The organism is Serratia sp. CY47280, assembly GCF_052168655.1.
Classification (GTDB): domain Bacteria; phylum Pseudomonadota; class Gammaproteobacteria; order Enterobacterales; family Enterobacteriaceae; genus Serratia; species Serratia bockelmannii.
Genome location: NZ_JBJNMG010000003.1, coordinates 344,043 through 571,151, shown reverse-complemented (window position 1 = coordinate 571,151; position 227,109 = coordinate 344,043). Strand labels below are relative to the sequence as shown.

Annotated in this window: 203 protein-coding genes, 7 tRNA genes, 1 rRNA gene and 1 pseudogene (1 of these 212 cut by a window edge); 129 read left to right on the top strand and 83 right to left on the bottom strand. The window is 58.9% G+C overall.

Annotation, left to right across the window (positions count from 1 at the left end; all coding sequences use genetic code 11):
• Nucleotides 1–109 (top strand): 5S ribosomal RNA (gene rrf, locus ACJ8J4_RS16960); the annotation flags it as partial.
• A gap of 367 nt (nt 110–476) precedes the next feature.
• On the opposite strand, the gene actP is transcribed toward rrf, so the two are convergent.
• From actP to acs, 3 genes are all read right to left on the bottom strand, one after another.
• Nucleotides 477–2,129 (bottom strand): cation/acetate symporter ActP, encoded by a 1,653-nt coding sequence (gene actP, locus ACJ8J4_RS16955; protein ID WP_025304954.1) that lies wholly within the window; start codon nt 2,127–2,129, stop codon nt 477–479.
• Nucleotides 2,126–2,437: a DUF485 domain-containing protein gene (locus tag ACJ8J4_RS16950; protein ID WP_004930047.1), complete on the bottom strand. Its 312-nt coding sequence runs from the start codon at nt 2,435–2,437 to the stop codon at nt 2,126–2,128. Before ACJ8J4_RS16950 ends, actP begins: the two co-directional genes overlap by 4 nt.
• Before the next feature lie 91 nt (nt 2,438–2,528).
• Entirely contained in the window at nt 2,529–4,487 is a 1,959-nt protein-coding gene (acs, locus tag ACJ8J4_RS16945; protein WP_197836461.1) for an acetate--CoA ligase, read from the bottom strand.
• Nucleotides 4,488–5,388: 901 nt separating this feature from the next.
• On the opposite strand from acs, the gene gltP reads away from it, so the two are divergent.
• Together gltP and ACJ8J4_RS16935 are read left to right on the top strand one after the other, a co-directional pair.
• Nucleotides 5,389–6,705 (top strand): glutamate/aspartate:proton symporter GltP, encoded by a 1,317-nt coding sequence (gene gltP, locus ACJ8J4_RS16940; protein WP_025304956.1) that lies wholly within the window; start codon nt 5,389–5,391, stop codon nt 6,703–6,705.
• Between the two features lie 274 nt (nt 6,706–6,979).
• Nucleotides 6,980–8,323, top strand: coding sequence for a condensation domain-containing protein (locus ACJ8J4_RS16935; protein WP_025304957.1), 1,344 nt, complete (start codon nt 6,980–6,982; stop codon nt 8,321–8,323).
• A gap of 42 nt (nt 8,324–8,365) precedes the next feature.
• On the opposite strand, the gene ACJ8J4_RS16930 is transcribed toward ACJ8J4_RS16935, so the two are convergent.
• Together ACJ8J4_RS16930 and ACJ8J4_RS16925 are read right to left on the bottom strand one after the other, a co-directional pair.
• Nucleotides 8,366–11,461, bottom strand: a complete 3,096-nt coding sequence (locus tag ACJ8J4_RS16930) for an amino acid adenylation domain-containing protein (protein ID WP_264383773.1) — start codon at nt 11,459–11,461, stop codon at nt 8,366–8,368.
• A 33-nt stretch (nt 11,462–11,494) separates the two neighbouring features.
• The gene (locus tag ACJ8J4_RS16925; RefSeq protein WP_197832092.1) at nt 11,495–13,105 is read right to left on the bottom strand and encodes a condensation domain-containing protein; all 1,611 of its coding nucleotides are present in this window, start codon (nt 13,103–13,105) and stop codon (nt 11,495–11,497) included.
• Between the two features lie 535 nt (nt 13,106–13,640).
• Between ACJ8J4_RS16925 and ACJ8J4_RS16920 the strand changes: the two genes are divergently transcribed.
• From ACJ8J4_RS16920 to ACJ8J4_RS16910, 3 genes are all read left to right on the top strand, one after another.
• Nucleotides 13,641–15,734, top strand: a complete 2,094-nt coding sequence (locus ACJ8J4_RS16920) for a TonB-dependent receptor (protein WP_025304960.1) — start codon at nt 13,641–13,643, stop codon at nt 15,732–15,734.
• 78 nt (nt 15,735–15,812) lie between these two features.
• Nucleotides 15,813–18,722, top strand: a complete 2,910-nt coding sequence (locus ACJ8J4_RS16915) for a condensation domain-containing protein (RefSeq protein ID WP_264383774.1) — start codon at nt 15,813–15,815, stop codon at nt 18,720–18,722.
• 47 nt (nt 18,723–18,769) lie between these two features.
• On the top strand, nt 18,770–20,002 hold the full coding sequence (locus tag ACJ8J4_RS16910; protein WP_164063767.1) for a YncE family protein: 1,233 nt from the start codon (nt 18,770–18,772) through the stop codon (nt 20,000–20,002).
• 219 nt (nt 20,003–20,221) lie between these two features.
• Here ACJ8J4_RS16910 and ACJ8J4_RS16905 read toward each other — a convergent pair whose 3' ends face one another.
• A complete protein-coding gene (locus tag ACJ8J4_RS16905) occupies nt 20,222–22,507 on the bottom strand; it encodes a TonB-dependent siderophore receptor (RefSeq protein WP_264383775.1) in 2,286 nt (761 codons plus the stop codon).
• Nucleotides 22,508–22,792: 285 nt separating this feature from the next.
• Here ACJ8J4_RS16905 and fes point away from each other — a divergent pair, with 285 nt between their 5' ends.
• The 11 genes from fes to ACJ8J4_RS16850 all read left to right on the top strand — a co-directional run bounded on the left by fes (nt 22,793) and on the right by ACJ8J4_RS16850 (nt 37,074).
• The gene (fes, locus tag ACJ8J4_RS16900) at nt 22,793–24,166 is read left to right on the top strand and encodes an enterochelin esterase (RefSeq protein ID WP_075201420.1); all 1,374 of its coding nucleotides are present in this window, start codon (nt 22,793–22,795) and stop codon (nt 24,164–24,166) included.
• Nucleotides 24,141–24,347: an MbtH family protein gene (locus tag ACJ8J4_RS16895; RefSeq protein ID WP_025304965.1), complete on the top strand. Its 207-nt coding sequence runs from the start codon at nt 24,141–24,143 to the stop codon at nt 24,345–24,347. The genes fes and ACJ8J4_RS16895 overlap by 26 nt, the downstream gene beginning before the upstream one ends.
• A gap of 32 nt (nt 24,348–24,379) precedes the next feature.
• Nucleotides 24,380–28,324 (top strand): enterobactin synthase subunit F, encoded by a 3,945-nt coding sequence (locus ACJ8J4_RS16890; RefSeq protein WP_264383776.1) that lies wholly within the window; start codon nt 24,380–24,382, stop codon nt 28,322–28,324.
• A gap of 176 nt (nt 28,325–28,500) precedes the next feature.
• Nucleotides 28,501–29,757 (top strand): enterobactin transporter EntS, encoded by a 1,257-nt coding sequence (gene entS / locus ACJ8J4_RS16885; RefSeq protein WP_197836456.1) that lies wholly within the window; start codon nt 28,501–28,503, stop codon nt 29,755–29,757.
• 212 nt (nt 29,758–29,969) lie between these two features.
• A complete protein-coding gene (locus tag ACJ8J4_RS16880) occupies nt 29,970–31,175 on the top strand; it encodes an isochorismate synthase (protein WP_141997065.1) in 1,206 nt (401 codons plus the stop codon).
• Nucleotides 31,176–31,182: 7 nt separating this feature from the next.
• Nucleotides 31,183–32,811, top strand: a complete 1,629-nt coding sequence (locus tag ACJ8J4_RS16875) for a (2,3-dihydroxybenzoyl)adenylate synthase (RefSeq protein ID WP_049204132.1) — start codon at nt 31,183–31,185, stop codon at nt 32,809–32,811.
• Between the two features lie 3 nt (nt 32,812–32,814).
• Complete coding sequence (locus ACJ8J4_RS16870; protein WP_049204133.1) at nt 32,815–33,675, top strand: isochorismatase; 861 nt, start codon at nt 32,815–32,817, stop codon at nt 33,673–33,675.
• A gap of 61 nt (nt 33,676–33,736) precedes the next feature.
• Entirely contained in the window at nt 33,737–34,801 is a 1,065-nt protein-coding gene (gene yncE / locus ACJ8J4_RS16865; protein WP_025304971.1) for a 7-bladed beta-propeller protein YncE, read from the top strand.
• A gap of 120 nt (nt 34,802–34,921) precedes the next feature.
• The gene (locus ACJ8J4_RS16860) at nt 34,922–35,542 is read left to right on the top strand and encodes a DUF2238 domain-containing protein (RefSeq protein WP_049204134.1); all 621 of its coding nucleotides are present in this window, start codon (nt 34,922–34,924) and stop codon (nt 35,540–35,542) included.
• A 325-nt stretch (nt 35,543–35,867) separates the two neighbouring features.
• Complete coding sequence (locus tag ACJ8J4_RS16855; RefSeq protein ID WP_244590500.1) at nt 35,868–36,602, top strand: winged helix-turn-helix domain-containing protein; 735 nt, start codon at nt 35,868–35,870, stop codon at nt 36,600–36,602.
• A complete protein-coding gene (locus tag ACJ8J4_RS16850; protein ID WP_049209697.1) occupies nt 36,583–37,074 on the top strand; it encodes a hypothetical protein in 492 nt (163 codons plus the stop codon). The genes ACJ8J4_RS16855 and ACJ8J4_RS16850 overlap by 20 nt, the downstream gene beginning before the upstream one ends.
• Before the next feature lie 66 nt (nt 37,075–37,140).
• Here ACJ8J4_RS16850 and ACJ8J4_RS16845 read toward each other — a convergent pair whose 3' ends face one another.
• Nucleotides 37,141–37,899 (bottom strand): winged helix-turn-helix domain-containing protein, encoded by a 759-nt coding sequence (locus ACJ8J4_RS16845; RefSeq protein ID WP_060433939.1) that lies wholly within the window; start codon nt 37,897–37,899, stop codon nt 37,141–37,143.
• A 426-nt stretch (nt 37,900–38,325) separates the two neighbouring features.
• Between ACJ8J4_RS16845 and ACJ8J4_RS16840 the strand changes: the two genes are divergently transcribed.
• The 11 genes from ACJ8J4_RS16840 (at nt 38,326) to ACJ8J4_RS16790 (ending at nt 47,908) form a co-directional block, all read left to right on the top strand.
• Nucleotides 38,326–38,874, top strand: coding sequence for a fimbrial protein (locus ACJ8J4_RS16840; RefSeq protein ID WP_025304976.1), 549 nt, complete (start codon nt 38,326–38,328; stop codon nt 38,872–38,874).
• Nucleotides 38,875–38,966: 92 nt separating this feature from the next.
• The gene (locus tag ACJ8J4_RS16835; protein ID WP_025304977.1) at nt 38,967–39,512 is read left to right on the top strand and encodes a fimbrial protein; all 546 of its coding nucleotides are present in this window, start codon (nt 38,967–38,969) and stop codon (nt 39,510–39,512) included.
• A 29-nt stretch (nt 39,513–39,541) separates the two neighbouring features.
• Nucleotides 39,542–42,097, top strand: coding sequence for an outer membrane usher protein (locus tag ACJ8J4_RS16830; protein WP_197836455.1), 2,556 nt, complete (start codon nt 39,542–39,544; stop codon nt 42,095–42,097).
• Nucleotides 42,098–42,127: 30 nt separating this feature from the next.
• Nucleotides 42,128–42,877, top strand: coding sequence for a fimbria/pilus periplasmic chaperone (locus ACJ8J4_RS16825; protein WP_197824989.1), 750 nt, complete (start codon nt 42,128–42,130; stop codon nt 42,875–42,877).
• 47 nt (nt 42,878–42,924) lie between these two features.
• A complete protein-coding gene (locus ACJ8J4_RS16820) occupies nt 42,925–43,530 on the top strand; it encodes a fimbrial protein (protein ID WP_197824988.1) in 606 nt (201 codons plus the stop codon).
• Nucleotides 43,523–44,113 (top strand): fimbrial protein, encoded by a 591-nt coding sequence (locus tag ACJ8J4_RS16815; protein ID WP_197836453.1) that lies wholly within the window; start codon nt 43,523–43,525, stop codon nt 44,111–44,113. The genes ACJ8J4_RS16820 and ACJ8J4_RS16815 overlap by 8 nt, the downstream gene beginning before the upstream one ends.
• A gap of 10 nt (nt 44,114–44,123) precedes the next feature.
• The gene (locus ACJ8J4_RS16810; protein ID WP_197836452.1) at nt 44,124–44,636 is read left to right on the top strand and encodes a fimbrial protein; all 513 of its coding nucleotides are present in this window, start codon (nt 44,124–44,126) and stop codon (nt 44,634–44,636) included.
• A gap of 170 nt (nt 44,637–44,806) precedes the next feature.
• A complete protein-coding gene (locus ACJ8J4_RS16805) occupies nt 44,807–45,616 on the top strand; it encodes a hypothetical protein (protein ID WP_197824985.1) in 810 nt (269 codons plus the stop codon).
• Between the two features lie 198 nt (nt 45,617–45,814).
• A complete protein-coding gene (locus ACJ8J4_RS16800; RefSeq protein ID WP_197824984.1) occupies nt 45,815–46,723 on the top strand; it encodes a hypothetical protein in 909 nt (302 codons plus the stop codon).
• A 227-nt stretch (nt 46,724–46,950) separates the two neighbouring features.
• The gene (locus ACJ8J4_RS16795; protein ID WP_060448260.1) at nt 46,951–47,487 is read left to right on the top strand and encodes a helix-turn-helix transcriptional regulator; all 537 of its coding nucleotides are present in this window, start codon (nt 46,951–46,953) and stop codon (nt 47,485–47,487) included.
• 136 nt (nt 47,488–47,623) lie between these two features.
• Nucleotides 47,624–47,908, top strand: a complete 285-nt coding sequence (locus ACJ8J4_RS16790; RefSeq protein WP_043143788.1) for a hypothetical protein — start codon at nt 47,624–47,626, stop codon at nt 47,906–47,908.
• Between the two features lie 614 nt (nt 47,909–48,522).
• On the opposite strand, the gene ACJ8J4_RS16785 is transcribed toward ACJ8J4_RS16790, so the two are convergent.
• The 6 genes from ACJ8J4_RS16785 to aspA all read right to left on the bottom strand — a co-directional run bounded on the left by ACJ8J4_RS16785 (nt 48,523) and on the right by aspA (nt 54,358).
• Nucleotides 48,523–48,598 (bottom strand) — tRNA-Phe (locus ACJ8J4_RS16785).
• A gap of 160 nt (nt 48,599–48,758) precedes the next feature.
• Nucleotides 48,759–49,334, bottom strand: coding sequence for a division control transcriptional repressor DicD (gene dicD, locus ACJ8J4_RS16780; RefSeq protein ID WP_004929655.1), 576 nt, complete (start codon nt 49,332–49,334; stop codon nt 48,759–48,761).
• Nucleotides 49,335–49,376: 42 nt separating this feature from the next.
• Nucleotides 49,377–51,086, bottom strand: a complete 1,710-nt coding sequence (locus ACJ8J4_RS16775; RefSeq protein WP_197836450.1) for a protein-disulfide reductase DsbD — start codon at nt 51,084–51,086, stop codon at nt 49,377–49,379.
• Nucleotides 51,062–51,385, bottom strand: coding sequence for a divalent cation tolerance protein CutA (cutA, locus tag ACJ8J4_RS16770; protein WP_004929657.1), 324 nt, complete (start codon nt 51,383–51,385; stop codon nt 51,062–51,064). Before cutA ends, ACJ8J4_RS16775 begins: the two co-directional genes overlap by 25 nt.
• Before the next feature lie 109 nt (nt 51,386–51,494).
• Nucleotides 51,495–52,796 carry an anaerobic C4-dicarboxylate transporter gene (locus tag ACJ8J4_RS16765; protein ID WP_197836449.1) on the bottom strand — a complete coding sequence of 434 codons (1,302 nt, stop codon included), beginning with the start codon at nt 52,794–52,796 and terminating at the stop codon, nt 51,495–51,497.
• Nucleotides 52,797–52,921: 125 nt separating this feature from the next.
• Nucleotides 52,922–54,358 (bottom strand): aspartate ammonia-lyase, encoded by a 1,437-nt coding sequence (aspA, locus tag ACJ8J4_RS16760; RefSeq protein WP_004929659.1) that lies wholly within the window; start codon nt 54,356–54,358, stop codon nt 52,922–52,924.
• Between the two features lie 369 nt (nt 54,359–54,727).
• Between aspA and ACJ8J4_RS16755 the strand changes: the two genes are divergently transcribed.
• The 5 genes from ACJ8J4_RS16755 to ACJ8J4_RS16735 all read left to right on the top strand — a co-directional run bounded on the left by ACJ8J4_RS16755 (nt 54,728) and on the right by ACJ8J4_RS16735 (nt 59,889).
• On the top strand, nt 54,728–55,216 hold the full coding sequence (locus ACJ8J4_RS16755) for an FxsA family protein (protein ID WP_004929660.1): 489 nt from the start codon (nt 54,728–54,730) through the stop codon (nt 55,214–55,216).
• A gap of 189 nt (nt 55,217–55,405) precedes the next feature.
• On the top strand, nt 55,406–55,699 hold the full coding sequence (locus tag ACJ8J4_RS16750; protein WP_004929661.1) for a co-chaperone GroES: 294 nt from the start codon (nt 55,406–55,408) through the stop codon (nt 55,697–55,699).
• Nucleotides 55,700–55,743: 44 nt separating this feature from the next.
• Nucleotides 55,744–57,390 (top strand): chaperonin GroEL, encoded by a 1,647-nt coding sequence (gene groL / locus ACJ8J4_RS16745; RefSeq protein ID WP_025305005.1) that lies wholly within the window; start codon nt 55,744–55,746, stop codon nt 57,388–57,390.
• Nucleotides 57,391–57,615: 225 nt separating this feature from the next.
• Nucleotides 57,616–59,241 carry a methyl-accepting chemotaxis protein gene (locus tag ACJ8J4_RS16740; RefSeq protein ID WP_193403068.1) on the top strand — a complete coding sequence of 542 codons (1,626 nt, stop codon included), beginning with the start codon at nt 57,616–57,618 and terminating at the stop codon, nt 59,239–59,241.
• Nucleotides 59,242–59,544: 303 nt separating this feature from the next.
• The gene (locus ACJ8J4_RS16735) at nt 59,545–59,889 is read left to right on the top strand and encodes a DUF4156 domain-containing protein (protein WP_025305007.1); all 345 of its coding nucleotides are present in this window, start codon (nt 59,545–59,547) and stop codon (nt 59,887–59,889) included.
• 84 nt (nt 59,890–59,973) lie between these two features.
• On the opposite strand, the gene epmB is transcribed toward ACJ8J4_RS16735, so the two are convergent.
• Nucleotides 59,974–61,002, bottom strand: a complete 1,029-nt coding sequence (epmB, locus tag ACJ8J4_RS16730) for an EF-P beta-lysylation protein EpmB (RefSeq protein ID WP_264383777.1) — start codon at nt 61,000–61,002, stop codon at nt 59,974–59,976.
• A gap of 42 nt (nt 61,003–61,044) precedes the next feature.
• On the opposite strand from epmB, the gene efp reads away from it, so the two are divergent.
• From efp to sugE, 4 genes are all read left to right on the top strand, one after another.
• Nucleotides 61,045–61,611: an elongation factor P gene (efp, locus tag ACJ8J4_RS16725; protein ID WP_004929666.1), complete on the top strand. Its 567-nt coding sequence runs from the start codon at nt 61,045–61,047 to the stop codon at nt 61,609–61,611.
• Between the two features lie 70 nt (nt 61,612–61,681).
• Entirely contained in the window at nt 61,682–61,813 is a 132-nt protein-coding gene (locus ACJ8J4_RS16720; RefSeq protein WP_004929667.1) for an entericidin A/B family lipoprotein, read from the top strand.
• Between the two features lie 121 nt (nt 61,814–61,934).
• On the top strand, nt 61,935–62,066 hold the full coding sequence (locus ACJ8J4_RS16715; RefSeq protein WP_004929668.1) for an entericidin A/B family lipoprotein: 132 nt from the start codon (nt 61,935–61,937) through the stop codon (nt 62,064–62,066).
• 192 nt (nt 62,067–62,258) lie between these two features.
• Entirely contained in the window at nt 62,259–62,576 is a 318-nt protein-coding gene (gene sugE, locus ACJ8J4_RS16710; RefSeq protein WP_004929669.1) for a quaternary ammonium compound efflux SMR transporter SugE, read from the top strand.
• Here sugE and blc read toward each other — a convergent pair.
• From blc to frdA, 5 genes are all read right to left on the bottom strand, one after another.
• A complete protein-coding gene (blc, locus tag ACJ8J4_RS16705) occupies nt 62,570–63,103 on the bottom strand; it encodes an outer membrane lipoprotein Blc (protein ID WP_060448255.1) in 534 nt (177 codons plus the stop codon). The two genes, sugE and blc, sit on opposite strands and share 7 nt — an antisense overlap.
• An 84-nt stretch (nt 63,104–63,187) precedes the next feature.
• Entirely contained in the window at nt 63,188–63,547 is a 360-nt protein-coding gene (frdD, locus tag ACJ8J4_RS16700; RefSeq protein ID WP_004929672.1) for a fumarate reductase subunit FrdD, read from the bottom strand.
• Nucleotides 63,548–63,559: 12 nt separating this feature from the next.
• Nucleotides 63,560–63,952, bottom strand: a complete 393-nt coding sequence (frdC, locus tag ACJ8J4_RS16695; protein WP_025305010.1) for a fumarate reductase subunit FrdC — start codon at nt 63,950–63,952, stop codon at nt 63,560–63,562.
• A 14-nt stretch (nt 63,953–63,966) separates the two neighbouring features.
• A complete protein-coding gene (locus ACJ8J4_RS16690; RefSeq protein ID WP_004929676.1) occupies nt 63,967–64,701 on the bottom strand; it encodes a succinate dehydrogenase/fumarate reductase iron-sulfur subunit in 735 nt (244 codons plus the stop codon).
• Nucleotides 64,694–66,490: a fumarate reductase (quinol) flavoprotein subunit gene (gene frdA / locus ACJ8J4_RS16685; protein WP_049209616.1), complete on the bottom strand. Its 1,797-nt coding sequence runs from the start codon at nt 66,488–66,490 to the stop codon at nt 64,694–64,696. Before frdA ends, ACJ8J4_RS16690 begins: the two co-directional genes overlap by 8 nt.
• Nucleotides 66,491–66,875: 385 nt before the next feature.
• Here frdA and epmA point away from each other — a divergent pair, with 385 nt between their 5' ends.
• On the top strand, nt 66,876–67,853 hold the full coding sequence (gene epmA, locus ACJ8J4_RS16680) for an elongation factor P--(R)-beta-lysine ligase (RefSeq protein WP_025305012.1): 978 nt from the start codon (nt 66,876–66,878) through the stop codon (nt 67,851–67,853).
• 67 nt (nt 67,854–67,920) lie between these two features.
• Here the strand turns inward: epmA and mscM are convergent, their stop codons facing one another.
• From mscM to rsgA, 3 genes are all read right to left on the bottom strand, one after another.
• Entirely contained in the window at nt 67,921–71,268 is a 3,348-nt protein-coding gene (gene mscM / locus ACJ8J4_RS16675) for a miniconductance mechanosensitive channel MscM (RefSeq protein WP_049205242.1), read from the bottom strand.
• Between the two features lie 13 nt (nt 71,269–71,281).
• Nucleotides 71,282–72,175 carry an archaetidylserine decarboxylase gene (gene asd / locus ACJ8J4_RS16670; RefSeq protein ID WP_025305014.1) on the bottom strand — a complete coding sequence of 298 codons (894 nt, stop codon included), beginning with the start codon at nt 72,173–72,175 and terminating at the stop codon, nt 71,282–71,284.
• A 76-nt stretch (nt 72,176–72,251) separates the two neighbouring features.
• Nucleotides 72,252–73,301 carry a small ribosomal subunit biogenesis GTPase RsgA gene (rsgA, locus tag ACJ8J4_RS16665; protein ID WP_004929686.1) on the bottom strand — a complete coding sequence of 350 codons (1,050 nt, stop codon included), beginning with the start codon at nt 73,299–73,301 and terminating at the stop codon, nt 72,252–72,254.
• A 245-nt stretch (nt 73,302–73,546) separates the two neighbouring features.
• Between rsgA and orn the strand changes: the two genes are divergently transcribed.
• From orn to ACJ8J4_RS16645, 4 genes are all read left to right on the top strand, one after another.
• Nucleotides 73,547–74,092: an oligoribonuclease gene (gene orn, locus ACJ8J4_RS16660; protein WP_004929689.1), complete on the top strand. Its 546-nt coding sequence runs from the start codon at nt 73,547–73,549 to the stop codon at nt 74,090–74,092.
• Between the two features lie 192 nt (nt 74,093–74,284).
• Nucleotides 74,285–74,360: transfer RNA gene (locus tag ACJ8J4_RS16655), tRNA-Gly, on the top strand.
• Between the two features lie 66 nt (nt 74,361–74,426).
• Nucleotides 74,427–74,502: transfer RNA gene (locus ACJ8J4_RS16650), tRNA-Gly, on the top strand.
• A 54-nt stretch (nt 74,503–74,556) separates the two neighbouring features.
• Nucleotides 74,557–74,632: transfer RNA gene (locus tag ACJ8J4_RS16645), tRNA-Gly, on the top strand.
• A 311-nt stretch (nt 74,633–74,943) separates the two neighbouring features.
• On the opposite strand, the gene queG is transcribed toward ACJ8J4_RS16645, so the two are convergent.
• Nucleotides 74,944–76,083, bottom strand: coding sequence for a tRNA epoxyqueuosine(34) reductase QueG (gene queG, locus ACJ8J4_RS16640; RefSeq protein ID WP_025305015.1), 1,140 nt, complete (start codon nt 76,081–76,083; stop codon nt 74,944–74,946).
• On the opposite strand from queG, the gene nnr reads away from it, so the two are divergent.
• The 16 genes from nnr to ACJ8J4_RS16560 all read left to right on the top strand — a co-directional run bounded on the left by nnr (nt 76,082) and on the right by ACJ8J4_RS16560 (nt 94,722).
• Nucleotides 76,082–77,596 (top strand): bifunctional ADP-dependent NAD(P)H-hydrate dehydratase/NAD(P)H-hydrate epimerase, encoded by a 1,515-nt coding sequence (gene nnr / locus ACJ8J4_RS16635; RefSeq protein WP_197759416.1) that lies wholly within the window; start codon nt 76,082–76,084, stop codon nt 77,594–77,596. The genes queG and nnr overlap by 2 nt on opposite strands.
• A gap of 10 nt (nt 77,597–77,606) precedes the next feature.
• On the top strand, nt 77,607–78,077 hold the full coding sequence (gene tsaE, locus ACJ8J4_RS16630; RefSeq protein ID WP_025305017.1) for a tRNA (adenosine(37)-N6)-threonylcarbamoyltransferase complex ATPase subunit type 1 TsaE: 471 nt from the start codon (nt 77,607–77,609) through the stop codon (nt 78,075–78,077).
• Between the two features lie 7 nt (nt 78,078–78,084).
• Complete coding sequence (amiB, locus tag ACJ8J4_RS16625; protein ID WP_264383778.1) at nt 78,085–79,896, top strand: N-acetylmuramoyl-L-alanine amidase AmiB; 1,812 nt, start codon at nt 78,085–78,087, stop codon at nt 79,894–79,896.
• Between the two features lie 22 nt (nt 79,897–79,918).
• On the top strand, nt 79,919–81,802 hold the full coding sequence (gene mutL, locus ACJ8J4_RS16620) for a DNA mismatch repair endonuclease MutL (RefSeq protein ID WP_197836446.1): 1,884 nt from the start codon (nt 79,919–79,921) through the stop codon (nt 81,800–81,802).
• On the top strand, nt 81,795–82,736 hold the full coding sequence (gene miaA, locus ACJ8J4_RS16615; RefSeq protein ID WP_025305020.1) for a tRNA (adenosine(37)-N6)-dimethylallyltransferase MiaA: 942 nt from the start codon (nt 81,795–81,797) through the stop codon (nt 82,734–82,736). Before mutL ends, miaA begins: the two co-directional genes overlap by 8 nt.
• Nucleotides 82,737–82,850: 114 nt before the next feature.
• Nucleotides 82,851–83,159, top strand: a complete 309-nt coding sequence (gene hfq, locus ACJ8J4_RS16610; RefSeq protein WP_004933678.1) for an RNA chaperone Hfq — start codon at nt 82,851–82,853, stop codon at nt 83,157–83,159.
• 98 nt (nt 83,160–83,257) lie between these two features.
• A complete protein-coding gene (hflX, locus tag ACJ8J4_RS16605) occupies nt 83,258–84,538 on the top strand; it encodes a ribosome rescue GTPase HflX (RefSeq protein ID WP_004933675.1) in 1,281 nt (426 codons plus the stop codon).
• A 68-nt stretch (nt 84,539–84,606) separates the two neighbouring features.
• Nucleotides 84,607–85,857, top strand: coding sequence for an FtsH protease activity modulator HflK (hflK, locus tag ACJ8J4_RS16600; RefSeq protein ID WP_025305021.1), 1,251 nt, complete (start codon nt 84,607–84,609; stop codon nt 85,855–85,857).
• A gap of 3 nt (nt 85,858–85,860) precedes the next feature.
• Nucleotides 85,861–86,865 (top strand): protease modulator HflC, encoded by a 1,005-nt coding sequence (gene hflC / locus ACJ8J4_RS16595; protein ID WP_004933669.1) that lies wholly within the window; start codon nt 85,861–85,863, stop codon nt 86,863–86,865.
• A 63-nt stretch (nt 86,866–86,928) separates the two neighbouring features.
• Complete coding sequence (locus ACJ8J4_RS16590) at nt 86,929–87,129, top strand: DUF2065 domain-containing protein (protein WP_004933666.1); 201 nt, start codon at nt 86,929–86,931, stop codon at nt 87,127–87,129.
• Nucleotides 87,130–87,227: 98 nt separating this feature from the next.
• Nucleotides 87,228–88,526, top strand: coding sequence for an adenylosuccinate synthase (locus tag ACJ8J4_RS16585; RefSeq protein ID WP_025305022.1), 1,299 nt, complete (start codon nt 87,228–87,230; stop codon nt 88,524–88,526).
• 233 nt (nt 88,527–88,759) lie between these two features.
• The gene (nsrR, locus tag ACJ8J4_RS16580; RefSeq protein WP_025305023.1) at nt 88,760–89,185 is read left to right on the top strand and encodes a nitric oxide-sensing transcriptional repressor NsrR; all 426 of its coding nucleotides are present in this window, start codon (nt 88,760–88,762) and stop codon (nt 89,183–89,185) included.
• A 59-nt stretch (nt 89,186–89,244) separates the two neighbouring features.
• Entirely contained in the window at nt 89,245–91,719 is a 2,475-nt protein-coding gene (gene rnr, locus ACJ8J4_RS16575; protein WP_197836445.1) for a ribonuclease R, read from the top strand.
• 61 nt (nt 91,720–91,780) lie between these two features.
• Nucleotides 91,781–92,512, top strand: a complete 732-nt coding sequence (rlmB, locus tag ACJ8J4_RS16570) for a 23S rRNA (guanosine(2251)-2'-O)-methyltransferase RlmB (RefSeq protein ID WP_197836444.1) — start codon at nt 91,781–91,783, stop codon at nt 92,510–92,512.
• Between the two features lie 116 nt (nt 92,513–92,628).
• Nucleotides 92,629–94,257: an isovaleryl-CoA dehydrogenase gene (locus ACJ8J4_RS16565; protein WP_264383781.1), complete on the top strand. Its 1,629-nt coding sequence runs from the start codon at nt 92,629–92,631 to the stop codon at nt 94,255–94,257.
• Nucleotides 94,258–94,323: 66 nt separating this feature from the next.
• A complete protein-coding gene (locus tag ACJ8J4_RS16560) occupies nt 94,324–94,722 on the top strand; it encodes a DUF350 domain-containing protein (protein WP_016929354.1) in 399 nt (132 codons plus the stop codon).
• On the opposite strand, the gene ACJ8J4_RS16555 is transcribed toward ACJ8J4_RS16560, so the two are convergent.
• Nucleotides 94,719–94,994 (bottom strand): DUF1471 domain-containing protein, encoded by a 276-nt coding sequence (locus ACJ8J4_RS16555; protein WP_025305027.1) that lies wholly within the window; start codon nt 94,992–94,994, stop codon nt 94,719–94,721. The two genes, ACJ8J4_RS16560 and ACJ8J4_RS16555, sit on opposite strands and share 4 nt — an antisense overlap.
• Nucleotides 94,995–95,117: 123 nt before the next feature.
• Nucleotides 95,118–95,426, bottom strand: a complete 309-nt coding sequence (gene bsmA, locus ACJ8J4_RS16550; protein WP_025305028.1) for a biofilm peroxide resistance protein BsmA — start codon at nt 95,424–95,426, stop codon at nt 95,118–95,120.
• A 127-nt stretch (nt 95,427–95,553) separates the two neighbouring features.
• Here bsmA and yjfP point away from each other — a divergent pair, with 127 nt between their 5' ends.
• Together yjfP and ACJ8J4_RS16540 are read left to right on the top strand one after the other, a co-directional pair.
• Nucleotides 95,554–96,306 (top strand): esterase, encoded by a 753-nt coding sequence (gene yjfP, locus ACJ8J4_RS16545; protein ID WP_025305029.1) that lies wholly within the window; start codon nt 95,554–95,556, stop codon nt 96,304–96,306.
• A 123-nt stretch (nt 96,307–96,429) separates the two neighbouring features.
• Nucleotides 96,430–96,804 (top strand): hypothetical protein, encoded by a 375-nt coding sequence (locus ACJ8J4_RS16540; protein ID WP_197836442.1) that lies wholly within the window; start codon nt 96,430–96,432, stop codon nt 96,802–96,804.
• Nucleotides 96,805–96,903: 99 nt separating this feature from the next.
• Here ACJ8J4_RS16540 and ACJ8J4_RS16535 read toward each other — a convergent pair whose 3' ends face one another.
• On the bottom strand, nt 96,904–97,170 hold the full coding sequence (locus ACJ8J4_RS16535) for a DUF1471 domain-containing protein (protein ID WP_043139300.1): 267 nt from the start codon (nt 97,168–97,170) through the stop codon (nt 96,904–96,906).
• A 454-nt stretch (nt 97,171–97,624) separates the two neighbouring features.
• Between ACJ8J4_RS16535 and rpsF the strand changes: the two genes are divergently transcribed.
• The 5 genes from rpsF to ACJ8J4_RS16510 all read left to right on the top strand — a co-directional run bounded on the left by rpsF (nt 97,625) and on the right by ACJ8J4_RS16510 (nt 99,538).
• Complete coding sequence (gene rpsF, locus ACJ8J4_RS16530; RefSeq protein WP_004933634.1) at nt 97,625–98,023, top strand: 30S ribosomal protein S6; 399 nt, start codon at nt 97,625–97,627, stop codon at nt 98,021–98,023.
• Between the two features lie 8 nt (nt 98,024–98,031).
• Entirely contained in the window at nt 98,032–98,349 is a 318-nt protein-coding gene (gene priB, locus ACJ8J4_RS16525; RefSeq protein WP_049233092.1) for a primosomal replication protein N, read from the top strand.
• A gap of 4 nt (nt 98,350–98,353) precedes the next feature.
• Nucleotides 98,354–98,581: a 30S ribosomal protein S18 gene (gene rpsR, locus ACJ8J4_RS16520; protein ID WP_000135199.1), complete on the top strand. Its 228-nt coding sequence runs from the start codon at nt 98,354–98,356 to the stop codon at nt 98,579–98,581.
• 39 nt (nt 98,582–98,620) lie between these two features.
• On the top strand, nt 98,621–99,073 hold the full coding sequence (rplI, locus tag ACJ8J4_RS16515; RefSeq protein WP_004933629.1) for a 50S ribosomal protein L9: 453 nt from the start codon (nt 98,621–98,623) through the stop codon (nt 99,071–99,073).
• A gap of 111 nt (nt 99,074–99,184) precedes the next feature.
• Complete coding sequence (locus tag ACJ8J4_RS16510) at nt 99,185–99,538, top strand: DUF488 domain-containing protein (RefSeq protein WP_025305032.1); 354 nt, start codon at nt 99,185–99,187, stop codon at nt 99,536–99,538.
• Between the two features lie 3 nt (nt 99,539–99,541).
• On the opposite strand, the gene ACJ8J4_RS16505 is transcribed toward ACJ8J4_RS16510, so the two are convergent.
• Nucleotides 99,542–100,213, bottom strand: a complete 672-nt coding sequence (locus ACJ8J4_RS16505) for an OapA family protein (RefSeq protein WP_049208601.1) — start codon at nt 100,211–100,213, stop codon at nt 99,542–99,544.
• Between the two features lie 267 nt (nt 100,214–100,480).
• Between ACJ8J4_RS16505 and fklB the strand changes: the two genes are divergently transcribed.
• The gene (gene fklB / locus ACJ8J4_RS16500) at nt 100,481–101,101 is read left to right on the top strand and encodes an FKBP-type peptidyl-prolyl cis-trans isomerase (RefSeq protein ID WP_004933618.1); all 621 of its coding nucleotides are present in this window, start codon (nt 100,481–100,483) and stop codon (nt 101,099–101,101) included.
• Between the two features lie 43 nt (nt 101,102–101,144).
• Here fklB and ytfE read toward each other — a convergent pair whose 3' ends face one another.
• The gene (ytfE, locus tag ACJ8J4_RS16495; RefSeq protein ID WP_025305034.1) at nt 101,145–101,810 is read right to left on the bottom strand and encodes an iron-sulfur cluster repair protein YtfE; all 666 of its coding nucleotides are present in this window, start codon (nt 101,808–101,810) and stop codon (nt 101,145–101,147) included.
• Between the two features lie 113 nt (nt 101,811–101,923).
• A complete protein-coding gene (locus ACJ8J4_RS16490) occupies nt 101,924–103,876 on the bottom strand; it encodes a bifunctional 2',3'-cyclic-nucleotide 2'-phosphodiesterase/3'-nucleotidase (RefSeq protein ID WP_164063739.1) in 1,953 nt (650 codons plus the stop codon).
• A 255-nt stretch (nt 103,877–104,131) separates the two neighbouring features.
• On the opposite strand from ACJ8J4_RS16490, the gene cysQ reads away from it, so the two are divergent.
• Entirely contained in the window at nt 104,132–104,872 is a 741-nt protein-coding gene (gene cysQ, locus ACJ8J4_RS16485; protein ID WP_033644177.1) for a 3'(2'),5'-bisphosphate nucleotidase CysQ, read from the top strand.
• 1 nt (nt 104,873) lies between these two features.
• On the opposite strand, the gene ACJ8J4_RS16480 is transcribed toward cysQ, so the two are convergent.
• Nucleotides 104,874–105,431 carry a YtfJ family protein gene (locus tag ACJ8J4_RS16480; RefSeq protein ID WP_025305036.1) on the bottom strand — a complete coding sequence of 186 codons (558 nt, stop codon included), beginning with the start codon at nt 105,429–105,431 and terminating at the stop codon, nt 104,874–104,876.
• Nucleotides 105,432–105,761: 330 nt separating this feature from the next.
• Between ACJ8J4_RS16480 and ACJ8J4_RS16475 the strand changes: the two genes are divergently transcribed.
• Nucleotides 105,762–105,968, top strand: coding sequence for a DUF1107 domain-containing protein (locus tag ACJ8J4_RS16475; protein ID WP_004933604.1), 207 nt, complete (start codon nt 105,762–105,764; stop codon nt 105,966–105,968).
• A gap of 69 nt (nt 105,969–106,037) precedes the next feature.
• Here ACJ8J4_RS16475 and ACJ8J4_RS16470 read toward each other — a convergent pair whose 3' ends face one another.
• Complete coding sequence (locus ACJ8J4_RS16470) at nt 106,038–107,369, bottom strand: hemolysin family protein (protein ID WP_004933603.1); 1,332 nt, start codon at nt 107,367–107,369, stop codon at nt 106,038–106,040.
• A 180-nt stretch (nt 107,370–107,549) separates the two neighbouring features.
• A complete protein-coding gene (gene msrA / locus ACJ8J4_RS16465; RefSeq protein ID WP_043139288.1) occupies nt 107,550–108,191 on the bottom strand; it encodes a peptide-methionine (S)-S-oxide reductase MsrA in 642 nt (213 codons plus the stop codon).
• A gap of 304 nt (nt 108,192–108,495) precedes the next feature.
• On the opposite strand from msrA, the gene tamA reads away from it, so the two are divergent.
• Genes tamA through ACJ8J4_RS16450 form a run of 3 tightly spaced genes read left to right on the top strand, consistent with a single transcriptional unit; the run spans nt 108,496 to nt 114,379 of the window.
• Nucleotides 108,496–110,214, top strand: a complete 1,719-nt coding sequence (gene tamA / locus ACJ8J4_RS16460) for an autotransporter assembly complex protein TamA (RefSeq protein ID WP_169540592.1) — start codon at nt 108,496–108,498, stop codon at nt 110,212–110,214.
• Nucleotides 110,211–114,029, top strand: coding sequence for an autotransporter assembly complex protein TamB (gene tamB, locus ACJ8J4_RS16455; RefSeq protein ID WP_060433988.1), 3,819 nt, complete (start codon nt 110,211–110,213; stop codon nt 114,027–114,029). The genes tamA and tamB overlap by 4 nt, the downstream gene beginning before the upstream one ends.
• Nucleotides 114,030–114,031: 2 nt before the next feature.
• Nucleotides 114,032–114,379 carry a gamma-glutamylcyclotransferase family protein gene (locus ACJ8J4_RS16450; protein ID WP_025159589.1) on the top strand — a complete coding sequence of 116 codons (348 nt, stop codon included), beginning with the start codon at nt 114,032–114,034 and terminating at the stop codon, nt 114,377–114,379.
• 53 nt (nt 114,380–114,432) lie between these two features.
• Here the strand turns inward: ACJ8J4_RS16450 and ppa are convergent, their stop codons facing one another.
• Nucleotides 114,433–114,963, bottom strand: a complete 531-nt coding sequence (gene ppa, locus ACJ8J4_RS16445) for an inorganic diphosphatase (protein ID WP_004933594.1) — start codon at nt 114,961–114,963, stop codon at nt 114,433–114,435.
• A 261-nt stretch (nt 114,964–115,224) separates the two neighbouring features.
• Between ppa and ACJ8J4_RS16440 the strand changes: the two genes are divergently transcribed.
• On the top strand, nt 115,225–116,778 hold the full coding sequence (locus ACJ8J4_RS16440; protein ID WP_025305040.1) for a methyl-accepting chemotaxis protein: 1,554 nt from the start codon (nt 115,225–115,227) through the stop codon (nt 116,776–116,778).
• A gap of 45 nt (nt 116,779–116,823) precedes the next feature.
• On the opposite strand, the gene fbp is transcribed toward ACJ8J4_RS16440, so the two are convergent.
• On the bottom strand, nt 116,824–117,828 hold the full coding sequence (gene fbp / locus ACJ8J4_RS16435) for a class 1 fructose-bisphosphatase (protein WP_004933587.1): 1,005 nt from the start codon (nt 117,826–117,828) through the stop codon (nt 116,824–116,826).
• A 169-nt stretch (nt 117,829–117,997) separates the two neighbouring features.
• Here fbp and mpl point away from each other — a divergent pair, with 169 nt between their 5' ends.
• Nucleotides 117,998–119,377, top strand: coding sequence for a UDP-N-acetylmuramate:L-alanyl-gamma-D-glutamyl-meso-diaminopimelate ligase (gene mpl / locus ACJ8J4_RS16430; RefSeq protein ID WP_197759421.1), 1,380 nt, complete (start codon nt 117,998–118,000; stop codon nt 119,375–119,377).
• Nucleotides 119,378–119,574: 197 nt separating this feature from the next.
• Here the strand turns inward: mpl and yhcN (ACJ8J4_RS16425) are convergent, their stop codons facing one another.
• From yhcN (ACJ8J4_RS16425) to argR, 3 genes are all read right to left on the bottom strand, one after another.
• The gene (gene yhcN, locus ACJ8J4_RS16425; protein WP_025305042.1) at nt 119,575–119,838 is read right to left on the bottom strand and encodes a peroxide/acid stress response protein YhcN; all 264 of its coding nucleotides are present in this window, start codon (nt 119,836–119,838) and stop codon (nt 119,575–119,577) included.
• Nucleotides 119,839–119,958: 120 nt separating this feature from the next.
• Nucleotides 119,959–120,222, bottom strand: coding sequence for a peroxide/acid stress response protein YhcN (gene yhcN, locus ACJ8J4_RS16420; RefSeq protein WP_025305043.1), 264 nt, complete (start codon nt 120,220–120,222; stop codon nt 119,959–119,961).
• A 403-nt stretch (nt 120,223–120,625) separates the two neighbouring features.
• A complete protein-coding gene (argR, locus tag ACJ8J4_RS16415; protein ID WP_016929335.1) occupies nt 120,626–121,096 on the bottom strand; it encodes a transcriptional regulator ArgR in 471 nt (156 codons plus the stop codon).
• A 464-nt stretch (nt 121,097–121,560) separates the two neighbouring features.
• On the opposite strand from argR, the gene mdh reads away from it, so the two are divergent.
• Complete coding sequence (gene mdh, locus ACJ8J4_RS16410; RefSeq protein ID WP_004933569.1) at nt 121,561–122,499, top strand: malate dehydrogenase; 939 nt, start codon at nt 121,561–121,563, stop codon at nt 122,497–122,499.
• 67 nt (nt 122,500–122,566) lie between these two features.
• On the opposite strand, the gene ACJ8J4_RS16405 is transcribed toward mdh, so the two are convergent.
• A complete protein-coding gene (locus ACJ8J4_RS16405; RefSeq protein ID WP_004933567.1) occupies nt 122,567–122,827 on the bottom strand; it encodes a helix-turn-helix domain-containing protein in 261 nt (86 codons plus the stop codon).
• 180 nt (nt 122,828–123,007) lie between these two features.
• Between ACJ8J4_RS16405 and ACJ8J4_RS16400 the strand changes: the two genes are divergently transcribed.
• Nucleotides 123,008–123,364, top strand: a complete 357-nt coding sequence (locus ACJ8J4_RS16400; RefSeq protein ID WP_025305044.1) for a DNA-binding protein — start codon at nt 123,008–123,010, stop codon at nt 123,362–123,364.
• Nucleotides 123,365–123,414: 50 nt separating this feature from the next.
• On the opposite strand, the gene ispB is transcribed toward ACJ8J4_RS16400, so the two are convergent.
• Nucleotides 123,415–124,386, bottom strand: a complete 972-nt coding sequence (ispB, locus tag ACJ8J4_RS16395; protein ID WP_025305045.1) for an octaprenyl diphosphate synthase — start codon at nt 124,384–124,386, stop codon at nt 123,415–123,417.
• A 270-nt stretch (nt 124,387–124,656) separates the two neighbouring features.
• Here ispB and rplU point away from each other — a divergent pair, with 270 nt between their 5' ends.
• From rplU to cgtA, 4 genes are all read left to right on the top strand, one after another.
• Complete coding sequence (gene rplU, locus ACJ8J4_RS16390) at nt 124,657–124,968, top strand: 50S ribosomal protein L21 (RefSeq protein WP_004933561.1); 312 nt, start codon at nt 124,657–124,659, stop codon at nt 124,966–124,968.
• 17 nt (nt 124,969–124,985) lie between these two features.
• A complete protein-coding gene (gene rpmA / locus ACJ8J4_RS16385) occupies nt 124,986–125,243 on the top strand; it encodes a 50S ribosomal protein L27 (protein ID WP_004933559.1) in 258 nt (85 codons plus the stop codon).
• 105 nt (nt 125,244–125,348) lie between these two features.
• Nucleotides 125,349–126,320, top strand: a complete 972-nt coding sequence (locus ACJ8J4_RS16380) for a DMT family transporter (protein ID WP_043139276.1) — start codon at nt 125,349–125,351, stop codon at nt 126,318–126,320.
• Nucleotides 126,321–126,336: 16 nt separating this feature from the next.
• Nucleotides 126,337–127,509: an Obg family GTPase CgtA gene (gene cgtA / locus ACJ8J4_RS16375; RefSeq protein ID WP_025305047.1), complete on the top strand. Its 1,173-nt coding sequence runs from the start codon at nt 126,337–126,339 to the stop codon at nt 127,507–127,509.
• 36 nt (nt 127,510–127,545) lie between these two features.
• Here the strand turns inward: cgtA and pmrB are convergent, their stop codons facing one another.
• From pmrB to dacB, 3 genes are read right to left on the bottom strand one after another with little or no spacing between them, the layout of a single operon-like run.
• Nucleotides 127,546–128,607 (bottom strand): two-component system sensor histidine kinase PmrB, encoded by a 1,062-nt coding sequence (pmrB, locus tag ACJ8J4_RS16370; RefSeq protein ID WP_049208594.1) that lies wholly within the window; start codon nt 128,605–128,607, stop codon nt 127,546–127,548.
• On the bottom strand, nt 128,604–129,266 hold the full coding sequence (gene pmrA, locus ACJ8J4_RS16365; RefSeq protein WP_025305049.1) for a two-component system response regulator PmrA: 663 nt from the start codon (nt 129,264–129,266) through the stop codon (nt 128,604–128,606). Before pmrA ends, pmrB begins: the two co-directional genes overlap by 4 nt.
• An 8-nt stretch (nt 129,267–129,274) precedes the next feature.
• A complete protein-coding gene (gene dacB, locus ACJ8J4_RS16360) occupies nt 129,275–130,708 on the bottom strand; it encodes a serine-type D-Ala-D-Ala carboxypeptidase (protein WP_025305050.1) in 1,434 nt (477 codons plus the stop codon).
• A 256-nt stretch (nt 130,709–130,964) separates the two neighbouring features.
• Between dacB and greA the strand changes: the two genes are divergently transcribed.
• The gene (gene greA / locus ACJ8J4_RS16355; protein WP_025305051.1) at nt 130,965–131,441 is read left to right on the top strand and encodes a transcription elongation factor GreA; all 477 of its coding nucleotides are present in this window, start codon (nt 130,965–130,967) and stop codon (nt 131,439–131,441) included.
• Between the two features lie 112 nt (nt 131,442–131,553).
• On the opposite strand, the gene yhbY is transcribed toward greA, so the two are convergent.
• Complete coding sequence (gene yhbY, locus ACJ8J4_RS16350; protein WP_004933536.1) at nt 131,554–131,847, bottom strand: ribosome assembly RNA-binding protein YhbY; 294 nt, start codon at nt 131,845–131,847, stop codon at nt 131,554–131,556.
• 143 nt (nt 131,848–131,990) lie between these two features.
• Between yhbY and rlmE the strand changes: the two genes are divergently transcribed.
• The 19 genes from rlmE (at nt 131,991) to yedF (ending at nt 151,566) form a co-directional block, all read left to right on the top strand.
• The gene (gene rlmE / locus ACJ8J4_RS16345) at nt 131,991–132,620 is read left to right on the top strand and encodes a 23S rRNA (uridine(2552)-2'-O)-methyltransferase RlmE (RefSeq protein ID WP_004933533.1); all 630 of its coding nucleotides are present in this window, start codon (nt 131,991–131,993) and stop codon (nt 132,618–132,620) included.
• A 56-nt stretch (nt 132,621–132,676) separates the two neighbouring features.
• A complete protein-coding gene (gene ftsH, locus ACJ8J4_RS16340) occupies nt 132,677–134,608 on the top strand; it encodes an ATP-dependent zinc metalloprotease FtsH (RefSeq protein WP_004933529.1) in 1,932 nt (643 codons plus the stop codon).
• 92 nt (nt 134,609–134,700) lie between these two features.
• Nucleotides 134,701–135,537: a dihydropteroate synthase gene (gene folP / locus ACJ8J4_RS16335; protein WP_060433997.1), complete on the top strand. Its 837-nt coding sequence runs from the start codon at nt 134,701–134,703 to the stop codon at nt 135,535–135,537.
• Between the two features lie 4 nt (nt 135,538–135,541).
• Nucleotides 135,542–136,879, top strand: a complete 1,338-nt coding sequence (gene glmM, locus ACJ8J4_RS16330; protein WP_025305053.1) for a phosphoglucosamine mutase — start codon at nt 135,542–135,544, stop codon at nt 136,877–136,879.
• Between the two features lie 220 nt (nt 136,880–137,099).
• On the top strand, nt 137,100–137,435 hold the full coding sequence (gene secG / locus ACJ8J4_RS16325) for a preprotein translocase subunit SecG (protein WP_004933519.1): 336 nt from the start codon (nt 137,100–137,102) through the stop codon (nt 137,433–137,435).
• Nucleotides 137,436–137,504: 69 nt separating this feature from the next.
• Nucleotides 137,505–137,591: transfer RNA gene (locus tag ACJ8J4_RS16320), tRNA-Leu, on the top strand.
• A gap of 60 nt (nt 137,592–137,651) precedes the next feature.
• Nucleotides 137,652–137,728 (top strand) — tRNA-Met (locus ACJ8J4_RS16315).
• Between the two features lie 217 nt (nt 137,729–137,945).
• The gene (gene rimP / locus ACJ8J4_RS16310) at nt 137,946–138,398 is read left to right on the top strand and encodes a ribosome maturation factor RimP (protein WP_004933515.1); all 453 of its coding nucleotides are present in this window, start codon (nt 137,946–137,948) and stop codon (nt 138,396–138,398) included.
• Nucleotides 138,399–138,419: 21 nt separating this feature from the next.
• Nucleotides 138,420–139,928: a transcription termination factor NusA gene (nusA, locus tag ACJ8J4_RS16305; protein WP_019453340.1), complete on the top strand. Its 1,509-nt coding sequence runs from the start codon at nt 138,420–138,422 to the stop codon at nt 139,926–139,928.
• 23 nt (nt 139,929–139,951) lie between these two features.
• Nucleotides 139,952–142,639: a translation initiation factor IF-2 gene (infB, locus tag ACJ8J4_RS16300; protein ID WP_004933511.1), complete on the top strand. Its 2,688-nt coding sequence runs from the start codon at nt 139,952–139,954 to the stop codon at nt 142,637–142,639.
• 70 nt (nt 142,640–142,709) lie between these two features.
• Nucleotides 142,710–143,120, top strand: coding sequence for a 30S ribosome-binding factor RbfA (gene rbfA / locus ACJ8J4_RS16295; RefSeq protein WP_004933508.1), 411 nt, complete (start codon nt 142,710–142,712; stop codon nt 143,118–143,120).
• Nucleotides 143,120–144,064: a tRNA pseudouridine(55) synthase TruB gene (truB, locus tag ACJ8J4_RS16290; protein ID WP_025305054.1), complete on the top strand. Its 945-nt coding sequence runs from the start codon at nt 143,120–143,122 to the stop codon at nt 144,062–144,064. The genes rbfA and truB overlap by 1 nt, the downstream gene beginning before the upstream one ends.
• 124 nt (nt 144,065–144,188) lie before the next feature.
• Nucleotides 144,189–144,458: a 30S ribosomal protein S15 gene (gene rpsO / locus ACJ8J4_RS16285; protein WP_004933502.1), complete on the top strand. Its 270-nt coding sequence runs from the start codon at nt 144,189–144,191 to the stop codon at nt 144,456–144,458.
• 256 nt (nt 144,459–144,714) lie between these two features.
• Nucleotides 144,715–146,832, top strand: a complete 2,118-nt coding sequence (gene pnp, locus ACJ8J4_RS16280; protein ID WP_025305055.1) for a polyribonucleotide nucleotidyltransferase — start codon at nt 144,715–144,717, stop codon at nt 146,830–146,832.
• Nucleotides 146,833–146,960: 128 nt separating this feature from the next.
• Entirely contained in the window at nt 146,961–147,845 is an 885-nt protein-coding gene (gene nlpI / locus ACJ8J4_RS16275; protein WP_025305056.1) for a lipoprotein NlpI, read from the top strand.
• A gap of 116 nt (nt 147,846–147,961) precedes the next feature.
• Nucleotides 147,962–148,042, top strand: a complete 81-nt coding sequence (gene yrbN / locus ACJ8J4_RS16270) for a protein YrbN (protein WP_099032700.1) — start codon at nt 147,962–147,964, stop codon at nt 148,040–148,042.
• Nucleotides 148,032–149,969 carry a DEAD/DEAH family ATP-dependent RNA helicase gene (locus ACJ8J4_RS16265; protein WP_025305057.1) on the top strand — a complete coding sequence of 646 codons (1,938 nt, stop codon included), beginning with the start codon at nt 148,032–148,034 and terminating at the stop codon, nt 149,967–149,969. The genes yrbN and ACJ8J4_RS16265 overlap by 11 nt, the downstream gene beginning before the upstream one ends.
• Nucleotides 149,970–150,115: 146 nt before the next feature.
• On the top strand, nt 150,116–151,330 hold the full coding sequence (gene yedE / locus ACJ8J4_RS16260) for a selenium metabolism membrane protein YedE/FdhT (protein ID WP_043139259.1): 1,215 nt from the start codon (nt 150,116–150,118) through the stop codon (nt 151,328–151,330).
• Nucleotides 151,327–151,566, top strand: a complete 240-nt coding sequence (yedF, locus tag ACJ8J4_RS16255) for a sulfurtransferase-like selenium metabolism protein YedF (protein WP_197836441.1) — start codon at nt 151,327–151,329, stop codon at nt 151,564–151,566. Before yedE ends, yedF begins: the two co-directional genes overlap by 4 nt.
• A gap of 38 nt (nt 151,567–151,604) precedes the next feature.
• Here yedF and ACJ8J4_RS16250 read toward each other — a convergent pair whose 3' ends face one another.
• Nucleotides 151,605–152,618 carry a luciferase-like monooxygenase gene (locus ACJ8J4_RS16250; protein ID WP_025305059.1) on the bottom strand — a complete coding sequence of 338 codons (1,014 nt, stop codon included), beginning with the start codon at nt 152,616–152,618 and terminating at the stop codon, nt 151,605–151,607.
• 231 nt (nt 152,619–152,849) lie between these two features.
• Between ACJ8J4_RS16250 and ACJ8J4_RS16245 the strand changes: the two genes are divergently transcribed.
• The 3 genes from ACJ8J4_RS16245 to ACJ8J4_RS16235 are packed head-to-tail and all read left to right on the top strand — an operon-like array spanning nt 152,850 to nt 156,096.
• Nucleotides 152,850–153,821: an HlyD family secretion protein gene (locus ACJ8J4_RS16245; protein ID WP_025305060.1), complete on the top strand. Its 972-nt coding sequence runs from the start codon at nt 152,850–152,852 to the stop codon at nt 153,819–153,821.
• Nucleotides 153,803–154,957, top strand: a complete 1,155-nt coding sequence (locus tag ACJ8J4_RS16240; RefSeq protein ID WP_147823151.1) for an ABC transporter permease — start codon at nt 153,803–153,805, stop codon at nt 154,955–154,957. The genes ACJ8J4_RS16245 and ACJ8J4_RS16240 overlap by 19 nt, the downstream gene beginning before the upstream one ends.
• Nucleotides 154,954–156,096, top strand: a complete 1,143-nt coding sequence (locus tag ACJ8J4_RS16235) for an ABC transporter permease (protein WP_197836440.1) — start codon at nt 154,954–154,956, stop codon at nt 156,094–156,096. The genes ACJ8J4_RS16240 and ACJ8J4_RS16235 overlap by 4 nt, the downstream gene beginning before the upstream one ends.
• 35 nt (nt 156,097–156,131) lie before the next feature.
• Here the strand turns inward: ACJ8J4_RS16235 and ACJ8J4_RS16230 are convergent, their stop codons facing one another.
• Both ACJ8J4_RS16230 and ubiU read right to left on the bottom strand, forming a co-directional pair.
• Nucleotides 156,132–157,010, bottom strand: a complete 879-nt coding sequence (locus tag ACJ8J4_RS16230; RefSeq protein ID WP_197836439.1) for a U32 family peptidase — start codon at nt 157,008–157,010, stop codon at nt 156,132–156,134.
• A gap of 11 nt (nt 157,011–157,021) precedes the next feature.
• Nucleotides 157,022–158,017, bottom strand: coding sequence for a ubiquinone anaerobic biosynthesis protein UbiU (gene ubiU, locus ACJ8J4_RS16225; RefSeq protein WP_015376422.1), 996 nt, complete (start codon nt 158,015–158,017; stop codon nt 157,022–157,024).
• Between the two features lie 258 nt (nt 158,018–158,275).
• Between ubiU and ubiT the strand changes: the two genes are divergently transcribed.
• Nucleotides 158,276–158,797: a ubiquinone anaerobic biosynthesis accessory factor UbiT gene (gene ubiT / locus ACJ8J4_RS16220; RefSeq protein WP_039567957.1), complete on the top strand. Its 522-nt coding sequence runs from the start codon at nt 158,276–158,278 to the stop codon at nt 158,795–158,797.
• Complete coding sequence (locus ACJ8J4_RS16215) at nt 158,791–159,294, top strand: GNAT family N-acetyltransferase (protein ID WP_151428336.1); 504 nt, start codon at nt 158,791–158,793, stop codon at nt 159,292–159,294. The genes ubiT and ACJ8J4_RS16215 overlap by 7 nt, the downstream gene beginning before the upstream one ends.
• Here ACJ8J4_RS16215 and ACJ8J4_RS16210 read toward each other — a convergent pair.
• The 4 genes from ACJ8J4_RS16210 to speFL form a co-directional block, all read right to left on the bottom strand.
• Nucleotides 159,281–159,586 carry a GIY-YIG nuclease family protein gene (locus ACJ8J4_RS16210; RefSeq protein WP_025305084.1) on the bottom strand — a complete coding sequence of 102 codons (306 nt, stop codon included), beginning with the start codon at nt 159,584–159,586 and terminating at the stop codon, nt 159,281–159,283. The genes ACJ8J4_RS16215 and ACJ8J4_RS16210 overlap by 14 nt on opposite strands.
• An 86-nt stretch (nt 159,587–159,672) precedes the next feature.
• Entirely contained in the window at nt 159,673–160,989 is a 1,317-nt protein-coding gene (gene potE / locus ACJ8J4_RS16205) for a putrescine-ornithine antiporter (RefSeq protein ID WP_047571695.1), read from the bottom strand.
• 62 nt (nt 160,990–161,051) lie between these two features.
• The gene (gene speF / locus ACJ8J4_RS16200) at nt 161,052–163,214 is read right to left on the bottom strand and encodes an ornithine decarboxylase SpeF (protein ID WP_015376427.1); all 2,163 of its coding nucleotides are present in this window, start codon (nt 163,212–163,214) and stop codon (nt 161,052–161,054) included.
• A 272-nt stretch (nt 163,215–163,486) separates the two neighbouring features.
• Nucleotides 163,487–163,591 carry a leader peptide SpeFL gene (gene speFL / locus ACJ8J4_RS16195; RefSeq protein ID WP_004933443.1) on the bottom strand — a complete coding sequence of 35 codons (105 nt, stop codon included), beginning with the start codon at nt 163,589–163,591 and terminating at the stop codon, nt 163,487–163,489.
• Between the two features lie 433 nt (nt 163,592–164,024).
• On the opposite strand from speFL, the gene ACJ8J4_RS16190 reads away from it, so the two are divergent.
• Together ACJ8J4_RS16190 and ACJ8J4_RS16185 are read left to right on the top strand one after the other, a co-directional pair.
• Complete coding sequence (locus ACJ8J4_RS16190; protein ID WP_025305087.1) at nt 164,025–164,465, top strand: YhbP family protein; 441 nt, start codon at nt 164,025–164,027, stop codon at nt 164,463–164,465.
• Between the two features lie 30 nt (nt 164,466–164,495).
• Nucleotides 164,496–165,128 carry an NAD(P)H-binding protein gene (locus ACJ8J4_RS16185; RefSeq protein ID WP_442516088.1) on the top strand — a complete coding sequence of 211 codons (633 nt, stop codon included), beginning with the start codon at nt 164,496–164,498 and terminating at the stop codon, nt 165,126–165,128.
• On the opposite strand, the gene phnP is transcribed toward ACJ8J4_RS16185, so the two are convergent.
• The 11 genes from phnP to phnF are packed head-to-tail and all read right to left on the bottom strand — an operon-like array spanning nt 165,085 to nt 173,390.
• Nucleotides 165,085–165,867 (bottom strand): phosphonate metabolism protein PhnP, encoded by a 783-nt coding sequence (phnP, locus tag ACJ8J4_RS16180; protein WP_049208802.1) that lies wholly within the window; start codon nt 165,865–165,867, stop codon nt 165,085–165,087. The two genes, ACJ8J4_RS16185 and phnP, sit on opposite strands and share 44 nt — an antisense overlap.
• Nucleotides 165,868–165,881: 14 nt before the next feature.
• A complete protein-coding gene (locus ACJ8J4_RS16175; protein WP_015376431.1) occupies nt 165,882–166,484 on the bottom strand; it encodes a DapH/DapD/GlmU-related protein in 603 nt (200 codons plus the stop codon).
• On the bottom strand, nt 166,481–167,050 hold the full coding sequence (gene phnN, locus ACJ8J4_RS16170; protein ID WP_049208803.1) for a ribose 1,5-bisphosphokinase: 570 nt from the start codon (nt 167,048–167,050) through the stop codon (nt 166,481–166,483). The genes ACJ8J4_RS16175 and phnN overlap by 4 nt, the downstream gene beginning before the upstream one ends.
• Nucleotides 167,050–168,186 carry an alpha-D-ribose 1-methylphosphonate 5-triphosphate diphosphatase gene (gene phnM / locus ACJ8J4_RS16165; protein ID WP_025305091.1) on the bottom strand — a complete coding sequence of 379 codons (1,137 nt, stop codon included), beginning with the start codon at nt 168,184–168,186 and terminating at the stop codon, nt 167,050–167,052. The genes phnN and phnM overlap by 1 nt, the downstream gene beginning before the upstream one ends.
• Complete coding sequence (gene phnL, locus ACJ8J4_RS16160) at nt 168,186–168,890, bottom strand: phosphonate C-P lyase system protein PhnL (protein WP_197771010.1); 705 nt, start codon at nt 168,888–168,890, stop codon at nt 168,186–168,188. Before phnL ends, phnM begins: the two co-directional genes overlap by 1 nt.
• A 16-nt stretch (nt 168,891–168,906) precedes the next feature.
• Nucleotides 168,907–169,695 carry a phosphonate C-P lyase system protein PhnK gene (phnK, locus tag ACJ8J4_RS16155; RefSeq protein ID WP_033636845.1) on the bottom strand — a complete coding sequence of 263 codons (789 nt, stop codon included), beginning with the start codon at nt 169,693–169,695 and terminating at the stop codon, nt 168,907–168,909.
• Nucleotides 169,695–170,555, bottom strand: coding sequence for an alpha-D-ribose 1-methylphosphonate 5-phosphate C-P-lyase PhnJ (locus ACJ8J4_RS16150; RefSeq protein WP_019453317.1), 861 nt, complete (start codon nt 170,553–170,555; stop codon nt 169,695–169,697). Before ACJ8J4_RS16150 ends, phnK begins: the two co-directional genes overlap by 1 nt.
• A complete protein-coding gene (locus ACJ8J4_RS16145; protein WP_021504231.1) occupies nt 170,548–171,633 on the bottom strand; it encodes a carbon-phosphorus lyase complex subunit PhnI in 1,086 nt (361 codons plus the stop codon). Before ACJ8J4_RS16145 ends, ACJ8J4_RS16150 begins: the two co-directional genes overlap by 8 nt.
• On the bottom strand, nt 171,633–172,214 hold the full coding sequence (phnH, locus tag ACJ8J4_RS16140) for a phosphonate C-P lyase system protein PhnH (RefSeq protein ID WP_049208806.1): 582 nt from the start codon (nt 172,212–172,214) through the stop codon (nt 171,633–171,635). The genes ACJ8J4_RS16145 and phnH overlap by 1 nt, the downstream gene beginning before the upstream one ends.
• Before the next feature lie 3 nt (nt 172,215–172,217).
• Nucleotides 172,218–172,661, bottom strand: coding sequence for a phosphonate C-P lyase system protein PhnG (phnG, locus tag ACJ8J4_RS16135; RefSeq protein ID WP_019453314.1), 444 nt, complete (start codon nt 172,659–172,661; stop codon nt 172,218–172,220).
• Entirely contained in the window at nt 172,662–173,390 is a 729-nt protein-coding gene (gene phnF, locus ACJ8J4_RS16130; protein WP_025305098.1) for a phosphonate metabolism transcriptional regulator PhnF, read from the bottom strand.
• A gap of 227 nt (nt 173,391–173,617) precedes the next feature.
• Here phnF and ACJ8J4_RS16125 point away from each other — a divergent pair, with 227 nt between their 5' ends.
• The 3 genes from ACJ8J4_RS16125 (at nt 173,618) to ACJ8J4_RS16115 (ending at nt 176,102) form a co-directional block, all read left to right on the top strand.
• Nucleotides 173,618–174,676, top strand: coding sequence for a permease (locus ACJ8J4_RS16125; protein ID WP_197824960.1), 1,059 nt, complete (start codon nt 173,618–173,620; stop codon nt 174,674–174,676).
• A 41-nt stretch (nt 174,677–174,717) separates the two neighbouring features.
• On the top strand, nt 174,718–174,909 hold the full coding sequence (locus ACJ8J4_RS16120) for a hypothetical protein (RefSeq protein WP_148123075.1): 192 nt from the start codon (nt 174,718–174,720) through the stop codon (nt 174,907–174,909).
• Nucleotides 174,910–175,094: 185 nt separating this feature from the next.
• On the top strand, nt 175,095–176,102 hold the full coding sequence (locus ACJ8J4_RS16115) for a hypothetical protein (RefSeq protein ID WP_148123076.1): 1,008 nt from the start codon (nt 175,095–175,097) through the stop codon (nt 176,100–176,102).
• A 174-nt stretch (nt 176,103–176,276) separates the two neighbouring features.
• On the opposite strand, the gene nrdG is transcribed toward ACJ8J4_RS16115, so the two are convergent.
• The 3 genes from nrdG to ACJ8J4_RS16100 all read right to left on the bottom strand — a co-directional run bounded on the left by nrdG (nt 176,277) and on the right by ACJ8J4_RS16100 (nt 180,207).
• The gene (gene nrdG / locus ACJ8J4_RS16110; protein ID WP_148123077.1) at nt 176,277–176,741 is read right to left on the bottom strand and encodes an anaerobic ribonucleoside-triphosphate reductase-activating protein; all 465 of its coding nucleotides are present in this window, start codon (nt 176,739–176,741) and stop codon (nt 176,277–176,279) included.
• Between the two features lie 168 nt (nt 176,742–176,909).
• On the bottom strand, nt 176,910–179,048 hold the full coding sequence (gene nrdD / locus ACJ8J4_RS16105) for an anaerobic ribonucleoside-triphosphate reductase (protein WP_197665530.1): 2,139 nt from the start codon (nt 179,046–179,048) through the stop codon (nt 176,910–176,912).
• A 244-nt stretch (nt 179,049–179,292) separates the two neighbouring features.
• Nucleotides 179,293–180,207, bottom strand: coding sequence for a LysR family transcriptional regulator (locus ACJ8J4_RS16100; protein ID WP_043139197.1), 915 nt, complete (start codon nt 180,205–180,207; stop codon nt 179,293–179,295).
• Between the two features lie 105 nt (nt 180,208–180,312).
• On the opposite strand from ACJ8J4_RS16100, the gene ACJ8J4_RS16095 reads away from it, so the two are divergent.
• Nucleotides 180,313–180,837 (top strand): NAD(P)H-dependent oxidoreductase, encoded by a 525-nt coding sequence (locus tag ACJ8J4_RS16095; protein ID WP_042783555.1) that lies wholly within the window; start codon nt 180,313–180,315, stop codon nt 180,835–180,837.
• A 28-nt stretch (nt 180,838–180,865) separates the two neighbouring features.
• Here the strand turns inward: ACJ8J4_RS16095 and treC are convergent, their stop codons facing one another.
• The 3 genes from treC to treR all read right to left on the bottom strand — a co-directional run bounded on the left by treC (nt 180,866) and on the right by treR (nt 185,098).
• Nucleotides 180,866–182,530 (bottom strand): alpha,alpha-phosphotrehalase, encoded by a 1,665-nt coding sequence (gene treC, locus ACJ8J4_RS16090; protein WP_197836437.1) that lies wholly within the window; start codon nt 182,528–182,530, stop codon nt 180,866–180,868.
• Between the two features lie 67 nt (nt 182,531–182,597).
• Nucleotides 182,598–184,013: a PTS trehalose transporter subunit IIBC gene (gene treB / locus ACJ8J4_RS16085; protein ID WP_043139193.1), complete on the bottom strand. Its 1,416-nt coding sequence runs from the start codon at nt 184,011–184,013 to the stop codon at nt 182,598–182,600.
• 137 nt (nt 184,014–184,150) lie between these two features.
• Complete coding sequence (gene treR / locus ACJ8J4_RS16080) at nt 184,151–185,098, bottom strand: trehalose operon repressor TreR (protein ID WP_025305108.1); 948 nt, start codon at nt 185,096–185,098, stop codon at nt 184,151–184,153.
• 424 nt (nt 185,099–185,522) lie between these two features.
• Here treR and mgtA point away from each other — a divergent pair, with 424 nt between their 5' ends.
• Nucleotides 185,523–188,231, top strand: coding sequence for a magnesium-translocating P-type ATPase (mgtA, locus tag ACJ8J4_RS16075; protein ID WP_197836436.1), 2,709 nt, complete (start codon nt 185,523–185,525; stop codon nt 188,229–188,231).
• Between the two features lie 143 nt (nt 188,232–188,374).
• Entirely contained in the window at nt 188,375–190,765 is a 2,391-nt protein-coding gene (locus ACJ8J4_RS16070; RefSeq protein WP_264383782.1) for a beta-N-acetylhexosaminidase, read from the top strand.
• A 36-nt stretch (nt 190,766–190,801) separates the two neighbouring features.
• Here the strand turns inward: ACJ8J4_RS16070 and ACJ8J4_RS16065 are convergent, their stop codons facing one another.
• The 6 genes from ACJ8J4_RS16065 to argF all read right to left on the bottom strand — a co-directional run bounded on the left by ACJ8J4_RS16065 (nt 190,802) and on the right by argF (nt 199,021).
• Complete coding sequence (locus ACJ8J4_RS16065) at nt 190,802–193,786, bottom strand: non-ribosomal peptide synthetase (protein WP_264383783.1); 2,985 nt, start codon at nt 193,784–193,786, stop codon at nt 190,802–190,804.
• A 204-nt stretch (nt 193,787–193,990) separates the two neighbouring features.
• Entirely contained in the window at nt 193,991–194,377 is a 387-nt protein-coding gene (gene ridA, locus ACJ8J4_RS16060; RefSeq protein ID WP_004933379.1) for a 2-iminobutanoate/2-iminopropanoate deaminase, read from the bottom strand.
• A gap of 159 nt (nt 194,378–194,536) precedes the next feature.
• Complete coding sequence (pyrI, locus tag ACJ8J4_RS16055; protein ID WP_033641690.1) at nt 194,537–195,001, bottom strand: aspartate carbamoyltransferase regulatory subunit; 465 nt, start codon at nt 194,999–195,001, stop codon at nt 194,537–194,539.
• Nucleotides 195,002–195,013: 12 nt separating this feature from the next.
• Nucleotides 195,014–195,949, bottom strand: coding sequence for an aspartate carbamoyltransferase (gene pyrB / locus ACJ8J4_RS16050; protein ID WP_147823134.1), 936 nt, complete (start codon nt 195,947–195,949; stop codon nt 195,014–195,016).
• Between the two features lie 289 nt (nt 195,950–196,238).
• Nucleotides 196,239–197,807, bottom strand: coding sequence for an ABC transporter substrate-binding protein (locus ACJ8J4_RS16045; protein ID WP_148123085.1), 1,569 nt, complete (start codon nt 197,805–197,807; stop codon nt 196,239–196,241).
• 194 nt (nt 197,808–198,001) lie between these two features.
• Nucleotides 198,002–199,021, bottom strand: coding sequence for an ornithine carbamoyltransferase (gene argF / locus ACJ8J4_RS16040; protein ID WP_049294756.1), 1,020 nt, complete (start codon nt 199,019–199,021; stop codon nt 198,002–198,004).
• Nucleotides 199,022–199,183: 162 nt separating this feature from the next.
• On the opposite strand from argF, the gene rraB reads away from it, so the two are divergent.
• Both rraB and miaE read left to right on the top strand, forming a co-directional pair.
• A complete protein-coding gene (gene rraB / locus ACJ8J4_RS16035) occupies nt 199,184–199,609 on the top strand; it encodes a ribonuclease E inhibitor RraB (RefSeq protein WP_025305115.1) in 426 nt (141 codons plus the stop codon).
• A 178-nt stretch (nt 199,610–199,787) separates the two neighbouring features.
• The gene (miaE, locus tag ACJ8J4_RS16030; protein ID WP_015376459.1) at nt 199,788–200,552 is read left to right on the top strand and encodes a tRNA isopentenyl-2-thiomethyl-A-37 hydroxylase MiaE; all 765 of its coding nucleotides are present in this window, start codon (nt 199,788–199,790) and stop codon (nt 200,550–200,552) included.
• 15 nt (nt 200,553–200,567) lie between these two features.
• Here the strand turns inward: miaE and ACJ8J4_RS16025 are convergent, their stop codons facing one another.
• The 5 genes from ACJ8J4_RS16025 to pepA all read right to left on the bottom strand — a co-directional run bounded on the left by ACJ8J4_RS16025 (nt 200,568) and on the right by pepA (nt 208,040).
• Nucleotides 200,568–202,175 (bottom strand): GMC family oxidoreductase, encoded by a 1,608-nt coding sequence (locus ACJ8J4_RS16025; RefSeq protein WP_197836433.1) that lies wholly within the window; start codon nt 202,173–202,175, stop codon nt 200,568–200,570.
• A gap of 226 nt (nt 202,176–202,401) precedes the next feature.
• Nucleotides 202,402–202,905, bottom strand: coding sequence for a GNAT family N-acetyltransferase (locus tag ACJ8J4_RS16020; protein WP_004933360.1), 504 nt, complete (start codon nt 202,903–202,905; stop codon nt 202,402–202,404).
• A 200-nt stretch (nt 202,906–203,105) separates the two neighbouring features.
• Nucleotides 203,106–205,982 (bottom strand): valine--tRNA ligase, encoded by a 2,877-nt coding sequence (locus tag ACJ8J4_RS16015; protein WP_049208824.1) that lies wholly within the window; start codon nt 205,980–205,982, stop codon nt 203,106–203,108.
• A 12-nt stretch (nt 205,983–205,994) separates the two neighbouring features.
• Nucleotides 205,995–206,444 carry a DNA polymerase III subunit chi gene (locus ACJ8J4_RS16010; RefSeq protein WP_025305119.1) on the bottom strand — a complete coding sequence of 150 codons (450 nt, stop codon included), beginning with the start codon at nt 206,442–206,444 and terminating at the stop codon, nt 205,995–205,997.
• 84 nt (nt 206,445–206,528) lie between these two features.
• Nucleotides 206,529–208,040 carry a leucyl aminopeptidase gene (pepA, locus tag ACJ8J4_RS16005; RefSeq protein ID WP_004933352.1) on the bottom strand — a complete coding sequence of 504 codons (1,512 nt, stop codon included), beginning with the start codon at nt 208,038–208,040 and terminating at the stop codon, nt 206,529–206,531.
• A gap of 282 nt (nt 208,041–208,322) precedes the next feature.
• Between pepA and lptF the strand changes: the two genes are divergently transcribed.
• From lptF to ACJ8J4_RS15980, 5 genes are all read left to right on the top strand, one after another.
• Entirely contained in the window at nt 208,323–209,417 is a 1,095-nt protein-coding gene (gene lptF / locus ACJ8J4_RS16000; RefSeq protein ID WP_043139168.1) for an LPS export ABC transporter permease LptF, read from the top strand.
• Complete coding sequence (gene lptG, locus ACJ8J4_RS15995; protein ID WP_019453290.1) at nt 209,417–210,487, top strand: LPS export ABC transporter permease LptG; 1,071 nt, start codon at nt 209,417–209,419, stop codon at nt 210,485–210,487. Before lptF ends, lptG begins: the two co-directional genes overlap by 1 nt.
• Nucleotides 210,488–210,629: 142 nt before the next feature.
• Entirely contained in the window at nt 210,630–211,346 is a 717-nt protein-coding gene (locus ACJ8J4_RS15990; protein ID WP_164068238.1) for a LuxR family transcriptional regulator, read from the top strand.
• A gap of 1,072 nt (nt 211,347–212,418) precedes the next feature.
• A tRNA-Leu gene (locus ACJ8J4_RS15985) sits at nt 212,419–212,503 on the top strand.
• Nucleotides 212,504–212,667: 164 nt separating this feature from the next.
• Nucleotides 212,668–213,933, top strand: a complete 1,266-nt coding sequence (locus tag ACJ8J4_RS15980; protein ID WP_442516087.1) for a tyrosine-type recombinase/integrase — start codon at nt 212,668–212,670, stop codon at nt 213,931–213,933.
• Nucleotides 213,934–213,964: 31 nt separating this feature from the next.
• Here the strand turns inward: ACJ8J4_RS15980 and ACJ8J4_RS15975 are convergent, their stop codons facing one another.
• Complete coding sequence (locus ACJ8J4_RS15975; protein WP_149558972.1) at nt 213,965–216,187, bottom strand: DNA-methyltransferase; 2,223 nt, start codon at nt 216,185–216,187, stop codon at nt 213,965–213,967.
• A 95-nt stretch (nt 216,188–216,282) separates the two neighbouring features.
• On the opposite strand from ACJ8J4_RS15975, the gene ACJ8J4_RS15970 reads away from it, so the two are divergent.
• Together ACJ8J4_RS15970 and ACJ8J4_RS15965 are read left to right on the top strand one after the other, a co-directional pair.
• Nucleotides 216,283–216,519, top strand: coding sequence for a helix-turn-helix domain-containing protein (locus tag ACJ8J4_RS15970; RefSeq protein ID WP_149558971.1), 237 nt, complete (start codon nt 216,283–216,285; stop codon nt 216,517–216,519).
• Nucleotides 216,516–217,109: an HNH endonuclease gene (locus ACJ8J4_RS15965; RefSeq protein WP_149558970.1), complete on the top strand. Its 594-nt coding sequence runs from the start codon at nt 216,516–216,518 to the stop codon at nt 217,107–217,109. Before ACJ8J4_RS15970 ends, ACJ8J4_RS15965 begins: the two co-directional genes overlap by 4 nt.
• 661 nt (nt 217,110–217,770) lie before the next feature.
• On the opposite strand, the gene ACJ8J4_RS15960 is transcribed toward ACJ8J4_RS15965, so the two are convergent.
• Nucleotides 217,771–218,025, bottom strand: a complete 255-nt coding sequence (locus tag ACJ8J4_RS15960) for an ogr/Delta-like zinc finger family protein (protein WP_149558969.1) — start codon at nt 218,023–218,025, stop codon at nt 217,771–217,773.
• Nucleotides 218,022–218,747 carry an NAD-dependent aldehyde dehydrogenase gene (locus ACJ8J4_RS15955; protein ID WP_149558968.1) on the bottom strand — a complete coding sequence of 242 codons (726 nt, stop codon included), beginning with the start codon at nt 218,745–218,747 and terminating at the stop codon, nt 218,022–218,024. The genes ACJ8J4_RS15960 and ACJ8J4_RS15955 overlap by 4 nt, the downstream gene beginning before the upstream one ends.
• 545 nt (nt 218,748–219,292) lie before the next feature.
• Between ACJ8J4_RS15955 and ACJ8J4_RS15950 the strand changes: the two genes are divergently transcribed.
• The 6 genes from ACJ8J4_RS15950 to ACJ8J4_RS15925 are packed head-to-tail and all read left to right on the top strand — an operon-like array spanning nt 219,293 to nt 223,284.
• Nucleotides 219,293–219,553, top strand: coding sequence for a helix-turn-helix transcriptional regulator (locus ACJ8J4_RS15950; RefSeq protein ID WP_149558967.1), 261 nt, complete (start codon nt 219,293–219,295; stop codon nt 219,551–219,553).
• Entirely contained in the window at nt 219,550–219,795 is a 246-nt protein-coding gene (locus tag ACJ8J4_RS15945; RefSeq protein WP_020825026.1) for a hypothetical protein, read from the top strand. The genes ACJ8J4_RS15950 and ACJ8J4_RS15945 overlap by 4 nt, the downstream gene beginning before the upstream one ends.
• 5 nt (nt 219,796–219,800) lie before the next feature.
• Entirely contained in the window at nt 219,801–220,343 is a 543-nt protein-coding gene (locus ACJ8J4_RS15940; RefSeq protein WP_442516086.1) for a host cell division inhibitor Icd-like protein, read from the top strand.
• On the top strand, nt 220,340–220,603 hold the full coding sequence (locus ACJ8J4_RS15935) for a hypothetical protein (RefSeq protein ID WP_149558964.1): 264 nt from the start codon (nt 220,340–220,342) through the stop codon (nt 220,601–220,603). Before ACJ8J4_RS15940 ends, ACJ8J4_RS15935 begins: the two co-directional genes overlap by 4 nt.
• Entirely contained in the window at nt 220,600–220,938 is a 339-nt protein-coding gene (locus ACJ8J4_RS15930; protein ID WP_149558963.1) for a DUF5375 family protein, read from the top strand. The genes ACJ8J4_RS15935 and ACJ8J4_RS15930 overlap by 4 nt, the downstream gene beginning before the upstream one ends.
• Before the next feature lie 12 nt (nt 220,939–220,950).
• Nucleotides 220,951–223,284, top strand: a complete 2,334-nt coding sequence (locus tag ACJ8J4_RS15925) for a primase-helicase zinc-binding domain-containing protein (protein ID WP_149558962.1) — start codon at nt 220,951–220,953, stop codon at nt 223,282–223,284.
• A 402-nt stretch (nt 223,285–223,686) separates the two neighbouring features.
• Here the strand turns inward: ACJ8J4_RS15925 and ACJ8J4_RS15920 are convergent, their stop codons facing one another.
• On the bottom strand, nt 223,687–224,034 hold the full coding sequence (locus ACJ8J4_RS15920; RefSeq protein ID WP_149559030.1) for a DUF6404 family protein: 348 nt from the start codon (nt 224,032–224,034) through the stop codon (nt 223,687–223,689).
• A gap of 758 nt (nt 224,035–224,792) precedes the next feature.
• Here ACJ8J4_RS15920 and ACJ8J4_RS15915 point away from each other — a divergent pair.
• Nucleotides 224,793–225,263: pseudogene (locus ACJ8J4_RS15915) on the top strand (tyrosine-type recombinase/integrase); the annotation flags it as partial.
• A gap of 170 nt (nt 225,264–225,433) precedes the next feature.
• On the opposite strand, the gene ACJ8J4_RS15910 reads toward ACJ8J4_RS15915, so the two are convergent.
• Nucleotides 225,434–225,763 carry a hypothetical protein gene (locus ACJ8J4_RS15910; protein WP_442516085.1) on the bottom strand — a complete coding sequence of 110 codons (330 nt, stop codon included), beginning with the start codon at nt 225,761–225,763 and terminating at the stop codon, nt 225,434–225,436.
• A gap of 166 nt (nt 225,764–225,929) precedes the next feature.
• Between ACJ8J4_RS15910 and ACJ8J4_RS15905 the strand changes: the two genes are divergently transcribed.
• On the top strand, nt 225,930–227,109 hold the 5' portion of the coding sequence (locus ACJ8J4_RS15905; RefSeq protein ID WP_442516084.1) for a hypothetical protein. It continues 614 nt past the right edge of the window; only the first 1,180 of its 1,794 coding nucleotides appear in the window; its start codon is at nt 225,930–225,932; the stop codon falls past the right edge of the window.

Genomic DNA, 227,109 nt, shown 5'->3' with positions numbered 1-227,109 from the left:
GCAATAGCGCGGTGGTCCCACCTGACCCCATGCCGAACTCAGAAGTGAAACGCCGTAGCGCCGATGGTAGTGTGGGGTCTCCCCATGCGAGAGTAGGACACTGCCAGGCATCAAATAAAACAACAAGCCTCATGCGAAAGCATGGGGCTTTTTGTTTTGTCTGTTATCTGGCGTTCTGCACGAGCATGGGCATCCTGAGACGAATTGTGTAGGACAAATCCGCCGGGAGCGGATTTGAACGTTGCGAAGCAACGGCCCGAAGGGGGGCGGGCAGGACGCCCGCCATAAACTGCCAGGCATCAAATAAAGCCGAAAGCCCTGAACTGACGTTCAGGGCTTTTTGCTATGCGTAAAACGTAAAAAAGCGCAGCTACGCTGCGCTGCTCTCCCCAGCTTATCTCCGACAGACAGCCAGAGAAAAGGCCCCGAAGGGCCTTTGATTAGGGTGTGTTTGCTTTTTTTCACTTATTATTCGATTAATGCGAGCTGCCCTGAGAGATACCCAGCCCGGTTTGCGAACGGACAAACTGAGCCCGGAAGCGTTCCCGCTCCTGCTGCCCGGCCAGCGAGCTGTCGGTGATCGAGAACAGCCAGGTGCCGACAAAGGCCACGATCATCGAGAACAGCGCCGGGTATTCATACGGGTAAATCGGTTTTTCATGGCCGAGGATCTGCACCCAGATCGTCGGGCCGAGGATCATCAGAATCACCGCCGTTAACAGACCCAGCCAGCCGCCAATCATCGCGCCGCGGGTCGTCAAACGCGACCAGTACATCGACAGGATGATGATAGGGAAGTTACAGCTGGCAGCGATAGAGAACGCCAGTCCGACCATAAAGGCGATATTCTGCTTCTCGAACAAAATCCCCAGGGCAATAGCAACCAGGCCCAATACCACGACGGTGATCTTGGAGACCTTCAGCTCGTCACGCTCGGTCGCCTTGCCGTTTTTCATCACGCTGGCGTACAGATCGTGGGAAACCGCTGAGGCGCCGGCCAGCGTCAGGCCCGCGACGACCGCCAGAATGGTGGCAAAGGCTACCGCCGAGATAAAGCCGAGGAAGAAGTTGCCGCCAACGGCATTGGCCAGGTGCACCGCCGCCATGTTGGTACCGCCCAGCAGCGCGCCGGTGGCGTCTTTGAACGCCGGATTGGCGCTGACCAGCAAGATGGCGCCGAAGCCGATGATAAAGGTCAGAATATAGAAGTAACCGATAAAGCCGGTGGCGTAGAACACGCTCTTGCGCGCTTCCTTGGCGTCACTGACGGTGAAGAAACGCATCAGGATGTGCGGCAGACCGGCGGTGCCGAACATCAGCGCCAGGCCAAGCGAGAGCGCAGAAATCGGATCGGAGACCAGACCACCGGGGCTCATGATGGCGATGCCTTTCGGATGCACCTTCACCGCTTCGGCGAACAGGGTATTGAAGTCGAAGTTAACCGACTTCATCACCATCAGCGCCATAAAACTGGCGCCGGCCAGCAGCAGCACCGCCTTGATGATCTGCACCCAGGTGGTGGCCAGCATGCCGCCGAACAGCACGTACAGCACCATCAGGATGCCGACCAGGATCACCGCCACATGGTAGTTGAGCCCGAACAGCAGCTGGATCAGCTTGCCGGCGCCGACCATCTGCGCGATCAGATACAGCGCCACCACCACCAACGAGCCGCAGGCCGAGAGGGTGCGGATCGGTTTCTGCTGCAGACGGTAAGAGGCGACATCGGCAAAGGTATAACGGCCGAGGTTGCGCAAGCGCTCCGCGATCAGGAACAGAATGATCGGCCAGCCGATGAGGAAGCCGATGGAGTAAATCAGTCCGTCATAGCCCGAGGTGTAGACCAGGGCGGAGATACCGAGGAACGAGGCGGCGGACATGAAGTCACCGGCGATCGCCAGCCCGTTTTGCAGGCCGGTGATGCGCCCGCCCGCGGTGTAGTAGTCCTGACGGGAACGGGTGCGTTTGGAGGCCCAATAGGTGATGTAGAGCGTGGCGCCGACAAACAGGATAAACATCACGATCGCCTGGATGTTCAGCGGCTGGCGATGCACCTCGCCGCCAATGGCGTCGGCGCAGGCCAGACCGGGCAGCAACAGCAGCGCGGCGGCGGACAATAAGCGCTTCATTGTTTCACCTCACGCAGAATCTCTGCGGTGAGGCGATCGAATTCGCCGTTGGCGCGAAACACGTAGATCCCGGTCAAGACGAAAGAGATCACGATCAGCCCGACGCCGACCGGGATCCCGCGGGTGATGGTCGATCCGGCGGCGATCGGCGTGCCGAGCCATTGCGGATCGAAGGCGATCAACAGAATAAAGCCGACGTACAGCGCCAGCGTAATCAGTGAAAGCAGCCAGGCGAACCGGCCGCGTTTTCTCACCAGCTCTTTAAAGCGCGGGTTTTCTTCAATCCCTTGATAAATGGTGTCATTCATCAGAGTGTCTCCAGTCGGTATTGAGAGAGTACGCCGCGCCAGGGCCGCTCAACGGTGCGTGATCCGAATGAGCGGCCTGAAGCGGCATAAATTATGACGGCACTTTCATTGATTGTTTTTCTTCCAACAGCTTGTCGACGACGGCCGGATCCGCCAGCGTAGAGGTATCCCCCAGGTTGCTGGTGTCGCCGGCGGCAATTTTGCGCAGGATACGCCGCATGATCTTGCCGGAGCGCGTTTTGGGCAGCGAATCTGTCCAGTGCAGTACGTCCGGCGTGGCGATCGGCCCTATCTCTTTGCGCACCCAGTTGCGCACTTCGGTATAGAGCTCCGGCGTCGGTTCTTCGCCGTGGTTCAGCGTGATGTAGGCGTAGATCGCCTGGCCTTTGATGTTATGAGGAATGCCGACCACCGCCGCTTCGGCGATTTTCGGGTGCGATACCAGCGCGGACTCAATCTCGGCGGTGCCCAGACGGTGGCCGGAGACGTTCAGCACGTCATCGACGCGGCCGGTGATCCAGTAGTAACCGTCTTCGTCGCGGCGTGCGCCGTCACCGCTGAAGTACATGCCTTTGAAAGTCGAGAAGTAGGTTTGCTCGAAGCGGTCATGATCGCCGAACAGGGTACGCGCCTGGCCCGGCCAGGAATCGACGATCACCAGGTTGCCTTCGCAGGCGCCTTCCTGCGGTGTGCCGACGTTATCGACCAATGCCGGCTGTACGCCGAAGAAAGGCCGCGTAGCAGAACCGGCTTTCAGCTCGGTGGCGCCAGGCAGCGGGGTAATCATGAAGCCGCCGGTTTCGGTTTGCCACCAGGTGTCGACGATCGGGCACTTTGCATTGCCTATCTTGTTGTAGTACCACTCCCAGGCTTCCGGGTTGATCGGCTCGCCGACCGAGCCCATGATACGCAGCGAATCGCGTCGTGTGTCCTCGATCGCCTTGTCGCCTTCGGCCATCAGGGCGCGAATGGCGGTCGGTGCGGTATACAGAATGTTGACCTGGTGCTTGTCGATCACTTGCGACAGGCGATTAACGCCCGGATAGTTAGGCACGCCTTCGAACATCAGCGTGGTGGCGCCGCAGGCCAGCGGGCCGTACAGCAGATAGCTGTGGCCGGTGACCCAGCCCACGTCGGCGGTGCACCAATAAATGTCGCCGTCGTGGTAGTCGAACACATACTTAAAGGTCATCGCGGCGTAGACCAGGTAGCCGCCGGTGGTGTGCAGTACGCCTTTCGGTTTGCCGGTCGAGCCGGAGGTGTACAGGATAAACAGCGGATCTTCGGCGTTCACTTCTGCCGGCGGGCAGTCGGCGGAGACGCCCTGGGTCAGCTCATGCCACCACAGATCGCGCCCTTCCTGCCAGTAGCCCGGTTTCCCGGTGCGTTGGAACACCACGACGTTGGCCACGCTGACTACGCCGGGATTTTTCAGCGCATCGTCGACGTTCTTTTTCAGCGGCACGGCACGGCCGGCGCGCAGGCCTTCATCGGCGGTGATCACCAGCCTGGCGTTGGAGTCGATAATGCGTCCGGCGACCGCTTCCGGTGAGAAGCCGCCGAAGATCACCGAATGTACGGCGCCGATACGCGCGCAGGCCAGCATCGCGACCGCCGCTTCCGGCACCATCGGCATATAGATAGCCACCACGTCACCTTTTTTCACGCCGAGCTTTTTCAGCACGTTGGCGAACTGGCAGACGTCATGGTGCAGCTGTTTGTAAGTCACCTTTTTGGATTGGGTCGGGTCGTCGCCTTCCCAGATAATGGCGGTCTGGTCGCCGCGCTCGGCCAAATGACGATCCAGACAGTTGGCCGCCAGGTTCAACGTGCCGTCTTCAAACCAACGGATGCTGACGTGGCCCGGATCGAACGAGGTGTTTTTGACTTTGGTATAGGGTTTGATCCAGTCCAGGATTTTGCCATGGTCACCCCAGAAAGCCTCTGGGTCTTGAACCGACTGTTGATAATACTGTTGGTATTGTGCCGGATTAATCAGGGCGCGTTCTGCAATTGCAGAAGGAATAGCGTGTTTATGCAGTTGGCTCATAGCTTTTCTCCTTGAAGTTGTTAATGATATGTCAACTGAAGGTTAAGTATAGTTTGCTACGATTCTTTGTTTCTTTTTTGCGCGGCAGATCACGCAACAAAGATATTGATTTGTAATCGTTCTGTCGCATTTGCAGGGCATATCTATCTATTTGGCGCTTAAATCCTCATAAACCCACGTTTTTAACCAAAAACACTTATCTAAAGAACAAAAAAGAATAAAAAAAGGCGAGGGTATTTGCCTCGCGCTTAATAAGGATGGGAGAGACCAGCATTATTTCGCGCTATAAATCTTTTTTGATTATTTTTCGCTATTAATATTCGAAGTTGGTATTAACGCGATATAACGATGGACGGCACATCGTGAAATAACGTTCTATTAATGCTTCATACCTGATGAAAACTCGGGAAATACCCTATGGCATTCATCCTGCGGTATCGTTCGATTTTTAATCTAAATATAAAATGGCGCTGCATTTATGGGTGAAAATGTCACTCGGCCAATTCCCATTTATTTGACTTTTGAGTAACAAAATATAAACATTCGGTGCGGACTAAATATGCAGAATGGACGAAAAATAACGCATTTTAATCGCGTTCAAAAAAACGTCACCGGCGCGGTTATGTGCTTCATTATCTGAAAAATTATGTTTTTAATAACAAGCAATTATGCCATTTGAAATAGTTACGCGAAATTTTTGTGATTCGATTCAGCGCTCAACCCTGACAAATCAAGGCTTGCAGAGCATGCCGCCCGGATGATACAGATTTATACTGCGTCGCACCCAGGGCAGGTGAACGCTTCCACTGAATTAACATAAGCCTGTAATAAATGATTAAGTATTCTTTTCGCCGTGTTGCGACTTTGTACGGCGCAAAGAGTCTTTGAGGACTTTTTGGGTATGAAAAGTGTAAAAATTAGCCTGGCTTGGCAAATCCTGATCGCGTTGGTACTGGGTATTATTGTTGGCGCGGTATTGCACAACCAGACAGAATCTCGTGAGTGGCTGGTCAGCAATATTCTCAGCCCGGCGGGTGATATCTTTATTCGTCTGATCAAGATGATTGTGGTGCCGATTGTTATTTCCACGCTGATCGTCGGTATTGCCGGCGTAGGCGATGCGAAAAAGCTGGGCCGCATCGGATTGAAAACCATTATTTACTTCGAAGTGATCACCACCATCGCCATCGTGGTGGGGTTGACGCTGGCCAACGTATTCCAACCCGGCCACGGCATCGACATGTCGACGTTGACCACGGTGGACATTTCGCAGTATGAGAAAACCACCGAACAGGTGCAAAGCGGTTCGCACAGTCTGGTGGCGACCATTCTGTCGCTGATCCCATCGAACGTCTTCTCGTCGATGGCCAAGGGCGACATGCTGCCGATTATCTTCTTCTCGGTGCTGTTCGGTCTGGGGCTGTCGTCGTTGCCGAAAGAGACCAAAGAGCCGTTGCTGAAGGTGTTCAAGGCGGTATCCGAGAGCATGTTCAAAGTCACCCACATGATCATGCGCTATGCGCCGATCGGGGTGTTTGGCCTGATTTCGGTCACGGTAGCCAACTTCGGTTTCGCTTCGCTGCTGCCGCTGGCCAAGCTGGTAGCGCTGGTGTATTTCGCCATCGCGTTCTTCGCCCTGGTGGTGCTGGGGGCGGTCGCCCGGCTGTGCAACCTGCGCATCTGGACGCTGATCCGCATCCTGAAAGACGAACTGATCCTGGCTTATTCCACCGCCAGCTCGGAAACGGTGCTGCCGCGCATCATTGAAAAGATGGAGGCTTACGGCGCGCCCAAGTCGATCACCAGCTTTGTGGTGCCGACCGGCTACTCCTTTAACCTGGATGGTTCGACGCTGTACCAGAGCATCGCCGCCATCTTTATCGCCCAACTGTACGGCATCGAGCTGTCGTTGGGGCAGGAGATCGTGCTGGTGCTGACGCTGATGGTGACCTCGAAAGGGATCGCCGGCGTGCCGGGCGTCTCGTTCGTGGTGCTGCTGGCTACGTTGGGCAGCGTCGGCATTCCGCTGGAAGGCCTGGCGTTCATCGCCGGCGTGGATCGTATCCTGGATATGGCGCGTACCGCGCTGAACGTGGTGGGCAACGCGCTGGCGGTACTGGTGATCGCCAAGTGGGAGCACCAGTTCGATCGCAAGAAGGCGCTGGCCTACGAAACGGAGTTCCTGGCACAGAAGGTGAAGCCGGCCAACCAGGCCTAATCACCGAGTATCGCCGACGTTAAAAACGCCCCAGGCAGTTGTGCCGGGGCGTTTTGTTTTTATGGCCCTCCAACCCGCCACTTTCTTTTCTCTGCTCTACAGCGCGACTTGCATCCCCGCTTAACAAAATCTAAAGTGTTACCAAATTAATAGAAATGATAATAGATGTTATTATCATTTTCATTTGATGATGTATGGAGACACGCAAAAGCCGTTGAACGGCGGGGTTACGCCCGCTCGACGTCTTTATTCGGGCTTATCAAAGGTAGGTAACATGTCGGACACCGCTTTGGCCTCTGAATGGTTGCCGCTGGCGCCAGCGCAGCTTGATTTCTGGGAAGAACACACCTTGCACCCTGGGCAGACTCTGTCCACCGTCGCACATTGCACCGAACTGTGCGGCGCGGTAGAGGAAGAGACGCTCTGCCGGGCGATCGCCACCACTCTCGCCGAGACGCAGGCGTTTGCCTTGCGCTTTGGTGAGCGGCATGGCGACTCTCCCCCGCTGTTACGTTACGATCCACAGCGCACGCCGCCATTGCAACGCATCGATCTGCAAACGCACGACGATCCCTGGCAGGCGGCGCAAAACCTGATGCGCGAAGATATCGCGCAGCGCCGGGCGCTGCACAGCGAACCGTTAGCCGCAGCCTGGCTGCTCAAGCTGGGGCCGGAGCGCTACCTCTGGTACGTGCGTGCGCACCATATTCTGGTTGATGGCTTCGGCATGGCCCTGATCGAACACCGCTGCGCCGCGTTATATGCGCACTATCTGGGTGAGGGCAGCGCAGGTATGCCTCTGGGCGCCTTCGACGTCTTTCAACAGGCCGAGCTGGCCTACGCTGATTCTGAGCGATGCGAGCGCGATCGGCGCTTTTGGCAGACCTATCTGCCGCCGTCGCAGGTGCTGCCGACGGTGCGCAAGGGCGGTGAGGCCTATGGCGTACGGCGTCTGAGCACCCACCACCGGCTGCCGGCGGCGGTGTCGCACTCTCTGGCGCAGTTGGCGGAGCGTAGCGGCATCAATTGGCCCGACTTGCTGGTGGCGCTGTCGGCGGCCTGGCTGTTTCAGGTGATGCCGCGCTGTGCCCGGCAAGGCGATACGCTGCCGATGTGGATGCCGGCGATGAATCGCCGTGGGCAGGCAGCCACTAACGTGCCTTCGCTGGCGGTCAACACGCTGCCGCTGCTGGTGTCACCGCCGCAAGCGGAGACGCTGGGGAGCTTTCTCACCACGCTGACGCAGCAGCTGCGGGAGCTGCGCAGCCACGCCGGCTACCGTCTGCGCCAATTGGCCGCCGATCGCGGTGTGGATCCGGGCTCGCGCTTCTTTATTTCCCCCTTCATCAACGTGCAACCCTTCGATGCGCCTCGTTTTACTGGCTGTCGCGGTACCCGCAGCGTATTGGCCGGCGGCTCGGGCGACGGTTTTAACCTGACGTATCGCGGCCGCACCGACGCCCGCGATCTGCAGGTGGATATCGATATTTATCTGGAACAGTTCCCGACGGAGGATGCGTTGGACTATGGCGAGGCGCTGCAAGAATTTCTGTTGCGTGCGCTGCAGCAGGAAGCCTGGGAGCAACCGCTGGCGGCCCTGACGGCGTTACCCGCCTGAGAAAATGCGGGCGGGGGATGTCCCCGCCCGAGTGGTATGGTTTCAGCTGACCAGCAACGCCGCCACTTCGCGTGCGTTCTTGCATGGCAAGAGCGCACTGCTTACCAGACGGGTGCCGAAAGCGTCATTGAGGCGTGCCGCCACCTGTTTGATATGCGGCAGCTTCAGTCCCATGGCGATAAACGCCGTCTCTTCCCCCCATTCCGGGCGCGGCGTTACGCCAATCGCCTGCCAGTAAATGGTCAGGATCTCGGCGCTGCGCGCCACCGGTGCGTTCGGCGGCGGGGCCGCGCAGGCGTTCAACGCCGGCGCGGTTTGCTGGTGGCTCAGGTCGGCGCGGATGCGATGGCGATCGGTTTTACCGTTGGCGGACAGCGGCAGCGCCTCGGCATGGATAAAGCGCGTGGGGATATGGGTACAGGGCAGATAGCCGGTGGCGAAGGCGCGGATCTCGGACAGCGGCAGCGGCTTGCCGTCGCGGGTCAGATACAGGGCGCCGAGCGCTGCCTCGTTGTTCTCTCCGCTGGGATAATCCACCACTACCATATCCAGGATCGCCGGATGGCGGCGCAGCACGTCTTCGATTTCCGGCAGCGAGACGCGCACGCCGCGGATCTTCACATAGCCGTTCACCCGGGTGGCGAACATGATGTTGCCGTCCGCACGGTAATAGCCCTGATCGCCGGTGCGGAAAGCGCGCAGCGGTTGCCCGTCCGGTCCTTCGAGGGTAACGAAATCGTGCTGCTTCAGCTCCCCCTGCTCCAGATAGCCTAACGCCAGGTTCACCCCGGCGGTGTGAATGCGGCCGACCACGCCGGCCGGGCAGTGGCTGCCGTCGTCATGGCAGATGAAGTAGCGGTTAGCCGGCAGCGGGCGGCCGTAAGGCACGGTGCCGCTCTCCTGTGGGGCGATCGGGTGCCAGATGCTCCAGATGGTGGTTTCGGTCGGCCCGCCGAGTGAGAACAGCGCGAGATCCTGGCGCAGGGTACGCAGGGTTTGTACCGTCGCCGGCTTGATATAGTCGCCGCCTTGCGCCACCAGGCGCAGCGAGCGCAGGTTGTCGGCCGTTTTGCAGGTGAGCAGCATCTCCAGAATGGCGGGTACCGAACACCACAGGGTGACCCGATGTTTTTCCACCAGTTGGTTCCAGCTGATGGCATCCTTTTCCTGATGTGGCGCCGGCAGCACCAGCGTGGCGCCGGCGCACAGCGAACCGAACAGATCGAACATCGACATGTCATGGTGCGGCGGCGTGACGGAAATGAAGACATCGTCGGCGGTGACTCTCCAGCGCTGTTGGGTTTGGTGCACGACGTTGGCGGTGGCGCGGTTGTTAAGCACCACGCATTTAGGCTTACCAGTGGTGCCGGAGGTATACAGGTAGTAGCTCGCGGCCTGGCTGGCGCTGCGTTCAACCAGCGTCCGTTCATCCGGCAGCGCGGGTGCGCGATCCGCCTGCGCCAGCAGGGTCGCCGGCGTCACGCCGATCGGCGTTTCGAGATCGCCGCCGTGCACTACCAGCGTCGGCCGGCAATTCTCCAGCAGGTAGGCGGTGCGTTCCGGCGGCGAGTTGATATCGATAGGCACCCAGATCACGCCCTGCAGGGCACAGGCGAGGCTGAAGATGATCTGTTCCGGGCTGCGCGGCAGATACAGTGCCACCACGTTGCCCGGCTGCACGCCGCGGCTCTGCAGGTTGGCGATCGCCGTGGCGATCCGCTGGCCCAGCTCGCGGTAGGTTAGCGTCTGCTCGCCGCAGATCAGCGCATTGCCGCCGTCTTGCGCGCCGAACAGCCGCTCGGCCAGCTGCGCCAGATAAGGATAAGGCGCGTAATTCGCTTCGCTGTCGTTGTGGCGGTAATGCGCCAGATCGATGAAGTCGCGCGGCGCGATCGCCAGGTCGGCCCGTTGGCAACTGTGCAGGATGCGTCGCTGCAACGCCGCCAGCATCGCTTCTACCTGTTCGCCATGCAGCGCCTGCTCGGCGTAGTCCACGCACAGCTGCAGATTTTTTTCGCTGTCCAACGTCAGGCGGATATCGATGGCGACCTGCGGCGTTTGGGTCAGGCCGTCGTGAAAGCGCACCGGCGCCTCGGCTGGCAGCGTCTCCCAACCCAGGCAATTGGTCAGGATCACCGGCAGCGCCGGGCCGCCCTGGCTTTGGCCGAGCAACTGCCGCGCCAGATCGACGCCGGAAAACGCCAGGTGATCGAGCGCGCCGAGCACGTCGTCCTGCAAGGCTTGCGCGCGCTGGATAAAATCTTCGCCGTGGCGGGAATAGCGCACCGCCACGAAGCTGGAGGCGTTGCCCAGGGCGCCGTCGGCGGCGGGGAACGCTACCGGCACCCCGACACACAGCTCGCCGTCGGTGGTCCAGTGGGCCAGCGTATCGAGGATCAGCGCCGACAGCAGGCTGTTGCGCAGCAGCGCATGCGGCGATCCCAGACGGCCAAGCTGTTTAACCGTGTCGTGCGGCAACGTCAGGCTGGCGCGGCGATAGCGTGATGAGGTGAGATTGGCGAGCGGGGCGCGCCACGGCAACGCCGACGGGGTGGTGACATCCTGCAGCTTTTCGCGCCAGTAGGCGGCATCGGCCTGGCGTTGCGCCGCCGATGCGGCGGGGGGCGGCAAGGCGGCGGCGGTCGGCGCCAGAGGGCGATCGTCGAACAGGCGCGCGATCACGGTGGAGATCCCCTGGCCGTCTAAGATCAAGGCATCGAAGCTGGTAAAGATCAGCGTATCGTACGGCGATCCCGTCGGATCCTGCTGTTCGGCAAGTTGGATCACGGCGATGCGCCACAGCGGTTGGCTCGGATCGTGGCGCTGGTGGGAGTAACGCGCGCGCAGTTGTTCGACCTGGCGCTGCGCCGCTTCACCATCAAGGGCACGCAGATCGTGTCTATCCAGATGCAGCGTCACCTCCGGGCGTACGTGCTGCGTGCCGCGCGGCACATCGATGCAGGTGCGCAGTGCCGGGTAGTGTTGAACCAGCTCGGTCAGGCGCGCTTCAAGGCGCGGTACGTCCAGCTGCCGGGCACGGTATTCGCGAAAGTCGTGCATCGCCACGCCGCCCAGCGGCCATCGATCGCTGCGGCCCAGAAGATAGGCCTGCTGCAGTGCGGTTAATGGTGTCTCCATGGTACTTCCCTATAGTCGCTAACCGATTAAATCTCAGTGCTGCGGCGCCAGCGCGGCGAGCAGCGTTTTCGCATTCCGTCCTGCCTCGGGCGAGCGTTGGCAGATCAATGCCGCCAGCGCCGCCGGAGAGGGATGCGCCGCCAGATCCTGCGCCGTCAGCGCCGCCGCCAGATATTTGTTGAGCACCGTCAGCAGCGCGTTCACCCCAGCATCCGGCAGGGCCAAGCGGTGGATATCGTCGTGGTCGTGCAAGCTGGCCTCGGGAGCCACCCGCGCCAGCAGCCGGTGCAGCACCTGGCGCACCGGTGCCTGCTGCGCCAGCGCGTCGGGTGTGCATTGCGCCAACAGCTGTGACAGCGGGCGATCGAACGCCTCCGCTTGCCGTGCGGCCAGGTGCAGCAGCGCACGATAACAGGCCAGCAGGCGCGGCAGCGCGTGCTCGGGGAATGCGTCCAGCCGCACGTCCCAGTTAATCAGAATGCCGTCGTCGACGTGGGCGACCTGCGCATCCAGCGCAACCTGCGGTCCTTGAGAGATGACCCAGCCGAGACGGCCGAAGGTGTCGGTGACCCGTTCGGAAAACAGCGTCTTGCCGCGGATGCCGAAACCGGCGGTAAACACCACCGGAGAAGGCTGCAGGCTGCCGTGCAGGCGCGACAGATCGCGCATCACGCTCACGCCGGGGTAATCCGCATGTTCGATAAGCTCTGCCAGCTGTGCCATCAGGCGCCGGCAGAAAGCGCTCAGGTTTTCCGTCGGGTTCAGCTCCACGCCGAGCAGCACCAGGTTAGAGAAATCGCCGATAAGACGATGCGCGTCCTCCCGTTCGCTTTCGCGGTGGAACAGCGGCACGTTGAGCCGGAAGCGCGTCATATTCCAACCCTGGCCGACGGCCAGTGCGAACAGCGCTAAAAACAGCGTAGAGAGGGAGGTGTGGTGCCGCTTGGCGACATTCTCCAGCGCGCGGCTTTCTTCTGCATTCAGCTGTACGGCCAGGCGATCGCTGCGGCAGCGGTCCGGCGTGCGCAGCAGGCGCGGCGCCGGGGGCACCTGCGCCAGGCGTTCACGCCACCAACGCTGGCCGCGTTCGCGCCGCTGGCGTAGCGCCTCGTCGGCGTCGCGTCGTTCGAGGTGATCAAAGTAGGCCGCTGGTGCGTCATCGGAGGGGGGCAGCGGACACTGGTGATAAAACGCCGTCAGATCCTCCATCAACAGGCGAAAGCTCATGGCATCGCCGGCGATCATGTCGAGATCGACATGCAGGCGGCTGCGCCCTTCCGGCAACAGGCTCAGGCTGATATCGCAGGGCACGCCCTGTTCCAGCGGCAGCAGCTGGGTGCTTTTTGCCTGGCGTTTGGCGGCGAGCGCGGCTGCCAGCGTTGCTTCATCGGCGTGCTGCCAATCGTCGAGATGCAAGGCGTGCCGAGGGCCGGGAGGCGCGATCGTCTGCCGGCCATCGTCGGTAATGCGCAGGCGTAACAGCGGATGGTGCAGGTACAGCGCCTCGACGGCCTGGCGCAGCCGAGCGGTATCCAGCTCGCCGCCGTCGAATTCCGCATACAGGTGGGCGGCCATGCCGCCGAGGGGAGGAGCGGACTGTCGGCCTACCCAATAGGCGGCCTGCATCGTGGTCAAAGCTTTCATCGGGTATCCATTTTGATTCAGCCAACGAGACTGCAAGAATATATCCAAATGTTAATAGGAATGAAAATTATTATTATTTGATCCATTTGGCGATCGGGTGCTATCTATAAGGCGTTTTAGCGACGCCGGGCAGTGAGGGCATTGGGTGTGAATAATTTATCTATATTATTCTTAGCATTGAAATGATTGCTTGTTATTGCAGCGCTCGTTTTTCCTGCGAAAGTATAAGGGTTTCTGGCAGTTATCTTGTCAGGCCTCACACCTTTGTTGATAATGATTTGCATTAGAAAATGCAAAATATTATCATTCTTAACATTATTTTACGTTTTTATACAAGCTGCCGGCCGCTCCGCCGGCGGCTTAGCCGTGGACGGGGCCGCGCCCGTCCGGCCGCGAAAGGCATGGGTTTGCCGCAGGGATAAGCAACAGCAAGGCCGGGAAGGCCGCAGCGTCATGGTCTGTGTGAGTGTCGATGTAGGTTGTGTAAAAAAAAATCAAATTTTGTGCACCTCTGGGATGAAAGGAGAAGACATCTATGGGCAAGCATTTTGCGGCTCAACGGCATGAAAGCGTAGGAAACGGGGAAAAGGCGGGGTTGAAAGCCATTGGGGCGTTTTCCTCCGTATTTTTAGGGGTTTGTTCACTGGCGATCGGTAACGTCAACGCGGCGGAAACCAAGAGCAACGAAACCTACCAGGACGCGGAAACGCTGCTGGTCACCGGTGAGAAGATCAAACGTTCCATTTTCGACACCGGCTCCAGCGTGCAGGTGTTCGACAGCAACCGCATCGCCTCGATGCCTGACGCAGTGCAGATCCCCGATCTGCTGCGCATGACCCCCAACGTGGTGGATCTAGGCATCGGCAACGAACTGCCGACCGTGCGCGGCATCGACGGTTCCGGCCCGAACGTTGGCGCCAATGCCTTCCTCAGCGGCACCCGTCCGCGCCTCAATCTGTCGTTGGATGGCCGTTCGCTGACCTATAACGAACAGGCTTTCGGCCCACAGTCGCTGTGGGATCTGGATCGCGTCGAAGTGTTCCTCGGCCCGCAAAGCTACATTCAGGGGCGCAACGCCATCGCCGGCGCCATCGTCATGGCCAGTAAAGATCCGACCTTCGAATGGGAAAGCGCCTTCAAGGGCGGGGCCGGCAACCAGCACTCTTCACAGCTGGCCGCCATGGCGTCCGGCCCGCTGGTGGAAGATCAGCTGGCGTTCCGCGTCAGCGTCGATCGCCAGCGCCGCCGCAGCGAAGCCGATCTGCCGGCCTATGCGCCGGTGGGCGATCCACGCGAAGTGGAAGCCACCACCGCCCGTGCCAAGCTGTTGTTCAATCCGGCCGGCCTGCGCGATCTGACCACCAAGCTGACCTTTAACCACTTCGGCAGCACCGCGCCACAGAACGAAAGCCTCAACCCGCAGCCGCATCCGACCAACCCGCGCCACGATCCGCGCCGCGCCGTGTTCAAAAGCAACATGAACAGCACCATCTGGGATCTGGCCTGGGAGGCCTCTGATGCGCTGACGTTTGAAAACCGCGTTATCTATACCGATTTCAACATCAACCGTCCGACCGCTTACAACATCCAATACGCCGAGATCGACGGCCAGGAAGTTCACGTGGAGCCGGTGGTGCGCTTCGGCGGTGCGGACAGCCGCCTGCACGGGCTAGCGGGGCTGCGTTACTTCCACGGCACGCAGGATGAGTTCGTCAACATCTTCGGCGGATCGACCTTCAAAGATAAAACCGATACCCATTCGGCGTTCGCCGAGCTGACCTATGCGCTGACGCCGCAGGTGGACGTGACTGCCGCCAGCCGCCTGGAACGCGAACACCGTCGCCGCGACGGCGGCAGCCAGGCGGTGCGCATCGATTTCGACGAAACCTACACGGTGTTCCTGCCGAAGCTGGACGTGGCCTGGAAACCGACGGATACCCAAACCTACGGTGCCAAGATCGCCCGCGGCTATAACGCCGGCGGCGGCGGCATCACGATCGGCACGCCGGTGGTCAGCTACACCTACGGTTCCGAGTATGTCTGGAACTACGAGTTGTACACCCGCCATCACCTGAAAGACGCCAACGTGGTGCTGACAGGTAACATCTTCTACAACGATTACAAAGACATGCAGCTGCCGTACTCGCTGGGTGAGAACTCCAGCGTGATCCGCAACGCCGACAAGGTGGAAACCTACGGTGCGGAAATCGGCGCCACCTGGCAGCCGCGCTGGGATTTCGAGCTGTTCGGCAACCTCGGCCTGCTGAAAACCGACATCAAGAAGTTCTCGGGCAGCGGCGTGGAAGGGCATGAGCTGGCGCGCGCACCGGCTTACACCGCCAACATGGGGGCCAAATATCAGTTCCTGAAAGGATGGGAGCTGAGCAGCAACGTGGCGTTTACCGACTCCTACTATTCGCAATACGACAACGACTCGCGCGGGCGCATCGGCTCCTATTGGACGGCTAACGCCCAGCTGGCTTACACCTTCGACTACGGTCGCGCCACGCTGTATGCGAAAAACCTGTTTGATTCCGACCGTCGTGAGATGGTCAGAAGCAATGACATTTACACGGCGACTCTCCAGCGAGGCCGCCTGGTCGGCGCGGCGGTTGAGCTGAATTTCTAACGCTATCGCGATGATGGGGGACGAATGTCCCCCGTTTTATGCGCTATCCCGGCACGGCCGGGCAAAGGAGATAACGCAGTGATCGGTGATTTTGACAGCATTCTGAGCGATGAAGAGGCCCAGCGGCTGGAGAGCGCGTTTCAGGCGCTGGGCGCGCCGTCGGCGAACGGCGAGCGGCCGGTAAGCGAAGCCGAAGAACGGGCATGGTTTGCCCATCTGCAGCAGGGTGACGCACGCGGGCAGCGGGCGCTGGCCTGGCGCCTGACGGGAGAGGTGGATATCGCCCAACTGACGGCGGCGCTGCAAGCGCTGGTGCGGGAAACGCCGGGCGTGAACGTGCGTTACGTTTTTGATGACGAAAACGGTTTGGTTAAACGCGCTGCCGATTCGGCGCCGTTGCCGGTGAGCCTGCGTCAGGTGGCGGATGAACAACACGCCATTTGTCGTCTGCTGCAAGTGCAGGCGGCGCCATTTGAACTGGAAAGCGAAGCGCCGCTGCGCTGCCTGCTGTTGCTCACGCCTGCCGATGACGTGATTTTGGGCGTGGTATTGCATGACATCCTGGCGGAAGCGCTGCCGTGGCGCCATCTGCCGGCGATGCTGTCCGCCCGCTATAACGGAGATGCGATGCCTCTGCCTTTCGCGGCGGCGCCGGTCGAGCTGCCGGAAATCCCGGCGCCACAGCTGCCCTGGGCGCGCCAGGCGGTCTCGCTGCAGGATTACCGCAGCCCGGCGCAGCGTACTGAAGCGTTGCCGCCGGTGGGCGCGCGCGTGGTCACACGCATTGATCGCTCGCTGTTGCCCGCCAACGACACGCCGCGGGCCTTGCTGGCGGCGGTGGCGGCACGGTTTGCCGAGTTCGTCGCCACGCAGGCCGGCGGCCAAGCGGTGCAGCTGTGCGTGCCGGCCGCAGAAACGGCAGAGTTCGTCGGCCTGGATCTGGGCCTGACGGCGGCGCCGCTGATGCGCCTGACCGTGCAGCATGGCGAGGGCGACGTCGGGCAGCGGCTGCTGGCGCAGGCCGTGGCTGAACAGCCGGATCCGCAGCGGGCGCAGCTGCTGGTGGCCTGGCGTGACGATCTGGCCGCAGAGTGGCGGCTGGAAGGCGTTCACGCCGAACGCCTGTTGCTGCCGCCGCTGCATACGCCGTTTGAACTGGCGCTGCTATTGGGCTTGCCCGAAGCGGAAGCGTTAACGCTGGAGCTGGTCACCGACCCGCGCCTGTCTCCGCACGCGGCGCCTTTCCTGCTGGAGCAGTTCAGCGCGTTCCTGGCCGGGCAGCGAATTGCCGTCGCATTGCCGGTGGCTGAGGCCGTTTCCCCGGCGATGGCCGCGCCGGCGGCGAACGGCGACGCCAACGAAAGCGTTGCGCCGCTGATTTTGCAGGAGTTCCGTGAGGCGCTGGTGGCGCCGGAAATGACCCTGGATGAAGACTTCTTCGATCGCGGCGGCCATTCGCTGGTCGCTACCCGGGTGATCGGCCGTTTGCTGAGCCTGCATCAGATCGAAATCAACATTAACGATCTGTTCAGCCATCCGACGGCGCGTGGGTTGGCGGGCTACGCCAAACGCCTGAACGTTGCGCAGCCGAATGCCGCGCTAGCCATCGCCGACGATCATGAGGGGGCGCAGGCGCCACTGTCGCTGGCGCAGGAATCGCTGTGGAAGGTGTATGAAGCCTTCGGCCATGACGAGATTTTCAACCTGCCGTTCTCTCTGCGCTTCTTCGATGCGGTGGACGAAACGGCGCTGCACCAGGCGTTTATCGACGTCATGACTCGCCATACCGTGCTGCGTTCACGCTTTGTCGAGCAGCAGGGGGAGGTGGTGCAGGTGGTGGTGCCGGCCGCAGAACTGCCGGATTATCAGTGGTTCCGCTTCTCTCACGAGACGCCAGCGGGTAATGCCGCCGCCCTGTTGGCCGACGCCGGCCAGCACCGGTTCGATCTGGCCGCCGAGCTGCCGCTGCGCGCCACGCTGCTGCGCGATGCGGACAACGGCCAACAGCTGCTGTCGTTGCTGTTCCACCATGTGGTGCTGGATGAATGGTCGCTCAACCTGATGATGGACGAATTGGGCATCGCCTATCGCCATCGCGTCGTCGGCCAGGCGCCGCAGTGGAGCGGGCAGCCGCCGCAGTTCCACACTTTCGCCCGGCAGCAGCGGGCCTCCGGGGTGCAGCAGCAACATCTGGACTACTGGCTTGATGCGCTGCGCGGCGCGCCGGTCGGCCAGCCGATCTTCCGGCAAGAAGCATCCACCCATCCGGCGGTGCCGGCACCGGCGGACGTCAACGGCGGCTGGCTGGAGTTCGAGGTCGATCCTGCCGTGGCGGAAGGCCTGTATCAGCTTGCCCGCCGCAACAACGCGTCGCTGTTCAACGTGGTGTATGCCGGGATTACCTCGGCGCTGCGTCTGCTGGGCGGCCCGGCGGATCTGCTGGTGGGCACCTCGACTTCCGGCCGTAACGACGCCGAGTTCTTCGATACCGTCGGCTATTTCACCACCGTGGTGGTGCACCGCGTGCGCTTCGACGAGGGGCTGACGGTGGCCGGGTTGGTCAGCCAGGTGAAAAACACCATCAATGGCTCGCTGCCGTACACCGACATTCCGATCGATCTGGTGGAAGAAGGGCTGTTCGGCGTGGACGCCGACCGCAAGAACCACATGTTCGAAGTGTTCATCCAGATCCATAGCCGCATCAAGCTGAACGGCGAGTTCCGGCTGCAGGACGGCAGTGCGATCGCCTACCGTCAGGTGGAGCCGGAGAAAGCCGAATCGTTGCTCGGCCTGCAGTTTGAGGTGATGGAAGACGATCTGGCCGGGAAGAAATCCCTGCGGGTGATGATGACCTACCGTCAGGATCACTACAGCCAGGAGCAGGCCAATCTGATCGCCGATGGCGTTCAGCACGTCTTTACCCAGTTTGCGCAGCACATCGCTGGCGATATCGCTCTGGCGGCGCTGCCGCCCGGGCCGCAGGCATGACGTTGTTTCACTCTAACCGAAAGCATGATTTTCAAGGAGATAAAAGGATGTCTGGAACCCTAGCAACCCCGCGCGCGCTACTGTCGCTGCTGGTGGCGGCCTCTCTGGTGGTCGCCGGCGCCGCGCAGGCGGACGATGTCGGCATCAAACCGCAGGACATCAAGCGCGAGGCGCTATCGTCGACGGTGGTGGAGATGGCCTACAGCACCTCGCAACAGGCGCTGTTCGTCAGCGCGCCGGACTGGAAGGAAGAGGCGCGCTCCCGCGTGCTGCGGCTGGATCCCAACACCCTGGCGATCAAGGCAGAGATCCCACTGCAGGTGAAAGGCTTCGGCGTGGCGCTGAACGACGCGGGCAATCGCCTGTACCTGACGCAGGCCTTCAACGGCGAAGTCGGGGTGGTGGACACCACTACCAACCACGCGCTGGGCAGCATCAAGCTGCTGGACAAAGCGGTGCTGGAGCAGGCTTACAAGCAGGCGGGCATCAGCGGCAAGCGTCTGGATTTCCTGTTGGCGGAGCTGAAGAAATTCAAAATCACCGAGGACTACCTGTACCGCCTCCGCGAGCTCAAGTATGACGCGCAAAGCGGCCGTCTGTTCCTGCCGGGCCTGGGCTTTGGCGTCGACAGCGTGCTGTACGTGGTCGATACCAAAGCCGGCAAGCTGGAGAAAGTGATCCCGGGCTTCGGCTACAACGCGGTGGGCATCACGCTGGATGAGAAGGGCCGTCGGGTATTCGTTTCCAACATGCAGGGGCAGGTGATCACCCTTAACGCCGACACGCTGGCGATCACCGCCACCCACGAAGTACAGGCCGATCAGCTGCTGAACCTGGTGTATGACCCGGCGAGCAATCGCCTGTTGGGCGTCGATCAGGGCATCGATCGCGACGACTACCGCAACCATCATCTGGGGCACGACTACGTGAAGCGCAGCAGTGGCCACCGGGTGTTTGCGCTGGATGCGGACAGCGGCAAAGTGCTGGCCAGCGAGCTGACGGATGAGGTGCCGATCGGCCTGCTACTCGACGAGCGCAGCCAGCGGCTGTATGTCGCCAACCGCAAAGGGGTACGCGTGGATCACGGCGCCGGGACGCTGACGGTGTTCGACGCCAAAACGCTCAAGCGCCTGCAAACCGTAGCCCTGCCGCCGCACCCTAACAGCCTGGCGTTGGATCCGAAAGGCGACGCGCTGTTCGTGACGGTGAAAAACGACGGCGCTTCCACCAAGGCCGGCAAGCCGGAAAGCGTGGTGCGCATTCAACTGCACACCAGGTAACTGAATATAAATATAAAAAAAGGGCGCTGAGGCGCCCTTTCTAGTGGCTGACAAAGGAGGAAAAAGCGTGGTTTTTCCTCCTTTTGTGGTTATCAGCCGAAAATCAATGAATTGATTTTCCTTGTTTTCTATCTGTCGCCTAATGAAAGCCCGGCAACGTCATCCGCTTTGTCATTTACCTCAAGGGGGCTGAGCCCCCTTTGTCGTTGGGTCATGTCATCAGAAGTGGGTGTTGATGCTCATGTAGTAGGTACGGCCCGGTTCGTTGTAGGTGGCCGCGCCCGCGCCGGCGATGTTGATCGCGCCGGTAATCGGGTCGCCCACGTTCTGCGCGTTACCGGCGCGGAACTGGCGTTTGTCGAACAGGTTGTCGATGCCGGCAGTGACGCTGACGTTTTTGGTCAGGTCATAGGTCGCACTGGCGCCGACGACGGCGTAAGGGCTAACCTCGCGGGTTTCGCCGCCGGTGGCCGGTTTACCCTGGTAGTTGTACTTCTTCGGCTTCTGACGGCCGTACCAGGTCAGGGTGGACTGCATCGACAGATCCTGCGTAGCCTGCCAACTGAGGGTCGAGTTGACGGTGAACTTCGGGATCACCGACAGGTAATCGCCGGTGGTCTTGTTCTTGTTCTCGATCATGTAAGTGGCGTTGTTGCTCCAGGTGACGGTCTCGCTGACCGGCACGTTCAGCGAGCCTTCCAGCCCCTGCACCACCGCCTTCGGTACGTTCTCCCACTGATAGACCGCCGTGCCGGTGCTGCTGGTGGCGATGCGCGAGTTACCCGCTTCAATCTTGTTGTGGTAATCGTTGCGGAAGTAGGTGACGCCGGCCAGCCAGCCTTCGTTATGGAACTCCAGCCCGATCTCTTTGTTGACGCTGGTTTCCGCCTTCAGATCGTCGTTACCGAGCAGGTAGCAGCCGTTTCTGACATCGCTGCCCGCACACCCTTGGCCTTTGCTGTACAGCAGGTAGTTGCCGTTGGTCTGGTACAGGGTCGGCGCCTTGTAAGAACGGGCGATGCCCATTTTCAGCGTGAAGTAGTCGCCCAGTTCCTGCGACAGGTTCAGCGCCGGGCTCCAGTTGTTGCCGGATTCTGAATGCAGATCGTAACGCAGACCCGGCGTCAGCATGGTGGTGTCGGTCAGCTCGATGTTGTCTTCGGCGAACAGCGAGAAGATATGCGCGGAAGCGTAAGGGCTGCGCGTGCCGTTGCCCATGCCGGGAATAGTGCCGCCCATCAGCGTTTGGCTAGTGGACGTGCCGTCTTTCATCCGCTGTTGGGTCCACTCGGTACCCAGCGTGGCGGTCTGTGAAACGCCCAGCTCAAACGGCACGCTGACTTCGCTGTGCGCCAGGAAGTCGTCCAGCTTGGTGGTGCCGAAACCGGTATTTTTGGTGTCGAAGATGCCTTCGGTGCCGCCGGCCAAGCCCTCGTTCAGGCGGGTGTTGCGGGTGCGCTCGAACTGCACGTAGTTGTTGGTGCTCACGCCGTTGTCCCAGGCGCCGCGGTGGGTCAGGCCGAAGGTTTCACGGTAGATGCGGTTGGTCTCTTTGCCGTAGTTGCTCTGCACCAGGGCATTGGTGTTGGTGTTCTGGGTATCGCCAGAATACAGGTTGCCCTGGCGGCCGTAGGCGTACTCGAACTCCAATGACTGCAGATGGGCGAAGTCCCAGTGCAGCAAGGCGTCGATGTTTTTATCGACCACCCCTTCGCGTCCAGCCGGGATACTGCTGGCATAGGCAGCTCCTACGCGTTCGGACTTGTGTGATTCGTTAATGTCCCAGGCGTCGGCCTGCGTTTTGCTGTAGCCGCCGAACAGGCGGAAGCTCAGGGAATCGCTCAGCGGGCCGGACAGGCTGAAGTCGGTGCGCTTGGTGGCGCCTTCCTGCTTGTGCTGCGGCACGTTGAAGTAGCCGTTCAGCGAGCCGTGCAGCGCATCGCCGGCCTTCTTGGTGATGATGTTGACCACGCCGCCCGCGGCGCCGTTGCCGTAGCGCGCGGCGGCAGGGCCGCGCAGCACTTCGATGCGCTCGATCATTTCCGGCGGCACCCAGGCGGTATCGCCGCGCGAGTCGCGCTCGCCGCGCCAGCCCTGACGCACCGAGTTGCGGCTGGAGGCCGGTTTGCCGTCGATCAGAATCAGGGTGTTTTCCGGGCCCATACCGCGGATATCGATCTGGCGGTTGTTGCCGCGCTGGCCGCTGGTGGAGTTGCCGGTCAGGTTAACCCCGGGCATGGTGCGGATCAGTTCGCTGATGTCGCGCGCCGGCGGGCGTTTTTTGATCTCGTCGGCAGTGATGGTGGACACCCCCGGCGCCTGCAGATTCTGCCGGGCGGCGGTCACGACGATGGTGTCTTCGCCGCGCGGCTTTTTATCCGCTGCGCCGCTGTTTTCTTCCGTGGTGGGGGTGTCGGTCTGCTGCGCGGCGTTGGCGAACGCGGACGCGCCCAATCCCAAGCCGATAAGAGTGGCTAAAGAATAACGTGATAGCTTGCTTTTCATTTGAGTGTCCTACCTTGCTGCCATCCCTCGCCGAACGGGGGGGAAGGGCGGTTGTAGTTTTTGTGTAGTCGGAAATAGAAAATCGGCTGCGGCAAGGGATGCCATTGATGTATCCCCGATCCCTGTCCGTTGCGCGCAATACCAGCACGATCTCCAAGCCTTACACACTATTGCAAATGCAAATTATTATCAATAGTATTTGGCGTACAGTGCGTTCGGGCGGTGGCCGGCGATAGGGAAAAGTCGACGTTCCCGGTGCCGCCAACTACAAAATGGGTAGGCGTTGTGAATACAGAACTACAGTCAGAAAGCAGCAGATTATTGGCCAGCAGCAATGCGGGCAGTCCAGGGTGGTGGTTGACGGTGGCACGGCGCGGTACGCCATGGGTAGAACCGGCGGGTAACGGCCGCTGGCGAACCACCTTTTTCTGGCGCGATCCTCAGGGATGCGAATTGACCTCCGCCTACCGTCGCGTGTGGATTAACATTAACTGCTTGACCGACCATCACCAGCCGAATCCGCCGCAAAGCCTGCAGCGTTTGGCCGGTACCGACGTGTGGTACTGGCAGACCGAGCTGAGCGGCGCCTGGCGCGGCAGCTACTGCTTTATCCCCTGTTTTGACGAGCGGCCGCCGGCGTTCAGCGGCGACGATGCGCACGCCAACATGCACAACCTGCGCCACTGGTGGCACCAGGTGTTCGCCAGCGCCACCCCCGATCTGCTCAACCCTTATCGCTCCTGGCAAAGCGCCAGCGGCCACAGCGTCTCCGGCCTGCACATGCCGGATGCGCCGCCGCAGCCGGTATGGCGCTCGTTCGACGAGTATGAGATCGCCAGCGGGCGCTGCACGCCGCCGCTGCCGGCGCGTTTGCAGCGCCATACCTGGTGCAGTGAGCGCCTGGGCAACAGCCGCGATGTCTGGATCTACACGACCGGCGACAGTAAGCCGGCCGAGCGCCCGCTCGCGATCCTGCTCGACGGCCAGTTCTGGGCGAAGCAGATGCCGGTTTGGGAGCCGCTGATGCAGCTGACCCGCGAGGGGGCGTTGCCGGAAGCGGTGTATGTGCTGATCGACATCATTGATCTGCCGCACCGGGCGCGAGAATTAACCTGCAAGGACGATTTCTGGCTGGCGGTGCAGGAAGAATTGATGCCGCAGCTGGCCGACTGGGCGCCGCACAGCGACAAACCGGCCGACACGGTGGTGGCGGGGCAAAGCTTTGGCGGCCTGGCTTCCCTGTATGCCGGGCTGCGCTGGCCGCAGCGCTTCGGCGCGGTGATCACCCAGTCCGGTTCCTACTGGTGGCCGCGGCGCGACATGCTGCAGCTGCCGAGCATTCCCGACGATGCCTGCTGGCTGATGCAGCAGGTGGAACGGCACGGTTTGGGCAACCACGGCGCGCTGAAGGTATTTATGGAAGCCGGTTCGCAGGAAAAGCTGGTGCACCGGGTCAGCGGCGAAATGGCGGTGCGCCTGAGTGACGCCGGCCATCGGGTGCACTACCGGGTGGTGGAAGGCGGGCACGACGCGCTGTGTTGGCGCAGTGGCCTGACCGATGGGCTGCAGGCGGTCTGGGCTTCCGCTTTCGCCACCGCTTACCCGGCATCGGCGACGGCACGAGGAACACATGATGGAAAGCCTGAATCCGTTCGATGATCAACAGCAGCGCAGCCTGGTGCTGCGCAACGTACAACAACAATACAGTTTGTGGCCGGATTTCCGCGCCATTCCGTCCGAGTGGACGATCGTCTTTGGCCCGGCGGCGCACACCGCGTGCGCCGAATGGCTGGAACAGCATTGGCAAGACATTCTGCCGGTCGCAGCACGCGAGGCGTGACCGGCGCCAGGTAATCACGGGAGCAATAAGCAGTGTCACACACCCCTAACTCTCTCAGCGGCCCGGCGCTTGCGGGCGAATGGCCGTTGGTCACGGCGCAACCCGGCATTTGGGTCGCCGATCAAATCTCCCCGCATCGCAATGCCTACGCGGTCGCACATGCCATCGAACTCAACGGCCCTGTTGCCGTGGAGCCTCTGCTGCAGGCCATCATCCAGGGCCTGAACGAGGTGGACATGCTGCGCCTGCGTTTTGCGGAACGCGACGGCGTGCCGGTGCAATGGCTAGACGACGCGCTGGCGGTGCACGAGCCGGAACTTGTCGATCTGACGACGTCGCCGGACCCTGAAGCCGCCGCGCGTGCGCTGATGGACATCGATCTGGCGAGCGATCTGCGCGCCGGCAGCGGCGCACCGCTGTATCGCCATGTGGTGATGCGCCTGGCGGACGATCGCTGGTTCTGGTATCAGCGCTATCACCATCTGCTGGTGGACGGTTTCAGCTTCACCGCCATCGCTCGCCGCGTGGCGGCGATTTATACCCACCTTTGCCGCGGCGACGCGCTGGAGCCGACGCCATTTACGGCGTTCAGCGACGTGGTGGCGGAATACCAGGCTTACCGGCAGGCGCCGGCCTGGCAACGCGACGCCGATTTCTGGCTCGAAAAAGCGCGGCAGTTGCCGCCGCCGGCCACGCTCTGCCCGCAGCCGCTGGCTGGGCAAACGCCCACGCCGCGCATCCATCGATTGGAACAGCGCTGCGATCCGCAGGCCTTCGCCGAACTGGTGCAGTGTGGCGCACAGCAGAAGCTGAACGCCGCCGATATGGCGGTGGCGCTGGTGGCGCTGTGGGTATCGCGCCTGAGCGGCCAACCGAGCTTCAGCGCCGGTTTTATCTTTATGCGCCGCACCGGATCGGCCGCCCTGTGCGCTGCCGGCCCGGTGATCAACGTGTTGCCGATGGAGATGCACCTCGAGCCGCAGGCCACGCTGTATGAGGCTGCCACCCGCATCAGCCGCGAGCTGAAAACGGTGCGCCGCCATCAGCGCTACGACGCCGAACAGGTGCAGCGCGATCTGGGCCGCATCGGCGACGGCGAACCGCTGTACGGCACGGTCTTCAACTTCAAAATGTTCGATTACCAGCTGGATTTCGCCGGTATCGAAGGCATTACCCACGATCTGGCCTCCGGGCCGGTGCGCGATCTGGAGATTGCGCTGTTTATCGACGAACACCATCAGCTGAAGGTGGAGCTGCTGGCCAACGCCGAGCGTTACAGCCGCCAGGAACTGCAGGCGCACCTGCAGCGGTTGCCGCTGCTGCTGGCGCAGTTCGCCGCGCAGGCAACGTTGCCGATCGGCGAAGCCGATATGCTGACCGCCGACGATCACGCGCTGCTGGCGCGGGTCAACGACACGGCGCACCCGGTGCCGGCGACCACGCTGAGCCAGTTGCTGGCGCAGCAGGCGCAAACCACGCCGGACGCACCGGCGCTGGCGGATGCGCATTTCAATTTCACCTACCGCGAAACGCGCGAGCAGGTTACGGCGCTGGCGCGCGAGCTGGTGGCGCAGGGCGTGCGGCCGGGCGACATCGTGGCGGTGGCGCTGCCGCGTTCGGTGTTCCTGTCGCTGGCGTTGATGGCGATCGTGGAAGCGGGCGCCGCCTATCTGCCGCTGGACACCGGTTATCCGGACGAGCGGCTGGCGATGATGCTGGAAGACGCCGCGCCCCGGCTGGTCATCACTAACCCGGCGCAGCAGGCGCGTTTCGCCGACAAGGGCGAAATTTTGCTGTATGACGCGCCGCTGGCGGCCGATCACGCCGCCGGGGTGGCGATCGCGGGCCCGACGCCGGACCATGCGGCCTATATCATCTTTACCTCCGGCTCCACCGGGCGCCCGAAAGGCGTGCTGGTCGGCCATCAGGCGATCGTCAACCGCCTACTGTGGATGCAACACCAGTATCCGCTGGGGGCGGACGACGCGGTGCTGCAGAAAACGCCGTGCAGTTTCGACGTCTCGGTGTGGGAATTCTTCTGGCCGCTGATGGTCGGCGCCCGGCTGGTGATGGCGCCGCCGGAGGCGCATCGCGATCCGCAGCAGCTGCAACAGCTGATCGCACAGCACCGCATTACCACGATGCACTTCGTGCCGTCGATGTTGGCGGCCTTCGTCGCTGCCCTGGACGACGACGCGGCGGTGGCGAGCTGCGCCGCGTTGCGCCAGGTGTTCTGCAGCGGCGAAGCGCTGCCGGCGGAGCTGTGCCGCCTGTGGCAAAGCCGCACGGCGGTGCCGTTGCATAACCTCTACGGCCCGACCGAAGCGGCGGTGGACGTGACCTGGCATCCGGCTTACGGCGACGCACTGGCGAAAGTGACCGGCGCCAACGTGCCGATCGGTCTGCCGGTATGGAACACCGGGCTGCGCATTCTGGACGCGCGCCTGCGGCCGGTACCGCCGGGCGTGGCGGGCGATCTGTATCTGACCGGCGTGCAACTGGCGCACGGCTACCTGGGCCGGCCGGATCTGACCGCCAGCCGCTTTGTCGCCGATCCGTTCGGCGAGGGCGGGCGCATGTACCGCACCGGCGACGTGGCGCGCTGGCTGCCGGACGGCACGGTGGAATATTTGGGCCGCAGCGACGATCAGCTGAAGATCCGCGGGCAGCGTATCGAGCTGAGTGAAATCGACCACGCCTTGCTGTCGCTGCCGGGCGTGCGCCAGGCGGTGACGCACGCGCTGGTGCTGCAGGGCACGCCGGTGGATGCCGGCGGCGATGCGCGCCAGCTGGTGGGCTATCTGGTGATGCAGCCTGGCGCGAGCTGGGATGCGCAAGCCCTGCGCGCGGCCTTGGCCGACCGTCTGCCGCCGCATATGGTACCGGTGGCGCTGGTGGAAATGAGCGATTTGCCGCTGAGCGCCAACGGTAAGCTGGATCGCAAGGCCTTGCCGCAGCCGCAGGGCGGTGAACGCAAGGCGGGGCGGCCGCCGCAGGCCGGGCTGGAAAGCGAGATCGCGGCGGTGTTCGCCCGTTTGCTGCAGCGCGAGCAGGTGTTCGCCGACGACGATTTCTTCGCGCTCGGCGGCCATTCGCTGCTGGCGATGCGGCTGGCGGCGGAGCTGCGCCGCGATCTGGGCAAGGCGGTGTCCGTCGGCCAGGTGATGGTGGCGTCGCGCGTTGAGCAACTGGCTGTCTTGCTGGCGGAAGATCGCACGCAGGAAGAGGCCGATCGCAGCGGCTTCGACAGCGTATTGCCGCTGCGCGTCACCGAGGGGCCGACGCTGTTCTGTCTGCACCCGGCGTCCGGCTTCTCCTGGCAGTTCAGCGTATTGCCGCGCTATCTCGATCAGCACTGGTCGCTGGTCGGTATCCAGTCACCGCGGCCGGATGGCCCGCTGGCGCTGAGCGAAGATATGGATCAGGTGGTGGATGCCCACCTGCAGACGGTGTTGCAGGTCCAGCCGCACGGGCCGTACCACTTCATCGGCTACTCGCTGGGCGGCACGCTGGCCCAGGGCATCGCCGCCCGGCTGCAGGCGCGCGGCGAAGAGGTGGCGTTCCTCGGCCTGCTGGATACTTATCCGCCGGAGACCCAAAACTGGGACGTGATGCTGGACGACAACGTGTTGAAGGAAGTGCAGCGCGAGCGCGAGCAGTTTCTGGCGGTGTCGCAGGATACGCTCGATCCGGCGCTGGCCGAGACGCGCACGGCGATGTTCGACAACATCGAAGCCAACTACGCCGATTCGGTGCGGTTGCTGTCGCACACGCGTACCGCTCGCTTCCACGGCCAGGCGACGCTGTTCGTCGCCAAACGCACGCTGCAGGAAGGGATGGACGTGCAGCAGACCTGGTCGCAGTACGTCGATGCGCTGCAGGCGCACGAGCTGGACTGCGCGCATGTCGATATCGTTTCGCCGGCGTCGTTCAAAGTGCTGGGGCCGCTGCTGAACCGGATCTTGCGCACGCTGTGATCGCGCCCGTCATCTCGCCGCCAGGCACGGGGATTACCCCGCGTGTGGCGGCGTTTCTTGCGGTTGCTCACAATTGAATATCAATGATTTTTATTATCATTATTGATTTCGTCATCTGTGCTAGCATAGCGCTCCGCAATTGCAGAATCCCCGTTTAAAGATGTGGTGAACAACCGATGAGTAGCAAACCCTCCATCCTGCTTGATTTCAGCCTGTTGAAAACTAACCGGGCTTTCCGCGCGGTGTTCTGCGCGCGCTTTATCTCCATTGTGGCGCTGGGGTTGATGGCGATCGCCATCCCGGTGCAGATCCAGGCGCTGACCGGTTCCACCCTGCAGGTCGGGTTGGCGGTGACGCTGGCCGGCGGTGGCATGTTCGCCGGGCTGCTGATGGGAGGCGTATTGGCCGATCGCTATGAGCGGCGCCGGCTAATCCTGTTCGCACGTTCCACCTGCGGCGTCGGCTTCGTCGGCCTGTGCCTCAATGCCCTGTTGCCGTCGCCTTCACTGGCGGCCATTTATCTGTTGGCGGTGTGGGACGGTTTCTTCGGCGCGGTGGGGGTGACGGCGCTGCTGGCGGCCACGCCGGCGCTGGTGGGCCGCGAAAACATCGTGCAGGCGGGCGCCATCAGCATGCTGACGGTGCGCTTCGGCTCGATTCTTTCCCCGGCGATTGGCGGCCTGGTGATCGCCCATATGGGCATTGCCTGGAACTATGGCCTGGCGGCGTTCGGCACCCTGCTGACGCTGCTGCCGTTGCTGAGCCTGCCGCAGCTGATGCCGCCACCGCAGCCGCGTGAACACCCGCTGCGCGCGTTGGCGGGCGGCTTCTCCTTTCTGTTCCAGAACAAGGTGATCGGCATGGTGGCGCTGATCGGCGCGCTGCTGACCATGGCCAGCGCGGTGCGCGTGCTGTACCCGGCGATGGCGGAAAGCTGGCACATCGACGCTGCCCACCTCGGTTATATGTACGCCGCCGTGCCGCTCGGCGCGGCCATCGGTGCGTTCACCAGCGGGCGCGTGGCGCACGTGGCGCGCCCCGGCTGGGTGATGCTGCTGACGGCGATCGCGGCATTCGCCGCCATTGGCCTGTTCGGCCTGATGCCGTGGTACAGCCTGGCGTTGCTGTGCCTGGTGGCGTTCGGCTATCTGAGCGCGCTGAACTCGCTGCTGCAATACGGCCTGATCCAGAGCCTGACGCCGGACAACTTCCTCGGCCGCATAAACGGCCTGTGGACGGCGCAGAACGTGGTGGGCGATGCGCTGGGCGCGTTGCTGCTGGGGGCGATGGGCGCCTTCATGCTGCCGGCGATGAGCGCCAGCGGTTTCGGCTTCGGCGCCGCGCTGCTCGGCATCCTGTTGCTGTTCGCCATGACCGGTTTGCGCCAGGTGACGTTGCACAAACCGGAGCCGCAGCCCGCTATAGAAAAGTAGTCGAACGCGTTAAGACAACGCTGTGGGATCAAATAGCAATGCTTATCATCGGCATGCGTAAAACCCACAGCGTTTATGTCATGATTTCGAAATGAAAGAAGTGCTTACGTTTATTGACATAGCAAATATCGGCGAGTAATTTAGCGCGGAATTAACTCAAATGATAATCATTATTATATTGGTTATCACTTCAAATCCTTGAGGGCGAAGCGATGGATACTGCCGTGAACGACATCAATCGAAAGGAAATGCAGGAGCGCGAAGAACACCGGTTCGCCGCTGATTTTTCTCCGGCGTCGGGCTTCTTCTTTACCTCTCCTTTCCGCAGCTTGACCACTACCGGTTGTTTCAGCCGCATTCGCCTGCCGGCCGCAGACGGCGCCGACCTGAACGGCGAGTTCCAGCGCAGCGTGCGGCAGGCGTTTGCCGAGGCCCGCCAGGCCGGTATCAAAAAACCGCTGCTGTGCGGTGCCATCCCGTTCGATACCCGGCAGCCTTCGGCGCTGTTTATTCCGCAGCAGAGCCGCTGGTTCGATCGCGCCGCTTTTATGGCTGGCGTTCGGCCGCCGGCGAACGGTCCTGAACTGGCCGGCGTGGCGGAGCTGCCGCCGCAGCAGCCGTTTATGAAGATGGTCAGCGACGCCGTCGACGCGATGAAGGCCGGTGAGCTGGATAAAGTGGTCTTGTCGCGCCTGCTGGAGATCGAAACGCGCCAGCCGGTGGATCGCCATGCGCTGATGGCGCGCGTGATTGCCCAGAATCCGCACGGTTTCCATTTCCATGTGCCGCTGGAGCAGGGCGCGCTGTTGGGCGCCAGCCCAGAGCTGCTGCTGCGCCAGGACAGCGGCCGTTTCTATTCTAACCCGCTGGCCGGTTCCGCCCGGCGCGAGGCCGACCCGCAGCGCGATCGCGAAGTGGGGGAGCGGCTGATGGCCTCGGCGAAAGATCGCCACGAGCATCGCATCGTCACCGAAAGCATGCGTGACGTGCTGGCCGGCCGCTGCCGCTACCTGAACGTGCCGCACACCCCTGAATTGTTGACCACCACGACGCTGTGGCATCTCTCCACGCCGATCGACGGCGAGGCGGCGTCTCCAGACGAAAATGCCCTGTCGCTGGCCTGCCTGCTGCACCCGACGCCGGCGCTGTGCGGCATGCCGACGGCCGAGGCGCACGCCCTGATCGGCAAGCTGGAGCCGTTCGATCGCGGCCTGTTCGGCGGCATCGTCGGTTGGTGCGACGACGAAGGCAACGGCGAGTGGGTTGTGACTATCCGCTGCGGCACCGTTGACGGCAATCGGGTACGGCTGTTCGCCGGCGCCGGCATCGTGGAAGACTCTTCACCCGAATCTGAATGGCATGAAACAGGCACCAAACTCAGCACCATTCTGCGTGCCTTTGGTATGAATCAAGGATAACGACAAGATGAGCATTGCCTTTACCCCCTGGCCGGCGGAGTTCGCCAGCCGCTATCGCGAGCGCGGCTACTGGACTGACAAGCCGCTGACCGAAATCCTCGACCGCCAGGCCAACAACGACGCCCCGGCGATTATCGATGCCCAGGGCAGCCTGACCTACCGCGAGCTGCAGCAGCGTTCCGATCGCCTGGCGGCTGCTTTACTGCGCCGCGGCGTGAAATCCGGCGACACCGCGTTGGTCCAACTGGGCAACGTGGCGGAGTTCTATATCGTGTTCTTCGCGCTGCTGAAGATTGGCGTGGCGCCGGTCAACGCGCTGTTCAGCCATCAGCGCAGCGAACTGAATGCCTATGCCGAGCAGATCAAACCGGCGCTGCTGATCGCCGACCGCCAGCACGGGCTGTTTGCCGACGATCAATTCCTGAATGCCTTCCGCGATGCGCATCCTTCGCTGCGCGTCGTGGCGCTGCGCAGCCAGCCCGAGGGCGAGCTGGCGCTGGCCGCCTGGCTGGACGAAGCCAGCGACGGTTTTGTCGCGCAGCCTTCCGCGGCCGATCAGGTGGCGTTCTTCCAACTATCCGGCGGCAGCACCGGTACGCCGAAGCTGATCCCGCGTACCCACAATGACTACTACTACAGCATTCGCCGCAGCGTGGAGATCTGCCGTTTCGACGCGCAGACCCGCTATCTGTGCGCGCTGCCGGTGGCGCACAACTACCCGATGAGTTCGCCGGGTGTGCTGGGCGTGTTTTATGGCGCTGGGCTGGTGGTGTTCGCCGCCGATCCGGACGCCGCGCAGTGCTTCCGCCTGATCGAACAGCACCAAATCAACGTGACGGCGCTGGTGCCGCCGGCGGTCACGCTGTGGCTGCAGGCGATCGAAGAGTGGGGCGGCAATGCCCAGCTCGCCAGCCTGAAACTGCTGCAGGTGGGGGGCGCCAAGCTAGGCGAAACGCTGGCGGCGCGCATTCAGAACGAAATCGGCTGCCAACTGCAGCAGGTGTTCGGCATGGCGGAAGGGCTGGTGAACTACACCCGGCTGGACGACGACGAACGCCACATTCTGACGACGCAAGGGCGGCCGATGTCGCCGGACGACGAAGTATGGGTGGCGGATGACGACGGCAATCCGTTGCCGGCGGGCGAGGTCGGCCGGTTGATGACGCGCGGGCCTTATACCTTCCGCGGTTACTACCAGAGCCCGGCGCACAACGCCGACGCCTTCGACGCTGACGGTTTCTACTGCTCCGGCGATCTGATCAGCATCAGCGAAGACGGTTACATCACCGTGCAGGGGCGGCAGAAAGACCAGATCAACCGAGGCGGGGAGAAGATCGCCGCCGAGGAGATCGAGAACCTGCTGCTGCGTCATCCGGACGTGATCAACGCCGCGTTAGTGTCGATGCCGGACGCGCTGATGGGGGAGAAGAGCTGTGCCTATATCATCGCCAACGCGCCGCTGAAGCCGGTGGTGCTGCGCCGCCACCTGCGCGAACAGGGCGTGGCGGACTTCAAACTGCCGGATCGCTTTATTCAGGTGGACAGCCTGCCGCTGACCCCGGTCGGCAAAGTGGACAAAAAACGGCTGCGCCAGCAGCTCGACGCGCAACTACAGACTCAGGCTCAGGGAGATTAATCGATGGCCATTCCAAAACTTAATGACTACGCGCTGCCGACGGCGGACGAACTGCCGCAAAATAAAGTCACCTGGCAGGTAGAACCGCCGCGCGCCGCGCTGCTGATCCACGATATGCAGCAGTATTTCCTCAATTTCTGGGGCGAAGACAGCGCGCTGATCAAACAGGTGGTGGAGAACATCGCCAACCTGCGCCGCTACTGCAAACAGCAGGGCATTCCGGTGTTCTATACCGCACAGCCGAACCAGCAGAGCGATGAAGACCGCGCGCTGTTGAACGACATGTGGGGGCCGGGCCTGAACAAGCACCCTGAGCAGCAGGCGGTGACCGCCGCGCTGGCGCCGGACGAAGACGACACGGTGCTGGTGAAATGGCGCTACAGCGCCTTCCACCGCTCGCCGCTGCAGGAGATCCTGCAGGAGTCCGGCCGCGATCAGCTGATCATCTGCGGCGTGTATGCGCACATCGGCTGCCTGACCACCGCCATTGACGCCTTCATGCGCAACATCCAGCCGTTCATGGTGGCCGACGGCCTGGCGGACTTCTCGCGCGACGAACACCTGATGGCGCTGCGCTATACCGCCGGCCGCTGCGGCCGGGTGGTGACCACCGCGTCGCTGTTGCCGGCGGCAGGCATTGCCAGCATCGATGCGCTGCGTCAGCAGATCCTGCCGCTGCTGGACGAAGACAGCGAAGACATGGGCAACGATGAAAACCTGATCGATTATGGCCTGGATTCGGTGCGCATCATGGAGCTGGCGACCCGCTGGCGCAAGATCCGCGGCGACATCGACTTTATCGCGCTGGCGCGCAACCCGACCATCGACAGCTGGTGGGCGCTGCTTTCCGAAGAGAAAGCCTGATTTTAATAACGATGAGAGGGCGGCCGCTCGGCTGCCCCGTTGGCTCTATAAGGAGATTTCGATGAATGCTTTGATCACCAAGGGAAAACGCGCGGCATTCCCGCTGATGCTGCTGTCCACGCTGCTGTTCTCCAACTCGTTGCTGGCGCAGACTGCGCCGGAAGTGCTGCGCAAGCCGGTTGGCAAGGGCGCCTATGAAATGGCCTACAGCCCGAGCGAGAACGCGCTCTACCTGGCGACGTCGCAGAGCCGCAAGCTGGACAAGGGCGGTATCGTATACCGTCTGGATCCGACCACGCTGGACGTGACCCAGATTATTCATAACGACATCAAGCCGTTTGGCGCCGCCGTCAACGCTAAAACCGGCACGCTGTTCTTCGGTAACACCGTCAATAACTCGGTGACCGCCATCGACGCCAAGACCGGCGACGTGAAAGGCCGCCTGGTGCTGGACGCGCGCCAGCGCTCTGAGACCGTCAAGCCGCTGGCGCCGCGCGAGCTGGTGGCGGATGCCGACAGCGATACCCTGTACATTACCGGGCTGGGTGAATCCAGCGTGGTGTGGGTGGTGGATGGCAAGGATCTGACCCTGCGTGCCACCGTGACCGACACCGGCAAATACGGCACCGGCCTGGCGCTGGACGCCGCCGCCAAGCGCCTGTACGTCACCAACGCCGACGGCGAGCTGGTGACCATCGATACCCAGAGCAACAAGGTGCTGTCGCGCAAGAAGCTGGATGAGGCTAAAGAGCACTTCTTCCTGAATATCAGCCTGGATACCGCCACCCATCGCGCGTTCATCACCGATTCCAAGCAGCCACAGGTGCTGGTGGTGGATACCCGCAGCGGCAACATCCTGAGCAAGATCGACGTGCCGGAATCGCTGGCGGTGCTGTTCAACCCGGCGCGCAATGAAGTTTACGTGACCCATCGCCAGGCGGGTGAAGTGAGCGTGATCGACGCCAAGAGCTACAAGGTGCTGAACACCATCAAGACGCCGACCCACCCGAACAGCCTGGCGCTGTCGCCGGACGGCCAGACGCTGTACGTTAGCGTCAAGCAGGCTTCCAGCCGCGAGAAAGAAGCGACCGCGCCGGACGACGTGATCCGCGTAGCGCTGAAATAATCCCGCGCAGGGTAAACCCCCTCGAACAGGCGAAGCGGCGACGCTCAGCCTGTTTTTTTTCGCCGTGCGATCTGCGGTATAAAGTGTGGATTGCCTTATTGATCCGAAGGAACGTGGGTTATGCCTGCTTCACGCACACCGCTGTTGTTGTCCGTTATCACCCTGCTGCTGCTGGCCGCGCTGATCCACAGCGGCATCAGCCCCTACGATCGCACCACCTGGTTGATGGAGGTGGCGCCGGTATTGATTGTTTTGCCGTTGCTGTGGCTGACCCATCGCCGTTATCCGCTGACGCCGCTGCTCTACACGCTGATTTTCTTCCATGCGCTGATCCTGATTTTCGGCGGCATGTACAGCTATGCTCGCGTGCCGCTGGGCTTTGAGGTGCAGCAGTGGCTGGATCTTGGCCGCAACCCGTACGACAAACTGGGGCATTTCTTCCAGGGATTGGTGCCGGCGCTGGCGGCGCGCGAGATCCTGCTGCGCGGCGGTTATGTGCAGGGCCGCAAGATGCTGGGCTTCGTGGTGTGCTGCATCGCGCTGGCGATCAGCGCGGTGTATGAGTTGATCGAGTGGTGGGCGGCACTGGCGCTGGGCCAGGGCGCCGACGAGTTTCTCGGCACCCAGGGCGACCCGTGGGACACGCAGTCCGATATGTTCTGCGCGTTGCTCGGCGCGATAGCCGGCCAGTGGCTGTTCGGTGGCTGGCAGGGTAGGCAACTGCGGCGTTTAAAAGAGTAAGCCTTGTTGCGTTAAGCCTAGTGAAAATAGCGACTTCTCGTGCCGCCCAGTATTTTCCGGGCGGCATTTTAATGTCGACATGATAAGAAATAGATAATCATCAGTTAAATGTTTGGCACCCTGTGATACAGCACAATGTTATTTCTTATATTTATGATTATTTAGCTTTTTATGCGTTTTTCTAGGAATTTTCTTAACTCACGCCGTGTGCTACTATTCTCATGTTTAACAAGGGCTAATTATTATTAATTAGTTTTTTGAGCGGGGAATAATGAGATACATAATTAATAATAAGATTAAATATCATGAAGATAGATCAGAGTTGGTGGATATCAATGCTGAGCTACCGCCTCAACCGCTCACCGCCACCCTGAACCGCCTGCTGTCCACATTGGTCAGAAACAATAACCTGGTGCTCTCCCGCGATACCCTGCTGACGCAGGTATGGGAAGCGCACGGCCAGGTGGCCTCCGGCAATAACCTCAATAACACCATTTCCATCCTGCGCAAGATGTTCGCCGCCCTGGGCGAGGACGAGATTATCATCACGCTGCCGCGCCAGGGATTTATGTTTACCGCCACTTCGTTGAAGACGACGGACAGCCTGGCGGAGAGTTCGTCGGAGCCGCCGATCCCGGCGGCTGCAGAAAGCGCCTTGCCGACCAAGCCGCTGCGAGCGCAGCGATTTAAGCGCCTCGGGTTGGCCGCGTTGCTGCTGTTGGCGGCGGGGAGCGGTCTGTGGGCCTGGCAGGACGCCGGCTATGCGCCGATCAGCACGGTAAGCGTAGGCAACATCGGCAGCTGTGAGGTGAAGTTCATCGCTTCTTATCATAAGACCGGTTCCGGCAAGGCGGATTTGGCGCACTTGCAAACGTTGCTGGATAAACGAAATCATATTCACTGTAGTGAACCGGCGACGCTGCTTTATTACGACAGCCAGTCGGTGGTACCAGGCAGCGCAGAACGCGTGCGATCTTCTTACTTCTTTTATTGTCCGCAGACGGCGATGGCGGCGGGCAAAGCGCAATGCGAGAACTACTATGAAAGTCTGGAAAAATAACCGGATATGGCATTACCGTTACGCGCTGTTAGTCTTTGCGGCGCTGGCCTGCTGTTGCGCCGCCGCTTATGTGCTGTTCGCTATGCCGCAGGTGCCGGAATGCCGGGCGTCGATGCGGGTGTATAATCAGGATAAAGATGCGGCGATGGAGCGTGTGCTGCTGGTGAGCATCGTGCCTGAGGGCGCGCGACAGCTCACTATGTTGATGAGCGGCAGTTTTTTTGATGGTGATACACGTTATGTGGTCGATCGCTCCGTGGAAATGAGTTACCAGCGTCGCGGCAGCAACTACACCATGTGGGTAACGAAAAATACCCGCAAGCCGCAGGACTCTGTTATTCGCGAGGATATGAATCGCCGGTTACCTATCGCCGGGCAGCAGCTGCATTTGCGCATCGAGCGTATCGATCGGCATCACTATCTGTTTACTGATAACCATTCGCCGCTTTTTGTCTGCGTGACTGGCGCATAACGGTCCCCCCCAGAATTACCGGGGGGCCGATGTTGTCTCTGACCCTGGGTATCAAGAGCGAAAAGATTAAGGTTGATTGCCGGCTATATAATTATTGATGCAAGGGCTGTTACCGGTACGCGGGCAGTAGGTGACCTGCTGTTCATCCTGGTTAGTGCTCTCATTAAGAATGTTAGCGTAATAATAGACGTCGGCCCGCGTACGGCAATTGAAGCCCGCCTGTTGTATCACCTGCTTGATGTTCTCCAGGCTTCCTCCACCTAAAGTCATACTGTACACCTGGCAGCTTTGGTAATTCCCAAGTGGGTAAACGCTGATACGCGTGCTGTTTTGATACAGCACAATGATGGCAAAAGGCACCAGACAGGCAGCGGCAATCATTATTAAGCGTTGTAATGCTCGTCGGATGCCGGGGGGAGAAGTCCCGGGGGGCGGCGTAGACGCTATTTCCGTTTCACGGTGCTTTTCTTCTCTATATATTTCCACCTTATTTTCATTCGCTTCATGAATGTTTCGAGCAATAAATTTAAACCCCTGACGTGGATAGGTGACGATAATCTCCTCGGCGCCAAACTGCGCCAGTGATTTACGTAACCCGGAAACGTAATTGTTTAAGTTATTGTTGGAGGCTTTCAGCCCATAATCGACCCAAACATCATTAAGCAACCTCTCTCGCAACAACAGCTTGTTATTATTCTTGATGAACAACGAAAGCAGTCTGCTGGTCGGCTTCAGTAAAGCTATTTTATTGCTGGCATTATCGACATGCATCAATGTGCCTTCCTCCTCGTTATAGAGGATGCTCTCATTTATAATGAAAATCATTTTATTTACCCGTCAACTTTCCTGTCGAGAGATTATTCTGAGACCTCTGTGTACTTTTTTCAATCCCTTGAGTTGCAGGGCAATAGGATTTTTCTCTTTATTCGTGTAATTGAAATGAAATGTTTATCTGATTACAAGTTTTTTAATATAAATACTGATAATTAAATCCTATTTATCGTGATTTTAATCTATTTAATTATTATTTTATCGATAATAATCCTGTGTTTTTGTATTTTTGCGACATAACGTTTCAAATGGAAGGCGCTAAGTGTAAATTTGTTTCCACTGATACGGGGCGCGGAAACGCAGCGTATTAGCCACGGAGACAATGCGCAGGAATCTCAGGAATAAAGCTGCTGCATTGCATGCGTGACTTTAAGGATTTAATTCTTCTCCACTACTTACTAAGGAATGTAAGGAATCTCTATGAAACTGAACAAAATTATGATTGCAGCGGTATTGGCCTTCGGCGCTTCTTCTATGATGGCCCAGGCAGCTAACACCGGTAAGGTTCACTTTGAAGGTTCTATTGCGAAAGCTGCATGTTCAATGGATCAGAAGAGCGTTGAGCAAACTGTAAAAATGGGCCAAATCGGCGACTCCAGCCTGCTGAATGGCCGTGATTCCGCTGTTAAGACTCCGTTCGATATTGTGCTGAGAGACTGTATTTTGCCTGACGCTCCTACTGAGACGGCGATGACGATCACTTTCAACGGTCTTAAAGGTGTTAAAGACGATATGCTGCAATTCGGTCCAATGAGCACCGCTAAAAACGCCGGTGTCGTTATCTCTCATGGCGCGGACACTGTTAAGCTGGGTACGCCAATTAACATTGGTGTACTGAAAGCGGGCGCAGATACTGAATATACTCTGAATTTCACCTCTCACCTGCGTGGTAATGGAGACGATAAAAATAAACCAATTCAAGCCGGTACCTTCTTCAGTACTGCTAACTTCATTGTAAATTACAACTAATCGATTTACGACAGGTTGAATAATTATAGCATGCGGGACTAGCCCGTATGCTTTTTCCCCGAATGGATTCCTGTTTGCAAGGGATAATCTCTATGGCCCTTATTGGCAAAAATGTAGTGGCGCCTTCCCTATTGGTCGCGATTTTTACGGCCCAGACGATGCCGGCAACGGCTTCGGTTATTGGCTGGGGAAGAGTCAATATGGAAGGCGCTATTGTCAACGCGGCCTGCGCCCTTGAAGCGGCCAGCCGTGATCAAACCATCGATATGAAAATTTTGCCGGTGGAACAAATTACCCGTGATGGGCACGGGCTGACCCGCCCCTTTACGCTGAAGCTGGTGAACTGCGGGCTGGCAGGGGAAAACAGTACCAATACCGGGCGCCAGCATTTCCGCATGATATTTGACGGTAATGCGGAAGGAAAAAACTTCGGCGTCATCGGCGATGCCCGTGGCGTGGCGTTACGCATTGTCGATAGCATCGGCACAGATATTTACCCTGGGGTGCCGATGTCAATAGAAAATACCCTAACAAAAGATTATCGCTTGAATTATTCAATGCAGCTGGTGGCTAACAGCCAGGTATTGCGCGCAGGGGATTACCGCTCCGCCATTCGTTTTAAATTGGATTACTACTGATTATAAATAAGTTAAAGGTTGGCGGGATCATGGATGCGAGAAAATTTAAATCGGGGGCGCTCCCGTTAAGTTTATTAGGGATATGTATTTCTCTGGCTCTCTGCGGCCTGGCGTTGCCGGGACGGGCGGATGATGCAATTCAGTTCAACACTGACATCCTGGATATCAACGATCGTAAAAATATCGATCTCGGCCGCTTTTCCAAAGGCGCCTTTATTATGCCGGGCAAGTACAGCATGACGGTAGTGGTGAACAAGCAGCCATTGGATGAGCAGCCGGTGGTTTTCTATCCGCCGGAAAACGATCCCGATGGCAGTGCGGCCTGCGTCTCGCCGGAGCTGGTTGAAAAACTGGGCCTTAAAACCGAGTTTCTCAAGCAGCTGCGCTGGTGGCATAACGAGCAGTGCCTGGATCTGAGCAGCCTCAAGGGCATCGAGGCCAGGGGCGATCTGGCGGTGTCGGCGCTGTATCTGAACATTCCCCAGGCCTATTTAGAGTACTCCTCGCCGGATTGGGATCCGCCGGCGCGTTGGGATAACGGCATTCCCGGCCTGCTGCTGGACTACAACTTGAACGGCCAGGTGCAGCAGAATAGTAACGGCGGCGGCCAGACGCAGCGCCTGGGCGGTAATGGTGCGGTGGGCGCCAACCTGGGCGCCTGGCGGCTGCGGGCCGATTGGCAGACCAGCCTCAATCACCAGACCGGCTCGGGGGAATCGAGCCAGAGAACGTTTGACTGGAGCCGCTATTACGCTTTCCGCGCGTTGCCGCAGTGGGGCGCGCGCCTGGCGTTGGGAGAGGATTCGCTGCAGAGCAACCTCTTCGACAGCTTCCGCTTTACCGGCTTCAGCCTGATGTCGGACGACAACATGCTGCCGCCCAACCTGCGCGGCTATGCGCCGGAGGTGACCGGCATCGCCAAAACCAACGCCAAAGTCACCATCAGCCAGCAGGGGCGCGTGCTGTATGAGGCGCAGGTCGCCGCCGGGCCGTTCCGCATCCAGGATCTGAGCGATTCGGTGATGGGCAAGCTGGACGTCAAGGTTGAGGAACAAGACGGCAGCGTGCAGCAGTTTCAGGTGGACACAGCCAGCATTCCTTATCTGACGCGCCCTGGCATGGTGCGCTTCAAGTTCGCCGGTGGTCGGCCGTCGAACTGGGAGCACCAGGTGCAGGGGCCAACCTTTGCCACCGGTGAATTCTCCTGGGGGGTCAGCAACGGTTGGTCGCTGTACGGCGGGGCTATCGCCGGTGGCGATTATAACGCGCTGTCGCTGGGGCTGGGGCGCGATCTGCTGGTGCTCGGCGCGCTGTCGTTTGATACCACATATTCGCGGGCCAGATTGCCGATTGACGACGGCACCAAAAAAGGCGGCTCGTACCGTTTGAGCTATTCGAAAAGCTTTGATGAATACGACAGTCAGATCACCTTCGCCGGTTATCGCTTCTCGGAAGAAAATTTTATGACCATGAGCGAATACCTGGACGCGCGTTATCACGGCTTGCGGAACGGCAAAAGCCGAGAAATGTACACAATCACCTTTAACAAGCAGTTCCGTGATCTGGGGGTCAGTACCTATCTCAACTACGACCACCAGACTTACTGGGATAAGCCGACCGACGAACGCTACAGCCTGGCGCTGTCGCGCTATTTCAACCTGGGATCGTGGAAAAACCTGAGCGCCTCACTCTCGGCTTATCGCAACAAGTCCAGAGGGACCAACGACGACGGCATGTATCTGAGCCTGACGGTGCCGTGGGGAGAAGATACCAACCTCAGCTACAGCAGTTCGTGGAACCGTAACAATAACAACCAGCGGGTGGGCTACTACCAACGGTTGGATGAACACAACAACTATCAGCTGACCGCCGGCAGCTCGCGCAACGGCGGCTCCGCCAGCGCGTTTTACAGCCACGACGGCGACGCGGCGCGTATCGACGCCAACGCGAGTTATCAGGGGGGCCAGTACTCCGCGTTCGGCATGAGCCTGCTGGGCGGGGCCACGCTTACCGCCCAGGGGGCGGCGCTGCACCGTAGCGGAAGCTTCGGTGGTACCCGCCTGATGCTGGACACCGATGGCGTGGCCGGGGTGCCGGTACGTGGCTATGGCGCCACGAGCCGCACCAACATGTTTGGCAAAGCGGTGGTGACGGACGTCGGCAACTTTTACCGCAGCCGGGCGAGCATCGATCTGACCAACTTATCGGACGAGGCTGAAGCGACGCAGTCGGTGGTGCAGGCGACGCTCACCGAAGGGGCCATTGGCTACCGGCGCTTCAACGTGATTTCCGGCCAGAAAGCGATGGCGGTGATCCGCCTGGCGGACGGCAGCACGCCGCCGTTTGGCGCCGAGGTGTTCAACCGCCGCAGGCAGCAGACCGGGATTGTGAATGACGGCGGCAGCGTTTACCTCAGCGGCATCCGCGCCGGTGAACAAATGACGGTGCATTGGGAAGGGAAGGCGCAATGCGAAATCGATCTGCCGGCGTTGCGCACGGATGTTGCTCTGAGCGATCTGCTGCTGCCGTGCCGGCGCGTGGCCGCAGGCAGTGAAGGCCAGGCAGATGCGCCGGAAAACCCGTAAATGCAATTTTTGACCAAATGGAAGCTTATTATGCGAAACAACACTGTAAAAACGCTGTCGGTAGCCGGCCTGCTAACCACCACCTTGCTGAGCGGCCAGGCGCAGGCCGCTATCGCGCTGGATCGCACCCGCGTGATTTTAAACGGCGGCGATAACTCGGCCAGCATGAGCATCACCAATAAAAACACCCAACTGCCTTATCTGGCTCAGGGCTGGCTGGAGAATGAGCAGGGTGAAAAAATCAACAGCCCGCTGATCGTGTTGCCGCCGGTGCAGCGGGTGGAGCCGGGCGCGCAAAGCCAGGTCAAGGTACAGGCGCTGCCGGCCGCCAAGGCGCTGCCGCAGGATCGCGAGAGCCTGTTCTACTTCAACCTGCGCGAGATCCCGCCGAAGAGCAACAAGGCCAACACGCTGCAGATCGCGCTGCAGACCCGCATCAAGCTGTTCTACCGCCCGGCGGCGATCGTGCCGAACAAAAATGCCGCGTACAGCCCGTGGCAAGAGCAGTTGACGCTGACCCGCCAGGGCGCGGGCTTTAGGGCCAATAACCCGACCCCGTATTACATCACGCTGGTCGATGCCCGCAGCAGCAAGAGCGGTAAAACCGCCGCCGGTTTTGAACCGCTGATGGTGCCGCCGAAAGGCAGCGTGGCGTTAGGCGCCACTGGCCTGGGCAATGCACCGGTGCTGACTTATGTCAATGACTATGGCGGCCGCCCGGATCTGACCTTCAAGTGTGGCCCCGGTGATTGTCAGGTGGTGCCTGAGAAGCAAGGATAATCGGCGCCGGCAGCGGCGCTCCATCAGTTGAAGCGGCAGGGAAACTAATGCAAATAATCGATAGCGGCTGCAACAGCCAGGAGAGAGGCGCTTTAACGCGACGGGCAGGCCAGGCGGCGTTATTGGCGCTGGTTTTGCTGACGAATCGGGCAGAGTCAGGTAACCACGGCATGCTGTTTGTGCATGGCGCGCTGACCGAAGGCGCCTGCCGGCTGGAGATGTCTTCGGCCTACCAGGATATCTGGCTGGGTGAAACCACCACGAGCAGCCTGGCAGTGCCCGGCAACCGCACGCAGCCGGTGGCCTTCCAACTGCGCTTGCGTGACTGCACGCGCATGGGGGCGGCCATCAGAGACACTCGCCTCGGTTACCGGCTGTGGGATGCCTACCAGCCGGTGGTCACGGTGAGCTTCACCGCCCCGGCCGATGCGGATAACCCGCAGCTGGTGCAGGTGCAGGGTGCCGCAGGCCTGGGGCTGCGGCTGTTGGATGCGGATAACCGCGATGTGCGGCTGGGCAGCCGCAGCCGGCCGCAGCTGCTGGCATTGGGCGATAATGGGCTGCAGTTTTATGTGATGGCGGAGCGCACGCGTGCGCCGCTGTTGGCAGGCGCCTACCGCGCGGCGATCGATTTCCGGCTGAACTATGACTGAGGTGGACGGTATGGGCGATACAGGGCGACGCACGCTGGCCATCGGCGGCGAATATCTCCTTCTTGGCTGCGCGCTGGCGGCCAGCACTGCTGCCGCTTCGGCGCTCACCCTGCTGGCGGTGCTGAGTTTTGGCCAGCTGGCGCAGGCTGCGACGGTGAATGTCACGGTGAAAGGTGAAGTTTTCGGCAAGCCAAAGTGTGAAATCAACGACGGCAATGATATCGATGTGCCCTTCGGCGAACTGAATATCGCAGACATTGACGGCGTTAACTACGGCAAGAAAAAGATCCCCTATAGCGTGAGCTGCAGTGGCGATACCTCCGGCTCGAACGGATACATGAAAGTGTCATTGCAGGGCAATATCGCGAGTTTTGGCGTCGGTTTGCTGCGCACCCGCGAGAAGGAAGATTTGGCGATCAAGCTGGTGTTCGAAAATGGCCAGCAGCTAAAGCTGAACGAGTGGCATAACTTTTTTTATCCCAATTATCCACTGCTCTATGCCGTACCGGTCAAGCGCGGCGGCGCCAAGTTGAGTGGCGGGAACTTTTCCAGTTCCGCCACATTATTAGTCGAGGTTCAATAAGGAGATGAAGATGAAATATATACCAGGGTTGGCCGCCTTGGCCTGCATGGGATTGCTGGCCAGCGGCGCGGCGCAGGCGATAGATGTGAACTTTACCGGTAAGCTGGTGGCGGCGCCCGACTGCGTCCTCAACACGGGTAAAGATATCAGCGTTGATTTTCAGGAAGTGGTGGGCACCAAGGTTGATGGTAAAACCTACAAGAAAATGCCGATCCCTTACACCGTCAGCTGTAGCGGCGGTTCACCAGGCAGCGGCCAGCTTAAGGTGATGCTGGGCTATACGACCGTCCCATGGGGCGATTACAGCTCGATCCAGGCCCAACCCCTCCCGCAATTTGCTAATTTCGGGTTGCGTATCATCGAGGGGGATGGGGATAAAACCTATGTACCTAATACCAAGGTGGTGGTTGCCGATCAGAATAATCCGCCTAAGTTCTACGCCGTGCCGATCGGCAAAGAGAACGCGGGTTTACCTGTGGGAAGTTTCAACGCGTCGGCAACCATGACCGCCATATATGAGTAAAACGTTAGACCGGCACCGAAGCTGCACTGCTCCGGTGCCGGGCTGCGGCAGCAATTAAAGCCGCCGCATTATAAATGCGGTGGAAAGAGGCGCACCGACGGCACTTAACCGGCGGAATATTTTCGCCATTGGCGATGGTCGGATAATTTATTTTGCCGGAGGAAAACCAGATGAAAAATATTTTTTTATTGCTGATCGTATTTTTTGGCGGCATGAATGTGGCCCGCTCTGCTGACTTCGAGGCCATTCCTCGTATCGAGAATAAAGATGCATACTATGCTCATCTCTCTTTTACGTTCCTCAATGTTTCATCGGATTCGACATTACCTAACTATTGTTTTCAATCTAAAAACCCCTGCATGATGGCTCTGGTGATGACCGTGGGGGGGAACCCAGTTTTAAGCGTGCCGTTGGTCGATGCTAACAGTTCATGTAACACGGCGGATTGCAATACCAGCACGCGCACGGCCCGGACCATGGGGGAGCTGGCGCCGTTAATCAGGTACTTAGGGCGCAATGGGCAAAGCTCGCCAAGAGAGCTGAGGCAGGTTGGCGGTTGGGATATTCAACTCTGCTTAAGTTTCTCAAATCCTAATTTTGCTAAGTTCGGTTGTACTCCCTCGATACCCAAGACGCTCACTTGCGATATCCTCGATACTAACGCAGTCGTCGATTTCGGTTCATTCAGCAACGACGTGACGGCCCGGCAGGCTACGGGGAGCATCAAGGTAAATTGTTCCAGCGAGGCTTACTTGCGCGTTAAGTTTAATTCCAATGTCACCAATATGCCGTTAAGCCAGGATGGGCGGCTTACCGCCAGCCTGAAGTTTAGGGATCTGATCGCCGGCGTGGGTGATAATTATGTAAAAGTACCTGGTGGCAACAGAGAAATATTTATAGACGGTGAGCTTCGGAATAATAACACCTCACACACCGGCCCGTTTTCTGTTCCTGTGGTGGCCATTATTGAATTAATGTAAAAGATCGCGTGTTAGAAGTGATATGAAGGATTAATCTAGCTTAATACGCTATGGGTTATAGTGCGTGCGATTGCGCCGTTTTTATAAGGCATAAGAAGATTGAGGGCGGTTTTACCTATTTAACTAGGGGCTGGCATGCGGATTGTTTTTTTATTGTGGCAATCGGTATGAAATCTTTACGATGTCTAAGGAGGGATAATGTTTCTACGTCAAGGGCACACGATGAAAGGGTTTTTATTATTTCTGGGCATATTGCTGGGATGGGCCAGCTGGGCTAATGCGGCATACCACGACGCGCCCACCAGCGTCAGAAAAGGAGAGGAACCGGGAACTTATCTGATCACCACTACGCTGAACGATATAGCACCGATACCCAGTTGGAATGCATGCCACTACACCACATCTAATACCGGATATTCATGTGGCTACGTCTTTGGGCTCTACTCTGCTCATTGGGATGGTAATGTCTACCCCGGTGGAGCCATGATCTCTATACCTTTGGTTGATCGAACCCCCCCTAACCAGTGTAATACGAGTAACTGTAATACCAGTTTAGCGACTGCCCAAACCATTGGGGAATTGGTGCCGCTGATGAAGCTCCGTGGCGGATTCGGAGTAACCAAGTCGGCACTGTACCGTCCAGGGGCCGAGGGGAAAAGGCCGGGGTTTAAAACCTGTATCTATAGTTGGCGAGCTTCAGCTATTGGGAATGTCGATGGTGGCCTGTTTGACTGCAGCGAGCTTATTCCACTGACGGCAAGCTGCGATATTCTTGACACCGATGCCGTAGTCGATTTTGGTCCAATCAGAAGCGATGTTGCCAGCCGGCAGGCCAGCGGTTCATTTAAAGTTAATTGCTCGAATGATACGGATATACGAGTTAAGTTTGCCTCCAGTGTAACGGATATGAAGTTAAGTCAAGATGGCAAGCTTAGTGTCAGCTTGAAAGTGCGAAACGCGAAGCCCGGCGTTAACTCTCTGGAGAGTTTTGTTACGGTGGTTGCTGGTACGCAAGAGATATTTATCGACGGCGATCTCAAAAATGCGAACACCTCACACACGGGACCCTTTTCTGCTTCGGTAGTGGCCATTGTGGAGGTTGCATAAAATAATCTGCTATCGAGCGTATTAACTAAGTCGTTATCAGTAAGTTTATCGCAGCATAGCCGCTTATTTTGGAGGAAGAACGCATGTGATGTTTTCCTGGCGATGTAACGGGTTGGGCCTGAAAGATTCGCTATTGTTTAAACATATATCGTGAGAGCTGGAGTAAAAATCCATCGAACGGTTATCGCAGGCACGAATTAATACTATGCCTACAGGAGGCTCAGGGAATGAAATCGATCAATATTGTGATTGATGACGAAAATCGCTATTTCGCTACCGGCTTGCGGTTAAGTATTGCGAAATATGCGCAGCAGTATAATAAAGTCGCGCATTTCCTGCTGCCAGGCAGCGATGAGCGGCCTGACATCGTGTTGACCTCACAGATCCGGCGTGCCCGGCGTTGGACTGCCTATTCAAGGGCACACGTCGTCACCATTAAAGAAAGGCAGACCGTTGCAGCCAGGCGAGCGAAGCGAGTGCTTTACCGAACCGACGATCAACAACGGCTGTTTACGCTGTTGACCGATGCCCTGGCCAATCCCGGCCCGGTATGCCATTTTTCCGGTCTAGTGCTGACCCCTCGTGAGCGGCAGGTTATCGGCTATATGCGGCGTGGGTTGGATCAATCGCAAACCGCCAGAATAATGGGGGTGAGCGTTAAAACGGTGCACAGCCATAAACGTTCGGTAATGGGTAAGCTGATGTTAAATCGCAGCCATGATTTTATGTATTGGTTACTATCACCAGAGGCAGAGTATTCCTAACCGTGATGGGGAATGATTTTAATTATTCCCATCTGTTATCTTTATATCGCTAAAGGATAGTTTATTTTGATTAACATTTACCGGGAGAATGTTAATTCTTGTTTTATTCATTTGTTAGATAGCAAAAGGGAAAGTTATGAAAAAGACAGCGGCTTTACTTATTGGCGCTTGCATCATGATGGCATCTTATGCACATGCCGGTTTTAACGGCAATCATAACGTGCAGGGCAATAATGGCAACGCCAGCGGCGCCGGCAATAGCGATTTTGGTCAATGCATCAATGGTCAAGGGAAAAATGGTGGGCAATGTGCGGGCAACACCAACACAGGCGTCAAGCCTAAAGAAAAAGATAAAGGCGAAGTCATGAATGCGATCTGTGAATCGCCGTTTATGAAAAAATACTCGCCGCTATGCCAGTAATATTGATTTTTAAATGACAAGCAGGGTTATCCTCCCTGCTTTTTTTGTGACTGTTGATTAAATATCCTGTTGTTCCGACTAAAAATATAAGTTCGGTGAATTATTATCGTTGGCAGTGATGGTAGCTGTACGTAATTTACGTGGGGTATTATCTACACCAAGGGAAAGGTTAAGTGGATTTGTTTTATTTCGCGATATTCTTGTTGTGTTTAAGCATCTATTCATTCTACAAACATGCGCAGCGGATGAAGAAAAGGCAGCTATCTATTCAAGAACTCGGCCATTCTTCCCGTTGGTTGGCATTGCGACGTCATCATTGACGCTGCTACGCATTGTATGACGTAGCGTTTTTTACCAGAGAGTAAGTATCCGCCTCAACGAAATTAGGCATTGCTCGCCTGGCACCGCCACTTTCATGCCTAATACCGAGAATGCGGCAATTCGCTTACCCTTGGAGCCAACGTTTTTGGGGGATACAAGTAGAGAAGGGAGCATTCGCCTATGCCGCTGGCCCGCAGTGTAAGCTCCTTTGGCCGAATAATCGAACGCAGTTCGATGGAGAGTCCTGTTCCTGAAAAGCAAAAACCCAGCCATAGGCTGGGTTCTCTAAATAGTGGTGCCCGGACTCGGAATCGAACCAAGGACACGGGGATTTTCAATCCCCTGCTCTACCGACTGAGCTATCCGGGCAACGCGCAGCATTAAACCGTATTGGCCGAAAGCCGTCAACGGCTTTATGCGTTAAAGACGTTAAAATACCTCCGGTTGCTGGCTTTTCAGGCAAAGGGCGCAAAAAATGCGCCTGTTCTGGCTATCACCTTGGGTTGGCTGTGCCGCCAACCCTGCCGATTCAGCTCAACGCCCCGTTGCGGCGGCACTGCGCCACCTGCAAGATGTCTTCCGCCAGCCGTTTGGCGACCGATACGTCCTGGAGCTGGCGTTTTACCAGCAGTTTGCTCAGGCAGCCTTCCTGAATCAGCTCCATTTGCTGTGCCACCATGTCGGCGTCGTCGGCGTCCATGTCGCGCAGCAGTTCGCGGGTCAGCTCCAGTGAGGTCAGCTTTTGCTGCTCCGCCAGTTGGTGGATCGGATGATCCGTTTCCGGGAAGAAGCTGCAGGCGGCGATAAACAGGCAGCCGGGGTAGCGGTCTTGCTGCACGTATTCCGCCAGCACGTCATAGCGCGCCAGCAGCTTTTGCTGCGGGCTCAGGCTCTCGTCCAGCAGCAGCTGGCGGCGCCAGGTGTCGATCTGTTGGCCGTGGTAGCGCAGGCAGTCGTACAGCAGCGCTTCGCGATCAGGCCAGAACCGCTTGAGATCGCCGGGCTGAACGTCGAGTTTTTCCGCCAGCATCTCTAATGTGGCGGTCGCCAGGCCCTGTTGTTCCAACAGGCCCAGCGCGGTATCAAGGACGTGTTCACGTTGCACTTGTGCTTCCTCCTCTTCGGTTCAGAACCTCAGTGTTATTTATCACATCACTTTCTGCAAATGCGCGTTGAAGGCTTCCGCCTTCATAAAACCGGTGACCCGCTGTGCTGTCAGTTCCTGGCCCGCCGGATCGAAGAACAGGATCGTCGGCAGCCCCAGCGCCTGCAGGTGCTTCAGCAGCGCCGCCTGTTCCGCGCTGTTAGCGGTCACATCCGCCTGCAGCAGCACCGCGTTGGCCAGGCTCGCCTGCACCGCGGCGTCGCTGAAGGTGTATTTCTCGAACTCTTTGCAAGCTACGCACCAGTCGGCGTACAGGTCCAGCATCACCGGTTTGCCCCGCGCCTGTTGCAGCGCGAGATCGAGCTGTTCGACGTTGTTGATGCGGGTAAAGGCCAGATGCGGTTGAGCCGCCTGCTGCGCCTGGTCGGTGCCGAAAGCCCAGTCCTGCAGCGGCCGCGCGGCGATCACCGCCGCCGCCAGCAGCAGCAGTTGCAGAGCGCGCGTCCAGCCGCGTGTGCTTCTCAGGCTCAGGGCGAAGGCCCAGCTGAAGAACGCCAGGCCGAGCAGGCTCCACAAGCGCATGCCCCACAGGTCGCCGATCACCCGCTCCAGCAGGAACACCGGGAGCGCCAGAATGACGAAGCCGAAGGCCTCTTTCACGTACTGCATCCACGGGCCGCTGCGCGGCAGCAGGCGGTTGCCGAACAGGGTGACGATCACCAGCGGAATGCCCATCCCCAGCGCGTACAGGTACAACGTACCGCCGCCGGCCCACAGATTACCGCTCTGGGCGATATACAGCAGGATGGCGCTGAGCGGCGCGGTGGTGCAGGGGGAACAAATCAGCCCGGCCAGGGCGCCCATCAGGAACACGCCGGTCAGTGAGCCGCCGCGCTGGGTGTTGCTCCAGTTTGCCAGCCGGGTTTGCAGCGCTGAGGGCAACTGCAGGGAATAGAGGCCGAACATCGACAGCGCCAGCGCGATGAACAGCACCGACAGGCCAATCAGGACGTAAGGATGCTGCAGCGCCGCCTGGAACTGCAATCCGGCGGCGGCCACCACCAAGCCCAGCAGGGTGTAGGTGAGCGCCATGCCCTGCACGTAAACCACCGCCAGCGCCAGAATGCGGCCGCTGCTTTGCGGCCGGTCGCGGCCGAGGATGATGCCGGAGATCAGCGGGTACATCGGCAGTACGCACGGGGTGAAGGCGATACCGATGCCGATCAGCAATGCCCACAGCGGCGAGAACGGCAGGCTGGCCGGTGTGGCGGGGGCTTCAGCCGGCGCAGAGGCCGAGAGCGGCGCGGCTGCGCTGACCGCGTCCAGCGGGATGGTTCGGGTTTCCGGCGGATAGCAGAAGCCGGCCTCGGCACAGCCCTGATAGGTGACGCTGAGGCTGGCGTTGGCCGCCGCCTGTTGCAGCGGCACCTGCAGATTCAGCTGCTGTTTGAAAATCGCCACTTCGCCGAAGAATTCATCCTTGTGGCTCAGTCCTTCGGGCAGGGTAAACGCGCCGAGCGTCGCCTGCTGCGGCACCAGTTTGATCTGCTGACGATACAGGTAGTAGCCGGGGCGGATCTGCCAGTTCAGCGTTACCTGGTTGCCTTGCTGTTTGAAATCGAAAGTGAAGGCCTGATCGACAGGCACGAACTGGCTGCCGCCCTTCGGCGCGAACAGCGAAGCCTGTGCCGCCTGCGGCAGGAAGCACAGGCTGCACAGCAGCAACATCAGTTTAAGGAAGCGTTGATCCATAACAGGTAGTCTTTATCTCCGGCCATCACCGGCAAGACCAGCAGCTCGGGCGTCTGGTAAGGGTGATGTTGTTTCAGGGTGTCGAGCAGGGCTTGCTGACGGCGGCGATCGCTTTTGAACAGCATCTGCACTTCGTATTCCTGTTCCAGTTTCCCTTCCCAGTAATACAGCGAGGTGGCGCCGGGCAGCAGCGTGGCGCAGGCCGCCAGCTTATCGCCCAAGACCCGCGCCGCCAGTTCCTGGGCGCTGGCTTCATCGGGTGCGGTACAGAGTATGACGACAGCTTCGCAATCAGACATCTTCAGCCCTCTCATCGGTTTGAATGGGCACTATACCCTGAAGGCGGATTGGCTAGAAGGCGAGTTTATCGCCAGAAGGAAAACCGGGGCCGCAGCCCCGGTCTAAGCCTTACAGCATGACGCTGCCGAGCAGGAAGCCGAATACCACCGCGAAGATCACGCCCATGGTGCCGGGAATGAAGAACGGATGGTTGAACACGAAGCGGCCGATGCGCGTGGTGCCGGTATCGTCCATCTGCACCGCGGCGACCAGCGTCGGGTAGGTCGGCAGGATGAACAGGCCGGAAACGGCGGCGAAGGAGGCGACGGCGGTCAGCGGCGACACGTTCAGCGCCAGCGCCATCGGCATCAGCGCCTTGGCGGTGGCGGCCTGCGAGTACAGCAGCGCCGAGCAGAAGAAGAAGATCACCGCCAGCAGCCACGGGTGCGCCTGAATGACGCTGCCGGCCGTCTCTTTGATCCAGTCGATGTTGGCTTGCACGAAGGTGTCGCCCAGCCAGGCGACGCCGAGGATACAGATACAGGCGCTCATGCCGGCCTTGAAGGTGCTGGAGTTCAGCACCATGTCGGTGTCGACGCGGCACAGCAGGGTGGTCAGCGTGGCGACGCTCAGCATGATGACCAGGATGGCGTTGGTGGTGTTCATCAGCGGCTTGGCCACCAGGCCCAGGCCCGGGCTGTTGATGATGGCGTAGGCGACCACGCACAGCACGCCCAGCAGGAACAGCAGCACCGAGGTTTTGGCGCGCGGTTTGATCGCCAGCGCGTTGTTGCCGCGCAGGGTGATCAGGCCTTCTTCCAGGCGTTTCAGGTACACCGGATCGTTAGACAGCTTGGAGTCGAACAGCCAGGTCACCAGCAGCGACATCACCAGCACGGCGCAGAAGGTGGATGGGATCACCACCATCAACAGGTGCAGGTAGCTGACGCCGTGGCCTTCCATCACCGAAGACATGTACACCACCGCGGCGGAGATCGGCGAGGCGGTGATGGCGATCTGGGCGGAGACGACGGCGGTCGACAGCGGGCGGCAAGGCTTGATGCCCTGCTCTTTCGCCACCTCGGCGATCACCGGCAGCGCCGAGAGCGAGATGTTGCCGGTGCCGGCGAAGATGGTCAGGAAGTAAGTGACGATAGGGGCGAGAATGGTGATGTGTTTGGGGTTCTTGCGCAGCAGTTTTTCGGTCTGCTGCACCAGATAGTCCATCCCCCCGGCGACCTGCATCGCGGAGATCGCCGCGATCACCGCCATGATGATGGAAATCACGTCGAAGGGAATGCTGCCTGGCTTGACGCCGATCAGCGCCAGGACCAGAACGCCCAACCCCCCCGCGAACCCGATACCGATACCGCCCAACCTGGCCCCTAAAAAGATGGCCAGCAGAACGATAACCAATTCTACGGCTAGCATAGTGTTTACTCCTTAAAATGAGAGAAATTGAAAATCAAACGTTAAAATTTTGTGGGCGCCGGAAAGTAAAAAGGCACGCTATCCAGAGGATTTAGCGTGCCTTTCAGGGCTACCGGGTAGGTCTGTTATTGTTCATTTTCATCCGTATAGCGTTTAGCTTTATAAGCCGGGTGCATCAGGTTCTCCACGGAGAAGATGTCATCCAGCTCGGCTTCGGTCAGCAGGCCGCGTTCCAGCACCACTTCGCGCACGCTCTTGCCGGTTTCGGCGCAGATCTTCCCGACGATGTCACCGTTGTGGTGGCCAATGAACGGGTTCAGATAGGTGACGATACCGATCGAGTTGAAGACGTAGTGTTCGCAGACTTCTTTATTCGCGGTGATGCCGTTAATGCATTTTTCCAGCAGGTTGTAGCAGGCGTTGGTCAGGATGTGGATCGACTCGAACATCGCCTGGCCGATCACCGGCTCCATCACGTTCAGCTGCAGCTGGCCCGCTTCGGCCGCCATGGTAACGCAAGTGTCGTTGCCAATCACCTTGAAACACACCTGATTGACCACTTCCGGCACCACCGGGTTCACTTTGGCCGGCATGATGGACGACCCCGCCTGCAGCTCCGGCAGGTTGATTTCGTTCAGGCCGGCGCGCGGGCCGGAGGAGAGCAGGCGCAGGTCGTTACAGATTTTGGACAGTTTCACCGCCAGGCGTTTGAGTGCGCTGTGCACCATCACGTAGGCGCCGCAGTCGGAGGTGGCTTCGATCAGGTCTTCCGCCGGTACCACCGGCAGGCCGCTGACTTCCGCCAGTTTTTGCACCGCCAGCGGCTGATAGCCTTCCGGGGTGTTGAGCGCGGTGCCGATGGCGGTGGCGCCCAGGTTAACTTCCAGCAGCAGCTCCGCGGTGCGGTGCAGGTTGCGGGTCTCTTCGTTCAGCAGCACGCTGAAGGCGTGGAATTCCTGGCCGAGGGTCATCGGCACTGCGTCCTGCAGCTGGGTGCGGCCCATTTTCAGGATGGTTTCGAACTCTTTCGCCTTGCGATCGAAGCCTTCACGCAGCTGGTTGATGGCGTCGATCAGTTTCTGGTTGGAGGCGTACACCGCGATGCGGAACCCGGTCGGGTAGGCGTCGTTGGTGGACTGGCACTTATTGAGGTGATCGTTCGGGTTCAGGTACTGGTATTCGCCTTTTTGATGGCCCATCAGCTCCAGGCCGATGTTCGCCAGCACTTCGTTGGTGTTCATGTTCAGCGAGGTGCCTGCGCCGCCCTGGAACACGTCCACCGGGAACTGATCCATGCACTTGCCTTTATCCAGCACCTCGTCGCAGGCCTGGATGATCACGTCGGCGATTTTGCGTGGGATGGTTTTGAGTTCTTTGTTGGCCATCGCCGCGGCCTTTTTCACCATCACCATGCCGCGAACGAACTCGGGGACATCGCTGATTTTGCTGTTGCTGATGTAGAAGTTTTCAATCGCACGCAGAGTGTGAACTCCGTAGTAAGCGTCTGCGGGGACTTCACGTGTTCCTAACAGGTCTTCTTCGATACGAATGTTGTTTGACATGAGAACCTTCTCTATGTGTTGCTGCCGAATTAATAATTTGTCAGGTCAAGGCTAGTAAGGGCACAGCCTAAATTAATGTTGCCGAAGGCTTGGGGCGTGAAACGATTAACCAAATCGCCCGTTGCTGCCCAGATCATATGCTGGTTGATAAGAAATGACTGAATCCAGATCACCTTATGGTGTTTAAGGATATGCCCTTTTCCGGTTCTGTGACTTCTTTCACGTTTGTGAACTTTAGCAATAAAAACCGGCTCTCGGTTGAAATGGTGGGGGGATGCCCTCATTGTAATGGTGTCGGCCGTTTACGGCCTCTTTTTTCGCGCCGTCGCCCCGTGGCGGCCGTGCCTTACCTACCGATAGGAGAACCAGGTGCGCTGGTTACCGCTACTGCTGATATTTCTGCTGGCTTACATAGAAATATCCATCTTTATCAAAGTCGCCGCCGTGCTCGGCGTGGCTGTCACCCTGCTGTTGGTGGTGTTCAGCTCCTGCGTCGGCATTTCGCTGGTGCGCAATCAGGGCATGAAAACCTTCGTGCAGATGCAGCAAAAACTGGCGGCCGGCGAAAGCCCGGCGGCGGAAATGGTGAAAAGCGTTTCGCTGGTGCTGGCGGGCTTCCTGCTGCTGATACCGGGCTTCTTCACCGATTTCCTCGGCCTGTTGCTGCTGCTGCCGCCGGTGCAAAAATCGCTGACGCTGAAGCTGATGCCGCACCTGTCGGTGTATCGCCCCGGCGGTTGGACGGGCGGCGACGCCGCCAACGGCAATACCTTCGACGGCGAATTCCAGCGCAAGGACGACGAACGCCCGGTGCTGGAACACCGCCCGGACGAGGATCGCAAACCTCACGATCGTTAAGCAAACGCGGCTCAGGCCGCGTTTTTCATCTCTGCGGCACTTGTCGGACCGAAAATGCGAAATTTTTTTTGTTCGCCCCCTTGAAGGGGGCCGGAACGCCCCCATCTCAAATGCCACGAGGCCGGTAATAACAACCATCCGGTGTACAACCCTAAATCTGATAGAGACCTTCTTACAGGAGAGCGTTCAATGAGTATTCGTCCATTGCATGACCGCGTTATCGTCAAGCGCAAAGAAGTTGAATCAAAATCTGCTGGCGGCATCGTCCTGACTGGCTCTGCTGCGGGTAAATCCACTCGCGGTGAAGTGGTTGCAGTGGGTAAAGGGCGTGTGCTGGAAAACGGCAACATCCAACCGCTGGATGTGAAAGTTGGCGATATCGTGATTTTCAACGACGGCTACGGCGTGAAAGCAGAGAAGATCGACAATGAAGAAGTGTTGATCATGTCCGAAAGCGACATTCTGGCAATTGTTGAAGCGTAATTGCGCTTTATCTTCTGAACTGAACGAGTTGAAGGGAAATACCAATGGCAGCTAAAGACGTAAAATTCGGCAATGACGCTCGCGTGAAAATGCTCCGCGGCGTGAATGTTCTCGCTGATGCAGTAAAAGTGACCCTGGGCCCGAAAGGCCGCAACGTAGTGCTGGATAAATCTTTCGGCGCACCGACCATCACCAAAGACGGCGTTTCCGTTGCGCGTGAAATCGAACTGGAAGACAAGTTCGAGAACATGGGCGCACAGATGGTGAAAGAAGTGGCCTCCAAAGCGAACGACGCGGCGGGCGACGGCACCACCACTGCAACCGTACTGGCTCAATCCATCATCACCGAAGGCCTGAAAGCGGTTGCTGCAGGCATGAACCCAATGGATCTGAAGCGCGGCATCGACAAAGCGGTTGTCGCTGCGGTTGAAGAACTGAAAAAACTGTCCGTACCTTGCTCCGATTCCAAAGCTATCGCTCAGGTCGGCACCATCTCCGCCAACTCCGACGAAACCGTGGGTAAACTGATCGCGGAAGCGATGGAGAAAGTGGGCAAAGAAGGCGTTATCACCGTTGAAGAAGGCACCGGCCTGCAAGACGAGCTGGACGTGGTTGAAGGTATGCAGTTCGACCGCGGTTACCTGTCTCCATACTTCATCAACAAGCCGGAAACCGGTTCTGTTGAGCTGGAAAGCCCGTTCATCCTGCTGGCCGACAAGAAGATCTCCAACATCCGCGAAATGCTGCCGGTGCTGGAAGCCGTTGCCAAAGCAGGCAAACCGCTGCTGATCATCGCTGAAGACGTAGAAGGCGAAGCGCTGGCGACCCTGGTGGTCAACACCATGCGCGGCATCGTGAAAGTGGCTGCCGTTAAGGCACCTGGCTTCGGCGACCGTCGTAAAGCCATGCTGCAGGACATCGCGACCCTGACTGCCGGTACCGTTATCTCTGAAGAGATCGGTCTGGAGCTGGAAAAAGCCACTCTGGAAGACCTGGGTCAGGCAAAACGCGTTGTGATCAACAAAGACACCACCATCATCATCGATGGCGTGGGCGACGAAGCGACCATCCAGGGCCGCGTTGCTCAAATTCGTCAGCAGATCGAAGAAGCGACCTCTGACTACGATCGTGAAAAACTGCAGGAGCGCGTAGCGAAACTGGCCGGCGGCGTTGCCGTTATCAAGGTTGGCGCAGCCACTGAAGTTGAAATGAAAGAGAAGAAAGCCCGCGTTGAAGACGCCCTGCACGCAACCCGCGCCGCAGTGGAAGAAGGCGTGGTTGCCGGCGGCGGCGTCGCGCTGATCCGCGTTGCAGGCAAAATCGCCTCGCTGAAAGGCGACAACGAAGACCAGAACGTGGGTATCAAAGTTGCGCTGCGCGCAATGGAAGCCCCTCTGCGTCAGATCGTGGTCAACGCCGGTGAAGAAGCTTCCGTTATCGCCAACCAGGTGAAAGCGGGCGAAGGCAGCTACGGCTACAACGCTTACTCTGAAGAATACGGCGACATGATCGCGATGGGTATCCTGGATCCAACCAAAGTGACCCGTTCTGCTCTGCAGTACGCGGCTTCCGTGGCTGGCCTGATGATCACCACCGAATGCATGGTCACCGACCTGCCGAAGGCTGACGCACCGGATCTGGGCGCAGCAGGCGGCATGGGTGGCATGGGCGGCATGGGCGGCATGATGTAATCATCCCCCACACGCTTGTGTGCTGAGAACCCCGGTCAACTGACCGGGGTTTTTTTTAGCTTAAAAATCAATTAAAAGGATGTTTTGTTAGCTTGTTATTAGTTTGGTGAATGAATAATTGCATTATTTTGTTTTTACCCTAAACCGTTGTCGTTTCGTACCGATATAGCCCCTACCAGGCGGGGAATTTCCCCTCGCCGGTGTGACTGTCAACGGAGACGACTTATGCTGAAAAATATGAAAATAGCCACCTGGCTGATGATGATGCTGTTGCTGCTGGGCTTGATGCCCATGGGAACTGGCGCCATTGCCTTCTATTTCATGCAGCAAAACGGCCACAGTATCGACAGGATGAGCACCTTCTCCGACGAGGAAGCGGCGCTGAACCGCAGTTGGCGTGCTTTGCTGCAAACGCAGACGCTGATCGACAACATGGCGTTCGAGCGCTGGGCGCAGACCAGCAGAGCCGATATTCAGCAGGGTATCGATGAGGCGCGAGGTGAGCTGCGCAGCGCCGACGTCGCTTTCAACCTGTTTTGGGAGACGCCGGGCCTGACGGTATCGCGCCCGGATCTGGGCGAGGCGATGAAAAAGGTCTACCTGGCGCAGCAGGCGGTGCTGAAGCAAGAACTGACGCTGTTGGCCGACACGCCACAGGCGGCGCTGATCGAGCGGCTGCACGCCATGGCGGCAGAGAAGCGCCAGGTGCGCCAGCGGCTGGATAACCAGTTTGCCGACTACATGCGGGCCACGGTGGCCGCCCACCGTCTGGCAGTGGAAGAGGCGGAGCAGACCCAAAAAGTCTTCGCCCGCCTGCTGAGCGGCACCCTGGCAGCGATCCTGTTGCTTCTGGTCGCCGTGCAGCGTGATTTCCGCCGGCGCTTGATTCTGCCGCTGCGCCAGATCGCCGAACACTTGCAAAAGGTTGGGCGCGGCGATCTACGCAGCGAGATCGCGGTACGCAACAACAATGAGATCGGCATGCTGTTCGCCAGCCTACGGACGATGCAGCAGGAGCTGAGTGCGACCGTGCAGCAGGTGCGTGACGGTGTGGAGTCGATCAACCACGGTACGCACGAGATCGCCGTCGGCAACGCCGATCTCTCCAGCCGCACCGAAGAACAAGCCAGCGCGCTGACGGAAACCGCCGCCAGCATGGAGCAGATTACCGCCACGGTGCGGCAAAACGCCGATAACGCCACTCAGGCCGCCGGCATGGTCAATCAGACCGCCGGCATTGCCCGCAACGGCGAAACGCTGATGGCCAGCGCGATCGACAAGATGCGGGCGATCAACGACAGCGCGCGTCAGGTGGGGGATATTACCAGCGTGATCGACGGCATCGCCTTCCAGACCAACATTCTGGCTCTGAACGCCGCCGTCGAGGCCGCACGTGCCGGGGAGCAGGGGCGGGGTTTTGCGGTGGTAGCCGGCGAAGTGCGCAATCTGGCGCAGCGCTGCGCGACTTCGGCCAAGGAGATCAGCGGTCTGGTCGACGGCGTAACCGGCGATATCGCCGCCGGCGTGCGGCTGGTGGAACAGGCGGGCGAGACGATGAATGCCATCGTCGGCTCGGTGAACCAGGTGACGTCGCTGATGGATAACATCTCCTATGCGTCGGAAGAGCAAAGCAAAGGCGTCGAGCAGGTCGGGGTGGCGGTGACCCAGATGGATCAGGTGACCCAGCAGAACGCCGCGCTGGTGGAGGAGGTGGCGACCACCGCCGTCGGCGTGGAGGAACAGGCGGCCCTGCTGGCGCAGGCGGTGGCGGTATTCAAACTGGCGGAGGGGGAACCGCGCCAGGGCGACGTGGAGGCGCAGGCATCGGCGGCCGTTGCCGGTTGGGTATAACGCCGCCGCACTGTATTTGATGATATTTTTGCCGCCCGGGGCGATTTAGCTGGTAAACTGGTAAGTCATCAGCTGTCGCTCAAGACGTTGGCCCGCTCGCGCGGCAACGGATGCTTAAGAGATGGCATCGCTTTCTGATATACCCTATGAATTTCAAGTTGTAGCTAGGCGGCCAGCTCGTGAGTCCCCAGGCGCTTACTTGAGTAAGTAACTGGGGTGAGCGAGTGCAGTCAACAACGCTACAGCTTGAAAGGCGACGGGTAGAAGATTTTGCGTAATTCTCAACATCGAATGGGGAACAAGATGCGGATTAAAGCCTTACTGGGTCTTTCGGCAGCGATGCTGCTGGCGGGTTGCAGCACCACTCATGAACTGACCGCTGCGGGTCAGCAGATCAAGTTCACCGACAGCAAGCCGGCGGCGGAATGCCAGCTGCTGGGGGAAGTGACCGGCACCCAGAGCAACTGGCTGTCCGGCAACGGCGGTGAAGGCAGCTCCATGCGCGGTGCGGCCAACGATCTGCGCAACAAGGCAGCGGCGATGGGCGGCAACGTGATCTACGGCGCCAACAGCCCAAGCCAGAACCTGCTCTCCAGCTTCGCGCCGCTGGACAGCAAAATGGTCGGCCAGGTTTACAAGTGCCCGTAAGGCGCTGAGGCCAAACGCCGCACAGAGATAAAAAAAGAGGAATGCCACGGCATTCCTCTTTTTCGTTACGGCATTTGGCGCACGTCACTCCGGCATCAGGCGCAGGTCGATCGGCGTTTTGCTCGGTTCGCCGCCCACTTCACGCGTCAGGCGCGGCACCAGATAACCGGACACCTTGCTCAGCAGCGCCTGCATGATGACGCGCGCTTCATCGTCGCTGACCATGAAGTGCGCCGCGCCCTGCACCTTGTCCAGCACGTGGATGTAATAGGGCAGGATGCCGGCGTCGAACAGCGCGTTGCTGAGTGCCGCCAGCGTATCGGCATTGTCGTTGACGTCGCGCAGCAGCACGCTCTGGTTGAGCAGCGTGACGCCGGCGAGGCGCAGCTGGGCCATGGCGCTCTGCAGCTCGCGGTCGATTTCGTTGGCGTGGTTGATGTGCGTGACCATCAGCACCTGCAGGCGCGAGGCCGACAGCAGGCGGCACAGCGCTGGCGTAATGCGCGCCGGGATCACCACCGGCAAACGGGTGTGAATGCGCAGGCGTTTCAGGTGCGGGATGGCCTCCAGTTCGCCAACCAGCCATTCCAGCTCGCTGTCTTTGGCCATCAGCGGATCGCCGCCGGAAAAAATGATCTCGTCCAGTTCCGGGTGTTGGCGGATATAATCCAGTGCCTGCCGCCAGTTGTTCTTATTGCCCTGATTATCCTGATAGGGGAAGTGGCGACGGAAGCAGTAACGGCAGTTGACCGCACAGCCGCCCTTGACCAGCAGCAGCGCGCGATTGCGGTATTTGTGCAGCAGGCCCGGCACCACGCTGCGCTGTTCATCCAGCGGATCGGTGGTGAACCCTGGGGCGTTGATGAACTCCTCTCTGGCGGTCAGCACCTGGCGCAGCAGCGGGTCGTTGGCATCGCCGGGGCGCATGCGCGTAGCGAAGGTGCGCGGCACGCGCAGGGCAAACAGCCGGCGGGCATCGCGCCCCTGCGGCAGTTCCGGGTGCGTATTCAGTGACAAAAGCTGCAGTAATTCATCGGGATCGGTAATAACATCGGCGAGTTGATGCAACCAATCTTCTCTATGTGCCGTACTTTGGGTTATAATGTGTGCCATTTTTTTGGCTAAGCTACCAGTTCAAATATTCAGAGGGCCATCATGGCGACTTATTCTAGCAACGATTTCCGTCCGGGTCTTAAAATCATGTTCGAGGGCGAACCTTACGCCGTCGAAGCCAGTGAGTTCGTTAAGCCGGGCAAAGGCCAGGCGTTCGCGCGCGTGAAAATGCGTCGTCTGCTGACCGGCACCCGCGTGGAAAAAACCTTCAAGTCTACCGATTCTTGCGAAGGCGCAGACGTGATGGACACCAACATGAACTACCTGTACAGCGACGGTGAGTTCTACCACTTCATGCACCCTGAGTCTTTCGAACAGCATCAGGTTGACGGCAAAACCGTCGGCGACGCGGCCAAATGGCTGCAGGATAACGCAGAGTGCATCATCACCCTGTGGGATGGCCGTCCAATCGCCGTTCAGCCGCCGAACTTCATCGAAGCGGAAATCACCGATACCGATCCTGGCCTGAAAGGCGATACCGCAGGGACTGGCGGCAAGCCGGCTACCCTGAGCACCGGCGCCGTGGTGAAAGTGCCGTTGTTCGTCCAGATCGGCGAAGTGATCAAGGTTGACACTCGCTCTGGCGAATACGTCTCTCGCGTTAAATAAGTTTCAAAACAGAGGAACCCACGCGGTTCCTCTGTTTTATCCCATCCCCGTTCGTTGGCAGAAAATCCGCATGTTCAAGAAAACGCTGTTGGCCGTGCTCTCCCTGTTGTTCCTTTTCTCCCTCAGCAGTTGCAATACGTTTCGCGGTTTCGGCGAAGACGTTCAGCATCTCGGCGGCGCCATCTCCCGCACGGCCAGCTGATCCCCGTCTTTAACCCGATGTATTTGCGCCACAAAGCCGGTCACGATCCCACACCCTCCGTCAATTTTGACTACGCTTAGAAAGCCGTACTTTTTCATCAACGACAAATAAGGACTTTCTTATGCTGAAGAAAAGTATTATCGCGATCTTCTCTTTGATGATTTTGAGCTCGCTGACCGCCTGCAATACCACCCGCGGTGTGGGTGAAGACATTCAGGCCGGCGGCAAGGCTATTCAGCGCAGCGCGGAATAATCCGCATTCCACCCGGCGGCGTTCCGGCTGCGGAGAGCCGCCACATTTCTATCCCTTGCCTGAGCGTTAACGCTGCTGCTATCCTGCCGCAGTGCGGGTGAGGTTACCCGTCATGCATCACCTCGCTAAACGGGACGACCCGTTTACGCGTCATTTTATCGGGGACGACCCCAGTGGTAGGGAGGCCGTCTCATGGCCTGGATTATTCTGCTTATCGCCGGTTTGCTCGAAGTGGTTTGGGCTATCGGTCTGAAATACACCCACGGTTTTACCCGGCTGACGCCGAGCATCATCACCATCGCCGCGATGGTGGTCAGCATGTTGCTGTTGGCCAACGCCATGAAAACGCTGCCCGCCGGCACCGCCTACGCGGTGTGGACCGGCATCGGCGCGGTGGGCGCGGCCATCATGGGCATGGTGCTGTTGGGCGAATCGACCAATATCGCGCGCATCATCAGCCTGTGCCTGATCGTGGTCGGCATTCTCGGGCTGAAGTTCAGCAGTCACTGATCGGCGGACTGTTGCACCCAGATCAGCTTGTCGGTGGCGAAACCGTAGCCTTTGGCCGTCTGCAATAAGCTGTCGCGTACGCTGGCGTCAAGCGTCGGCGTGCGCGACAGGATCCACAGATAGTCGCGGTTAGGGCCGCAAACCAGCGCGTAGCGATACTGCGGGTCCAGGGCAATCACGTTATAGCCGCCGTAGAAGGGGCCGAAGAACGACACTTTCAGCGCCGCGACCTGCGGTGAACCGATAAAGTAGGCTTTGCCTTCGCTTTCTTGCCATTGCTGTTTTTGCGCATTGAAGCCGCGATTGATGACGTTCAGCCCGCCGTCGGCGCGCGGGCTGTAATGGGCGGTCACCTGCTGCAAACCGCGTTCAAAACGATGATCCAGACGAGCGATCTCATACCAGGTACCGAGATAGCGCTGGCTGTCAAAGGGGGTCACGACCTTGATGTCTTTAGGCGGGGAGACGCTGCAGGCGACGGAGAGCAGGGCGGAAAGCATGACGCTAAGCTTTGACCATAAACGCATCGGTGACTCCTGTTTACCGGGGGCGAGTAAACAGTGTAGCCGATGAGAAAAGGGCGGCCAACGGGCGTTGGCCACCCGAGCGGTTTACAGAGTGACGACGCCGATGACGGTGACGACGCTGAGGATTGCCGCCAGACCGTAGAACACCCACTTGCCGGCCGGCACGTGGATCTTCAGATCGTGCATCGCATGGTGGATGCGGTGCAGGCCGCACCACAGCGGCAGAATGATCATCAGCAGCAGGAACAGGCGGCCGATCAGGCTCTGGCAGAACGCCAGCACGCGCTCGTAACCCAGCGCTTCACCGGGGAACAGCCCCAGCGGCAGCAGAATGCCGACCAGTAGCACGATAGCCGGCGCGACGATCGCGCCCCACATGCCGCCGGCGCCGAACAATCCCCAGAAAACCGGCTCGTCGGAGCGTTTAGGTGCTTGATTTATCATGTTTCCTCCGGATTAGAACAGGGCCACGGCCAGGATGACCACGCTGACGACGATCGTGACGGCCCACAGCCCTTTCACGATGGGGCCCGGTCCCATTTTCTCGCTGTTGACCACGATATTGGCGGCCTTCGGCGCCAGATCGAACCAGGTTTTGGTGTGCAGCGCCGCCGCCAGCAATGCGACGACGTTGATTAACAGCACCAGCGGATTCTGCAAGAAACCGACGAAGCCGGCCCAGCTCTCGGCGCCGCCCTTCAACGCGAACACGCCATAGAGCAGCACGATGCTGAACCAGACCGCTAGCACCGAGGTGCCTTCGCGCAGCATGTAGAAACGGTAAAAGCCGAGCTTTTGCCACCAGGTGGGCGTCATGGTGCGCACATAGGGCTTACGTTGAGTTGTCATGGCAATTTTCTCCCTTATTGCGGCTTCAGCATGGCGATCATGAAGTCTTTGGCGCTCTCCACCTTGCCTTGCTGGATAGCGGCGGCGGGATCGACGTGTTTCGGACAGACTTCGGAGCAATAGCCGACGAAGGTGCAGCTCCAGACGCCGTTTTGGCCGTTGAGCTGCGGCATGCGCTGTTTCTTGCCGTGGTCGCGGTTGTCCAGGTTATAGCGGTGCGCCAGCGTGATCGCCGCCGGGCCGATAAACTCGGGGTTGAGGCCGAACTGCGGGCATGCCGCGTAGCACAGGCCGCAGTTGATGCAGCCGGAGAACTGGTGGTATTTGGCCATCTGCGCCGGAGTCTGCACGTTTGGGCCATCCTCCGGTTTGCGATCGTTGCCGATGATGTACGGTTTGATCGCCTCCAGGCTTTCGATGAAGTGGGTCATGTCGACCACCAGATCGCGCTCGATCGGGAAGTTGCCCAGCGCTTCAACCTTCATGCCGCCGACGTAGTCGCGCAGGAAGGTTTTGCACGCCAACTTCGGCACGCGGTTGACCATCATGCCGCAGGAGCCGCAGATCGCCATGCGGCAAGACCAGCGGTAGGAGAGGTCCGGCGCCAGGTTATCCTTGATGTAGCCCAGCGCATCGAGCAACGAGGTCTGTTCGTCGTAAGGCACGGCGTAAGTGACGAAATGCGGCTCGGCGTCGCTTTCCGGGTTATAGCGCATGACGTCGATCTTCAGGGTTTGCATCTCAGCCATTTGCCTGCTCCTTATTCTTTTTCTCCTGCGCTTCGGCTTCTGCGCCGTAGACGCGTTTGGCCGGCGGCAGCTTGGTAATTTTCACGTCGCTGTATTCGAGACGCGGCGCGCCCTGCGGGTTATGGAACGCCAGCGTATGCTTGAGGAAGTTGACGTCGTCACGCTCGGTGCAGCCTTCGTCCAGGCGCTGATGGGCGCCGCGCGACTCTTTGCGGTTAAACGCGGAGTGCGCCATACATTCGGCGACGTCCAGGCCGTAGCCCAGCTCGATGGTGTACAGCAGATCGGTATTGAAGACGCTGGTGTTGTCGGTGATGTTGACGCGCTTGAAACGCTCTTTCAGCTCGGCCAGCTTATCGATGGTTTTTTGCATCAGCTCCGGCGTGCGGTAGATGCCGCAGCCTTCTTCCATCGACAGCCCCATTTCGTCGCGGATCTTCGCCCAGTTTTCGTTGCCTTCCTGCTTCATCAGGTTGCTCAGGCGGGTTTCGACGTCGCGGGTTTGTGCATCCAGCGCGCTGCCGTTGGCCGGCGCGGTCTCGAGCGCGCGGCGCGCGGCGTGTTCACCGGCGACGCGGCCGAACACCACCAGTTCCGCCAGCGAGTTGGAGCCGAGGCGGTTGGCGCCGTGCAGGCCGACGGAGGAGCACTCGCCGACCGCGAACAGCCCCTTGATGCGGGTTTCACAGTTCTGGTCGGTTTCAATGCCGCCCATGGTGTAGTGCGCGGTAGGGCGCACCGGGATCGGATCTTTCACCGGATCGACGCCGACGTAGGCCTTGGCCAGTTCGCAGATGAACGGCAGCCGCTCCAGCAGCTTTTTCTCGCCCAGGTGGCGCAGATCGAGGTAGACCACGTCGCCGCGCGGGGTGGCGATGGTGCGGCCGGCGCGCCATTCATGCCAGAAGGCCTGGGACACTTTATCGCGCGGGCCCAGCTCCATGTATTTGTTCTTCGGCTCGCCCAGCGGGGTTTCCGGACCCATGCCGTAGTCTTGCAGGTAACGGTAGCCGTCTTTGTTCACCAGGATGCCACCTTCGCCGCGACAGCCCTCGGTCATCAGGATGCCGGAACCGGGCAGGCCGGTCGGATGATACTGCACGAACTCCATGTCGCGCAGCGGTACGCCGTGGTGGAACGCCATGCCCATGCCGTCGCCGGTAACGATGCCCCCGTTGGTGTTGTAGCGATAAACGCGCCCGGCGCCGCCGGTGGCCATCACCACCGCGTTGGCGCGGATCTGCACGCGGGTGCCTTCCATCATGTTGAGCGCCACCAGGCCGCGCGCCTGGCCGTCATCCACCAGGATATCCAGCACGAAGTGCTCGTCGAAGCGTTGGATCTGCGGGTATTTCAGCGAGGTTTGGAACAGGGTGTGCAGCATGTGGAAGCCGGTCTTGTCGGCGGCGAACCAGGTGCGTTCGATCTTCATGCCGCCGAAGCGCCGCACGTTGACCGACCCGTCCGGTTTGCGGCTCCACGGGCAGCCCCATTGCTCAAGCTGGGTCATCTCGCGCGGGCACTGATGCACGAAGTGATCGACCACGTCCTGCTCGCACAACCAGTCGCCGCCGGCGACGGTGTCGTTGAAGTGGTAGTCGAAGGTATCGTGATCCTGGGTGACGGCGGCGGAGCCCCCCTCGGCGGCGACCGTGTGGCTGCGCATCGGGTAGACCTTAGAGATCAGCGCGATTTTCAGTTGGGGATTGGCTTCCGCTGCGGCTATTGCTGCACGTAAACCAGCGCCCCCGGCCCCAATAATGGCAAGATCGGCGTTAAAGGTTTGCACTGCATTCCTCCAATGTTCTTGTTAAGAACGGCAAGTTAAATATCTATGCTTAAAATTTAGCGAACTCTTCGGGTGCTAACTAATTGAACCGATTAATGTTGCTTAAAGGTTAAGGATAGATATCTCCCACCAATAATGGGGAATTAACTATACCTAAAGTTAAGTAGTCGAAATTTGATGTGATCGATTGTTTTGTCGATTAACGCTCGACCAACAGGCTTGCCTGTTTTTTTGCGCGTTTGGCCTGCTTTACCCTTTTTAACGCGCTTTTGCCGCCCATTTATCGGAAATTGGCGTTATGGACGGTTGTGCATCGTGAAGAATTTGTTTGGCTGCAAGGATGCGAGTAGACTGCATCCCCTGTTTGATTTCGGAGTTAATTACCATGAGCGAAACGGCAAGCTGGCAGCCTAGTGCACCCATCGCCAATTTGTTGAAACGCGCAGCGATTCTGGCTGAGATCCGGCGTTTCTTCGCCGATCGTGGCGTGCTGGAAGTTGAGACGCCCACCATGAGCCAGGCGACGGTCACCGACGTTCACCTGTTCCCGTTCGAGACGCGTTTCGTCGGGCCGGGGGCGGCAGAGGGCCTGACGCTATACATGATGACCAGCCCGGAATATCACATGAAGCGCCTGTTGGCGGCGGGCAGCGGCCCGATCTACCAAATGGGGCGCAGCTTCCGCAATGAAGAAGCCGGGCGGCATCACAACCCGGAATTCACCATGCTGGAGTGGTACCGTCCGCACTACGACATGTACCGCCTGATGAACGAGGTGGACGATCTGCTGCAACAGGTGCTGGACTGCGAGAGCGCGGAGACCCTGTCCTATCAGCAGGCGTTCCTGCGCCATCTGGACATCGATCCGCTGTCGGCGGAGAAGGCGCAGCTGCGTGAAGCGGCAGCCAAACTCGATCTGAGCAACATCGCCGATACCGAAGAAGACCGTGATACGTTGTTGCAGCTGCTGTTCACCGTGGGCGTGGAGCCGCATATCGGCCGTGAAAAACCGGCGTTCGTGTACCACTTCCCGGCCAGCCAGGCGGCGCTGGCGGAGATCAGCACCGAAGACCACCGCGTGGCGGAGCGTTTCGAGGTGTATTTCAAGGGCATTGAGCTGGCGAACGGTTTCCGCGAGCTGACCGACGGCCGTGAACAACAGCAGCGCTTCGAGCAGGACAACCGCAAACGTGCGGAGCGCGGCCTGCCGCAGCAGCCGATCGACTACAACCTGTTGGCGGCGTTGCAGCACGGCATGCCGGAATGCTCCGGCGTGGCGCTGGGCGTGGATCGCCTGGTGATGCTGGCGCTGGGCGCCGAGAGCCTGAGCGAAGTTTTAGCCTTCCCAGTCGGGATCGCCTGAGTTTCAGGCGGTAAGAAAAGCAAAAAAGGCCGGCATTTGCCGGCCCTTTTTTTATCGCGAGAAACGCTTACAGCCCCCCGGCGTCGCGCTTGGTGTTCGGCGCCGGCGTGGACGGCGGCGTACGGCCGTTGTTGGTCAACCGCGACAGCGTCTCGGTGCGCACCTGGAACGGCGGGTACGGCAGCGTGATGCCGTGCTCGCGGTAGCCCGCCAAGATCAACTGGTGGATCTCGTGACGCAGCGGCATACGGTGGCCCATCTCGGCGGCGTAAATACGCATCTCGAAGATCTGGATGCCCTGTTGCAGATCGACCAGGTAAACCTCCGGCGCCGGGTTATCCAGCACCAGCGAGCAGCGCTCGGCGGCGTTCATCAGGATTTTGGTCACTTCTTCGCTGTTGGCTTCGCCCGGCGCCGGTACGGTCAGCACCACACGGGTCAGGGTGTCGGACAGCGACCAGTTGACGAACTGTTCGGTGATGAAGGCTTTGTTCGGCACGATGATCTCTTTGCGGTCCCAGTCCGAGATGGTGGTGGCGCGGGTGTTGATCTTGGTGACGGTACCGGTCAGGTTGCGGATCGTCACGGTGTCGCCGATGCGGATCGGTTTCTCGAACAGGATGATCAGGCCGGAGATGAAGTTGGAGAAGATCTCCTGCATGCCGAAGCCCAACCCCAGACTGAGCGCGGTAACCACCCACTGCAGTTTCGACCATTCGATGCCGATCCAGGCGAAGCTGAGCACCGCGCCGAACACCAGCAACAGGTACTTGGTGATGGTGGTAATGGCGTAGCCGGTGCCCGGCGTCAGATCCAGGTGCTGCAGCACTGCCAACTCCAGCAGCGCCGGCAGGTTGCGCACCAGCTGCATGGTGATGATCAACACCAGAATGGCGATCAGAACCGCGCCGAGAGTGATTGGATGGGCGGTTTCCACGCCGTTCACCGTCGAGGTCACGTCCCACAGCGAGATGTTTTCCAGGAAGGCGAACGCGGAGTGGATCTCCGACCACAGCACGATCACCGACACCAGTGCGATCAGCGTCAGGATCGAGCGCACCAGCCGCAGCGACTGGGCGCTGATGGTGTCCAGATCGAAGTCCGAATCGTCCGGATCGATGGCGCCTTCAGTGCTGTTCGGGGTGTGCGAGGTTTCGTCTTCGCCGCGGGCGCGCTGGGCCAGGATGTCGGCGCGGCGCTGTTTGGCGCGATCGAAGGCGATGCGCCGCCGTTGGATCAGCATCCAGCGGCGGATGATGTGGTAGATGACCAGCAGCAGGAACCAGATCGCCACCGAGGTTTCCAGGCGCGCCAACAGCGCCTGCGCGGTGGTGAGGTAACCGACGGTCGAGGCCAGTGCCGCCAATAGCGGCGCCGACAGCAGCAGCCCCCAGAAGGCGCTGTTGAGCATGTTGTCGCCGGAGCCGTTTTTATCCAGATACAGCGGGATACCGGCGCGCTTCAGGCTGTGGGTGACCAGCGCCAGCGCCAGACACAGCAGGATGAAGCACAGCCGTCCCAGCGTGTTGGCGAACTCGCGTTCTTTCAGGCTATCGAAAGTGATCAGCGCCATGATCAGCGGCACGATCAGCCAGATCGACATCTTGTAGTAGCGCATGGCGCGCGAAACCTGCTTCGCCGGCCAGCGGAAGTGCACGATGAACAGCCCCTGAGGGTGGGCGAAGGCGGCGCAGATCATGCAGATCCACAGGATCGGCAGCGTGGCGGTCACCCCTTTGCCGATCGCTTCCGCCACCGGGTAGTTCCAGGCGCTCTGCAGGCCGTAACCGAGCGCGGCCCACAGCACTGGCAGCGGCATCGCCACCAGAATCGACCAGAATACGGTGCGCACCGTCAGGAAGAATTCGTCCTGCGTCACCTTGCCGACGCGGCTGCTGGCGCGCTCGAGGAAGGCGTGATAGTGCTTGCGCGAACTGATGCTGAAAATCACCAGCAGCAGGGCGCCGAAGATCGGGATCAGCGTTTCGCGGCTGGTCACCATCATCATGAAGGCGCCGCCGAGCTGCGACAGCGTGTCCAGCGACAGGACGCGGGTCAGATCGTGTGCCACGTTGAGCGGGTAGGAAAAGTTGATCGGATTAACGTCCGGCACCCAGAACAGATAGCGGTGGGTGGCGTCGCGGATCTCGTTCAACGCTTCGATCAGCTGGGTGTTGGCCACCTTCAGCTTGGTCAGCTCGAGGATTTGGGTGTCGCAACCGGACAGCAACGAGTTGAGCAGTTCGCGCTGGGTGCGCAGCTGAGCATCGACGATGCGCTGCTCCTGGTTGGTCAGCGCGCTGCCGTCGTCGCGTTTGAATTCGCGCTGCGACAGTTTTTCCAGTTGATTTTCAAACTGCAGGCGCTGCACGCGCAGCTGGGCCATGTCGCCGTCCAGCTGTTGCGGCTTGGGCATTTCCGGCAGCGTTGCCACCTGGGCGCGCAGGGTTTCCCCTAACGCCGACGACGAGCCGAGCCACTGGGCCTGTTCGATAATGGTGCTCAGCGCCTGGCGCACCTGCAGCGTCTGCGCCGCCGCCTGCCGCTGCTGCGATGAAATCAGATCCATGCGCTGCGCCTGGCTGTTCAGCGCGGCGGACAGTTCGCGGTTGATCTGCAGCTGTTGGCTGAGGCTTTTTGGCAAGTCGCCGTTCTGCTCGGCCAGCTGCTCGGTTTTTTCCAGCGCCAGTTCCGCTTCGCGTTGGCGCTGGGCGTTGAGGTTGTTGCGCAGCGCCTGCAGCTGAACGTCTATTTTCTCGTGGCGCTTTTTATAGACCTCGGCGCGCATGCGCGCCAGCTCCTGACGGTTGTTGGCCGACAGCTGCGCCAGCTCCAGCTCGTCCACTTTGGCTTTGCGCGCCGCGGCTTCGGTCTGCAGCAGGGCCAGGGCGGCCTGCGCGTACGGGGTGGTCGGGTTGGCGGGCTGCGCCTGCAGACGGCGCTGCACTTCGGTCAGCGCGCGGCGGGCGTCGGTCTGCTGCTGCGGCAGCTGGCCGAGCGAATCGCTGATTTCCCGCGTGCGATCCTGCTCTTGCTGCAGCAGGCGCGCCTGTTCCAGCAGCAGGCTGCTGGTTTGCAGGATCTGCTGTTCCAGCTCGGCGGCCGGCAGATCGTCGCCGTTCGGCAGGATCTTGTTGCTTTCCAGCACCAGCTGACGGCGCAGCTCCTGCGTCATCTTAGGGAAATCGTCGATCACCCTCTGATACTGCTCGGAGCGAGTCTGCGACTCTTTACGCTCCGTCAGCCAGTTGAGGGCGCTTTGCAGCGCCTCGGTGGTTTCCGCCTGATTCGGCGCGTTTTTGCTGCTTTCCGCCTGCTTCAGCTCCTGTTTGAGCTGGTTCTCGGTCGGCACGGGGGCGGCCAGCGCCGGTTGCCACAGCAGGCAACCGAGCAAAAGCGTGATGATCAGGCGCACGGCGTCGATTCCTTTAGAGCGGGGTCTGTGGTGTTTCAGCGGCGGCCGGGATTTCGGCGAAGGCCTCACCCATGCGGGTGACGGTGCCGTTATGCAGCTGCGGCGCAAACTGCACGCTGCCTGCGGTAAACAGGTTGATCACCGTGGAGCCGAGTTTGAAACGGCCCATCTCGGCGCCTTTTTCCAGCGCGATGGCGCCTTCTTCGCCGGCGGCCGGGTAGGTCCAGCGTTTGATGATGCCTTCGCGCGGCGGCGTGACGGTGCCGGCCCAGATGGTTTCGATGCTGCCGACGATGGTGGCGCCGACCAGGATTTGCACCATCGGCCCGATGTCAGTGTCGAATACGCAGATCACGCGCTCGTTGCGAGCGAACAGGTTAGGCACGTTGGCGGCGGTGAGCGGGTTGACCGAGAACAGATCGCCCGGCACATAGATCATTTCGCGCAGTACGCCGGCGCACGGCATGTGTACGCGGTGATAGTCGCGCGGTGCCAGGTAGGTAGTGGCGAACAGGCCGTTGCGGAACGGCTCGGCCAACAGGTAGTTGCCGGCCAGCAGTGCTTCCAGGCTGTAGTGGTGGCCTTTGGCCTGGAAGATTTGATCCTCGCGGATCGGGCCGAGCTGGCTGATGGCGCCATCGGCAGGCAGCGCCAGCCAGTTGGCGTCGGCGATGATCGGGCGCGCGCCATCGCGCAGCGGGCGCACGAAGAAGTCGTTGAAGGTGGCGTAAGACGTCAGGTCCGGGTTTTGCGCTTCCTGCATGTCCACGCGGTAGTAGCGGGCGAAGGTTTTGACCACCAGTTGGGTCAGCCAGCCTGCCTGTTTGTCGGCGCCCCAGCCCGCCAGGCGGGTCAGCGCCAGCTTCGGTAGCCAATATTGCAGTTTAATCTTGATGCTATCCAGCACGTTAACCTCGTGAATCAGGGTAAAGGGCGCGCATTGTAACGAGGGCCTCGCCGTCGTCAATGCTCGCCCGTCAGTGTCAGTCTGCGGCGTCCGTGAAGTTCTTGCGAACCTTCACCTGAGCCATGCTTTCCAGAATGCGGTGATAGTTGTCGAAACGCTCTTCCGCGATATCGCCTTTCTCCATCGCCGCGCGGATGGCGCAGCCGGGATCGGTATCGTGGCGGCAGTCGCGGAATTTGCAACCGCCTAAATAATCACGGAATTCGACAAAGCCGCGGGTGATTTGTTCCGGCTCCAGGTGCCACAGGCCAAACTCGCGCACCCCCGGGGAGTCGATCACGTCGCCACCGTGCTGGAAATGGTACAGCCGCGCGGCGGTGGTGGTATGTTGCCCGAGGCCCGAGACGTCGGAAACCTGATTTACCAGAATTTGCTCTTCAGACGGCGGCAGCAGCGCGTTCAGCAGGCTGGACTTGCCGACTCCCGACTGGCCGGCGAAGATGCTGATGCGCCCGGCGAGCGCCTGTTCGAATTCCGCCATGCCTTCCCGCGTCTGGCTGGAGACTTCCAGCACCCGGTAGCCAATCTTGCGATAGATATCCATCATGCCGTCGACCAGCTTGCGCGCTTCGGCGTCCAGCAGGTCAATTTTGTTGAGCACGATCAGCGGCTCGACTTCGAGCGTTTCGCAGGCCACCAGATAGCGGTCGATGATGTTCAGCGACAGCTCGGGCAGGATCGCCGACACGATGACGATCTGATTGATATTGGCGGCGATCGGTTTCACGCCGTCGTAGAAGTCCGGGCGCGTCAGCACCGAGGTGCGCTCGTGTACCGCTTCCACAATGCCTTTTACCCCTTCATGGGTGCCCAGGCCGGGGCGCCACACCACGCGATCGCCGGTGACCAGCGAACGCAGCGTGCGGCGGATATTGCAGCGGTGCTGAGTGCCATCCGGCGCCTCAACGTCGGCGTGCATGCCGAAACGGCTGATGACGACGCCTTCCTGCGGCTCGCCCAGCTGGGAATCATCCGGTTCCGGTTTGTTATCAGCGCGTTTCAGACGGCGCTGATGGTTCGCCTGCACGCGGCGTTGCTGACCTTTGGACAGTTTGTTCTTACTCACTGCGCCTCACTTGAATCGGTTTTATACCTTTACGTATACGCACAGCTGCGGCGAGGGACTAGCCCCGGGCGCAGCCTTGAACCCGTCAGGGTATATGTCGCCGATGGCGACCAAAAAGACTATGATACACGCTATTTTATATTAAATAACCGTTGTTAGCCGCCGGCTGCGGCGCGTTGCCACCGGCGGCGCCCGTCGTCTCGTCCTCACAGCGTTTTTCTCTCGGCTTTTAGGCAGGAAACATCATGACAGGAAACGAAAATAACCTGATTTGGATCGATTTGGAGATGACCGGGCTGGATCCCGAGCGTGACCGCATTATCGAGATCGCCACGCTGGTCACCGACGCCAACCTGAACATCCTGGCGGAAGGGCCGGTGATCGCCGTGCACCAATCCGACGAGCAGTTGGCCTTGATGGACGAGTGGAACGTGCGCACCCATACCGGCAGCGGGCTGGTGGAGCGGGTGAAAGCCAGCCGTCAGGACGATCGCGCCGCTGAGCTGGAAACGATAGCCTTCCTGCAGCAGTGGGTACCGGCCGGCAAATCGCCGATCTGCGGCAACAGCGTGGGCCAGGATCGCCGTTTCTTGTTCCGTTATATGCCGGAGCTAGAGGCCTACTTCCATTACCGCTATCTGGACGTCAGCACGCTGAAGGAGCTGGCGCGCCGTTGGAAGCCTGAAATTCTCGGCGGCTTTAAGAAGCAGGGCACCCATCAGGCGCTGGATGACATCCGCGAATCGGTGGCCGAACTGGCTTATTACCGCGAACATTTCATTCAGCTTTAAGGCGATGACGGCCTCTGCGGGGAAAAAACGCCGTTTTTAGCCGCTTAATTCGCCAATCTGGCGCTTTAATCGGCAATCAAACAAAAATCGCGTTTTTTTGCTTTCAGGGGCTTGCGACAAAAAGGATTTCTCGTATAATGCGCACCCCGTACCGATGAAGAATTTCGTAACGTTCCACCATCGATACGCCGGGCGGGAATAGCTCAGTTGGTAGAGCACGACCTTGCCAAGGTCGGGGTCGCGAGTTCGAGTCTCGTTTCCCGCTCCAAATTCAACAATGTCGCGATGCGGCATGATGAATAAATAAAGCAGTATCAAGCAGTACCTATGCGACGCGGGAATAGCTCAGTTGGTAGAGCGCAACCTTGCCAAGGTTGAGGTCGCGAGTTCGAGCCTCGTTTCCCGCTCCAAAAATTCAAAGGTCACGCCAGTGTTTGGTGGCCGGATGCCAAAAGCATCTCAATGCGGGAATAGCTCAGTTGGTAGAGCACGACCTTGCCAAGGTCGGGGTCGCGAGTTCGAGTCTCGTTTCCCGCTCCAATTTTCTCTTCGTTTCAAACTCAAATCCAACGCCTTATCCGGCGCGGGTTTTTGTCCCGTTTTACACGCCTGGTAAAAATGTTGTAAACAGAGTTATCCACAGCCTCTGTACATAAACTCGCCTGCCTGAAAAATCAACGTCATACAAATTAAATATTTATCTATTTGATTTATATGCTTATTTATTTATCCCAAAACGTTATGCCGATCACTTGCTCTTTTTGTTGCAGTTGAAAGACAACGTGTTTTTATTTTTATGCACAAATCCACAGAGTGAGTCTTCCGGCGATACGCCTGAATGGCGTACGCCGTCAGGCATCCCTTGGCAAACCTTTTTCCACAGCCCGTATCAGCCGCTTTTTCTGCGCCGTCTGCACCTCGATACCCTGCGCTTCGCGGCGAGCGAGCTGTTGCGCCAGCGCCCAGTGGATATGTTCATCCAGCATGGCGTCTTGGCCCAAACGCGTGCGCAGTGCGAGCACGATGCTGTCTTCGTAGGGCGCATTGCCCAGCGCCACGGCGATATTGCGCAGCCAGCGCAGGTGGCCGATGCGGCGTATCGCCGAGCCTTCGGTGATGCGCAGGAATTTTTCTTCCGTCCAGTTGAACAGATCGAGCAGCTGCGGCGCATGCAGCGCGGCGCGGGGGCTGAAATCGTCTTCGTCGGTGAGCTGAGAAAAGCGGTTCCACGGGCAAATCAGCTGGCAGTCGTCGCAGCCGTAGATGCGGTTGCCGAGCAGCGGACGGAATTCTTCCGGGATCGCGCCTTCCAGCTCGATGGTTAGGTAGGAGATGCAGCGCCGGGCATCGACGGTGTAGGGCGCGACGATGGCGCCGGTCGGGCAGGTGGTGATGCAGGCAACGCAGCGGCCGCACTGCTCTTCCTGCGGCTGATCCACCGGCAATGGCAGGTCGATCAGCAGTTCGCCGAGGAAAAACCACGACCCGGCTTCACGGTTGAGAATTAGTGAGTGTTTACCAACCCAGCCAATGCCCGCTTTGGCGGCCAGCGCGCGCTCCATCACCGGCGCAGAATCGACAAAGGGGCGAAAATTCAACTCGCCGCAGTATTCCTGGATCTGATCGCCCAGCTTTTTCAGACGCTGGCGCAACAGCTTGTGATAATCGCGCCCCAGCGCATAGCGGCTGACGTAGCCCAATTGCGGGTTCTGCAGGGTGCTGGCGAACGCCGCCTTGGCCGGCAGGTAGTTCATGCGCACGCTGATCACCCGCAGCGTGCCCGGCAACAGCTCGTGAGGGCGTGCGCGCAGCATGCCGTGGCGCGCCATCCACTCCATCTCGCCGTGGTACTGTTTGTCGAGCCAGGCCTGCAGCTTCGGCTCTTCCAGGCTGAGATCGGTATCGCAGATGCCAACCTGCTGGAATCCTAGCGATTGCCCCCATTGCTTGATATGTTGGGCGAGTTGATGGAGATCGAGGGGGTGCGTCATGACGGGCCACAGTGAAAAAGCATACGCTGACAGTTTACCACACTCTGTCTGGCCTGCGGATTGGATCCGTCGTTCGGAACCTGCGGCGGCGGCCTCGCTCGGTCTTTCTCTTTACGATTTAATGCTGCGCGCCGGTCAGGCGGCCTACGTACTGGCGCGCGACACTTATCCCTCCTGCAACCACTGGCTGGTGCTCTGTGGCCACGGCAACAACGGCGGCGACGGCTATGTGGTGGCGCGTTTGGCGAAGGCGGCGGGCGTGCAGGTGACGGTGATCGCCTGCGAAGGCGCACGCCCTTTGCCGCCGGAGGCCGCAGCGGCCCGCGAGGCCTGGCTGGCTGCCGGCGGCGACATTCTGCCGGCGAACAGCCGCTGGCCGGCGTCTGTTTCGCTCATCATTGATGGCCTGCTAGGCACAGGCCTCGGCAGCGCGCCGCGTGCGCCCTACGACGCGCTGATCGAGGCCGTCAACCGCCATTCGGCGCCGGTGGTGGCGCTCGATATCCCGTCCGGCCTGCTGGCGGAAAGTGGCGCGACGCCGGGTCCGGTCGTGCGTGCCGCGCACACCATCACGTTCATTGGCCTCAAGCCGGGTTTGCTGACCGGGCAGGCGCGCGACTGGGTCGGGCAACTTCATCAGAATACGCTAGGCTTATCGGATTGGCTGGCGAAGCAACCGGAACAGATTCAGCGGCTTACCGCCGAGGCGTTGCCGCGCTGGCTGCATCCGCGGCGCCCCTGCGCCCATAAGGGCGAGCATGGCCGTCTGCTGCTGGTGGGCGGCGACCGCGGATTCGGCGGCGCCATTCGCATGGCGGCGGAAGCGGCGCTGCGCAGCGGGGCTGGGTTGGTGCGAGTGCTTACTCACATTGAGCACGTCGCGCCGCTGCTGGCGGCCCGGCCGGAGCTGATGGCGCAGGCGCTGGACGAGGCGACGCTTCGGCAGGCGATGCAATGGGCGGATGTGCTGGTGATCGGTCCGGGGCTTGGCCAGGCTGAGTGGGGCAAAAATGCCTTGAACGTGCTGCAAACCAGCGATAAACCGGCCTTGTGGGACGCCGATGCGCTGAACTTGCTGGCATTAAATCCCGAGAAACGGCAGAATCGCGTGATGACTCCGCATCCTGGAGAGGCTGCGCGGCTGTTGAGCTGCAGCACTGTCGACATCGAGAGTGATCGCTTACTTGCCGTGCGTAAGCTGACGGCACGCTACGGCGGCGTGGCGGTGCTAAAAGGCGCCGGTACGCTGATCGCCGATGAGCAGGGGCAGATGGCGATCGCCGACGTCGGCAACGCCGGCATGGCCTCCGGCGGCATGGGCGATGTGCTGTCGGGCATCATCGGCGGTTTGCTGGCGCAAAAGCTCTCGCTGTATGATGCCGCCTGTGCGGGCTGCGTCGTACACGGCGCGGCCGGCGATCGCGTAGCGGAAAGACAAGGAACAAGAGGCATGTTGGCGACCGATTTACTGCCGGACATCCTTCATTTCGTTAACCCTGAGTGGGCAAAATAGACTTTATCGAATGAAAGAACTCGTTTTACCTCTGCCGGACGAGGCAGCGACTGTCGCTTTGGGCACCACTTTGGCCAAGGCCTGCGATCGCGCCAGCGTCATCTATCTCTACGGCGACCTGGGCGCCGGTAAAACCACCTTCAGCCGTGGTTTCCTGCAGGCGTTGGGGCATCAGGGCAACGTCAAAAGCCCAACCTACACGCTGGTGGAACCCTATGCCTTGCAGCCGCTGGCGGTGTATCACTTCGATCTGTATCGCCTGGCCGATCCGGAAGAGCTTGAATTTATGGGCATTCGCGATTACTTCGCGCAAGACGCCATCTGCCTGGTCGAATGGCCGCAGCAGGGCACTGGCGTGCTGCCGGAGCCGGATCTGGCGCTGCACCTCAGCTATCAGGGCGAGGGGCGAGAGGCGAAGATCGAGGCGATTTCCGCATACGGCAGCCAGCTGTTAGACCGCATTCATGGATCACAGGGATGATGCTGCAATGACGCATGTGTTGAAAAAATTTGCGGTCATCATGCTGATCGCCGTGCTGGGGCCGCTCGGCGCGTTGAACGCGCTGGCGGCGTCCTCGCTGTCCGATATCAAAGTGTCCAACGCCCAACGCGAAGCGACGGTGTCGGTGAGCTTCAATGGTCCGCCGGACTACGCGTTTTTCCCGCTGCACGGCCCGGAGCGCGTGGTGCTTGACGTCAACCAGAAAGGCAAGGTCGGCGGCCTGCCGCTCAATTTCAGCGGCCAAAACCTGGTGAAGAGCATTCGCTCCAGCGCGCCGAAAGACGCTCAGAGCGTGCGTTTGGTGTTTGATCTGACTCAGCGCGCCAAAACCCGCGTCGCCACCCGCCAGAACGGCGGCATGCACACCGTAGTGTTCACTATCACGGCCGAAGGCAGTGCCAATACCGTAGTGCGTAAAGCGCCGGTTGCGGTCAATCCACCGCCGCGTCAGGCGCCCGTCACGGTCAGCCAGCCACCGCGCCAGGCGCCGGTGGCGGTGCGTGAAGCGCCGGAGCCGCCGCTGCGCAAAGCGCCGACGGGATCGAATCCGTTTACCAATAAACAGACCGTGGTTGCAGGCACCGCCACCGAGGTGACGCCGCGCAGTAGCCGCGTTTCCGCCGGTTCCGGCGATCGGGTGGTGGTAGCGATCGACGCCGGCCACGGCGGCCAGGATCCGGGCGCCATTGGCCCGAGCGGACTGAAAGAAAAGAACGTCACCATCGCCATCGCGCGTCGCCTGCAGGCGATGCTGGACGCCGACCCGCAGTTCAAGCCGGTGCTGACGCGTAACGGCGACTATTTCATCTCGGTGATGGGACGTTCCGACGTTGCGCGTAAACAGGGCGCCAACGTACTGGTCTCCATCCACGCCGACGCCGCGCCGAACCGCAGCGCCAGCGGGGCTTCCGTATGGGTGCTGTCCAATCGCCGCGCCAACAGCGAAATGGCCGGTTGGCTCGAACAGCATGAGAAGCAGTCCGAGCTGCTCGGCGGCGCCGGCGACTTGCTGGCCAACAGCCAGGCCGACCCTTATCTGAGCCAGGCGGTGCTGGATCTGCAGTTCGGCCACTCGCAGCGCGTTGGTTACGATGTGGCGGTGAAGGTGCTGCAGCAGCTGCAGAGCGTCGGATCGTTGCATAAACGCCGGCCGGAACACGCCAGCCTGGGCGTGCTGCGTTCGCCGGATATTCCCTCGCTGCTGGTGGAAACCGGATTTATCAGTAATAGCACGGAGGAGCGGCTGCTGGGCAGTAGCGCGTATCAGGAGAAGATTGCCAAGGCCATTCATAACGGCCTGCGCAGCTACTTCCTGGCGCATCCGCTGCAAGCCGACCCAAAGGTGGAAAACCGACCGCTGGACGTCGCAGCGGCGGTTAACACCTCAACACCAGACGTGCGCCAGCCTGAGCCTATCGTGAGCTCGGCTGGCGCGAGCCGCAGCGAAAGCGGCAAGACTCAGATCCACGTGGTGAAACGAGCGGAGACGCTGTCTGGCATCGCCGACAGCTACGGCACGACCATGGCGGCGCTGCGGGATCTGAACAAACTGAAAAAAGACGGCGTGTGGGTCGGGCAACGTCTGAAGGTGCCGGCGGGGAAAACCGCCGCCGTCACCGCCGTCGCCAAGGCGAAAACGCCGGCGAAGAAGCCGTCTAAACATAAAGTGGCCCGCGGGGACACGCTGTCCTCTATCGCTTCTCGTTATGGGGTCAGCGTCGGCGATCTGAAACGGGTCAATAATCTGAAGTCGGACGTCGCGCCGCTGGACCGGACGCTGACCATTCCGCAGGCCTAGCGCCACCGCTACAGGAGTCAGCATGCCTATCCAGGTGTTACCGCCACAGCTCGCCAACCAGATCGCCGCCGGAGAGGTGGTTGAACGCCCCGCGTCGGTCGTCAAAGAGCTGGTGGAAAACAGTCTGGACGCCGGTGCGACGCGCATCGATATCGATATCGAACGCGGCGGTGCCAAGCTGATCCGCATTCGCGATAACGGCTGCGGCATCGGCAAGGACGATTTGGCGCTGGCGCTGGCGCGGCACGCTACCAGTAAAATCAGCACGCTCGATGACCTGGAAGCGATCGTCAGCCTCGGTTTTCGCGGCGAAGCGCTGGCCAGTATCAGCTCGGTTTCCCGTTTGACCCTGACGTCGCGCACCGCCGAACAAAGCGAGGCGTGGCAAGCCTATGCCGAAGGGCGCGAGCAGGCGGTGACGGTCAAACCCGCCGCGCACCCGGTCGGCAGCACGCTGGAAGTGCTGGATTTGTTTTACAACACGCCGGCGCGCCGCAAGTTCATGCGTACCGAGAAAACCGAATTCGGCCATATCGATGAAGTGGTGCGGCGCATCGCGCTGGCGCGTTTCGATGTGGCGATCAACCTCAGCCACAACGGCAAACTGATCCGCCAATACCGGGCGGCGAAAGAAGAGAGCCAGCACGAACGCCGTTTGGGCAGCATCTGCGGCCCGGCGTTTTTACAGCATGCGCTGAACATCGACTGGCAACACGGCGATCTGAGCATCCGCGGCTGGGTGGCGGATCCGGCGGGGGCGCGCCAGCTGGGTGAGATGCAATACTGCTACGTCAATTGCCGCATGATGCGCGATCGCTTGATCAATCACGCGATTCGTCAGGCCTATCAGGATCAGCTAAAAGACGATCAGCAGCCCGCTTACGTGCTGTATCTGGAAGTCGACCCGCACCAGGTGGACGTCAACGTTCATCCCGCCAAGCACGAGGTGCGTTTCCATCAGGCGCGGCTGGTACACGATTTTATCTACCAGGCGGTGACCACCGTGCTGCAACAGGCCAGTCAGACACCGTCGCTGCCGCTGGCGGAAACGCCCGACGAAGCGCCCGCGCCGGTCTGGCAGCAGGAAAACCGCGTCGCCGCCGGCGGCAACCATTTTTCTCAGCCGGCGCCGCGTCGCGAAACGCCGTCATCGGCCGGCGCCGTCCGCGAGCGCGCGCCGCAGCCCGGTTGGCAAACGGCGGGCGGTTACCAGAAACGCGAAGGCGAGCTGTACGGCAAACTGATGCAGCCCGCCACCGAGCCACCGGCCGATGCGGCGCCGGAAGTTTCGAGCAAGCCGCCGCTGTTCCCGCCGGCGAAAGCCGCCGTGGAAACGCCGTTGGCGAGCGGACAACACAGCTTTGGCCGGGTGCTGATGATCCATCCGCCGTGCTACGCGCTGATTGAACAGCGCCAGCAGCCGGCGTTGCTCAATCTGACGGTGGCCGAACGCTGGCTGCGCCAGGCGCAGCTCAATCCGCCGACGGAAGGGCTGCGGCCGCAACCGCTGCTGATACCGATCAAGCTGACGTTGGATAAGAACGAAGCGGCGGCCATTGCACGGCATCAGGCGCTGCTGACGATGATGGGGCTGGATCTGCAGACGGATCACGGCCGTGTGACGCTGCGCGCAGTGCCTTTACCATTACGCCAACAAAATTTACAAAAACTGATACCCGAACTGTTAGGCTATCTGGCCGAACATCAGGAGATGTCGCCCGTGGTGCTGGCCACCTGGCTCGCTCGCCGTCTTGGCAGCGAACATGAACAGTGGAACACCTCGCAAGCGATACAATTGCTGACCGACGTTGAACGACTTTGCCCGCAGCTGGTCAAATCGCCACCGAGCGGACTTTTACAACCCGTTGATTTACAGGCCGCACTGGCGGCCCTCAAGCATGACTAACACTGAAATGACACCACGTCCCCCGGCTATTTTCATCATGGGGCCGACCGCCTCAGGCAAGACCGCGCTGGCGATCGCGCTGCGCGAACGCCTGCCGGTGGAACTGATCAGCGTCGATTCCGCGCTGATTTACCGCGGCATGGATATCGGCACCGCCAAGCCGAGCGCCGAAGAATTGGCGCAGGCGCCGCATCGGCTGATCGATATTCGCGATCCCGCCGAAGCTTACTCGGCCGCGGAGTTCCGCGCCGACGCGCTGAAGGAGATGGCCGATATCACCGCCGCCGGGCGCATTCCGCTGCTGGTCGGCGGCACCATGTTGTATTTCAAGGCGTTGCTGGAAGGATTGTCGCCGCTGCCCTCCGCCGATCCCGCGGTGCGCGAGCGCATCGAACGCCAAGCGGCGGAGCAGGGCTGGGAGGCGCTGCACCGTCAGTTGCAGGCGATCGATCCGGTCGCGGCAGTGAGAATTCATCCGAATGATCCGCAGAGACTGTCCAGAGCACTGGAAGTTTTTTTTATTTCGGGTAAAACTTTAACGGAACTGACTCAAATTTCGGGTGAATCGTTACCGTATCAAGTTCACCAATTTGCGATAGCGCCGACCAGCCGTGAGTTGATCCATCAACGCATCGAGCTGCGGTACCATCAAATGTTGGCGGCGGGTTTTGAGACGGAAGCGCGTGCACTTTTCGCACGGGGTGATTTGCATACGGACTTGCCCTCCATTCGCTGTGTCGGTTACCGCCAGATGTGGTCATACTTGTCTGGTGAAATTAGTTACGATGAGATGGTTTATCGTGGTATTTGCGCAACACGTCAGTTGGCTAAACGTCAGATGACCTGGTTACGGGGTTGGGAGTCGGTCCATTGGTTGGACAGTGAAAAGCCGGGAGAGGCTTTGGACTCGGTGACACAGGTTGTTAGTGCATAGGTTGGGTGATTGTGTACAATTGCTGAGTATTCAGCGCGCAAATTTTTTACGTCGTTTATTTTAGAGCCGACAGGTTCTTAGTTACAAACAACAAGCAAATAAGGAAAAGATAGAATGGCTAAGGGGCAATCTTTGCAAGATCCGTTCCTGAACGCATTGCGTCGTGAACGTGTTCCGGTTTCTATTTATTTGGTGAATGGTATTAAGCTGCAAGGCCAGATTGAGTCTTTTGACCAGTTTGTCATCCTGTTGAAGAACACGGTTAGCCAGATGGTGTACAAGCACGCTATCTCTACCGTTGTCCCGTCACGCCCGGTCTCGCATCACAGCAACAATCCGAGCGGCGGTTCAAGCAACTATCACCATGGTAACAATCCGTCTGCGCAGCAACAGCCGCAGCAGGAAAGCGATGACGCTGAATAAAGCGCGTTGCAAGTCAACCATGACGGGGAGCATAAGCAGCCGCGGGCTGTTTATGTCCCCCAAACTCACGGTGAGTGTCCGTTTGAGAGGTTGCACGCTTGTTTGACCGTTATGAAGCCGGTGAGCAGGCCGTACTGGTTCATATCTATTTCTCGCAAGACAAAGATACGGAAGACCTCAACGAGTTCGAATCGTTGGTTTCCTCAGCCGGTGTCGAAGCTTTGCAAGTGGTGACTGGTAGCCGCAAAGCCCCGCATCCGAAGTACTTTGTCGGCGAAGGAAAGGCCGAAGAAATTGCAGATGCGGTGAAAGCCAGCGGCGCGTCTGTTGTCCTGTTTGATCATTCCCTTTCCCCGGCGCAGGAAAGAAACCTCGAGCGCCTGTGCGAATGCCGGGTGATCGATCGCACCGGGCTGATTTTAGACATCTTCGCCCAGCGTGCCCGCACCCATGAAGGTAAGCTGCAGGTGGAGCTGGCGCAGTTGCGTCACATCGCCACGCGTCTGGTACGCGGTTGGACGCACCTGGAGCGGCAAAAAGGGGGGATTGGCCTGCGCGGGCCGGGGGAAACCCAGCTTGAGACCGACCGTCGCCTGTTGCGCGATCGCATCAGCTTGATTCTGCGCCGCCTCGAGCGGGTAGAAAAGCAGCGTGAACAAGGCCGACGCGCGCGGACCCGTGCCGATGTGCCGACCGTATCGCTGGTGGGCTACACCAACGCCGGCAAATCCACCCTGTTTAACCGAATAACGTCTGCCGAGGTGTATGCGGCGGACCAGCTATTTGCCACCCTGGATCCTACGTTGCGGCGCATTGACGTGCCGGACGTGGGGGATACCGTGTTGGCGGATACCGTAGGCTTTATCCGGCACCTGCCGCACGATCTGGTGGCCGCCTTCAAGGCGACGCTGCAGGAAACGCGCCAGGCGTCTTTGCTACTGCACGTCATCGATGCCGCAGATCCGCGCGTCGATGAGAACATCGAAGCGGTGAACACCGTGCTGGCGGAGATAGACTCGGATGAAATTCCTACACTGTTAGTGATGAACAAAATAGATATGCTGGACGATTTTGTGCCGCGTATCGACCGCAACGACGAAAACCTGCCGATCCGGGTGTGGCTGTCCGCCGCCAGCGGAGAGGGTATTCCGTTGCTGTATCAGGCGTTGACGGAGCGCTTATCGGGGGAGATCGCGCATTACGAATTGCGCTTACCGCCACGGGCAGGCCGTCTTCGCAGCCGTTTTTACCAGCTTCAGGCGATTGAAAAAGAGTGGAACGAAGAGGACGGCAGCATTGGCGTGGTGGTGCGAATGCCGATCGTCGAATGGCGTCGTCTCTGCAAGCAAGAACAGGACCTGATTGACTTTATCGTATGATCATATCCTGTTACATTTATGCTTCGCGAAAGCCTGAAGTACCCAATCACAGAATATGGAGCTAAAACATGGCGTGGAATCAGCCCGGTAATAACGGACAGGACCGCGACCCGTGGGGGAGCAGCAATAATAATGGCGGCAACTCTGGCGGTAACAACAAAGGCGGTCGTGATCAAGGGCCACCTGATTTGGACGATATCTTCCGCAAACTGAGCAAGAAATTGAGCGGTTTCGGCGGGGGCAAAGGCTCCAACAGCAATAGCGGCGGCACCGGCACCTCTGGTCCGGGCTTCAGCGGCCGCATTATCGGTATCGCGGCGGTTGCCGTGGTGGTGATCTGGGCCGCCAGCGGCTTCTACACCATCAAGGAAGCCGAACGCGGCGTTGTGACGCGTTTCGGTAAGTTCAGCCACCTGGTGCAGCCGGGCCTGAACTGGAAGCCGACCTTCATCGATGACGTGCGTCCGGTGAACGTGGAGTCCGTGCGCGAGCTGGCGGCGTCCGGCGTGATGCTGACCTCCGATGAAAACGTGGTGCGCGTGGAAATGAACGTGCAGTACCGCGTGACCAACCCGGAAGCGTACCTGTTCAGCGTCGTCAATGCCGACGACAGCCTGAGCCAGGCGACCGACAGCGCCCTGCGCGGCGTGATCGGCAAATACTCGATGGACCGCATCCTGACCGAAGGCCGTACCGTGGTGCGTAACGATACGCAGCGCATGTTGGAAGAGACTATTCGTCCTTACAACATGGGTATCACGTTGCTGGACGTCAACTTCCAGGCGGCGCGTCCACCGGAAGAGGTGAAGGCGTCGTTCGACGATGCGATCGCTGCGCGTGAGAACGAGCAGCAATACATCCGTGAAGCGGAAGCTTACGCCAACGAAGTTCAGCCGCGTGCGAACGGCCAGGCGCAGCGTCTGCTGGAAGACTCCAAGGCTTATAAAGACCGTACCGTCCTGGAAGCTCAGGGTGAGGTGGCGCGCTTTGCCAAGCTGTTGCCGGAATACAAGTCCGCACCGCAGATTACTCGCGAGCGTCTGTATATCGAAACCATGGAAAAAGTGCTGGGCCATACCCGTAAGGTGTTGGTGAGCGACAAAGGCAACAACCTGATGGTGCTGCCGCTGGATCAGATGCTGCGCGGTCAAGGCGCGGCAACGGAGAGCGGCAACAAGGATACCAGCCTGATTCGTCTCAATCCGAATCCTGCGCCGGCTGCCAACAGCAGCGCTCCGCGTACCAGCGGCGGTTCGATTATGGATCAGCGCCGGGCGAATGCGCAGCGTGACGACACCACTCGCGTAGGGAGAGAGTAATCAATGCGTAAGTCTTTTGTAGTTATTGTCCTCGCGGTGCTGGTGGTGCTGTACGCTTCGCTGTTCGTGGTGCAGGAAGGCCAGCGCGGCATCGTGCTGCGCTTCGGCAAGGTTCTGCGCGACGGCGAAAACAAGCCGCTGGTGTATGCGCCGGGTCTGCACCTCAAGATCCCGTTCATCGAGACCGTGAAGAACCTGGATGCGCGTATTCAGACCATGGATAACCAGGCCGATCGCTTCGTGACCAGCGAGAAGAAAGACCTGATCGTCGATTCCTATCTGAAGTGGCGTATCAGCGACTTCAGCCGCTACTATCTGGCGACCGGCGGCGGCGACGTCTCCCAGGCCGAAGTGCTGCTGAAACGCAAGTTCAGCGACCGTCTGCGTTCCGAAATCGGCCGTCTGGACGTGAAAGACATCGTGACCGACTCGCGCGGCAAGCTGATGTCTGACGTGCGTGACGCGCTGAACACCGGCACCGTGGGTGACGGCGAAGAAGTGGCGACCACCGAAGCCGATGACGCTATCGCCTCTGCGGCGGCGCGCGTTGAACGGGAAACCACCGGCAAACAGCCGCAGGTTAACCCGAACAGCATGGCGGCGTTGGGCATCGAGGTGATCGACGTACGTATCAAGCAGATCAACCTGCCGGCCGAAGTGTCCGACGCCATCTACCAGCGTATGCGCGCCGAGCGTGAAGCGGTAGCCCGTCGTCTGCGCTCGCAGGGCCAGGAAGAAGCTGAGAAACTGCGCGCCAGCGCGGACTACGAAGTGACCCGTACCTTGGCGGAAGCCGAGCGTCAGGCGCGTATCACCCGCGGTGAAGGCGATGCCGAAGCGGCTAAACTGTTCGCCAACGCGTTCAGCCAGGATCCGGACTTCTATGCCTTTATCCGCAGCCTGCGTGCCTATGAAGCCAGCTTCAAGGACAACCAGGACGTGCTGGTACTGAGCCCGGACAGCGATTTCTTCCGCTACATGAAGTCGCCTGATACCCTGCGCAAATAAGCGCGGCAGGCAATCTGACCGAGGGCCCGTTTACGCGGGCCCTTTCTCGTTTTTGGGGGATGCATGAACTCAACGATTTGGCTGGCGCTCGGGCTGGTCCTGGTGCTGGAAGGGTTAGGGCCGATGCTGTTTCCGCAGGCCTGGCGCAAAATGATTGTGGCGATGTCGCAGCTGCCGGACGCGACGCTGCGGCGATTTGGTGGTGGAATAGTGGTTGCGGGCTGCGTGATCTACTACATGTTGAGCGGCCGCACGGGTCTTTAAAGTCTAGCCCAAAATTTATGCAATCGTATGCTAAAAGTGCTGAAAATCGAAAATTACGGTGGTAGAATCCATTTTTAAGCAATCGGTGATTTTGAAAAATGGGTAAGAACGTCGTCGTACTGGGCACCCAATGGGGTGACGAAGGTAAAGGCAAGGTTGTAGACCTGCTGACTGAACGGGCTCAATATGTTGTGCGCTACCAAGGTGGCCATAACGCTGGCCACACTCTGGTAATCAACGGTGAAAAAACCGTCCTTCATTTAATTCCTTCAGGTATTCTGCGTGAAAACGTCACCAGCATCATCGGCAACGGTGTTGTTCTGGCGCCGGACGCGTTGATGAAAGAAATGGGTGAACTCGAAGCGCGTGGCATCCCGGTACGCGAACGTCTGTTACTCTCTGAAGCTTGCCCGCTGATCCTGCCTTACCACGTTGCGTTGGACAACGCGCGTGAGAAAGCGCGCGGCGCGAAAGCGATCGGCACCACCGGTCGCGGCATTGGCCCGGCTTACGAAGATAAAGTGGCTCGTCGCGGCCTGCGTGTCAGCGACCTGTTCAATAAAGAAACCTTCGCCGTTAAGCTGAAAGAGATCGTCGATTACCACAACTTCCAGCTGGTCAACTACTACAAAGTTGAAGCCGTCGATTATCAGGCGACGCTGGACTACGTACTGTCTATCGCCGACATCCTGACCGCCATGGTGGTTGACGTTTCCGAACTGCTGGACGGCGCACGCAAGCGTGGCGACCTGATCATGTTCGAAGGCGCTCAGGGCACCCTGCTGGATATCGACCACGGTACTTATCCGTACGTGACCTCTTCCAACACCACCGCCGGCGGCGTGGCTACCGGTTCCGGCATTGGCCCGCGTTATGTGGACTACGTGCTGGGTATCGTGAAAGCCTACTCCACTCGCGTGGGTGCAGGCCCGTTCCCAACCGAACTGTTCGATGAAACCGGTGAGTACCTGTGCAAGCAGGGTAACGAGTTCGGCGCCACCACCGGCCGTCGTCGTCGTACCGGCTGGTTGGACGCGGTAGCGGTGCGTCGTGCCGTGCAGATTAACTCCCTGTCCGGCTTCTGCCTGACCAAACTGGACGTCCTGGACGGCCTGAAAGAAGTGAAGATCTGCGTGGGCTACCGCATGCCGGACGGCCGCGAAGTGGACACCACTCCGCTGGCGGCTGAAGGTTGGGAAGGCATCGAGCCTATCTACGAAATCATGCCGGGCTGGAGCGAAACGACCTTTGGCGTGAAAGAGCACAGCAAGCTGCCTCAGGCTGCGCTGAACTACATCAAGCGCATCGAAGAAGTGACCGGCGTACCGGTAGACATCATCTCTACTGGCCCGGACCGCAGCGAAACCATGATCCTGCGCGACCCGTTCGACGCATAATCAGGCTTTGCGGCATTAAACAAACCGGGCGCGTCCCGGTTTGTTTTTATCCTGACTCCCTCCGATTGCGGTTTCACGTCAAAAAATCCTTTCATAAACTCGCCTTAGGGCGCGGGATCCGCTAAATAATTAGCGACGAACTCTCCGGCTGGTTTATTATCCAATGAGTAATCTTTTGAATAGCGCCGAAAAGCGGCGTATCAGACGGGTAAAGTGATACCCAGAGGTAAGATGTGCAGTTAACAAGTTTTACTGATTATGGCCTGCGGGCGTTGATCTACATGGCCTCGTTGCCGCAGGACAAGATGACCAACATCTCGGAAGTGACTGAGGTTTATGGCGTGTCCCGCAACCATATGGTGAAGATCATCAATCAGTTGAGCCGGGTCGGTTTTGTCACGGCGGTGCGCGGCAAGCATGGCGGCATTCGTTTGGGTAAACCGGCCGAGAGCATTCGCCTCGGTGACGTCGTGCGGGCGCTGGAGCCGCTTGCGCTGGTTAACTGCAGCAGTGATTTTTGCCACATCACCCCTGCCTGCCGATTGAAGCAGGTGCTCCAACAGGGCGTACAGAATTTCCTTGAAGAGCTGGATAAGCATACGTTGGCCGACATGGTCGAAGACAATCCGCCGCTCTACAAGCTATTGCTTGTCGAATAAAACGACGTTGAGAAGACAAGGCTCAACGTCATCCTGCTGATGACAACGGAGGAACCGCAATGTCACAAGATCCATTCCTGGAACGAGAAGCAGAAAAATACGAATCCCCTATCCCCAGCCGTGAATTTATCCTGGCCCATTTGGCGAAACGAGAAACGCCGGCCAGTCGCGAAGAACTGGGCAACGAATTGGGCCTCAGCGGTGAAGAGCAGCTGGAAGCGCTGCGTCGCCGCCTGCGCGCCATGGAGCGCGATGGCCAGTTAGTGTTTACCCGCCGCCAGTGCTATGCGCTGCCGGAGCGTTTGGATCTGCTGCGCGGCACGGTGATCGGCCACCGCGACGGCTACGGCTTCCTGCGCGTTGAAGGCAGCAAAGACGATCTGTACCTGTCTGCCGAACAGATGAAAATGGCGATCCACGGTGATGTGGTGCTGGCGCAGGCGCTGGGTGCGGACCGTAAAGGGCGCCGCGAAGCGCGCATCGTGCGCGTGCTGGTGCCGAAAACCAGCCAGATTGTCGGCCGCTTCTTCATGGACGCCGGTACCGGCTTCGTGGTGCCGGACGACAGCCGTCTGAGCTTCGATATTCTGATCCCAGCCGACAGCGTCAGCGGCGCGCGCATGGGCTTTATGGTGGTGGTGGAGCTGACTCAGCGCCCGACCCGCCGTACCAAGGCGGTCGGCAAGATCGTCGAGATCCTCGGCGACAAAATGGGCACCAGCATGGCGGTGGACATCGCGCTGCGCACCCATGAGATCCCGCATACCTGGCCGCCGCAGGTGGAAAAGCAGGTGGCCGATCTCAGCGAGCAGGTGCCGGAAGCGGCCAAGAAGGGCCGCGTCGATCTGCGCAAACTGCCGTTGGTCACCATCGACGGTGAAGATGCGCGCGACTTCGACGACGCTGTGTACTGCGAGAAAAAACGCGGCGGCGGCTGGCGCCTGTGGGTCGCGATAGCCGACGTCAGCTACTATGTGCGTCCACGCACCGCGCTGGATGACGAAGCGCGCAGCCGTGGCAACTCGGTCTACTTCCCGTCGCAGGTGATCCCGATGCTGCCGGAAGTGCTGTCCAACGGACTGTGCTCCCTGAACCCACAGGTCGATCGCCTGTGCATGGTATGCGAGATGACCATCTCTGCCCAGGGGCGCCTGTCCACGGCCAAATTCTACGAGGCGGTGATGAGCTCGCACGCCCGCCTGACCTACAACAAGGTGTGGCACATTCTGCAGGGCGATCAGGAGCTGCGCGAGCATTACCACCCGCTGGTCAAGCACCTGGAAGAGCTGCACGCGATGTATAAGGTGCTGGATAAGGCGCGCGCCGAGCGCGGCGGCATCGCGTTTGAAACCGAAGAAGCCAAGTTCATCTTCAACGCCGAACGCCGCATCGAGCGCGTGGAGCCGACGGTGCGCAACGACGCCCACAAGCTGATCGAAGAGTGCATGATCATGGCCAACGTGGCGGCCGCGCGCTTCGTCGAGAAACGCAACGAGCCGGCGCTGTACCGCGTGCACGATCGTCCGAGCGACGACCACATCTCTGCGCTGCGCAGCGTGCTGAGCGAGCTGGGGCTGACGCTGGGCGGCGGCAACAAGCCGCAGCCGAAGGACTATGCGGTGCTGATGGATGAAGTGACCGAGCGCCCTGACCACGAAATGCTGCAAACCATGCTGCTGCGTTCGATGAAGCAGGCGATTTACGATCCGGAAAACCGCGGTCACTTCGGCCTGGCGCTGGCGTCTTACGGCCACTTCACCTCGCCGATCCGCCGTTATCCGGATCTGGCGCTGCACCGTGCGATCAAATACCAGCTGGCTAAAGAACACGGCGAGCCGAAAGAGCGCTGGACGCCGACCGGCGGCTGGCACAGCGAATTCGAAGAGATGCTGCAGCTGGGCGAGCACTGTTCGATGACCGAGCGCCGCGCGGACGAAGCGACGCGCAACGTCGCCGACTGGCTGAAGTGCGACTTCATGCAGGATCACGTCGGTGAAGTGTTCAGCGGCATCATCTCCAGCGTGACCGGCTTCGGCTTCTTCGTGCGCCTGAACGATCTGTTTATCGACGGGCTGGTGCACGTATCAACGCTGGATAATGATTACTATCGCTACGATAATATCGGCCAGCGCCTGATCGGCGAGTCTTCCGGCACGGTCTATCGCCTGGGGGATACGGTGGAGATCCGCGTGGATGCGGTGCATATGGACGAGCGCAAGATCGACTTCGCGCTGGTATCCAGCACCCGCAAAGCGCGCGGTGAAGGCAAAACCGAGCGCGATCGCGCCAAGAAGGGCGGCCAGCGCACGCTGCGCGACAGCGGCAACGCGGGGCGCGGCAAGCGCCGCGGCGGCAAACCGCCGGCCAACTTCGAACCGGACAGCGCCTTCCGCAAGCAGGATGACACCAAGCCTGCGGACAACGTGAAGAAGGCGAAAAAGAAAGCCAAGAAAGCGTCCGACAAAACGCGGAAAATCGCGGCGGCGACCAAAGCCAAACGCGCAGCCAAGAAGAAAGGTGCCGAGCAGGCTTAACCTGCCGCACATCGTTATCATCGGCCGGTTATCGCCGGCCGCACGAATTTAAAAGAGCATCATGAGCGAAATTATTTACGGCATCCACGCCGTCAAAGCCCTGTTAGAGCGCGATCCGCAACGCTTCCTGGAAGTGTTTATCCTGAAAGGCCGCGAAGATCGCCGTCTGCAACCGCTGATCGCCGAGCTGGAAGCGACCGGCATCGTGATCCAGGTGGCGAACCGCCAATGGCTGGATGACAAGGTTGAAGGCGCGGTGCACCAGGGGATCATCGCCCGGGTGCGCGAAGGGCGTCAGTATCAGGAGAACGATCTGCCAGGCCTGCTGGAAAGCGTGGCGACCCCGTTCCTGCTGGTGCTGGACGGCGTGACCGACCCGCACAATCTCGGTGCCTGCCTGCGCAGCGCCGACGCAGCCGGCGTGCACGCGGTGATCGTGCCGCGCGACCGTTCCGCCCAGCTGAACGCCACCGCCAAGAAAGTGGCCTGTGGTGCCGCCGAAAACGTGCCGTTGATCCGCGTGACCAACCTGGCGCGTACGCTGCGTCAGCTGCAAGAGATGAATGTCTGGGTGGTGGGCACCGCCGGCGAAGCCGACCATACGCTGTATCAGAGCAAAATGACCGGCCCGATGGCGCTGGTGATGGGCGCGGAAGGCGAAGGCATGCGTCGCCTGACTCGCGAACACTGCGACGAGCTGATCAGCATCCCGATGGCCGGCACCGTCTCTTCGCTGAACGTGTCGGTCGCCACCGGCATCTGCCTGTTCGAAGCGGTGCGTCAGCGCGGCTGATTCTTCTGACGGGGGCCCCGTGCCCCCGTTAATTCCCCCTCTTGTGATCCCGCCTGCGGCAGAAATCTCTGCGCCGACCATACTTATCCCTGACGCTTTTTTCAGGGAGCACTCTCATGGTCTGGACTACGCACACCGTTTTTAACCAACCCAAGCCGCTGGGCAACAGCAACCTGTTTCTCTCCGATACGCCGCTGCGCGAAGCGTTGCAGCGTGAACAAGGCGGTTGGGACGCCGAGGTATTGGCCTCGCTGGGCCAGCAGCTCGGTACCCAGGAGTCGCTGGAGCTGGGGCGGCTGGCTAACGCCAACCCGCCGGAACTGTTGCGCTACGACGCCACTGGCCAGCGGCTGGACGACGTTCGCTTTCACCCCGCCTGGCATATTCTGATGCAGGGCCTGATCGCCAATCGGGTGCACAACCTGCCCTGGCAGGAGGATGCGCGCATCGGTTCCTTCGTGGCGCGCGCCGCGCGCTTTATGCTGCATGCGCAGGTCGAGGCCGGCACGCTGTGCCCGGTGACCATGACCTTCGGCGCCACGCCGCTGTTGCTGCAGGCTTTACCGGCCGAGTTTCGCTCCTGGCTGACGCCGCTGCTGTCGGACCGTTATGACGCTCACCTGCTGCCGGGCGGGCAAAAGCGCGGTCTGCTGATCGGCATGGGCATGACGGAGAAACAGGGCGGCTCCGATGTCTTGAGCAATACCACCACCGCCACGCCGCTCGGCGCGCGCGGGCCGGGCGAAGCCTACCGGCTGGTGGGGCACAAGTGGTTCTTCTCAGTGCCGCAGAGCGATGCGCACCTGGTGCTGGCGCAGGCCGAAGGCGGGCTGTCCTGCTTCTTCCTGCCGCGCATTTTGCCGGACGGCAGCCGCAACGCCATTCGCCTTGAGCGGTTGAAAGACAAGCTGGGCAACCGCTCCAACGCCAGCAGCGAGGTGGAGTTTCAGGATGCCGCGGCCTGGCTGCTGGGCGATGAGGGCGACGGCGTGCGGCATATCCTGAAGATGGGCGGCCTGACCCGTTTCGACTGTTCGCTGGGCAGCCACGGCCTGATGCGCCGCGGGCTGTCGGTGGCGCTGTATCATGCGCTGCAGCGGCAGGCGTTCGGCAAGCTGTTGATAGAACAACCGCTGATGCGCCAGGTCTTGGCGCGCATGGCGCTGCGGCTGGAAGGGCATACTGCGTTGCTGTTCCGGCTGGCTCGCGCCTGGGAAAGCCGCAGCAATGAAGGCGAACTGATCTACAGCCGTCTGCTGACCCCGGCGGCCAAATACAGCATTTGCCGCCAGGGCATGCCGTTCATCGCCGAGGCGATGGAGGTGCTGGGCGGCATCGGTTACTGCGAGGAGAGTGAACTGCCGCGCCTGTACCGTGAAATGCCGGTGAACAGCATCTGGGAGGGCTCTGGCAACATCATGTGTCTGGACGTGTTGCGCAGCCTGCACAAACTGCCGGGCGCGCTCGAGATGTTGCAGTTCGAGCTGCAGCCGGTGCGCGGCCAGAATCGGTTGTTCGATCGCGCCTGGCGGCAGTGGCAGCAGCGTGCCCGGCAACCGCGTGAAGAGATGGGGCGGCTGCTGACCCAGCAGCTGTTCGACCTGTGCTGCGCCGCGCAGCTGCTGCAGCACGCCAGCCCGCAGATCGCCGACGCCTGGTGTCATCTGACGCTGGATCACCGTGGCGAGAGCCTGCTGTCGGCCGAGGTGTGCGAACTGCTGCTGAACCGCGCCATCGGCGGTTAGGGAAAAGGGTGGCGCCCGGCGGCGAAAACCTTTTTAATTCAGCCTCACTCTGACAGGAAAATGCACATGGATATTCTCAGCGCGTTGGCGGCGTTTGCCTCTTACTTCTTCAGCGGCTTCGCCATGATTTTGGTGTTTCTGTTCGTCTATACCCGTATCACCCCGCACGATGAATGGGCGCTGATCAAGGCCGATAATCAATCCGCCGCCTTTGCTTTCATCGGCGCCTGCCTGGGGTATGTGATCCCGCTGGCCAGCGCGGCGATCAACTCGATCAGCCTGCTGGATTACCTGCTGTGGGGCGTGGTGGCGCTGGTGGTGCAACTGCTGCTGTTCGCCGCCGTGAAGATCTACATGCCGCGCATCAGCGAAAAGATCGAAGCGAATCACCTGGCCGCCGGGATTTTCCTGGGGGGCGTCTCCGTTAGCGGCGGCGTGTTGAATGCGGCTTGCATGAGCTATTAAAGGTATAAGATGGCGGAGGCGCGCCAGCCAAGCGGGTGCGCCTGTTCTTCCATCCGCAGGATGCGGTAATAGCTGGCGCCGTGTTGGTCGGCGGTGCGGGCAATGGCCAGTTCCGCTTCCTGCGGCGAACCGGGCAGATCGTTGAAAGTGATCTCGGCGATTTCACTGAGCGGCGTCACGCGATCGGCGGGCGCCAGCTCGGCGGACTGTGCGCCGGTGCTGAGCAATCCCATGGAAAGCAAGAGGGAGGTGAGTGCGGTGGAGCGTTTCATGGCGTTCCCCTTCGTCAGATCCTGAATCGACACCCGCAACATGCGGCATGCTGTCCCTCAGTGTGCAACACCCTTCTTCAGCCAGTGCAAAGCCAGTGTAAATCTGCTTAAAAAATCCCCGCCTTAACGATACAGGATCGCCTGGGAATACCATTGGCCCGGCACGACGGTTTCGCTGTTCATGATGATCACGTAATAACGGGCGCCGGCGGCGGTGGCCTTGCGTTGGATCTCCGCTTCCACGTCCATCGGACTGCCGCGCACCACGGCGGTGATGGTGCCCATTTTCGCCAGTGCGGCGGTCTGCGCGCGGACGATCTCCTGCGCCTGTGCGGTGGGGGGCGGTGGCGGTTTCGGCGTGGTGGTCATGATGCCGCAGGCGGAAAGCTGTGCGGCCAGCGTCAGGGCGATGAGTGTGCGGACTAGCGTCATGGTGACCTCGAAAGAGCCGGTGCGATGGCTTCAGTGTAACGCAATATAAGCTGTAACAGATTGAGCTAACGCTGCTTCGCGCAAGTTTGTCATGATTAAGGCCAACAGGTGGAGTGAGGATGAACGGATGATCGAAATTCATGACGAGCGAGTGGGCGATATCGCGGTGATCCATGCGGTGCCGGCGGGGCAGTATCATCGGCCGCTGCCGACGGTGTTCTTCTGCCATGGTTATACCTCGTCGAAAGAGGTGTACGCCTACTTCGCCTATGCGCTGGCGCGTGCCGGTTTTCGGGCGGTGTTGCCGGATGCCGATCGGCACGGCGAGCGATTCGACGGCGATGAGGCGCAGCGCCTGGCGTCATTCTGGGAGATCCTGCGCAGCAATATCGACGAACTGCCGCAGATCAAGGCGCATTTCGAGCGGCTTGGCCTGATCGTCGACGGCCGCATTGGCGTCGCCGGCGCCTCAATGGGCGGCATGACCGCGCTGGGCGCCTTCGCGCGCTTTCCGTGGATCCGCGCGGCCGCCAGCCTGATGGGCTCAGGCTATTACCGTGCGCTGGCGCAAACGCTGTATCCGCCGTTGGGCGAAGAGGGCGAGGCACTCTCGCCGGCGGCGTTTGCGGCGCGCACCGCTGTGTTGGCGGAGTATGAGCTGGAAGGCCGTTTGGAGACGATCGCCGGGCGGCCGCTGCTGCTGTGGCACGGCGAGACGGACGACGTGGTGCCGGCGGCGGACAGCCTGCGTTTGGCGGCTGAACTGCGGCAGCAAGGCGCAGATGGCCGCTTGACGTCGCTCGTCGAGCCGGGCGTGAAGCACCGCATCACGCCGCTGGCGCTGTCCGCTACCACCGATTTCTTCCTCCGCGAGCTGTAATACGCATCCGGGCGCGATGCGTGGAATTGCGCCGCTCTCTGCGGGCTGTTTCGGTCATTGTTTGACGCATGGAGGAGGAGAATGTCAGCGTGAATTCTTTCAGGGCAGCAAGGAGCGGAGAGCATGATAAAGGGTATCAGCAATACGGCCGAGACAGCGCGCGGGCTGGTGGGAACGATGAAAGTGCGCGCCGATCTTAACTCAGCGGCCTTCAGCGAGATGTTGGGGGCAGCCGACGGCAAGGTGCGGCAAAACAAGGCGGATCCGCTGTCGCGCATCACCGCGCAGACGGTGCAAAACATGACGGCGCTGTTTGCCTTCGCGCCGAAAGCGGTGGCCACTCACACCGCGGCGGCCGGTACGCTCTCCTTCGAGCAGCGGGTGACGCTGACGCAAAGCGCCGAGCTGCTGCAAACGCGGACAAACTATCTGCGGATGGCGCTGCAATTGCACAATCCGGGCAAAGCGTTCAGCGCGCCGGCGTTGCTCAAGCTGTGACAGGTGAGAAAGTGGAGCGCCCGACAAGCGGCGCTCCGGCGAGGATTGAGCGGGCTTTCTGATGAAGCCCTGGGGATTTCCCTGGCGTGGCGCGTCTTTTTAGCGGTACAGCTCGGCGCTGACGTGCATCGTGCTGTTGTCGCCCGGTTCGTGCAGGGCGATGATGCGATAAGAGGTCGCGCCGCGTTGATCGGCGATTTTACTGACCTGACTGCTGGCGTCATCCGGCGAAACCACGTTCTGGTTCAGGGTGACGAAGCCAACGCTCTGGCGTTGATCGGCCTGGTGCGAGCTAATCTCCGTCGCGGCCATCACGTTGGCGGAGAACAGGGCGGCCAGCGCCGTCGCGAGAATAATGCGTTTCATAGTGCCTCTCTTAACCCTTTGCCGTTACGGCCTGACAGCGAGTGTCGCTGCGGCAAAAAGTCATTTATCTGCATTGAATAACCTGAAATCTTTTTCGTCGCGCTGTCTGCGGCGGATATGGTTAATTTTAGTCCGTTACTGCGGATTAAAAAGTGGGGTGTTTTGATGACCTCTTTCAAAAAAAATGAAATAGATTTGTGACTCAGCGCTGATTTCATTGAAAGATTTTTGAAACCCATGGATCGGCGTACATAGGTTCACCCACGAGCAAATCGTGCTATTTCCCATAGCGCCTCGAATTAACGCGAATAAAACCCACGCAGTCCTTGAGTTTCCCGCCCTGCGTCAGTATGATTACGCGTCATTTTTCAGCCGCACACTAAACACGTTCCTTGCTTCCATGGGCCGCGGTTGACCCTGACAGGAGGCTGAATAATCCGTAAGGAGCAATTCGATGCGTCATTACGAAATCGTTTTTATGGTCCATCCTGACCAAAGCGAACAGGTTCCGGGCATGATCGAGCGTTACAGTGCTACCATCACTAACGCGCAAGGTCAGATTCACCGTCTGGAAGACTGGGGCCGCCGTCAGCTGGCTTATCCGATCAACAAACTGCACAAAGCTCACTACGTTCTGCTGAACGTTGAAGCGCCGCAGGAAGCGATCGATGAGCTGGAAACTAACTTCCGCTTCAACGACGCCGTTATCCGCAGCATGGTTATGCGCGTTAAGCACGCGGTAACTGAAGCATCTCCGATGGTTAAAGCGAAAGACGAACGTCGTGGCGATCGCCGCGAAGACTTCGCTAACGAAACCGCAGATGATGCAGATGCTGGGGATTCTGAAGAGTAATTGCCGTCGTGACGGCTAATCGTCTGGTCTTGTCGGGCACTGTGTGCAAGGCGCCGGTTCGAAAAGTGAGTCCTTCCGGGATACCGCACTGCCAATTTGTGCTAGAGCACCGTTCGCAGCAGATGGAAGCCGGATTCAGCAGACAAGCATGGTGCCGAATGCCCGTGGTTGTCAGCGGACAACAGTCACAAGCACTAACTCAAAGATTAACGGTCGGCAGTCAGATTACCGTGCAAGGCTTTGTAAGCTGCCATCAAGGGCGCAACGGGCTGAGCAAATTGGTTCTGCATGCCGAGCAGATTGAATTGATAGATTCTGGAGACTAGCCAAATGGCACGTTATTTCCGTCGTCGCAAGTTCTGCCGTTTCACCGCGGAAGGCGTTCAAGAGATTGACTATAAAGACATCGCTACGCTGAAAAACTACATCACCGAAAGTGGTAAAATTGTACCGAGCCGTATCACCGGTACTCGTGCAAAATATCAGCGCCAGCTGGCCCGTGCTATCAAGCGCGCGCGCTACCTGTCTTTGTTGCCGTACACTGATCGTCATCAGTAATCGGCCACTGTCCATTAACGACTTTGAGAGGATAAGGTAATGCAAGTTATTCTGCTTGATAAAGTAGCAAACCTGGGCAGCCTGGGTGATCAAGTTAACGTTAAAGCGGGCTACGCTCGTAACTTCCTGGTACCACAGGGCAAAGCTGTTCCTGCTACCAAGAAAAACGTTGAGTTCTTCGAAGCACGCCGTGCTGAACTGGAAGCCAAACTGGCTGACGTTCTGGCTGCTGCTGAAGCTCGCGCAACCAAGATCAACGAACTGGGTTCAGTGACCATCGCTTCCAAATCTGGCGACGAAGGTAAACTGTTCGGCTCTATCGGCACCCGCGACATCGCTGACGCAGTGACTGCGGCAGGCGTTGAAGTTGCCAAGAGCGAAGTTCGTCTGCCGAACGGCGTTCTGCGTACCACTGGTGAGCACGAAGTGCACTTCCAGGTACACAGTGACGTGTTCGCACAGCTGAATGTAGTTGTGGTTGCAGAAGCGTAATTTACGCTGCTGTTAACCCGGTTAAAACGCCAGCCTCGCGCTGGCGTTTTGCTTTTCTGCGCCCGGCAAAACGCGCTACGCTTGAAGACGGGATAAAAAGGAGAGCGAGCGATGGCAAAGATTATGCTGCAGCGGGTTTATGACTTCAGCGCGCCGGCGCCGGAACACTGTTATCTGATAGACCGGCTATGGCCGCGCGGTATCAGCAAGGAGCGGCTGACGGGCGTGCAGTGGCTGAAACAGGTGGCGCCGGATGACGAACTGCGCAAGTGGTTCCATCAGCATACCGACCAGTGGACAGTCTTCGAAGAGCGTTACCGCCAACAGCTGGCTACCAACGACGCCTGGCAGCCGCTGGTGGCGCTCTTACGGCAGGGGAAAACGCTGACGCTGCTGTATGGCAGCAAGGACACCGAGCACAACCAGGGCGTGGTGCTGCGCGAGTTTTTGCTGGCGCAGCTGTAGGGATTAGCGTTCCCGGCGGTAGCTGCCGTCGGCCTGGCGGCGGAACAGCGCCTGGCTGTTGTCCACGGTGGTGACTGACAGCGCGTTAATCACGCCGTTAGCGTCGCGTTCGATACGCACTTCCTGGCCGGCTTTCATGTTGCTCAGCGGCTTGTCGCCGCCTTCCACCTGCGCCATGGCAAACACTTCATTTACCGGCAGATTGTTATCGCGAAACAGCTGGGCCAGGGTCTGGCCTGGCTGGATTTGGTAACGCTGCCAGTTGCCTGCCGGCGTCGGTTCGTTGGCTGAAGTGGTACCGCCGTCGTTTTGCAGATCGGCCTGCAGTGGCACGCTGGTTTCTTGGTGGGAGACCGGGAACGGCTGTCTTTCGGGCGAATAGGGCCACAGCAACGCCAACAGCAGAATGATGCCAAAGATCAGCACCCAGCGGCGGTGAAAGTAGGGCAGCGGCTCCATCCAATGGAAACGGTCCGGCAGATGCCAGACTTTGGCCAGCAGCGCTTTGAGCTGCTGCATTTTATCGTTGGCCGACGGTGGCTCCGATGGCGGTTCCGCGCCTTCAGACGTGGGTGCGGCGCCCGGTTTCAGGCGCTGGCTGACGTTCAGCCAGGTGCGCAGCAGCGGCTGGTAGATGCGGGTGGTTTTCCTTCTCCTGGGCGCGATTCTGCCCATGGTGACCTCTCTTCGACGGCGTAATAATGAGCGCGGCGCGGCAAGCGCGTTGCCTGCCCGATATCCTGCTTTCAGTATAGTCCGCTAACTGATTGAAGTGAAAGGCGGCTGAGCGGCAGGGCCGGCGTTTGCGGCTGCGGGCGTTAACAGAAGGTTATTGTTTCTTTTTCTACGACAAAAGTCATCATTCTCCACACAAGATTTTACCCGGCATTGACGCGCTGTTATGCTGCGCTTTCGACTTTTTACAGACTTAAGGAAAACCCCATGACAACCCCTTCTTTTGACAGCGTTGAAGCGCAAGCAAGTTACGGGATTGGTTTACAGGTCGGCCAGCAGCTGCAAGAGTCCGGGCTGGAAGGTTTGCAACCGGAAGCTTTGCTGGCGGGTCTGCGCGACGCGCTGGAAGGGAATGCCCCGGCGGTTCCGGTAGACGTGGTGCACCGTGCGCTGCGTGAAATCCACGAGCGTGCGGATGCGGTGCGCCGTGAGCGCCAGCAGGCGATGGCTGTTGAAGGCCAGAAATTCCTGGACGACAACGCCAAGCGCGACGACGTGACGCTGACCGAGTCTGGCCTGCAGTTCTCCGTACTGGAGCAGGGCAACGGCCCAATCCCGTCCCGTCAGGATCGCGTGCGTGTGCACTACACCGGTCGTCTGATCAACGGCGACGTGTTCGACAGCTCGGTCGAGCGTGGCCAGCCGGCAGAATTCCCGGTCAGCGGCGTGATCCCAGGCTGGATTGAAGCGCTGACCCTGATGCCGGTCGGTTCCAAATGGCAGCTGTATATCCCGCACAACCTGGCCTACGGCGAACGTGGCGCAGGCGCGTCCATCCCGCCGTTCAGCGCGCTGGTGTTCGACGTCGAGCTGCTGGAAATCCTGTAATCCTACCGAAGATTGCTCTGGGCGCCTTTATGGCGCCCTTGTTTTATGCGCCGCTCAGCGCGCGCGGGAACAGCAGATTGTTTTCCAGGCTGATGTGCTCCATCAGATCGCCGATGAACTCGTCGAGGCCGTTGTACAGCGCCCGCCAGGTGGTGCAGGCGCCCTCCGGTGGCGTCACGTTATCGGTGAGGAACTTCACCACCTCCAGTTGTTCACCCGCCTCGTCATGCTCATGTTCCATCACTGAGATCGGTCCGGCGGCCTGCGGCCCCATGCCTTGTTTGATCAGCGGGAACAGGATCTGTTCCTCTTTCATCATGTGATTCTCCAGATCCAGGCGGATCAGGTTCAGCTGCTTCGCCAGTCCGCGCGGGCAGGTGGGTTTGTCACCGTGCACACGTTCGACTTTTTCCGCCATCAGCACCAGTTCGGCCAGCTGCTCGCGGTGCCGCTGATGAAAGCGCGGCAGAATGTAATCAATTACTTCACCGAGCGGCGCCGTGCGCCAGTCCCGACTCTGCTCCGGTGTGGCGGCCAGGGCGGCCAGTTCGTTTTCCAGTGTGTCGATATCCAGCCCTTTGCGCTCGGCGGCGCGTGCCAGCGATTGCCGGCCTCCGCAGCAGAAATCCAGCTGATGCTGGCGAAACAGGCGGGATGCCCGGGGAATGGCGATAGCGAGCGCGCCAAGGGATTGATTGCGGTAATCCATGGTAGTGCCTCTTTAAACGAAGGGATTTTATAACATGCATTTTAAATGCAATTTAAAGGGCGCGCCAGCGGGAAAATAGAGGTGATGGCCGGGGGAGTGCCCCGGCCTGGTGATTATTTCGCGCTTAAATCGATGCGATAGACCGCGAAACCGATACGGTCATTGCCTTCGGTGGTCATCGGGTATTGGGCGTGCTCTTTGATAAACGCCGTCGCTTTGTCCGAAGGCGAGGTCTCGAAGCGAATATCCAGCGGCTGCTTGCTGCTGAAGTTAGCCAAACGCCAATTGTTGTCCGCCTGCGGGCGCACCGCGCCATGCCGCTGGGTTTCGGCGCTGATGTAGGTCGCCAGCACCGAGCGGTTTTCATCCGGCGAAGCGAAGGCGATATGTTTGTCGCCGGTGCCGGCAAACTTGCCGCCGTAGGCGCGATAGTTGTTGGTGGCAACCAGGAAGGTGGCGTTCGGATCGATAGGCTTGCCGTTAAAGGTCAGCTGTTTGATACGCTCCGCCTTCTCGTTGATCAGCTGGCATTCGCCGTCGTAACGCGCCGGCTGGCTGACGTCGATCTGGTAGTTGACGCCGTCGATCACGTCGAAGTTATAGGTGCGGAAGCCGTCCCAGTTGATCAAGCCCTGCGGCTTGGCGCTGTTGACGTCGATCTGGTTGAACTGGCCGGCGGAGCACTCCAGCCACTCTTTCACCTCTTTGCCGCTGGCCTTCACCACCACCAGCGTATTGGGGTAGAGATAGAGATCGGCGGCGTTGCGGAAGGTGAGCTGGCCTTTTTCCACTTCGACGAAGCTGGCGGGATCGTTCTTGCGGCCGCCGACCTTGAACGGCGCCGCCGCCGACAGCACCGGCAGATCGGCCAGGTCCGGATCGCCCTGGATGTAATGTTCGACGTAGGCCTTCTGCGCATTGTTGACGATCTGCACCGTCGGATCGTCCTGCACCAGCGCCAGGTAGCTGTACATGTTGCCGTCGGATTTACCGATCGGCTGGCTGACGAACTCGCGCGTGCCTTTGTGATCGTCCGCCAACACCTTCACCAGCGCGGCATCTTCCGCCGCCAGCGATGTCTTGTTCTCTTTATCGTAGATCGGCCGTGCTTCCGCTTTGGCGGCGGTCACTTTCCAACTGCCGTTATCGTTGTTGAGCTGCAGATCGACCACGCCGAGATGATCGCCCCATTGGCCCGGCATCACCGCCGGTACGCCGTTCAGCAGGCCTTTGTCGATATCCGCGCCTTTGATGTTGGCGAAGTCTTTGCTCGGGAACACCGCATGGGCGTGACCGAACATGATGGCGTCGATGCCCGGCACCTGGCTGAGGTAGTAGACTGAGTTCTCCGCCATTGCCTTGTAAGGCTCGCTGGACAGCCCGGAATGCGGGATCGCCACCACCAGATCGGCGCCCTGTTTACGCATTTGCGGCACGTAGCGCTTGGCGGTGGCGGTGATGTCGTCCACCGTCACTTTGCCCTGCAGGTTGGCTTTGTCCCACACCAGGATCTGCGGCGGCACGAAGCCGATATAGCCGATGCGCAGCGTATGCGCCTTGCCGTCACGGTCTTTCACCGGCGTATCGACGATGATGTACGGCGTGAACAGCGGTTTTTGCGTTTTGGCGTCGATGACGTTGGCGTTGATATACGGGAATTTGGCGCCGGCGATGGCGTTCTTCAGATAGTCCAGCCCGTAGTTGAACTCATGGTTGCCGATGTTGCCGACGACGTAGTCCAGCGTGTTCATCGCCTTATAGACCGGGTGCACGTCACCCGGTTTCAGCCCCTTGGCCGCCATGTAGTCGCCGAGCGGGCTGCCCTGAATGATGTCGCCGTTGTCCACCAACACCGCGTTGGCAGCCTGCTGGCGCGCCTGTTGGATCAGGCTGGCGGTGCGCACCAGGCCGAATTTGTCGGTCGGCGTGTCCTTGTAGTAATCGAAGTCCATCATGTTGCTGTGCAGATCGGTGGTTTCCAGCACGCGCAGATCGACGGTCGCCGCCTGCGCCGAGGCGCACACCAGCAGCGCAAGCGCGGACAGCGTCAGTGGATGCTTCATCATTTGGGGTTCTCTCCATTCCATTATTCGAGTGTTATCGCAGAGGGAAATGTAATTAACACTGCTTGCCACAGTAAACTGTGAAGTGTGGCAGAAAACGGGAGCAGGTAACGCGGGGAAGTTCACAGTTGTGCCCAACAAGATCTGAGGATTTCCCGTGGCTTAGCCGGTTGAGATGGATATTCGGCGTAAAAAAAACTAGTCTGCTAGCAGAGACAGAGGGAAATTTCCCATGGAGATGCAGAGTTGAGGTGCATGATGTTAGAGCGAATTTGCCAACTGTCCCGCGAGGCGGGGGCGGCGATCATGGCGGTGTACGACGGTGAACAACCGCTTGATGTCGCACAGAAAAAAGATGACTCACCGGTGACGGCGGCCGATCTGGCGGCGCATCACATCATCAAGCGCGGCCTGGCGGCCCTGACGCCGGAGGTGCCGCTGCTGTCTGAAGAGGATCCGCCGGCGTGGGAAGAGCGCCGCAACTGGACGCGCTACTGGTTGGTCGATCCGTTGGACGGCACCAAAGAGTTTTTGCACCGCAACGGCGAGTTCACGGTCAATATCGCCCTGATTGAAGACGGGCAGGCGGTGATGGGCGTGGTGTATGCCCCGGCGATCGACGTGTTGTATCTGGCGGAGCGCGGCAAGGCCTGGAAAGAAGAGAAGGGCGTGCGGCAGGCGATCGGCGTCAGCAACGCGCATCCGCCGCTGGTGGTGGTGAGCCGCTCGCATATCGACGACGAGCTGAAAGATTACCTTCAGCAACTGGGCGAGCACCAGACCGTGTCCGTCGGTTCCTCGCTGAAGTTTTGCCTGGTGGCGGAAGGCAAGGCGCAGCTTTATCCGCGCTTTGGGCCGACCAACATTTGGGATACCGCCGCAGGGCATGCGGTGGCGGTGGCTGCCGGGGCGCAAATTCACGATTGGCAGGGCAAGCCGTTGCTCTATACCCCGCGTGAATCTTTCCTCAACCCCGGCTTCCGGGTGTCGCTGTTCTGAGTTAGTTCGCCAACAGCTGGTGCAGTTTGGATATCACCTGCTGCACCTCTTCCGGCGTCAGCGCGCCGTCTTTAGCAAACTGAATGCGCCCTTGCTTATCCAGCACCACGATGGCTGAGCCTTTCGGCTGCAAATCCCAGGCCTTGCGCACGTTACCGTCGCTGTCGACGATAAACTGCGACCACGGGAACTCCTTCTTGCTGTCTTCAATGCTGCTGCGCACGAACATCGCGGTGCCCATCAGGGCATCGTCGGTGTTGACGATTGTCGTCGTTTGGTAACGATCGTGTGGTAGCTTCGCTTTCTTGATCGCTTCAATCAGTGGGTCGTTCATGTCTTTGGCGGAGCTGCGGCCGGCAATATGTTGTATCACTCGCACTTTTCCACTGAGCTGCGCGCTGTTCCAGTTTTGGTAGCTAAAATTACCGTCAGCGTAGTTGAGCTCTCCTTTGTCGCTGACGCCAACCGGCGCTACGCGCTGCTGGAGCTGGAAGTTGTGCGCGGAAGCGAAAAGCGGGGCGAGCAGCAGGGATACCATCAGCATGCGACTTGTTTTCATGCTTTCTCCTTGTAATGGGGGGAATTTGTGCGACAGCACTTCGACAGCCTAAAGCATAGGATGTGATAAGAGGTCTGTCCTGTTAACCGGATCGCAGATTTTCCCTTGGTTCGCTAATCATCAGATTTTGAAGGGATATCCTGAAAACGTTATAAATTATCATATACAATTCTGTCAAAAAGTGTAAATCCAGCGTAGATAACCAGGCAGAAGTGAACGTTCTGGTCTTTACTGGGTCTACTACATGCAATCAAGTTGCGTTCTGAATTTCGAGGCTGCCACCTTTGGCGGCTCGCTGAGCGCATGGATCAACGGGAGGAGCGTAAAAGAATGAGAATCTTCCAGCGTTATAACCCTTTGAAAGTGGCAAAGTACGTTAAGACCCTGTTTCGTGGAAGGCTGTATATCAAGGACGTAGGCGCATTTGAATTCGACGAAGGGAAAATCCTGCCGCCGAAGATTCGCGACAAGCGCCATTTCAGCGTGATGTCTGAAGTGAACCGTCAGGTGCTGCTGTTGCAGACCGAGATGGGGTGAACACCTCGCTGACAGCGGTAAAAAAATGCGGCCCCGATGGGGCCGCTGATGTTTCTGTCCTTCGCGCCGTCAGGCCGCCGGGGTGTCGTCTGGCGCTTTCGGCAGCACCGCCGCCGGTTTGTCGCTCAGCCGGGTGACCAGCAGCTGGTCTATCTTGTAGCTGTCGATATCCACCACCTCGAACTTGTAGCCGGCGTATTTGACGAAGTCGGTGCGTTTCGGGATCTTGCGCAGCATATACATCATAAAGCCGCCGATGGTCTCGTAGTTGCCCGCCTGCGGGAATTCGTCGATGTCCAGCACGCGCATCACGTCGTCGATCGGCGTGCCGCCTTCAATCAACCATGAGCTTTCGTCGCGCGCCACGATCTGTTCTTCCTGGCCCTGGCCGACCAGATCGCCCATCAGCGTGGTCATCACGTCGTTAAGGGTGATGATGCCCACCACCAACGCATATTCATTGAGGATCACCGCGAAGTCTTCGCCGGCGGTTTTGAAGCTTTCCAGCGCTTCGGACAGCGTCAGCGTATCCGGCACGATCAGCGCCGAGCGGATCTGCACGCCGCTGCTCAGCACCAGGCTCTGGTTGCCCAGCACGCGGTTCAGCAGGTCTTTGGAATCGACGTAACCCACCACCTGATCGATATGGCCGTCGCACACCAGGAACTTGGAGTGCGGATGGGTCGAGACCTTCTCCTTGATGCTCTCTTCGCTTTCGCGCAGATCGAAGTACACCACGCTTTCGCGTGAGGTCATCGAAGACGGCACGGTGCGCGATTCCAGCTCGAACACGTTTTCAATCAGCTCGTGCTCCTGCTTGCGCAGCACGCCCGCCAGGGCGCCGGCTTCCACCACCGCGTAGATGTCATCGGAGGTGATATCGTCCTTACGCACCATCGGCAGCTTGAACATGCGGAAGATCAGGTTGGCCATGCCGTTGAAGAACCACACCAGCGGGCGGAAGATCATGATGGAGAAACGCATCGGGTTGATGATCCGGACGGCGACCGTCTCTGGTGCAATCATACCGATGCGCTTCGGGGTCAAATCGGCGAACAGGATAAACAGGCTGGTCACCAGCACGAAGGAGCAGATGAAGCTGACCTGTTCTGCCAGTTCAGGCGACAGGAAGCGATCGAACAACACCTTGAAGGTGGGAGAGAAAGCCGCGTCGCCGACGATACCGCCGAGGATGGCCACGGCGTTCAGGCCGATCTGCACCACGGTGAAGAAGATGCCTGGGGTTTCTTGCAGCTTGAGCACTCTGGCGGCGTTGACGTTACCTTCGTCGGCCATCAGCTTCAGTTTGATCTTGCGCGAGGCGGCCAGAGAGATTTCCGACAGTGAGAAGAACGCACTCACCGCGATCAGAAAAAGAATCAGTAAAATACTGTTTAACATAATCTATCCATACGTGCCGACGGGATGACGGCGCTCTTGAGGAAGGGTAGTACATAGTAAAAAAAGCAGCGATAACAACCAGAAGGGAAGCTATCGGGCCGCAGAAGCGGCCCGCATAGTATAGCAGTTGCCCCACAGGGGCCGCCAGCGGTTAAAAAAGTGCCGCCGGCCGGCATCAAATCAGCCCTGCGGCGGCAGGCAAACGCCGATGCCGCCCAGCCCGCAGTAACCTTCCGGGTTTTTGAACAGGTACTGCTGATGATCGTCTTCCGCATAATAGAACGGCAGCGCCGGCGCGATCTCGGTGGTGATGACGCGCTTGTCGCCCGCCGCGTCCATCGCCTGCTGGAAGCGTTGCAGGCTGCTTTCCGCCTCGGCCTGCTGCTCTGGGCTCAGCGTATAAATCGCCGAGCGGTACTGAGTGCCGACGTCGCCGCCCTGGCGCATGCCCTGCGCCGGATCGTGATTTTCCCAGAATACCTGCAGCAGCTGTTTGTAGCTGACGACCTGCGGATCGAACACCACGCGCACCACTTCGGCGTGGCCGGTCTGGCCGCTGCACACTTCGCGGTAGGTCGGGTTCGGCGTATAGCCGCCGCTGTAGCCGGCGGCGGTGCTGTAGACGCCCGGCTGCTGCCAGAACAGACGCTCGACGCCCCAGAAACAGCCCATGGCGAAGATCGCCACTTCCATGCCTGCCGGCACCTGGGTCATCGAGTGTTCGGTGACCACGTTGAGCGTTGCGACAGGCATTGGCGTGGTGCGGCCAGGCAGCGCGCTTGCCTTATCGACGGTTTGTGATTTATCAAAAAATGGCACCACGGTTGACTCCTGTTGTCACAGTAAGAATTGACCCTACATGGCGGCGGTTCGGTTGTATCTCACCGCGTCTTTGCCCACAATAAGTGGCAAGTTGGATTTTGTATAAGCTTAACGCAGTATTTTGAGCGCCAAAAGTGAAGAATTCGCCTGTTGCGCGGCGGTGGCAAAGCGCGGCGGGTGGCGTCCGGAATAAGGTTGAAGAGGGCTGCCGTCATGATAGCGCGGAGTCTGCCCTGGCCCCGGAGCAAACACCATAACAGGAAAGTAAAATCAATAAGGAGAACACGTGCCAAAGTACCCGGTCATGTGCTTGATATCTGTGTTGCTTGCGGCACCTGCGGCCTATGCGGCGAACGTGCGGCTGCAGGTGGAGGGGTTAAGCGGAGAGTTGGAAAAAAACGTCCGAGTGCGGCTGTCGTCGATCACGCCTGAAGAGGTCGGCACCGACGGCCGCTTCCGCGCGCGGGTGGATGAGGCGGTGCGCCAGGGGCTGCGCGCGCTCGGCTATTACCAGCCGACCATCGAGTTTACGCTGGACGACCGACCGGGAATGTCGCGCCCGGTGCTGCATGCCAAGGTCAATCCGGGCGAGCCGGTGCGTATCGCCGGCGCCAATATCGTGCTGGAGGGCGGCGCGAAGACCGATGAAGACTACCTGACGCTGGTAAAGAAGGGGCGGCCGACCATCGGCGAGATCCTCAACCACGGCAAGTATGACAGTTTCAAAGGCTCGCTCACCGGCCTGGCGCTGCGCAAAGGCTATTTCGACGCCGACATGACCAAAAGCCAGCTCGGCGTGGCCGAAGATCTGCACAAGGCGTTTTGGGACATCGATTTCAACAGCGGCGAACGTTACCGCTTCGGCAAGGTGAAATTCACCGGTTCGCAAATCCGCGAAGACTATCTGCAAAATCTGGTGCCCTTTCATCAGGGGGATTACTACAGTTCGGAGGATTTGGCCGAGCTGAACCGCCGTTTGTCCGCTACCAACTGGTTCAACTCGGTGGTGGTGTCCCCTGATTTCAACGATGCCAAAGAGAACAAGATTTTGCCGTTGGACGCGCTGGTAACGCCGCGTACGCGCAATACCATCGAAACCGGTATCGGTTACTCCACCGACGTCGGCCCGCGGGTGAAAGGCACCTGGAAAAAGCCCTGGCTCAACGATCGCGGCCACAGCCTGGAAACCAGCGCTAGCGTGTCGGCGCCGGAGCAGCAACTGGATCTGACCTATAAGATCCCGCTGCTGAAGAATCCGCTGGAGCAGTATTACCTGCTGCAGGGCGGGCTCAAGAACGTCGATCTTAACGACACCAAATCCGTGACCTCCAAAGTGGTGGCCTCGCGCAACTGGGATCTCTCCAGCGGCTGGCAGCGGGCGATCAACCTGACCTGGCGCTGGGATAACTTTACCCAGGGCAACGTCAGCAACACTACCATGCTGTTGTACCCTGGCGTCAGCTTCAACCGCACCCGCTCACGCGGTGGCCTGATGCCGACCTGGGGCGACAGCCAACGCTACTCCATCGACGTGTCCGACACCACCTGGGGCTCCGGCGTGGACTTCGCGCTGATGCAGGCGCAAAACGTCTGGATCCGCACGCTTGCCGACAAGCATCGTTTCGTGGCGCGCGGGCAGGTGGGATGGATAGAAACCAACGACTTCGACAAGGTGCCGCCGGATTTGCGCTTCTTCGCCGGCGGTGACCGCAGCATTCGCGGCTACAAGTACAAAGACATTTCGCCGCGCGGCGACGATGGCAAGCTGACCGGCGCCTCCAAGATGCTGACCGGCTCGCTGGAGTATCAATACAACGTGACCGGCAAATGGTGGGGGGCAATGTTCGTCGATTCCGGTGAAGCGGTGAACGATATCAAGAAAAGCAACTTCAAGACCGGCGCCGGTGTCGGCGTGCGCTGGCAGTCGCCGGTGGGGCCGGTGAAGTTGGATATCGCCGCGCCCGTGGGAGACAAGGACACTCACGGGATGCAGTTCTACATCGGTTTGGGGCCTGAACTATGAGCCTGGTTAAAAAGATTTGTCTCGGATTTCTGGTCGTCCTGCTGTTGCTGATCGGCGGGCTGGCCTTTCTGGTGGGCACTACCACCGGTTTGCATATGGTCATCAACGGCGCGGCGCGCTGGGTGCCGGGGCTGGAGATCGCCGGCGTCAGCGGCGGCTGGCGCGATCTGACGCTGAAGGGCGTGAAGTATCAGATGCCGGGCGTGACGGTCAACGCTGGGCAATTCCATCTGTCCCTCGATCTCTCCTGCTTTAAACGCAGCTCGCTGTGCGTCAACGCCTTGACCGCTCAGGACGTGGACGTGGCGGTGAACACCAAAGAGATGGCGCCCTCCACGCCGGTGGAGGAGAGCAGTGAGCCGACCACCAATCTCAGCACCCCTTATCCGATCACCCTGCGCCTGTTGGCGCTGAACAACATCAAGGTCACCGTCGACGACACCGCCATTTCTCTGGCCGAGTTCCGCACCGGCGCACAGTGGCAAGAGCGCGCGCTGACGCTGATGCCAACCAAGATCGGCTCGTTGCTGATCGCCTTGCCGAAAACGCCGCAAAATCCGTTGCCGGAAGCGGTGCAACCGGCGGTTGAGGTAGCGAAAAAGGTCGGTGAGCAGGTTACCGACGCGGCGAAACCGGCGCCGCAGCCGGAAGAGAAGCCGCTCGGCGAAACGCTGAAGGAACTGTTCGCCAAACCGCTGTTGCCGGATCTGCCGGACATCCGCCTGCCGCTGGATATCACCGTCAAAGAGATCAGCGGCGAACAGCTGCGCTTGACCGGCGATACCGACGTGCTGATCACGAGTCTGTTGCTGCAGGCCAGCACGCAGGATCAGCATATCCAACTGGACAACTTCGACGTGAAGTCGCCGCAGGGCACGCTGTCGGTGCAGGGGCAGGCGACCCTGACCGGCGACTGGCCGGTGGCCCTGACCGCCAACAGCGCGCTGAACATCGAACCGCTGAAGGGCGAGAAGGTGAAGCTGAACATCGGTGGCGGGCTGCGTGATGAGCTGAAGGTCGCGCTGAACCTGTCCGGCCCGGTCGGCGCCCAGCTCGATGTGCAAACCCGGCTGGCCGAAGCCGGCCTGCCGCTGGCGCTGACGTTGCAGAGCAAACAGCTGAAATGGCCGCTGAGCGGCGAGGCGCAGTACCAGGTCAACGATTTTCGTCTGCGCTTTAACGGCAAGGCGACCGACTATGCGCTGTCGACACGCGCCAATCTGAAAGGCCAGGATCTGCCGCCGGCGGTGCTGACGCTGGACGGCAAAGGCAACGTTGAGCAGTTCAAGCTGGAGCGCCTGCGGCTGGCGGCGCTGCAGGGCAATACCGATCTCACTGCGCTGGTGGACTGGAGCAAGGCCATCAGCTGGAACTCGCAATTGACGCTGAGCGGCATCAATACCGCCAAGCAGTGGCCGGAATGGCCGGCGAAGCTGGATGGCAAGATCACCACGCGCGGCAGCCTGCACGGCGGCAGCTGGCAGCTGCAGGTGCCGGTGCTGCAGCTGGACGGCAACGTGAAGCAGAACAAGGTCACGGCGCGCGGTACGCTGAGCGGCAACGCCGCCGGGCAGTGGAAAATCCCCGGCATCGATCTGACGCTGGGGCGCAACCAGCTGAACGTCAAAGGGCAGCTGGATGAGAAAAGCTGGAACCTGGACGCCAACATCGACGCGCCGCGTCTGGACGGCGCGCTGCCGGGCCTGGGCGGCACCGCCAAAGGGCTGTTGAAACTGCGCGGCAATCTGCAGGCGCCGCAGCTGCTGGCGGATTTGACCGCCTCCGGCTTGCAGTGGCAGGCGCTGCGCATCAACCGCGTGAAAATAGACGGCGACGTGCGCTCCACGGATCAGATCCAGGGGCAGTTGGCGGTACGCGTCGAGCAGCTGAAGCAGGACGCGCTGGAAGTCAGCCTGCTGACCCTCGACGCCAAAGGCAGCGAGAAGCAGCATCAGCTGCAGTTGAAGATCGACGGCAAACCGGTCTCCGGCCAGCTGGCGCTGCAGGGCAGCTTCGATCGTCAGCAGCAGCGCTGGCGCGGCAATCTGAACAATACCCGCTTCGATACGCCGGTAGGGGAGTGGCGCCTGACGCGAGCCATCGCGCTGGATTACCTGAACACCGCGCAGAAAATCAGCATCGGGCCGCACTGTTGGCAGAACCCGAACGCCGAGCTGTGCGTGCCGAAGACCATTGAAGCCGGCCAGAGCGGCCAGGCTAGCGTGGTGCTCAATCGGTTCGACCTGGCGATGATCAAGCCGTTTCTCGGCCCGGAAACCGCCCTGAGCGGCGTGTTCACCGGCCGGGCCGACGTCAGCTGGAAACCGGGCGGCGCGCTGCCGGAGGCGAAAGTCACGCTGGCCGGCAACGGCGTCAAGGTGGTACAGCAGGTGCAGGGCAACGCGCTGCCTATCGCTTTCGATACGCTGACCCTCAACGCCGGCCTGAACAACGGCCGCGCGCAGGCCGACTGGCGGATCAAACTGACCAACAACGGCCAGTTTGACGGCAATATCCAGGTGGTGGATCCGCAGGTGCGGCGCACCATCAGCGGCAACGTCAATATCACCAACATCTCGCTGGCGCTGATCAACCCGGCGCTGATGAAGGGCGAAAGTGCAGCGGGCATGCTGAATGCCAACCTGCGTCTGGGCGGCAGCGCGCAGAAGCCGCTGGTGTTCGGGCGTCTGGCGTTGGATCGGGCGAAGGTGCAGGGGCACTGGATGCCGTTCGATATGACCGACGCGCGGCTGGCGGTGAATTTCAACGGCATGACCTCGACGCTGGAGGGGCTGCTCAGCACCACCCGCGGCCAGCTGAATCTGGCGGGCGATGCAGACTGGCGTGACATCAACGCCTGGCGTGCGCGCATTGCCGCCAAGGGCGACAAGCTGCGGGTGACGGTGCCGCCGATGATCCGCATCGACGTGTCGCCGGATCTGGTGTTCGAAGCCACGCCGCAGCTGTTCTCGCTCAACGGCAAGGTCGATATCCCTTGGGCGCGCATTACGGTGCAGGAGCTGCCGGAAAGCGCGGTGGGCGTCTCTTCCGACGAGGTGATGCTGGACGATCAGCTGAAGCCGATTCAGCCGAAGACCGCTTCGATCCCGATCAACAGCAACCTGATGATCCACGTCGGCAATGACGTGCGGCTGGACGCCTTCGGCCTGAAAGCCCGCTTGAAGGGCGATTTGAAAGTGGTACAGGACAAGAAAGGGCTGGGCCTCAACGGCCAGATTGACATCCCTTCCGGTCGCTTCCATGCTTATGGTCAGGATTTGATCGTGCGTAAAGGGCAGCTGATGTTCTCCGGCCCGCCGGATCAGCCGCTGCTCAATATTGAAGCGATCCGCAACCCGGAATCCACCGAGGACGACGTGACTGCCGGCGTGCGCGTGACCGGCCTGGCGGATGCACCGAAGCTGGAAGTGTTCTCCGATCCGGCCAAATCGCAACAGGAAGCCTTGTCTTATCTGCTGCGCGGCCAGGGCTTGAGCAGCTCCGGCGCCGACGGCAACGCCATGACGTCGATGTTAATCGGCATGGGGGTTGCACAAAGTGGTCAACTTGTGGGTAAAATCGGCGAGGCATTCGGCGTGAGTAATTTGGCTCTGGACACTCAAGGGGTTGGCGACAATTCCCAGGTTGTCGTGAGCGGCTATGTCCTCCCAGGCTTACAAGTAAAATATGGGGTGGGCATTTTCGACTCGCTGGCCACGCTGACGTTGCGTTATCGCCTGATGCCTAAGTTGTATCTTGAAGCGGTGTCTGGTCTCGACCAGGCATTAGATTTGCTCTATCAGTTTGAGTTTTAGCGATGCGAATAATTGTCTACGGCAGTTTACGGCGCAAACAGGGAAACAGCCATTGGATGACCAACGCCCAATGGCTCGGCGAGCACGAGCTCGAAGGCTATCAGATTTATAATCTGGGCCATTACCCGGCGGCGATCCCTGGAGAGGGCACGATACATTGCGAGGTGTATCGTATTAACTCATCGATTCTGGCAGAGCTGGACGAACTGAAAAGCAACACCAAGGACTATAAGCGCGAGCTGATTCAGACGCCTTATGGGAGTGCGTGGATCTACCTGTACAAACACAGCGTGGACGGTTACCCGCGGATTACCAGCGGTGACTGGCTGAAGCGTCTCGAAGAACAGTAAGAAAAAAAACACCGCTCAATGAGCGGTGTTTTTTCATCGGACGGCGGCTGGAATTACTTCTTGGCAGCGCGTTCGAAGGAGGCGATGATTTCCGCTTTAGCCGCGGCAGCGTCTGCCCAGCCTTCCACTTTCACCCATTTGCCTTTTTCCAGATCTTTGTAGTGCTCGAAGAAGTGAGCGATCTGGGCTTTCAGCAGTTCCGGCAGGTCGTTCACGTCTTTCACGTGATCGTACTCTTTGGTCAGCTTGCTGTGTGGTACCGCAACCAGCTTGGCGTCTTCACCGGCTTCGTCGGTCATCTTCAGTACGCCAACCGGACGGCAGCGGATCACGGAGCCCGGCTGCAGCGGGTATGGGGTTGGGACCAGCACGTCAACCGGGTCACCGTCCAGAGACAGGGTGTGGTTGATGTAGCCGTAGTTGCACGGGTAGAACATCGCGGTGGACATGAAACGGTCAACGAACAGCGCGCCGGTTTCTTTGTCGATTTCGTATTTGATTGGATCGGCGTTGGCCGGGATTTCGATTACTACGTAGATGTCTTCCGGCAGGTCTTTGCCAGCAGGGACCAGATTCAAGCTCATGTCGGTTTCCTTTAATCATCAAACCAGAAATGGAGTGGCGGCTATTATAGCGGACTCTTTTGCGATTTCCTGCCCTTTTCATCGTCGAAAACCCAGTGTGCCGGCGCAGGGATAATTTCCAGATTAATCCCGCCGCGGCATGAAGTTTTGCCTTCGCCTGCCGATAACTTCAACAAACAATAATGAGCTAGCAAAGCTGGCTCCGCGTTTTGCCACCCCTACTACGTCTGATCTCACAATTTCTGAAGCCGGGAAGAACTCATGCTAAAAAAGATTACGGTGAAGGCTGGGCTGATCGCCCTGCTGAGCCTAATGACCATGTTGCTGATCATGGTCAGCGTTATTGGCGTCAACGCGATTAACGAAGGATCGCGATCGATCCATACCTTGAACCAGATCCTCGGTGAAGAGCTGGGCTCGCTGGCCAACAGCTCCAACCTGACGCTGCGCGCCCGAACCGCCGCTTCGTTGGCGGTGCGCCAACGGGAGATCGGCCAGATCGATGTGTCCGACGCCACCGTGGGCCGCATCTACGGTTACCTCGATCAGTCAAACAAGGAAATGGCGCGCTTTGTCGGCGTCGGCACCGTGACCGATCGCGGCCGCGAACTCTCCAATCGTCTGCAAAACAGCTATCGCGCCTACCTCGAGCAGGGCGTGAAGCCGATGGCTGCCGCCATCAAGGCCGGCAAAATCGATGAGTATTACCATATTCAGGAGACCCGCATCTCTGCGCTGAGCATCGCGTTTGAAAAGGATCTCAGCGATTTCCGCAGCTTTGCCATGAAGCTCGGCGAAAAGCAGGTGTATGACGCGGAAAACAACGCCAGCACCAAGATCTCGTTGATCGTGGTGGCGGGCCTGCTCAGCGTGCTGCTGGCGGTGCTGGCCTGGTTCGCGCTGCGCGTGATCATTTTGCGCCCGTTGGACGAGTCCATCGCGCAGTTGGAACACATCGCCGGCGGCGATCTGACCCATGAGATCCGCGGCGAGGGCGATACTGAGATGGGCCGCCTGGTGCGGGCGATGCAGCGTATGCAGCAGGCGTTGGCCAGTTCGGTCAGCAAAGTGCGCGATGCCAGCAGCCAGATCGACACCGGTTCACGCGAACTGGCGGCCGGTAACCTGCATCTGGCGCAGCGTACCGAAGAGTCGGCCGCTTCGCTGGAAGAGACCGCCGCCAGCATGGAACAGCTGACTTCGACGGTGAAAATGAACGCCGAGAACTGCGAGCAGGCCAACCAACTGGCGCTGAGCGTGTCCGATATCGCCAACCAGGGCAGTGACGTGGTCAGCCAGGTGATGAGCAAGATGCAGGCGATCACCGACAGTTCGCGCCGCATCGCCGACATCATCAGCGTGATGGACGGCATCGCCTTCCAGACCAATATCCTGGCGCTGAACGCGGCGGTGGAAGCGGCGCGTGCCGGCGAGCAAGGCCGCGGTTTCGCGGTGGTGGCCGGTGAAGTGCGCAGTCTGGCGCAGCGTAGCGCCCAGTCGGCGAAAGAGATTAAAGGGCTGATTGAAGCGTCGCAGAACCGGGTGCAGGAAGGCGAACAGATGGTGGAGTCGGCCGCGCAGACCATGAGCGGCATCACCGGTGAAGTGGGCCGGGTGACGGCGTTGATGCGTGAGATCTCGGCGGCGACGCGCGAACAAAGCAGCGGTATCGAACAGGTAAACCTGGCGGTGGCGCAGATGGATCAGGTGGCGCAGCAGAATGCGGCGCTGGTTGAAGAGTCGGCGGCGGCAACGCGCTCGCTGGAAGATCAGGCTCAGCTGCTGGCGCAGAGCATGGCGGCGTTCAAGCTGTAAGGCGATAAGGGTTCGGCGCGGTGCCGAACCCTTGCCAGAAACGCGTTACTCGTCCGGGTTTTCGGCGATGAAGCGTTCTGCGTCTTCTACCATCGACTTGGTGCCGACGAAGAATGGCGCGCGCTGGTGCAGTTTCACCGGCGTGATGTCCAGAATGCGGTTTTTGCCGTCGCTGGCTTTACCGCCGGCCTGTTCGGCCAGGAACGCCATCGGGTTGCATTCGTACAGCAGGCGCAGCTTGCCTTGCGGATGGCTGGCGGTGCTTGGGTAGATGTAGATGCCGCCTTTCAGCAGGTTGCGGTGGAAGTCCGCCACCAGAGAACCGATGTAGCGCGAGGTGTAAGGGCGCTGCGTCGCTTCATCCTGCTCTTGGCAGTACTTGATGTATTTCTTCACGCCGAGAGGGAACTTGATGTAGTTGCCTTCGTTGATGGAATACATGTTGCCGCTCGCCGGGAAGCGTACTTTCTCGTGGGAGAGGCAGAACACGCCCAGAGACGGGTCGTAAGTAAAGGCGTGGACACCGTAACCAGTGGTGTACACCAGCATGGTGGACGAACCGTAAACCACATAACCCGCTGCGACCTGGGCGCTGCCCGGCTGCAGGAAGTCCTCTTCGGTCACCGGCGTGCCGACCGGCGTGATGCGACGGTAGATAGAGAAAATCGTACCGACCGAGACGTTGACATCGATGTTGGACGAACCGTCCAACGGATCCATCAATACGACATACTTGGCATTTTCAGCACGCTCGCCGTCGAATATCACGATTTCATCTTCTTCTTCGGAAGCGATACCCGCAACTTCACCACGCGCTTTCAACGCCGCTTTCAGTTTTTCGTTCGCGTACAGGTCCAGTTTCATCTGAACTTCGCCCTGTACGTTGGACACCCCGCTGGTCCCCAGAATATCAACCAGGCCAGCCTTGTTGATGTCGCGGTGGATGATTTTGGCGCCCAGTTTAATGGCAGAAAGTAACGCGGTCAGCTCGCCGGTGGCGTGCGAGAAGTCGTGCTGTTTCTCGACGATAAATTCGCCTAACGTTTTCATGACACAATCCCTGAATCTACGGATGGATAGCGGCCTGTTAACAAACCGCCAACGTTTTCGCGAGCAGTGTAGCCCAAAGATGCGCGCCATTCATAGGCAAATCCATTTCTTCTGGACGATTCTGAGCGTTAGAATATGCCGACATTCGATGCACTCACATGAGAAACCTATGCGCATTCACATTCTTGGGATCTGTGGCACCTTTATGGGCGGGCTGGCGATGCTGGCGCGTTCACTGGGGCATGACGTCACCGGTTCGGACGCCAACGTCTATCCGCCGATGAGCACGCTGCTGGAGAACCAGGGGATCGATCTTATTCAGGGTTATGATCCAGCCCAGTTGGATCCGGCGCCGGATCTGGTGATCATCGGCAACGCCATGACGCGCGGCAACCCGTGCGTGGAGGCGGTGCTGGAGCGTGGCATCCCTTACGTTTCCGGCCCGCAGTGGCTGCACGACGCCGTGTTGCGCGATCGCTGGGTACTGGCGGTCGCCGGCACCCACGGTAAAACCACCACCGCCGGCATGGCGACCTGGATCCTCGAAGCCTGCGGCTACCAGCCGGGCTTCGTCATCGGCGGCGTGCCGGGCAACTTCGACGTCTCGGCGCGCCTCGGCGGCAGCCCGTTCTTCGTGATCGAGGCCGACGAGTATGACTGCGCGTTCTTCGACAAGCGCTCCAAGTTCGTGCACTACAGCCCGCGCACGCTGATCATGAACAACCTGGAGTTCGACCACGCCGATATCTTCGACGATCTGAAAGCCATCCAGAAACAGTTCCACCACTTGGTGCGCCTGGTGCCGGGCAAAGGCAAGATCATCCTGCCGGACAACGACAGCCACCTGAAGCAGGTGATGGCGATGGGCTGCTGGAGCGAACAGGAGCTGGTGGGCGAAGAGGGTACCTGGCGTGCGCAGAAGCTGACGCCGGACGCCAGTCATTACGCGGTGTTCCTCGACGGCGAGCAGGTTGGCGAAGTGAACTGGGCGCTGGTGGGCGAGCACAACATGCATAACGGCCTGATGGCCATCGCCGCGACTCGCCACGTTGGCGTGCAGCCGGAGGACGCCTGCCGCGCGTTGGGCGATTTCATCAACGCCCGCCGCCGCCTGGAGCTGCGTGGCGAAGCCAACGGCGTCACGGTTTACGACGACTTCGCGCACCACCCGACCGCGATCCTGGCCACCCTAGCCGCATTGCGCGGCAAGGTCGGCGGCACGGCGCGCATTCTGGCGGTGCTGGAACCGCGATCCAACACCATGAAAATGGGCATCAGCAAAAACGATCTGGCGCCTTCGCTCGGCCGCGCCGACGAAGTGTTCCTGTTCCAGCCGCATCACATTCCATGGCAGGTAGCGGAAGTGGCTGATGCCTGTGTGCAGCCGGCGCACTGGAGCGCGGATCTCGACACGCTGGTGGACATGGTGGTGAAAACCGCACAGCCGGGCGACCACATTCTGGTGATGAGCAACGGCGGTTTTGGCGGCATTCACGATCGCCTGCTGGACGCGCTGGCGAAAAAGCAGGAACCGAAGGTGACCTACTGATTGTTCAGTAGCATAAGCCACTCTAAGGGCCGCATTTGCGGCCTTTTTTACGCCCATAAAAAAGCCCTCGCGAGCGAGGGCAACGGGGTTCGTCGGATAGGACGACGAGAGGGTCTCTGGGAAATCGGCGTTTGCGTCAGAACTCGGCAGTGGCAGTGACGAGGGTAATCAGCTCTGCAAAGCCGTTCCCAGAGTTGTTATTTGTAAATCTCGGCGGTGGCGTGGTAGTTGCCTTCGTTACGCGCTTCGATCACGCGGTAGGCGGTCGCGCCTTTAGCGTCGGCTTTCTCCGACAGCGCCTGGCGAATGTCGGTCGGTGCGCCGTCGATACCGCTGACGGTAATGGTGCCGATAGATTGCAGATTGGCGGTCTGATCGTTAGTCACCAACTGGGCGGCAGATGCGCCGAAGGAGATGACGGACAGCAGACCGAGTGCAGCAAGCGTAGTTTTCATGTTCATGATAGCGATCCTTGGTCATAACAGCCTGGAAGGGCTTGGCAGCGATTTTTATTCTTGAAGGCCGTTATGACAGCGTTTGATTCCAGAGATGTATTGCCCGTTGCCGGGTAATGTCGTTACTTATTTGTAGATTTCAGCGGTCGCGTGGAAGTTGCCGTCGTTGCGCGCTTCGATCACGCGGTAAGCGGTCGCCCCTTTGGCGTCAGCTTTGTCAGACAGTGCCTGGCGAATGTCGGAAGGCGCAGCGGCGACGCCACTCACGGTGATCACACCGGCGGGTTGCAGTTGTGCGGCCTGGGTTGCATCAACAGATTGTGCTGCGAATGCACCAAATGAAAGCATGGACAGAACGCTCAGGGTTGCAACGGTAGCTTTAATTTTCATCATCTCACCTCATCGTATTCTTTTATCAGTTCCAACGAACTGTGATTCAGTTCACGAAAATGAGTATACAGCTAGTAACGCGAAAAATTAATAGTTCGCTAACAGTTGCTAGTGAAACTTTAACCTTATGATCCTTATTTTTTATAACTGCAAGGAATAAAAAACGCTCATAAAACGATCTTTTGATGTTAAATTTATGTAATTTCAATAAGGTAAGTGCTTTTAACCAAAAGTGCGGAAGATCACAGTGGGTACTGCTGGTTACATGGCGATGTCATGGAAATGTGTTGCTGCGGGATAAAAAAGCAGTGTTAAACGCGGTTAAAGGCCGGGGAGGTAACGCGAGGGTTAAAGAAGCGCTAACAAAATGCGGAAGGTAGCCGCACTTTGTTAGCGCCAGGTTTCACAGCTCTTGCTCAAACACGCCCAGGATCGCTTCATGCAGCTTCTGAGCGGTAAAGCCGCTGGACGGGGTGACGAAAATGGTATCGTCGCCGGCAATCGTGCCGAGGATGCCCTGGGATTTACCCAGTGAGTCGAGCAGGCGGGCGATCAGCTGCGCGGCGCCCGGGCTGGTATGGATCACCACGACGGCGTCGTTATGGTCGACGTCCAGCACCAGATTCTTCAACGGGCTGGTGGTGGTCGGCACGCCGAGTTCGGCAGGAAGGCAATACACCATTTCCATTTTGGCATTGCGCGTACGTACCGCGCCGAACTTGGTCAGCATGCGCGATACTTTGGATTGGTTAATGTTTTCGAAGCCTTCTTCTTGCAGCGCCAAAACGATCTCGCCTTGAGAACTGAATTTTTCTTCTTTCAATAACGCTTTGAACGTCTTGATCAGATCTTCCTGTTTTGCGGGATTACGCATTTTGCACCGTGGAATGTTGATAGTGGAAGTCATGATTATGCATATAGATGAATTTTTATGCAACAAAGGCCGCCCCAAAGAAAATAAAAAAGACCGGGCGGCGAGGAAAGGGCGGCATTTTAACAAAATCCGGCCGCGATGAATATGCCCTTTTGACGACGGAAAATCGGCCTACGGTGGTAAATAAAATGTTATTAAAATGATGTTGTTCTGATGTTGCGTAAGGGTGTAATGTAACGGCCGGTTAACTTGCTCGTGAATAACCTCGCACTATTTTTGATTAGTGTGCGCTATGCCCTTCATGCGCAAGCGATTTAATCTAAAATGGGCACGACAGCGGCCGTTTTATTACACCTGCAGGCAAGAATTGGCTAATTTATTGTTTTAAAAGGTGTAATGACTCAAGGTCCGTAACCAACACATTCACGGCGCTTTATATATTTAAGATAATAAAGGAGTATAGGATGAAAGTTGCAGTTCTCGGTGCTGCTGGCGGTATCGGCCAGGCCCTCGCCCTTCTACTCAAAACCCAGCTTCCTTCAGGTTCTGAACTCTCTCTCTACGACATTGCCCCCGTTACCCCAGGCGTTGCCGTCGACTTAAGCCACATCCCAACCGCAGTTAAAATTAAAGGCTTCAGCGGCGAAGACGCGACCCCGGCTCTGCACGGTGCGGACGTGGTGCTGATTTCCGCCGGCGTGGCCCGTAAGCCAGGCATGGATCGCTCTGATCTGTTCAACGTTAACGCCGGCATCGTGCGTAACCTGATTGAGCAAGTGGCGAAAACCTGCCCGAAAGCCTGCATCGGCATCATCACCAACCCGGTTAACACCACGGTCGCCATCGCGGCGGAAGTGCTGAAAAAAGCCGGCGTTTACGACAAGAACAAACTGTTCGGCGTGACTTCGCTGGATATCATCCGTTCCAACACCTTCGTGGCCGAGCTGAAAGGCAAGCAGCCGGAAGAGCTGAACGTGCCGGTTATCGGCGGCCACTCTGGCGTGACCATTCTGCCTCTGCTGTCGCAGATCCCTGGTGTGAGCTTCACCGATCAGGAAGTGGCGGATCTGACCAAACGCATTCAGAACGCCGGTACCGAAGTGGTAGAAGCCAAAGCCGGCGGCGGGTCTGCAACGCTGTCCATGGGCCAGGCGGCCGCACGTTTCGGTCTGTCTCTGGTGCGTGCGCTGCAGGGCGAAAAAGGCGTTGTGGAATGCGCTTACGTTGAAGGCGACGGCAAATACGCTCGCTTCTTCGCGCAGCCGCTGGTGCTGGGCAAGAACGGCGTTGAAGAGCGTAAAGATATCGGCACCCTGAGCGCCTTCGAGCAGAAAGCGCTGAACGAGATGCTGGACGTGCTGCACAAAGATATCGAACTGGGCGAGAAGTTCATCAATAACTGATCGATACCGAGAGTCAGCCGATAAACGCCGCCGGACGCTGTTCCGGCGGTTTTTTTTTGTTCCGCGTTCACGACTTGATGCGTGCTTTGCGATCCAGCAGGCAATCGCTGTGCGGATCGTAATAACGGCTTGGCCAGATCTCCGATGGGTGAATGCCTATCGCTTCGGCGATCAGCCATTCCCCCTTCGGCCACGGGCGCGACAGCGCATTGGCCAGCGTCGATGAGCTCAATCCGGCCTTGCGCGATACCGCCGCCAGCGTGGTGCCCTGCTTGCGTAGCGCCGCGATGATATCTGCCGGGTGCCAATCTGGGTTCCTTGAATTCATGTTTACATTCCTTTTCTGATTAGCCAAAGTTGCGTTAGTGGTATAACTAACGAGTCAAAGTTAAGCGTTTGAACAACGTGAAACGTTTATTCGGAAACCAGAATACCATTAAATTTCCTAAAAAATACCCAGGTAATTTCCAAAAATGACGTTGCCCACTATTGCCCAGAGATGATGGCCATGAAAAACGAGTGGTTTGCCGCCAAGGAACTGACAGGCATCGCAGGATTACCCTCCTCACCACAGGGAATCAATTTGATGGCCCGGCGCGAAGGCTGGATCAGCCGCAGGCGTAAAGGCGTGCAGGGAAAAGCGTTGGAATACCATATCGATAGCCTGCCTTCAGGTGTGCGTAACCTGCTGGTGCTGAAGGAAGACGGGGCGGCCTATGACGTAGAACGCCAGGATCCGTTGGCGGTCTGGATCGAGTATTACTACCATTTGACGGAGAGCGAGCGCGAGAAAATGGTGGCTTTCCTGATGCGGGAAGGGATTGGCGGCCTGCTGGCGCGTATCGACGAAGAGAGCAATACCTAAGCAGGCCCGCGTACGCGGGCCTGATGAGTGTATTGCGAAATCACGATTTCTTAAAAATCGCGTTGCACCGCTAAATGGGCCAGGCCTTCCAGCGCCGTGCGGTGCTCCGATGCCGGCAACACCTGCAGCGCGGCGATCGCCTTGTCGGCCTCTTCCTCGGCGCGTTGGCGGGTGTATTCCAGCGAACCGCATTGCTGCATCGCCTGCAGTACCGGCTCCAACAAATGACGGCCGTTGCCTTGCTCAATTGCGCCACGGATCATGTCACGCTGGGCGTCGTCGCCGTTGTGCATCGCGTGCAGCAGCGGCAGGGTCGGCTTCCCTTCGTTCAGATCGTCGCCGGTGTTTTTGCCCAGGGTGCTGCCGTCGGCGCTGTAGTCGAGCAGATCGTCGATCAGCTGGAAAGCGGTGCCGAGGTAGCGGCCATAATCTTGCAGCGCCTTCTCTTGTTCGGCGCTGGCGCCGGACAGGATCGCCGACGATTGCGCCGCCGCCTCAAACAGACGGGCGGTTTTGCTGTAGATCACCCGCATATAGCTTTCTTCGCTGATGTCGGGATCGTGCACATTCATCAACTGCAGCACTTCGCCTTCGGCGATGACGTTGACCGCCTCCGACATCAGCGCCAGCACGCGCAGGGATTCTAGGCTGGTCATCATCTGGAAGGCGCGGGTATAGATAAAGTCGCCGACCAGCACGCTGGCGGCGTTGCCGAACGCCGCGTTGGCGGTGGCTTTGCCGCGGCGCATGTCCGATTCGTCGACGACGTCGTCATGCAGCAGCGTGGCGGTATGAATGAATTCGATCAGGGCGGCGACGGTGACGTGCTTGTTGCCTTCATAGCCCAACGCCCGCGCCGCCAGGACGGCGATCATCGGCCGGATGCGCTTACCGCCACCGCTGATAATGTAATAGCCAAGCTGATTGATGAGCGTGACATCGGAATTCAGCTGTTCGAGAATTGTTGCGTTCACGGCCGCCATATCTTGCGCGGTTAACTCGGTAATTTGCTCTAGGTTCATTGTGTTTTTTTCAGCTGTGTTTCTCTTCACCGCGTTGAGATCGCTGCTCACATCGGTACATGGCGGTAACTGTCCCTATGATTGTACTTGAAAAACGGTTCAGATAAACGCCACGAAAGAAACTGCGCTTTTTTTCTTCTTTTTTCTTGTTCTGGTCTTATTCTGCTCTTGTCATACGCTGCTTTTTTGCGTAGAATTCGCGCCCTATTGTGAATATTTATAGCGCGCTCTGAACTAACACAGTCGGGCACGCGGAAAGCGGAGTTTTATATGTACGCGGTTTTCCAAAGTGGTGGTAAACAACACCGAGTAAGCGAAGGTCAGACCGTTCGCTTGGAAAAGCTGGACATCGCAACTGGTGAAGCGGTTGAGTTTGACCAGATTCTGATGATCGCTAATGGCGAAGATATCAAAATCGGCGTTCCTTTCGTCGATGGCGGCAAGATCAAAGCTGAAGTTGTTGCTCACGGTCGTGGCGAGAAAATTAAAATTGTTAAGTTTCGTCGTCGTAAACACCACCGTAAGCAGCAGGGCCACCGTCAGTGGTTCACTGACGTTAAAATCACCGGCATCAGCGCTTAAGTTAGGAGAGCGGATTAATGGCACACAAAAAGGCTGGCGGCTCGACTCGTAACGGTCGCGATTCAGAAGCTAAACGTCTGGGCGTAAAACGCTTTGGCGGCGAAGCAGTACTGGCAGGCAGCATCATCGTTCGTCAGCGCGGCACCAAATTCCACGCTGGTACCAACGTGGGTTGCGGCAAAGACCACACTCTGTTTGCTTTGAAAGACGGTAAAGTCAAATTCGAAGTTAAAGGCCCGAGCAATCGTAAATTCATCAGCATCGAAGCTGAATAATTTTTCGAGCCTTACGAAATAGATGTAAGCCCCGCAATTCGTTGCGGGGCTTTTTACATTTATGGGTTGCCTGAGGGCAGGCCCGTCAGCGTTGGCGAAGGTGATATGGATACGAAGCAGCAGGTCGGCGTTGGCATTTCTCTGGCGTTAACCACGGCGGTTTGCTGGGGCGCGTTGCCGATCGCGATGAAAGAAGTGTTGGTCGTGATGGAGCCGTTTACCGTTGTCTGGTATCGCTTTACCATGGCCGCCATCGGTTTGGGCGTGATCCTCGCGGTACGCGGCAAGCTGCCGCGGCTGACGATGTTCCGCCAGCCGCGTTGGCTGCTGCTGTTGGCGATCGCGACGGCGGGGCTGCTGGGCAACTTTGTGTTCTTCAGCTCCTCGTTGCAATACCTGAGCCCGACGGCGTCGCAGGTGATTGGCCAGCTGTCGCCGGTGGGCATGATGTTCGCCAGCGTGCTGATTTTAAAAGAACGTATGCGCATCACCCAGGTTATTGGCGCCCTGATGCTGATTTGCGGACTGATGCTGTTTTTCAACGTCAGTTTGATAGAGATCTTCACCCGGCTGACGGACTACACGCTGGGCGTTATGCTGGGCGTGTGCGCGGCGATGGTTTGGGTGAGCTACGGCGTGGCGCAGAAGGTGTTGCTGCGCCGACTGGCTTCGCCGCAGATCCTGGTTATGTTGTACACTTTATGTGCGATAGCGTTGTTCCCTCTGGCCAAACCCGAGGTGATTTTCCAGCTGAGCGGCTGGCAATTGGCGTGTCTGCTATTTTGTGGCGCCAACACGCTGATCGGTTACGGCGCGTTGGCAGAGGCGATGGCACGCTGGCAGGCGGCGCAGGTGAGCGCGTTGGTGACGCTGACCCCGCTGTTTACCCTGCTGTTTTCAGATTTATTGGCGCTGGCCTGGCCCCAGGCATTCGCTGCGCCGACGCTGAACATCGTCGGCTATGTGGGTGCGTTTGTGGTTGTGGCGGGCGCCATGTTTTCCGCAATTGGTCACCGGTGGTGGCCGCGACGGGCAGAACCCCCCCTGGTTGCTCCTTTGAAGCAGCCCGGTGAATGATTTACGGAGACGGTAAATGAAGTTTGTAGATGAAGCAGCGATTCTGGTCGTTGCAGGCGACGGCGGCAACGGGTGCGTCAGCTTCCGCCGCGAAAAATATATCCCGAACGGTGGGCCTGACGGCGGTGACGGCGGTGACGGCGGCGACGTTTACCTGCTGGCGGATGAGAACCTCAACACCCTGATCGACTACCGCTTTGAGAAGTCTTTCCGCGCCGAGCGCGGCCAGAATGGCCAGAGCCGCGACTGTACCGGCAAACGCGGTAAAGACGTCATCATCAAGGTGCCGGTCGGCACGCGCGTGAAGGATCAGGGCACCGGCGAGATCCTCGGCGACATGACGCGTCACGAGCAGAAGCTGATGGTCGCCAAAGGCGGCTGGCACGGTCTGGGCAACACCCGTTTCAAATCTTCGGTCAACCGCGCGCCGCGTCAGAAGACGCTGGGTACCGCGGGCGAAGCGCGTGACCTGTTGCTGGAGCTGTTGCTGCTGGCCGATGTGGGCATGCTGGGGCTGCCGAACGCCGGTAAATCGACCTTCATCCGCGCGGTGTCTGCTGCCAAACCTAAGGTGGCCGATTATCCGTTCACCACGCTGGTACCGAGCCTGGGCGTGGTGCGTATGGACCACGAGCAGAGCTTTGTGGTTGCCGACATTCCGGGGTTGATCGAGGGGGCCTCCGAAGGGGCGGGCCTGGGGATTCGCTTCCTGAAACACCTGGAGCGTTGCCGCGTGCTGTTGCACCTGGTGGACATCGCGCCGATCGACGAAACCGATCCGGTGGAAAACGCCAAAGTGATCATCAACGAGTTGAACCAATACAGCGAAAATCTGGCGCAGAAGCCACGCTGGCTGGTGTTCAACAAAATTGATGTGATTGGTGAGGAAGAAGCTGCCGAACGCGCCAAAGCGATTGTGGAAGGCATGGGTTGGGAAGGGAAGTACTACATGATCTCCGCCGCCAACCGCGAAGGCGTCAACGCGCTGTGCTGGGACGTGATGAACTTCATCAACACTCAGCCGAAAGCGATGGCGATCGAAGAAAGCGCGCCGGAAAAAGTCGAATTCATGTGGGATGACTACCACCGCGAGCAAATCGCGGAGGTGGAAGCCGAAGCGGAAGATGACTGGGATGACGACTGGGACGAAGACGACGACGAAGGCGTCGAAATCATTTACCAGAAGTAATTCGGTGATAAAGGGCTCAGCAACGCTGGGCCCTTGTTATTTGAGCGCCTTTTCCGGCAACCAGCACTGGGCGTTCAGGCCGTGCGCATCGCGGCGGTTTTCCAGCGTCAATCGCCCCTGGTGCAGTTGCGCGATGCGGATCACGATATTCAGGCCCAGTCCGCTGCCGCCGTAGCGTTGATCCATGCGGCGAAACGCCTGCGTCAGCTCCCCAACCATCTCTTCCTTGATACCCGGGCCATCGTCGATGACCTGCAGCAGATAGCCGCTGTCTTGCGGCGTTAATCGCACCTGTATCGCGCCGCCTTCCGGGCCGTAACGGTGGGCATTTTCGACCAGGTTGCGCAGCAGCAACCGCAGCAGCACCGGATCGCCGTTCACCGCGGCGACGGCCGGCAATTGCCAATCCAGCGTCTGCCCGCGTTGGGCGGTCATTTCGTCGAGTTCTTCGCGCAGCGGTTGGATCACATCGGCCACCCAATCGAAATGCTGATAATGGCCGCTGGCGAAGTCTTGCCCGGCGCGCGACAGCATCAGCAGCTGCTCGACGGTGTGCATCAGTTGATCGATGCGGGCGATCAGCGCCTGGCTGCCCTTGACGCCCTGCTTTTCCATCAGTTCTAGGTGCAGGCGGATGCCGGCCAGCGGCGTGCGCAGCTCGTGGGCGGCGTCGGCAGTGAACAGGCGTTCCTGTTGAATGGTGTTATCCAGCCGTGAGAACAACTGATTGAGTGCATTGGTGACCGCTACCATTTCCTGGCTGTCGCTGGTGATTGGCAGCGGCGTCAGGTTATCGGCAGAGCGCTTTTCCAGCCGCTGCTGCAATTGGTTTAGCGGGCGGATGATCCAGCTGATGGCCCAAAACGACGCCAGCAGCGTGACGACCATCATGATCAGCGAAGGCGCCAGCAGCGACGCGATGGCCTCGGCGATCTCGGTATCGACGCGCTCGGTACGCACTTTGGCGGACAGGGTTTCATCCACCAGGAAACTGATCTGCTCCTGGCTTTCGTGCCACAGCCAGAAGGCGCTGATGAGTTGCGTGACCAGCAGGATCAGCGCCAGCATCAGCAGCAGGCGGCGGCGCATGCTGATCATGACGAGGGTTCCAGGCGATAGCCGATGCCGCGCACGGTGCGGATGCGATCCTTGCCTAGTTTGCGGCGCAGGTTGTGGATGTGCACTTCCAGCGTGTTGGAACCCAGGTCGTCCTGCCAGGTGTAGAGATCCTGCTGCAGGAGTTCACGATTGACCGTCTGCCCGGCACGCATGATAAGACGCGCCAGAATGGCAAACTCTTTCGGCGTAACCTCCACCGGCTGTTGCTGCAGGTAGACCTGCTGGCTGGAGAGGTTCAACTGCAGGTCATCCACCTGCATCAGATTGTCGCTGTGGCCCTGGTAGCGCCGCAGAAGGGCCCGCACGCGCGCCTGCAGCTCAACCAGCGCGAAGGGTTTGACCAGGTAGTCATCGGCGCCGGCATCCAGCCCGTCGACGCGATCCTCTAGGGCATCGCGGGCGGTCAGGATCAGCACCGGCAGATCGATCTGCTGGCGGCGCCATTGCCGCAGCAGTGTGGCGCCGTCCATGTCCGGCAGACCGAGATCCAGGATCACCATGCTGTATTGGCTTGTGATGAGCAGGCTGTTGGCCTCTGCCGCCGTGGTGGCGCAGTCGCAGACGTAACCTTCGCCGGTCAGCGCCAGTGCCAGCCCCTGTTGCAACAGTTCATCATCCTCAACGACCAGCAGCTTCATGACGATCCTCAGTTGTTTTGGTAAATGTCCCGATACAGGCGGCTTTCGAAGCGCACCAGCGGCGCGCGGCGCTGTTTCTGATCTTCTGGCGGCACGGCGTAGCCGGAGAGATACTGCACGAAGGCCATGCGCTGGCCGCTGGCGGTCGTGATGAAGCCCGCCAGGTTGTAGACGCCCTGCAGTGCACCGGTCTTGGCCGACACCTTGCCGTCGACGCCGGCTTCGTGCAGGCCGCCGCGGTAGCGCAGGGTGCCATCATAGCCGGACAGCGGCAGCATCGAGATGAAGTTCAGCTCGTTGTCGTGCTGAGCGATGTACTGCAGCGCCTGCATCATAGTCGCCGGCGCCAGCAGGTTGTGGCGCGACAGGCCGGAACCGTCGGCGATAATGGTATTGCCCAGATCGATGCCGGCCTTCTGGCGCAGCACCTGCCGCACTGCATCGGAGCCCGCTCGCCAGGTGCCCGGTACGCCGAAGCGCTCGTGGCCGATGGTGCGGAAGACGGTATCGGCGATCATGTTGTCCGATTTCTTCAGCATGATCTTCAACAGATCGTGCAGCGGCGCCGACTGAGTTTGCGCGATCACCGTGCCGGTGATGCCGGGACGCGTCTGGCGTTTCAAGTGCCCGTCGATCTGGATACCGGCCTGGGTCAGTTCGTCTTTCAGGATTGCGCCCGCATAGCTGGCGCCGTCCTGGATGGCGAAGGCCAGCGGCAGCGGTTCGCTGCGTTGCGTCAGGCAGCCGGTCAGGGTAAAGCGGTTCAGTTCGCCCGGCACCACGTCCAGCTCGCAGTACTGCGCGTCTGCTGAGCCGCGCGCCAGGGTGCGCACCTGGCTAAACATATTGACTGGATAATAGGAGGCGACGCGGATAAACGCCATGTCGCCCGGATTCGGCGCGCTGTACAGCGAGACCGAGAAACAGTTGCGATCGACGATGGCGGCGGCCGGCGGCGCGCTGAAGCACTGTGTCAGATCGTTCCACGGCCAGCCGGGCGCCTTGTCATGGCTGGCGAAGACCGAGGTATCGACCAGCACGTCGCCGCTGATTTGGCGCACGCCCTGTTTCTTCAGGACGGCCACCATATTGCGCAGGCTCTGGCGCTTGAAGGTCGGATCGCCGCTGAAGCGGGCGATCAGGTTGCCGCGCAGCACGCCATCGCGGATATCGCCCTGGCTCTCCAGCGTGGTGGTGAAACGGTAATCGGGCCCGAGTTGCAGCAAGGCCGCCAGCGCGGTCAGCACTTTTTGGGTACTGGCCGGCAGCGCCATCTGCTGAGAGTGATAATCGATCGTCGGCGCGCCGGCACCGATTTTCTGAACGACCAGGGCAAGGTTGGCCCCATCAGGCAGATATTGTGTGTACTCTTCAACCGGGGCCGCATTCGCATTCAGAACAAATGCGCAAGCCAATGCACTGACAATTCGTGAAAAACGCATAATCTCGGGATAACAGCTGGATAACGTGCCGTCATACTACGGTGCAATCAGGGAAAAAGTAAACGATGACCCTCAAGGAACTCTAGGCTAAAATGCGTATCAAAATGCAAAACCAATCTTGGCTTGGGCCTCGTTCCGAGTCAGGTTTCTTTTGTTTGTCGCCTGGAGGCGGGTGGCGGTATGCCAACCGTGTTTTCATACGAATACGTCAGGATGACGGTTATTTGAACAGGAAAGATTTAGAGGTATTTATACGATGAACCAAATTCCGATGACCTTGTTTGGCGCTGAAAAACTGCGCGAAGAGCTCGAATATCTGAAAAGCGTGCGCCGCCCGAAAATCATTGCGGATATCGCTGACGCCCGTGAGCACGGCGATTTGAAAGAGAATGCCGAGTACCATGCCGCCCGTGAACAGCAGGGTTTCTGCGAAGGCCGCATTCAGGAAATCGAAGCCAAGCTGTCCAATGCTCAGGTGATCGATATCACCAAGATGCCGAACACCGGCCGGGTGATCTTCGGTGCCACCGTATCGGTGATGAATCTGGACAGTGAAGAAGAAGTGACTTACCGCATCGTTGGCGACGATGAGGCCGATTTCAAGAAAAATCTGATTTCGGTAAACTCGCCGATGGCGCGCGGCCTGATCGGCAAAGAGCAAGACGACGTGGTGGTGATCAAAACCCCCGGCGGCGACGTGGAATACGAGATCCTGAAGGTCGAGTATCTCTGATCGAGGCCGTTGGTCATTAATGCGCCAACGTTTTGTAAAGATAGGAAAAAGGCCGCAAGCGGCCTTTTATCTTCGTCAGGCGCATGGCACCTTTTCGTTAACCTGATGGTTATTAACGCGGTAGACTGATCTTGCGCTCTTTCGACGGGCGGTAAAGAATAAGCGTACTGCCGATAACTTGCACATTGCAGGCGCCCGTTTCACGCACGATAGCGTCGGCGATCAGGGTTTTGGTTTCGCGATCTTCAGCGGCGATTTTTACCTTGATCAGCTCATGATGCTCCAGAGCCTGTTCAATTTCAGCCAGCACCCCTTCGGTAAGACCGTTATTGCCCAGCATTACCACCGGTTTTAACGGATGCGCCAGGCCTTTCAGGTGCTGTTTTTGTTTATTATTCAGATTCATTGTCTTTTTTGCTTAAGTTGGGATTGAAAACGGTACATTCTACCGCCATCTCATGTATATCACCAAATCGGTCTTCACCGGTGTGAGTCTACGTGAGCAGCGACCCTGACATAAGACTCTTTTTATGATAGTTGGAAAACGAGATGGCTAATAAAAAGCGTTCGGCTAGCTCCAGTCGCTGGTTACAAGAACACTTTAGCGATAAATATGTGCAGCAGGCGCAGAAAAAGGGACTGCGTTCCCGTGCCTGGTTTAAACTTGATGAAATACAGCAGAGCGACAAACTGTTCAAACCGGGAATGACCGTGGTTGATCTGGGCGCCGCACCGGGCGGCTGGTCGCAGTATGTGGTCACCCAAATCGGCGGTACCGGGCGCATCATCGCCTGTGATATTTTGCCAATGGATCCTATCGTTGGCGTCGATTTCCTTCAGGGCGATTTTCGTGATGAACTGGTGCTGAAGGCGCTGTTGGAACGAGTAGGCGAGAGTAAGGTTCAGGTGGTCATGTCCGATATGGCCCCGAATATGAGTGGCACCCCGGCGGTCGATATTCCAAGGTCGATGTATCTGGTGGAGTTGGCGCTGGATATGTGTCGTGATGTCCTCGCACCAGGCGGAAGTTTCCTGGTGAAGGTGTTCCAGGGAGATGGCTTTGACGAGTACCTACGGGAAATTCGCTCCCTGTTTACGAAGGTTAAGATTCGTAAGCCAGACGCTTCCCGCGCCCGTTCGCGCGAAGTGTACATTGTAGCGACAGGGCGCAAACTGTAGTACCCTAACGCTGTTTGTTAACACAGTTGTAAGATGAGGTTAATCCCTTGAGTGACATGGCGAAAAACCTAATTCTCTGGTTAGTCATCGCGGTAGTGTTGATGTCTGTATTCCAGAGCTTTGGGCCCAGCGAGTCGAATGGCCGTAGGGTGGATTACTCTACCTTCATGTCCGAACTGACCCAGGACCAGGTTCGCGAAGCGCGAATCAACGGACGTGAAATTAACGTTACCAAGAAAGACAGTAACAAATACACGACCTACATCCCTGTCAACGATCCTAAGTTGCTGGATACGTTGTTAACGAAGAATGTGAAAGTTGTCGGCGAGCCGCCTGAAGAGCCGAGCCTGCTGGCTTCTATCTTTATCTCTTGGTTCCCGATGCTGTTGCTGATCGGGGTCTGGATCTTCTTTATGCGGCAAATGCAGGGCGGCGGCGGCAAGGGCGCGATGTCCTTCGGCAAGAGCAAGGCCCGCATGCTGACGGAAGACCAGATCAAGACCACTTTCGCCGATGTCGCCGGTTGTGACGAAGCGAAAGAAGAGGTGAGCGAACTGGTGGAATACCTGCGCGAACCGAGCCGTTTCCAGAAGCTGGGCGGCAAGATCCCGAAAGGCGTGCTGATGGTTGGCCCGCCGGGGACCGGTAAAACGCTGTTGGCGAAAGCGATCGCCGGCGAAGCGAAGGTACCGTTCTTCACCATTTCCGGTTCCGACTTCGTCGAAATGTTCGTCGGCGTGGGTGCATCCCGCGTGCGCGACATGTTCGAACAAGCGAAGAAAGCTGCGCCGTGCATCATCTTCATCGATGAAATCGACGCCGTCGGTCGCCAGCGTGGCGCCGGCCTGGGTGGCGGTCACGATGAGCGTGAGCAGACCCTGAACCAGATGCTGGTTGAGATGGACGGTTTCGAAGGCAACGAGGGCATCATCGTCATCGCGGCGACCAACCGTCCAGACGTGCTTGACCCTGCGCTGCTGCGCCCGGGCCGTTTCGACCGTCAGGTCGTGGTCGGGCTGCCGGATGTGCGTGGCCGTGAGCAGATCCTGAAGGTGCACATGCGCCGCGTGCCGTTGGCTGCCGACATCGACGCCTCCGTCATTGCGCGCGGTACGCCGGGCTTCTCCGGTGCCGACCTGGCCAACCTGGTCAACGAAGCGGCGCTGTTCGCCGCCCGCGGCAACAAGCGCGTGGTGTCGATGGTGGAGTTTGAAAAAGCCAAAGACAAGATCATGATGGGTGCGGAACGTCGCTCCATGGTGATGACCGAAGCGCAGAAAGAGTCGACCGCGTATCACGAAGCGGGCCACGCCATCATTGGCCGCCTGGTTCCTGAACACGATCCGGTACACAAGGTCACCATCATTCCTCGTGGTCGGGCGCTCGGTGTGACCTTCTTCCTGCCGGAAGGGGATGCGATCAGCGCCAGCCGTCAGAAGCTGGAGAGCCAAATCTCCACCCTGTACGGCGGTCGTCTGGCGGAAGAGATCATCTACGGGCCGGAAAAAGTCTCTACCGGTGCGTCGAACGACATTAAAGTGGCGACCTCCATTGCCCGCAACATGGTGACCCAATGGGGCTTCTCCGAGAAGCTGGGGCCGCTGCTGTATGCGGAAGAAGAGGGTGAAGTGTTCCTGGGCCGTTCCGTGGCCAAGGCGAAGCACATGTCGGATGAAACCGCGCGTATCATCGACCAGGAAGTGAAGTCGCTGATCGAACGTAACTACACGCGTGCTCGTTCGCTGTTGATGGAAAATATGGACATCCTGCATTCGATGAAGGATGCGCTGATGAAGTATGAAACTATCGATGCGCCGCAGATCGACGATCTGATGAACCGCAAAGACGTGCGTCCGCCGGCGGGCTGGGACGATGCGAACAAAGGCAACAGCTCCGACAACGGTGGCACTCCGAAAGCCCCGACGCCGGTAGATGAGCCGCGCACCCCAACGCCGGGCAACACCATGTCCGAACAGCTCGACAAGTAACAGTGGCTGTGTAATAACATCAAACCCCGGTACGCCGGGGTTTTTTTTTGCCCGGCGGGCAGTGAACCAGGCAACAGTAAGGTGGACCAACCATGCAGTTAACCGTGCGCGACATGACGCTCAACCTCTCCTATCCGCAGGTGATGGGTATCCTCAATGTGACGCCGGATTCGTTTTCCGACGGCGGCCGTCACAACACCCTGAACCAGGCGCTGCTCCACGCGCATGCGCTGATTTCGGCCGGTGCCACGATGATCGATATCGGCGGCGAATCGACAAGGCCGGGGGCAGCTGAGGTGAGTGAAGAGGAAGAATTGGAACGGGTCGTGCCGGTGGTGGAAGCGCTGGCGCAGCGCTTCGAAGTCTTCATCTCGGTCGATACCTCGAAAGCGGGCGTGATCCGCGAATCGGCGCATGCAGGCGCACATCTGATTAACGACATTCGTTCGCTGCAGGAGCCGGGTGCCCTGGCGGCGGCGGCGGAAAGCGGTCTGCCGGTCTGTCTGATGCATATGCAAGGGCAGCCGCGCACCATGCAGCAGGCGCCGCATTACGATGACCTGATTGCCGATGTTCAGGCGTTTTTCGAGCATCATATTCAGCGCTGTAACGAGGCGGGGATAACAAATCAGAAATTGCTGCTCGACCCAGGCTTCGGTTTCGGTAAAAATTTGGCGCACAACTATCAGCTTCTGGCACGGTTGTCGGAATTTCATCGTTTCGGTTTGCCGCTATTGGTCGGCATGTCGCGTAAATCGATGATTGGGCAACTGCTGAACGTGCCGCCGGATCAACGGGTTATCGGCAGCGTGGCCTGCGCGGTAATCGCGGCGATGCAGGGTGCGCAGATTGTCAGAGTGCATGACGTTAAAGAAACCGTCGAGGCGATGCGTGTCGTCGAGGCAACACTTTCAGCTAAGGGACAGTAGAGACATGAGCGAGCGCAAATATTTTGGCACCGACGGCATCCGTGGCAAGGTCGGGGACAGCCCCATCACGCCGGACTTCGTGCTGAAGCTGGGCTGGGCGGCCGGTAAAGTGCTGGCGCGTCACGGTTCCCGCAAGATCATCATCGGTAAGGATACGCGCATCTCCGGCTATATGCTGGAGTCCGCTCTGGAAGCCGGTCTGGCGGCCGCTGGATTGTCCGCCTCCTTCACCGGGCCGATGCCCACGCCGGCGGTGGCCTACCTGACGCGTACCTTCCGTGCCGAAGCAGGCATTGTCATTTCCGCTTCGCATAACCCGTTCTATGACAACGGTATCAAGTTCTTCTCAATCGACGGCGCCAAACTGCCGGACAACGTCGAAGAGGCAATTGAAGCCGAGATGGAAAAACCGCTGACCTGCGTGGAGTCCGCCGAGCTGGGTAAAGCCAGCCGTATCATCGACGCCGCCGGCCGTTACATCGAATTCTGCAAAGGTACCTTCCCGAGCGAGCTGAGCCTGAAGGGGCTGAAAATCGTGGTCGACTGCGCCAACGGGGCGACTTACCACATTGCGCCGAGCGTGCTGCGCGAACTGGGCGCCACGGTGATCGCCATCGGTGTTGAGCCGGACGGTATGAATATCAACGAAAAATGCGGTGCTACCGACGTGCGTCAGCTGCAGGAGCGCGTGCTGCAGGAAAAAGCGCACGTTGGCCTGGCGTTTGACGGCGACGGCGACCGCGTGATGATGGTGGATCACCTCGGCAACAAGGTGGATGGCGATCAGATCCTGTACATCATCGCCCGCGAAGGCCTGCGTCAGGGGCAGCTGCGCGGCGGCGCGGTCGGTACCCTGATGAGTAATATGGGGCTGGAGCTGGCGCTGAAACAGCTGGGTATTCCGTTCGCTCGCGCCAAAGTGGGCGACCGTTACGTGCTGGAGAAACTGCAGGAACTGGGCTGGCGCATCGGTGCGGAAAACTCCGGCCATGTGATCCTGCTGGACAAAACCACCACCGGCGACGGCATCGTGGCCGGGCTGCAGGTGCTGACTGCCATGGTGCGCAACCACATGAGCCTGCATGACCTGTGCAGCGGCATGAAGCTGCTGCCGCAGATCCTGGTCAACGTCCGCTTCGCCGGCGAGCATAATCCGCTGGAATCTGAAGCGGTGCGTAAGGTCACCGAGCAGGTGGAAACCGAGTTGGCCGGCCGTGGCCGGGTGCTGCTGCGTAAATCGGGCACCGAGCCGCTGATCCGCGTGATGGTGGAAGGCGAGGACGAGCAGCAGGTGACCGCGCTGGCGCATCGCATCGCCGATGCGGTGAAATCAGCAGGTTAAAACAGACAGTTAGCCATCGGGCTTGGCATCGCTGAGCCCGAATAGATGATTGTTGGCGTTTTTTTCCGCAAACGCGCCGGCGGCAGCAAATTGCCCTTGCGTGGGTTGGCGGCTTTGGTTAGTATTCACACCCGCTTCAGTAGGCAGTTTGTAAAAACGCCTGCTTGATGAGTGTGAAGCATTTGGCATGCGGTGAGGCCGCAAGGATACGGGTACTACTATGTACGAAGCTCTTCTAGTAATTTTCCTGCTGATCTCAATCGGGCTGGTTGCTCTGATTATGCTACAGCAAGGTAAAGGCGCTGATATGGGAGCCTCTTTCGGAGCAGGTGCATCAGGCACATTGTTCGGTTCGAGTGGTTCCGGTAACTTTATGACCCGCATGACTGCTGTGCTGGCGACGCTGTTCTTCGTCATCAGCCTGATTCTGGGCAACCTCAGCAGCAACCAAAGCAAGAAAGGCAGTGAGTGGGAAAACTTGGGTCAGCCAGTGAAAACTGAGCAGACGACCGCGCCGGCAGCACCAGCTAAGCCGAGCAGCGACATCCCGCAGTAAGCCGCAAAAAGTTTGTAAACGGTGGTTGTGAACTCGAAGGAACAACGGCCGTTAGCAGTAAGAATCAGTACCGAGGTGGTGGAATTGGTAGACACGCTACCTTGAGGTGGTAGTGCCCTAACGGGCTTGTGGGTTCGAGTCCCATCCTCGGTACCAAATCCCAGAGATAACTTGCAATTTTGCGATTATCGGCGTAGTATTTGCCACGTTTTCGGACGCGGGGTGGAGCAGCCTGGTAGCTCGTCGGGCTCATAACCCGAAGGTCGTCGGTTCAAATCCGGCCCCCGCAACCACTTTCCTTTAAGTGTTTATTTTCAAATACACTTTTCGATTGAAATCCGCTTTTCTCGATCAACATTTGAAAATGACACTTGCTCGAAAGTTGTACCGAGGCCGCCTAGCGGCAAACAGGGTCCAGTTGCATAAAGCCCCGATTTTTCGGGGTTTTTTGTTATTTGGCAACAGAATCACTGGGCTATTTAGCCCTTTTTTTATGTCTTGGGGGTGGGCTTGTCCACATTAGAGCAACAGTTAACAGAGATGCTTTCGGCACCCGTAGAAGCGTTGGGCTTTGAGCTTGTAGGCATCGAATTCATTCGTGCGCGCCAATCGACGCTCCGCATCTATATTGATAGTGATAACGGCATCAATGTTGATGATTGCGCTGATGTCAGCCACCAGGTCAGCGCTGTATTGGACGTCGAAGATCCAATCACGGTCGCTTACAACTTGGAAGTCTCCTCTCCTGGCCTTGATCGCCCGATGTTCACCGCAGAACACTATACGCGTTACCTCGGTGAAGAAGTCAGCCTGGTCCTGCGCATGGCGGTACAGAACCGTCGCAAGTGGCAGGGTATTATCAAGTCTGTCGAAGGCGAGATGATCACGGTTACTGTGGAAGGGAAAGATGAAGTGTTCGCGCTGAGCAACATCCAGAAAGCGAACCTGGTACCCCACTTTTAAAGTTTGGAAGAGGCAACTAGGATGAACAAAGAGATTCTGGCTGTTGTTGAAGCAGTTTCCAATGAAAAATCCCTTCCGCGCGAGAAGATTTTCGAAGCGCTGGAAACTGCATTAGCCACCGCAACCAAGAAAAAATACGAGCAGGAAATCGACGTGCGCGTCAGCATTGACCGTAGAACCGGCGATTTCGACACCTTCCGCCGTTGGGTCGCCGTAGACGAAGTGACTCAGCCGACGCGTGAAATCACGCTGGAAGCCGCTCAGTTTGAAGATCCGAGCATCGAGCTCGGCGGCTACGTCGAAGATCAGATCGAATCTGTGACCTTTGACCGTATCACCACCCAAACCGCCAAGCAGGTTATCGTGCAGAAAGTACGTGAAGCCGAGCGTGCGATGGTGGTCGACGCTTTCCGTGAACACGAAGGTGAGATCGTCACCGGCGTGGTGAAGAAAGTGAACCGTGACAGCATCGCGCTGGATCTGGGCAACAACGCCGAAGCGGTGATTGGCCGTGAAGACATGCTGCCGCGCGAAAACTTCCGTCCGGGCGATCGCATTCGCGGCGTACTGTACGCCGTGCGTCCTGAAGCTCGCGGCGCGCAGCTGTTCGTCAGCCGTTCCAGCTCGGAAATGCTGAAAGAACTGTTCCGCATCGAAGTGCCGGAAATCGGCGAAGAAGTGATCGAAATTAAAGCGGCAGCCCGCGATCCTGGCTCTCGCGCGAAAATTGCAGTGAAAACCAACGACAAGCGCATCGACCCGGTCGGCGCCTGCGTAGGTATGCGCGGTGCGCGCGTTCAGGCCGTGTCGAGCGAGCTCGGCGGCGAACGCATCGACATCATCCTGTGGGATGATAACCCCGCGCAATTCGTCATCAACGCCATGGCGCCGGCCGACGTCGCGTCGATCGTGGTAGACGAAGATAACTGCACCATGGATATCGCCGTTGAAGCCAGCAACCTGGCACAGGCGATCGGCCGTAACGGCCAAAACGTGCGTTTGGCTTCCCAGCTGCTGAAACAACACCGCGGCGACGATCGTTGGGAACTGAACGTGATGACGGCGGACGACCTGCAGGCCAAGCACCAGGCCGAGGCTCATGCCGCTATTGATACCTTCACCAAGTATCTTGATATCGACGAAGATTTCGCCACCGTACTGGTTGAAGAAGGCTTCTCCACGCTGGAAGAGCTGGCCTACGTGCCGATCAAAGAGCTGTTGGAAATCGACGGTCTGGATGAAGATACGGTTGAAGCATTGCGCGAACGCGCCAAAGCTGCATTGACCACGCTGGCCCTGGCACAAGAAGAAAGCCTGGGCGACAACAAACCGGCCGACGATTTGCTCAACCTGCCGGGTCTTGAGCGCAGCATGGCCTTTAAACTGGCCGCGCGTGGGGTTTGTACGCTGGAAGATCTTGCCGAGCAGGGTGTTGACGATCTGGCTGATATTGAAGGGCTTAGCGATGAGCAAGCCGGTGAGCTGATCATGGCTGCACGCAATATCTGTTGGTTTGGCGACAACGCGTAATAACTGTAGCAGGAAGGAACAGCATGACGACAGATGTAACCGTAAAATCGCTGGCAGCAGAGATTCAGACTCCGGTTGATCGCCTGGTACAGCAGTTTGCTGATGCAGGGATCAACAAGTCCGAGTCGGACTCTGTTACCCAGCAAGAAAAAGAAACATTGCTGGCGCACCTGAACCGTGAACACGGCAGCGCGCCAGGTAAACTCACTTTGCAGCGCAAAACGCGCAGCACCTTGAATATCCCGAGCACCGGCGGTAAAAGTAAATCGGTGCAAATTGAGGTCCGCAAGAAACGCACTTATGTAAATCGCGATACGCAGGAAGCCCAGTTGGCTGAAGCGGCAGAGCAGGCACAGCGTGAAGCGGAAGAGCAGGCACGGCGCGAAGCGGAAGAGCTCGCAAAACGCGAAGCGGAAGCGAAGCGCGCAGCCGAAGAGCAAGCCAAACGTGAGGCCGCGGAGATTGCTAAGCGTAATTCAGCGGAAAAAGAAAAAGTGACCAATCAACATACCGACGAAATGACCAAGCCAGCTCAGGCGGAAAAAGCACGCCGTGAAGCCGAAGCCGCTGAACTGAAACGTAAAGCGGAAGAGGAAGTGCGCCGCAAGGTTGAAGAGGAAGCCAAGCGCGTGGCGGAAGAAGCCCGTCGCATGGCCGAAGAGAACGGCGAGAAGTGGGCCCAGGCCGACGCGGCAAGCGCTGCGGTTGAAAGTGCCGACTATCACGTGACCACCTCTCAGCATGCGCGTGCCGCAGAAGACGAAAACGACGCCAAAGTTGAAGGCGATCGTCGTAGCCGCACCCGCGGCGGCAAAGCGACCAAGCAGAAGAAAGGCAACAAGCTGTCCGAATCCAAAGCGGATCGCGAAGAAGCGCGTGCCGTTACCCGTGGCGGTAAAGGCAAACGCAAGCCTAGCGCTCTGCAGCAGGGCTTCAACAAGCCGGCGCAGGTGGTTAACCGTGACGTGGTGATCGGTGAAACCATCACCGTGGCCGAGCTGGCCAACAAGATGGCGGTAAAAGGTTCTCAGGTCATCAAAGTGATGATGAAGCTGGGCGCGATGGCCACCATCAACCAGGTTATCGACCAGGAAACCGCACAGCTGGTTGCCGAAGAGATGGGCCACAAAGTTATTCTGCGTCGTGAAAACGAGCTGGAAGAAGCGCTGATGAGCGACCGTGATACGGGCGCTGCGGCTGAGCCGCGCGCGCCGGTCGTGACCATCATGGGCCACGTTGACCACGGTAAAACCTCTCTGCTGGACTACATCCGCTCCACCAAAGTGGCGGCGGGCGAAGCCGGCGGCATTACCCAGCACATCGGTGCCTACCACGTAGAAACCGAGAACGGCATGATCACCTTCCTGGATACCCCGGGCCACGCCGCGTTTACCTCGATGCGTGCTCGTGGTGCTCAGGCGACTGACATCGTGGTTCTGGTGGTGGCGGCCGACGACGGCGTGATGCCACAGACCATCGAAGCTATCCAGCACGCGAAAGCGGCGCAGGTGCCGTTGGTGGTTGCGGTGAACAAAATCGACAAGCCGGAAGCCGATCCGGACCGCGTTAAGCAGGAACTGTCTCAGTACGGCGTTATGCCGGAAGAGTGGGGCGGCGAAGCGCAGTTCGTTCACGTGTCCGCGAAAGCCGGTACCGGTATCGACGAGCTGCTGCAGGCTATCCTGCTGCAGGCCGAAGTTCTGGAACTGAAAGCGGTACGCAGCGGCATGGCGAGCGGCGTAGTGATCGAGTCCTTCCTGGATAAAGGCCGTGGCCCAGTGGCTACCGTACTGGTTCAGGAAGGTACGCTGAACAAGGGCGACATCGTCCTGTGCGGCTTCGAATACGGCCGTGTGCGTGCGATGCGTGACGAGCTGGGCCGTGAAGTGACCTCTGCCGGTCCGTCTATCCCTGTGGAAATCCTGGGTCTGTCCAGCGTGCCTGCAGCGGGTGACGAAGCGACCGTGGTGCGCGACGAGAAGAAAGCGCGTGAAGTGGCGCTGTATCGTCAGGGCAAGTTCCGCGAAGTCAAACTGGCGCGTCAGCAGAAGTCCAAGCTGGAAAACATGTTCGCCAACATGACCGACGGCGAAGTGTCCGAGCTGAACATCGTACTGAAGTCCGATGTGCAGGGTTCTTGCGAAGCGATCAGCGACTCGCTGCTGAAACTCTCTACCGACGAAGTGAAGGTGAAGATTGTCGGCTCCGGCGTAGGTGGGATCACCGAAACCGACGCGACGCTGGCTGCGGCTTCCAACGCCATCATCCTGGGCTTCAACGTGCGTGCCGACGCTTCTGCGCGCCGCGTGATCGAAGCGGAAAGCCTGGATCTGCGTTACTACTCCGTGATCTATAACCTGATCGACGAAGTGAAGCAGGCGATGAGCGGTATGCTGGCGCCGGAATACAAGCAGCAGATCATCGGCCTGGCCGAAGTGCGCGACGTGTTCAAATCGCCTAAGTTCGGCGCTATCGCCGGCTGTATGGTTACCGAAGGGACCATCAAGCGTCACAACCCAATCCGCGTACTGCGCGACAACGTGGTTATCTATGAAGGCGAGCTGGAATCCCTGCGCCGCTTCAAAGATGACGTTAACGAAGTCCGTAACGGCATGGAATGTGGTATCGGCGTTAAGAACTATAACGACGTGCGCGTCGGCGACATGATCGAAGTGTTCGAAATCATTGAGATCCAACGCACCATCGCTTAACGATTGCACATCTGCTTATATCTGTTTACGGGGGGCCTTTGTGCCCCCCGATTTGTCTGGAGAATCCAAAATGGCAAAAGAATTCAGCCGCGGTCAACGCGTGGCGCAAGAGATGCAGAAAGAGATTGCGATCATTCTGCAGCGTGAAGTTAAAGATCCGCGCGTCGGCATGGCGACCGTTTCCGGCGTGGAAGTGTCCCGCGACCTGGCGTATGCCAAGGTTTACGTCACCTTCCTGAACGTATTGACCGAGAACCACGATCCGGATCTGGTCACCAACGGCATCAAAGCGTTGCAGGACGCTTCCGGCTATATCCGTACCCTGCTGGGCAAAGCGATGCGCCTGCGCGTGGTGCCGGAGCTGACATTCGCTTACGACAACTCCCTGGTGGAAGGCATGCGCATGTCCAACCTGGTGACCAACGTGGTGAAGAACGACGCCGAGCGGCGTTCCGCCTCAGGCGATGACAAGGAGGATTAATGAGTCGCCCTCGTCGCCGCGGCCGTGACATCCACGGCGTGCTGTTGCTGGACAAGCCGCAGGGGTTGTCGTCCAACGATGCGCTGCAAAAAGTAAAACGTCTGTACAACGCCAACCGAGCGGGCCATACCGGCGCGCTCGATCCGTTGGCGACCGGCATGCTGCCTATTTGCCTGGGCGAAGCGACCAAGTTTTCGCAATACCTGCTCGATTCCGACAAGCGCTATCGGGTGATCGCCAAGCTGGGGCAGCGTACCGATACCTCCGACGCCGACGGCCAGATCGTGCAGGAGCGCCCGGTGAATTTCACCCAGGCGCAGCTCGACGCGGCGCTGGACACCTTCCGCGGCGACATCCAGCAGGTGCCGTCGATGTATTCGGCGTTGAAATACCAGGGCAAGAAACTCTACGAGTATGCGCGCCAGGGGATTGAAGTGCCGCGCGAAGCGCGCAGCATCACGGTGTACGAGCTGCAGTTTATCCGCTGGGAAGGGGATGAGCTGGAGCTGGAGATCCACTGCTCGAAAGGCACCTACATCCGCACCATCACCGACGATCTCGGCGAGCTGCTGGGCTGCGGCGCGCACGTGATCTATCTGCGCCGCCTGCAGGTGGCGACTTATCCGATCGCGCGCATGGTGACGCTGGAACAGCTGAACGCTTTGCTGGCGCAGGCGCAGGAACAAGAAATCGCGCCCGGCGAGCTGCTCGATCCGCTGCTGATGCCGATGGACAGCCCGGTTGAGAACTATCCGGAAGTGAATTTGCTGCCGGTGGTTGCGGGTTACGTCAAGCAGGGGCAACCGGTGCAAGTCGCCGGCGCGCCGGCTTCCGGCCTGGTGCGTATCACCGAGGGTGAAGAGCGAAAATTCATCGGCGTTGGCGACATCGCCGAGGATGGTCGCGTGGCGCCGCGCCGCCTGGTGGTCGAGCATTTCGACTGACGGCGGGGCACTGCGTCGCCTTGCGATCGCACTGCGCTAAGAGTAGAATGGCGCAGCTTATGCATTGGGTTGCTGAATTAGAGATCGGCGCCTGTTTTTATTATCTATAATCTGGAGTATTACAATGTCTCTAAGTGTTGAAGCTAAAGCTCAAATCGTAGCTGATTTCGGTCGTGGTACTAACGACAGCGGTTCTACCGAAGTTCAGGTTGCCCTGCTGACTGCGCAGATCAACCATCTGCAAGGCCACTTCTCCGAGCACAAAAAAGATCACCACAGCCGTCGTGGTCTGCTGCGTATGGTTTCTCAGCGTCGTAAGCTGCTGGACTACCTGAAGCGTAAAGATGTAGCACGTTACACCAGCCTGATCGAGCGTCTGGGTCTGCGTCGCTAATCTAGCAAGTTTCAGTGGAAAGGGGCCTATTTTGGCCCCTTTCTTCTAGGAAGCATAAGCAAATCAGGTTAATGTATTACTGATGTTTCCAAACAGGTTCTTCCGTTACAGAGGTTCGCGCGGCTAATGAGAGGCTTTATCTCCTGCCTGAGATAAGGATTGTCATTAGTCGCGAGGATGTAGTGAGAAGGCAAATCGAGTCACAGGCGTGTCGAGTCGTCAATGCGATTGCGCGCCGCTAATCAAGGATATAATTTTGCTGACACCGATCATTCGCAAATTCCAGTATGGCCAGCATACCGTCACCATCGAAACCGGTATGATGGCTCGTCAGGCCACCGCCGCCGTTATGGTGAGCATGGATGACACCGCCGTATTCGTTACCGTCGTTGGCCAGAAAAAAGCCAAGCCGGGCCAGAGCTTCTTCCCGCTGACCGTTAACTACCAAGAGCGTACTTACGCCGCCGGCCGCATCCCGGGCAGCTTCTTCCGTCGCGAAGGCCGTCCGAGCGAAGGCGAGACCCTGACTTCCCGTCTGATCGACCGTCCGATCCGTCCACTGTTCCCGGACAGCTTCCTGAACGAAGTTCAGGTGATCGCGACCGTGGTTTCCGTTAACCCGCAGGTGAACCCGGACATCGTTGCGATGATCGGCGCCTCTGCCGCCCTGAGCCTGTCCGGTATTCCGTTCAACGGCCCAATCGGCGCAGCTCGCGTAGGTTACATCAACGATCAGTATGTGCTGAACCCGACAACTGACGAGCTGAAAGAAAGCCGTCTGGATTTGGTGGTTGCCGGTACTGCAGGCGCGGTGCTGATGGTTGAATCCGAAGCGGAAGTGCTGAGCGAAGATCAGATGCTGGGCGCCGTGGTGTTCGGCCACGACCAGCAGCAAGTGGTTATCGAAAACATCAACTCCCTGGTTGCCGAAGCCGGCAAGCCGAAGTGGGATTGGCAGGCCCCTGCGGTCAACGAAGCGCTGCACGCGCGCGTGGCTGAACTGGCCGAAGCTCGCTTGGGCGACGCTTACCACATCACCGAAAAACAAGAGCGTTACGCTCAGGTTGACGCGATCAAAGACAGCGTGGTTGAAACCCTGCTGGCGCAGGACGAAACGCTGGACGCCGGCGAAATCCAGGACATCCTGGGCAACGTCGAGAAGAACGTGGTGCGTAGCCGCGTACTGCGTGGCGAGCCGCGTATCGACGGCCGTGAAAAAGACATGATCCGTGGCCTGGACGTGCGCACCGGCGTACTGCCGCGCACCCACGGTTCCGCGCTGTTCACCCGTGGCGAAACTCAGGCGCTGGTTACCGCGACCCTGGGTACCGCGCGCGACGCACAGAACCTGGACGAGCTGATGGGCGAGAAGACCGACAGCTTCCTGTTCCACTACAACTTCCCTCCGTACTCCGTAGGCGAAACCGGCATGGTCGGTTCTCCTAAGCGTCGTGAAATCGGTCACGGTCGCCTGGCGAAACGCGGCGTATTGGCTATGATGCCTAAACCGGAAGATTTCCCGTACACGGTTCGCGTCGTGTCTGAAATCACCGAATCCAACGGTTCTTCTTCCATGGCTTCCGTGTGCGGCGCATCTCTGGCGCTGATGGACGCCGGTGTGCCAATCAAGGCTGCCGTTGCGGGTATCGCGATGGGCCTGGTGAAAGAAGCCGATAACTTTGTGGTTCTGTCCGACATTCTGGGTGACGAAGATCACCTGGGCGACATGGACTTCAAAGTGGCCGGTAGCCGCGACGGTATCACCGCGCTGCAGATGGACATCAAAATCGAAGGCATCACCCGCGAGATCATGCAGGTGGCTCTGAACCAGGCCAAGGGCGCGCGTCTGCACATCCTGGGCGTGATGGAACAGGCTATCAGCTCCCCACGCGGCGATATCTCCGAATTCGCACCGCGTATTCATACTATCCGCATCAACCCGGATAAAATCAAAGACGTGATTGGTAAGGGCGGTTCCGTTATTCGCGCACTGACCGAAGAGACTGGCACTACCATCGAAATTGAAGATGATGGTACAGTTAAAATCGCTGCGACCGACGGTGAGAAGGCGAAATTCGCTATCCGTCGTATCGAAGAGATCACGGCAGAGATCGAAGTGGGTCGTATCTACCAGGGTAAAGTGACCCGTATCGTTGATTTCGGCGCATTCGTCGCTATCGGCGGTGGTAAAGAAGGTCTGGTGCACATTTCTCAGATCGCCGACAAGCGCGTTGAGAAAGTGACCGACTATCTGCAGATGGGTCAGGAAGTGCCGGTTAAGGTACTGGAAGTTGACCGTCAGGGCCGCGTGCGTCTGAGCATCAAAGAAGCGATGGCGCCGGAAGCAGGTTCACCTGCGCCTGAAGCAGAATAACTGTATAGATAGTTTTACAGCTCCCCGCCATGGGGTTGGGAGCTGTTCGTATCGCGCGGGTAGGATACCCGCGTTTTAGCAAACGGAGGACAGGACGTTCATCCAATGTTTGTCTTCGGGAGTGGGAAATGAAGCCTTTCTTGCGCTGGTGTTACGTTGCGACAGCACTCATGCTGGCAGGATGCAGCAACCATGATTGGCGTAAAGACGAAGTTTTGGCAATCCCGTTGCAGCCTACGTTGCAGCAGGAAGTGATCCTGGCGCGCATGGAACAAATTCTTGCCAGCCGGGCACTGACGGATGACGAACGCGCACAGCTTTTATATGAGCGCGGTGTGCTGTATGATAGCCTCGGGTTACGTGCATTAGCGCGCAATGATTTCTCGCAGGCGCTGGCGATACGTCCCGACATGCCGGAAGTTTTCAACTACCTGGGCATTTACTTAACGCAGGCAGGCAATTTTGATGCTGCCTATGAAGCGTTTGATTCTGTACTAGAGCTTGATCCAACTTACAATTACGCGCGTTTAAACCGGGGCATCGCACTGTATTATGGCGGCCGCTTCCCGTTGGCGCAGGATGATCTGCAGGCGTTTTATCAAGACGACCCAAACGATCCCTTCCGTTCGTTATGGCTGTATCTGGTGGAGCGAGAAATCGATCCCAAGAAGGCCGAAGTAGCGCTTCAGCAGCGCTATGACAAATCGGACAGAGGGCAATGGGGATGGAATATTGTCGAATTCTACCTGGGCAAGATCAGCGAAAAAACGCTGATGGAACGCCTCAAGGCAGATGCAACGGATAACACTTCGCTCGCTGAGCATCTCAGTGAAACTGACTTCTATTTGGGTAAACACTACCTGAGTCTGGGGGACAAGGACACCGCTTCGGCGCTGTTCAAACTGACGGTGTCTAACAACGTTCACAACTTCGTTGAGCACCGCTATGCATTGTTGGAATTGGCGCTTTTGGGCCAAGAGCAAGACGACCTATCGGAATCGGACCAGCAATAGCTGACGAACACCTATCAGCCTGATGAACATTGGTTTTTAACCAAAGTTATCGCCTTAACGGGCGAGGGCTTTTTTGTTCGTTTTATAATCTAATTTGAGCCGGTTCACACTTTTCAATGAAAATGACTGAAAATTTTCTCGACGAGTTATGTAGACTGGCTGCCATTATTAATGAGGCACGTGTACATGACGACTGAGTTTGAAACCTCTTTTGCTGATCTGGGGCTGTCTGCTCCAATCATTTCCGCCCTGAACGATCTGGGCTATGAAAAACCATCTCCGATCCAGGCTGAGTGTATTCCTCACCTGTTGAACGGCCGCGACGTGCTGGGCATGGCACAGACCGGTAGTGGTAAAACCGCAGCGTTCTCGCTGCCGCTGCTGCACAACCTGCAGGCAGACCTGAAAGCACCTCAGATCCTGGTGCTGGCACCGACCCGCGAACTGGCGGTTCAGGTTGCCGAAGCGATGACCGATTTCTCCAAACACATGAACGGCGTCAACGTGGTAGCCCTGTACGGCGGCCAGCGTTACGACGTACAGCTGCGCGCTCTGCGCCAGGGCCCGCAAATCGTTGTGGGTACCCCAGGTCGTCTGCTGGACCACCTGAAGCGCGGCACCCTGAACCTCTCTAACCTGAGCGGTCTGGTGCTGGATGAAGCCGACGAAATGCTGCGCATGGGCTTTATCGAAGACGTAGAAACCATCATGGCTGAGATCCCGGCAGAACATCAGACCGCGCTGTTCTCCGCCACCATGCCGGAAGCGATCCGTCGCATTACCCGCCGCTTCATGAAAGAGCCGCAGGAAGTGCGCATCCAGTCCAGCGTGACTACCCGTCCGGACATCAGCCAGAGCTACTGGTCGGTCTACGGCATGCGTAAAAACGAAGCGCTGGTGCGTTTCCTGGAAGCCGAAGACTTTGACGCGGCGATCATCTTCGTCCGTACCAAGAACGCGACCCTGGAAGTGGCCGAAGCGCTGGAGCGCAGCGGTTATAGCAGCGCCGCGCTGAACGGCGACATGAATCAGGCGCTGCGTGAGCAGACCCTGGAGCGCCTGAAAGACGGTCGTCTGGATATCCTGATCGCGACCGACGTTGCGGCCCGTGGCCTGGACGTTGAGCGCATCAGCCTGGTTGTCAACTATGACATCCCGATGGACTCCGAGTCTTACGTTCACCGTATCGGCCGTACCGGCCGTGCGGGTCGCGCCGGCCGTGCGCTGCTGTTCGTGGAAAACCGCGAACGCCGCCTGCTGCGCAACATCGAACGCACCATGAAGCTGACCATCCCTGAAGTGGAGCTGCCAAACGCAGAACTGCTGGGCGAGCGTCGTCTGGCCAAGTTCGCCGCGAAAGTTCAGCAGCAGCTGGAAAGCAGCGATCTGGATCTGTACCGCGCACTGCTGACCAAACTGCAGCCGGAAGAAGAGCTGGATATGGAAACCCTGGCCGCAGCGCTGCTGAAAATGGCTCAGGGCGAACGTCCGCTGATCCTGCCGCCGGATCCGGTCTTCAAACCGCGCCAGCGCCGCGAGTTCAACGACCGTGACGATCGTCGCGGTGATCGTGGCGACCGTCGCGACAGCCGCGATAGCCGTGACGGCGACCGTCCGCGTCGTGAACGTCGTGACGTTGGCGAAATGCAGCTGTACCGTATCGAAGTGGGCCGTGACGATGGCGTTGAAGTCCGTCATATCGTTGGTGCTATCGCTAACGAAGGCGATATCAGCAGCCGTTACATCGGTAACATCAAGCTGTTTGCTTCCCACTCCACCATCGAGCTGCCAAAAGGCATGCCGGGCGAGATCCTGAATCACTTCACTCGCACTCGCATCCTGAACAAGCCGATGAACATGCAGCTGTTGGGCGACGCACAGCCGTTCGAACGTCGCGAGCGTCGTGACGGTGGCAACGGTGGCGAGCGTCGTGGCAACGGTAACGGCCGTCCGTTCAACGGCGAACGTCGCGAAGGCGGCCCACGTCGCTCCTTCGGCGAACGTCGTGAAGGCGGTAACGGCGGCGAGCGTCGTGGCGGTAACTACAACCGTGACGGCAAGCCGGCGCCACGCCGTGATGACAGCGCACCGGCAGCACCACGTCGTCGTTTCGGCGACGCGTAATCGCTGATTCACCGTTCGCGGTGAAGCGCTCTGAAAAACCAGCCTGCGGGCTGGTTTTTTTATGCCTGAAAATTGCCGTCAAACGCCCCCGAATGGCGTATCATTCATAAGGTTTTTTCTTATGGATGATATGCACGGGAGATGCCATGAGTTGGCAGCAGTTCAAATCTCAATACCTGGTGCGCTTTTGGGCACCGCTGCCGGCGGTGATCGCTGCCGGGATCCTTTCTACCTACTACTTCGGCATGACCGGCACCTTCTGGGCGGTGACCGGCGAATTCACCCGCTGGGGCGGCCATGTGCTGCAGTGGTTCGGCCTGCACCCCGAGCAGTGGGGCTATTTCAAGGTTATCGGCCTGCAGGGCACGCCGCTGGAACGCATCGACGGGCGCATGATCATCGGCATGTTCGCCGGCTGCATCGCCGCCGCGCTGTGGGCCAACAACATCAAGCTGCGCCAGCCGCAGCACCGCATTCGCATCGTACAGGCGCTGCTGGGCGGCATCATCGCCGGTTTCGGCGCGCGCCTGGCGATGGGCTGTAACCTGGCAGCGTTTTTCACCGGCATCCCGCAGTTCTCGCTGCATGCCTGGTTCTTCGCGCTGGCGACCGCCGCCGGCTCCTACTTCGGCGCCAAATTCACGCTGTTGCCGATGTTCCGCATCCCGGTCAAATTGCAAAAGGTGAAGTCCGCCGCGCCGTTGACGCAGAAGCCTGAGCAGGCGCGCCGCCGCTTCCGGCTGGGCATGGCGGTCTTCGGCCTGGCGGTGGCCTGGTCGCTGTGGACGCTGTTCGATGCGCCGAAGCTCGGTATCGCCATGCTGTTCGGTATCGGCTTCGGTTTGCTGATCGAACGCGCGCAGATCTGCTTCACCTCGGCGTTCCGCGATCTGTGGATCACCGGCCGCACTCACATGGCGAAAGCCATCATCATCGGCATGGCGGTGAGCGCCATCGGCATCTTCAGCTACGTGCAGCTCGGCGTGGCGCCGAAGATCATGTGGGCCGGCCCGAATGCGGTGCTGGGCGGCTTGCTGTTCGGCTTCGGCATCGTGCTGGCCGGCGGTTGCGAAACCGGCTGGATGTACCGCGCGGTGGAAGGGCAGGTGCACTACTGGTGGGTGGGGCTGGGCAACATCATCGGCGCTACGCTGCTGGCCTATTACTGGGACGATCTGGCGCCGGCGCTGGCGACCGACTACGACAAAATCAACCTGCTCGACACCTTCGGCCCGGTCGGTGGCCTGCTGGTGACCTATCTGCTGCTGGCGCTGGCCTTCGCCGCCATGCTGTGGTGGGAGAAACGCTTTTTCCGCGCCCGGCCTGAGGCGCAAGTGGTGAACTTGAGGAGCATGTCATGAAAGAGACGACGATAGTGCCGGACTACCGGCTGGACATGCTGGGTGAGCCTTGTCCGTACCCGGCAGTGGCGACGCTGGAGGCGATGCCGCAGCTGAAACAGGGGGAGATCCTGGAAGTGATCAGCGATTGCCCGCAGTCGATCAACAACATCCCGCTCGATGCGCGCAACCATGGCTATAAGGTGCTGGATATCCAGCAGGACGGGCCGACCATCCGCTACCTGATCCAGCGTTAACGCCGAGGCGGTGGGGTTCCCCACCGCCTTTTCGCTTTTTATCCCTTCACGATGTCGCCCTTCACGCCGGCAACAATCTCGAACGAACGCAGCCGCGCCTGGTGATCGAAAATCTGGCCGTTGACCATGATCTCGTCGGCATCGGTTTCACGCAGCAGCGTTTGCAGCCCGTGGCGCACCGTTTTTTCATCGCCGACGATCGACATCCGCAGCGCCTGCTCGACGCCGTATTGCTCGCCGGCGGTCCACAACGCGTGAATGTTATCCACCGGCGGCGGCAGCGGGCCGGGCGAACCGCGGCGCAGATTGATGAACTGCTGCTGCATCGAGCTGAACAGGAAGCGCGCATCGCTATCGCTCTCGGCGGCGATCACGTTGACGCATACCATGGCGTGCGGCTGCGCCAGCTGTTTGGACGGTTTGAAGTTCTCGCGGTACAGCTGCAGCGCCTGGAACAGCATATCCGGGGCGAAGTGCGAGGCGAAGGCGAACGGCAGGCCGAGCTGTGCCGCCAGCTGCGCGCTGTAGAGGCTGGAACCGAGCAGCCAGAGCGGCACGTGCAGCCCCTGGCCCGGCACCGCCTGCACCGGCTGGCCGGGCTGCGCATCGCAGAAATAGTTTTGCAGTTCCTGCACGTCGCGCGGGAAGGTATCCACGTCGCCGGACAGGTGGCGGCGCAGCGCCATCATGGTGCGCTGATCGGTGCCGGGCGCTCGGCCCAACCCCAAATCGATGCGCCCTGGGTAGAGCGACTCCAGCGTGCCGAACTGCTCGGCAATCACCAGCGGCGCATGGTTCGGCAGCATCACACCGCCGGAGCCGAGGCGAATGCTTTGGGTGCCGGCGGCCAGATAGCCCAGCAGCACTGAGGTGGCGGCGCTACCGATGCCGGTCATGTTGTGGTGCTCGGCCAGCCAGTAGCGCTGGTAGCCCCAGCGTTCGGCGTGCTGCGCCAAATCCAGCGAACAGTGGAAAGCGTCGCGTGCCTTGGCCCCTTGCGGGATTGGCGATAAATCCAGTACCGACAGCGGTACCGCAGTGTGTTCAGTCATGACATCGTCCATCAGAGAGTGGATCGCTTAAAGGGCGATTGCAGGAGTCTGCATACCAAAAAGCCGAAAAAAGATGCTTTTTAGTGTTAAAAGCATAATCCAATTTATAGTTATAAAAGAGGAGATATGTGCTTGTGATATCCTCATGAGAGCAATGGTGTTTTTTGGAGCAATTTGAGACATGGAAATGATGATCCCCGCCCGCCGCTTACCGTTCCGGGAGCTGACATAATGAAAAAAAAGACGCTGTTTACCCTGTTGCTGATGTTGGCGGCGATCGCATTGGCGATCCTGTTCCGCGCGCACAATCAGGATCTGTTGCTGCAGGGTGAAGTGGATGCCCCCGAAGTGATCGTCGCATCCAAGGCGAAAGGCCGGGTCGTTGAACGCCTGATCGAACGCGGCGACGACGTGAAAAGCGGTCAGCTGATCATTCAGCTCGATAGCCCCGAACTGATGGCGCAGCTGCGTTCCGCGCAGGCGACGCGCGACGAGGCCAAGGCGCAGCTCGAGCTGTCGCTGCACGGCACCCGTGAAGAGAGCATCCGCAACCTGCGCGCCAACCTGGCGCAGGCCGAGGCGCAGTACCGCAATGCGCAAAACGACTACAACCGGAACCTGAGCGTGGCCGGCAAGGGCTATATCTCGAAGTCCGAGCTGGACGCTTCGCGCCGGTCGCGCGACACCGCCTTCCAACAGGTGCAGGCCGCCAAGGCCAATCTGGATGAAGGCATTAACGGCGACCGCGTCGAGCAGCGGCAGCAATATGCGGCGGCGCTGCGGGCGGCGGAAGAGAATCTGCTGCAGATCCAGGCGCAGAGCGACGATCTGCAGGTGAAAGCGCCGGTGGACGGCGAAGTGGGGCCGATCCCGGCCGAAGTGGGCGAATTGCTGAACGCCGGCAGCCCGCTGGTGACGTTGATCCGGGTGCCGGACGCCTACTTCGTGTTTAACCTGCGTGAAGACATCCTGGCCCACGTGCGCAAAGGCGACAAGGTCACGCTGCGGGTGCCGGCGCTGAAGGACAAAATGATCGACACCGAGGTGCGCTACATCGCGCCGCTGGGGGATTACGCCACCAAACGCGCCACCCGCGCCACTGGCGACTTCGACCTGAAAACCTTCGAAGTGCGCCTGTATCCGTCACAGCCGGTGGACGGCCTGCGTCCGGGGATGAGCACCTTATGGCAATGGAAAGAGTAAGGGCCGGCTGGCGCTGCTTCAGTCACGCGTTCGACAAAGAGTGTCGCGTCGCCTTTCGCAGCCCGGTGGTGCACTGGCTGAGCTGGATCTTTCCGCTGATCCTGTTTGTGCTGATCAGCAGCAACTTCTCCGAAGGCACGCTGCTCGATCTGCCGGTCTCGGTGGTGGACAGCGATCACAGCCCGCTGTCCAAATCGCTGACGCGGCGGCTGGACGCCGGCTCGCACGCCCACGTCGAGGCATATGGCGGCGGGCTGCCGGAGTCGCTGAGCCGCCTGCGCAGCGCGCAGGATTACGCGTTGCTGTATATCCCGCCGGACTTTGAGGCCAACGCGCTGTCGGGCAAACAGCCGAGCGTGGTGATGTACTACAATGCGTTGTTCTACGGCGCCGGGCTGTACTCCACCCAGGACTTTGGCGGCCTGATGAACGAAATCAATGCCAGCACCCGCAGCATCATCGCCACCGAGATGGGCAAGACGCTGCCGCCGTTGGCGGACGTGACGCTCTCCTACGGCAGCCTGTTCAACGCCAGCGGCAGCTATATCTATTACCAGCAGTTCGCCGCCACCATCCATCTGCTGCAGCTGTTCGCGGTGACCTGCATGATCTACGTGCTGGCGCGCAGCAAGTCGCTGCTGCAGGCCAAGCCGTTCAGCCTGGCGCTACTCGGCAAGCTGGCGCCGTACACGCTGTGTTTCACCACCCTGCTGATGGTCGAGATCGCGGCGCTGGTGGGCATCTTTGACGCCCGCGTCAGCGGCAATCCTCTGTTTATGCTGATGATCGGCCTGTTCTACGTGATGGCGGCGCAGAGCATCGGCCTGCTGCTGTACACCTTTACCGGCAGTACCATCACCGCGTACAGCCTGATCGGTATTTTGGTCAGTATCGCGATGACCTTCTCCGGCATGGCGGTGCCTGAGCTGTCGATGCCGCTGCCGGCGCGCATCATTTCCAACATCGAACCGCTGACCCACGCGCTGTACGCGATGTTCGACGTGTTCCTGCGGCAGGTGCACGCCAGCGCCATCTTCAGCGTGTGCGCGCTGCTGGCGGTCTATCCGCTGGTGGCCGCGCTGCTGGTGCGCAATCGCCTGCCGGCGCGGCTGGCAAAAGAGGGGAACGCCGGATGAAGCTCTATTGGCAAACCTTCGTTAAGGTGCTGCTCGGCATGCTGGAGCGGCCGGTGTGGCTGATGCTGATCCTATCGCTGTGCATCATGAGCCTGGTGTACGCCAACCGCACGGTGTGGGATCTGCCGGTAGGGGTGGTCGATCAGGACCACAGCACCGCCAGCCGCCAGCTGATCCGCCAACTGGACGCCACCTCCAAGATAGCGATTGAAACCTACGACAGCCTGGAACAGGCACAGCGCGATCTCAGCTGGCGCAAGCTGTTTGCGGTGATCATCATGCCGGTGGATCTGGAGAAGAAGATCCTCAGCGGGCAGAACATCGTGGTGCCGGTGTACGGCGACGCCACCAACCGTCTGGCCAACGGCCAGATCCAACAGGATGTGGTGGCGGCCTATCAGCAGCTGCTGACGGAGTACAACAACGGGCTGCTGCTGCGCAGCGGTTTCAGCGAACGGCAGGCGCAGATACTGCTGACGCCGATACTGGGGCAAACGCTGGACGTGTTTAACCCCGGCATCAGCTTCGCGGCGATCATCTTCCCCGGCCTGTTGGTGATGCTGTTGCAGCACTCGCTGCTGATCGCCTGTATCCGCGTCAATATCGCCATGAAGAGCATGCCCGGCGGCAAAGCGCCGCTGGCGGCGCACCTCGGCGGGCTGACGGCGCTGCTGCCGATCTGGCTGTTCCTGTCGATCGTGCTGTTCGTGCTGTGGCCGTGGGTATTGGGCTATCGGCAGACGGCGAACATCGCCGAACTGCTGCTGCTGACCTTCCCGTTCCTGCTGGCGGTACTGGGGCTGGGCAAGCTGGTGACCGAGTGCCTGCGCAGCGTCGAGATGATCTACCTGACGCTGGCGTTTATCACGACGCCGGTCTTCTACCTGTCCGGCACCATCTGGCCGCTGCAGTCGATGCCGGCCTGGGTGCGCGCCATCTCGTACAGCATTCCCTCCACCTGGGGCACCAAGGCGATCGCCGGCGTCAACCAGATGGGGCTGTCGCTGAATGAAGTGTGGGGCGACGTGATGATGATGCTGGTGCTCGGCGTGGTCTACACCCTGCTGGGCTTCGGTGTCGGCTTCTTGCGCAACAGCGTGGCGCTGCGCGGGATGTTCAGGAAGCGGCGGGTGAGTTGATTGAAAACTCCCCTCGGTGAGGAGGGGAGCGAGGATCACCCCACCAACTCCAACCCCGCCACGCGGCGCCAGTAGCCGTTGCAGTCGACGTGGTTGGTCAAGGCCAGCGGCTGCTCGCCGCGCTCGTTGGCGCGGAAGGCGTCGATCTGTGCCAGCGTCTCGGCGCCCTGCGGCGACAGTCGCACGATGTCCACCAGCCCCTGCATGCTTGGCAGCTCGTTGCCGAGGTTGTAGCAGTAACCGCTCATGGTCTGGATGCCGTTGAGTACGAACACCTGCTGCTGTTCCTGGGAGCGCATCATGCGGCCCTGCGGATACTTGATGCAGCAGGTTTCGCACTCGTCCTTGCCGCGGTTTTCCGAGCGGGCGGTGAAGCAGCGCGCCGAATAGGCCAGCGGCAGATGGCCGTAGCTCAGCACCTCCACCTCGAAGTCGTGGCGGAAGCCCAGCTCGTCGCACTGCGTCAGCAGATTGGCCAGCCAATCGCGTGACAGCTCGACCGGCATGCACCAGCGCATCATGCCCTGGCGGCGCAGCAGGCGCAGAGTATAGGCGTTGTAGCAGTTCAGCGCATGGCCGGCGACGAACGGCAGACCGCGTTCCGCCGCCATGTTCACTGCGCCCAGATCGTTAGCTTCAAACAGGAACTCGCCGTTCTCCACATAGCGTTTCAGCTCATTCAGTTCGGACGGCGCCTGCAGCAGCGCCAGCGTGGAGATCACCACCTGCTTGCCGCTGCGGGCGATGTCGCGCGCCAGCGCCAGCCAATCGCCGACCTTCATCTCGCGCCGCTTGGTGCAGACGCTCTCGCCGAGGTAAATGATGTCGGCGCTGCTGTCCACCGCCTGTTGATAGAACGCCGCGATGTCATTTTTCGGCCAGTAGTAGAGTACCGGCCCCAGTGCGTATTTCATGTTTCCTCCGGCTACTGCCATTTGCGGTGATAGGCGCCCAGCGTGGTCTGGGTGCCCTCGGACATCGCGCCCAGCGTCTCCATCCAGGCGGCGTCGGCGCGGTAGGCGGCCGGATCGGCCTGGCAACGGTCGATCGCCTGGCGCCAGACGCGCGCCACCTGGCTGACGTAAGCCGGGCTGCGCTGGCGGCCTTCGATCTTCACCGAGGCAATGTTGGCGGCCAGCAGTTCCGGCAGCAGCTCCAGCGTATTGAGGCTGGTGGGCTCTTCCAGCGCGTGGTAGCGCACGTCGTCCACCAGATAGCGGCCCTTGCACAGCGTCGGGTAACCGGCGTTTTCATGATCCTGATAGCGGTCGATCAGCACGTCGTTCAGGCGCGACTCCATGCCCTGCGGGGTTTGCTGCCAGCGCACGAAACGCGCCGGCGAACAGGCGCCGACGGTGTTCGGCGACTCGCCGGTCAGGTAGGAAGAGAGATAGCAGCGCCCCTCGGCCATGATGCACAGGCTGCCGAAGGCGAACACTTCCAGCGGCACCGGGCTGGTGCGTGCCAGCTGTTTCACCTGATGCATCGACAGCACGCGCGGCAGCACCACCCGGCCGACCTCGAAGTTGCGCTGGTAAAAACGGATCGCTTCCTCGTTGGTGGCGGAAGCCTGCACCGAAACGTGGCGTTCCAACTGCGGATAGCGTTGGGCGGCGTATTCCAGCATCGCCAGATCCGCCAGAATCAGGGCGTCGGCGCCCAATTGGGCCGCCATATCCACCGCGCGCTGCCAGCGGGCATAGCCGTCGGGATGGGCGAAGGTGTTGATGGCGATATGCAGTTTGCGGCCGTGGCGATGCACATAATCGACCGCTTCCTGCAGCTTTTTCTCGGTGAAGTTAAGGCCGGCGAAGTGGCGCGCGTTGGTATCGTCTTTCAGACCGATGTAAACGGCATCGGCGCCGTTATCCACCGCGGCCTTCAGGGCCGGCAGGTTGCCGGCGGGACAAAGCAGCTCCATAGATTTATCCTGGCTTAGCCGTGCGCCCGGCCGGGCGCACGCTGTCTTTAAAGGTTGCCGGCGGCGGTGTTCCGCCGGCAAATGCGAATCGGGGAGGTCATTTTAGGCAATGGGGCACACACAGGTTTTGATTTGAGGCAGCTTATGGCGTATTGATAAACATGGCGGTGAAATGCACTATTTGTTGATATAGACCGCTGAAGCCGCGCGTCAGTGTGGCAAAATAGCGGTAGTCCGTATTGAAAGGAGTGGATGACCGTGTTGGAACAACTACGAGCACGCCTTGTGCGCCAGGGGCCGTCGCTGCTGCGCATCCCGCTGAAATTCACGCCGTTCGCTCTGCAGCGTCAGCTGCTGCAACAGGTGCTGAGCTGGCAGTTCCGCCAGGCATTGGCGGATGGGGATCTGGAGTTTCTCGAATCGCGTTGGCTGAAGATCGAAGTTCGCGATCTGGCGCTACAATGGTTTATGACGGTAGAAAACGACAAACTGGTGGTCAGCCAGCACGCCGAAGCGGACGTCAGCTTCAGCGGCGATGCCAACGATCTGATCCTGATCGCGGCGCGCAAGCAAGATCCGGATACGCTGTTCTTTCAGCGTCGGCTGCAGATTGAAGGGGATACCGAATTGGGCCTGTATGTGAAAAATTTGATGGACGCCATCGAGCTGGAAAGCATGCCTGCGCCGCTGCGCATGGGGCTGTTGCAGTTGGCTGATTTTGTCGAAGCAGGGTTGCAGGAGGGCACGGCGTCGGCTTCCCGTGTGGCGGTATCATGCTGATCCGCGTAGAGATCCCGGTAGACGCGGCGGGCATCGACACCTTGCTGCGCCGCGCCTTTGGCCGCGACGACGAAGCCGATCTGGTGCAGCAGCTGCGCGAAGACGGCCTGCTGACGCTGGGCGTGGTCGCCACTGACGACGAAGGCGGGGTAGTGGGTTACGCCGCGTTCAGCCCGGTAGACTTGGCCGGCGAAGACCGCCAATGGGTGGCGCTGGCGCCGCTGGCGGTAGACGAAAGCCTGCGCCGCCAGGGGCTGGCTGAAAAGCTGGTGTACGAAGGCCTGGATTCGCTGAACGAATTCAGCTACGCCGCGGTGGTGGTGCTGGGCGATCCGGCCTACTACGGCCGCTTCGGCTTTAAACCGGCCGCCACCTATGGCCTGAACTGCCGCTGGCCGGACACGGAAAGCGCGTTCCAGGTGTATCCGCTGGCGGAAGACGCCCTGAATGGCGTCAGCGGCGAAGTGGCTTTTTCGGCGCCGTTTAATCGCTTTTAACGACCGGCAATAGATACGCCAACGACAGCGGCGGGTGATTCACCAGCCGCTCTTTTTGTATTTTGCTCAGCTGTTTGACGCGGTATTCCAGCTTCAGCGCCGTTGAGCGATCCCCCACCTGGCAGTGAAACGCCAATGTCAGTTCCCCTTTACCGCGCAGCGCCTTGGCGCCTTTGCCGGCTTGGTGCTGTGCCAGGCGGCGCGCCACGTCGGTAGTGATGCCGGTATACAGCATGCCGCTCGGTAAACGCAGCATATAGAGGTGCCAGGGAGTGGGGGTAGTGTCGGTCATCGTACGCCGTTTCGGTGGCCAGGGTCGGCGTATGATGGCATGTTCGCCGTCACAATCCCATCCCCGGCCGCCGGAGCCTTACCGCTTTACCCCTTTTTTCCCGCCAGCTCGAAGCGCGGCGAGACGATGCCGTACAGCGTCCAGCCGAGGAAGGTGGCGATGGCGCCCCACATCATCGCTTCTTCACCGGAGCTGTAGAGCGCATAGAAGCTGTACAGCGCGCCGATGCCGGCGATGATATTGGCGATGCGCGCCTTGTTGTCCGGCACCTTCGCCACTTTCTGAATAATGACCAGCGCCGCCATCGACAGGATGTAAGGGATGATGTTGGTCACCACCGCCAGGTTCACCAGCACGTTGAACTGCTTGTTCAGCGACGGGCTGATGGTCATCAGCGACAAACCGCTCTGGATGACGACGATGGTCAGCATGCCTTTAACCGGCGCGTCGGCCTTGCTCAGCTTGGAGAAAATTTTCGGGAAGAAGCCGCTGTCGGCGGAGGATTTGAACACCTGAGCGATGGTGAACTGCCAGCCGAGCAGCGAGCCGACGCAGGACATGACCATCAACGCCATGATGATCTTGCCGACCGTCGGGTTGAACATGTGGGAGAACGCCAGCCCGAACGGGGCGGTGGAGTTGGCCAGATCCATGTTCGGCACGATGCCAGCGATCACGTTGGTCGAAATGATATAGATCACCGCCGCGCTGAGGGTGCCGCCCAGTACGGCGATCGGCACGTTGCGCTCCGGGTTTTCCACCACGTCGGTGTTGGCGCAGGCGGATTCCAGCCCCAGGAACGCCCACAGGGTCATTGAGATCGAGGCGCCGATGGCTTCGAAGGTCGGCACCTGATGCGGGTTCCAGGCGGCGACGTAGGCGCTGCCGCTGAACCAGTACCAGCCGATGACCGAGATGCCCACCACCGGAATGATCACGCCCCAGACGGTGATGCCGCTAATTTTGCCGGTGATACGCGCGCCACCGAAGTTGGCGACGGTCGCCAGCCACAGCACGCCGATGGTGGCGATACAGATCCCGAGCGGGCTGAGCGTAGCGCCAAACAGCTCGGTGCCGTAGCCGACGGCGGAAATGGCGATGGCGATGTTGGCGATCAGCAGCGAAACGCCGTAGGTGTAGTTCGCCATGAAGTTGCCGGATTTACCGAAGGCGTATTCGGCGTAGCCGCCCATGCCGCCGGATTTACGGCTGAACATGCCGCATTTGGCGAAGGCGTAGGCCAGCGCCATCGAGCCGACGGCGGTCACCAGCCAGGAAACGATCGAAATCGTGCCCACTTCGGCCAGCTTGGTCGGCAGCATAATTATGCCGGAACCCATCATATTCACGGCGGTCAGGATCGTTAATTGCACGACCCCCATTTTATTATTGGACTTACTCATGATCATTTTCTCTTTTAGGATGCGATCCGGGCGGCGGGAATTATCGCCGCCCCGTAAGGTGATTAATTTTTCATGACGTAGCCGTAAGCACGGTTCCAGCCGTCCTCATCCTGTTGGATATAAACGCCCTGCAATTCCGGCGCGAACCCCGGCAATAAATTGATGCCTTCTTCCAGTGCCAGGAAATAACGCTGCGCGGCGCCGCCCCAAATTTCACCGGGCACGACGCACAGCACGCCTGGTGGGTAAGGCAGGGCGCCTTCGGCGGCGATGCGGCCCTCGGCCTTGGCCAGCGACACCAATTCCACATTGCCGCGCACGAACTCGGTATTGGCATCCTGCGGATTCATTACCACGCGCGGGAAATAACTTTTGCGGAACATCTCTTTTTGCAGTTCTTTAACGTCATAGCTGACGTAAAGATCGTGCATTTCCTGGCACAGCTGGCGGATGGTGTAGTTTTTGTAGCGCTGCTGGTGGTTTTTATAGACCGCAGGCAGCACCTCGCTGAGCAGGGAGTTTTGCTCGATGTGCTTCTCGAAGCGGGCGATCAGGGCCACCAGGTGCTGCATCTTGGCGATGTCTTCCGCCGGCGTCAGCAGGAACAGGATCGAGTTGAGATCGCATTTTTCCGGCACGATGCCGTTTTCGCGCAGGTAGTTGGCCAGAATGGTCGCCGGGATGCCGAACTCGCTGTAGCTGCCGGTGGCGGTATCGATACCCGGCGTGGTGAGCAGCAGCTTGCACGGATCGACGAAGTACTGCGACTCGGCATAGCCCTCAAAGGCGTGCCACTTCTCGCCGGGCACGAAGTTGAAGAAGCGCAGATCGTTGGCCATCGCCGCGGTGTCATAGGCCTGCCACGGCTTGCCGTCGATCTGATCCGGCACGAACGGTTTGATCATCGTGCAGGTGTCCAGCAGCATTTTGCGCGCTTCGATGCCCACGCGCACACATTCTTGCCACAGGCGCTGGCCGCTCTTGCCCTCGTGCATCTTGGCGTTGACGTCCAGCGCGGCGAACAGCGGATAGAACGGGCTGGTGGAGGCGTGCAGCATAAAGGCGTTGTTGAAGCGCTTGTGGTTGCAGTAGCGGCTCTGCCCCTTGATATGCTTGTCTTTTTTGTGGATCTGCGAGGTTTGCGAGAAGCCGGCCTGCTGTTTGTGCACCGACTGGGTGACGATGATGCCGGGATCGTTCTCGTTCAGCTCCAGCAGCAGCGGCGAGCAGTCTTTCATCATCGGAATGAACTGCTCATAGCCCACCCAGGCGGAGTCGAACAGGATGTAGTCGCACAGGTGGCCAATCTTGTCGACCACCTGGCGGGCGTTGTAGATGGTGCCGTCGTAGGTGCCGAGCTGGATGATCGCCAGGCGGAACGGGCGGGCTTCGTTGGCGCGTTCCGGCGCCACTTCGCGGATCTGTTGGCGCAGGTAGCGTTCGTCGAAGCAGTGCGCGTCGATGCCGCCGATAAAGCCGAACGGGTTGCGGGCAGTTTCCAGATACACCGGCGTGGCGCCGGCCTGGATCAACGCGCCGTGGTGGTTGGATTTATGGTTGTTGCGGTCAAACAGCACCAGATCGCCGCGCGTCAGCAGGGCGTTGGTCGCCACCTTGTTCGAGGCCGAGGTGCCGTTGAGCACGAAGTAGGTCTTGTCGGCGTTGAACACCTTGGCGGCGTGCTGCTGCGCCGCGCAAGGCGCGCCTTCGTGGATCAACAGATCGCCCAGTTTGACGTCGGCGTTGCACATGTCGGAGCGGAAAAGCGTTTCGCCGTAGAAGTCGAAGAACTGGCGGCCCGCTGGGTGTTTGCGGAAGAACTCACCGCCCTGGTGGCCGGGGCAGGCGAAGGTGGCGTTGCCCATTTCCACATACTGCGTCAGCGTGTTGAAGAACGGCGGCAGCAGCTCGCTTTCATACTTGGCGGCGGCGGCCTCCAGCTGTTTGCCGTAGAACTGGGTATTCTTGCCGCACAGCTCAAACACACCGTGCAGCGCCGGCAAGACGGCGTTATCCAGCTCTTCTTCGCAGCAGACGGCGACGAACAGCGGAATGTTCAGGCCGTGCTCTTCGATGCGCGCCACCATGCCTTGCGCGACGTCGTCTACCGATAGCACGATGGCGGCGACGTCATTGAAATCGCTGTGGTGCACATCGACGATGTCGCGTTCGGTTTCAAAGCAGCCGAGGGTTTGGGTGTTGGCGGCAATTTTTAATTTTTTCATTTTTCTCATTCTTCAGGCAAAGGCATTCCGCCGGCAAATAATTCCATTTGCCGTTAACGCCTTCACGAAAATAAAGGTGTGCGAGAACCCAGTGATGCCGAAAGGCATTAACTGTGTTCGCTGTTTTATTTAGCTTGGATGCGCTTGACCGAAATTAAAAATGAATTGCGTGTCCTTCCCGGTTAGCGAGAAAGAGATATTATCACCGGCGTGCGGAGAATAAATAAAACGCAATGACACTCTTATCAACGGCGTAAGAGCGAGGGGGAGGGTTATCTGTAGTTGAAGAATGCGAAACTAAAGCAGCTGCGATGAGCCATCATCATAATATGGGTTGTGCGCCTGATGTGCGCCATTTTTCGGTTATTGTTTTCCATTTTCTAATCCACCTTGCTGAGTGAAAAGATGGCGCTATTTTAACGCAAGGTGGGTTAAAAATCGTGATGAAAGTCACATAAATGCCGGTGTTTATAAATAACTATTCACCTGTTATGCAATGAATTGCATAAGTATCCTCCGGGTCCAGAGGTTGGCATGTAAATGAATTGCTAATGCTCGCGGCCCTTAAGCGCTTAATTTCAATGGCGCTCGGAAAGGAATAAAAAAAACGGTCAAATAACCGGCTACATGACGATCAAGTAAATCCGCCTTGTGTTTTTTATGTTATCAATCTGCTTTATGAAAAAATAAATAAAAATTCATTATTGTTGTGTTTATATTCATGTGTGATTTTTGATGATTATCGTTATTTGTGACTCGCCTCAACAACGCAGGGTAAGATGAAGTGAGTGAACCGGGAGGCGAGTAACCTTGAATACCTCAGAACAACGGCAACAGATTGCGGATTTCATCGGCAAGCAACATGTCTTAACGCTGTGCGCCGGCGACGGCCTCGACATGTGGTGCGCCAACTGTTTTTACGTGTTCGACGCCGCGACGATGGCGCTGTGGCTGATGACCGAACCGCACACCCGCCACGGCGGGCTGATGCTGAACAACGGCCGGGTGGTCGGCACCATCGCGCCGAAACCGAAAAGCATCGCGCTGATCCGCGGCGTGCAGTACCGCGCCGAGGCGGTGCTGCTGAGCGGCGAAGAAGCCGAGGCGGCGCGCGCGCGTTACTGCAAGCGCTTCCCGATCGCCAGGGCGATGAAGGCCTCGGTATGGCGGTTGGATCTGCACGAGGTGAAGATGACCGACAACACCCTTGGTTTCGGCAAGAAGCTGCATTGGGCGCGGTCTATACTTTAAGTCGACGTATTGATTACAACGGGAGATCGCATGGCGCGAGCACTGTTAGTCGGCGCAACCGGGCTGGTGGGGCGCGAATTGTTGCAGCTGTTGCAAAGCGATCCGCAGATTACGGCCATTGTGGCGCCGACGCGCACGCCGCTGCCGCCGCACGGCAAGCTGACCAATCCGGTCGGCGATGCGCTGTTCGAACTGCTGAGCGGCCTGCAGCAGCCGGTCGATCTGGTGTTCTGCTGCCTGGGCACCACCCGCCGGGCGGCGGGCAGCGCCGATGCCTTCCGCTACGTCGATTACCAACTGGTGGTGGAGAGCGCGCTGACCGGCCGCCGGTTGGGGGCGCAGCACTGTCTGGTGGTGAGCGCGTTGGGCGCCAACGCGGATTCCACTTTCCTGTATAACCGCACCAAAGGCGAGATGGAGCAGGCGCTGCGCGAACAGCGCTGGCCGCGCCTGACGCTGGTGCGGCCTTCCATGCTGGTGGGGGGTCGCCCGGCGCCGCGCCTGACGGAGCGCCTCACGCTGCCGCTGTTCAGGCTGTTGCCCGGCAAATGGCGGGCGGTCGCCGCCAAAGATGTGGCGCAAACGCTGCTGCAGCAGGCGTTCACGCCGGGCGAAGGGGTCAGGGTGCTGGAATCGGATCGGCTGCATTGCTACCGAGACTGACGCTGAGGTGATCGAACGCCAGCTCCAGGCCGGCGGGCAGTTCATTGTCCAGCAGCCACCGATCGAGATGATGGCTGATGTGCGTCAGCAGCGTGCGTTTGGGCTGCAGCAACCGCTGCGTCTCCTGCGCGCGGGTCAGGTCGTTGTGGTTGCGCGGCGCCTGCGGCTGAGGCGGCAGGCTGCAGTCGAGCACCAGCAGATCCAGCGCCACATTCTGCAGATAGTCGGCGGTGGCCGGCGGCAGGCCGACGGTGTCGGTCAGGTAGGCCAGCGCAGCGCCCGCCGCCTGGATCAGGTAGCCGTGGGTCAGTTTGGAGTGTTGCAGCGGCAGCGGGGTGATGCGCATGCCGCCCAGCTCGACGGTGGTGAAGGGCGCCAGCGGCGGCTGAAACGCCAGAATGCCGGGGTGTTTGAACAGGTCGTCGCAGCCCTGTTCATCCGGCGGGCCATACACCGGAATGGAATTTCCGCACCCCCAACGCAAAGGAAATAACCCCTGAACGTGATCCATGTGGTAATGTGTCAGTAAAAAACGTTGAATTTGCCCCGCCGAAAATCGCCGCTCCAAAGCCGGCAATCCTGCATCCAATAAGGTCGTTTCCCCCTGATAGTTGAGCATGGCGCTGCACGCGCGCCGCCGAAATGCCGGCTCGCGCCGCGCCCGTTGGCAGCTCAGGCAGTCGCAGCCGAACACCGGCACCTGCTGCGCGCCGCCGGTGCCGAGAAAGGTCAGTTGCATCGCTCCCCCCTCCGTTAAAGGTACTTCTGGGCAAAGCGGTTGATGTCGCGAAAATCCGCCAGCCGCGCCTGCAGCGTGGCGTGATCCCAGTGCCACCACTGGCTGCGTTCGATACGCTCTATCAGCGCATCGTCGAAGCGCATGCCGATCTTTTTGGCCGCCACGCCGGCGACGATGCTGTAAGGCTCCACGTCCTTGGTGACCACCGCCGCGCTGCCGATCACCGCGCCGTTGCCGACGCTGACGCCCGGCATCAGGATGGCGTTATGGCCGATCCACACGTCGTGGCCGACGGTGACGTGGTGCTCGCGCCGCCAGTCGAAGAATGCTGCGTCGTCTTCCCCCAGCCCGTATTCGGAAGCGCGATAGGTGAAGTGGTGCTGCGCGATGCGCTGGTAGGTCGGGTGATTGCCGGGATTGATGCGCGCATAGGAGGCGATGGAGACGAACTTGCCGATGGTGGCGTAAAAGATCTGGTTGTGCCCGGCGGTGTAGGAGTAGTCCCCCATCTCCACCTCTTCCAGGATCGCATCGTCGGCCAGATGCACATACTGGCCGAGCCGGGTGCGGTTAAGGGTCACGTTGTCGCCGATTTTCGGCTGGGCAAAGTCGTTCATGGCGTCGCATCCTGAGCTTCTCGGGTGGCGGTAGGCAGCAGCGCCAGCAGCGCCGCCAAGGTATCGTCGAGTGGGCCGTCGTTGTGCAGCACCCGGCAGCCGGCGGGCAGACTCTGCTGATATTCCGCCGCCCGCGCCAGCCGCTGCTCGATCTGTTCGGCGCTTTCTCGCCCCCGATCCTGCAGGCGCCGGCGCAGGACCGCGGCGTTGACCTGCAGGCATACCGGCAGCAGCTGCGTACCATAGCGCTGCTGCGCCTGCGGCAGGTGGGCGCGCGAACCGTTGACCGCCACGTCGATCCCCTGCAGCAGCCAAAGATCCACTTCGATCCCGAACGCGTAGCGCTGCTGGTGGGCCTGCCAGTCGAGCGCGAACAGCCCCTTGGCACGGCGGCGCAGAAATTCGGGTTCGCTCAGCGCGATGTGATTCTCGCAGCCGGCATCTGCCGGCCGGGTGATGTAACGGTGCGCCACCAGCGGCGCGCGGTCGGCGTCGGCCCGTAGCGCGGCCAGCAGGCTGTCTTTGCCTGCGCCGGAAGGCCCCATCAGATAGATGAGCCGCGCCATCAGAACACCTGCCTGCCCTGGCGCCACACGTTCTGCACATAAACGTGCTCGCCGTGCGGCCGCGCCAGCACCAGATCCGCCCGCAGCCCTTCGGCGAGGGAGCCGCGATCCTGCAGATCCAGCGCCCGTGCCGGGTTGCGGGTGATCATGCGCACCGCCTGGGGCAGATCGTAGGCGTTGCGTTCGTCCGCCGCGAGGCGAAACGCCGCGTCCAGCAGGCTGGCCGGGTAATAATCGGAAGAGAGAATGTCCAGCACCCCCAGCGCCGCCAGGTGGTGCGCCGCCACGTTGCCGGAGTGCGAACCGCCGCGCACGATGTTCGGCGCCCCCATCAGCACCTGCAGGCCCTGCTGGTGCGAGGCGCGGGCGGCCGCCTCGGTGGTGGGGAACTCGGCGATCGCGCTGCCCAGCGCGCAGGATTCGGCCACGTGCGCGGCGGTGGCGTCGTCATGGCTGGCCAGCGAGATGCGGCGTGCGCGGCAGTGGGCGGCGATCGCCTCGCGGTTCGGCGCGGCCCAGCGGGCGGACAGGGCGACCTGCTGCTCCTCGTACTCGCTCATCTGCTGGTCGTTGAGGTGGTATTTGCCCTGATAATATTCGCGGTATTTTTCGCGCGAGGCGAACTGGCGCTGGCCCGGCGAATGGTCCATCAGCGACACCAGCGACACACCCGGCTTGTCCATCAGCTGTTCGAACAGCGGCAGCGTGCTCTCGTGCGGCAGCTCGCAGCGCAGGTGCAGCCGGTGCTCGGCGCGGTTCACCCCGGCGCGCTGGCTGTGGATCACCGCGTCGATCATCTTCTGCAGGTTTTCCAGCCGGTGGCCGCCGTCGCGCACGTCGCCGATCGCCACCGCGTCCAGCACCGTGGTGATGCCGTTGGCCACCATCAGCGCGTCGTGGCTGCTCATCGCCGAATGGGCCGGCCAGTCGACGTTCGGGCGCGGGGTAAAGAACTTGTCCAGGTTGTCGGTATGCAGCTCGATCAGCCCCGGCAGCAGCCAGCCGCCGTCGCCGTCCAGCGCCTGCGGCAGCCGGCTCGGGCCGTCGGCGAAGCTGCGGATCACGCCGTCCTGCATCTCCAGCGAGCCTTGCACCACCTGGTCATCTAGCACCAGCTTAACGTTATTGACGATCATCAGAGGGCCTCCAGCGCCTGCGGCGCCTGCATGTCATAAAGCCGGTCGGCGACCTGTTGGCGGACGCCTTCATCGTGAAAAATGCCGACGATCGCCGCGCCGCGCGCCTTGGCGCGTTCGATAAGCTGCACCACCGCCGCGCTGTTGCGGCTGTCGAGCGAGGCGGTCGGTTCATCCAGCAACAGAATGGGGTAATCGATGATAAAGCCGCGCGCGATGTTTACCCGCTGCTGCTCGCCGCCGGAGAAGGTGGACGGCGCCAGCGGCCACAGGCGCTGCGGCACGTTGAGCGCGGCGAGCAGCGCTTCGGCGCGGTCGCGGCACTCGGCGCGCTCGACGCCCTGTTCCAGCAGCGGCTGCATCACCACCTCCAGCGCGCTGATGCGCGGGATCACCCGCAGGAACTGGCTGACCCAGCCCAGCGTATGGCGGCGCACCGCCAGAATTTGGCGCGCGTCGGCGCTGACCATGTCCAGCCAGTCGCCCTGGTGGTTGATCCAGATATGGCCGCTGTCCGGCAGGTAGTTGGCGTACAGCGAGCGCAGCAGGGTGGACTTGCCGCTGCCGGAGTGGCCGTGCAGCACCACGCATTCGCCGCCGTGGACCGTCAGGTTGGCGTCGTGCAGCACCGGCAGGCGGGTGCCGTACTGCTGGTGCAGCACAAAGGTTTTACTGAGATGTTCAACTCGGATTTGCATAGTCATCTGTTATCGCCTTGGGTTACGACAGCACCGAAGAAACCAGCAGCTGGGTGTAAGGATGGTGCGGATCGTCCAGTACTCGGTCGGTCAGGCCGCTCTCCACCACTTCGCCCTGTTTCATCACCAGCAGGCGGTGGGCCAGCAGCCGCGCCACGCCGAGATCGTGAGTGACGATCACCGCCGCCAGCTGCATCTCCACCACCAGATTGCGCAGCAGATCGAGCAGGCGCGCCTGCACCGACACGTCCAGCCCGCCGGTCGGCTCGTCCATAAACACCAGCTTGGGGTGGGTGACCAGGTTGCGGGCGATCTGCAGCCGCTGCTGCATGCCGCCGGAAAAGGTGGTCGGCAGATCGTCAAGGCGCGACAGCGGGATTTCGACGTCTTCCAGCCACTGGCCGGCCTGGCGGCGAATGTCGCCATAGTGGCGCTGGCCGATGGCCATCAGCCGCTCGCCGATGTTGCCGCCGGCGGATACCTGCGGCCGCAGCCCGTCGAGCGGGTGCTGGTGCACCACGCCCCAGTCGGTGCGCAGCAAGCGGCGGCGATCGCTCTCCGCCATGGCGTACAGATCGTGTTCCTGGCCCGCCTGCGGGCGGTAAAGGATCTGCCCGCGCTGCGGCGCCAGCCGCGCGGAGATCGACTTCAGCAGCGTGGTTTTGCCGGAGCCGGATTCGCCGACGATGCCCAGCACTTCACCGGGGTAGATGTCGAACGACACGTCGCTGAAGCCCTTGCCGGGGGCGTACAGGTGGGTGAGCCGGTTCACCGACAGCAGCGGGGTGGTGCTCAAAGGGGTGGAAGTCATCAGTGCTGCGCCTCTTGCGAAGATTGCGCCAGCTGCTGCCGGCAGTAGTCGGTGTCCGAACAGACGAACATGCGGTTGCCTTGATCGTCGAGCACCACCTCGTCCAGATAGCTGTGGCGCGAGCCGCACAGCGCGCAGGGTTCGTCCCACTGCTGCACGCTGAACGGATGGTCGTCGAAGTCCAGGCTCTCCACCTTGGTGAACGGCGGCAGGGCGTAGATGCGTTTCTCGCGCCCGGCGCCGAACAGCTGCAGCGCCGGCATCATGTGCATTTTCGGGTTGTCGAATTTCGGGATCGGTGACGGATCCATCACGTAGCGATCGTTGACCTTCACCGGGTAGGCGTAGGTGGTGGCGATATGGCCGTAGCGCGCGATGTCTTCATACAGCTTCACCTGCATCACGCCGTACTCCTCCAGCGCGTGCATCTTGCGGGTCTCGGTTTCGCGCGGTTCGATAAAGCGCAGCGGCTCCGGGATCGGCACCTGATAGATCAGGATCTGGTCTTCGCGCAGCGCCGTTTCCGGAATGCGGTGACGGGTTTGGATCAGCGTAGCCTCCGGCGTGCGTTCGGTGGTTTCCACCCCGGCGACGCGCTGGAAGAAGCGGCGGATCGACACCGCGTTGGTGGTGTCGTCGGCGCCCTGGTCGATCACCTTCAGCACGTCGGCGCGGCCGATAACGCTGGCGGTGAGCTGGATGCCGCCGGTGCCCCAGCCGTAGGGCATCGGCATCTCGCGGCCGCCGAACGGCACCTGATAGCCGGGGATCGCCACCGCCTTCAGGATGGCGCGGCGGATCATGCGCTTGGTCTGCTCGTCCAGATAGCCGAGGTTATAGCCGGTCAATACTTCACTCATCGCGGGCCTCCTGACGCTCGCTGTATTCCTGCCGCAGCCGCTTGAGCAGTTCCAATTCGGCCTGGAAGTCGACGTAGTGCGGCAGCTTGAGATGGGAGACGAAGCCGGCGGCCTCGACGTTGTCGGCGTGGGCCAGCACGAACTCTTCGTCCTGCGCCGGGCCGGCGACGCCTTCGCCGTAGTCGGGGCTTTGCAATGCGCGGTCCACCAACGCCATCGCCATCGCCTTACGTTCGGCGCGGCCGAATACCAGCCCGTAACCGCGGGTGAAGTGCGGCGGATGGTCCTTGGGATCGACGAAGCCGTTGACCATTTCGCACTCGGTCAGCAGGATTTCGCCGATATCGATGGCGAAACCGAGCTCTTCAGGCACGATCTCCACCGAAACGTGGCCGGTGCGGATCTCGCCGGCGAACGGGTGGTTGCGGCCGTAGCCGCGCTGGGTGGCGTAGCCGAGCGCCAGCAGAAAACCTTCGTCGCCGCGCACCAGCTGCTGCAGGCGCGCCGAGCGCGAACAGGGGTAAACCGGCGGGTTGCGGGTGATGTCGTCCGGCGCGCTGCCGTCGTCCTGTTCCTCCCGCGCCAGCTGCTGGCGACACAATAGATCGAACACGTGGCTGCAGTTGTCCGGCAGCGGTTCGTCGGCCTGCGGCGCGCGCGGCGCCTCGCCTTCCGCCAGCAGCGCGAAATCCAGCAGCCGGTGGGTGTAGTCGTAGGTCGGCCCCAGCACCTGGCCGCCGGGCAAGTCCTTGTAAACCGCCGAGATGCGCCGCTCCAGCCGCATATTTTCGCTGGCCAGCGGCTCGCTGACCGCCAGGCGCGGCAGGGTGGTGCGGTAGGCGCGCAGCAGGAAGATTGCCTCCACCAGATCGCCGCTGGCCTGTTTGATGGCCAGCGCCGCCAGCTCGCGATCGTAGATGCCGCCTTCGGTCATCACCCGATCCACCGCCAGCCCCAGCTGTTGTTCGATTTGTTCCGCGCCGATCGCCGGCAGCGCCTCGTCGCCGCGCCGCAGCTGTTCCTGCAGCTGATGGGCGGCCTCAATGGCTTTTTCGCCCCCTTTTACCGCTACGTACATCAGCACACCTCCACGCGGGTGGTCCGCGGGATCGCCAGCAGGCGATCGCCACAGGTCAGCAAGACATCCAGCCCCAGCGGGAAGCGCTGCGGGCGGTTGACCAGATAATCCAGCAGCGCCGGCGGCAGGCGCGGCGCAATCAGGCGTTGGCTCTCTATGCCGGGGCCGGTCAGGCGCAGCGCGGCGCCGTTCTCCAGCTCAGCAAGCTGCACCACCACCGTGGCGCCGCATTCCGGCGAGATTTCAGTGCCGTGCGGTAAGGCCTGCAGATCGGCGGCCTGCAGTTGTTCATCGAACAGGGCAAAACAGACCTCCTGCGCCGTGGCGGCCAGCGGCGCGCCGCTGTGAAAACGAATGTTTGTTAGCACTTGCTCACTTTTAAGCGCAGCACACAGCAGCAGCGGCGTTTCCTGATCGGCCAGCGTCAGCAGCGCGGCGGTGCTGGCGGCGTTCAGCGGCGCCCAGGCTGGGCCGTTTGGCAGCGTCACCCGGTGGCCCGGTTCGCTCAAGGCTTTAAGAATCAAACGGAAAGCGTGCTGCGATTGGTCTATCGGTTGCTCAAAACCGGTCAATAAACTCATGGCTTAATCCCCTCGCACCAGCGTGAAGAAGTCCACCCGGCTGGCGGCGATGGCCCGGGCGCGCAGCTGGCGCTGCTCGTGCTGCAGCGCGGCCAGCGGTGCGATCAGCTGTTGTTGCAGGCGTTCGCCGTGTTCCGGCTGTTGCAGCAGCGCATCGGCCAGCGCGCACAGCTCGGCGTGCGCCTTGTCGCGCCCGGCGATATAGCTGTAGCCGTAGCCGCCGTTGTCCAGCTGCACCACCGCGCGGGTGACCGTCATGTCCCCCAACACGAAGCGGCGGCCGGTGGCGCCCATGCGCCCCTGCAGCTGGGCCAGGCCGATCTCCGGCGCGCGGATGCTGCGGTAACCCGGGCTGAGGTTCAGCGCCTGCCAGTGGCTGCGCAGCTGCTCGGGCCGGCTGTGCGCCAGCACCGACATCCAGCGTTGTCTCGACTCTAAGGCTTGCATTCAGTGCTCCATCGTCAGTTCAATCATGTCGGCGCGGGCCAGGCTGACGGAGTATTCCGCCACGTCTTCGCCGCCGCTGCGGACGTTAAGGGTGCGCACGCACAGCAGCGGCGCGTGGGTGGCGATCTCTAGCAGCCGGCTCTCTTTGGCCTGCGCGCGGCGCGCGCTGATGCGCGTCTGGCGGCGGGTCAGCGGCTGCTGCAGGTGCTGTTCGATAAACTGGTGCAGCGAACCGCTGTGGAACTGCTGCAGCGCCGGCCACCAGTCCAGATCGGGCAGATAGTGGTCGATCACGCTCATCGGCACGCCGTTGACCCGGCGCAGGGTGCGCAGGTGGATCACCATTTCGCCTTCTTCACGCGAGAGTGCGCTGGCGACATGCCCATTGCACGGGCGCAAGACAGCGAGTAAGCGCTCACTGGTGGGGTGGCTGCCCTGCTCGAACAGGTTCTGGCTGAAGCGGGTATTGGCGTGCAGCGGGTAGTCGTAAGGCCGCATCAGCACCAGAATGCCGACGCCGTGGCGGCGCTGCAGCCAGCCGCGCTCCACCAGCTGATCCACCGCGCGGCGCAGGGTGTGGCGATTGACCTGATAGCGCTCGGCCAACTGCTGCTCCGAAGGCAGGTAGTCGCCGCAGCGGTACCGCGTGCGCAGCTCCTGTTCCAGCTGTGCGGCGATCTGCTGATAGCGGGTGGGGTAAGTGGTCGGATGTCTAGATAACTCCATCATAATAAAAACCTCGTCATACCGATGGCTGTGCGATGAAGGCGGAAGCGGTGCGTTTCATCGGGCGTCTACCCTGTGGTTTTCAAGTTGGCATCATGGTGCCGGGCGCAGATGACAATCGCGTTACGCCTCGGTGGCGAACAGATGAACTATTTAGGACAGCCCAGGCGTGCACGGGCGGCGACGGCGCGCTATGCTGACGCCTCTGTTGACTGACTCTGGCCGCTACCATGCCGCAACCTCTGAACGCCCCTGAACCCGCCCCACGCGCCTGGCCGCTGTGGAAACCGATCCTGTTTCTGCTGGTGGTGGCCGTCGGCCTCTACTACGTCAAATGGCAGCCTTACTACGGCAAGGCCTTCGTGGCGGCGGACAGCCACTCGATCGGCAAATCTATCCTGGCCGACGGCGCCGCGAGCCCCTGGCTGGCGGCCTGGCAGTACGCGCTGGTCTACTTCACCGCGGTGTGGAAGGCGGCGCTGCTCGGGGTGTTGTTAGGTTCGCTGGTGCAGGTGCTGATCCCGCGCGACTGGCTGGCGCGCACGCTCGGCCACCGGCGTTTTTCCGGCACCGTGCTGGGGGCGCTGATCGCGCTGCCGGGCATGATGTGCACCTGCTGCGCCGCACCGGTTGCCGCCGGCATGCGCCGCCAGTCGGTGTCCAGCGGCGCCGCGCTGGCCTTTTGGCTCGCCAACCCGGTATTGAATCCGGCGACGCTGGTGTTTATGGGATTTGTGCTCGGTTGGCCATTCGCCGCCATCCGTCTGGTGGCGGGCGTGGTGATGGTGCTGGGCATCGCCTGGCTGGTGCAGCGCGTGACCGCCAACGATCCGCAGCCCGCCGCGCCGCAGCCGCCGGTGATGATGATGGCGCAGAACGACGAGCAGCCGTTCCTCGCCCGCTGGGGCAAAGCGCTGTGGGCGCTGTTTTGGTCGACCATCCCGATCTACGTGCTGGCGGTGCTGGCGCTGGGCGCTGCGCGGGTCTGGCTGTTCCCGCACGCCGACGGCGCCGTCGACAATAGCCTGCTGTGGATCATCGGCCTGGCGATCGTCGGCTGCCTGTTCGTTATCCCCACCGCGGCGGAGATCCCGATCGTGCAGACCATGATGCTAGCGGGCATGGGCGCAGGCCCGGCGCTGGCGCTGCTGATGACCCTGCCGGCGGTCAGCCTGCCTTCGCTGCTGATGCTCAACAAAGCCTTCTCCGCCCGGGCGCTGTGCCTGACGGCGGCGCTGGTGGCGCTGTGCGGCGTACTGACCGGCGTGGTGGGGATGGGGTTGGTGTAACGGATTTGTGACTCGGTGCTGTCTCAACGGAGGAGATGGAAATGGAACAGCGAAATAAACCTGAAATGGACGTAGAGGCGATGTTGTTGGAGCAAGCGCTGCGTGAAAGGGTGGATGCCGCCCTTGAACGCTTAAGAAACGGCACCGCGGTTTATCTCAGCCATTCGGAGGTAGAAAAACGAATGGCTTTATTCAAGAAGAAAATCCGGGGGCGTTATTGGCGAGAGTTTTGAGGAGGATTCGTTCAGGGTTGGGCTGGCAGCGTCTATAGATAGAACTGCCAGGCGGCTTTTAGCAGGGAGAATACGTGAGTTTTTCATTGGCGCACAAGTCACACTAGAGGTATCTTCTTAATAAGAAGAGGTGATAATTGACGGTTTATTTAGTGATATTCAGTTAGGTTTAAAAAGGAGTTTTTGTGGCATTATATAATATTTCCAACAAAATATTGACACCTTTAGAGAGAACCTCATTTTCTATTGAGGGATTGCAAGAACGTTATGATTTGCAAGCGGCAATTAAAAATAACATCACCATATTGGCACCCGATTGTCTTGTCATAGCCGAAGAATTTTCTGACTGGGAAGATAGTCGGAGAAGGATTGACATATTAGCTATTGATAAACAGGCAAACCTTGTAGTAATAGAATTAAAACGTGATGAGTTTGGTGCTCATATGGAACTCCAAGCATTAAGATATGCGGCGATGATATCTACTATGAGTTTTTCTAAAGCATGTGAGTATTATCAGGACTACCTTTCTAAAAATAATATTGATATTGATGCTAAAGAAAAAATACTAGACTTTGTTGAGCTTCCAGATACGGAGCTTGTCGACTTTGGTAAAGATATAAGAGTTATATTAGCATCGGCTGGATTTAGTAAGGAACTTACTACTACGGCGATTTGGTTAAGAGATAAAGGTGTTGATATTAGCTGCGTGAAAATTACACCTTATAATTTTAAAGGTGAGGTTCTAATTAATGCTGAACAGATAATACCGGTCCCCGAGCTGAACGAATACCAAGTTAGATTTAGAGAGAAGCGTATAGAGCAGATTGCCAACTCTAAAAAATCAGAAAAGGATTACTCAAGTTATAGATACAAAGGACTTGTCCTAAATAAAAGGAATCTTGCTTTGGAGATCTTTACTGATTGGATAGAGAAGAATAATCCTGCTAATTTCGATGAACTGAGGGAAAAATTATTTGGAGTCATAAAAAATCGTACGATAGCTTTAGCTGAATGTATTAGTGATGAGAGAAAGAATAGATACCATATGAATGACGATGATCTTATTGAGCTCGAGTCAGGTGAAATAATAGTCATATCCAATCAATGGGGTATAGGTAACATTGAACGAGTTTTGGATTTTTTCCGCAAAGATGGCTTTGTTGTCGAAAAAGTTGAGGTTGAACAGAAATAATAACTCTTTTATTTTTGTATAAAGCTCTGGGAGCTGTTCTACCCTACATTATTAACGCACCACAGTGTTAATAACGTCTGCTTTTGGCACAGATCCGCCTGTCAGATTGGCTCTGTGCCCTAGCTGCGCGAAGTCAAGCTAGAGCTAACACATGTTGAAATATGCACTATCAGCTCATCGCAACCTATGCACCAACTGGTTGCTGCTGCCGCGCCAGATCAGCGCCGGGTCTTTTAAATCCTGCACGAACTTGCCGTCGACCAGCACGTTGATCCTGTCCACCACCTGCATTTGCTGCGCGTCCAGCTCCGCCAGCCGGTAGCCGGTCCACAGCCAGATATCCTTGCCGGGGCACTCGGCGCGCACCCGTTTCACCAGCGTTAAGATGCTTGGCACGTTGGCCGGATGCAGCGGATCGCCGCCGGAGAGCGACAGCCCCTGGCGCGGCACGCGGGTATCGTTCAGATCGGCGATGATGCGGTCTTCCAGCGCTGGGGTAAACGGCTGGCCGGAGTTGAGCCGCCAGGTGCTTTTGTTGTAGCAGCCGGGGCACTGGTGCACGCAGCCGGCGACAAACAGCGTGCAGCGGGTGCCGGGGCCGTTGACGACGTCGATCGGGTAATACTGGTGATAATTCATGTGAGGCCTGCCCATCAGGCTATTTTACTGGCCATTTTGCCTCCGGGCAGGGCTCCCAATCCTCACGTACTGCGTGTACGCTGCGGTTGGTGTGCGCTGGCCGAAGGCAAACTGGCTGTGACAATCACGCCTGATGAACAGGCTTCTGCCTAGGTTGCACGGCGCTTTTCAGCCGAGCTGCCCGTTGCCGAGGTGTTTCACCCGGCGTTTCACCTCTTCCTGCTTGCCGGCGTTGAACGGCCGGGCATCGGGGCTGCCGAGATAGCCGCACACCCGGCGGGTGACCGAGACCTTGGCCGAGTCGTGGTTGCCGCATTTCGGGCAGGTGAAGCCTTTGCTGGTGCAGGAGAATTCACCGGTGAAGCCGCATTCGTAGCACTCGTCGATCGGCGTGTTGGTGCCGTAGTAAGGCACCCGGGTGTAGCTGTAGTCCCACACGTCTTCCAGCGCCTTCAGGTTGTGCTGCAGGTTCGGGTATTCGCCGTAGCAGATGAAGCCGCCGCTGGCCAACGGCGGGTAGGGCGCTTCGAAGTCCAGCTTGTCGTACGGATTGACCTTCTTCTCCACGTCGAGGTGGAAGCTGTTGGTGTAATAGCCCTTGTCGGTGACGCCCGGCACCACGCCGAAATCGGCGGTGTCCAGCCGGCAGAAGCGATCGCACAGGTTCTCGCTCGGCGTGCTGTAGAGGCTGAAGCCGTAGCCGGTCTCGTCTTTCCAGGCGTCGACGGCGGCGCGCAGCCGCGCGACGATCGCCACCGCTTTGGCGCGCAGCGCCTCGTCGTCATACACGTGGTTTTTGCCGCCGAACAGCGCATTGATGGTCTCGTGCAGGCCGATGTAGCCCAGCGAAATCGAGGCGCGGCCATTCTTGAATATATCCGCGATATTGTCGTCGGCCTTGAGCCGCACGCCGCAGGCGCCTTCCATGTACAAGATTGGCGCCACCCGCGCCTTGATGCCTTCCAGCCGGGCGATGCGCGTCATCAGCGCCTTTTTCGCCAGCTGCAGGCGCTGATCCAACAGCGCCCAGAAGCGCGACTCGTCGCCCATCGCTTCCAGCGCGATACGCGGCAGGTTGAGGCTGATGACGCCGATGTTGTTGCGGCCGTCATGTACCAGTTCGCCGTCCTGCTCGTAGGTGCCGAGGAAGCTGCGGCAGCCCATCGGCGTTTTGAACGAGCCGGTGACCTTCACCACCTGATCGTAGTTGAGGATGTCCGGGTACATGCGCTTGCTGGCGCACTCCAGCGCCAGCTGCTTGATGTCGTAGTTCGGATCGCCGTACTGGTGGTTGAGGCCGTCGCGGATGGCGAACACCAGTTTGGGGAACACGGCGGTCTTGCGGTTTTTGCCCAGCCCGGCGATGCGGTTTTTCAGGATCGAGCGTTGGATCAGGCGCGACTCCCAACTGGTGCCAAGGCCGAAGCCGAAGGTGACGAACGGCGTCTGGCCGTTGGCGGTGTGCAGGGTGTTGACCTCGTACTCCAGCGACTGGAAGGCGTCGTAACACTCTTTCTCGGTACGCGCCATGGCATAGCCTTTGGCATCCGGGATCTGCCACGCTTCCGCCACCTGCAGGTGTTTGCGGAAGCTCTCGTCGACGAACGGCGCCAGGATTTCATCGATGCGGTTGATGGTGGTGCCGCCATAGATATGGCTGGCGACCTGGGCGATGATCTGCGCGGTCACGGCGGTGGCGGTGGAGATCGACTTCGGCGGCTCAATCTCGGCGTTGCCCATCTTGAAGCCGTTGGTCAGCATGCCTTTCAGATCGATCAGCATGCAGTTGAACATCGGGAAGAACGGCGAGTAGTCGAGATCGTGGTAGTGAATTTCGCCGCGTTCATGGGCCAGCACCACGTCGCGCGGCAGGATGTGCTGCTTGGCGTAGTGTTTGGCGACGATGCCCGCCAGCAGGTCGCGCTGGGTGGGGATCACCTTGCTGTCCTTGTTGGCGTTTTCGTTCAGCAGCGCGCGGTTGCTCTGCTCGACCAGGCCGCGAATTTCCTGATTCAGGCGGCCGCGCAGTTCGCGCGCCACGTCGCGATCGTGGCGGTATTCGATATAGGCGCGCGCCAGCTGTTTGTACTCGCCGGCCATCAGCTGGTTTTCCACCGCCTGCTGGATCTCGTGGATATCGACGCGCGGCTGCTGCTCCATGCGCTGAGCGACCACGCGGGCGACGGTGGCGCAGTAGTCGGCGTCGACCACGCCCACCGCCAGCGCGGCGCGCTCGATGGCCTGCGCGATGCGCGCTTCGTCAAAAGGTACCTGGCAACCGTCCCGCTTAATCACTACTGGTTTCACGTTGTACTCCTTGTTCCCCGAGGGAGCGTTCATACCCGCCTGGCGTGGCGAGCAACCGTCAAATTTCGCTTATCCACAGGGCAAAGCCGCAGCGCGTAAGGGCTGTGGCGGCGTGTGGATGATTTTGTGGATAACTACTATATATAGGTGTTCGCAATTCTTAATTCACTATATATAGATATTGGCGCGATTCTTTTGATGTAGAACAAGGAAAACGGAAGAGCGTGTGCAAGCTGAACAGACGTCAATCGCCGGTTGGTCGATCGCGAAAATGTTCCAGCAGAAAATCGACCCAGACGCGCACCCGCGGCGGCAGATCCGCCGAGGCGTAATAGAGCCACAGCTGCACCGGGCGCGGCCAGCATTCCGCCAGCACCGGCCGCAGCGTGCCCTGTTCGAAGTGCCTATCGAGGTACCAGTGCGCCAGGTTGACGATGCCCAGCCCGGCCAGCGCCGCATCCAGCAGCATCTCCGGACGGCTGGCCACCAGCCGGCCGTTCAGATCCAGCGCCAGCGTTTCACCCTGATGGCGCAGCTGCCATTTGACGTGGCGGCCGTTGGCCGGGTTGCGGTGCAGCAGGCAGTCGTGCCGCAGCAGATCGTGCGGCGTTTGCGGTTCACCGCGCCGCGCCAGATAGTCGGGCGACGCCGCCAGCACCATGTGCATCGGGTAGAGCGGGCGGGCCACCAGCCGGCTGTCGGGATCGACCCGGCTGCCGATGCCGACGTCGAAACCTTCGCCCACCAGATTCACCACCCGGGCGTCCAGCGACAGATCGAGATCGATCTGCGGATAGCGCGCCAAAAATTGCGGGATCAACGGCATCAGCATCTGGCGGCCGAAGCCGGGGATCATCGTGACGCGCACCACCCCGGCCGGCGCCTGCCGTTCGCCGCCGGCGCTTTCCAGCGTCGCCGCCAATGCCTGCCACAGCGGCGCTACCTGCGCCAGCAGCGCTTTGCCCTCGTCGGTCAGCAGCACGTTGTGGGTGTTGCGCTGAAACAGCCGCAGCGCCAGCTTCTCTTCCAGCGCGCGGATGTTTTTGCTGACCGCCGCCGGCGTCACGCCCAGCTGGCGAGCGGCGGCGGAGAAATTTTGCGCCTGCGCGGCGGCGAGGAAGGCCGGCAACAGGCGGTGTACGTCAAAGGGCAGCGACATAGTGATTGATACTTTCAGTTGAAATTGAAGTGACCTCTAACAGCCTACACCCGCCGCGGCGGAAATGGAAAAATGCCTCATCTTCTTATGACCGAGGAATCATGTATGTCGCGCATTTTAGTGTTAACCGCCCACCGCACCCCCGACGAGTCGCGCATTAATAAGGCGCTGATCGAGGCCGTACGCCCGCTGCCCAACGTGACCGTTCACGAACTGATCCGCGCGTATCCGGATTACCGCATCGACGTGGCGCGCGAACAGGCGCTGCTGCAGAGCCATGATGCGGTAGTGATGCTGTTCCCGTTTTACTGGTACAGCTCGCCGGCGATCCTCAGCGAATGGCAGGATGCGGTATTAACCTACGGTTTTGCCTACGGCAGCGAAGGCACCCAACTGCACGGCAAGCCGCTGCAGCTGGTGGTGAGCACCGGCGGCGACGCGCAGGCTTATACGGCGCAAGGGTATAACCGTTATCCGGTGCAGGATCTGCTGCTGCCGTTCCACGCCATGGCCAACCTGACCGGCATGGATTATCTGCCGCCGCATCTGGTGCAGGGCGTGAGCGACATGAGTGATGAGCAGTTGGCGCAAGAGGCCGCCGGCGTGGCGGCGCTGCTGGGGAAATGGTAGGGCGCAGCGTTCGCCGCGCCCTGCGGGGTCAGTCTTCGAGCAGCCACCACACCGCTTCGAACGGCCGCAGCGTCAGCGCCTGCGGCTGGTCCGCCGAATCGGCGTAGTTGCTCATCAGCGGGCGCCATTGCGCGGAGGCTTCCACGCCTTCCGCCGCCCAGGCCAGCGGTTCGCGGCTCAGGTTGGCCGCCACCAGCAGGCGCTGGCCGTTCCAGCTGCGCTGATAGCACCACAGCGCCGGGTGTTCCGGCGCCAGATCCTGATAGTCGCCGTGGGTCAGCAGCGGATACTGCTTGCGCAGGGTGATCAGCTGGCGATAGGCGTAAAACACCGAGTCGAGATCGGCCAGCGCCGCGTCGGCGTTGATCTGCGGGTAGTTCTCGGCGCAGCCGATCCATGGCGTGCCGGTGGTGAAACCGGCGTGCGGTGCGGCGCTCCACTGCATCGGCGTGCGGCCGTTGTCGCGCGATTTGTCGGCCAGGATCGCCAGCAGCTCGGCGTCGCTGCGGCCCTGGGCGCGCAGTTCGGCGTACATGTTCAGGCTTTCCACGTCGCGATACTGCTCGATGGCGCGGAAGCCGGGGTTGGTCATGCCGAGTTCTTCGCCCTGATAGATATAAGGCGTGCCCTGCATGCCGTGCAGCACCATCGCCAGCATTTTGGCGGCCGGCACCCGCAGTGCGCCTTCATCGCCGAAGCGCGACACGATGCGCGGCTGATCGTGGTTGCACCAGAACAGCGCGTTCCAGGCGCGGTTATGCATCCCTTGCTGCCAGTGGCGGAAGATCTGCTTCAGTTCCACGTAATCCGGCGCCGCCCGCGTCCATTTTTCACCGCCGGCGTAGTCCACCTTCAGGTGGTGGAAGTTGAAGGTCATCGACAGCTCTTCGCCGCTCTGCGCCGCGTAGCGCTGGCAATGCTCAAGCGTGGTGGAGGACATCTCGCCCACCGTCATCAGGCCGCGCGGCTGAAACACGTCGCGGCTCATCTCCTGCAGGAACTCGTGGATGCGCGGGCCGTCGGTGTAGAAGCGGCGGCCGTCGCCCTGGCTGTCGGACGGGAAGTCCTGCTGTTTGGACACCAGGTTGATCACGTCGAGGCGCAGGCCGTCGACGCCTTTGTCCGCCCAGAACTGACACACTTTCTTCAGCTCTTCGCGCACCGGCGGGTGTTCCCAGTTGAGATCCGCCTGCTCGGCGGCGAACAGGTGCAGGTAGTACTGGCCGCTGTCGGCGTGCCACTGCCAGGCGTTGCCGCCGAACTTGGAGCGCCAGTTGTTCGGCGGCGTTTCACCGTCGCCGTCGCGCCAGACGTAGAACTGACGATACGGGCTGTGGCGATCCTGCGCGGCCTTGAACCACGGGTGCTCGGTCGAGGTGTGGTTGAACACCATGTCCATCACGATGCGGATACCGCGCTGGTGGGCGGCGGCGATCAACTGCTCGAAGTCGGCCATCGTGCCGTAAGCCGGATCGATGGCGCAGTAGTCCGCCACGTCATAGCCGTTGTCCACCTGCGGCGATACGTAGACCGGCGTCAGCCAGATGGCGTCGACGCCCAGTTCCTGCAGATAGTCCAGCCGCCGGGTCACCCCGGCCAAATCGCCGTATCCGTTGCCGGTGCTGTCCTGAAAACTCTTCGGATAAATTTGGTAGATGACGCCGTTCTGCCACCAGGGGGTTGGGTTGCTCATAGTTCAATACCTTTGAATCGTGACAACGGGCCCGCGTGAGCAGGCCCCTACATTCATCTTGCGTCAATCAAACCGGCAGCTCGCCGCGGGCGGCCTTGCGTTTGTAGACCATGATGGTCAGCACCAGCGGGATGACGATCGCCACCAGAATCGCCAGCGAGTAAATCAGCCAGAACTGCGGCTTGATAGACAGAATGCCCGGCAGGCCGCCGACGCCGATGCCGTTGGCCATCACGCCGTCCAGCCCGCAGATAAGGCCCGCGATCGCGGAGCCGATCATCGCGCACAGCATTGGGAAGCGGTATTTGAGGTTGATGCCGTACATCGCCGGTTCGGTCACGCCGAGGTAGGCGGAGATCGCCGCCGGCACCGAGATTTCACGCTCGTTGGCCTTGCGGCTGATGATGATGATGCCGAGCACCGCCGAGGCCTGCGCGATGTTGGACAGCGCAATCAGCGGCCACACCGGGGTGCCACCCATGCTCTGGATCATCTGCATGTCGATAGCCAGCGTGGTCTGGTGCACGCCGGTGATCACCAGCGGCGCATACAGGAAGCCGAACAGCGCGGCGCCCACCGGCGCGAAGCTGCCGGTCATCACCGATTTCACCGCCCAGGCGACGCCGTCGCCGATCATGCGGCCGAACGGCCCGATCAGCGCGTGTGCCAGGAACACCGCCAGCAGCAGCGAGACCACCGGCACCACCACCAGATAGAGATAGTCGGGAACGATCTTTTTCAGCCGGGTTTCGATCCAGCCCAGCGCCATGCCCGCCAGGATCGATGGGATCACCTGCGCCTGATAGCCCACTTTCTGGATCACGAACCAGCCGAAGTTCCACACTTCCGGCGTTTGCTGGCCGAGCAGGTAGGAGTTCATCAGCTGCGGCGACACCAGGGTGACGCCCAGCACGATGCCGAGCACCGGCGTGCCGCCCATCTTTTTCACCGTCGACCAGCAGATAGCCACCGGCAGGAACATGAAGATCGCTTCACCGAGCAGCCACAGGAAGTCGTAAACGGTTTTCCACGCCGGGTGCATCTGCGCCAGCGTTTGGCCGTCGGACATCGGGATGTCGCCGATCACGTTGCGGAAGCCGAGGATCAGACCGCCACTGATCAGCGCTGGCAGCAGTGGGAAGAAGATCTCGGCGAAGTGGGAGATGGTGCGCTCAGTCCAGGTCATGTTCTGGCGCGCGGCCACCTTGGCCTGCTCCTTGTCGGCCTCGTTGACGCCGGTGCTGGCGATCAGCGCCTGATAGTAGTCGCCGACGTCGGTGCCGATCACCACCTGGAACTGCCCGGCGTTGGTGAAGCAACCCTTGACCATCGGCAGCGCTTCGATCTCTTTCGGTTTCGCCTTGTTGGGATCGTTGAGGACGAAACGCAGCCGGGTAATGCAATGGCTGACGGTGGCGATGTTCTCGCGGCCGCCGACCAAAACAATCAGGCGATCAATATCCTGCTGTTTTACTTTGCTCATTATGGGATACCTGCAGAGGTGTTGACTGAGTAATGATCAAAGCTTAGCCACTCGGCTTTTTGAATGAAATGGGAACGTTCCCGGTTTGGGGCGAGGATCACAAAATGACAAAAAATGGTCAACTTCTCATCAGGTCGTCAGGAAAGTTTGCTGGGCACCACCAGGCGGCGGATCCCCTGCTCGCCACTGAGCTGTGCCAACAGCTGCTGCGCGGCCAGCAGGCCGGCGCTGCCGTAGCCGAACTCCACCGACAGGGTGTCGGGGAACAGGAAGCTGAGCAGCGGGGTGTTGCCGATGGCGCATACCTGGATGGCGCGCGCCGGCTGCTGCTGCAGGTATTTGATCGCCCCCAGGGCGATGCTGTCGGAGGCGCAAATCAGTGCGCTGGTGTGCGCATCGATCACTTCGGCGGCGTGCTGGAAACCGCTCTGGTAACTCAGCTCGCCCAGCGTGGCGCGCGGCGTGAGCGTGAGGCGTTCACAGGCGTTGAGATAGGCCTGATAGCGGCGCTGGCCGGTGGTGGCGTCGCTGAGCTGCACCCCCAGATAGCCGATATGCCGATGCCCTTGTTGATACAGGCGATCCATCAACAGGTTCACCGCGCCGGCGTCGTCGTAGCAGACGGACGAGAAGCCGTCGTATTCGCGCACCATCACCACCATTTTTTCCTGCCACGGCTTGAGCATCGCCGCGGTCAGGCCGGTGAAGCCAAACAGGATCACGCCGTCGACGTTGCGCTGGTGCAGCACGTGCAGGTGCTCCTGCACCAGGCGGGTTTCAAACTGGCTTTCCATGACGATCGGGTCGAAGCCCTGCTGGTACAGCAACGGCAGCATGGTGCGCACCGCCTGGTTTTCCGACGGCGAATCGAGACGGGAAACGATAATGCCCACCACTTTGTCGCTCTGGCCGCGCATGGCGCGTGCCGACTTGGAGGGGGTAAACCCTTGCTGACGGATCACCGCTTCCACCCGTTCACGGGTTTGCGGGCTCACGCTGCCTTCATTGTTCAACACGCGTGAGACGGTGGATTTACCTACGCCGCTCAGGCGTGCGATGTCCTTGATGGTCAGCCGGTTTTGCATGGTTTACTTTTCGTTGAAGTGGACAGGCGTAACATAACGGCCTGTAAAACAATGCCCGTCAGCATAGCTCATTTTCCGACGCGGATCTTGATGCAAAACGGGATTGTTGCACTGCGCTGAACGGCCGCTCCTGCCGCTCTGTTTTTCCCTTTACCGGAGGTGATCCCCCATATGGACCCCGACCCGACTGCTTTAGACACTCACTCGGTTCTCCGGTAAAACCTCTCCGCCTGGCGCTGCTGTTTTACCGGTGAAGTACATCACGGTAACCGGTAGCGCGCGCTTCGTCGTTCGCTCCTGCTGCTGAAAAAAAGAATAAGGATCTGCGTTGGCAGAGGCTTTTGGGCGCACCCGCCATCCGCCCGGCCGATGACGATCCCCGTTTACCCGCTGCCGTGAGGCACCGGGCGACGAGGTGCGAACCATGAAACTGAAAAAACTCCCCCGTCAGCTGCTGGGCCTGTTTGCCCGCGGCCTTCCGCGCCGTTTGGTGCGCCGCGACAGCCTGCTGGACAGCGTCGGCGGCGCTGCGCGCGATATGCCGGCCGGCCTGGCGCAGCAGCGGCTGGAATGCGCCGCCGCAGAGACGATGCAGCTGTTTGAGCGTTTCCACAGCCACCCGGAAGGCATCACCGCCCATGAGGCGGAACAGGTGCGCCAGCGCTGCGGCGAGAACGTCATCGACGATCAACAGAAAGAGGCCTGGTGGCAACACCTCTGGCACTGCTACCGCAACCCGTTCAACCTGCTGCTGACCGCGCTCGGCATGATCTCTTATGCCACCGAGGATCTCACCGGCGCGTTGGTGATCGCGCTGATGGTGGTGATCTCCACGCTGCTCAACTTCATCCAGGAGGCGCGCTCCAACCGGGCGGCCGACGCGCTGAAGGCCATGGTGAGTAACACCGCCACGGTGATCCGCAGCGATGCGCTCACCGGCAAGAGTGAGCACGTGGAGCTGCCGATCGCGCAGCTGGTGCCGGGCGACATCATCAAGCTGGCGGCCGGCGACATGATCCCGGCGGATCTGCGCGTGCTGTCGGCCAAGGATCTGTTCATCAGCCAGGCGGCGCTGACCGGCGAATCGCTGCCGGTGGAAAAATCCGCGGCGCCGCAGGCGTTGGCGGCCGATCCGCTCGACTGCCAGAACCTGTGTTTCATGGGCACCAACGTGGTCAGCGGCACCGCGCTGGCGATGGTGATCGGCACCGGCGGCGGCACCTATTTCGGCCAGCTGGCGCAGCGCGTCACCAGCCAGGATGATCAGCCGAACGCCTTCCAGAGCGGCATCAGCAAGGTCAGCTGGCTGCTGATCCGCTTTATGCTGGTGATGACGCCGATCGTGCTGCTGATCAACGGCTACACCAAGGGCGACTGGTGGGAGGCGGCGCTGTTCGCGCTGTCGGTGGCGGTCGGGCTGACGCCGGAGATGCTGCCGATGATCGTCACCTCGACGCTGGCCAAAGGGGCGGTGAAGCTGTCGCGCCAGAAGGTGATCGTCAAACGGCTGGATGCCATCCAGAACTTCGGCGCCATGGATATTCTGTGCACCGACAAGACCGGCACCCTGACCCAGGACAAGATCGTACTGGAGCGCCACACCGACGTATTCGGTGCCAGCAGCGAGCGGGTGCTGCGCTACGCCTGGTTGAACAGCTTCTACCAGACCGGGCTGAAAAACCTGCTCGACGTGGCGGTGCTGAGCTGCGCGGAGCAAAATCAGCAGCCGCAGGCGCTGCAAAACTACCGCAAGGTGGATGAGATCCCGTTCGATTTCGTGCGCCGCCGCATGTCGGTGGTGGTGGCCAAAGACAACGAGTATCACGAGCTGGTGTGCAAGGGCGCGCTGGAAGAGATGCTGGCGATTTGCAGCCACGTGCGCCACGAAGACGAGGTGATCCCGCTGAGCGAGGCGCTGCTGGCGAGGATCCGCCGCATCACCGACGATCTCAACCAGCAGGGGCTGCGGGTGGTGGCGGTGGCCAACAAGATCCTGCCGGCGCAAACCCATGAATACGGCGTGGCGGACGAGTCGGATCTGATCCTCGAAGGCTACGTCGCCTTCCTCGATCCGCCGAAGGAAAGCACCGCGCCGGCGCTGGCGGCGCTGAAACAGAACGGCGTCACGGTGAAGATCCTCACCGGCGACAACGAGCTGGTGGCCGCCAAAGTGTGCCGTGACGTCGGGCTCGAGGCCGATCATCTGCTGCGCGGCAGCGAGATCGAGCAGATGGACGACGAGCAGCTGGCGCAGGCGGCGGCGCGTACCACGGTGTTCGCCAAGCTGACGCCGCTGCACAAGGAGCGCATCGTCAAACTGCTGCGCCGCCAGGGGCACGTGGTGGGCTTTATGGGCGACGGCATCAATGACGCGCCGGCGCTACGCGCGGCCGATATCGGCATCTCCGTCGATTCGGCGGTGGACATCGCCAAGGAAGCGGCGGACATCATCCTGCTGGAAAAAAGCCTGATGGTGCTGGAGCAGGGGGTGATCGAAGGGCGCCGCACCTTCGCCAACATGCTGAAATACATCAAGATGACCGCCAGCTCCAACTTCGGCAACGTGTTCAGCGTGCTGATCGCCAGCGCCTTCCTGCCGTTCCTGCCGATGTTGCCGCTGCACCTGTTGATTCAGAACCTGATGTACGACATCTCGCAGATCGCCATCCCGTTCGATAACGTCGATGACGATCAGATCACCCAGCCGCAGCGCTGGAACTCCGCCGATCTGGGGCGATTTATGGTGTTCTTTGGGCCGATCAGTTCGATCTTCGACGTGCTGACCTTCAGCCTGATGTGGTGGGTATTCAAGGCCAACACGCCGGAAATGCAGACGCTGTTCCAGTCCGGCTGGTTCGTGGAAGGGCTGCTGTCGCAAACGCTGATCGTGCACATGATCCGCACGCGCAAAATTCCGTTTATCCAGAGCCGCCCGTCCTGGCCGCTGTGCATCATGACGCTGGCGGTGATCGCCACCGGCATCGGCCTGGTGTTCTCGCCGCTGGCCGGCTTCCTGCAGCTGCAGGCGCTGCCGCTCGGTTACTTCCCGTGGCTGGTGCTGATCCTCGCCGGTTACATGGTGCTGACCCAGTGCGTGAAAGGCTGGTTCGTGCGCCGCTACGGCTGGCAATAACCCGTTCGCCCCCTCCGGCCGGGAGGGGGCAACTGTGATCCCGTCCGCTTTTTCACCGCAACGGTTGGACATCTGTTCTGTGCTGAGTCTTTATCTACAGCGTTGGCTGTTTTTATTGATGTTTTTCCTCTGAGGAATTTCCGATGCACAGACCTTTCCGTTATACGCTACTGGCTTCATCGTTATGGTTTTCTTGCGGCGCGCTGGCGCAGCCGGCGGGTGATTTGCCGCTGATGCCCTGGCCGCAGCAGGTGGAAGTGACGCAACCGGCGGGCAAGCTGGTGCTGGATCGCCGATTGTCTCTGACGCTGCAGGGTGATGATTTGGGCGACGCGCTGCCGCGCTGGCGCCAGCGCATCGAGTTGCAGACCGGCTGGACGCTGGCGCTGAGGGAAGAAGCAAACGGCGCGGCGATCAAAGTGGTGATCAAGGACCGGGTGGCGGCGCAGCCGCTGCCGGGCAGCGATGAGAGCTACCGGCTGGCGGTCACGCCGCAGGGCGCCACGCTGACCGCCAACACTCGCTTTGGCGCGCTGCGCGGCATGGAGACCCTGCTGCAGCTGCTGCAGACCGACGGGCAAAACACTTTCCTGCCATTGGTGGATATTCGCGACGTGCCGCGTTTTCCGTGGCGCGGCGTGCTGCTGGATTCGGCGCGCCATTTCCTGCCGCTGCCGGACATTCTGCGCCAGCTCGACGGCATGGCGGCGGCCAAGCTCAACGTGTTCCACTGGCACCTGACCGACGATCAGGGCTGGCGCTTCGCCTCCGAGCATTACCCCAAACTGCAGCAGCAGGCCAGCGACGGCCAGTTCTACACCCGCGAGCAGATGCGGCAGGTGGTGGCTTACGCCACGGCGCGCGGCATTCGCGTGGTGCCGGAGATCGACATGCCGGGGCACGCCTCCAGCATCGCGGTGGCCTATCCCGATCTGATGAGCGCGCCGGGGCCGTATCGCATGGAGCGCGAGTGGGGCGTGCATAAGCCGACGCTCGATCCGACCCGCGACGAGGTGTATCAGTTTGTCGACACAATCGTCGGCGAGCTGGCGGCGATCTTCCCCGATCCTTATCTGCACATCGGTGGCGACGAGGTGGACGCCAGCCAGTGGCGGGCGTCGCCGTCGATTCAGGCGTTTATGCAGAAGAACGGGCTGGCGGATACCCATGCGCTGCAGGCCTACTTCAACCAGAAGCTGGAAAAGATCCTCGAGAAGCACCAGCGGCAGATGGTCGGTTGGGACGAGATCTACCATCCGTCGCTGCCGCGCTCGATCGTCATTCAATCCTGGCAGGGGCAAGACTCGCTGGGCGCCAGCGCGCAGGACGGCTATCAGGGCATCCTCTCCACCGGTTTCTACCTCGATCAGCCGCAAAGCACCGCCTATCACTACCGCAATGAAATTCTGCCGCAGCCGCTGGGGGTTGAGACGGCGGTGCAACCCGGCGAGCAGGCGCAAAGCTGGCGTTTCAGCATGCCGCGTCTGAAGGGTAGCGCGGTGGAGGGCAGCTTCACGCTGATCGAGGGCAAGCAGGGCTGGCGCGGCTTTATCGATTTCAACGGCAAGTCGCGCCGCGCGGTGCACGGCATCGTCTGGCGCACGCCGCAGCAGGTGACGTTCCGCGTCGATACCTGGATGGGCGATACGCGGCCGGTGGTCACGCTGCAGCAGGACAAGCTCAGCGGCTATACGTTGGTCGGCAACGTGCGTTACCCCACCCAGGGCGAGAAACTGGCGGCGGCGCCGGCGGGCAAGATGCCGGTGGTGCCGGACGAGAAAGGGCAGGCCAATATTCTCGGCGGGGAAGCGGCGCTGTGGGCGGAAAACGTGCGTGCGCCGCTGATCGATCTCAAGCTGTGGCCGCGCGCCTTCGCGGTGGCGGAGCGGCTGTGGTCGGCGCAGGACGTTACCGACGAAAGCAACATGTACCGGCGGCTGGCGGCGATCGACGCCTGGTCGGTGGTGTCGGTCGGCCTGCAGCAGCATGCGGAAACGGCGCGCGAATTCACCCGGCTGAGCAACAGCGTGCAGATCGCGCCGCTACAGATCCTGGCCGAGGCGGTGGAACCGGCGCAGTATTACACCCGGCAGCACCTGAAGTTCCAGGCCGGCAACTATCATCAGTTCGAACCGCTGAACCGCTTTGCCGATGCGCTGCCGCCGGAGAGCGGCGCGGTGCGTGACATGCATGCCCAGGTTGCGGCTTTGCTGAAGGATAAGCGCGATAAGGCGGCGGCGCAGGCGCTGCGCGAACGGCTGCAGCGCTGGCAGGCGAACGGCGCGGCGCTGCAAACGGCGATCGCGGGCAACCGCACGCTGCGGGAGCTGGCGCCGGTGGCGCAGGACGTCGATGCCCTGGCCGTATTGGGGTTAACGCTGCTGGATCGCCATCAGCAGGACAAACCGCTGAGCCGGGCCGAGGCCGAACAAGCGCAGCGCCGGCTGGATGCGGCGGCGCAGACGCGCGACGAAGTGGTGATTGCCGCGGTGTACCCGCTGGAGGCGCTGCTGCGGGGGCTTAAAACGGAGTGAGGGTGACGGGGCTCGGCCAGTTGAGCCCCGGTTTCATTACGCCTGTAGCGACAGCGGCGCATACCCGATGGCGTGCTGCAGGTAATTCAGCAGCAGCTGGCGGGTGAAGCGCGGCTCATCGATACCGCTGCCCTGCAGGAAGCGTTGCAGGTTGCTGCAGTCCCACCGATAGGTGTCTTGATAGAGCTCCACCGTCGATAGCTCGTCCACCATAGGATCCTTGAACAGGCTGAGCAGCGGGTACAGCGGCGCGTCGCTGTCGTTTTCCCATTGGGCCCGCCACTGTGCGAAGGGCAAGGGACGAAAACGATAACCGAACTCGCGCTCCAGCAGGCTGAAAAACTCACGCAGCGTCAGATTATTGTCACCTTGATGGATCAGGTTGAATTTCTGCCCCAGCGCCTGCGGATTGCGAGAGACGTGGGCGATGGCCCGGGTCATGTAATCCACCGTGGTCAACCCTTCGCGCATATCCCGTAAATCCGGCACCGTGCCGCTGCTGATGCAGGTTTTCACCAGCCGTCCCCACCATTGATAATCGGCGTTGACGCCGGTACGGCTGTGGCAGGTGGCGTAGCCCAGGCGGAAGGTCATCAGCGGCAGGCCTTGCGCCGCCGCCAAATCGGCAATTTTCTCCATCACCCATTTGCTGCGCACGTAGCCGATATCGCGGCTGACCGCCGGCAGGTTTTGGTCGATATCGTCGCTTTCCCGCATCACCCGCTTGCCGGTGTGCAGATGCCCCCAGCTGTATACGGAGATGGTCGACAGCAGCATCAGCGGCTTGGTGCGGCTATGCGCCGCGAAGCGAATGATTTCCCGCAGGCCCTGCACGTTGTCGCGCTTCATGTAGGCGTAAGGCTGGATAAAATTCACCGCGCTGGCCGAATGGTAAATCAGATCGATATCTCGGCTTAACGCCCTGTAGGCCGCCGGCGTCAGCGAAAAGTCGTGTTCCGCTACGTTGCCAGGCACGATATGAATGCGCGCGTGCTGGCTGGCGTTCAGCGCGATCCGGTAGCGCTGCAGCACCGCCTCCAGCCGCTGTCTCGGCGGCAGTTTGGCGCCGTCGCGCACCAGACAGTACAGCTCGGAGTCGGTGGTGCGCAGCAGATCGGCCAACAGATGCGCGCCGACGAAGCCGGTGGCGCCGGTCAGCAAAATGGCGCGCGGCGCGCTGATTTGCCGCGGATCGAACGTCGGATCGATGACGAGATCCGACGGCAAATAAACATCATCCTGCAAGGCACGCGCTTCGCCTTGCCGCTGTGTCGGTTGCCGGTCTCTGCGTTGTGCCAGTGCCTGCGCCAGGGCGCCCAGAGTGGGATATTCATAGATGTCGTGCACCGAAGTCTCGACGGCAAATGCCTCGGCCAGCGTCGCCATCAGTTTGGCCGCCAACAGCGAATGGCCGCCCAGCGAGAAAAAATCATCGTCGGCTGCGGGCTGTTCCACTTTCAGCAGCGAGCGCCAGAGATCGGCGACGACGCGCTGGTCGGCGGTCAGCGGCTGCGCAACGTCGACACTGACGCTGACCGATTGGTAATGCGCCAACAGAGCCGCTTTGTCGATCTTGCCGTTGTTGTTCAGCGGCATGTGTTCCAGTAAACGATAATCGGCGGGCAGAAATGCGGTGGGCAGCGTTTCTTTCAGTTTCTGTCGGACGCGTGCGGTCACGTTTTCGCTGTCACTCTCCGCGATCAGAAACGCCACGATTTTCTTGCCCAGCGGATCGTCAGCCATTGCCACGGCGGCCACCGCTTTACGGACGCCCGCAACCTGCAGCATGGCGTTTTCGATTTCGCCCAGTTCAATGCGATTGCCGCGGATTTTGACCTGATCGTCGATACGGCCCAGATATTGAATGCGGCCATCCGCCAGCCAACGAGCCCGATCGCCGCTGCGGTACAGGCGCAATCCGGCGAAGTGAGGCGGGGTGATGAAGCGCTCGGCGGTCAACGCCGGATTGTTCAGGTAGCCGCGGGCCAGACAGCGGCCGCTGATATACAGCTCGCCGGGGCGATCGCCGATCACGGGCTGCAGTCGGTCATCGAGGATGAAGATTTCGGTATCGCCGATGGGCCGCCCAATGCTGGCGGGCGGGTTTTGCGTGGCGCAAGCCACCCGGTTGCAGGTGGCGAATATGGTGGCTTCCGTCGGGCCGTAGTAATCGATCAATGAATAATCGATGCCGCGCAGATCGACCGGATGAAGTTTCTCCCCTGAGCTGAACAGATACCGCAGCGCCAGATTGGCCGGTTGCGGTGCGCCGACCACTTCGGCAACCAGTACGGCGGGCAGGCTGGCGTGGGTAATGCCCTGTTCGGCAAAGTAGGCCAGCAGGACTTCCGGCTGCAGGCGAGCGTCTTCCGGGGGCAGATACAATGTGCCGCCGCTGGTCAGAGGCGACCAGATCTCCCATTGCGCGACGTCGAAACTCAAGCCGGCGATCAGCGTAGAACGACTTTCGGCATCCATGGCGAATTGCTTGTTATGCCAGAGAATTAAATTCAGCAGTGACTGATGTTCTATCAGCACCCCTTTCGGTTTGCCGGTGGTGCCTGAAGTGAAAATGAGATAAACGATGGCATCGGGGGACGGAGAAATGAACGTTATATTCTCCTGCGAAGAAGTTGATATATTATCAATATAAATAATATCCTCGCTGAAGTTATTTTCCGAAAGCGCTATCGTCGCGTTGCTGGCGAGTATTAAAGGGGAACCGCTTTGCGTGACGATATCCTGTATTCTTTTTTCCGGGTAACGGGCGTCGATGGGAATATAGCCTGCGCCGGCTTTGACGATCGCCAACATACCGATCAGCATTTCCGGCGTGCGCAGCGTGACGAGCGGCACATAGCTGTCGGGCGCCACGCCCCGCCGTAGCAACAGCGCGCACAGTGCGCTGCTGGCTTCATCCAATTGACGGTAGGTCAGGTGTTTATTATCGCCGACGACGGCGGTTTTTTCCGGATAACGGGAAACTTGTTGGATAAAATAATCCAATACGCTAGGTGCCATGGTTATCTCCTGTCATTATTCACGAAGTGAACGAAATGAAACAGCAATGACCCGGCCGGGTGAAAAACAATTATAGGCGTATTTTTATTAGGGAATTGTAAATGTGAACGATATTACGCTATCGCTATAAATTAATTGGGTTAATAAAATGATTATCAATAAAAACGGCCAGTCTGCACTGGCCGTGATTCGTATGCGTGTCGATTAACGACGCACGGCGATGGCTTCGATTTCGATCTTCACGTCTTTCGGCAGACGCGCCACTTCTACGCAAGAGCGGGCCGGGAACGGCGCGCTGTGCTCGGTGAAGAAGGCTTCGTACGCGGCGTTGACGGTGGCGAAGTCGTTCAGGTCTTTCACGAATACGGTGGTTTTCACGATGTCGGCAACGATCAGGCCGGCGGCTTCGACGATCGCTTTAACGTTTTCCAGCGACTGGCGCGCCTGTGCGGCGACGTCGTCGGCGACGGCGCCGGTTTTCGGATCGACCGGGATCTGGCCGGAAGTGATGATCATGCTGCCCAGATCAACGCCCTGCACGTAAGGACCAATGGCTGCCGGGGCGAGTTCAGTGCTGATATTACGTGACATGTTTTCTCCTGATAGACCCGTTGTCTTTCACGCCGCCGCGCGGTCGGCCGCAGCGTAAAATTCGGTGGGTAGCAACGTGGGTAGAGTAATTTTCAGAGGACCCATTATAGGGCGTCACCGGGAGAATGACAGCGCCATCTCCCGGCGCCCATGCCGGGCTTAGTCCGCCTGCAGCACCACCTGATGCTCGAACTCTTTTTCGCAGTAGCGGCATTTCAGGTGCACTTCGCCGTCGCGCGATTTGACGCTGAAGCTCGACGCCACCGGCTCGCTGCGGCTGATGCAGTTGCCGTTCGGGCAGGTCAGCACGCCGTCGATGTGGTCCGGCAGGCTGAGGGTCAGTTTGCGCACCACTTCATAGTTATCGATGCGGTTTACCGTGGCCTTCGGCGCGTACATCGCCAGCTGGTTGGCCTGCTGCTCGGTCAGGAAGGTGTTCTCGATCTTGATCAGATCCTTGCGGCCCAGCTCGTTGGAGGGCAGGTTCAGGCCGATGGTGATGCGCTGGTCGGTGGCGGTCAGCTTGAACAGCGTCAGCAGTTTGAAACCGATCTGCGCCGGAATATGGTCGATCACCGTGCCGCATTTGATCGCTTCGACCTGCAGTTTGTTGTCGTGAGTCATGGCGGTTCCCCCTTAAAGATCCAAATCTGCGTTGAGCACCAGCGCCAGCAGCGCCTGGCGGGCGAAGATGCCGTTGCCCGCCTGCTGGAAGTAGTAAGCGTACGGCGTTTTATCCACGTCGGTGGCGATCTCGTCGATGCGCGGCAGCGGGTGCAGTACCTTGAGGTTGGCGCGCGCGCCGGCCAGATCTGCGGCGCGCAGCACGAACTGCGCCTTCACGTTGGCGTACTCGGAAGGATCGAGGCGCTCTTTCTGCACCCGGGTCATGTAGAGAATATCCAGCTCTGGCACCACTTCTTCAATGCTGCTGTGCAGGCTGTACTCGATGCCTTTCTCTTCCAGCATTTTCAGGATGTAGGCCGGCATCGCCAGCGCGTCCGGGGCGATGAAGTAGAAGCGGTTGCCTTCGAATTTGGCCAGCGCCTGGGTGAGCGAGTGCACGGTGCGGCCGTATTTCAGGTCGCCGACCATGGCGATGCTGAGGTTGCTCAGGCGCCCCTGGGTTTCCTGGATGGTGAACAGATCCAGCAGGGTCTGGGTCGGGTGTTGGTTGGCGCCGTCGCCGGCGTTGAGCACCGGCACGTTGCCGGAGAACTCCGAGGCCATGCGCGCCGCGCCTTCCTGCGGGTGGCGCATCACGATGGCGTCCACGTAGGTGCTGATCACCGAGATGGTGTCAGCCAGGGTTTCGCCTTTTTTGCCGAGCGAGGTGTTGCTGCCGTCGGCAAAACCGACCACCGAGGCGCCGAGGCGGTGCATCGAGGTTTCGAACGACAGGCGGGTACGGGTCGAGGCTTCAAAGAAGCAGCTGGCGATCACCTTGTGTTTCAACAGCTCCGGCTGCGGGTTGGCTTTCAGACCGGCGGCGGTGCGCAGCACCAGCTCCAGATCCTCGCGGCTGAGATCGTTAATAGAGATGATGTGTTTGTGATACAGCGGGTTGGCCATTTTTCACTCCTCCTCGACGCGTGCCCGTGGCGCGGGACTTTTTAAGGCAAAAAAAAGCCCCTCAATGAGGGGCTTGAAAAGATCGGTTTAGCAACAGGAGAAACAACGGCAGCTGGCCGCCGATAGGCAGTCGGTTTTGTCGATTGCGGCTAACAAAACAAACGTCGTTTTTCATGCTTTCTCCTGGCAAATTGTGGCGCATTATACTCGCGCTTTTCGCCACTGCAAGCGTTAAAACGCCGTTTTTTGCCGCCCCGCAATCGATTGGCCGGCGATGGCCGCCCGCGGGCTATTTGCTGACGCGATCGTAGTAGACCATGTCGGCGTTCAACCCCTGTTGATAGCCTTTGACGTTGTCGCGCAGCACCACTTCGGTTTTGGCCTGATCGATAAACACGTACGGCGAACTGCGCTGCAGCTCCTGCTGCATGGCGGTGTACAGCGCGCGGCGCTTGGCTGGATCGGCTTCGGCCAGCGCCGCCAGCGTCTGCTTATTCAACTGCGGGATCTGCCAGCCGTTCAGCCCGGCCACCGTACTGCTCTTGCCGTCGTTGTAGGCGAAGGCGCTGGCGTTGGAGTGGGCGTCGAAGTAATCCGGGATCCACAGGCGGATCGCCGCCTGATGCTGCCTGGCGCGCACGCGAGAGTAAACCTGGCTGCCGGCGGCCGGCAGCAGTTCGATCTTCACGCCGGCGGCGGCGAAGCTGCCCTGCAGCGCCTGCGCGATGGTGATGAACGGCGGCTTGTTCTCTACGTCCAGCGTAAAGGCGGCGTGGGTGATGCCCGCCTTGGCCAGGATGGCTTTCGCCTTAGCCGGATCGTAGCTGAACGGGTTGGTCTCCAGCGCGCCCGGCAGCCCGACCGGCAGGAAGCTCTGGTGCACGAAGTATTGGCCCTTCAGCAGATCCTTCGTGATGCCCTGATAATCCACCAGATAGCGCGCCGCTTCCCAGAAGGCCGGGTTGTTCAGCAGCGGATTGGCGCCGTTGCCGGTGTTGAACACCAGGTAGTTTTGCTCGGCGGACGGGATCTCCAGCACCTTGACGCCCGGCTGGTTTTTCAGCGTGTCGGTCTGATCGGCGCCCAGTTCGCGGGCGATATCGGCGTCGCCCTGCTGGATCAGCAGGCGGCGGGTGGCCGGATCCGGCACGTTTTTAATGATGATGTTTTTCAGCTGCGGCTTGTCGCCCGGCGAGGTGGGGTTGGCGTCCAGCACGATCGCCTGATGCGGCTGATAGACGCGCATCTTGAACGGGCCGCTGCCGGCGGAGTGCATTTTCAGCCAGGCGTTGCCGAAGTCGCCGTCTTTGACATTGGCCAGCGCCGCCTTGCTGTCGACGATCGAGGCGATCGGCGTCGAGAGGATATTCAGCGCCACCGCCGGGCTGACGTCCGCCGTCCAGCGCAGCTGCACGGTATGGTCGTCGATCTTCTTCAGCTGCGCGTCGATGTTGTCCGGCTGCCAGCCGAGCACGTTGAGGATGAACGCTGGCGATTTGTTCATTTTGACCGCGCGGCTGTAGGAAAAGATCACGTCGTCGGCGGTCAGCGGATTGCCGGAGGCAAACGCCGCCTGCGGCCGCAGTTTCACCGTCAGCGTTTTAGCTGCCGCATCGCCCTGCCAGCTTTCCGCCAGCACCGGCGCCACCTTAGCCGGATCGTCGCGATCCGCCTGCACCAGACGCTGATACAGGCTGGGCACCGTCTGGATGCTGGAGAGTTCGTTGGCTTCCGCCGGATCGAGGCTGACGATGTCATCCAGCGATTGCACCACTACCAGCGTATTCGGCGGCGTGGCGGCTAACGCGGCGGCGGGCAGGGCGGCGAGCAGGAACAGCGGCAAGAGTTTGGTTTTCATCGGTGTGTATCCCCTGAAGGCGCCGCAAGGCGGCGCTGAGAACGGTTTGTTATCGTTGGTTTTTATGGCGCGGGCGCCGTCGGCCTGTCACGGTAGAACCTTTGCCGGCGGCGGGCAAAGGTCAATCCGCTATTTGATATTCCAGGAATATATTAGCCGCCCTGGCCGGGGGCGCCAGGGCGGAGGGGGGGCAATCAGAGGGTTTCGCTCAGCGTGGCGACCAGCACCGCCTTGATGGTATGCAGCCGGTTTTCCGCCTGATCGAACACCACGCTGTGCGCCGACTCGAACACCTCGTCGGTCACTTCCATGCCGCCGTGCAGGTCGTACTGCTGCGCCATCTGCTTACCGAGGGTGGTTTGATCGTCGTGGAACGCTGGCAGGCAGTGCAGAAACTTCACGTTCGGGTTGCCGGTCAGCTTCAGCATCGCCATGTTGACCTGATACGGCCGCAGCAGCGCGATACGCTCTTGCCAGGTTTCTTTCGGTTCGCCCATCGACACCCAGACGTCAGTGTAGAGGAAGTCGGCGTCTTGCACCCCTTCGGCGATGTCTTCGGTCAGGGTGAGTTTCGCGCCGGTTTGCTGCGCCAGCGCCTGGCATTCGGCCACCAGCTCCGGCTGCGGCCAGCAGGCCTTCGGCGCCACCAGCCGCAGATCCATGCCCGCCAGCGCGGCGGCTTCCAGCAGCGTGTTGCCCATGTTGTTGCGCGCGTCGCCGACGTACGCCAGCTTCACCTCGCTCAGCGCCTTGCCCGGCAGGTGTTCCTGCACGGTGAGCAGATCCGCCAGCAATTGGGTAGGGTGGAACTCGTCGGTCAGGCCGTTCCACACCGGCACGCCGGCGTGTTCCGCCAGGGTTTCCACCAGCGCCTGGCCGTAGCCGCGGTATTGAATACCGTCGTACAGGCGGCCCAGCACCCGGGCGGTGTCTTTCATCGACTCTTTATGGCCGATCTGGCTGCCGCTTGGGCCGAGATAGGTCACCTGCGCACCCTGATCGAATGCGGCAACTTCGAAAGAGCATCGCGTGCGGGTCGAGTCTTTTTCGAAGATGAGCGCAATGTTTTTGCCCTGCAGCCGGCGCTGTTCCTGCCCCTGCTTCTTGGCCTGTTTCAGATCGGCCGAAAGCCGCAGCAGCGCCTGCAGCTCGGCGGGGGTGAAATCCATTAACCTCAGAAAGTGACGTTGGTAGAACGCATTGCCGGTGCTCATAGTCCGATTCCCTGATTGTGTAATTGAATTAAAATTCACTTTATATGTATGAATATTCAATTTCAACCCCGACGAGCAAATCTTTCACGTTTATCGTGGAAGCAATGTCGGCGGTGTGTGAAAATAGAAGGAATGAAGGCCATTTGACTTGAGGATATAGGCATGGCAAACCGCGAATTGCTGGAAGAACAACGTGAAGAGACCCGCCTGATCATCGAAGAACTGCTGGAAGACGGCAGCGATCCGGACGCGCTCTACACCATCGAGCACCATCTGTCCGCCGAGAAATTTGAGGTTCTGGAGCAGGCCGCCGTTGAAGCCTTCAAGCTGGGCTACGAAGTGACCGACGCCGAAGAGCTGGAAGTGGAAGACGGTTCGATGGTGATGTGCTGCGACGTGATCAGCGAAGTCGGCCTGAACGCCGAGCTGATCGACGCCCAGGTAGAACAGCTGGTGGCGCTGGCGGAACGCTGCGGCGTCAACTACGACGGCTGGGGCACTTACTTCGAAGATCCGAACGGTGAAGACGGTGAGGATGACGAAGACGGCGACTACATCGACGAAGACGACGACGGCAAACGCCACTGATTAACCCCGCTTATTCACATGGGCCGGTTCTCGCCGGCCCCTGATATCCCCGTCGTCTTTCAAGCTGCAGCGTTGTTGGCTGCACTCTCTCACCCCAGTCACTTACCTGAGTAAGCTCCTGGGGATGAGTGAGCTGGCCGCCTAGCTGCAACTTGAAATACATAGGGCAATGAAGCCGATGACATACCAATCCCTGTTAGCCCCGATTTTAAGCTTCCTGCACTGTGAAACTCCCGACGCCTGGATCGACGCCGCGCGCCGTCCGGAAAACCTGCAGCTGTTGCTGACCGACCACCTGGTGTGCGAGCTGAAAGCCGCACAGACCGGCATGTGGCTGATCCGCCGCTATGTGGCGGACAAAGAGAGCGGCGACGCGCTGTTGGCGCTGCTGCGGCCCTACGAGGCGTTTCTGCACGAAGCGCAGGGCGCGCCCGACACGCTATTCCGCCAGGGCCAGTTCACCCGCAAGATCCTGCCGAAAAACGGCTCGGCCTACGGCCAGGATCTGGCGGATCGCATGGTGCTGTTGATCAAGGAAGAGTTGCACCACTTCTCACAGGTGCTGGAGATCATGCAGGCACGCGGGATCCCATATCGCAAGATCACCGCCAGCCGCTACGCCAAGGGCATGATCCGCGAGATCCGCACTCACGATCCGGCGACGCTGATCGACAAACTGATCTGTGGCGCCTACATCGAAGCGCGATCCTGCGAACGCTTCGCCAAACTGGCGCCGCACCTGGACGACGAGCTGAACCGCTTTTACGTTTCGCTGCTGCGATCCGAAGCGCGGCATTATCAGGACTACCTGACATTGGCCGAGCAGATCGCCGGCGGCGACATCAGCGAACGGGTGGCGCATTTCGGCCGCCTCGAAGCTGAGCTGATCCTGTCGCCGGACAGCGAGCTGCGTTTCCACAGCGGCGTGCCCGCCGCCGCCTGACGTTGAAGCGCGCCCTTACTGCGGCGCGCCCAGCAACAGATCCACCGCCTTTTCCGCCAGCATGATGGTCGGCGCATTGGTGTTGCCGCTGGTGAGCTGCGGCATCACCGAGCAGTCGATCACCCGCAGCTGTTCAAAACCGTGCACCCGCAGCTGCGGATCGGTCACCGCGTCCTGTGGCGACGGCCCCATGCGGCAACTGCCCACCGGGTGATACACCGTCTTGCAGAAGTTGCGCACGAAGGCTTCCAGCTGAGCTTCGTCGCGTGTCCACTCCGGCTGCGGCATCAGCAGGTCTTTGATCAGCGGCTTCAGCGCCGCGGTTTGCAGGAAATCCAGGCCGAACTTCACCGCGCGCACGCTGCCGGCCAGATCGTCCGGGTGGCCGAGGTAGTTGGCGTGCAGCTTGACCGGATCGCGCGGGTTGCTGCTGCGCAGCAGCACTTCGCCGCGCGCCTTCGGCTGCAGGTAACCGACCTTGAGCGTGAAGCCGTGAATGTTCGGCAGCGGCTCGCCGGGCACGTCGTCCCAGCTGTCCAGCAGCGGCAGGAAGTGGATCTGCACGTCCGGCCGGCCGTCGCCCTGGCTGTCGGTGAAGGCGGCGCCTTCCAGCACGTTGGACGAGAGCACCCCGCTGCGAAACGCCAGCCACTGCGCGCCGTGGCTCAGCGCCTGCAGGCCGCGATCGGCGCCGAACAGGCTGATCGGCTCGCGGGTGCTGACGTTGATCGACATGTGCAGATGGTCGTGGAAGTTTTTGCCCACCGGCAGATCCGCCCGCACCTCGATGCCCAACTGCTGCAGATGGTCGCGCGGGCCGATGCCGGACAGCATCAGCAGCTTCGGCGAACCGACTGCGCCGGCGCTGACGATCACCTCTTTGGTGGCGCGCGCGGTGACTTCGGCGCCGCCGTTCTGGCTGTAGACCACGCCGGTGGCGACGTTGCCCTCGAAGGTCAGCCGGTGCGCCAGGGCGTTCAGTTTCACCACCAGCCGCCGTTCGTCGCGCACTGCCTTCAGGTAGGTGCGGGCGGTGCTGGCGCGCTCGCCGTTGCGGGTGGTGGTTTGGTAGAAACCGACGCCGTGCTGGCTGTCGCCGTTGAAGTCGTTGAGATAGGGCAGGTTCAACTCCTGGCCGGCGCGGATAAACGCCATGCTCAGCGGGTGGCGGTAGCGGTTCTCGCTGACCGGCAGCAGCCCGTCGGCGCCGTGGTAGTCGTCGGACAGGCTTTCATTGGCCTCGGCGCGTTTGAAGTAGGGCAGCACCTCCCGGTAGCTCCAGCCGGTGCAGCCGTAGCGTTCGGCCCAGTCGTCGTAGTCCTGCGGCTGGCCGCGCAGGTAGATCATGCCGTTGACCGAACTGCTGCCGCCCAGCACCTTGCCCTGCGCGATCTGCATGCGGCGGTTGTTGGCGTGCGGTTCCGGCTCCGTCTCGTAGGGCCAGCTTTTTTTGGCGATGATCTTGGCCACCCCGGCCGGCATCTTGATGAACAGGTTATTGTCGTCGCCGCCGGCTTCCAGCAGCAGCACCCGCGCCTGGGTGCGGCGGATCAGCTGCGCCGCCAGCACGCAGCCGGCGGAACCGGCGCCGACGATGATGTAATCAAAGGTATTTTCCGACATGACAGCTCTCCGTGCGCGATTGGGATACTGGCAGAGTAACGCGGGGGGAAAAGCGGTCAATTTGCGATCGTTAATTTATTAACGAACTTCACATTAAATTTACACCGTGGTTTTTAACGTCAGTTTATCTGCTTGAAAAACGGCGTTATAGCGAGTTTTACTGATTGATTGCGATATTAATAAAAAGGCGCAGCACGCTGCGCCATGATAGAGAGGCGGGGGACGATTACAGCGTTTTCAGCATGGTGACTTCGCAATCGACGTGGCCGGTGGCGCCCATCGCGTGGTCGATGTGTTCGAAGCCCAGGTGTTCGTACAGCGCAACGGCCTGCGTCAGGCTGGCGGTGGTCTCGAGGTAACAACAGCGGAAGCCGTGCTGGCGGGCGAAATCCAGCGCCTGCAGCGCCAGGCGTTTCGCCAATCCTTTGCCGCGCAACACCGGCAGGAAATACATCTTCTGTAATTCGCAAATATCGTCTGCACCGCCCTGCAGCGGCGCGATGCCGCCGCCGCCGGCGACCTGGCCGTCCACCTCGATCACCCAGTAAGCGCTGCGCGGCAGGCTGTAGAGCTGATACAGGGCGTCCAGATTGGGATCGGAGACGGTATAGCCTTTATCCGCCGTCAGGCCGTGCTCGGCGGAGACTTCGCGAATGACGTGAGCAATGGCGGGATTGTCTTCCGCCGTGATGGGGCGCACCAGCAGGCGCGCCGGGGTTGCTGTTGTCATGTTTACACTCGCCATTGAAAGAGACCACGTTCGTTTTTCGTTTTTATCGCAGCACGAAACGCGCCGGGGATTATTTCCCGGCGGCGTCCCTGCAGCAGTAATATCTTGTAATAACATCTAACCCGGCCCGGATGCAACGGCGATAAAAAAACAGCGGGGAAGACCCCGCTGTTTTTCAGGCGTTGGCGTGAGCCGGTGGATTACAGTGCGGCGATGGTCGCCTGCTGTTCCTGCAGTTTCACTTTGCCTTCTTTACAGGCCGCCAGACGATCGCGTTCTTTGGCGACCACCGCCTCCGGCGCGCGTGCCACGAAGCCTTCGTTCGCCAGCTTGCCTTCGATCGAAGCGATTTCCGCATCCAGTTTACCCATCTCTTTCGCCAGACGCGCGATCTCGGCGTCCTTGTCGATGAAGCCGGCCATCGGGATCAGCAACTCGGCGCCGTCCACCAGCTTGGTGACGGAGACCGGGCCTTTCTCACCGGCTGGCAGCAGCGCGATGGATTCCAGGCGCGCCAGACGGGCGATAAAGCTTTGGTTCTCCTGCACGCGGCGCTGGGCGTCGGCGCTGCAGTTGCGCAGCAGCACGTCTAGCGTTTTGCTAGGCGCGATGTTCATCTCGGCGCGGATGTTGCGCACGGCGATGATGGTTTGCTTGATCCACTCCAGATCGTTCAGCGCCTGCTCGTCTTCCAGCGCGGCGTCGTAGGCCGGGAACGGCTGCAGCATGATGGTGTCTGCGGTCGTGCCGGTCAGCGGCTTCACGCGCTGCCAGATGGTTTCGGTGATGAACGGAATGATCGGGTGCGCCAGGCGCAGCAGCGCTTCCAGCACGGTGATCAGCGTGTGGCGGGTGCCGCGCTGTTCCGCTTCGCTGCCGTTGCTCACCACCGGCTTGGTCAGCTCCAGATACCAGTCGCAGAACTGGTTCCAGGTGAATTCGTACAGGATGTTGGCCGCCAGATCGAAGCGGTAGGTGTCCAGCGCTTCGCGGTAGGCTTTCACCGTGCGGTTGAATTCGGCCAGGATCCAGCGATCCGCCAGCGACAGCACTTTCTCGCCGCCGTTGAAGCCGCAGTCGTGCGCTTCGGTGTTCATCAGCACGAAGCGGCTGGCGTTCCACAGCTTGTTACAGAAGTTGCGGTAGCCTTCCAGGCGCTTCATGTCCCAGTTGATGTCGCGGCCGGTCGAGGCCAGCGCCGCCAGGGTGAAGCGCAGGGCGTCGGTGCCGTGCGGCTCGATGCCGTTCGGGAACTGCTTCTCGGTACGCTTGCGGATTTTCTCCGCCAGCTGCGGCTGCATCATGTTGCCGGTGCGTTTTTCCAGCAGATCTTCCAGCGAGATGCCGTCGACCATGTCCAGCGGGTCGATCACGTTGCCTTTCGACTTGGACATCTTCTGGCCTTCGTCGTCGCGGATAAGGCCGGTCATGTAGACGGTCTTGAACGGCACCTGCGGCTTGCCGTTTTCATCCTTGATGAAGTGCATGGTCAGCATGATCATGCGCGCGATCCAGAAGAAGATGATGTCGAAGCCGCTGACCATCACGCTGGTCGGGTGGAAGGTTTTCAGCGCCTCGGTCTGCTCCGGCCAGCCCAGGGTAGAGAAGGTCCACAGGCCGGACGAGAACCAGGTGTCCAGCACGTCTTCGTCCTGGGTCAGCACCACGTCGGCGCCCAGGTTGTTCTCGCTGCGCACTTCTTCTTCGCTGCGGCCCACGTAGACTTTGCCGTTCACGTCATACCAGGCCGGGATGCGGTGGCCCCACCACAGCTGACGCGAGATGCACCAGTCCTGAATGTCGCGCATCCAGCTGAAGTACATGTTTTCGTACTGCTTCGGCACGAACTGGATGTCGCCCTGTTCGACCGCTTCCACCGCCACTTTGGCCAGCGGCGCGGTGCGCACGTACCATTGGTCGGTCAGCATCGGCTCGATCACCACGCCGCCGCGGTCGCCGTAAGGCACCGTCAGGTCGTGCGGTTTGACCTCGTCCAGCAGGCCCAACTGATCGAAGGCGGCAACCACCGCTTTACGCGCCGCGAAGCGCTCCAGGCCGCGGAACTCGGCCGGGATTTCGTTGCAGTAGTCGGTGCAGACTTCGCCCAGGGTGTTGAACACTTCCGCTTCCTGGCGGATGTCGCCGTCGAAGGTCAGAATGTTGATCATCGGCAGGCCGTGGCGTTTGCCGACTTCGTAGTCGTTGAAATCGTGCGCCGGGGTGATCTTCACGCAGCCGGTGCCTTTTTCCATATCGGCGTGTTCGTCGCCGACGATGCGGATGCGGCGGCCGACCAGCGGCAGAATGATCTCTTTGCCGATCAGGTCTTTATAGCGCGGATCTTCCGGGTTGACCGCCACGCCGGTATCGCCCAGCACGGTTTCCGGACGGGTGGTGGCGACCACCAGATAGTCTTTGCCCTCGGCGGTTTTCGCGCCGTCGGCCAGCGGGTAGCGCAGGTGCCACATGGAACCTTTGGACTCGCGGTTTTCCACTTCCAGATCGGAGATGGCGGTGCGCAGCTTCGGATCCCAGTTCACCAGGCGCTTGCCGCGGTAGATCAGGTCTTCTTTGTGCAGACGGACAAACACTTCGCGCACCGCGTTCGACAGGCCTTCGTCCATGGTGAAGCGCTCGCGCTCCCAGTCCACGGAGTTGCCCAGACGGCGCATTTGGCGGGTGATGGTGCCGCCGGATTCCGCCTTCCACTGCCAGATTTTGTCGATGAACGCGTCACGGCCGTAGTCGTGGCGGGTTTTGCCTTCTTCCGCGGCGATCTTGCGCTCCACCACCATCTGGGTGGCGATGCCGGCGTGGTCGGTGCCCGCCTGCCACAGGGTGTTTTTACCCTGCATGCGCTGATAGCGAATCATGGTGTCCATGATGGTCTGCTGGAACGCGTGGCCCATGTGCAGGCTGCCGGTGACGTTCGGCGGCGGGATCATGATGCAGAAGCTTTCCTGGCTGGTGTCGCCGTTCGGCTTGAAGTAACCCTGATTCTCCCAGTGATCGTACAGCTTCTGTTCGATCTGTTTTGGGTCGTATGCGGTGTCGAGCTGACTGTTTGTCTTTTCCATTCTTTATCGTATTCAGTGAGTTGGCGGCGTAGCCGTGGTCAAATGGAAGCCGACGCTGCGATAGGCCTTGTAACGGTCGCGCGCCAACTGTTTCAGAGTGTCTTCGTAAGGAACGAAGTCTACCACTTCATGGAAAGCGGTAGCAAAATCGGCAAACTGCGGCAGCAGGGCGATCAGCAGATCGCGCGGGGCGTTGCCGCGCTTGCCGGGCCAGCACAGTTCCACCGGCGCGCCGTAGTGCGGCCCTTCGCCGGCCAGGTTGTGCGGCACAAATTCATGCGGCTCGCGCTGCCACAGCGCTTCGTCCAGCCGCTGGGCCTGCTCCTGGCTCTCGCAGGCGATCAGCACCCGCTTGCCGGAACGGAAGCCGCTGGCGGCAACGGCGCAGGCCACGGCCTCATGGGCGCTGAGCGCGCCTGACGGTTCCGCGTTGTCGAGCAAATAAAACGTCGCCTGTTTCATTAAGGATCCACCGCTGCCGATAAAAAAATGTAGGGGCACAGCATGCTGTGCCCCTTGGGATTATACCTGAATTACCGCTCAGATTTAATCGTCGCCGTTCAGACCTGCACGGTTGAGCAGGAACTGCGACAGCAGCGCCACCGGGCGGCCGGTCGCGCCCTTGGCTTTACCGGAGCGCCAGGCGGTGCCGGCGATATCCAGGTGTGCCCAGGTGTACTTGCGGGTGAAGCGCGACAGGAAGCAGGCGGCGGTGATGGCGCCACCAGGGCGGCCACCGATGTTCGCCATGTCGGCGAAGTTGGAGTCCAGCTGCTCGTAGTACTCGTCGGCCATCGGCAGGCGCCAGGCGCGGTCGCCGGCCTGCTCGGAAGCGCCCAGCAGCTCGTGCGCCAGCGGGTTGTGGTTCGACATCAGGCCGGTGATGTGGTGGCCCAAGGCGATCACGCAGGCGCCGGTCAGGGTGGCGATGTCGATCACCAGCTCCGGTTCGAAGCGCTCGACGTAGGTCAGGGTGTCGCACAGCACCAGGCGGCCTTCGGCGTCGGTGTTGAGCACCTCGACGGTCTGGCCGGACATGGTGGTCAGCACGTCGCCCGGACGATACGCCCGGCCGCCCGGCATGTTTTCACAGCCGGCCAGCACGCCGATCACGTTCAGCGGCAGGTTCAGCTCCGCCACCACGCGCATCACGCCGTACACGGTCGCCGCGCCGCACATGTCGTATTTCATCTCGTCCATGCCGTCGGCCGGTTTGATCGAGATGCCGCCGGAGTCGAAGGTCAGCCCTTTGCCTACCAGCACGATCGGCTTAGCGTCCGGATTTGGGTTGCCCTTATATTCCATCACCGACATCAATGATTCGTTCTGCGAACCAGCGCCGACCGCCAGATAGGCGTTCATGCCCAGCTCTTTCATCTGCTGTTCGCCGATGACGCGGGTGGTGATGTTGGTGCTGAAGGCGTCCGCCAACTGACGGGCCTGCGAGGCCAGGTAGCCGGCGTTACAGATGTTCGGCGGCATGTTGCCGAGATCTTTGGCCGCCTTGATGCCGGAAGCCACCGCCAGGCCGTGCTGGATAGCGCGCTCGCCGCTGGTGAGCTCACGGCGGGTCGGCACGTTGAACACCATTTTGCGCAGCGGACGACGCGGCTCCACCTTGTTGCTTTTCAGCTGATCGAAGGTGTAGAGCGTCTCTTTGGCGGTTTCCACCGCCTGACGCACTTTCCAGTAGGTATTGCGGCCTTTCACGTGCAGTTCGGTCAGGAAGCAGACCGCTTCCATCGAGCCGGTGTCGTTGAGGGTATTGATGGTTTTCTGGATCACCTGCTTGTATTGGCGCTCATCGAGCTCGCGCTCTTTGCCGCAGCCGATCAGCAGGATGCGCTCGGAGAGAATGTTGGGCACATGGTGCAGTAGCAGCGTCTGCCCGACCTTGCCTTCCAGTTCGCCACGGCGCAGCAATGCGCTGATATAACCATCACTGATTTTGTCGAGTTGTTCTGCGATAGGGGACAGGCGGCGCGGTTCGAAAACGCCGACTACAATACAGGCACTGCGCTGTTTTTCCGGGCTACCGCTTTTTACACTGAACTCCATGCACTCTCCTGAATCTTAAAGACAAAGGCGGACGCTACGGCTAGAATAACCGACTCCGTAACGATCTCCTGCCATTTGAGTTAACGGATTATGTTAACCTGAACGGCATAAATTGCTCTGTTTTGGCGACTATAAGCAAGTTCCTATAGGACACCCAAACGGCTTGATGTTGTAATACTATTTTAGCTGTGAAGGTTGCCATATGATGAGAATAAATGGCGGATTAACGATGAAATTATCGATTTTCCTGCAAAAAGACAAGTTTTCACAGGCGTAATAAGCGTGATCATCATAAGATATCTGGTACGGGAAACGCTCAAGAGCCAAATCGCCATCCTGTTCATCCTGCTTCTGATCTTCTTTTGTCAGAATTTGGTCAGGGTGTTGGGCGACGCGGTGGACGGCAATATCCCGACAAACTTAGTACTCTCTCTGCTCGCGTTGGGCGTGCCGAAAATGGCGCAGCTCATCCTGCCTTTGAGCCTGTTTCTCGGCTTGCTGATGACGCTTGGGCGGTTGTATACCGAGAGCGAAATCACCGTTATGCACGCCTGCGGGCTGGGCAAACGCACCCTGATTATCGCCGCCATGATCCTGGCGCTGCTCACCTCTGCGATCGCGGCGGTGAACGTGTTTTGGGCCGGCCCCTGGGCTTCGCGTTATCAGGACGTGGTGGTGAACGAAGCCAAGGCCAACCCGAGCATCGCCGGGCTGGCGGAAGGGCAGTTCAAACCCTCGCAGGATGGCAACGCGGTGCTGTTTATCGGCAACGTGAAGGGCAGCACCTTCAACGACGTGTTCCTGGCGCAGCTGCGGCCGAACGGCAACCAACGCCCGTCGGTGGTGGTGGCCGAGCACGGCAACATCGTGCAGCAGAAAGACGGCTCGCAGGTGGTGACGCTCGACAAGGGTACCCGCTTTGAAGGCACCGCGCTGCTGCGCGACTTCCGCATTACCGACTTCACCGACTACAAGGCGGTGATTGGCCACCGCACCGTGGCGGCGGATAACACCGAATCCGAACAGATGTCGATGCAGACGCTGTGGGAATCCGACGATCCGGACGCGCGCGCCGAGCTGCACTGGCGCCTGACGCTGGTGGTCTCGGTGGCGCTGATGGCGCTGCTGGTGGTGCCGCTCAGCGTGGTGAACCCGCGCCAGGGCCGCGTGCTGAGCATGCTGCCGGCCATCCTGCTGTATCTGATCTTCTTCCTGCTGCAGACCTCGCTGCGCTCCAACGCCGGCAAGGGCAAGCTGGATCCGATGCTGTGGCTGTGGCTGGTTAACGGCGTTTACTTCGCGATCGCGCTGGCGCTGAACCTGTGGGATACCGTGCCGATGCGTAAGCTGCGCGCACGCCTGAGAGGAGCGGCCTGATGTTTGGCGTATTAGACCGGTATATCGGTAAAACGATTTTCAACACCATCATCATGACGCTGTTCATGCTGGTGTCGCTGTCCGGCATCATCAAGTTCGTCGATCAGCTGCGCAAGGTCGGCCAGGGCGAGTACACCGCGCTGAGCGCCGGCATGTACACCCTGCTGAGCGTGCCGAAAGACATCGAGATCTTTTTCCCGATGGCGGCGCTGCTTGGCGCGCTGCTCGGCCTGGGCCAACTGGCGACGCGCAGCGAACTGGTGGTGATGCAGGCTTCCGGCTTTACCCGCCTGCAGATCGCCGGCTCGGTGATGAAAACCGCCATTCCGCTGGTGCTGCTGACCATGGCGATCGGCGAGTGGGTAGCGCCGCAGGGCGAGCAGATGGCGCGCAACTACCGCGCCCAGCAGATGTACGGCGGCTCGCTGCTCTCCACCAAGAGCGGGCTGTGGGCGAAGGACGGCAACGATTTCATCTACATCGAGCGCGTCTCCGGCGACAAAGAACTCTCCGGCGTGAACATCTACCACTTCAACGATCAGCGTCGCCTGGAGACGGTGCGTTATGCCGCCACCGCCAGCTTCGAGAACGGCCTGTGGCAGCTTTCGCAGGTGGACACCTCGGATCTGACCAACCCGAAACAGGTGACCGGTACCCAGACGCTGACCGGCGAATGGAAAACCAACCTGACCCCGGACAAGCTGGGCGTGGTGGCGCTGGATCCGGATTCGCTCTCCATCAGCGGGCTGCACAACTACGTGAAGTACCTGAAGCAGAGCGGCCAGGAATCCAACCGTTACCAGCTCAACATGTGGAGCAAAATCTTCTCGCCGCTGTCGGTGGCGGTGATGATGCTGATGGCGCTGTCGTTCATCTTCGGCCCGCTGCGCAGCGTGCCGATGGGTATCCGCGTGGTGACCGGCATCAGCTTCGGCTTCCTGTTCTACGTGCTGGATCAGATCTTCGGCCCGCTGAGCATGGTCTACAGCATGCCGCCGGTGCTGGGCGCGCTGCTGCCGAGCATGCTGTTCCTGCTGATCAGCGTGTATATGCTGCTCAAACGCAAGTAGCGGGGCGAGCGGTGGTGAAGAAAGGCGTGGCCGCGGGGCCGCGCCTTTTTTGTTGGGGTGTTGGGGGGGGCATGCCCCCGCCTGCGGTTTTTGTCGTGTTATAGTCACTTCAGCGGCAATGCAGGGAGAGGGAGGGCAGCCAATGGAAGACGAATATAATCTCAGCAATATCATCGGCAAGCGCCTGGAAGCGGCATTAGGGGAGTTGGGCGATCTTCTGTGGGCGTATGTGGTGTTATCCAAAAAAGACATTGCCTGCATCTTTGGCGTCACCAACTACCCGAGTGAATGGGTAAAAAAGTATCAAGAGCAGGGGTTGCAGTACATTGATCCGGTGGTGCTTACCGCCCGCAACCGCCTGACCCCGTTCGCCTGGGACGAGCAAATCATGGCCGACGCGGGGCTGCACTTTCCCGAACTGTTCGAACAGGCCCGCGAGTTTGGCGTAACGCACGGCTATACCTTCGTGCTGCACGATTACAACGACAATCTCGTCACGCTTTCCTTTGCCTTCAACCTTGAGCAAAGAGCGGAAGCCATCCAGGCGCTCACCGATCGTAAAGGCGACATTTCGGTATTGCTGGCCTCAATCCATGAGTCGTATCTGGCGCTGTCCCCACTGTCAGCAAAAAACGCCGCATCCCTGGAGCGTAACGCCCGCTTTACCGACAGGGAAAACGAAATCCTCTATTGGGCCAGCGTGGGTAAAACCTACCAGGAAACGGCGATGATCCTGGGCATAAAGACCGGCACCATCAAGTTTCATATGTCCAACATAGTCAAAAAGTTGGGGGTAACGAATGCCCGACATGCCGTGCGCCTGGGGATGGAGCTGCGACTGATTAAACCGGTGGAGTGACGGGCTCGCTAGGCCGTGGAATACTGAGGCAACGACTGCGCAGAACTCATCAGCGGGATACGTCTAAAGGGAGAAAATATCGGCTGGCGAACAGCGTCTTTCGATTCAGGAAATGACGGGCGTTAAATCGGTATTGATTTGGCCGCGTGGCGCTTCAAGTGAAGGACGTAATAAAGTGCCGACCCCGATCTCTGCGATATGAAATAATAACCTGCATGAACTGATAAAGGTCTAGTAAGGGACTGTACTTTAGTCTAACTGGTTTCCCACCCCTTAAGGCGATACACTTTCCCGGTAATGTTTTGATAAAAATACAAAAAAAAACCTGACCGCGTAGGGCCAGGTTGCCAATATTGGCCAACACCAGGGAAAATTTTCTTACACCATCTTAAAGCTATTAACTCCGCAGAGGCAAGTGTTCTCAGCTGGTTTTTACGCCTTGAGTTGCTATTTTGTTACGTATGCACGCTATTTCTTGGTGTTTTTAGTCCGAAGCCCATCCAGCTAAAAATAACGTCTCTTTTTTGATGGCGTTATTCCTCTATTTATATTTCCCGCCTGATATTTACCAATGAAAAAATAGTGTTCTCGGAATGTTACGCAACCTCATTCTTTATTGGCTGACACATGAGTATGAAATTATTTGCAGCGTTGTCATTGCGGCTGGGGATTATTTTATTTTTGATAGGGGCTGAGTGAGACAGTGGGGATGGGGGAGGCAGGTGCTACCTTCCGCGTGGCGGGTTCCTGAACCTGTTTCGCTAGTTGGGCGAGCAGTTCTGGCTAGTGGGAGCGAGTGATGTACGGTACATGATTCATCATTGCTCTGTGCAACGAGGCTGGAATCTGGAATTGGACGGTATTGCGTGAGTGTAGCGCCTTATTTTGGATGCTCGTTGCAACAGCCTGCTCATCATTAACAGGGTTGCGAAGGGCGCGCAGCGGGAAGGCGGGGTGGACAAACGCGCGTTGCGGCGGTTTTTTCGACACTTAACTCATTGAACAACGGATAAGTGTTGCGTGCTGGTCGCGGGAAGGTATAATTCACCCGTTTTCCGCATACTACTTCAGTGCCGAAGTGGCGAAATCGGTAGACGCAGTTGATTCAAAATCAACCGTAGAGATACGTGCCGGTTCGAGTCCGGCCTTCGGCACCATTAGTATGTTCGAGAACGTCCGTAACAGTCCGTAAGTTACTGAAGAAAAAGCCGAAAGGCTTTTTTTTTGATCTAAATCCGTCCGAGCACATCCGTTGCAATCCGGGTATCGGTGGGGGCATAATTGGGGGCATCTACACTTCGATTGAAAATGTGCCCCCAAAATGAAGCTCAACGCCCGCCAAGTCGAGACCGCAAAGCCCAAAGACAAAACCTACAAAATGGCCGATGGTGGCGGTTTGTATCTTGAGATCACCGCGAAGGGATCCAAATACTGGCGCATGAAGTACCGCCGACCCAATGACAAAAAAGAAGATCGCTTAGCATTTGGTGTGTGGCCGACAGTTACCCTTGCCGAAGCTCGTGGAAAACGAGATGAGGCTAAAAGGTTACTGGTGCAGGGAGTAGACCCAAAAGCCGAGCAGAAGGAAGCACAGGCCGAAACGGCAGGTGCATATACTTTCGAAACCATCGCCCGAGAATGGCATATCAGCAACAAGCGCTGGAGCGAGGATCATCGTTCGCGAGTGCTCCGCTATCTGGAACTGCATATTTTCCCGTATATTGGCGCTGCTGATATTCGTGGCCTTAAAACCAGCCATCTCTTAGCACCGATCAAGGTTGTTGATGCCACTGGCAAGCACGATGTTGCTCAGCGCCTGCAACAGCGTGTTACGGCTATCATGCGTTTTGCTGTCCAGAACGATTATATTGATTCGAACCCTGCCGTTGATATGGCTGGAGCGTTAACGATAACCAAGGCTCGGCATTATCCGGCTCTGCCCCCACACCGTTTTCCAGAGTTTCTTGCACGTCTTGCCGCTTATCGTGGTCGTCTGATGACGAGTATCGCTGTAGAGCTTTCCTTACTTACCTTCGTGCGTTCTAGTGAGCTGCGTTTTGCTCGCTGGGATGAGTTTGATTTTGATAAAGCTTGCTGGCGCATACCGGCAAAGCGGAAAGAAATTGAAGGCGTACGCTATTCCCATCGTGGGATGAAGATGAAAGAAGAGCATATCGTCCCTCTCAGTTGTCAGGCGCTGTCCTTGCTGGATAGGTTGAAACAGCTAAGCGGTGATAACGAGCGACTTTTCCCCGGCGATCATGATCCCAAAAAAGTCATGAGCGAAAACACGGTGAATAATGCGCTGCGTGCGATGGGATACGATACTAAAACGGAAGTATGTGGGCACGGTTTTAGGACGATGGCGCGCGGTGCTTTAGGTGAATCCGGATTATGGAGCGATGATGCGATAGAACGTCAGCTAAGCCATTCTGAGCGTAACAATGTGCGTGCTGCTTATATCCATACGTCCGAGCATTTGGATGAAAGGAGATTGATGGTGCAGTGGTGGGCTGATTATATTGATAAAATTCGTTTTGGCTATGTGACACCATATGACTTTGCTAAAATTGGTTTTGTTAAATAAGAATAACAGAGGGGTTTCCCCCTCTGGCGTTTTAAAATAACATGTTATTCTTTTCCTCATCCTCTAATTTCTTTAGAGATAAATGACAATACTCTTCATGAAGTTCAATCCCTATAGAGTTAACACCGAAATCTAATGCAGCTCTTCCTGTAGTCATACTGCCAGAGAAAGGGTCAAGTACTAATGAATCCTTCTCCATTTTTTCTAAAAGAATGTTAGGGATTTTCTTTGAAAAAGGAGCTGAATGACCATAAGTATTTTCACCTTTTATTATTTTAAACACAGGTGTGCTTTGATGCTTTCTTGGTATATTATCAGCAAGGCTGCTCAGCTTTCCACTCTCAGATTTTGTAAATATCAATATGTGCTCCCAGCAGTTAAGTGGGGCTTGGTAATATGGGGAGTTATTGCCTTGATTAAAGTTTCTATTCCCTTGAATTTCCCCTTTATCCCAAACACAATTACCAGCTAGTTTAAAGCCAGCTTTTTTTGCTAAATATACAATATAAGAGCTTAATATTAAGCGTTTTTTTCCCATTTGAGAGAAGACAATTGTGTTTTCATTATCAAAATAATCAAAAATGTTAAAGAGAAATACCCCCCCATCTTTAAAGGTGCGATATGTTTCTTGAAACATGCCAAACATATCATATAAGTAGCAGTAAATGTTTTTCCAGTTAGAATATTCTTTGGCATTATAATAAGGAGGAGATGTAATCGCACCATCAAAAATACTCTCAGGTAATTTTGATAAAACTTCAAAGCAATCACCGTTATATAATTTGATGTCATCTCTCCCTGTAATGTTTAGCATGGGCGATTTAACATTAATCTTAGTTTTCTTTTCAACTAAAAATCTAGAGAAAAAATGAAGGGATTCATATTTTCGATAGTAGTTCAAATTTGGTTTTACTTTCCATTCTAGTATACTAATATTCCTGTATGGGAATGTTACATCTATCTCCGAGTTATTTATGATATTCACTGTGTCATCTGCTAGAGAATAACATGATATAAGGAAAGAGTATATTTCCTTTTTGGAGTCGATATGGCTTATATCTCTTCTCCAGTTTTTCAATACTTCTTTGCAAATTATATTTCTGTCATCAAGGATTGCTTGTTGACGCATTATAGAAACAAGAGAGTATCTCTTGCCACGATTATATTTGCTTTTATCCCCACAGAAAATATTATTACACTCCCAGCTCTTAACACCTAGAACTGGATAAGAATTTCCCCGTACATTATTGCTTCTGCATGTAGGGCAAGGGACTATTCTCTCATCTCTCATGTTTTTTTCGAAAAGAACAATGATGTTTTCTATTCCGGATTCATAAGCAACATAGCAATCTTTATAAGTGAACCCCTCATTCAATAACTCGAATCTCGCTTTCCCAACGTCTAATTCTTTTACATGTGAACAGGTGTCTAATTCAACTCTTTTATACTCAAAGAATTTTTTGTTCAGTGGTGCCTCGATGAATTTTTCGGCGTAAATACTCAGGTCAGCAATAATTTCCCAACGATTAACAATAGAATCGTCAAATAAAAAGGCTAAATATGAATGGTTATCAAGAGTTGTGTATTGATCTTCTATTACATTGAAAATACAGGATAAGCTTTCTTCATATGAAGTACATCTTTCAATTATTGAGGTTGCATTTACAATTGAAAGTCCGTTTTTTCTATTTATTTGTTCGCTATGATTATTTTTTAAATATTCCCAAAAAGACTCTTTATGAAGTTGCTCGATTGAGAAATTCTCACTAATTTCATGGTTTTTTATAAAAGCATAGTGAATAAACGAACAGAAAATTGATTCGATTACATCATCTGACTTTTTATCTTCAGCTAAATGCCAATCAATATCAATGAATGATTTATTTCTTTTATCTTCTGCATGAGAAATGATGCTTTCTTCGAAGCAAGAAGGAAATTGAGAAGAAAACCAATGTGAAAAATTCAAGTCAATGCGGTTTAGTGCATTTTGAATTAAAAGTTTATCGTGATAATTAAAAATATAGCCTTTTTTCGCAAGTTCATTTATGACGTATCTAAATACATCCTGATTCAGTTGTAATCTTTCGTTTAACAAAAAGCCAAGGTTATTTATTAACACTTGTTCACTGTAGGTGTTCTGCGTGCATTGAACTGAAATGTGTTCAGCTAATTTGCGTTTTAGTTGTTCATTGGGATCCCATGATGTGTTGAGATTTTTTCTAAAAAAATCAATTAGATAATTATTTAACAGCATTTGATCACCTGTATTTATGCCAATTTCGCATATATGAAAAATGATGCAATTATACCAAATTGGAAGCGCTAATACATCAGTTCTTTGAGAAAAAAATGAAGACTATATATAGAAAGGAATATGTAAGTATTTTACTTTTTCTTAAATCTGAAAGGGTTAAAAAAAATCTTTCTCAAGAAGATTTAGCCTCGCTCTTGGATAAAGATCAAACTTACGTTTCCAAATTTGAAAGTGGCATCAGAAGGTTAGATGTAGTGGAGCTTTTTGATATATGCAAAGCATTAAATATCAACATGAATGATATTATTTCAATGATGGAGAATGAGAGATGAATATTGGTTTGTATCCAAATGATAGTAGAGATTGGGGAGAGGACGATTGGCATCAATTCCTGCAAGAATTAGTTAATAATAATTTAGTGTCATATGAACAAGTCACTTCTCTCGTTTTGGGGCATTTAAACCCATCTCAAGTCGGTACATCAATAGCCTCTAAAAAAACATTTCAGATGCATTATCCTCCTCGGAAATGTTGGGCTGCTGTTCGTTCTTGGCATTTTGAACAGTCTGGGCGATGCATTGACTGTGGGACTCGCCTCGAATTACAGGCAGATCATGTGCTTCCGCGAGAGTTGCAAGGGGATGAAGCTGATCGGCTTGATAATATGGCTTTGAGATGTCGAAGATGCAACGTTATAAGAAGGCCAAGTCATAGAAACGGAGGAATAGCTCATCTCACGACTGAATCAGCACTAATGTGGTTGCTTTTTACTCATCAGCCTAAAAATTATCAAACATATAGAGATTTGTGTCGTGCATATGGGATGACTATGGCGAATATCCGTTTTGAAGAAGCATGGGCTATGGCAAGATGGTTGGAAAGAGAAGGTTTGTATTATATAGACGAAACTTCTATTTTTTAAGAATACCCCAAAATATATAAATTCTCTGCACACGATTTTCCGCGCTATCCTTGTGAGTAAAATGGCTTGCAATGCTTTCCCTCTTGGCTGAATAAAGACGCGACGTTGTTCCATCGCAAGTATTATCAGAACGGTGCTCATGCGGGTTAAATAATGTATGTAACGGATGCCGTGCAAAACGGTACCGAAGTCGAGGCGCAGCGGGACATTCGCTTCAAAAACTACACCCTCGACACCGAAAGTGACTGATTTCCGCCGCCCCCGGGCGGCTTTCTCTTACCCCCTCAACTGACCGCCTCAGAGGCTCACCGCGCCCTCGAACAGCACCGCCCTACCCATCGACACTCCCGAGAACACGCGCAGCGCAGCGACGCGCTCACGTCGCAAAATTAAATAAACACTTTACCGCTGGCGCGCAATACTCCCTCGCCTACGCGCTCTGACTTTATCATGCACATTTCATGCATGACTCAGAGGCCCTGTAAGCCCTTGTGGTGCGGGGTTTCGGCTGTTTTGAGAGGCTGGGGATTAATGCAAAATCATGCACCCTATGCATGCGCGCACGATTTAAGGCAGGCTAGCCAGAAAAAGGGCTGTTTTTGGACTTGGGGAACGGTAAAAGCCCCGCAGCAAAATCAGCATTGCAGCGGGGCCAGTTCAATCAATGAAGTGTTTGATTTCGGCTATAACGGCGGTAGCGATTTAATGTCCTTTTTTCCGGCGGCGGTAAATCATCACCGGTCACCGTTTCCGCTTGAATCGGCTGACATAAAATCTTATCGACGCTCTCTACTGTTTTAAATGTGCAGGAACACACGATGTTCTGGCACTGGTAATAGGCTTCTTTCGTCCGCTCCGTGATATAGCGACTGGTGCGGGTATAAGATGCATGGGTGCACAGCGGACAACGCATCATGATTTGGCCCCTTTCTGCTGCAAGCGTTGGCGTTTTTCCTTCAGTTCTGCGACAACCTGCATGCGTCTGGCAGGACTGCTTTGCAGTTCCGGCAATGCGCCGGTTTCTTGCGGTATCGTCAGGCCAATCTCATTAAGTACCGGGTGGTCGATATTTTGCTTTGCCATGGCAACGTGAATACGGCCTTGTAGCGTTCCCAGTACCTGTTGCTCAATCATTTTCATTGGATTGTCCGCATAGACGCCGTAAGCCCGTGAAGCCAGTGCGCAAGCCTTGATAACGTCAGGGCTGATAAGCGCGGTGCTCAGTGCATCTACCGCCTTACTCATCGCATGTTCGGCAAAGGCCGTAAGGGCTGCTTCATGTGCTGCCACCACTTCCGGGGCTGTTCTGCCGCAACTGAGGTGAAGCTGCATTTTGTCCAACTCCATTTCTTCAACCAGACCGTCGAACTCTTTCGCCAGCTCCCGTTTGGAAATCCGGCTGTGGTGCTGCGCTTGCAGTTCCGGGGTCATCTCCCCACGCAGTTTGCGAAACAGGGTGCGCCACTGGCTTTCCGCCTCGTGACTTTCCACTTCCGTGTCTTTCTTCTGCTGATGGCAGCGGGCGATCCCTGTAATGACGTCTGTCAGCGCCTGATAGTTTTTGTCGTGGGCGGCGCGGGCATCACGCAGGGCTTGCAGTTTGTCGTTGATGTACTTGGGTAATGCAGTTGTGCTCATGGGGTTATCTCCGGTGTCAGTCAATATGAGGCTATTCTGCTGACTGCCGTACAACATCGCCATTCATCCCGGTTGGACTGTCCGCAGGACAACAGCACTGAAAACTGACGATAAAACCATCAACGAGATTTTAGTTTTATATAAAACTATTCACTACTGTTCACTTTAATAAAAAAGGTAGATAAATCAGTAAATAAAGCAGTGAACAGTTTATCTAAAACTCGTCACCAAGTGTTCACTACTGTTCACCCGGCTAAAAACAGCCTTTTTTCTGGCTAGCTGGTATTTAATGTTTTTATCTATTTATTCGCTGAAGACCAATCGGTATTACTGGTAAGTGGAGTTGTCATTAATTGTCATAGATTGTCAATATGAGGCAATAAAGGGCAATACGCCCATTCGATTGAAAAACAAGCAAAAAAGCTCGGACACCACACAACATCCCCTTATTGCCACCCCGCAAAATATTCACATAATAGGGCGCTACCAAACGAACCCACACAGCGCCGGTGAGATCCCACCGGGCATAAACGAGGTAGCATTCCATGCTTGCAGTTGCCACACAGACCCCTTCCACATTCCCGCCCATCCCGGTCGATTACACGCCCCGTGAGCGTTTCATTCGCCTGCCGGAAGTGCTGTATACCACCGGGCTGTCACGCTCTACCGTCTACGAGATGATGAGCCGCAAGCAGTTCCCGGCCCAAGTTTCCCTTGGCGGTAAAACCGTGGCGTGGCTCGAATCAGAAATCGAAAGCTGGATGGCTGAACGTATCGCCAACCGTCATCAGGGGGCGGCAGCATGATGCGGTTAACGCTCGGCCGACAGAGCTTTACCCTGAACGATACCGACGCACTGTTTGTCGCAGAATCCATCCTGTTGCAACGCAAACAGCCGGATATTGCCTTGCCGGAACACCGCAGCGATAAGCACGGCGTGATCCGCCTGGCCAGCAGCCTGGCCGAACCACGTTTATTCCGCGCCGGACCGATCCCCTTGACCGATGCGGGAGCCGATACCCGCAATGACCAGCTTACCGACTGTTGATCACTATGCGATCGATTGAACGTCCGGGGGCGTCTTACGGCTTGCCCCCACGTCCGGCCCTGCGCTATAGTCCCCCCGCTGTCGCACAATCGACAGCCGGGCGTGAGAACCCGTGTTACTCAATGGCGACACCACACGCGCCAAGCGTGTTTTTTTTCGTCGCAGCCTTAGTGCGCTCATTTTTTGCACAGTGGTTTCTATGCTACTGTGGTTATCAAACAATGGTGGCTCAGGCGGGGCAGCCTTCGGGCTGGCCGGTATCCATTGAGGCCGGTTTCTCACCCCCGTCTGGGCTACCACCCTTGCGTGAGAACTTCGGTGGTAGCAATAACCATTACTCAATGGAGGCTGCCACCATGGCTACGACCCTCACCCCGACTCACCCTGAATTCTGCTTCCTGTTTGCGGCTATTCGCCGTACTGCCCTGACGGCAACCCCGTGCATGTTGCGCACCGTGGCGGATTCCGAGCACAGCGCCCGCCGCCTGCTGGCACGTGACTACATTCTGTCGTTTGCGGGCCGTCTGCCCGTACAGGGGGTGGCATGAATACGCTGGCCGCCCGCTTCCACAGTGAAACTTTCTATCCTATTCCGCATGCTGATTTCCTGCGTCTTCAGCACGCACATTCTACCGGCGTGCTGTTCCTCGACATGCTGGACACCCTTGAATCGACCGGTCAGCGCCCGGACGCCGCTCAGAAAGCCGCCTTTGCATCTGTCATAGCGATGCTCACTGACCAGCTCGGGCAGGTCGTCAAAACCTGTGACTCCCACATTCTCGCCAGCATGGAGGCTTCCGCCGCATGAACACCCCACAATCTTGTTTACCCGTTGAAGTCCGTACTGCCGTTTACCGCCGTGCATTGGCCCATGCCTATCTCGATACCTGCACCTTTTACCGGGTGAACCCCGGCTACACGCTGGATGAGCTGCAAATGGCGATTGCGATGGACATTGAAGGCTACTTTGTCCGCCAGCATGGAGCGGAAGTGGGCATGGATATGGCCTGCACCATGCTCAGTGACATGGTGCAGCCGGATATTCTGGTGGCGCCGCCGCGCCTGACAACGCTCGGCCAAAAGATGATGGATGAGCTGTGCTGTGGCCGGATGGCCGTCACCTGCAACACCACCGTGCACTGAGGAGGCAAAACAATGACCGCATTAAGCGTTTCTCACACCTCACGTGCAGCGACCGGCCACTGGCCGGTTTTGCTCCCTGCGCTGGGTATTCATATCACTGCTGGGGGCCGGGCGCAGCCCTGCCCGGTCTGCGGCGGCAAAGACCGCTTTCGCTTTGATAATCTGCAGGGCCGTGGGACATGGTTTTGTAACCAGTGCGGCGGTGGCGACGGCCTGAATCTGGTCGAAAAAGCGCTGGCCGTGACCACCAAAGAGGCCGCCGTGAAGGTGGCCGGGGTATTGGGTGAACCATCGGACAATGCCTTGCCGGAGCACAATCCCCAGCAGGAACAGCAGGACAAGGCACAGGCGCGAAATAACGCGGCGCAGCAGGCCAGACAACTGCTCGCCAGCGCCCGACAACAGGCCGGGAATAGCTATCTGACCGCCAAAGGCTGGCCGGACACTGACGCCCTGACATTACAGGGGTCGTCACTGCGTGTCGGCGGTATCACTTACCAGCCCGGCGACCTGCTGTTGCCCCTAACTGACAGCGCCGGAGAGGTGGTCAACATCCAGTTGATCAACGCCGCAGGCGACAAGCGCACGCTGGCAGGGGGACAGGTGAAAAACGCCTGCCATTTCCTGCCCGGGAAAGATAATACCGTTATCTGGCTGACCGAGGGCTACGCCACCGGCCTGACCGTGCATCAACTGACCGGGGAAAGCGTCTGCGTTGCGCTCAGCGCCAATAACCTGCCCGCGATGGCGCAGCAGTTGCGCACCCACTACCCTGATGCGCTGTTGCTGTTGGCGGCCGACAATGACGAGAACGGCACCGGGCAGGCTCGTGCCGCTGAAGCCGCGCAACTGAGCGGCGGTCAACCGGCGTTACCATCAGAGACAGGCGACTGGAACGACGTTTACCTGCAACAGGGCACGCTGGCCACGCTTGCGCAGTTGACGGCCTTTAGCCAGCCTAAGCAACCCAGCCCATTTGATACGCTCAGCGATGCCGACCTGAAAGCGATGAGCGCCAGTGAAAAGGCCGAATTGTTGGCGGAGCACTACCAGCACCTGCTGGCCGTGCCACAGGTCGGTGAAGACCTGTGCCGCTATGAAAACGGCGCATGGCAGGTGTTGCCGTACCGGGTGCTCAGCCGCGAGATTGCCGCGCTGTTCCAGAAAATCCGCGCCCCATTCTCGGCGGCAGGAATCAACAGCATTCTGGACACACTCAGGCTGATGGTGCCGCAAATGGGCACGCCGGCACGGCACCTGATTGGCTTTCGTAACGGGGTATTTGATACCACCACCGGGCACTTCAGTGCGCACCAGAAAACGCACTGGCAGCGTACCGTCAACAGTGTGGACTACACGCCGCCCAAGGCCGGGGAAAATCTGGCCGACCACGCCCCGCACTTCTGGCGCTGGCTGACCCGCGCCGCCGGGCAGCAGCCCGACAAGCAGGCGCGCATTCTCGCCGCGCTGTTTATGGTGCTGGCGAACCGCTATGACTGGCAACTGTTCCTTGAGGTCACTGGCCCCGGCGGCAGCGGCAAAAGCGTGATGGCCGCGATAGCCAGCTTGCTGGCGGGGAAAGACAACACCACCTCGGCCACCATCGATACGCTGGAATCCTCACGGGAGCGGGCTTCCGTGGTCGGGTTCTCGCTGATTATCCTGCCTGACCAAGAGAAATGGAGCGGTGACGGGGCGGGCATCAAAGCGATCACCGGCGGCGATGCGGTGGCTATCGACCCGAAATACCGCGATGCCTATTCCACACACATTCCAGCGGTGATTCTGGCGGTAAACAACAACCCGATGCAATTCAGTGACCGCAGCGGCGGTGTGTCCCGTCGCCGGGTGATCCTGCCGTTCCCGGAGGTGATACCGGCCAACGAGCGTGACCCGCAGTTGCTGGCAAAAATTACCGGTGAGCTGGCGGTGATCGTGCGCCACCTGATGCAGCGTTTTGCCGCGCCCAATGACGCACGCGTATTGCTGGAAGCGCAACAGAACTCCGATGAAGCGCTGGAGATTAAACGCAGTGCCGATCCGCTGGTCGATTTTTGTGGTTATCTGCTGGCGGTCAGTGCGCCTGACGGCCTCTATATCGGTAATGCCAACATTACCCCGGCGAACCCACGCAAATACCTGTATCACGCGTACCTCTCTTACATGGAAGCGCGGGGACACAAGTACCCATTGAATCTGACCGCGTTCGGGCGTGCCGTGCCGCAAACCCTGCGTGAGTATGAAATAGCGCTGTTGAAACGCAAGACGAATCAGGGGATGCAGACCAACCTGATATTGAGCGAAGACTGCGAAGCCGACTGGCTGCCCAAGTGTGAAATGCGTTGAGCGAATGGCGTCACGATCGTTTCTGCCGATCAATAGGCGGTTATTGATCTGCCGAACCCATTGGACGCTGTTGTGTGAGGCCGCTTATAGTCGAGCGGTACAAACCGCATACACCCAACACCGGGGAACCCCGTAGCGGTGACTACTCAGGCCTGCATTGCAGGCCTTTTCTTTGTCTAAAGCCTCTCTCTGCCGCTCACCCACAGTGCAAACAATCACCGGTTCAGGCCGGTATTTTGCATTTATGGGGCTGACTGTTCACTGAGAGTGACCAGTCAGGGTAAACTCGTCACCGACTAGTCACTGCTTAATGTATTGTTTTTAAACAACTAAAGTAAAAAGTGAACACTGTGAACAGTTTTTCTATAAATCTTTTTTTCTGACGTTTAGATTGTCGCCCCGCTAGAGACTCTTCCAGTCTGGCAGTTTGTTGGCCCGCTTGCGCCAAGAGTGGATTAAGGCCATGAATAAACCAAACAGCAAACCGGCAAAGAGGGCTGTGAATACCGCAAGCAATACGCTGAAGTCTTGATTTTTCCAGCGACTAAACCACATGAAAATGCCCCATAACGGGCCAAACCAGACGGCGAAGAACAACGTATTCAGCCAGAAGGGGGCAAACGGTGGAGGTGGCATTTTACCCCCCAACTTCCAAAACAGGCGCAAGATCGGCGGTGCATAATTGCTCCGCCACATCTTTTTATCTTCCATCAGGGCTATTGCCTTTTTCTTCTTATCTTCAAATGCCATCATCCGAATCCTTTCATTGGGTATCTATAAAGACTGTCTAATAATATGCCTTATCCGGAGTCAGCCATAGCGTGAAATGAGCGAACATTCAGCCTCTGTAGCAAGTCGATGTTACTGGCAGAAGCACTTCGAGAACCGGCTCAGGCCGGTATTTTGCATTTTTGGGGCTGACTGTTCACAGTAAGTGACCAGTCAGGGCAAACTCATCACCAACTAATCACTACTTAATCTATTGTTTTTAAACAACTAAAACCAAAAGTGAACAGTGTGACCAGTTTTTCTATAAATCTTTTTTTTCAGCCTCCAAAAAAGAGAACGCTGTTTTCAGAAAATACCCGTGACAATTTATGCTTAGTTGCGCTTCCGGTTTGGGTTCGTAGGACGGAACCTAACCGAAATCTTTTATCTGATTGAATACTGGTCGAAAATGCAGGGGAGAAGGATTGATTTTCTGATGTTTCACGGAATTTATACTGGGGGCACAAAAAGGGGCATAATCTCGAGTGTGTTTTAATTATTTAATATATTTCAGTATCTTATGTTGAGATTTGAGTCCGGCCTTCGCACCATACAAAGCTTTTTTCAAGTCTACTAACGTCTACTTTAGTACATAAAAACAGTAAGTTAAGCAGATATCTGACTTTGCTTAGCCTATCCACGTCTACTCAATTCCTTGAGCATATACCAACTGATGATGGTATAACTGTTGGTATTCCCGGTTCGATAGATTTTGATACCAACACTGGAGGTATCAACTGATGGCTCTCACCGATATCAAAGTTCGAACTACCAAGCCCTCCGACAAACCTTTCAAACTCACTGATGGGCAGGGTATGCACTTGCTGATCAACCCCAATGGCTCAAAATACTGGCGACTTCAATACCGTTTCGACGGTAAACAGAAAGTTTTAGCATTGGGTGTCTACCCAATGGTCTCTCTTGGTGAAGCTCGCAGGAAACGAGATGAGGCCAAAAAGTTGGTATCTGATGGTATCGACCCGTCCGAGAAGAAAAAAGCAGATAAGATCGAGCAAAGCGAAGCTCTAACTTTTGAAGCCATTGCCAGAGACTGGCATACCGCCTGCAAAAGGAAATGGTCGGCCTCCCATAGCGAACGTGTTCTAAAAAGCATGGAAGATGGTCTCTTTACTGCTATTGGTAAAAGAAAAATATCCGAGCTTAGTACCAGAGATCTTCTTGCCCCTATCAAGGCTGTTGAAGCTTCTGGTTTAGTTATTCAAATTTATTTCATTTTTATTGAAGGTTATTTTTCTGCTTTATTTTTATCGGGTGGGAGGGGAGAGTCTATGCTATTATTTTTATGAAGGAGACGAATATAGAAGAAGACTTAAGAATCAGAGCGAGGATCTAATTGTAATTCATTACCTCGCTCTAACTTTTAGTTAAGATGTTTCGTACGTTTTTTGTAACGATAGCGTTCAACGAGCGCTTTACCGCAGCTTGGGCTACCATGTCTTAATCCCTCTGACAGAGCCTTTTTGATATCAGGGAGCTCCATGACCGCCCGTTCCACCAGTTCAGGGATGATTTCCTTAAAACGCTCAACGGCAACGTCATAGCCAACATTCACGCCAATAGATATGCCATCACGAAGTCCTCTCTCATAGTCGTTGCCCCCTCCACTTGTTTCGTTTGATGCTTGAATATACTCTCCTTCCTGAGAGAGAAGTGCGGGCGTTTTTTTATCCGATTCATCATTGTTGTTCATACTGCCTCCGGGCATTTGCTAAAGTAACTTAATCGTTTTATGTCTTCGGTAGAACAGATTACTCAGCGGTAAAAAAAATACGCTCCATCTTTTTTTTGCCTCGTAGGCTTGAAAGTTAAGTGCTTTTGTGGTATTCGCTATCCCCTTTATATGTACGGTGAGAATTATGATGCAAAAAGGATTTAATGGCGGGAGCAGGACTGACGAATTAGCATTAAAACGCATTTTTGAGGCAGGGGTGTTTTATAACGCTGCGTTAACATTTTATCGTGATGATATTAAGTTAATTGATAATTTCATTGATAAGTATGATCATTGCGAGAAGGAAGTTAAAGACAAAATCGGTGGTTTAATATTTATCTACATGATTGAAAAAGATCCGCAGCAAGAGATGTTGTTTTTTCAGGCAATGCATCTTTTTACTATGGGGGCAGATATTGTGTTCGCCGCGCGTGATTTGAAAGCAAAACTAATGCTCCCTTGGCCGCCATTTTATTTATCAAAGACGGAGCGAGAGATTTTACGCCCAGATATCTTACTTGATGCATTTTTAGCACTGGCATGCGCGAAAAAAGGGTTTAAATCCATTACGGGAGAAGATGTAAGGCAGGTTGCCGAAAAATATTCTTTATTAAAACATTTTCGTGAAGGGAATCACTTTTTTCAGCATCGGGTTAAACTAAATCGAAACAGTAATGATGGAAGTATTCATATTTTTTATAATCGCGAAATAGTTACATTCAGAAAATCACTAATTTACGCTCTTGAGAATATAAAACATCAATTAGGTCACGATCTTCTTGCTAATAAATGGTCTGCTAAAAATATGTCTAGCTTGGGTGGAATGCTTTTGGCGCAAGCATATTTATATACTAAAGATATCCATGGGCTGTCTCAGGAAGCATATTTTGAGCGAGTGACAAAAAGTTATCCGGCTATGATGGATATTGGACTAAGGGATAAAAAAAGCATTTATGGGGGTATGAGAAAGCTTGAAGAATTAGAGTCAGTTTTTATTCAGAACTATGAGGTTGATGATGATGAACTAACTGCTCAGCATCATAACTTTAATCATACTAACAGAAATCATGCAGAAATTGATGCCAGAATAAGCCCTTCAGTTTTACTGAAAAGTTCTTTATCTCTATATATAAATTATTATACCTTTATTTTATCGCATGTTGATTTTATTAAATCATTGTATAAACTAAAACAATCGATAAAAGATATCGTTATAAGACAATTTAAGCAAAAAGAATTTGTCGTGTTTGATATCCTAAATAGGATTAACAAACCTGTCGAACAATTTCACAAAGACTCATTTTCCGATATTTTTCAGGCAGTAG

Coding starts and splice junctions, on each gene's coding strand:
- actP (WP_025304954.1), bottom strand. CDS start 2,129: ATGAAGCGCTTATTGTCCGCCGCCGCGCTGCTGTTGCTGCCCGGTCTG.
- ACJ8J4_RS16950 (WP_004930047.1), bottom strand. CDS start 2,437: ATGAATGACACCATTTATCAAGGGATTGAAGAAAACCCGCGCTTTAAA.
- acs (WP_197836461.1), bottom strand. CDS start 4,487: ATGAGCCAACTGCATAAACACGCTATTCCTTCTGCAATTGCAGAACGC.
- gltP (WP_025304956.1), top strand. CDS start 5,389: ATGAAAAGTGTAAAAATTAGCCTGGCTTGGCAAATCCTGATCGCGTTG.
- ACJ8J4_RS16935 (WP_025304957.1), top strand. CDS start 6,980: ATGTCGGACACCGCTTTGGCCTCTGAATGGTTGCCGCTGGCGCCAGCG.
- ACJ8J4_RS16930 (WP_264383773.1), bottom strand. CDS start 11,461: ATGGAGACACCATTAACCGCACTGCAGCAGGCCTATCTTCTGGGCCGC.
- ACJ8J4_RS16925 (WP_197832092.1), bottom strand. CDS start 13,105: ATGAAAGCTTTGACCACGATGCAGGCCGCCTATTGGGTAGGCCGACAG.
- ACJ8J4_RS16920 (WP_025304960.1), top strand. CDS start 13,641: ATGGGCAAGCATTTTGCGGCTCAACGGCATGAAAGCGTAGGAAACGGG.
- ACJ8J4_RS16910 (WP_164063767.1), top strand. CDS start 18,770: ATGTCTGGAACCCTAGCAACCCCGCGCGCGCTACTGTCGCTGCTGGTG.
- ACJ8J4_RS16905 (WP_264383775.1), bottom strand. CDS start 22,507: ATGAAAAGCAAGCTATCACGTTATTCTTTAGCCACTCTTATCGGCTTG.
- ACJ8J4_RS16895 (WP_025304965.1), top strand. CDS start 24,141: ATGGAAAGCCTGAATCCGTTCGATGATCAACAGCAGCGCAGCCTGGTG.
- entS (WP_197836456.1), top strand. CDS start 28,501: ATGAGTAGCAAACCCTCCATCCTGCTTGATTTCAGCCTGTTGAAAACT.
- ACJ8J4_RS16880 (WP_141997065.1), top strand. CDS start 29,970: ATGGATACTGCCGTGAACGACATCAATCGAAAGGAAATGCAGGAGCGC.
- ACJ8J4_RS16875 (WP_049204132.1), top strand. CDS start 31,183: ATGAGCATTGCCTTTACCCCCTGGCCGGCGGAGTTCGCCAGCCGCTAT.
- ACJ8J4_RS16870 (WP_049204133.1), top strand. CDS start 32,815: ATGGCCATTCCAAAACTTAATGACTACGCGCTGCCGACGGCGGACGAA.
- yncE (WP_025304971.1), top strand. CDS start 33,737: ATGAATGCTTTGATCACCAAGGGAAAACGCGCGGCATTCCCGCTGATG.
- ACJ8J4_RS16860 (WP_049204134.1), top strand. CDS start 34,922: ATGCCTGCTTCACGCACACCGCTGTTGTTGTCCGTTATCACCCTGCTG.
- ACJ8J4_RS16850 (WP_049209697.1), top strand. CDS start 36,583: ATGAAAGTCTGGAAAAATAACCGGATATGGCATTACCGTTACGCGCTG.
- ACJ8J4_RS16845 (WP_060433939.1), bottom strand. CDS start 37,899: ATGATTTTCATTATAAATGAGAGCATCCTCTATAACGAGGAGGAAGGC.
- ACJ8J4_RS16840 (WP_025304976.1), top strand. CDS start 38,326: ATGAAACTGAACAAAATTATGATTGCAGCGGTATTGGCCTTCGGCGCT.
- ACJ8J4_RS16835 (WP_025304977.1), top strand. CDS start 38,967: ATGGCCCTTATTGGCAAAAATGTAGTGGCGCCTTCCCTATTGGTCGCG.
- ACJ8J4_RS16830 (WP_197836455.1), top strand. CDS start 39,542: ATGGATGCGAGAAAATTTAAATCGGGGGCGCTCCCGTTAAGTTTATTA.
- ACJ8J4_RS16825 (WP_197824989.1), top strand. CDS start 42,128: ATGCGAAACAACACTGTAAAAACGCTGTCGGTAGCCGGCCTGCTAACC.
- ACJ8J4_RS16820 (WP_197824988.1), top strand. CDS start 42,925: ATGCAAATAATCGATAGCGGCTGCAACAGCCAGGAGAGAGGCGCTTTA.
- ACJ8J4_RS16815 (WP_197836453.1), top strand. CDS start 43,523: ATGACTGAGGTGGACGGTATGGGCGATACAGGGCGACGCACGCTGGCC.
- ACJ8J4_RS16810 (WP_197836452.1), top strand. CDS start 44,124: ATGAAATATATACCAGGGTTGGCCGCCTTGGCCTGCATGGGATTGCTG.
- ACJ8J4_RS16805 (WP_197824985.1), top strand. CDS start 44,807: ATGAAAAATATTTTTTTATTGCTGATCGTATTTTTTGGCGGCATGAAT.
- ACJ8J4_RS16800 (WP_197824984.1), top strand. CDS start 45,815: ATGTTTCTACGTCAAGGGCACACGATGAAAGGGTTTTTATTATTTCTG.
- ACJ8J4_RS16795 (WP_060448260.1), top strand. CDS start 46,951: ATGAAATCGATCAATATTGTGATTGATGACGAAAATCGCTATTTCGCT.
- ACJ8J4_RS16790 (WP_043143788.1), top strand. CDS start 47,624: ATGAAAAAGACAGCGGCTTTACTTATTGGCGCTTGCATCATGATGGCA.
- ACJ8J4_RS16775 (WP_197836450.1), bottom strand. CDS start 51,086: ATGGATCAACGCTTCCTTAAACTGATGTTGCTGCTGTGCAGCCTGTGC.
- cutA (WP_004929657.1), bottom strand. CDS start 51,385: ATGTCTGATTGCGAAGCTGTCGTCATACTCTGTACCGCACCCGATGAA.
- ACJ8J4_RS16765 (WP_197836449.1), bottom strand. CDS start 52,796: ATGCTAGCCGTAGAATTGGTTATCGTTCTGCTGGCCATCTTTTTAGGG.
- aspA (WP_004929659.1), bottom strand. CDS start 54,358: ATGTCAAACAACATTCGTATCGAAGAAGACCTGTTAGGAACACGTGAA.
- ACJ8J4_RS16750 (WP_004929661.1), top strand. CDS start 55,406: ATGAGTATTCGTCCATTGCATGACCGCGTTATCGTCAAGCGCAAAGAA.
- groL (WP_025305005.1), top strand. CDS start 55,744: ATGGCAGCTAAAGACGTAAAATTCGGCAATGACGCTCGCGTGAAAATG.
- ACJ8J4_RS16740 (WP_193403068.1), top strand. CDS start 57,616: ATGCTGAAAAATATGAAAATAGCCACCTGGCTGATGATGATGCTGTTG.
- ACJ8J4_RS16735 (WP_025305007.1), top strand. CDS start 59,545: ATGCGGATTAAAGCCTTACTGGGTCTTTCGGCAGCGATGCTGCTGGCG.
- epmB (WP_264383777.1), bottom strand. CDS start 61,002: ATGGCACACATTATAACCCAAAGTACGGCACATAGAGAAGATTGGTTG.
- efp (WP_004929666.1), top strand. CDS start 61,045: ATGGCGACTTATTCTAGCAACGATTTCCGTCCGGGTCTTAAAATCATG.
- ACJ8J4_RS16720 (WP_004929667.1), top strand. CDS start 61,682: ATGTTCAAGAAAACGCTGTTGGCCGTGCTCTCCCTGTTGTTCCTTTTC.
- ACJ8J4_RS16715 (WP_004929668.1), top strand. CDS start 61,935: ATGCTGAAGAAAAGTATTATCGCGATCTTCTCTTTGATGATTTTGAGC.
- sugE (WP_004929669.1), top strand. CDS start 62,259: ATGGCCTGGATTATTCTGCTTATCGCCGGTTTGCTCGAAGTGGTTTGG.
- blc (WP_060448255.1), bottom strand. CDS start 63,103: ATGCGTTTATGGTCAAAGCTTAGCGTCATGCTTTCCGCCCTGCTCTCC.
- frdD (WP_004929672.1), bottom strand. CDS start 63,547: ATGATAAATCAAGCACCTAAACGCTCCGACGAGCCGGTTTTCTGGGGA.
- frdC (WP_025305010.1), bottom strand. CDS start 63,952: ATGACAACTCAACGTAAGCCCTATGTGCGCACCATGACGCCCACCTGG.
- ACJ8J4_RS16690 (WP_004929676.1), bottom strand. CDS start 64,701: ATGGCTGAGATGCAAACCCTGAAGATCGACGTCATGCGCTATAACCCG.
- epmA (WP_025305012.1), top strand. CDS start 66,876: ATGAGCGAAACGGCAAGCTGGCAGCCTAGTGCACCCATCGCCAATTTG.
- orn (WP_004929689.1), top strand. CDS start 73,547: ATGACAGGAAACGAAAATAACCTGATTTGGATCGATTTGGAGATGACC.
- nnr (WP_197759416.1), top strand. CDS start 76,082: ATGACGGGCCACAGTGAAAAAGCATACGCTGACAGTTTACCACACTCT.
- queG (WP_025305015.1), bottom strand. CDS start 76,083: ATGACGCACCCCCTCGATCTCCATCAACTCGCCCAACATATCAAGCAA.
- tsaE (WP_025305017.1), top strand. CDS start 77,607: ATGAAAGAACTCGTTTTACCTCTGCCGGACGAGGCAGCGACTGTCGCT.
- amiB (WP_264383778.1), top strand. CDS start 78,085: ATGACGCATGTGTTGAAAAAATTTGCGGTCATCATGCTGATCGCCGTG.
- mutL (WP_197836446.1), top strand. CDS start 79,919: ATGCCTATCCAGGTGTTACCGCCACAGCTCGCCAACCAGATCGCCGCC.
- miaA (WP_025305020.1), top strand. CDS start 81,795: ATGACTAACACTGAAATGACACCACGTCCCCCGGCTATTTTCATCATG.
- hfq (WP_004933678.1), top strand. CDS start 82,851: ATGGCTAAGGGGCAATCTTTGCAAGATCCGTTCCTGAACGCATTGCGT.
- hflK (WP_025305021.1), top strand. CDS start 84,607: ATGGCGTGGAATCAGCCCGGTAATAACGGACAGGACCGCGACCCGTGG.
- hflC (WP_004933669.1), top strand. CDS start 85,861: ATGCGTAAGTCTTTTGTAGTTATTGTCCTCGCGGTGCTGGTGGTGCTG.
- ACJ8J4_RS16590 (WP_004933666.1), top strand. CDS start 86,929: ATGAACTCAACGATTTGGCTGGCGCTCGGGCTGGTCCTGGTGCTGGAA.
- ACJ8J4_RS16585 (WP_025305022.1), top strand. CDS start 87,228: ATGGGTAAGAACGTCGTCGTACTGGGCACCCAATGGGGTGACGAAGGT.
- rnr (WP_197836445.1), top strand. CDS start 89,245: ATGTCACAAGATCCATTCCTGGAACGAGAAGCAGAAAAATACGAATCC.
- rlmB (WP_197836444.1), top strand. CDS start 91,781: ATGAGCGAAATTATTTACGGCATCCACGCCGTCAAAGCCCTGTTAGAG.
- ACJ8J4_RS16565 (WP_264383781.1), top strand. CDS start 92,629: ATGGTCTGGACTACGCACACCGTTTTTAACCAACCCAAGCCGCTGGGC.
- ACJ8J4_RS16560 (WP_016929354.1), top strand. CDS start 94,324: ATGGATATTCTCAGCGCGTTGGCGGCGTTTGCCTCTTACTTCTTCAGC.
- ACJ8J4_RS16555 (WP_025305027.1), bottom strand. CDS start 94,994: ATGAAACGCTCCACCGCACTCACCTCCCTCTTGCTTTCCATGGGATTG.
- bsmA (WP_025305028.1), bottom strand. CDS start 95,426: ATGACGCTAGTCCGCACACTCATCGCCCTGACGCTGGCCGCACAGCTT.
- yjfP (WP_025305029.1), top strand. CDS start 95,554: ATGATCGAAATTCATGACGAGCGAGTGGGCGATATCGCGGTGATCCAT.
- ACJ8J4_RS16540 (WP_197836442.1), top strand. CDS start 96,430: ATGATAAAGGGTATCAGCAATACGGCCGAGACAGCGCGCGGGCTGGTG.
- ACJ8J4_RS16535 (WP_043139300.1), bottom strand. CDS start 97,170: ATGAAACGCATTATTCTCGCGACGGCGCTGGCCGCCCTGTTCTCCGCC.
- rpsF (WP_004933634.1), top strand. CDS start 97,625: ATGCGTCATTACGAAATCGTTTTTATGGTCCATCCTGACCAAAGCGAA.
- rpsR (WP_000135199.1), top strand. CDS start 98,354: ATGGCACGTTATTTCCGTCGTCGCAAGTTCTGCCGTTTCACCGCGGAA.
- rplI (WP_004933629.1), top strand. CDS start 98,621: ATGCAAGTTATTCTGCTTGATAAAGTAGCAAACCTGGGCAGCCTGGGT.
- ACJ8J4_RS16510 (WP_025305032.1), top strand. CDS start 99,185: ATGGCAAAGATTATGCTGCAGCGGGTTTATGACTTCAGCGCGCCGGCG.
- ACJ8J4_RS16505 (WP_049208601.1), bottom strand. CDS start 100,213: ATGGGCAGAATCGCGCCCAGGAGAAGGAAAACCACCCGCATCTACCAG.
- fklB (WP_004933618.1), top strand. CDS start 100,481: ATGACAACCCCTTCTTTTGACAGCGTTGAAGCGCAAGCAAGTTACGGG.
- ytfE (WP_025305034.1), bottom strand. CDS start 101,810: ATGGATTACCGCAATCAATCCCTTGGCGCGCTCGCTATCGCCATTCCC.
- ACJ8J4_RS16490 (WP_164063739.1), bottom strand. CDS start 103,876: ATGATGAAGCATCCACTGACGCTGTCCGCGCTTGCGCTGCTGGTGTGC.
- cysQ (WP_033644177.1), top strand. CDS start 104,132: ATGTTAGAGCGAATTTGCCAACTGTCCCGCGAGGCGGGGGCGGCGATC.
- ACJ8J4_RS16480 (WP_025305036.1), bottom strand. CDS start 105,431: ATGAAAACAAGTCGCATGCTGATGGTATCCCTGCTGCTCGCCCCGCTT.
- ACJ8J4_RS16475 (WP_004933604.1), top strand. CDS start 105,762: ATGAGAATCTTCCAGCGTTATAACCCTTTGAAAGTGGCAAAGTACGTT.
- ACJ8J4_RS16470 (WP_004933603.1), bottom strand. CDS start 107,369: ATGTTAAACAGTATTTTACTGATTCTTTTTCTGATCGCGGTGAGTGCG.
- tamA (WP_169540592.1), top strand. CDS start 108,496: ATGTGCTTGATATCTGTGTTGCTTGCGGCACCTGCGGCCTATGCGGCG.
- tamB (WP_060433988.1), top strand. CDS start 110,211: ATGAGCCTGGTTAAAAAGATTTGTCTCGGATTTCTGGTCGTCCTGCTG.
- ACJ8J4_RS16450 (WP_025159589.1), top strand. CDS start 114,032: ATGCGAATAATTGTCTACGGCAGTTTACGGCGCAAACAGGGAAACAGC.
- ppa (WP_004933594.1), bottom strand. CDS start 114,963: ATGAGCTTGAATCTGGTCCCTGCTGGCAAAGACCTGCCGGAAGACATC.
- ACJ8J4_RS16440 (WP_025305040.1), top strand. CDS start 115,225: ATGCTAAAAAAGATTACGGTGAAGGCTGGGCTGATCGCCCTGCTGAGC.
- fbp (WP_004933587.1), bottom strand. CDS start 117,828: ATGAAAACGTTAGGCGAATTTATCGTCGAGAAACAGCACGACTTCTCG.
- mpl (WP_197759421.1), top strand. CDS start 117,998: ATGCGCATTCACATTCTTGGGATCTGTGGCACCTTTATGGGCGGGCTG.
- yhcN (WP_025305042.1), bottom strand. CDS start 119,838: ATGAACATGAAAACTACGCTTGCTGCACTCGGTCTGCTGTCCGTCATC.
- yhcN (WP_025305043.1), bottom strand. CDS start 120,222: ATGAAAATTAAAGCTACCGTTGCAACCCTGAGCGTTCTGTCCATGCTT.
- argR (WP_016929335.1), bottom strand. CDS start 121,096: ATGCGTAATCCCGCAAAACAGGAAGATCTGATCAAGACGTTCAAAGCG.
- mdh (WP_004933569.1), top strand. CDS start 121,561: ATGAAAGTTGCAGTTCTCGGTGCTGCTGGCGGTATCGGCCAGGCCCTC.
- ACJ8J4_RS16405 (WP_004933567.1), bottom strand. CDS start 122,827: ATGAATTCAAGGAACCCAGATTGGCACCCGGCAGATATCATCGCGGCG.
- ACJ8J4_RS16400 (WP_025305044.1), top strand. CDS start 123,008: ATGAAAAACGAGTGGTTTGCCGCCAAGGAACTGACAGGCATCGCAGGA.
- ispB (WP_025305045.1), bottom strand. CDS start 124,386: ATGAACCTAGAGCAAATTACCGAGTTAACCGCGCAAGATATGGCGGCC.
- rplU (WP_004933561.1), top strand. CDS start 124,657: ATGTACGCGGTTTTCCAAAGTGGTGGTAAACAACACCGAGTAAGCGAA.
- rpmA (WP_004933559.1), top strand. CDS start 124,986: ATGGCACACAAAAAGGCTGGCGGCTCGACTCGTAACGGTCGCGATTCA.
- ACJ8J4_RS16380 (WP_043139276.1), top strand. CDS start 125,349: ATGGATACGAAGCAGCAGGTCGGCGTTGGCATTTCTCTGGCGTTAACC.
- cgtA (WP_025305047.1), top strand. CDS start 126,337: ATGAAGTTTGTAGATGAAGCAGCGATTCTGGTCGTTGCAGGCGACGGC.
- pmrB (WP_049208594.1), bottom strand. CDS start 128,607: ATGATCAGCATGCGCCGCCGCCTGCTGCTGATGCTGGCGCTGATCCTG.
- pmrA (WP_025305049.1), bottom strand. CDS start 129,266: ATGAAGCTGCTGGTCGTTGAGGATGATGAACTGTTGCAACAGGGGCTG.
- dacB (WP_025305050.1), bottom strand. CDS start 130,708: ATGCGTTTTTCACGAATTGTCAGTGCATTGGCTTGCGCATTTGTTCTG.
- greA (WP_025305051.1), top strand. CDS start 130,965: ATGAACCAAATTCCGATGACCTTGTTTGGCGCTGAAAAACTGCGCGAA.
- yhbY (WP_004933536.1), bottom strand. CDS start 131,847: ATGAATCTGAATAATAAACAAAAACAGCACCTGAAAGGCCTGGCGCAT.
- rlmE (WP_004933533.1), top strand. CDS start 131,991: ATGGCTAATAAAAAGCGTTCGGCTAGCTCCAGTCGCTGGTTACAAGAA.
- ftsH (WP_004933529.1), top strand. CDS start 132,677: ATGGCGAAAAACCTAATTCTCTGGTTAGTCATCGCGGTAGTGTTGATG.
- folP (WP_060433997.1), top strand. CDS start 134,701: ATGCAGTTAACCGTGCGCGACATGACGCTCAACCTCTCCTATCCGCAG.
- glmM (WP_025305053.1), top strand. CDS start 135,542: ATGAGCGAGCGCAAATATTTTGGCACCGACGGCATCCGTGGCAAGGTC.
- secG (WP_004933519.1), top strand. CDS start 137,100: ATGTACGAAGCTCTTCTAGTAATTTTCCTGCTGATCTCAATCGGGCTG.
- nusA (WP_019453340.1), top strand. CDS start 138,420: ATGAACAAAGAGATTCTGGCTGTTGTTGAAGCAGTTTCCAATGAAAAA.
- infB (WP_004933511.1), top strand. CDS start 139,952: ATGACGACAGATGTAACCGTAAAATCGCTGGCAGCAGAGATTCAGACT.
- rbfA (WP_004933508.1), top strand. CDS start 142,710: ATGGCAAAAGAATTCAGCCGCGGTCAACGCGTGGCGCAAGAGATGCAG.
- truB (WP_025305054.1), top strand. CDS start 143,120: ATGAGTCGCCCTCGTCGCCGCGGCCGTGACATCCACGGCGTGCTGTTG.
- rpsO (WP_004933502.1), top strand. CDS start 144,189: ATGTCTCTAAGTGTTGAAGCTAAAGCTCAAATCGTAGCTGATTTCGGT.
- nlpI (WP_025305056.1), top strand. CDS start 146,961: ATGAAGCCTTTCTTGCGCTGGTGTTACGTTGCGACAGCACTCATGCTG.
- yrbN (WP_099032700.1), top strand. CDS start 147,962: ATGAAAATGACTGAAAATTTTCTCGACGAGTTATGTAGACTGGCTGCC.
- ACJ8J4_RS16265 (WP_025305057.1), top strand. CDS start 148,032: ATGACGACTGAGTTTGAAACCTCTTTTGCTGATCTGGGGCTGTCTGCT.
- yedE (WP_043139259.1), top strand. CDS start 150,116: ATGAGTTGGCAGCAGTTCAAATCTCAATACCTGGTGCGCTTTTGGGCA.
- yedF (WP_197836441.1), top strand. CDS start 151,327: ATGAAAGAGACGACGATAGTGCCGGACTACCGGCTGGACATGCTGGGT.
- ACJ8J4_RS16250 (WP_025305059.1), bottom strand. CDS start 152,618: ATGACTGAACACACTGCGGTACCGCTGTCGGTACTGGATTTATCGCCA.
- ACJ8J4_RS16245 (WP_025305060.1), top strand. CDS start 152,850: ATGAAAAAAAAGACGCTGTTTACCCTGTTGCTGATGTTGGCGGCGATC.
- ACJ8J4_RS16240 (WP_147823151.1), top strand. CDS start 153,803: ATGGCAATGGAAAGAGTAAGGGCCGGCTGGCGCTGCTTCAGTCACGCG.
- ACJ8J4_RS16235 (WP_197836440.1), top strand. CDS start 154,954: ATGAAGCTCTATTGGCAAACCTTCGTTAAGGTGCTGCTCGGCATGCTG.
- ACJ8J4_RS16230 (WP_197836439.1), bottom strand. CDS start 157,010: ATGAAATACGCACTGGGGCCGGTACTCTACTACTGGCCGAAAAATGAC.
- ubiU (WP_015376422.1), bottom strand. CDS start 158,017: ATGGAGCTGCTTTGTCCCGCCGGCAACCTGCCGGCCCTGAAGGCCGCG.
- ACJ8J4_RS16215 (WP_151428336.1), top strand. CDS start 158,791: ATGCTGATCCGCGTAGAGATCCCGGTAGACGCGGCGGGCATCGACACC.
- ACJ8J4_RS16210 (WP_025305084.1), bottom strand. CDS start 159,586: ATGACCGACACTACCCCCACTCCCTGGCACCTCTATATGCTGCGTTTA.
- potE (WP_047571695.1), bottom strand. CDS start 160,989: ATGAGTAAGTCCAATAATAAAATGGGGGTCGTGCAATTAACGATCCTG.
- speF (WP_015376427.1), bottom strand. CDS start 163,214: ATGAAAAAATTAAAAATTGCCGCCAACACCCAAACCCTCGGCTGCTTT.
- speFL (WP_004933443.1), bottom strand. CDS start 163,591: ATGGAAAACAATAACCGAAAAATGGCGCACATCAGGCGCACAACCCAT.
- ACJ8J4_RS16185 (WP_442516088.1), top strand. CDS start 164,496: ATGGCGCGAGCACTGTTAGTCGGCGCAACCGGGCTGGTGGGGCGCGAA.
- phnP (WP_049208802.1), bottom strand. CDS start 165,867: ATGCAACTGACCTTTCTCGGCACCGGCGGCGCGCAGCAGGTGCCGGTG.
- ACJ8J4_RS16175 (WP_015376431.1), bottom strand. CDS start 166,484: ATGAACGACTTTGCCCAGCCGAAAATCGGCGACAACGTGACCCTTAAC.
- phnN (WP_049208803.1), bottom strand. CDS start 167,050: ATGGCGCGGCTCATCTATCTGATGGGGCCTTCCGGCGCAGGCAAAGAC.
- phnM (WP_025305091.1), bottom strand. CDS start 168,186: ATGATCGTCAATAACGTTAAGCTGGTGCTAGATGACCAGGTGGTGCAA.
- phnL (WP_197771010.1), bottom strand. CDS start 168,890: ATGACTATGCAAATCCGAGTTGAACATCTCAGTAAAACCTTTGTGCTG.
- phnK (WP_033636845.1), bottom strand. CDS start 169,695: ATGACTTCCACCCCTTTGAGCACCACCCCGCTGCTGTCGGTGAACCGG.
- ACJ8J4_RS16150 (WP_019453317.1), bottom strand. CDS start 170,555: ATGAGTGAAGTATTGACCGGCTATAACCTCGGCTATCTGGACGAGCAG.
- ACJ8J4_RS16145 (WP_021504231.1), bottom strand. CDS start 171,633: ATGTACGTAGCGGTAAAAGGGGGCGAAAAAGCCATTGAGGCCGCCCAT.
- phnH (WP_049208806.1), bottom strand. CDS start 172,214: ATGAGTTTATTGACCGGTTTTGAGCAACCGATAGACCAATCGCAGCAC.
- phnG (WP_019453314.1), bottom strand. CDS start 172,661: ATGCAAGCCTTAGAGTCGAGACAACGCTGGATGTCGGTGCTGGCGCAC.
- phnF (WP_025305098.1), bottom strand. CDS start 173,390: ATGATGGAGTTATCTAGACATCCGACCACTTACCCCACCCGCTATCAG.
- ACJ8J4_RS16125 (WP_197824960.1), top strand. CDS start 173,618: ATGCCGCAACCTCTGAACGCCCCTGAACCCGCCCCACGCGCCTGGCCG.
- ACJ8J4_RS16120 (WP_148123075.1), top strand. CDS start 174,718: ATGGAACAGCGAAATAAACCTGAAATGGACGTAGAGGCGATGTTGTTG.
- nrdG (WP_148123077.1), bottom strand. CDS start 176,741: ATGAATTATCACCAGTATTACCCGATCGACGTCGTCAACGGCCCCGGC.
- ACJ8J4_RS16100 (WP_043139197.1), bottom strand. CDS start 180,207: ATGTCGCTGCCCTTTGACGTACACCGCCTGTTGCCGGCCTTCCTCGCC.
- ACJ8J4_RS16095 (WP_042783555.1), top strand. CDS start 180,313: ATGTCGCGCATTTTAGTGTTAACCGCCCACCGCACCCCCGACGAGTCG.
- treC (WP_197836437.1), bottom strand. CDS start 182,530: ATGAGCAACCCAACCCCCTGGTGGCAGAACGGCGTCATCTACCAAATT.
- treB (WP_043139193.1), bottom strand. CDS start 184,013: ATGAGCAAAGTAAAACAGCAGGATATTGATCGCCTGATTGTTTTGGTC.
- treR (WP_025305108.1), bottom strand. CDS start 185,098: ATGCAAAACCGGCTGACCATCAAGGACATCGCACGCCTGAGCGGCGTA.
- mgtA (WP_197836436.1), top strand. CDS start 185,523: ATGAAACTGAAAAAACTCCCCCGTCAGCTGCTGGGCCTGTTTGCCCGC.
- ACJ8J4_RS16070 (WP_264383782.1), top strand. CDS start 188,375: ATGCACAGACCTTTCCGTTATACGCTACTGGCTTCATCGTTATGGTTT.
- ACJ8J4_RS16065 (WP_264383783.1), bottom strand. CDS start 193,786: ATGGCACCTAGCGTATTGGATTATTTTATCCAACAAGTTTCCCGTTAT.
- ridA (WP_004933379.1), bottom strand. CDS start 194,377: ATGTCACGTAATATCAGCACTGAACTCGCCCCGGCAGCCATTGGTCCT.
- pyrI (WP_033641690.1), bottom strand. CDS start 195,001: ATGACTCACGACAACAAACTGCAGGTCGAAGCGATCAAATGCGGCACG.
- pyrB (WP_147823134.1), bottom strand. CDS start 195,949: ATGGCCAACCCGCTGTATCACAAACACATCATCTCTATTAACGATCTC.
- ACJ8J4_RS16045 (WP_148123085.1), bottom strand. CDS start 197,807: ATGAAAACCAAACTCTTGCCGCTGTTCCTGCTCGCCGCCCTGCCCGCC.
- argF (WP_049294756.1), bottom strand. CDS start 199,021: ATGAGCACCGGCAATGCGTTCTACCAACGTCACTTTCTGAGGTTAATG.
- rraB (WP_025305115.1), top strand. CDS start 199,184: ATGGCAAACCGCGAATTGCTGGAAGAACAACGTGAAGAGACCCGCCTG.
- miaE (WP_015376459.1), top strand. CDS start 199,788: ATGACATACCAATCCCTGTTAGCCCCGATTTTAAGCTTCCTGCACTGT.
- ACJ8J4_RS16025 (WP_197836433.1), bottom strand. CDS start 202,175: ATGTCGGAAAATACCTTTGATTACATCATCGTCGGCGCCGGTTCCGCC.
- ACJ8J4_RS16020 (WP_004933360.1), bottom strand. CDS start 202,905: ATGACAACAGCAACCCCGGCGCGCCTGCTGGTGCGCCCCATCACGGCG.
- ACJ8J4_RS16015 (WP_049208824.1), bottom strand. CDS start 205,982: ATGGAAAAGACAAACAGTCAGCTCGACACCGCATACGACCCAAAACAG.
- ACJ8J4_RS16010 (WP_025305119.1), bottom strand. CDS start 206,444: ATGAAACAGGCGACGTTTTATTTGCTCGACAACGCGGAACCGTCAGGC.
- pepA (WP_004933352.1), bottom strand. CDS start 208,040: ATGGAGTTCAGTGTAAAAAGCGGTAGCCCGGAAAAACAGCGCAGTGCC.
- lptG (WP_019453290.1), top strand. CDS start 209,417: ATGTTTGGCGTATTAGACCGGTATATCGGTAAAACGATTTTCAACACC.
- ACJ8J4_RS15990 (WP_164068238.1), top strand. CDS start 210,630: ATGGAAGACGAATATAATCTCAGCAATATCATCGGCAAGCGCCTGGAA.
- ACJ8J4_RS15980 (WP_442516087.1), top strand. CDS start 212,668: ATGAAGCTCAACGCCCGCCAAGTCGAGACCGCAAAGCCCAAAGACAAA.
- ACJ8J4_RS15975 (WP_149558972.1), bottom strand. CDS start 216,187: ATGCTGTTAAATAATTATCTAATTGATTTTTTTAGAAAAAATCTCAAC.
- ACJ8J4_RS15970 (WP_149558971.1), top strand. CDS start 216,283: ATGAAGACTATATATAGAAAGGAATATGTAAGTATTTTACTTTTTCTT.
- ACJ8J4_RS15965 (WP_149558970.1), top strand. CDS start 216,516: ATGAATATTGGTTTGTATCCAAATGATAGTAGAGATTGGGGAGAGGAC.
- ACJ8J4_RS15960 (WP_149558969.1), bottom strand. CDS start 218,025: ATGATGCGTTGTCCGCTGTGCACCCATGCATCTTATACCCGCACCAGT.
- ACJ8J4_RS15955 (WP_149558968.1), bottom strand. CDS start 218,747: ATGAGCACAACTGCATTACCCAAGTACATCAACGACAAACTGCAAGCC.
- ACJ8J4_RS15950 (WP_149558967.1), top strand. CDS start 219,293: ATGCTTGCAGTTGCCACACAGACCCCTTCCACATTCCCGCCCATCCCG.
- ACJ8J4_RS15945 (WP_020825026.1), top strand. CDS start 219,550: ATGATGCGGTTAACGCTCGGCCGACAGAGCTTTACCCTGAACGATACC.
- ACJ8J4_RS15940 (WP_442516086.1), top strand. CDS start 219,801: ATGCGATCGATTGAACGTCCGGGGGCGTCTTACGGCTTGCCCCCACGT.
- ACJ8J4_RS15935 (WP_149558964.1), top strand. CDS start 220,340: ATGAATACGCTGGCCGCCCGCTTCCACAGTGAAACTTTCTATCCTATT.
- ACJ8J4_RS15930 (WP_149558963.1), top strand. CDS start 220,600: ATGAACACCCCACAATCTTGTTTACCCGTTGAAGTCCGTACTGCCGTT.
- ACJ8J4_RS15925 (WP_149558962.1), top strand. CDS start 220,951: ATGACCGCATTAAGCGTTTCTCACACCTCACGTGCAGCGACCGGCCAC.
- ACJ8J4_RS15920 (WP_149559030.1), bottom strand. CDS start 224,034: ATGGCATTTGAAGATAAGAAGAAAAAGGCAATAGCCCTGATGGAAGAT.
- ACJ8J4_RS15910 (WP_442516085.1), bottom strand. CDS start 225,763: ATGAACAACAATGATGAATCGGATAAAAAAACGCCCGCACTTCTCTCT.